This window comes from Streptomyces afghaniensis (assembly GCF_044327915.1).
GTDB classification, from domain to species: Bacteria; Actinomycetota; Actinomycetes; order Streptomycetales; family Streptomycetaceae; genus Streptomyces; species Streptomyces afghaniensis.
In genome coordinates, this window is the sequence record NZ_JBIRGJ010000002.1 from 284,693 (window position 1) to 515,378 (window position 230,686).

Consider the following 230,686-nt stretch of genomic DNA (forward strand, 5'->3'; position numbering starts at 1 on the left):
GGGCGGCGGCGACGACCAGCGAACCGATCGGTCCGGCCCCGTTCACCACAACCGTGCGGCCTCGGAGTCCGCCCGCCCGGCCCACGGCGTGCAGGGCGACCGCCAGCGGCTCCGCCAGGGCGCCCGACTGGGTGTCCACACCGTCGGGCAGCGGCCGGACCTGGGCCGCGGGGACCGTACGGAACTCGCTGAACCCGCCGTCGGTGTGCGGGGTGAGGGCCGCCGAGCCTAGGTAGCGGACGTGCGCGTGGAGGTTGCTGCGCCCGGCGAGCCGCTCGGGGAGCTCGCCGACGAGCTGGGCCGGGTGGACGGTGACGGGCTGCCCCTCGGCGAGGCCGGTCACCCCGGGGCCCAGCGCGGCGACCCGGCCGGCGACCTCGTGGCCGAGGACCAGGGGGTGGGCGAGGGCCGCCGTGCCGGAGGCGCCCTTCCTCCAGTACGCGACGTCGGAGCCGCAGATGCCGCCCCACTCCATGGCGAGCAGCACCTCGTCCCGCGCGGGCTCGGGCCGGGGCCGCTCGTCGATCCGGACGTCACCGGCGCCGTGCACGACGACGGCTTTCATGGGGGTCATACGGCGTCCTCCAGCCGGACGAGGTCGCGCCCGCGCGTCTCGGGCGAGAGCAGCGCGCTGACGAGGGTGATGAGGGAGTAGACGACGAGCATCGCCGCGATGGGCCACCAGCTACCGGTGGCGGCGGTCAGGCTCGCCGCGAGCACCGGCCCGATCGCGGTGGCGAGGACGCCGCCGATCTCCTTGGCCAGCGCCAGCTGGGTGAACCGGGTACGGGAGCCGAAGAGTTCGGCCATCGTCACGCTCTCCAGCGCGAACAGCCCGAGGACGCCGATGTTCAGCCCCAGGATCATGCCGGCCATGAGCGCGGGCGTGCTGCCCGAGGTGATCAGCATCATCAGCGGGAAGGCGGCCACGGCCGTGAGCGAGGTGAGCGCCAGATACATCCTGCGGCGTCCGAAGCGGTCGCCGAGCAGGCCGATGGCCGGCACCGTGAGGAAGCCCAGCAGCGACCCGTACACGATGGCGTCGGTGGGGACGGAGCGTTCGGCCGCGAGTTCGGTGGCGATGTAGCCGACGAGGAACGTCTGGATCAGCCCGGAGTTGCCCGCCTGCCCGAAGCGCAGTCCGAGTGCCAGGAAGAACGCCCGGCCCTTGCGCTGCTTCAGGCCCGCCTCCAGCAGTCCGGTGTCACCGCCCGTCCCTTCTGTGACGGCCGACTCCACCTCGCGGCGGCTCATGGCCACGCCGTCCACGACGTCGGGCCGCTCCTCGAAGACCGGGCTCTCCTTGAGGTTGCGCCGCAGCCACACCGCGAACAGCAGCAGGCCGAAGCTCATCAGGAAGGGCAGTCGCCAGCCCCAGGAGAGCAGTTGCTCCTCGCTGAGCACGGCGAGGAGCACCGCCCACAGCCCGGAAGCGGCCAGGGTGCCCGAGTTGGTGCCCAGCGACACCAGCGAGGACACCAGCCCGCGCCGCCGCACCGGGGCGTACTCGGCGAGCATCACCGTCGCGCCGGCGATCTCCGCGCCCGCGCCGAAGCCCTGCGCCAGCCGCAGGACGACGAGCAGGACGGGCGCCATGATGCCGATGGTCGCGTAGGTGGGCAGGACGCCGATGAGGGTGGTCGAGGCGCCCATCAGCAGGATGGTGATCGTCAGGACCTTCTTGCGGCCGAGCCGGTCGCCCATTCTGCCGAAGTAGACCGCGCCGGCGAGGCGGGCGACGTAGCCGACGCCGTAGGTGGCCATCGCGGCGATGAGGCCGATGGCGGGGCTGACGTCCGGGAAGAAGATCTTGTTGAAGACGATCGCGGCCGCCAGCGAGTACAGCTGGAAGTCCATGAACTCCATGGCCGTGCCCAGCCAGCCGGACACGGCGGCCTTGGTCAGGTCACGCGTACTGCGTCGCACGGCACCGGCCGGCTCGGCCGTGGTCGTGGTGTCCTTCATCGGTGAACTCCGTTGTTCGTGAGCGGGGACTTCCTCGGGGGTGGGGGGTGGCCGTCAGATGTCCACATGTCCGGCGCGCAGGGCCGGGAGATGCCGTACGACGGCGGTGACGAGCGCGGAGTCGCCGGCGAGGTCGGGCGCGCCGACAGTGGTGAGGAGTGCGCGGACGACGGCCGTGTCGTCCGCTGCGGTGCGCCGGCAGGCGGCGAGGGCGTCCTGCGCGGGATCCGGGATGTCCTGGTCGCGGGTGAGGTTCACCCAGCCCGCCAGGGCGAGTTCGAGGACGGGTGTGGCCGCACCGCGCTCGCGCAGCACGCGCAGGGCCGGCAGCCAGCGCTCGGTGATCTTGAGCGAGCCGTCGGAGGCGATCTGCCGCAGCAGGTGCCGCATGCCCGGGTTGCGGAAGCGGACCACCAGGTCGTCGGCGTACCGGCCGGGGTCCGGGCCGCCGTCCGGCAGCGTGGGGGCGACCTCGGCGCACAGGGCCTTGACGAGCCGCTCGCCCCAGCCGTCGGCCATCGCGTCGGCGACGGTGGTGCGGCCCGCCGCGATGCCGAGCGGGGCGAGTGCGGAGTGCGAGCCGTTGAGCAGCCGCAGCTTGGTGAGCTGGTAGGGGGCGACGTCGGGGACGAGGAGGGCTCCGTCCATCTCCCACGGGGGACGCGGGGCGGCGAAGCGGTCCTCCAGCACCCACTGCCGGTACGGCTCACCGCTGACGGGCAGCGCGTCGTGGACGCCCAGCCGGGTGGCGGTGTCCGCGAGGTCGGCCGTCGTGGTGGCGGGCACGATCCGGTCCACGACGGTGGCGGGAAAGGCCACGTACCGGTCTATCAGCTCCAGGATCCGCTCCCGGTCCCGCTCGCCCGAGGCGCGCACGGCGTCCCGGACGGCGGTCCGCAGCACGGCACCGTTGTCCGCCATGTTGTCGCAGGACACGACGCTGACCGGGGCGGCACCGGAGCGCATCCGCGCGGCCAGCCCGGCGGCCAGACGTCCGATCACCGTGTCCGGGCCGGCGGTTCGGTAGCCCTTCTCCGTGATGGTGAGCGTCACCACCGTCACCTCGGGGTCGGTGAGCAGCCCGTCGACGACCGCCTCGTCCCGCCCGAGCACGTACGCGCCGGTGAGCGCGCCGACGACGCGGGGGGCGTCGCCCCCGGGGCCGCGCTCGGTCACCGAGTACAGGCAGTCCTGCGCGCGCAGGGCGTCGACGGTCGCCGCCGACCGGGGAGCGACCGCGGCGATGCCCCAGGGCTCGCCGGAGCGCGCGGCGGAGTTCTCGGTGTAGACGGCCTGGTGCGCCCGGTGGAAGGCCCCGATGCCGAAGTGGACGGCCCGGGTGCGGAGTCCGGCGGGGTCGACGCGGGGGCGTGACCCGGGCGGGAGTGCGCCGAGCACGGCGCGGTTCAGCCGGTGCACGCCGCTCACCAGTCGTGCACGGAGCCGTCGAGCCTGCGCGCGACGGGGAGATAGCGCCGCTGGTACGGGAAGCGTTCGGCGGACTTCTCGTCGTACTCGACGCCGAGGCCCGGCTCGTCCGAGGGGTGCAGCATGCCGTCGGCGAAGGTGACGCCCGTGCGGAACACCTCGCAGGCCTCGTCCGGATGGCCCATGTGCTCCTGGATGCCGAAGTTGGGTACGGCGATGTCGAGGTGCACGGCGGCGGCCATGCTGACCGGGGAGAGGTCGGTGGCGCCGTGCGAGCCGGTGCGGACGTGGTACAGCGCGGCGAGGTCGAAGATCCGGCGCAGGTGGGTGATGCCGCCCGCGTGGACCACGGTGGTGCGCACGTAGTCGATGAGCTGCTCGGTGATCAGGTGCTGGACGTCCCAGACGGAGTTGAACACCTCGCCGACGGCGATCGGCGTCGTGGTGTGCTGCCGGATGAGCCGGAACGCCTCCTGGTTCTCGGCCGGGGTGGGGTCCTCCATCCAGAACAGCCGGCAGGCCTCGACGCTCTTGCCGAAGCGGGCCGCCTCGATCGGCGTCAGCCGGTGGTGCACGTCGTGCAGGAGGTGGAAGCCGAACCCGAAGCGCTCCCGTACGGCCTCCAGGTACGTCGGCGCGAAGCCGAGGTAGGCCTCGGTGTCCCAGGGCTGTTCGTCGGGCAGGTCGCCGGCCGCCGGTTCGTAGAGCTTGCCCTTGCGGACGCCGTACGTGCCGCCGACGTCCGGGACGGCCGCCTGGGCGCGCACGGCCTTGTAGCCGAGCTCCAGATAGCGCTCGACGTCGTCGAGGAGGGACGGCACGTCGGTGCCGCTGGCGTGCGAGTAGACCAGGACGCCGTCCCGGGACCGGCCGCCGAGCAGTTGGTAGACGGGGAGTCCGGCGGTCTTGCCCTTGATGTCCCACAGGGCCGTGTCGACGGCGGCGATGGCCGTCATGGTGACCGGCCCGCGCCGCCAGTAGGCGCCCTTGTAGAGGTACTGCCAGAGATCCTCGATCCGCGCGGGGTCCCGGCCGGTCAGCAGCGGGGCGACGTGATCGCGCAGGTAGCTCGCGACGGCCAGCTCGCGCCCGTTGAGGGTGGCGTCGCCGAGGCCGGTGACCCCGTCCGTGGTGGTGATGCGCAGGGTGACGAACGTGCGGCCCGGGGAGGCGACGAAGACCTCGACGCGCTCGATCTTGCTCACTGGGGGCTCTCCTTACGGCGGCTGAGAGCGGGCGGGGCCGACGGGAGCGGGGGACCGCTCCTGTCGTGCAGTGCTTGTATACAAGCATCTGTCGCACAGGTGAGCAATACCCCTGCTGCGATACGTAGGATGTGCACATGGCCCAGACGAACCGGCGGACCAGCCGGCGCTCCATCTACCTGAAGCTGCGTCAGATGGTGCTGACCCTCGAACTGCCCCCGGGCGCCGCTCTGTCGGAGAACGAGCTGGCCGCGTCCCTCGGCGTGAGCCGCACCCCGGTGCGGGAGAGCCTGATCCTGCTGGCCCAGGACGGGCTGGTGCAGATCTTCCCCAAGATCGGCTCGTTCGTGTCCCGGGTGGACCCGGCGCAGGTCGCGGACGCGCAGTTCCTGCGGGAGGCCGTCGAGCTGGCCTCCCTGGACGCCCTGCCGTCCGAGCTGGACCACTCGGTGATCACGGAACTGCGGGACAACCTCGCGCGACAGCAGCGCCCGGGCCTCGGCCTGGAGGAGTTCTTCGAGCTGGACGAGGCCTTCCACCAGGGCCTGATGCGGCTGAGCGGCCACGGCAACGTGTGGACCACGGTCGCCGCGGCCAAGGGTCACCTGGACCGGGCCCGGCGCCTGGGCCTGCACGAGAACGTCTCCCCCGCGGTCTTCGCCGACCAGCACCGGGAGATCTTCGACGCGGTCGTCGGGGGCGACCTGGCGTCGGCCCGGACCGCCATGCGCACCCACCTGCGCGCCGTCTTCAGCGACATCGAGCGCATCCGGGCCCACTCACCCGAACTCTTCGCGACCGGCTCGTCGTCCGTGCCGGTGCGGCGCAACGTGGTGGTCTGGGAGTAGCGCGGCGGGCGCACCCGTGGTGCGCCCGCCGGTGTCCGGGTGGTGCTCAGCCCACGTTGACGGCGCTCCAGGCCGCCGCCACGGCCTTCTGCTCCGTGCTGCCGCTGCCGTAGAGGTCCTTCGCCGCGTTCAGGGTCGCCGCACGGGCGCCCGCGTAGTCCGTCGAGGACGTCATGTAGACCGTCAGGGCGCGGTACCAGATCTTGCCCAGCTTGGCCCGGCCGATGCCCTGCACCGTGGAGTCGTCGCAGGTCGGGGAGGTGTGGGCGACGCCGTTGATCGTCTTGGCGCCACTGCCCTCCGCGAGCAGGTACGCGAAGTGGTTGCCGACGCCCGAGGAGTAGTGCACGTCGAGGTCGGCAAGACCCTCGCTCCAGCAGTCGGCGGACTTCCCGTCCTTCGACGGCTTGTCCATGCGGCGCAGGGACTCCCGGCCGAGCCCGGAGCGGACGACCTTCTCGCCGATCAGCCAGTCACCGGGGTCCTCGGCGTTGTCCGCGTAGAACTCGACCAGCGTGCCGAAGATGTCCGAGGTGGCCTCGTTCAGGCCGCCGGACTCGCCCGAGTACGTCAGCGCCGCCGTCTTCGACGTCACGCCGTGGGACATCTCGTGCCCGGCCACGTCCAGCGACACCAGCGGTCCGAGCTGCTTGCCGTCGCCGTCGCCGTACGTCATGCAGAAGCAGTTGTCGTCCCAGAAGGCGTTGTTGTAGTCCTTGCCGTAGTGGACGCGGTTGAACGAGCCCTTGCCGTCGCCGGCGATGCCGTTGCGGCCGTGCAGGTTCTTGAAGTAGTCCCAGGTGACGTCCGTGCCGTACTGGGCGTCCACCGCGACGGTCGCGCGGTCGGAGGCCTCGCCCGTGGCCCAGTGGTTGTCGGCGTCCGAGAAGACCGTCGCGGGGGCGCGGGTCAGACAGATCGTGAGCAGGCACTTGTCCGTCTTGTTCGCCGCGTCGCCCGTGTAGGTGCCGCCCCGCGTCGCGTCCTTGAGCTGGTACGACGACCCGGACTTCGTGGTCTCCAGCGCAACGGTGCCGCCGTAGAGGGACTTGCCGTCGCCCGACGCCGACTCCAGGGTGTCCCAGGCGTCGATCCGGTCGCCGGTCGTCGCGTCGGTCAGCACCGTGCGCCCGACCGGGTTGCCGAGCCCGTCGTGCGCCACCGCGTCGGTCTGCCAGGCCAGCTTCGGAGCGCCGTGCAGGGCGTCGACGACCAGCCGCGGCTTGGCGGTCAGCTGCTTCAGGGTCTCGCCCAGGTGCGCGGCGCGCAGCAGGCTCGCGGCGAGGTCGGCGGCCTTCGGGGCGGTCACCTTCGGGGTGACGCTCTTGAGGGACAGCGCGGACTTCGTGGCCCGGCTCGTGCTCCGGTAGGTGCCGTCCGGGTTCAGGTGGAGTACGAAGTCACCGCCCAGGACGGGGAGTCGGTGGTACGTGCGGTCGTAACGGACGTGCCGGGTGCCGTCCTCGTCGACGACCACGTCCCGGACCTTCGTCTCCTGGGCCGACGTGAGGCCCAGTTCCGCGGCCCGGTCGGCGAGGACCGTCCCGGCACTGTCGATCGCCTCGGTCCGGGTCGGCCGTTCCTCCGCCAGGGCGGCCGGCGAGAGCGCGGCGGCCAGCAGGACGGCGGTGCCGGTGGCGGCACCACCCGCGAGGGCGAGACGGGAACCTCGGACGTGACGTATCCGACTCATCGGTCTCCTCATACGGGCGCACCCGGTCGCGTGGGGTCGACCGGGGGCGGCGTTGATGTTGACCGCGAGTTAAGGCGTCCCGGACATGTCATGTCCATAGGCCCGGTGTGGAGGAGTGTGAGGGTGGAGAATCGTTCCTGTGACCCTCCCTTTCTTCGTCTACGGCACCCTCCGCCCCGGCGAGGTCAACCACGATCTCTTCCTGCGCGGCCGCACCCGCTCCGAGGTGCCGGGGCGGCTCTCGGGAGCGGTGCTGTACGAGGGGCCGGGCTATCCCTACGCGGTCGAGGAGCCGGGCGACGGGGTCGTGTGCGGGGAGCTGGTGACCGCGCGCCCGGAGACGTACGCGGAGCTGCTCGCCGAGCTGGACCGGCTGGAGGACTACGTGCCGGGCGACCCGCGCAGCCTGTACGAACGCGTCGAGCGGAAGGTCGTACGCGACGCGGACGGAGCGACGGTCCGGGCCTGGGTGTACGTGGCCGCGCCCGCCGTCGCCGCCCGGCTCAGGACGCGCGGGAGGCCGATCGCGGGCGGTGACTGGCGGGCGCGGGGGTGACAGGGGCCCGGAAGGAGTGAGGCCGGGGCTCAGCCCGCGTACGGCCGCTTCGCCCTGGCCTCGCGCAACGCCAGGCCCCACCACACCAGTTGGTCCAGCATGGCCTTGGCCGCCGCGTCCGGGCCGGACGGGTCGTGCAGGGTGCCCTCGTCGTCGAAGGACGCGCCGGCGTTGTGGAAGGAGACGGTGTCGCGGACCGTCACGGCGTGCAGCTCGGCGAAGACCTGCCGGAGGTGCTCGACGGCGCGCAGGCCGCCGGCCAGTCCACCGTAGGAGACGAGGGCGACGGGCTTGGCCCGCCACTCGCCGAAGTGCCAGTCGACGAGGTTCTTCAGGCCCGCCGGGAAGGAGTGGTTGTACTCGGGGGTGAGGACCACGAAGGCGTCCGCGCGGGCCAGTTTCGGGGTGACGCCGGACAGCGCGGCGGTCGCCTCGGGGGTCGGTTCGAAGGACGTCGGCAGGTCGATGCCGGCGACGTCCACGACCTCGGCGACCAGGTCGTCCCGGCCGTGGAGGTGGTCGAGGAGCCAGCCGGCGACGACCGGGCCGAAGCGGCCGTGGCGGTTGCTGCCGACGACGAGGGTCACCCGGAGGGGCTCGGTCGCGGGCTGGGCGGGGACGGGTGCGTTCGTAACGGCTGTGTTCATGCGGCACACCCTCATACCTCAACCTTCCTTGAGGTCAAGGCCGGAGGCGCGCGGCACCCGGATCACCCGTTCACACGCGCGCCCCGCGCTTTTCCGCACCCCGTCCGCCGAACACCGGTGACCTGCCCAAACGCCCATGAAGGCCGGTCGGCCCACCTCCCCCTGACACCCATTCACCCCAATTCTGACGCACCCTCAGAAAGCGCGGTCGCCCCGCTGCCCGTTACCTCGGAAGGGCAGGTGCACGACCGAACAGCTCGAAGGAGCACCGATGCGACGTACCGCCCGGCCGCTGACCGGCACCGCGCTCGCCGTCGCCGCCGCGGCTCTCGCCGCCGCCCCCGCGTACGGCGCGCCCGCCGGTGACGTGGAGGTGCACCCGTCCTCGGTCGTCCCGGGCGGACTCGTCACGGTGCGCACGGCGGCCTGCGGCGACGGCGGTACGGCGACGGGTGACGCGAGCGCGGTCGGGGCCGGTTCCCTCAGCCTCGCGCCGGGCCCGCACGAGCAGGACGCGACCGGGCGGTTCAGGGTGCCGCCGAGCGCGCAGCCGGGGACGTACGAGATCACGGCGATGTGCACCGGGAGCGGTCGGCGGATCACCGGTGACCTGGTGGTCACGCTGACCTCCGGGCACTCGCAGGCCCATCCCAGAGGGAGTGTGAAGACGGGGGTCGGCGGCGCCCTGGGCCCCGACCCCGTGCAGACCGCGGCCGGTGTGGCGGCCCTCGCCGTCGCCGCCGCGGGCGGTACCTGGCTCCTGCATCGCCGGGCGAGAGGCGACGGGATCTGACGGACACCCTCCGCTGTCCGTCGCCGGTACCGCATGTCCCCTCCCCCTCCGGGTCCGACGCCCCTCGCGGCCCGGAGGGGGGTGCGGGGCACACCCGGACGGGAGCCGGGGGCCGGGGGCGCAGGCCGGAAACCGGAAGGCTGTCGGGGATCAGGAAGGGTCGGCCATGCGCAGGTTCCCCAGGTACGGCACCAGGTTCGGCAACCCCGCCGACGCCGCCATGGCGGCCCTCACGGTGTTCGCCCTGTGCTCCGGAGTCTGGCTGCTGCGCGACGGCGCCGAGACGCACGCCCCGCCGCAGCCCTCCGCCGCGCAGGCCCGCGCGTGGCAGGACGGGCAGGACAGCCGTGCGGGACGGGACGGCCGGGCCGGTGTGGGGCCCGCCGCGCCCGCGCTGCCGCCCTCGCCGCCCGACCGCATCCGCATCCCGGCGATCCGGGTGAACGCGCCCCTGACCGCGCTGGGCCTGACGAGGACCGGAAGTCTCGACGTACCGCCCGCCGAGCGGAAGAACCTCGCCGGCTGGTACGAGGCCGGCACCACGCCCGGCGAGCGGGGCACCGCGATCGTCGCCGGCCACGTCGACAACGCCGACGGCCCCGCGGTCTTCTACGACCTCGGCGCCCTGGCCAAGGGCGCCACGATCGACGTGGACCGGCGGGACGGCAGCGTCGCGGTGTTCACCGTGGACGCCGTCGAGGCGTACGCCGCGAAGGACTTCCCCGACGAGAAGGTCTACGGCGCCGCCCGCCGCCCCGAGCTGCGGGTCATCACCTGCGGCGGCACCTACTCACGCGGCTCCGGGTACCAGGGGAACGTCGTCGTCTTCGCGCATCTGACCGGCAGCCGGTGACTCGCCGAGGACATTGGCCCTCCCCCAGGCCCCCAGCGGCGCCAGCGCCTCGTTCAGGCTCACGCCCCGGGGTGTCAGCGAGTACTCCACGCGGGGCGGCACCTCGTCGTACGCCTCGCGGTGCACCAGGCCGTCGGCCTCCATCTCCCGCAGGTGCGAGGCCAGCACCTTCTCGGTGACCCCCGGCAGCTCGCGGCGCAGCTCGCCGAAGCGGCAGGGCCGCTCGTTCAGCGCCCAGAGGATCAGCACCTTCCACTTGCCGCCGATCACGTCCATCGCCGCGTCGATCCCGCAGACGTACGCCCCCGGCCGCCGCCCCGTCGTCCCCATGCCCGAGCCCTCCCCTTCCACTGCCTGGAACCTTCCCCCGGGGTAACCACCCACTTCCAAGTACGTACTTGAGCAGGCGCTTCCCTGGAACGAGCCTAAACGCCATGACCGACAACCCAGTTGAACCCCGCACCCCTCTCACCCTCCTCGGCACCGGCGCCATGGGCACCGCCCTGGCCCGTGCCTGGCTCGCCGCAGGACACCCGGTGACCGTCTGGAACCGCACCGCGTCCCGCGCCGAACCCCTCGCCGCCGAGGGCGCCACCGTCGCCCGGACGGCCGCGGAGGCGGTGGCCGCGAACCGGCTCGTGGTCGCCTGTCTGCTCGACGACGCCTCCGTGGGCGAGTCCCTCGACGGAGCCCCTCTCGCGGGACGGGACCTGGTGAACCTCACCACGGGCACGCCCGGCGAGGGCCGGAGCCGCGCCGCCTGGGCCGAAGCGCGCGGAGCCCGCTTCCTGGACGGCGGGATCATGGCCGTCCCGCCGATGATCGGGGCCCCGGAGTCCGGCGGGTACGTCTTCTACAGCGGCTCACCCGAGCTGTTCGAGGAGCACCGGGACACCCTCGCCGTCCCGGCCGGCACCCGGTACGTCGGGGCAGACCCGGGCTTCGCCGCGCTGCACGACGTGGCCTTGCTCAGCGCGATGAACGGCATGTTCGCGGGCGTCACGCACGCCTTCGCGCTGATCCGCCCGGAGGACATCGCCCCGAAGGACTTCGCGCCGCTCCTCGCGGGCTGGCTGACCGCGATGGCCCCGGCCGTGCACCAGACCGCCGACCAACTGCAGAGCGGCGACTACACCAGGAACGTCGTCTCCAACCTCGCCATGCAGGTCGCGGGCAACGCCACGCTGCTGCGCACGGCCGAGGAGCAGCGGGTCAGCCCGGAGCTGCTGACGCCGTACCTGACGCTGATGGAGCGGCGCCTCGCCCAGGGGCACGGGGACGAGGACGGGACGGGGATCGTCGAGCTGCTGGACCTCCGGGCCGGGGCGTGACGCCTAGGCCAGCCACTGCTCGTACGCCAGGTTCCCCACCAGCGCGAACACCACCGTCAGCAGCACGGCGCGGACGAAGCCGCTGCCCTGCTTCAGGGCCGTGTGGGCACCCAGGGTGCCGCCGGCCAGGTTGAACACGGCCATCAGGGCCGCCAGTTGCCACAGGACCGCGCCCTGCCAGGCGAACGTGGCGAGGGCGCCCGCGTTGGTGCAGCAGTTGACGATCTTGGCGGTGGCGGAGGCCGTGACGAGGTCGAGGTGGAGCACGGCGGTGAGGGCGAGGACCAGGAAGGTGCCGGTGCCCGGGCCGACGAGACCGTCGTAGAAGCCGATACCGAGGCCCGCGAGGCCGATCGCCGCGAGGATCTGGCGCCGGGTGGCCGGGCCGGTCGCGGGGGCCGTGCCGAAGGCGGGCCGCAGGATCACGAAGGCGGCGACCCCGAGCAGCACCACCATGATCACCGGCTTGAGGACGTCGGTGCTCATCCCGGCCGCGAAGAAGGCCCCGGCTGACGATCCGGCGAGCGCGGCCAGACCGATGCGCACCGCCGTACGGACGTCCACCGGGGCCTTGCGGGCGTACGTCACGGCCGCGCCCGTCGTGCCGACGATGGCGACCGCCTTGTTGGTGCCCAGCGCGTGCGCGGCGGGGGTGTGCGACGGTAGCCCCAGCAGCAGCACCGGCAGCAGCAGGAGCCCGCCGCCGCCGACCACGGCGTCGATCCAGCCGGCGGCGAGAGCCGCCAGGCAGAGCAGAGCGATCATGGTCAGCGATATGTCGGGCATGATCGGGAGCCTATGCGACGCTGCCCTCACAGCCCGCCGTCGCCGCACTCCAGGAACCCTCACATCCACCCCCGGCCCCCGCTGAGGGCAGCGTTCCCCGTGGGAAACAGTCGTGATGCTGCCGGGAAACACCGGCACCGCACGCTCAAGGACATGACCTCGAATGAACGTGTGGTGGTGATCGGCACCGGCCTCGCGGGCGTACGGCTCGCCCGGCGGCTCGGTGAGCTCGGCACGCCCGCGTTGCTGATCGGCGAGGAGGAGCACCAGCCGTACAACCGGGTGCTGCTCGCCGAGGTGCTGGCCGGACGTTACAGCCCCGAGGTGATCGCCCTGCCGGCGCCCGCGCAGGCCGTGCGCGGCCGGGTCGTCGGCATCGACCGCGACGGGCGGACCGTCGAGTGCGCCGACGGCAAGGTGATCGCATACGACCGGCTCGTCCTCGCCACCGGATCCAACCCCGTCCTGCCGCCCCTGCGGGGCCTGTTCACCCCCGACCACGTGCTGCCAGAGGGCGTCCACGCCTTCCGGACCATGGACGACTGCCTGGGCCTGTCCAAGGCGGTCCGGCCGGGGGCGAAGGCGGTCGTCATCGGCGGCGGGCTCCTCGGGGTCTCCGCGGCCCGCGCGCTCGCCCTGCGCGGCGCCCAGGTCGTCCTCGCCCAGCAGTCCGAGCGGCTGATGGAGCGCCAGCTCGACCCGGCCGCCTCCAAGCTCGTCAAGCGGCACCTGACCGACCTGGGCGTCGAGGTGCACACCGAGTGCCGCGTACGGGACGTGCGCTGCGTCGGTGGCGCGGTCCGCTCCGTGGAGATGGCCGACGGGTACGCGCTCGACGCCGACCTCGTCGTCGTGGCCTGCGGCGTCCGCCCCCGGGTGGGTCTCGCCCAGGCCGCCGGCCTCGACGTCCGCAAGGGCATCGTCGTCGACGACGAGCTGCGCACCTCCGACCCGTACATCCACGCCATCGGCGACTGTGCCCAGCACGACGGCGTCCTGTACGGCCTCGCCGCTCCGGCGCTCGAACAGGCCGACGCGCTCGCGGAGCTGCTCGCCGGCCACGCGGACGCCCGCTACACCGGCACCCGCTCCCTGACCCGACTCACGCTGAACGGGAACGACAGTCCCTTCGACCTCGCCGCGTTCGGCGAGACCGAGGCGCTGCCGGGCGACGACGTCGTCCAGCTCACCGACGCCACCCGCGGCACCTACCGGAAGGTCGTCGTCCGCGACGACCGCCTGGTCGGCGGGGTCCTCGTCGGCGAACTCGGCACCGTCGGCGCGCTGGCGCGCGCCTGGGAGGGAGCAGAGCCGCTCCCCTCCGACGGCGGCCCGCTGCTCCACCTGCTTACCAATGACGGAGGCTCCTGATGTCCAAGGACACCCCCACGATCGTGCTCGTCGGCCATGGCATGGTCGGCCAGCGCTTCCTCGAAGCGCTCGCCGAGCGCGGCCTGACCGCCACGCACCGCGTGGTCGTGCTCTGCGAGGAGCCGCGCCCCGCGTACGACCGTGTCCAGCTCACCTCGTACTTCTCGGGCAAGACGCCCGAGGACCTGTCCATGACGGACCTGAAGTTCATCGAGGACCACGGCATCGAGCTGCGCGTCGGCGACCCGGCGGAGACGATCGACCGCGAGGCGCGCAGGGTGACCGCCCGCTCCGGTCTCGTCGTCGACTACGACGTGCTCGTCCTGGCCACCGGCTCGTACCCGTTCGTACCGCCGGTACCGGGCAAGGACGCCGAGGGCTGTTTCGTCTACCGCACGATCGAGGACCTTCTCGCCATCGAGGAGTACGCCAAGAAGGCGACGACGGGTGCCGTGGTCGGCGGCGGTCTGCTCGGTCTGGAGGCCGCGGGCGCGCTGAAGGGTCTCGGACTCACCTCCCACATCGTGGAGTTCGCGCCCCGCCTGATGCCCGTCCAGGTCGACGAGGGCGGCGGCGCCGCCCTGCTGCGCACCATCGAGGAGATGGGCCTGAGCGTCCACACGGGCGTCGGCACGCAGGAGATCGTCGTCGGCGAGGACGGCGCCGTGACCGGCATGAAGCTGTCCGACGGCTCCGAACTGTCCACCGACCTGGTGGTGTTCTCCGCCGGTGTCCGCCCCCGCGACCAGCTGGCCCGCGACTGCGGCCTGACGGTCGGCGAGCGCGGCGGCATCGCGGTCGACGAGCAGTGCCGCACGGTGAACGACCCGCACGTGTTCGCGATCGGCGAGTGCGCGCTGGCCGCCGACGGCCGGGTGTACGGCTTGGTCGCCCCCGGTTACGAGCAGGCCGAGACGGCCGCCGCGACGATCGCCGCGGACGAGGCCGCCTTCACCGGCGCCGACCTGTCCACCAAGCTGAAGCTGCTCGGCGTGGACGTGGCGTCCTTCGGTGACGCGCACGGCACCGCCGAGGACTGCCTGGACGTCGTCTACTCCGACTCCCGCGCGGGCCTGTACAAGAAGCTGGTCATCGGCCGCGACGGGACGCTGCTCGGCGGCATCCTGGTGGGCGACGCGGAGGCGTACGGCACGCTGAAGGCGTTCACCGGCTCGGTCCCGCCGGTCGCGCCCGAGGCCCTCGTCCTGCCGGCCGGCGCCGGCGCCCCGGCCCAGCTCGGCCCGTCCGCGCTGCCGGACGACGCGATCATCTGCTCCTGCCACAACGTCTCCAAGGGCGCGATCCGCGGCGCGGTCACCGACCACCAGTGCACGACCGTGCCCGAGGTGAAGAAGTGCACCAAGGCCGGCACCGGCTGCGGCTCCTGCGTCAAGGTCCTCGGCCAGCTCGTCAACGCCGAGCTGGAGGCCGGCGGCATCGAGGTCGACAAGGGCCTGTGCGGCTGCTTCGCGCAGACCCGCGAGGAGCTGTACGAGATCGTCCTCGCCCTGCGCATCAACAGCTACCAGGAGCTGCTGGACCGCCACGGCCGCGAGGAGGCCAGGGGCGGTGACGGCTGCGAGATCTGCAAGCCGGCCGTCGCCTCGATCATCGCCTCCCTCGCCCCGGCGATCGGCGCGAGCGGCTACGTCCTGGACGGTGAGCAGGCCGCCCTGCAGGACACCAACGACCACTTCCTGGCCAACCTGCAGAAGAACGGCTCGTACTCGGTCGTCCCGCGCATCCCCGGCGGTGAGATCGCCCCGGAGAAGCTGATCGTGATCGGCGAGATCGCCCGCGACTTCGGCCTCTACACGAAGATCACCGGCGGCCAGCGGATCGACATGTTCGGCGCCCGCGTCGAACAGCTGCCCCTGATCTGGGCCCGCCTGGTCGACGCCGGCTTCGAGTCCGGCCACGCCTACGGCAAGTCGCTGCGCACGGTGAAGTCCTGCGTCGGCCAGACCTGGTGCCGCTACGGCGTCCAGGACTCCGTCCGCATGGCGATCGACCTGGAGCTGCGCTACCGGGGGCTCCGCTCCCCGCACAAGCTGAAGTCGGCCGTCTCCGGCTGCCAGCGCGAGTGCGCCGAGGCCCAGTCGAAGGACTTCGGCGTCATCGCCACCGCCAACGGCTGGAACCTGTACGTCGGCGGCAACGGCGGTGCCACGCCGCGCCACGCGGACCTGCTCGCGCAGGACCTGTCGGACGCCGAACTGGTCCGCCTGATCGACCGGTTCCTGATGTTCTACATCCGTACGGCCGACCGCCTGGAGCGCACCTCTACCTGGCTGGAGCGGATCCCCGGCGGCCTGGAGCACGTACGGGACGTCGTCGTCCACGACTCGCTCGGCATCTGCGACGAGCTGGAGAAGCTGATGCAGGCGCACGTCGCGCACTACCGCGACGAATGGGCCGAGACCATCAACGACCCCGAGAAGCTCGCCCGGTTCGTGTCCTTCGTGAACGCGCCGGACACCCCGGACCCGGTCGTCGCCTTCGTGCCCGAGCGCGACCAGATGAAGCCCGACCTGCCGCTGCTGTCCATCGGTATGCGACCCGCCGAAGACGTACTGGAAGGAAGCGCCCAGCGATGACCCTGGCACCTGAGACCACCGATCTGAAGGTCGAACTCGCCCTGGAAGGCGACTGGTTCACCGTCTGCGACCTCAGCATGCTGCTCCCGGGCCGCGGGGTGGCGGCACTGCTGCCGGACGGCCGCCAGGCGGCGGTCTTCCGGGACCGCACCGGTGAGCTGTTCGCCATCGACAACCGCGACCCCTTCACCGGCGCGGCCGTCCTCTCCCGCGGCCTGACCGGCACCCACCAGGGCCGCCCGTTCGTCGCCTCCCCGCTGCTCAAGCAGCGTTTCGACCTCGAGTCCGGGCAGTGCCTGGACGACGAGGAAGTACAGGTGACGACGTACAAGGTGCGCACCGCCTGACGGTCCGCCCGAAGAAAGCACCGCGCGCGGGATCCCCGTCGGCCTCCGTGGCCGGGCGGGGATCTCGCGCGCGCGGGTTTCCGGCCGGGTAACGCGCGCAGGTTTCCGGCCGGGTAAATCGAAGCTTTACGGTTGCTTGGGGCATTGAATTGCTAAGGGCAAGTAATCCCCTTCTAGGGTTGCGGAATGACCGAAACCGCAGCCGTACCCGAGGAGGCGGCCCCGACGTCCCCGCCCGGCGGGCTGACCCACCGGCAGATCCTGACCATTCTCAGTGGTCTGCTGCTGGGGATGTTCCTGGCCGCCCTGGACCAGACGATCGTCAGTACCGCGATCCGCACGATCTCCGACGATCTGCACGGCCTGAGCCAGCAGGCGTGGGCGACCACGGCGTACCTCATCACCTCGACGATCACCACACCGCTGTACGGCAAGCTGTCCGACCTGCACGGCCGCAAGCCGTACTTCCTGACCGCCATCAGCATCTTCGTGGTGGGTTCGGCAGCGTGCTCGTTCGCCACCTCGATGACCGAACTGGCCTGGTTCCGGGCGTTCCAGGGGCTCGGCGCGGGCGGCCTGATGTCGCTGGTGCTGGCGATCATCGGCGACATCGTGCCGCCGCGGGAACGCGCCCGCTACCAGGGCTATCTGCTGGCCACCTTCGCCACCTCCAGCGTGCTCGGCCCGCTCATCGGCGGATTCCTGTCCGGCCGGGACAGCATCCTGGGGATCACCGGCTGGCGCTGGGTGTTCCTGGTGAACGTGCCGGTCGGCCTGCTGGCGCTGGTCGTGGTCGCCAAGGTGCTCAATGTGCCGCACACCCGGCTCGACCGGCGGATCGACGTCTGGGGCGCGGTGACCATCGCCCTCGGCGTCGTGCCGCTGCTGCTGGTGGCCGAACAGGGCCGCGACTGGGGCTGGACGTCGACGAGGTCCGTGGCGTGCTACGCGGTCGCGGCGGTCGGCCTGCTGCTGTGGGTCCTCGTGGAGCGGCGGGTCGGCGATGACGCGCTGATCCCGGTCCGGCTGTTCCGCAGCGGGATGTTCAGCCTGGTCAGCGTGGTGCTGCTGATCGTCGGCATGGGGATGTTCGGCGCGATGATGATGATCCCGCAGTACCTGCAGATCGTGAAGGGAGCCACCCCGACCACCTCGGGCCTGCAGATGCTGCCGCTGGTCGTCGGCATGATGAGCGCCTCGATCGTCTCCGGCCAGGTCACGTCCAGGACCGGGAGGTACAAGTTCCTCCCGATCGTCGGCACCGCGCTGATGGTCGTGGCCCTGCTGCTGTTCGCCGTACGGGTGGACTGGGACACTCCGCTGCGGGAGACGATGATCTACATGCTCGTCCTGGGCCTCGGGCTCGGCTGCTGCATGCAGACGCTGGTCCTGGCGATGCAGAACGCGGTGCCGCCGCAGGACATGGGGGTGGCGAGCGCGTCGTCCACGTTCTTCCGGCAGATGGGCGGCACGGCCGGCACGGCCGTGTTCACCACCCTGCTGTTCACCCACGTCCCCGGGAAGATCGCGGACGCCTTCACGTCGGCCGGCCGCACCGCTTCCTTCCAGGCGGCCCTGCGGGACCCGGCGGTGCGTGCCGACCCGGCGAACCGGCCCGTGCTGGACATGGTGCGGGGGCACGGCTCGTCCGGCGCCGCACAGGTGCTCAGCGACTCGTCGTTCATCCAGAAGCTCGACCCGCGGCTCGCCGTGCCGTTCAAGATGGGCTTCGCCGACTCGATGCACGTGGTGTTCCTGACCGCCGCGGCGGTGCTGGTGCTGGGCTTCCTGCTGGCCCTGTTCATCAAGGAGGTACCGCTGCGTCAGGTGTCCGGCCTGCAGGCCCGCGCCACCGAGGAGGGCGCGGTGGCCCCGGCCCCGGCCCCGGCCCTGGTCGAGAAGAACCCGGTCGATGTCACCTCCGAGGCGGAAGCCTCCGCCGGCCAGATCCCGGTGCGCGGCTTCGTCCGCCGGACCGGGAGCGCGCCGGTCCCGCGGGCCGCGATCACGCTGATCTCCCTCGGCGGACGGCAGCTGGGCCGCGCGGTCGCCCGGGCCGACGGTGCCTACGCCGTGACCGCGCCGGGCACGGGTTCGTACGTCCTGATCGCCTCCGCCGACGGCTTCCAGCCGCAGGCCTCGACGGTCGTCGTGCACGAGGACCCGGTGGCGTACGACATCCTGCTGAGCGGCACCAGTGGTCTGAGCGGTGTCGTACGGGCCGCCGAGACGTCGCTGCCGGTGAAGGACGCGATGGTGATCGTGACGGACGTGCGCGGTGATCTGCTGGCCACTCAGGCCACCGGTGAACAGGGCGAGTTCTCCTTCGGCGAGGTGGCTTCCGGGACGGTGACCGTCGCGGTGAACGCCGCCGGGTTCCGCCCGCGCGCCCTGCCCGTCGAGATCGGCGGCAGCGGGGCCACCCGCATCGAGGTCGACCTCGACTTCGGCGCCCACCTCCAGGGCGTCGTACGGTCCCCGCACGGCCCTCTCGCGGACGCCCGGGTGACGCTGGTGGACGCGGCGGGCAACGTGGTCGGCACGGCCGTGACCGAGTCGGACGGCGCCTACGCCTTCACCGACCTGGAGAGCGGCGAGTACACGGTCATCGCGACCGGCTACCCCCCGGTGGCCACGGCGCTGACGGTGAGCGGCCGCGGCGTCGACGGCCACGACATGGATCTGTCCCACCCGGCCGAGTAGGCGGAACCCCGGCCCACTTGACGGCGGCTCCACGGCCTGAGCCCGGAAACGGCACTCCGGGCTGCCTGTGCTCCTGGCAGGCTGGGCGCATGGTCACGCAGCCGAACGACTGGTCCGCGCTCACCTGGCTGGGCCCTCCGATCGACGCCCGCGCGCTGTTCGGTCCCGAACTGGAGGCCCTGCTCGGGCTGCTGAGGGGGCTCGGGCCGGCGGAGTGGGCGCGGATCGCCGTGCCGGGGTGGACCGTCCACGACGTCACCGCGCACGTCCTCGGTGACTGCGCCGCCCGCCTCGGCAGCCGCGATCCGGGCGCTCCCGCGCCGGGAGAGACTCTGGAGGCGTTCATCCACCGCGCCAACCAGGAGTGGGTCGAGCGCCACCGGGACGTCGGCTCCGCCTCACTCGTCGATGCCCTGGAGCGAGCCGGTGCCGAACTGGCGGACCGCTTCGCCGCCGCGGACCCGGCCACGCCGTCGCTCGGCGTGTCCTGGGCCGGGGCCGACCCGGCGCCCATGTGGCTCGACTGCGCCCGGGAGTTCACCGAGTACTGGACGCACCGGCAGCAGATCCGGCACGCGGTCGGGCTGGACACCGACGCCGGTCCGCGGGCCCTGTCCGTCGTCCTGGACACCTTCATGCGGGCCCTGCCGCACACCCTGCGGGACACCGAGGCGCCGGGCGGTACCCAGGTGGAGGTGACGGTCACCGGGCCGGGAGGGGGAGTGTGGACCGTGACGGCCGAGGCGGGCGGCTGGTCCCTGGGGCCCGGACCGCAGGGGCGGCCCGCCTCCGCCGTACGACTGGACGCGGAGACGGCGTGGCGGCTGTGCACGCGCGGCATCGAGCCGGGCCCCGCCCTCGCCCGGGCCCGCGTCCAGGGCGATCGGCGGCTCGCCGAGGCCGTGTGCCGGATCGTGTCCGTCGTGTACTGACCCGCACGGGCCGCCGCGCGCTGTCGAGTTCCTGTCGACTTCGCCGACTCGCCGCGCCTCAAGGGCCACTTGGCGTTTCATCGGGTGCGTCGAGTCACGCCCCCACCTTCACGAAAGGCCCGACCATGACCCGGAACCACCCCCGGCCGTCCCGGCGCACCGTGCTCGGCGGGGCAGTCGCCGCGCTCGCGGCGACCGCCGGCACCGGCACGGCACAGGCGGCCGCCGGCACCGCCTGGCCCACCGAGTTCCCGCTGCCCGACGGCTGGCTCCCCGAGGGCATCACCATAGGCAGCAGGCCGTACGCCTACATGGGCTCCCGCGCCGACGGGGCCGTCTACCGCACCGACCTGCGCACCGGCAAGGGCGAGGTCCTGCACGAGGGCGCCACCGGTCTCGCCTCCATCGGGCTGAAGCTGGACGGCGACGGCCTGCTCTACGTGGCCGGTGGCGCCGGGGGAACCGCGAGGATCGTCGACTCGCGCAGCGGCGAACTGCTCACCACGTACCGGCTCACCCAGGACGCCGCCCCCTTCATCAACGACGTCGTCCTGCACCGGGACCGCGCCTGGTTCACCGACTCCCGCGACGCGGTACTCCACGGCGTCCCGCGCGGCCGCGAGGGCAAGGTCCGCGCCCTCGAACTCACCGGCGAGTGGGTGCAGGCGCCGGCCGGGACCAACAGCGCCAACGGCCTGGTCGCCACCCCCGACGGCCGCGGGCTGATCGTCGTCAACGCCGGGCAGCTGTACAACGTCGGTCTCAGGACCGGCCACGCCACGAGGATCGCGCTGGAGGGCGGCACCGACGTGTCAGGCGGCGACGGCCTGGTCCGTCTCGGCCGCACCCTGTACGTCGTCCAGAACCGCCTGAACAAGATCACCGTCTGGCACCTCGACGAGCAGGCCACCACGGCGACCCTGAGCAGGACGATCACCGACCCGCGGTTCGACGTCCCCACCACCGCCGCGCGCTTCGGCAACCGCCTCTACCTGGTCAACGCCCGCTTCACCAGCCCGCAGACGCCGGAGACGACGTTCAACGCGGTGGCCGTGTCCCTGTGAGCGTCATGCCTTCAGGGCGTCGTACGTCACCCCGGTGAGCTCCTCGGACGCGGCCCACAGCCGCTGCCCCGCCGTGTCGTTGAGGGTCCAGGGCGCCCGCCAGGACGGTGCGGGCGCCCCGCGCCACATGGCGATGTGCGGGCCGGTGAAGGAGTCGGGCCGTACGCCTGGTGCTGTCGCGGCGTAGAGGATCGGCAGCGCGCCCGCCTCGGCCGGCTGGGCGATGACCCGGTTGGCGATCCGCACGAGCCGCTCGGCGGCCGGGCGCCCCTCGGCGAGCGGTCCGGTGGTCTGGAGGTTGGTGGCCGCGTACCCGGGGTGGGCCGCGGCCGCCACCAGGTCCGTGCCGTGCGCCGCGGCCCGGCGCGCCAGTTCGTGCGTGAACAGCAGGTTGGCCGTCTTGGAACGGGCGTAGGCGATCCAGCGCCGGTAGCGCCGCTCGCTGTTGAGGTCGTTCATGTCGATGTTGGCGAGGGCGTGCATCCCGCTGGAGACGACCACGACCCGGGCCCCCGGCGCCGCCAGCAGCGCGGGCATCAGCAGGCCGGTGAGGGCGAAGTGCCCCAGGTGGTTGACCCCGAACTGCCTCTCGAAGCCGTCCACCGTCGTCCCGTACGGCAGCGCCATCACCCCGGCGTTGTCGACGAGCACGTCCAGCCGCTCGTACGGGAATCCGGCCGCGAACTCCCTTACGGAGGCCAGGTCCCCGAGGTCGAGCCGGCCCAGCTCGACCCGGGCCTCGGGCAGTTCCGCCCGGAGCCGGTCCACGGCCTCGTCGCCCCGGGCCTCGCTGCGGCACGCGAGCACCACCCGCGCGCCCTTGCGGGCCAGTTCCCGTGCCGTGACGAACCCGATCCCGCTGTTGGCGCCGGTGACGACGGCGACGCGGCCGCTCTGGTCCGGGATGTCGTGTGTGTCCCAGCCTGGCATGGCAGGCTCCCTCCGTCGGTGGCCGCGATCCAGCCTACGAGGCGGCCTGGAGGCGAGGCGGGCCCGGGGCCACCGGCTCCGGGCCGCTCCGTCAGCCCACCGGGCTCGACCGCTGGTCGTCCGGGAGGGGACGGGTGTCGAGGTAGAACCACTCGGCGTCGGCGGTGGGCCAGGGAGAGGGCGGGGCCGAATCCCCCATGGACTCGCCCCACGGTTCCTCGGCCATGGCCGTGACAGGCCGTTTGGGCAGCGGCGCCTGGGCTTCTCCGGCGGGCGGCGCAGCGGCCCGGCCGCCGGCCGGTTTCGCCTCCCCCGGCATCAGCAGCTCCACCCGCAGCCCCAACCCCCGTTGCTGGGCGGTGAACTCCTCGACCTGGTTGCGGCAGGCGTGGTCCAGGTGGGTCACGCCGGTCAGGTCGAGCCGGATCCTCGGCTTCCCGGCCGCTGCGGCGGCCTCCAGCGCCTCGATCACCTTCGGCAGCCGCAGGAACGTCGCGTTGCCGGCCATGACGACCTTGGCCGTGTCGTCCTCGACGTGCTGGCGGATCGCGGTCTGGGACATGCGCAGCGCGGCCAGCACGATGCCCGCGGCGAGGCCGACCAGCACGCCCTCCAGCAGCGCGGTCACGACGATGACCAGGGTGGTCAGCGTCATCACCGCGAACTCGCCCTTGTCCTGCCGCCACATCTTCGGGAACTCGGCGGGCCCGAACAGCTTCCAGCCGCTGTGTACGAGGACACCGGCGAGCACCGAGATCGGGATCAGCGCGAGCACCTGCGGCAGCAGCAGCGCGAACGCGAGCAGCCACAGGCCGTGCAGGGTGCGGGAGAGCCGGGTCTTGGCCCCGGCCTGGACGTTGGCCGAACTGCGCGCGACGACCGCCGTGATGGGGAGCGCGCCGAGGATGCCGGCGACGGTGTTGCCGGCGCCCTGGGCGATCAGCTCGGTGTTGTAGCGGGTGCGCGGGCCGCTGTGCATACGGTCCACCGCGGCGGCCGTGAACAGGCTCTCGGCGGACGCGATGACCGTGAAGGTGAGGATGGCGGTGATGACCGCGCCGTCCGCGAGCCCGGCGAACTGCTCCGGCCCGGGCAGCGACACGGACGCGAGCAGATTGCCCACCTGGAGCGTCTTCACGTCCACGCCGGGCAGCGCGGCGACCACGATGCCGATGCCCACGGCGACCAGCGCTGCCGGGATCTTCCCGGCCGGGCCGGGCACCTTCTTCCACACGAAGCTGAGCACGATCGTGACGACACCGAGCAGGGTGGCGATCATCGCCTGCGGGTCGGTCAGGATCCCGGCCAGCAGTCCGGGGAGGCCGGCCATGTTCTCGAGCGCCGTGCCGGGTGCCTTGGCGTCGGCCATCGGATAGGCCTGGCTGAACATCAGCGGCACGCCGATGCCGGCCAGCATGCCCTGGACGACGGCGACCGAGATGGCCTGGAACATCCGGCCGAGCCGCACCAGCCCGAGGATGATCTGGAGGAGGCCGGCGAACAGCACGATCACGCCGAGCATGGCCACGCCGACCTCGGCGACGGTCTCGGCGACCAGCGCGGCGAGGCCGGCGGCCGGCCCGCTGACCTGGAGCGTGCTGCCGCGCGCCGCGCCGACGACCAGACCGCCGATCACCCCGGAGATGATCCCGAGTTCGGCGGGCACGCCGGAGGCGACGGCGACACCGATGCACAGCGGCAGGGCGACGAGGAAGACGACGAGCGAGGCGGTGATGTCGGTGACGAGGTCACCCTTGGCCCCTGCCTTGGCACCCCCGCCCTTCACACGGCCGATCAGCCCGCCCAGAACACCGGCCGCGCCACCCCCCGGGCCACCGGGTGGACCGCCGGGCCCCCGTCCCGCACCACCACCGGCCGAGTCCCACACCGGACCGCGACCGGAACCGCCGTACGAACCCCCCTCCGGCCCACCCGACCGACCGCCCGCCGCCGAGTCCCACGCGGGACCGCCACCGGGGCCACCCGCCGAGTCCCACGCCGAGTCACCGCCGGAGCCACCCGACCGACCGCCCCCAGCGCCCCCCGCCGACTCCCACACCGGGCCGCCACCCGGGCCACCCAACCGGCCACCCGCCGAACCTCCCGACCGGCCACGCGCAGCACCACCCGCCGAGTCCCACGCCGAGTCACCACCGGGGCCACCCGACCGGCCGCCCCCAGCGCCCCCTGTCGAGTCCCACGCCGAGTCACCGCCGGGGCCACCCGACCGACCGCCCGCAGCGCCCGCCGCCGAGTCCCACGCCGGGCCGCCATCCGGGCCGCCCGACCGGCTACCCGCCGAACCTCCCGACCGGCCACGCGCAGCACCACCCGCCGAGCCCCACGCCGAGTCACCGCCGGGGCCACCCGACCGACCGCCCCCAGCACCCCCCGCCGAATCCCCGACCAGGCCACCTCCGGGGCCACCCGACCGACCCCCCGTCAAACCGCCCGCCGGGCCGCCTGGTCCCCAGCCGGCGGAACCCCCCGCCGAACCACCTACCGGCCTGCCCGGCCCCCAGTCCGAAGCGCCCCCGTCGGAGCCGACCGCCCCCCAGTCCGCCGCGCCCTCCCCGCGGCCACCCGATCCCCAGTCCCCCGGGCCCTCCGTGAAGCCGCCCGCCTCCCAGTGCCCCGAGCCGTCCGCGGAGCCGCCCGTCCCCCAATCGGCGGCACCTGCCCCGGAACCAGCCGGCCCCCACCCCGCCGCGCCCTCACCGCGAGCGCCCGGACCCGCCGGGAAGCCGTCCGGCGCCCAGTCCCCCGAGCCCTCCGCAGCTCCCCCCTCGGAACGAGCCGACCCCCAGCCCCCCGCGTCTCCCGCAGGGCCGGTCTGCCGGCCACCCGGCGTGGCGCCGCCGCCCCGTACCCGCCCCCGCGCATGTGCCCCGCTCACGCGGCATGCACCCGGAAGGCGCCGTCGTCGCCGAGTTCGTAGACGAACCCCGTGTCGACCTCGTAGTACCAGCCGTGCAGCCGCAGCCGGCCCGAGTCGAGCCGCTGGCGCACCACCGGGTAACTCCGCAGCGCGGCCAGCTGGTTGACGACGTTCCCCTGGGACACCTCCGGCAGCGACGGGTCGTCCGGCGCGGACTCCAGTACGGGGGCCAGTTCGGGGCGGGCGATGTGGAGCCAGGCGTCCACGCCGGGCAGCGCGGACAGGTCGTCGCCGGACTTCAGCGCGCCCATCGCGCCGCAGTGTGAGTGACCGCACACCACGATGTCCTGAACCCCGAGGACTTCCAGTGCGTATTCGATGGTGGCCGCCTCTCCCGAGGCCCCGGGCCGTCCGTAGGGCGGCACGATATTGCCCGCGTTGCGCAGCTCGAATATCTCCCCGGGCCGTGCGCCCGTGATGAGTGCGGGTATGACCCGGGAGTCCGAGCAGGTGATGAACAACGCCTCCGGATATTGCCCTTCGGCCAGTTTCCGGTATTCGCCACTGTCGAAATCGACGCGCGTCCTGAACGTGCGGGCACGATCCAGCAATGCCTTCAACTCAGCCTCCTGAACTGCGGTTTCGCTCTGTTCACCCCACCGTAGACGGACGACCTACAACGGAAGGTTAAGCGAACTCCAGAGCCCGGCCAGGAATTGAACATTCTTTGTCCGGATACCCAGACGAACGGTCATCTTGTAGCGTGTGAACTCCAGGGCGGCAAATGCGAATTCACGCTGCCCGGATTCATGTCGGCTTCACGGAGAGACAGGACGTATGGGCCTACGAGTGCTGCTCATCGAGGACGACGAGACGATCGCCGAACCGCTCACCGAAGGGCTGGGCCACTTCGGGCTGACGGTCGACCACGTCGCCACGGGCACGGACGGGCTGAGAGGCCCGTACAACGACGTCGTCCTGCTCGACCTGGGACTGCCCGACATGGACGGCATCGACGTCTGCCGCGGCATCCGGCAGGTCTCGGACGTGCCCATCGTCATCCTCAGCGCCCGCGGCGAGGAGGCCGACCGCGTGCTGGGCCTGGAACTGGGCGCCGACGACTACCTGGCGAAACCATTCAGCGTGCGGGAACTGGTGGCCCGGGTCCGGGCGGTGACCCGCCGCACGCAACGCACACAGCAGGCGTTCCCGGAGCCGCCGGACACACCGGCCACACCGGCCACTCCGGCCACTCCGGCCACTCCGGCGACATCGCCGGTCACAGCAGCCGACCCCTCTGCCACACCGTCGTACGACCCGGCCCCCGACCCTCCGCACGACCCGGGCCCGCTCGTCGTGGACCGCCGCACCCGTCAGGTCTGGGTCGGCGACTCCCCGATACCGCTCACCCCCAAGGAGTTCGACCTGCTGGCGCTGCTCAGTGAGGACCCGGGCGCGGTCTACTCGCGCCAGCAGATCCTCGACCGCGTCTGGGATCCGCACTACGACGGCCCGACGAAGACGCTGGACGTCCATGTGGCCGCGCTGCGCCGCAAGTTGGGCCACCCGGCGTGGATCAGGACCCTGCGCGGCGTCGGCTTCCGGCTGGCCGTGCACACGGGGCCGAACGCCCCGCGGGTGGCCTCTCCATGACCCGTCGGCTGCTGATCAGCTACCTCAGCCTCGCCGCGCTGGTGCTGCTCTGCCTGGAGATCCCGCTGGGCTTCGTCTACTCGCGCGGCGAGCGGGAGCAGGTGGTCAACGCGGCGAAGGACGAGGCCGAGTCGGTCTCCGCCTACGCCGCGCTGTCCCTCGCGGCGGGGCGGGCCGAGCGGGACCTGCCCGCGCGGGTGGCGCACTGCGCGCAGCGCATCGGCGGGAAGGTGGTGATCGTCGGCGTCTCGGGCGTGCCGCTGGCCACCTCGCACCCGATGGACACCTCGGTGTCCGGCGCTCTGGCCGACCGGCCGGGCATCGCGGCCGCGCTGCGGGGCACCTCGACGGTGGACGTGCGCACCTCGACGATCGGCGGGGTCGAGTACCTGTCGGTGGCCGCGCCGGTCGGTCAGGAGGCCCGCCCGGTGGGCGCCGTGTGGCTTACGGTGCCCACGCGGACGGTGCACGAGCGGGTCCACCACGTGTGGCTGCTGCTCGCCCTGGGCGGACTGGCCGTGCTGACGGCGGTGGCCGTGGTCGGCTTCGCCTTCGCCCGCTGGGCCGGCCGGCCCATCCGCGAACTGGAGCAGGCGACGCACGAGTTGGGAGAGGGCAGCGGCCGGTTCACCCCGGTGACGATCACGAAGGGCCCACCGGAAGTACGGAGTCTGGCGGCGGCGTTCAACCGCACCGCGGCCCGCTTCGCCCATCTGCTCGCCTCCCAGCGGGCGTTCGCCGGCGAGGCCTCGCACCAGCTGAAGACCCCGCTCGCGGCGCTGCGGCTGCGCCTGGAGAATCTGGAGCCGGACGTCGCCGCCCGGGCCCGGGGCAGTCTCACCGCCGCCGTCACGGAGACGGACCGGCTCGCCCGGATGGTCGAGCACCTGCTGGCGATGGCCCGGCTGGAGGAGCACGCGGCGATCCCCGCCACCGTCGACCTGGGCGCGGTCTGCGCGGAACGGCACCGCACCTGGCAGCCCCTGTTCGCACGGGAGGACGTCTCCCTCGTGCTCTTCGGGGGCAGTGTCGGCCCGGTGCTCGCGGTGCCGGGGGCCGTCGAGCAGATCATGGACAACCTGCTGTCCAACGCCCTGCGGGCGTCCCCGCCCGGCAGCACCGTCACGATCGAGCTGCGGATGCCGGCCCCGCCCCGGCGCGCCCTGCGCGACAGCCGCCCCCGCTGGGTCGACCTGCACGTCACCGACGAGGGCCCCGGCATGACGCAGGAGCAGCGGGCCCGCGCCTTCGACCGTTTCTGGCGCGCCCCGGGCGCGCCCAAGGGCGGCTCGGGACTCGGCCTCGCCCTGGTGCAGCGCCTCGCCCACGCCAGCGGCGGCGAGGCGACCCTGCACGCGGCGGCGACGGGCGGCCTGGACGTGGTGATCCGGCTGCCGTCCGTACGACCACCGGCCGAGGGACACCCACCGGGCGCCGACCGGCCGAGGGGCGGCCGGAGACGGGAGGCCCCGGCGCTGCCCGCGTGAGCCTGCCGCCCCACGGTCACGAGTTGTCCACGCTCCGTCAACCCTGCCCGCTTAGCGTCCCTCCCGCCTCCCCCCGCGCACAACCCTGCCGTCGACCGGCGGCAGGGCGGTACGGCACCTCTTGGAGTGAGAGTGGAACGTCGTAGCCTCCTGCGTGCGGCCGTCCTCGGCGGCACTTCGGCCGCCCTGGGCGGAACCCTGTGGCGCGGCGCCGCGTACGCGGCTCCCGCCCAGCCCGGCGCCGGCCCCTACGGGCCGCTGGGCTCCCCGGACGCCAACGGCATCAGACTCCCCAGCGGCTTCACCAGCCGGGTGATCGCCCGGTCGGGCCAGCGGGTCGGGACCACCTCCTACACCTGGCACAACGCCCCGGACGGCGGCGCCTGTTACGCCGACGGCACGGGCTGGATCTATGTCTCCAACTCCGAGATCAACCCCTCGGGCGGCGCGAGCGCGGTGAGGTTCTCCTCGACCGGGGCGATCACCGGCGCGTACCGCATCCTGTCCAACACCCGCCAGAACTGCGCCGGCGGCAAGACGCCGTGGAACACCTGGCTGTCCTGCGAGGAGGTCGACCGCGGCTACGTCTTCGAGACCGACCCCTGGGGCGCCAAGGCCTCCGTCCGCCGTGACGCGATGGGCCGCTTCAAGCACGAGGCGGCCGCGGCCGATCCGGTCCGCCAGGTCGTCTACATGACGGAGGACGTGACGGACGGCTGCTTCTACCGCTTCCGCCCGACGACATGGGGCGACCTCTCCTCCGGCACGCTGGAGGTCATGGTGGCCGGCAGCGGCACGAGCGGCCCGGTCACCTGGGCCCGGGTCCCCGACCCCTCCGGCGCGACCGCCACCCGCAGCCAGGTCTCCGGCGCCAAGCGCTTCAACGGCGGTGAGGGCTGCTACTACGCGAACGACACCTGCTGGTTCACCACGAAGGGCGACAACCGCGTCTGGCAGTACAACGCCGCCGCCCAGACCATCGAACTCGCCTACGACGACTCCCTGGTGAGCGGCACGGCCCCCCTCACCGGCGTCGACAACGTCACCGGCGCCGCCTCCGGCGACCTCTTCGTCGCCGAGGACGGCGGCAACATGGAGATCTGCGTCATCACCCCCGCCGACGTGGTCGCCCCGTTCCTCCGCATCGACGGCCAGTCCGGCTCCGAGATCACGGGCCCGGCCTTCTCCCCCGACGGCACCCGCCTGTACTTCTCCAGCCAGCGCGGCACCAGCGGCAGCTCCTCGGGCGGCATCACCTACGAGGTGAAGGGCCCGTTCCGCGCATAGCCGCACCACCCCGCTTCACGTGACCATCACAAAATGGTCACCTCTCCCCCACCCGGGGGTGCGCGGACCTACGGTCATCCCCTCACGTGCCACCACTGGGGGGATGACCATGACCAATCCGTACACCGGCCCGCACAACAACCCGTATCCCGTGCCGCCCGCGCCGCAGCCCGCCCGCCCGGCGCCCCGCTGGGCACGGAAGCGCTATGTGCTGCCCGCCCTCGGCCTGGCCTGGTTCATCGGTGTCGGTATCGGCGCCTCCGGCGACACGACGGCCGACGTGAAGCCCGCGGCCGCCAAGCCGCAGCCGACGGTCACGGTCACCGCGACCGCCACCGCCACCGCGACACCGCTCGCGAAGAAGCCGGAACCCGCTCCCACGGTCACCGCCACCAAGACCGTCAGAGCCACCACCACGGTCACCGCACGACCGGCCGCGGGCGGCGGCTCCGACGACAGTGGTTCGGGCGGTTCGGGCGGTTCGGACGGCTCGGCGGACGTCTACTACGCCAACTGCGACGCCGTCCGTGCCGCCGGCGCCGCCCCCATCCGCCGCGGTGAACCCGGCTACGCCTCCCACCTGGACCGTGACGACGACGGGATCGCCTGCGACACGTGACACGAGTACGCGGTGACCATCCGCGCGTCCGGCCGTTCCACCGTTCGGGCAGCTCGTCCCGGGCTGCCCGGACGACGGAAGGAACACCACCGTGGACACGACCGTGCCCGCCACCGACGTACCGCGCGTGCTGCCGCGCGACGAGTGGGTCAGGACGCTGCCGCAGACCATCGTCGCCTCGTGCGTCCTGCTCCTCGACGCCGAGGACCGGATGCTGATGCTGCGCTACGCCGGGGACGAGCCCGGTGCCGGGCTCTGGGGGCTGCCGGGCGGCATGCTCGACCACGGGGAGGACCCCCTCGGTGCCGCGTGCCGGGAGCTGCACGAGGAGACCGGCATCGTCCTGGACCGGGAGCCCCGGTTCATCGGCTACGACCACCGGGCCGACGTGAAGGGCACGGGCCCGGTGATCGACTTCTACTTCCACGGCGGCCGCCTCGCCCCCGGACAGACCGTCAGGCGCAGTCGCGAACACGACCAGGACGGCCTGTTCGCCCTCGCGGACCTGGAATCCACCCCACTGGCTACGCCGCTGCCGGCCCTCACCGCCCTGCACACGGCCGCCCTGACCGGAACCGTCGTATGCCTGCGGGAAGGTCTGCAGCAGTGAGAGCCCCCCAAGGCCCTTGCCTCCCGCACCCGGTCCTGATGGATCAGCACGTCGAAGCAGCGGCCCAGCGCGATGTCGAACCAGTTCCGCTCCTCCGGGTAGGCGGTGCCGACACTGCGGGTGGGCCGGCCGTCAGCCGGCGTCCTCGATCTCGATGTCCAGGATCTCCGCAAGCCGGGACAGCCCCTCGATGGCACGCTCCTTGTGGGCGGACACGACGCGGGTGCGCTCGGCCGGTGGCAGATGCCGGTCGGCCTCGGCGAGGAGGTCCGCGTACTCGCCGAGCACCTGGACGGCCAGGTTCGCGAGCTGTCCCGCGCTCCGGTGCACGGGGTCGTCCGGGTTCAGATCGGCTTCGAAGATCTCCAGTGCCTCGTCCAGGTGCGAACGACGGCCTGTGCTCAGGGTGCCCGGGGCCGGCTTGGTGTCCATGCCCCAGTGTCCCGCACAACCCGGCAGGAGCCGGAAGAGCGGGGCGGCACCTCCGCACAAGGTGCCGCCCCGCTCTCCTCCGTGCTCCGGAGCCGCCGCGATCGGTGAGGGTGGTCGGGGACCGCCGACGGCTCCGGGTTCTCGAGTGGCCCTGCACGGGCCACGGGTCTACCGGTGGTCGCTGCCCTGCGACTGGACCGCCGCCCGGCCCGCCTCCAGCCGGGCCACCGGGATGCGGAAGGGGGAGCAGGAGACGTAGTCGAGTCCCACCTCGTGGAAGAAGTGGACCGACTCCGGGTCGCCGCCGTGCTCGCCGCAGACGCCGAGCTTGAGGTCGGGGCGGGTCTCGCGGCCGGCCTTGGCGGCGAGCTTCACCAGGGAGCCGACGCCGTCCTTGTCGATCGTCTCGAACGGGGAGACGCCGAAGATGCCCTTCTCCAGGTACGCGGTGAAGAAGCTGGCCTCCACGTCGTCCCGGGAGAAGCCCCACACCGTCTGGGTCAGGTCGTTCGTGCCGAAGGAGAAGAACTGGGCGGCCTCGGCGATCTGGCCGGCGGTCAGGGCGGCGCGCGGCAGCTCGATCATCGTGCCGATGGACAGCTTGAGCTGCGTGCCCGAGGCCGCCTCGACCTCGGCGATGACCTTGTCGGCCTCCTCGCGCACGATCTCCAGCTCCTGCACCGTGCCGACGAGCGGGATCATGATCTCGGCGCGCGGGTCGCCCTTGGCGGCCTTGCGTTCGGCGGCGGCCTCGGCGATCGCCCGGACCTGCATGGTGAACAGGCCGGGGATGACCAGGCCGAGGCGCACGCCGCGCAGGCCGAGCATCGGGTTCTGCTCGTGCAGGCGGTGGACCGCCTGGAGGAGGCGGAGTTCGTTCTCGTGCGGCTCCTGGCGGGACTCCGCCAGGGCCACGCGGACCGACAGCTCGGTGATGTCGGGCAGGAACTCGTGCAGCGGCGGGTCCAGGAGGCGGACGGTGACCGGGAGGCCGTCCATCGACTCGAAGAGCTGGACGAAGTCCTGCTTCTGGAGCGGCAGCAGCTCCTTGAGGGACTCCTCGCGCTCGGCCTGGGTGTCGGCCAGGATCAGCCGCTCCACCAGCTCGCGCCGGTCGCCGAGGAACATGTGCTCGGTGCGGCACAGGCCGATGCCCTGGGCGCCGAAGCGGCGGGCCCGCAGCGCGTCCTCGGCGTTGTCCGCGTTGGCCCGGACGCGCAGGCGGCGCTTGCGGTCGGCGAACGCCATGATGCGGTGGACCGCCTCGACGAGCTCGTCGGCGTCCTCGGCACCGGCGTGCATCCGGCCCTCGAAGTACTCCACGACCGGGGACGGCACGACCGGTACCTCGCCGAGGTACACCTTGCCCGTCGAGCCGTCGATGGAGACGACGTCGCCCTCCTCTACGACGTGCCCGCCCGGCACGGTCATCCGGCGGCGCTTGGTGTCGACCTCCAGCTCCTCGGCGCCGCAGACACAGGTCTTGCCCATGCCGCGCGCGACCACGGCCGCGTGGGAGGTCTTGCCGCCGCGCGAGGTCAGGATGCCCTCGGCTGCGATCATGCCGTCCAGGTCGTCGGGGTTGGTCTCACGGCGGATCAGGATGACCTTCTCGCCGGAGCGGGACCACTTGACCGCCGTGTAGGAGTCGAACACGGCCTTGCCGACCGCCGCGCCCGGCGAGGCCGCGATGCCCCGGCCGACCGTCTCGACCTTCGCGCTCTCGTCGAAGCGCGGGAACATCAGCTGCGCGAGCTGGGCGCCGTTGACGCGGGTGAGCGCCTCGGCCTCGTCGATCAGGCCCTGGTCCACCAGCTGGGTCGCGATGCGGAAGGCCGCGCCCGCGGTGCGCTTGCCGACCCGGGTCTGGAGCATCCACAGCACACCGCGCTCGATGGTGAACTCGATGTCGCAGAGGTCCTTGTAGTGGTTCTCCAGCGTCTCCATGATCTGCATCAGCTGGTCGTACGACTTCTTGTCGATCTGCTCCAGCTCCGCGAGCGGCACGGTGTTGCGGATGCCCGCGACCACGTCCTCGCCCTGCGCGTTCTGCAGGTAGTCGCCGTAGACGCCCTGGTGGCCGGAGGCGGGGTCACGGGTGAAGGCGACGCCGGTGCCGGAGTCGGGGCCGAGGTTGCCGAAGACCATCGAGCAGACGTTGACGGCCGTGCCGAGGTCGTGCGGGATGCGCTCCTGGCGGCGGTAGAGCTTGGCGCGGTCGGTGTTCCAGGAGTCGAAGACCGCGTGGATGGCGAGGTCCATCTGCTCGCGCGGGTCCTGCGGGAAGTCCCGGCCGGCCTCGGTCTTGACGATCTTCTTGAACTTGGTGACGAGCTTCTTGAGGTCGGCCGCCTCCAGTTCCGTGTCGACGGTGACCTTCTTGGCCGCCTTGGCCGCTTCCAGCGCGTCCTCGAAGAGCTCGCCGTCGACGCCGAGGACGGTCTTGCCGAACATCTGGATGAGGCGGCGGTAGGAGTCCCACGCGAAGCGGTCGTCGCCGGCCTGCTTGGCCAGGCCCTGCACCGACTTGTCGGAGAGGCCGATGTTGAGGACGGTGTCCATCATGCCCGGCATGGAGAACTTGGCGCCCGAGCGCACCGAGACCAGCAGGGGGTCGTCGGCCTGGCCGAGCTTCTTGCCCATGCGCTGCTCCAGCGCGTCGAGGTGCGCACTCACCTCGTCACGCAGTGCCGCCGGCTCCTCGCCGCTTTCCAGGTAGACCTTGCACGCCTCGGTGGTGATCGTGAAGCCGGGCGGGACCGGAAGGCCCAGGTTCGTCATCTCGGCGAGGTTCGCGCCCTTGCCACCGAGGAGGTCCTTGAGGTCCTTGTTGCCCTCGGTGAAGTCGTAAACGAACTTCACGCCCTCAACACTCTTACCGTGCTCAGCTACGTGGGGATCTTTGTTTTCCGACACGGGTCTCGACTCCTCGAGGACGCGGTGGCTGCCCTGACGGCGAGGAACATACCCAGATCAAAGGCTTCTGGGTACGTCCACTCGCGCGTCATACGCCTGTAACCACTCGTCCGCCAGTGGATCGAAAGTCAAGGCTCGGCAAGCGATCACAGCCGTATGTTTTCACTTCTTGAACGCACGAACCTCCGTTGAGCCCGCCTCACGCTCATATGAGCGGCGTTCAGCACGCTTGATTTCGCTCGATGAACGATCAAAGGGTGGCACTCAGTGCCAGTCTTTGGAGAAGTGCAGCCGCTCAAGATCCGCTCATCTGAGCGCAACCCTTATCAAGGGTGGCGAGAATCACGCTGCCACAGCCGACGAGATTTCACCATGCGGACGCGTCCCGGGGGCGAAATGTCCCGGTCACACCCCGAGCGCGCGCAGCCGCTCCTCGACCCGCTCGGGGGCGTAGAGATGCTCCACGACCATCGCCCCGGCCCCGACCAGCCCGGACCGCTCGCCGAGCCGTGCCGTCACGATGTCCAGGTGGGCGGTGGAGCGGGGCAGCGCCCGCTGGTAGAGCAGTTCGCGCACGCCCGTGAGGAACGGGGTTCCGGCCAGATCCCCGGCGATCATCAGCACCCCGGGGTTGAGCAGCGTCACCACGGTCGCCAGCACGTCCCCGACCCGGCGCCCGGCCTCCCGGGCGAGGCCGACCGCGTCGGGATGGCCGGACGCCAGCAGGTCCCGCACGTCCGAGCCGGAGGCCGCCGGCACCCCGGCCTCCGCGAGCCGCCGCGCCACCGCCCCGCCGCTCGCGATGGCGGCCAGACAGCCGTAGGAACCGCACCGGCACAGCGTCTGGGTGCCCTCCGGCACCCGGATGTGCCCGATGTCCCCGGCGCCCCCGTCGATGCCCCGGAACACCGCCCCGTCCACCACGACCCCGGCGCCGATGCCGGTGGAGACCTTGACCAGTACGAAGGCGGAGCAGTCGGGATAGCCGGTGCGCTGTTCGCCGTACGCCATGAGGTTGGCGTCGTTGTCCACCAGCACCGGCACGGCGGCGGCGCCCGTGTGCTCGGTGAGCGCCCGGGCCAGCCGGCTCCTTATGTCGTAGCCGTCCCAGCCGGGCATCATCGGCGGCTGGACGACGCGGCCGGTCTCGGTGTCGACCGGGCCGGGCACGGCGAGCCCGACCCCGCACACCGAATCGGCCCCGCGGCCGGTCTTCTCCAGCAGCTCGCCGAACCAGCGGCCGAGTTCCCCCAGCACGGCGTCCGGCCCGTCCTCGACGACGAGGGTGCCGGAGTGCTCGGCGAGGATCTCGCCGCTCAGCGACAGCACGGCCGCCCGCGCGTGCCGGGTGTCGAGGTCGGCGGCCAGGACCACCGCGTGCTCGTCGTCGAACTCCAGGGTGATGGAGGGGCGCCCGCCCAGCGGGGAGTCCACCGGCCCCACGGCGCCCTCGCGCAGCCAGCCCGCGCGGAACAGCCGGTCCAGCCGCTGCCCGACGGTGGCCCGCGACAGCCCGGTCGCCTGCTGGAGCGCACCCCGGGTCACGGCGCGGCGACTGCGCACCAGTTCGAGCAGTTCCCCGGCACTCGCCTGGCCGGCACCTCGTCCCGTTCTGACGGGCCGTCCGGTCATGCACACCCCCTTGTGTTTCTCAACCTTGCCTTACATAGTGGGTTTTGCGTGTTAAATAGACGTAACCCCACGGTAGCCGCAGCCGAACCGGTCGGCCGGACGTCTTTCCGGAGAGCCCCGAGTGGACAGCATTGCCCAACGCGCCCCCCGTCCCACAGGACGAACCGTTGCATACGATCCGTCCCGTCCCGCGCCACCCCTGCACGTCCGGGCAGCCGCCGTGCTGGAGGCCGGCTGGACGGGCACGTCCACCGTGCCCTCGCGCGGTCTGTATCCGCACCAGTGGTCCTGGGACTCGGCGTTCATCGCGATCGGCCTGCGGCACGTGTCGCCGTTACGGGCGCAGACGGAGCTGGAGACGCTGCTGGGGGCCCAGTGGGCGGACGGGCGGATCCCGCACATCGTCTTCAACCCCTCCGTCCCCCTCGACGCGTACTTCCCGAGCCCCGACTTCTGGCGCTCCTCGACCGCCGGGCGGGCGGCGGGCGCCCCGCGCACCGTACAGACCTCCGGGATCGTGCAGCCACCGGTCCACGCGCTGGCCGCGTGGCTGGTGCACCTCGCCGACCCCGGTCTGTCCCGGGCGCGCGGCTTCCTCGCCCGGGCGTATCCCCGCCTCGCGGCCTGGCACCGGTATCTGCTGCACCGGCGTGACCTGGGCGGGGGCGGACTGGTGTCCGTCGTGCACCCCTGGGAACAGGGTATGGACAACAGCCCCTGCTGGGACCGCCCGCTCTCCCGGGTCACTCCGGCCCCGGCCAGCTCCTTCCGCCGCGCCGACCTCGCGCACGGCTCCCCCGAGGACCGGCCGACGGATCTGGACTACGGACGGTACGTACGGCTGGCGGCCGACTACCGGGACCGTGGGTATCAGGACGGACCGGGCGACTTCGCCGTGGAGGACCCGGCGTTCAACGCCCTGCTCATCGCCTCCGAGTACGCCCTGGCCCGGATCGCCAACGAACTGGGCGCGGCGGCCTCGGCCCGGCAGGACCGCGCCGAGCGCCTCACCGCCGCCCTGGTGGAGCGGCTGTGGGAGCCGACGGCGGGGATGTTCCTGTGCCGGGACGTGCCCGCCGCGGAGCTGATCCCCGAGCGTGGTGTCTCCGGGCTCGTCCCGCTGCTGCTGCCGAGCCTGCCGCAAGACCTCGCGGCGACCCTGGTGCGCACCCTGAGCGGCCCGCACTTCGGGCTCGGCGGCACGACCCGGCTCGTGCCCAGCTACGACCTGCTCGGCGAGGCCTTCGACCCGCACCGCTACTGGCGCGGCCCGGCCTGGTTCAACACCAGCTGGCTGCTGGAGCGCGGGCTGCGGCTGCACGGCGAGCGCGGCCGGGCCGACGCCCTGCGCAAGGGGATCCTGCACACCGCGGGCGCCTCCGACTTCGCGGAGTACGTGGACCCGTACACCGCACAGGCCTGCGGCGCCACCGGCTTCGGCTGGACCGCCGCGCTCACGCTCGACCTGCTGCACGACCGGCCCGCATGGGACAGGAACGGCGTCACGGCGATCAAGGGAGGGGACCGGGGATGACGGACCGGCATCATCTGCTCGTGCACGGCGGGACGTTCGCCGCCGTCGGCGACCGCGGCGACATCAGCGGCTACCGGGGCGGCAGCGCCCCGGACGGAATGTTCGTACGGGACGCGCGGCACCTGAGCCGGTGGCAGCTCACCGTCGACGGGGCCGTGCCCGAGACGCTGACGCCGGTGGCCGACGGGGACACCGCGCGCTGCGTCCTGGTGCCGCGCGGCGGCCGCAACGAGCCGCCCGCGTACACGCTCTTTCGCGAACAGGCCGTCGGGGACGCCTCGTTCGTGGAGTCGCTGCGGGTCACCAGCAACCGCCCGGTGCCCACGACGGTCCGCCTCGCGGTCACCGCCGACGCCGACTTCACCGACCAGTTCGAGCTGCGCTCCGACCACCGCACCTACACGAAGGCGGGCGCCGTCCGCTCCCGCAAGGTCCTCGGGCACGGTGTGGAGTTCAGCTACCGGCGCGGCGAGTGGCTGTCCGTCACGACCGTGACGGCCGAGCCCCAGCCGGACACCGTGGAGGAGACCGGCACCGGCGCCCGCCGCCTGGTGTGGACCCTGGACCTCGAACCGCACGGCACGGCCGAGCTGGTCCTGCGGGTCATGGCCCGCCCGCACGGCGACAAGCGCGCCCTGCGCGTGCCCCGCTCCCCCGCCGCCCTGAAGGAGCAACTCCTCGACCGGGAGGGCCGGTTCATGGAGGGCGTGGCCCTGCCGGCCGGCTGGCCGGAGCTGTCCGCGGCCTGCACCCGGGGCCTCGCCGACCTGGCCTCGCTCCAGGTCCCGGCGAAGGGCCCGGACGGCGAGGAGCTGCGCGTGCCGGCCGCCGGCGCCCCCTGGTTCCTGACCCTGCTGGGCCGGGACGCCCTGCTGACCTCGCTGTTCGCCCTGCCCTACCGGCCCCGGCTGGCCGCCGCCACACTGCCCGCGCTCGCCGCGACCCAGGCCACGGACACCGGTGTCAGCGAGGTCGCCCAGCCCGGCAAGATCGTGCACGAGGTGCGGCACGGCGAACTGGCGCACTTCGGCCAGGTCCCCTACGGCCGCTACTACGGCTCGGTCGACGCCACGCCCCTGTTCCTCGTCCTGCTCGGGGCGTACACCGAGCAGACCGGCGACACCGGCCCGGCCCGCCGCCTGGAGCCGCATGCCCGGGCGGCGGTCGGCTGGATGCTCGACCACGGTGGCCTGACCTCGCGCGGCTATCTCGTCTACCGCGCCGACCAGGGCGGCCTCGCCAACCAGAACTGGAAGGACTCCCCCGGCGCCATCTGCTCCGCCGAGGGCACCCGGCCGGGCGGCCCGGTGATGGCCGCGGGCGCCCAGGGCTACGCGTACGACGCGCTGCGCCGCACGGCGTGGCTCGCGCGCACGGTCTGGCAGGACGGGACGTACGCGGATCTGCTGGAGCAGGCGGCCGGTGATCTGCGCGACCGTTTCCAGCGGGACTTCTGGATGCCGGAGCACTCCTTCCCGGCGCTCGCGCTCGACGGCCGGGGCGACCAGGTCGACGCGCTCGCCTCCGACGCCGGGCACCTGCTGTGGTCGGGCCTGCTGGACAAGGAGTACGGCGAACTGGTCGGCCGGCGCCTGCTCGAACCGGACTTCTTCTCCGGCTGGGGCGTGCGCACCCTGGCCGCCGGCCAGCCCGCCTACCACCCGCTCTCCTACCACCGCGGCTCGGTCTGGCCGCACGACAACGCGCTGATCGCGCTGGGCCTGGCCCGCTACGGGCTGCACGACGAGGCCCGCGCGATCGCCCGCGGCCTGGTCGACGCGGCCAGCACGACCGGCCACCGGCTGCCGGAGGTCCTCGCGGGCTACGGCCGCGACACCCATCCCGAGCCGGTGCCGTACCCGCACGCGTGCGTCCGCGAGTCCCGGTCGGCGTCGGCCCCGTTGGCACTGCTCACGGCGGTCGGCGGCGCCTGAGGGCGGGCCGGCCGGCCCGTTGGCCGGCCGTTTGCCCGGTGTTTGCCGAGCGCTGGCCCGGTGGGCTGAACGCACCTGGTGGGCGCCCCGTACGGAACTGCGGCGGACCCGTACCCCCACGCGGGTCCGCCACCTCACCGGGTTTCGTACGGGAAGGACCTCCGGGTGCCTGTCTTCACACGCTTCCGCCAGTCATCGCAGCCGGGCATACCAGGGGACGGGTCCGAGGCGGAGCGTGCGGAGAGGGGGGATGCCGTCACCGAGGAAGTGGAGACTCCCGGGCCCAGATCCCGGTTCACCCACCTGCGCACCTGGCGCACCCGTCACCCCCGGGCCGCCCGCGCCCTCCGCCTGACCACCACCGCCCTCGCCGCCGTCCTGGTCCTCGGGGCCCTGCTCATGCCCAACACCCTCCCCGCCGTCGAACCGGACCGCTTCGCGCGGATCCCCGCGGAGGCGGTCGTCGGGGCCGTCGTGATGCTGGCGCTGCCGCGCCGGCCCCGGCTCGTGGCGGCGGTGCTGTACGGGCTCGGTCTCACCGCGCTGACCACGGTGAATCTGCTCGACATGGGGTTCAACGAGTACCTGGGCCGGGGCTTCAACGCCGCGCTGGACTGGGACCTGCTCCCGGACGCGCAGGCGTACGTCGAGGACACGCTGGGCGGGGGCGTCGCGACCGCCGCCGCCGTCGGCGCGGTCGTGCTCGTCCTGCTCGTGGCGGCCGTCATGGTCGCGGCGACGATCCGGCTCAGCGACGTACTGGCCCGCCACCGGCTCCGGGCGACCAAGGGCACCCTGCTCGCCGGCACGGTCTGGGTCACCTGCTCGGCGCTGGGCCTGACGCTGTTCGGCGGTCCGGTCGCCTCCGAGCGCGGGGCCGGGGCCCTGCGGGTGCACGCGCAGCGGACGGTGGAGTCGCTGCGGGACGAGGCGGCGTTCGTGCGGCAGTCGAAGGCGGACACCTTCGGCAACACCCCGCCCGGTCAGCTCCTGCCCGACCTGCGCGGCAAGGACGTGATCTTCACGTTCATCGAGAGCTACGGCCGCAGCGCCGTCGAGGACCCGGTCATGGCACCCGGCGTCGACCGCACCCTCGACACGAGCACCGAGGCCCTGGCGAAGGCCGGCTTCCACGCCCGCAGCGGCTGGCTGACGTCGGCGACCTTCGGCGGCAGCAGCTGGCTCGGCCACTCCACGACCATGTCCGGCCTGTGGATCGACAACCAGCGCCGCTACCGCACGGTCACGGCGGGCGACCACCTCACCCTCACCAAGGCGTTCCAGAAGACCGGCGCCTGGGACACGGTCGGTGTGATGCCGGGCGTGCAGAAGGGCTGGCCGGAGGAGAAGTGGTACGGCCTCGACAAGCTCTACGACGCCTTCGACCTGGGCTACAAGGGGCCGAAGTTCAGCTGGTCGACGATGCCCGACCAGTACGCGCTGGAGGCGTTCCAGCGCCGGGTGCACGGAAAGAAGCGCGACAAGCCGCTGATGTCGTTCGTCATCCTGACCTCCAGTCACCAGCCCTGGGCACCCCTCCCGAAGATGGTCGGCTGGGACGAACTGGGCGACGGCTCGGTCTTCGACCCGATCCAGAAGGCCGGCAACAACGCCTCGGACGTCATCACCGACACCACCAGGTCCCGCGAGGAGTACGGCAAGTCCATCCAGTACTCGGTCACCAGCCTCACCCAGTGGCTGGAGCGCTACGGCACCGACGACACGGTCCTGGTCTTCCTCGGCGACCACCAGCCCATGGCCCGGGTCAGCGGCAACCGCGCGAGCCGGGACGTGCCGGTGTCGATCGTCGCGAAGGACCAGAAGGTCCTCGACAAGGTCGCCGACTGGAACTGGACGGAAGGCCTCAAGCCGGACCGGGACGCCCCCGTCTGGAAGATGAGCGCGTTCCGCGACCGTTTCCTCAGGGCGTTCGGCTCCACACCGCACGCCTCGGGCGGCTGATCAGCCGCCGGAGGTGTCCAGCTCCGCGTCCTCGCTGATGCCCGCGCAGTCGTACGGGTCCTTGAGCCAGCCGTCCGGCAGCACCACCCGGTTGTTGCCGGACGTACGGCCCCGGGGCCCGTCGGCGCCGGCGGGCCAGGGCTGGTCGAGATCGAGCTCGTCGAGACCGGCCCGCAGCTCTTCGAGCGACGAGGTGATCGCGAGCCGCTTGCGCATCTCGGAGCCGACCGCGAAGCCCTTCAGATACCAGGCGACGTGCTTGCGGAAGTCGATCACGCCCCGCGACTCGTCCCCGATCCACTCGCCGAGCAGCGTGGCGTGCCGGACCATGACGTCGGCGACTTCCCTGAGGGTGGGCCGTGCGATGTCCTGAGCACGCCCCTCGAAAGCCGCGACGAGGTCCGCGAACAGCCAGGGCCGCCCGAGGCACCCGCGCCCCACGACCACTCCGTCGCAGCCGGTCTCCCGCACCATCCGCAGGGCGTCCTCGGCCGACCAGATGTCGCCGTTGCCGAGCACGGGGATCTCCGGCACGTGCTCCTTCAGCCGGGCGATGGCGTCCCAGTCGGCGGTGCCGCCGTAGTGCTGGGCGGCGGTGCGGCCGTGCAGCGCGATGGACGTGACACCCTCCTCGACGGCGATCCGGCCGGCGTCGAGGAAGGTGATGTGGTCGTCGTCGATGCCCTTGCGCATCTTCATCGTCACGGGCAGGTCGCCGGCGCCGCTTACGGCCTCGCGCAGGATGGCCCGCAGCAGGTTCCGCTTGTACGGGAGCGCGGATCCGCCGCCCTTGCGGGTCACCTTCGGCACCGGGCAGCCGAAGTTCAGGTCGATGTGGTCGGCGAGGTCCTCCTCCGCGATCATGCGGACGGCTTTGCCGACGGTCGCCGGGTCCACGCCGTACAGCTGGATGGACCGGGGGCGCTCACTCGCGTCGAAGTGAATGAGCTGCATCGTCTTCTCGTTGCGCTCGACCAGCGCCCTGGTGGTGATCATCTCGCTGACGAACAGGCCCTTGCCGCCGCTGAACTCCCGGCACAGGGTGCGGAAGGGCGCGTTGGTGATCCCGGCCATGGGGGCCAGGACGACGGGCGGCTGGACGGTGTGCGGACCGATCTGGAGGGGCGTGGACATGCCTCCATTGTGCCGTGCAATGAGATGGCAAAATTCATTAGTTAGCCACACTATCGAAATCGGCGTACGATGGCGGCCATGCCCGAGCTCAGCCCTCGCCGCCGCATGCTGGTGCTCGCGATCTGCTGTATGAGCCTGCTGATCGTGAGCCTGGACAACACGGTCCTGAACGTGGCCCTGCCCTCGATGCAACAGGACCTGCACGCGAGCACGTCCGGCCTCCAGTGGACGATCGACGCCTACACCCTGGTCCTGGCCTCGCTGCTGATGCTCGCCGGCTCCACCGCCGACCGGATCGGCCGCAAGCGCGTCTTCATGGCGGGCCTGGTCGTCTTCACCCTCGGCTCGGTCCTGTGCTCCCTCGCGCCCAGCCTGGAAGCGCTGGTCGCCTTCCGGATGGTGCAGGCCGTGGGCGGTTCGATGCTGAACCCGGTCGCCATGTCGATCATCACCAACACCTTCACCGACCCGCGCGAGCGGGCCCGGGCGATCGGCGCGTGGGGCGCGGTCGTCGGCATATCGATGGCCGCCGGCCCGCTGGTCGGAGGGCTCCTCGTCGAGTCGGTCGGCTGGCGCTCGATCTTCTGGATCAACCTGCCGGTGGGCCTGGCGGCACTGCTCCTCACCCTGCGCTTCGTCCCCGAGTCCCGGGCCGCCGAGGCCCGCCGCCCGGACCCGGTCGGGCAGCTCCTGGTGATCGCGCTGTTCGGCACGCTCACGTACGCGATCATCGCGGCGCCGAGCACGCCGTTCGCCTCGATCGTCCCGCCGGCCGTCGTCGCCCTGGCCGCGCTGATCGGCCTGCTGTGGTACGAACCACGCCGCGCGCAGCCGCTGATCGACCTGCGCTTCTTCCGCTCGGCGCCGTTCAGCGGGGCGACGGTGATCGCGATCAGCGCGTTCGCCGCGCTCGGCGGCTTCCTGTTCCTGTCCACGCTGTACCTGCAGAACGTGCGCGGCCTGAACGCCCTGGAGGCGGGCCTGTGGATGCTGCCGATGGCGGCCCCGACGTTCCTGTGCGCCCCGCTCTCCGGCCGCCTGGTCGGCAGCCGGGGCCCGCGTGTGCCGCTGCTGATCGCGGGCTGCGCGATGACGGTCAGCGGCATCCTCTTCGCCGCGTTCGAGGCCGACACCTCCGACACCACCCTCTTCGCGGCGTACGCCCTGTTCGGCATCGGCTTCGGCTTCGTCAACGCGCCGATCACCAACACGGCGGTCTCCGGCATGCCGCGCGCCCAGGCGGGCGTCGCCTCGGCCGTCGCCTCCACGAGCCGCCAGCTCGGCCAGACGCTCGGCGTCGCGGTGGTGGGCGCGGTGCTCGCCTCCGGCGTGGGCGCGTCCTCGTACCGCGAGTTGTTCGTGCCGGCCGCGCGGCCGGGCTGGTGGATCATCGCGGCGTGCGGGTTCGCGGTGCTGGTGCTGGGGGCGGTGAGCAGTGGGCGCTGGGCCCGGGGGACTGCCGAGCGGACGGCCGCGAGGCTGGAGTCCGCTGAGGTGCGGGATGTCGTGGCGGCTGCGGACCGTGGCTAGCCGCGGGTGAGTTTTGGCTGGTCGCGCAGTTCCCCGCGCCCCTGACGGTCGGGTTCTCTGCTCAGCGCTATGGCTTGCAGCCTCTCCAAGCGCTCCCGGGACTCCTGGTCCGCCGGGACGTACGTGACGATCCGCGGGCCCGTCCCCGGCGTCAGCCAGAAGTCCGTGTGGTCGACGGTGATGCGGCCGACGTGGCGGTTGAGGAACTCCTTGCGCTTGGTGCGGTGGGCGACGACCTCGTGGCGGTCCCAGGCCGTGCGGAAGGCGGGGGACTCCGTGCGCAGTCGCTTCAGGAGCATCGTCCAGGCGGGCTCGGCGAGATGGCCGGCCATCGCGGCCCGGAAGCGCGCGGCCATCAGCCGCTGCGTCTCCTCCAGGTGCACGATCGACGACTGCCACTCGGCGTGCGTGTAGGACAGGACCATGCAGTTGCGGTCCTCGGGCGGCACCGCGTCCAGGTCGCACAACAGCAACCCGTAGGTGCGGTTGTGGGCGAGGATGTCGTACCGGCTGTTCTGCAGGCACGCCGGGAACGGCTCGACCTGCTCCAGCACCGCCCGCATCGCCGGCGTGACCGACGGGCACGTGGTCGCCGGCGTCGGGTCGGCGGCCCCGGCCAGCCGGAAGAGGTGGGCGCGCTCGCTGGGGTCGAGCAGCAGCGCGCGGGCCAGCGCGTCGAGGACCTGGACGGAGACCTGGATGTCCCGGGCCTGCTCCAGCCACGTGTACCAGGTGACGCCCACGGCGGAGAGCTGGGCGACCTCCTCACGGCGCAGCCCCGGCGTGCGGCGCCGGCGGCCGCGGGGCAGACCGACCTGCTCGGGCGCGATCCGCTCCCGGCGGCTGCGAAGGAACGCCGCCAGCTCGTGCCGCCGGACGTCCCCGTCGCCGGACGCCTCGCGCGGGTGGGCCGGTGTCTGCTGCGCCATGGTCGTCATACCCTTCAGCCTGCCGCCGTCCCGACCCTGTTTCCAGGTGGTGTCACTACCAGGATAAGGACACTCTGGTACCAGCCTGAGCGCCGCCGCAGGCTGATGACGTGACCACGGAATCCCTCACTTCACGTCCCGTCCGCTCCCCCGCCGCCCCGGGTCCCGCGCTCGGCGGGCTCGGACTGTTCACGGTGCTGCTGGCCGCGGCACTCCCGCTCATCGACTTCTTCATCGTGAACGTCGCCCTGCCCACCATCGGCACCGACCTCGCCGCGAGCGAGTCGGTCCTCGAACTCGTCGTCGCCGGGTACGGGGTGTCGTACGCCGTCCTGCTGGTCCTCGGCGGACGGCTCGGTGACCTGTTCGGCCGGCGGCGGCTGTTCCTCGTCGGCATGGCGGCCTTCGGGCTGACCTCGCTGGCGTGCGGACTGGCGCCCGGCGCCTGGTCGCTGGTCGCGGCCCGGGTCGCACAGGGCGCCTCGGCCGCCGCGATGCTGCCGCAGGTGCTCGCGACCATCCAGGCGACGACGACCGGCCCCCGGCGGGCGAAGGCCATGGGCCTGTACGGCGCGACCGCCGGGCTGTCCATGGTGGCCGGGCAGATCCTCGGCGGAGTCCTGGTGGCCGCCGACATCGCGGGGACCGGCTGGCGGTCGGTGTTCCTCGTCAACGTGCCGGTCGTCCTCGCCGGGCTGTTCCTGGCCGCCCGCACGGTCCCCGAGACCCGCTCCGCACGCCCGGAGCCGGTCGACGTCCCGGGCACGGTCCTCCTGGCGGCCTCGCTCCTCACGCTGCTCGTCCCGCTCACCGAAGGCCGGGCGGCGGGCTGGCCGCTGTGGACCTGGCTGTCGCTGGTGGCGTTCCCGTTCGTGGCGGCGGCGTTCTACGTGGTCGAGCGGCGAGCCGACCGCGCGGGCCGCACGCCGCTGGTCCCGCCGAGTCTGTTCGCACTCACCTCCCTGCGCCGCGGGCTGCTGCTGGTGCTGCCCTTCTCCATCGGCTTCAGCGGGTTCATGTTCGTGATCGCCGTGGCGTTGCAGCAGGGCGCCGGGCTCGACCCGGTCGCCGCGGGCCTGGCGCTCGCGCCGCTGGCGGTGGTGTTCTTCGTCTTCTCGCTGCTGGGCCCGCGGCTGGTCGCCCGGTACGGCACGCGGGTCGTGACGGCGGGCGCCGCGCTCCAGGGCCTGGGTCTGGCGCTGATGGCCCTGGCCGCCTGGCGCTTCTGGCCGCACCTCGGCTTCGTCGAGCTGCTCCCCGGGGCGGCGGTCGCCGGCGCGGGCCAGGCCCTGCAACTCCCCGTCGTCTACCGGGTCATCCTCTCCGAGGTGCCGCCCGCCCGCGCCGGTGTCGGCAGCGGCGTGATGATCACCACTCAGCAGTCGGCGCTGGCGCTCGGGGTGGCGACCCTGGGCACGCTGTTCCTGTCCCTGGTCCCGGGGATCGGCATGCGGGACGCCCTGGTCACGACGCTGCTGGTGCAGCTCGCCGGTGTGGTGCTGACCGGCCTGCTGAGTCTCCGGCTGCCGCGCACGGTCGCCTGAGGTATCTCACGGCCTGATAACTCGCGTCCGGGAAAACCCTGTTGATGTTGGTCTTGCAGCACACTCCTTGCTGCGAGCAGACCGGATCCGCCGGATTCCTGGACGCGGGAGGCGTCATGGCGCAGAGCGACACCAGCAAGGTCAGCCGCTGGGACCAGCACGGCCGGGAGCACGTGGTGCGGGTGCGGCGCACGGGCGTGCAGCGCACGATCAGATGCGACACCTGCGGCTGGCGCAGAGGCGCCCAGTTCCTGCCCTGGCTGAAGGCCGAGGAGCACCTCGCGGAGGCCCACCAGGCGACGGTGGACCCGACGGCTGCGTGAACGACCGGGCGGGGCCGGCCTCAGTAGAGGATCGAGGGCAGGTACGCCCCGTCGGGCTGGTTGTACAGACCGATGGTCATCAGGCTCATCAGCTGCACGACCTTGAGGCCGTTGGACAGGCACCACCTCAGCAGCACACCGTCGCTCACGGGGACGAGGATGCCCGGGCCGGCGAACTGCGGGGCCGCCGCGATCAGGGCCTGTACGTCCGGGGTGGTCTCGCCGACGGCGTGCGCGAAGAAGGCGAGGCCGGTGGCGTAGCCGGTGACGCGTCCGGCGCGCTCCACGACCCGGGCGGTGCCCTGTTTGAGCGCATCCGCGACCTCGCCGCCGCGGTCGACGCCGTGGACCTGCCGGCACACGTCGTTGCAGGCGCCGAGGTCCGCGTCCGTGGCCTCCCGCACCGTGTAGCCGGGCATCGCACGCCCGATCGGCGGGCCCTGCACACAGGCCACCGTGGCCCGGTGGACGAAGCCGAGACTCACGTACAGCGAGAACGACCTGTTGTGGTAGCCGGTCTGCAACAGCCGGATGCCCGGCGCCCCGCGCTCGTCGGCCCGCTCCATCACGTCCCGCATCAGGCGGCGGCCCACGCCCGCGTTCTGCACGCCGGGGTCGACGGTGATGGGCCCGACCCCGACGACGGCCGAGCGTTCGTCGAGGAAGTTGCTGCCCACGATCCGCCCGTCGAGCTCGGCGACGACACTGTAGAAACCCGGGTGCGTGAGGGCTCCCTCGATCACCGCGACACCCGCGTCGGGGCTCGGGAAGTCAGGTGGGAACGCGTGCTCCTCGGCGATACCCGCGAAGGCCTCGTAACAGATCCGTCCGCACTCCGCGGCATCGTCCGCGGTGCCCGGGCGCAGTATGAGATCCACGATCGCCATCTCCTTCTCAGCGCCCCCGCGCGGCGACCCACCCCTCACTACCCATCCTGTGCCCCTCCCTGCGGGGGCGCACCCGGGACGGCGGTCCTCTCAGGCCCGCAGCGCCCGGACCAGCAGGTCCATGACCGCCGTGAAGTCCGCCTCGGTCCCGGGCTCTTCCCACTCCCGGGCGTAGCGCGGATCGTGGAAGCGGCCCGTGGCGTGGAAGAGGGCGCGGGCGGTCGTGCCGGGGTCGGTGCCGGCGGCGAAGGTGCCGGACTCGACGCCCGCCTCGACGATCCGGGCCAGCTGTGCGGTCAGGTCGGCGATGTGCTCGCCCACCACCGTGCCGTTCTCGCCGGTGAGAACCGTGTACGTGGCGAACAGCTCCGGATCGTCGCCCGCCTTGCGGCGCTTCGCGGCGAACAGCGTGGCGAGCCAGTCCCGCAGCCGGGCCTCCGGGTCGCGGTCCTCGGCGACGATCCCGGACAGCTCCCCGGACGTGCGGTCGAGCCAGCGTTTGGTGACGGCCTCGCGCAGCGCCGCCTTGGTGCGGAAGTGACGGTAGACGCTGCCGTGGCTGACGCCGAGCGCGCGGGCCACGTCCACCACGGTGGCCTTGGCCGGGCCGTGGCGGCGCAGCACCTCCTCGGTCGCCTCGAGGATGCGCTCGGCGGTCAGGATCTCGCTGGTCGGTGCCATGCCCCTGACCGTACCCGGAGCCCGGTTCAGCTCTCGAGGTGTGCCATCTGGGCCGCCGGGTAACGGTCGCCGGCGGCGGCTCCGGGCGGTACGGCCTCCTCGATCGCGGTCAGGTCGGCCGCCTCCAGCGTGACGTCCAGCGCGCCCAGCGCCTCCGAGAGCCGGTCGCGGCGGCGGGCGCCGACCAGGGGCACGATGTCCTCACCGCGGGCGAGCACCCAGGCGATGGCGATCTGCGCGACGCTGACGCCCTTCTGCTCGGCGATCTTCCGCAGCGCCTCGACGAGGTTCAGGTTGTGCCGGAGGTTGTCTCCCTGGAAGCGCGGCGACATCGCCCGGAAGTCGCCGGCGCCGAGCTGCCGGTCGGCGGTGAAGTGCCCGGAGATCAGGCCCCGGGAGAGCACGCCGTACGCCGTGATGCCGATGCCCAGCTCGCGCGTGGTGGGGAGGATCTCGTCCTCGATGCCGCGCGAGATGAGGGAGTACTCGATCTGCAGGTCGGAGATCGGCGCGGTGGCGGCGGCCCGCCGGATCGTGTCGGCGCCGACCTCGCTGAGGCCGATGTGCCGCACGTAGCCCTTCTCGACCAGTTCCGCGATCGCGCCGACCGTCTCCTCGACCGGCACGTCGGGGTCGAGGCGGGCGATGCGGTAGACGTCGATGTGGTCGACGCCGAGCCGCTGGAGGGAGTACGCGGCGAAGTTCTTCACGGCGGCGGGCCGGCCGTCGTAGCCGGACCAGCCGCCGTCCGGGTCGCGCAGGGCACCGAACTTCACGCTGACCAGTGCCTGTTCACGCCGGGCGGCGGGGGCCGCGCGCAGGGCCTCGCCGATCAGTATCTCGTTGTGGCCCATGCCGTAGAAGTCGCCGGTGTCCAGCAGGGTGACGCCCGCTTCGAGCGCCGCGTGGATGGTCGCGACGGACTCGGCCCGGTCCGCCTCGCCGTACAGCGCGGACATGCCCATGCAGCCGAGACCGAGGGCGGAGACCCGGGGGCCGGTGGTTCCGAGGGTTCGGGTTCGCATCGTCACGCCGTCCACTGTGCCATGACAGCTGACAGATTTCAATATCTGTCATTCGATACTTGTCAGCCCGCCCCGGATCCGCCGCCCCGGGCCTTCGGCTACCGCGCCGTGAACGCCAGCTTCGCCCCCAGGGCCACGAACGACCCCGCGAAGCCCCGCCGCAGCCACGCCATCACCCGGGGCCGCCCGATCACATGGCTGCGCACCGACGCGGCGAGCACCCCGTACGCGGCGAACACGGCGAAGGTCGCCAGCATGAACACCCCGCCGAGCCCCACCATCCGCACCACCGCGTGCGGCTCCCCGGGACTCACGAACTGCGGCAGGAACGCGAAGAAGAAGATCGTCAGTTTCGGGTTGAGGATGTTGATCAGCACACCCCGCACGATCACCCGCCGCGCGGACACCGGCTCCGCCGGCTCCTCCACCACGAGCGCCTCCCTGTCCCGCAGCGTGGCCCACGCCATGTACAGGAGGTAGGCGACCCCGGCGTACTTCAGCACCTGGAACGCGGTCGCGCCGGCGTGCAGCAGGGCGGCGACCCCCGTGACCGTGGCCAGCAGATGCGGCACGATCCCGAGCGTGCACCCGACGGCCGCGACGACACTCGCGCGCCGGCCCCGGGAGAGCGCGGCGGCGAGGGTGTAGACGACTCCGGTGCCCGGCGTGGCGACGACGACGAGAGTGGTCAGCAGAAACGCGATGCTCATGCCCCTCACCCTGGCGGCGCGCCGCCCCCGGAAACAGGGCCAATCGGCGGTGGCGCTGCGGGACCACTCGGCCGTCCATGCGTGAAACGCGCCGGTGCCGGGCCCCTCCGCGGAGGAACCCGGCACCGGCGTGCGCAGAGAGTCGATCAGCAGCCGACCAGGCGGGCCGCCAGGTAGCCCTCGATCTGGTCGAGGGAGACGCGCTCCTGCTTCATCGAGTCACGCTCGCGGACGGTGACCGCGTTGTCCTCCAGGGTGTCGAAGTCGACGGTCACGCAGAACGGCGTGCCGATCTCGTCCTGGCGGCGGTAGCGGCGGCCGATCGCGCCGGCGTCGTCGAACTCGATGTTCCAGTTCTGCCGCAGCGCCTGGGCGAGGCCCTTGGCCTTCGGGGACAGCTCCGGGTTCCGGGACAGCGGCAGCACCGCCACCTTCACCGGGGACAGGCGCGGGTCGAGGCGCAGCACCGTGCGCTTCTCCATCTTGCCCTTGGCGTTGGGCGCCTCGTCCTCGATGTAGGCGTCCAGGAGGAACGCCAGCATCGCGCGGCCGACACCGGCCGCGGGCTCGATGACGTACGGGGTCCAGCGCTCGCCGGCCTCCTGGTCGAAGTAGGTGAGGTCCTGGCCGGAGGCCTTGGAGTGGGCGCCGAGGTCGTAGTCGGTGCGGTTGGCGACGCCCTCCAGCTCGCCCCACTCACTGCCGCCGAACTGGAAGCGGTACTCGATGTCGGCGGTGCGCTTGGAGTAGTGGGAGAGCTTCTCCTTCGGGTGCTCGTACCACCGCATGTTCTCCTCGCGCATGCCGAGACCGGTGTACCAGTTCCAGCGCTGCTCCATCCAGTACTCCTGCCACTTCTCGTCCTCGCCCGGCTTGACGAAGAACTCCATCTCCATCTGCTCGAACTCGCGGGTGCGGAAGATGAAGTTGCCCGGCGTGATCTCGTTGCGGAAGGACTTGCCCATCTGGGCGATGCCGAACGGCGGCTTGCGGCGCGAGGTGGTCTGCACCTGGGAGAAGTTGGTGAAGATGCCCTGGGCCGTCTCGGGACGCAGGTAGGCGATGGAGCCGGAGTCCTGCGTCGGGCCGAGGTGGGTGGACAGCAGGCCCGAGAACTGCTTGGGCTCGGTGAACTGGCCCTTGTTGCCGCAGTTGGGGCAGTTGACGTCGAGGAGGCCGTTCTCCGGGGCGCGGCCCTTCTTCTCCTCGTAGGCCTCCTCCAGGTGGTCCGCGCGGAACCGCTTGTGGCAGGAGGTGCACTCGGTCAGCGGGTCCGTGAAGGTGGCGACGTGGCCGGAGGCGACCCAGACCTCGGGGGCCAGGATCACGGACGAGTCGATACCGACGACGTCCTCGCGCGACGTCACCATGTAGCGCCACCACTGGCGCTTGAGGTTCTCCTTGAGCTCGACACCCAGGGGGCCGTAGTCCCAAGCGGCGCGCTGGCCGCCGTAGATCTCACTACAGGGGAATACGAAGCCACGGCGCTTGCTCAGGCTGACGATGGTGTCGATCTTGTCGGCGGCCACGGTGCTCTCTTCATTACGACGACGGGCGACGAAGCGAGTTGCTTCCAGCGAATGCTTCAGGTTACCGGCGGGGGCGCCCCCTCAATCAAATCGCTCCCCCCTCCGCGACCGCCAGGCCCCCTCGCGGATCCCGCTCAGCCGGTTTGTTGACAACGGTTTCCATATTTGTTGAAAATGAGTGTCATGAACGTACGACGACGCCTCATATCCGCCACCGCGGTCACCGCGGCCACCGCTCTCGGCCTCGGTGCTCTCTCCGCCTGCTCCAGCGACAGCGCGGCGACGGGCAACACGGACAAGTTCGACGTCGTCGCGTCGTTCTACCCGATGGCGTTCCTCGCCGAGCAGATAGGCGGCGACCACGCGAACGTCACCAGCCTGACCGAGCCCGGCCAGGAGCCGCACGACCTGGAGATCAGCACCAAGCAGCGGGCGCAGCTCGAAGAGGCCGACGCGGCGCTCTACCTCAAGGGCCTCCAGCCCGCCGTCGACGAGGCGGTCTCGCAGACCGGCATCAAGACGAAGATCGACGCGGCCGGCCTGACCACCCTCGAGGACCACGGCAGCACCGAGCACGACCACGCGGGCGAGGAGGGCCACGCCGAGGAGGAGGGGCACTCCGAGGAGGAAGAGCACGCGCGCGACCCCCACATCTGGCTGGACCCGGTGAAGTACGCCGAGGTCGCCCAGGGCGTCGGCAAGGCCTTCGAGAAGGCCGACCCGGACCACGCGGCCGACTACAAGAAGAACACCGCGGCCCTGGTCAAGAAGCTGAACGGCCTCAACGGCGAGTTCGAGAACGGCTTGAAGAACACCAGGACCAAGGTCTTCTTCACCAACCACGCCGCCTTCGGCTACCTCGCCGAGCGCTACGGCCTCACCCAGGAGGCCATCTCCGGCCTCGACCCCGAGAGCGAGCCCAGCGCCGCCCGGGTCAGGGAGCTCCAGCAGGAGGCCAAGGCCGACGGCGTCACCACCGTCTTCTACGAGACACTGGTCTCCGACAAGACCGCGAAGACCCTGGCCCGGGACGCGAAGCTGAAGACGGACGTCCTCGACCCGCTCGAGGGCATCACCGACAAGTCCCGCGGCGACGACTACTTCCAGGTCATGGAAGCCAACCTCAAGGCCCTGCAGACGGCCCTGGGAGCCAAGTGATCGACTCATCGGAGGACGGCATGACCGAGCCCGTCGTATCCCTGCGCGGCGTCCGCGCCGACCTGGGCTCGCGCCCCGTCCTGCGGGGCATCGACCTCACCGTGCGCCACGGTGAGGTCGTCGCACTGCTCGGCGCGAACGGCTCCGGCAAGTCCACGGCCGTGCGCAGCATCATCGGCCAGGTGCAGACCGGGGCCGGTGAGATCCGGCTGTTCGGCACGGACCGCAGGCGGTTCCGCGACTGGCACCGCGTGGGCTATGTCCCGCAGCGCACCACGGCCGCCGGTGGCGTGCCCGCCACGGTGACCGAGGTGGTCTCCTCGGGCCGCCTGTCCCGGGCCCGCTTCGGCATGCTGCGCAAGGCGGACCACGCGGCAGTGCGCGCGGCCCTGGAGCTCGTCGGCATGGCCGACCGGGCCAAGGACTCGGTCAACGCCCTGTCCGGCGGCCAGCACCAGCGGGTCCTGATAGCCCGCGCGCTCGCCTCCGAGCCGGAACTGCTGATCATGGACGAGCCGATGGCCGGTGTCGACCTGGCCAGCCAGGAGGTCCTCGCGCACACGCTGCGCGAGCAGGTCTCGCAGGGCACCACCGTGCTGCTGGTGCTGCACGAACTGGGCCCCCTGGAACCCCTCATAGACCGGGCGGTCGTCCTGCGCGACGGCTGCGTCGTGCACGACGGACCGCCGCCCAAGGCGGTCGGGCAGCACGCCCTGCCCGGCCACGACCACGTACACCCGCACGCACCCGCGGGCCACGAACCGATCCGCACGGGACTGCTGAGCTGATGGAGATCCTCGACTACGCCTTCATGCAGCGGGCACTGCTCGCCGCCGTCCTCGTCGGCATCACGGCCCCCGCGGTGGGGATCTATCTGGTCCAGCGCCGCCAGGCCCTGATGGGCGACGGCATCGGCCACGTGGCGATGACCGGCGTCGGCCTCGGCTTCCTGCTGACCTGGTCCCCGGTGTGGATGGCGACCCTCGTCTCGGTCATCGGCGCGGTACTCATGGAGCTGATCCGCTGGTACGGCAGGACCCGCGGCGACATCGCCCTCGCGATGCTGTTCTACGGCGGCATGGCCGGCGGTGTGATGTTCATCAACCTCGCGCCGACGGGCTCCAACGCCAATCTGACGTCGTACCTCTTCGGCTCCCTGTCGACGGTGTCCGAGTCGGACGTCACGGCCATCTGCGTTCTGGCCGCCTTCGTCGTCCTGGTCACCCTCGGCCTGCGCCGGCAGCTGTTCGCCGTCAGCCAGGACGAGGAGTTCGCCCGGGTGACGGGCCTGCCGGTGCGCGCCCTGAACCTGCTGACGGCGATCACCGCGGCCGTCACGGTGACGGTGGCGATGCGCGTGGTCGGCCTGCTCCTGGTCAGCGCGCTGATGGTGGTGCCCGTCGCGGCCGCCCAGCAGATCGGCCGCAGCTTCGCCGCGACCTTCGTGATCGCCGTCGCCATCGGCGTGAGCGTGACGATCGGCGGGACCGTCACGTCGTACTACCAGGACGTGCCTCCCGGTGCGACGATCGTGCTGCTGACCATCGGCGCCTTCGTCGTGCTGACGGCGCTCGCGACTCCGCTGGCCCGCCGCCGCGCCCGCGCCCGGAACGCCGCGGATCCCGCCCACGATCCCGCCGAGTGCGCGATTCCGGACACCCGGAAGACAACCGACGAAGTCGGCGTCTGACCGCCCCCGCCCCGGGCTGGCACAATGGCCCGGGCAAGGCAGACGTGAGGAGGCAACGGTGACGACCGCTGGACCGTCCGTGAAGGGCCGCGCCACCAGGCAGCGTGCCGCCGTGGCGGCGGCCCTGGACGAGGTCGACGAGTTCCGCAGCGCGCAGGAACTGCACGACATGCTCAAGCACAAGGGCGACTCGGTCGGGCTCACCACGGTCTACCGCACCCTGCAGTCCCTCGCCGACGCCGGCGAGGTCGACGTCCTGCGCACGGCCGAGGGCGAGTCCGTCTACCGCCGCTGCTCCACCGACGACCATCACCACCACCTGGTGTGCCGCGGCTGCGGCAAGGCCGTCGAGGTGGAGGGCCCGGCCGTGGAGAAGTGGGCGGAGGCCATCGCCGCCGAGCACGGCTTCGTGAACGTGGCCCACACGGTGGAGATCTTCGGCACGTGCGCGGAGTGCGCCGCTGGTTGAGCCGGGAGTCGCGCAGTTCCCCGCGCCCTGGGGGAACTGCGCCGCCCCTGCCTACGGCTGCTTGCCCTCCATGGCCAGCAGCTCCTCGTTCGGGATGGCGCCGCCGAAGCGGCGGTCCCGCGAGGCGAACTCCAGGCAGGCCCGCCACAGGTCGCGGCGGTCGAAGTCCGGCCACAGCACGTCCTGGAAGACCATCTCGGCGTACGCGCTCTGCCAGATCAGGTAGTTGGAGGTGCGCTGCTCACCGCTCGGACGCAGGAACAGGTCCACGTCCGGCATGTCCGGGTAGTACATGTACTTCGCGAAGGTCTTCTCGTTGACCTTCGAGGGGTCGAGCTTGCCGCTCTTCACGTCTTCCGCGAGCGCCTTGGCCGCGTCCGCGATCTCGGCCCTGCCCCCGTAGTTCATGCAGAAGTACAGGGTCAGCCGGTCATTGCCCTTGGTCTGCTCCTGGGCGATCTGGAGTTCCTTGGCGACCGAGCGCCACAGCTTGGGCATACGGCCCACCCAGCGCACCCGGATGCCCAGCTCGTCGAGCTGGTCGCGGGTCTTGCGGATGAAGTCCCGGTTGAAGTTCATCAGGAAGCGCACCTCTTCCGGCGACCGCTTCCAGTTCTCGGTGGAGAAGGCGTACAGGGAGATGGCGCCCACGCCCATCTCGACGGCGCCCTGGAGGACGTCGAGCACCCGCTCGGCGCCGACCTTGTGCCCCTCGGTGCGCGGCAGGCCCCGCTCCTTCGCCCACCGCCCGTTGCCGTCCATGACGATCGCCACATGCTGCGGTACGAGCTCCCCGGGGAGCTTCGGCGGCCGCGCGCCGGACGGGTGCGGCTCCGGCGTCCTGTACTCCCGGCGCTGCCGCCCCAGGATCCCGCGTACGGCCATGTGTTTCTCGTCTCCTCGTGCTTGCTTGCCTTGCTTACTTCTCGACGTAGCGCAAGGAGCGCAGCCCGCGCTCCATGTGCCAGTGCAGATACGCGGACACCAGCCCGCTGCCCTCCCGGACGTACCGCGCCTCGCAGGCGTCCGCGGTCTCCCAGTCTCCCGTAAGGAGCGCACCGAGGAGTTCCAGGGCCTGGGGCGAGGGTACGACGCTGCCGGGCACCCGGCAGTCCACGCAGACGGAACCGCCCGAGGCGACCGAGAAGAACCGGTTGGGCCCGGGCATGCCGCACTTCGCGCAGTCGGTGAAGCTCGGGGCGTAGCCGTTGACGGCGAGGGACCGGAGCAGGAACGCGTCCAGCACGAGATGCGGCGCGTGCTCCCCGCGGGCGAGGGTCCGCAGCCCGCCGACGAGCAGCAGGTACTGCTGCACGGCCGGCTCGCCCTCGTGGTCGGTGAACCGCTCGGCGGTCTCCAGCATTGCCGTGCCCGCGGTGTACCGCGCATAGTCGCTGACGATCCCGCCCCCGTACGGGGCGATGGTCTCGCTCTGCGTGCACAGCGGCAGCCCGCGTCCGACCAGTTCGCTGCCCTTGGCGAAGAACTGCACGTCGACGTGGGAGAAGGGTTCGAGGCGCGCACCGAACTTCGACTTCGTCCGGCGCACGCCCCTGGCCACCGCCCGTACCCGTCCGTGACCGCGGGTGAGCAGCGTGATGATCCGGTCCGCCTCACCCAGCTTCTGGGTGCGCAGCACGATGCCGTCGTCGCGGAACAGACTCATGGCGCCATTCTCGCAGGGTCACGGCGTCAAGGGACCTCGCCCCTGCTGCGGGCGTTGGCGTACGCCGTCGCCGCGCGCAGCCGCTCGGCGGGGGTGGCGTGCCGGACGGCAGCGGGATCGGCGTCCCACTCCTTGCCGCCCCCGTACGGCCTCAGCTGCACGTAGGGCCCCTCATGCCCCATGACGATGCCGATGCGGCCGCTGCGGGTGTCCACGACGTACGCGCCGACCGGGGGCTTCACCGCGGCACCGCCGCGAGCCGCCGGGCGGTCCGAACGGAACACCGGCCCGATTCCACGAGCGGACAGGGTGCTTCCCGCACAAGATTCACCGGGTGAAGTCCCAGTGACGGCTGGATAATTCCGCCCTTGGCGAGTTCTGCCCGCAATTCTTTCACCGCATCCTCCGCTTCTCCGACGCAGAGCGCCGAGTGTCGTGCCTCCACCGTGCTCCCCTTCCTTTCGGAGTTTCACTCTTCGCATCTCTGCGGTGACGCTCCGCGCCTACACTCGGGAAGGGTCTGTGCCGTACAACTGCGGGGCGGCACAAAGGGGTTCGGGCATGATCGAACCGTGGACACGAATACGGGGACGAAAAAGACCGGGCCGGGCCGGCGTACAGACCTGGAATGGACGCTGCGGGCCGCGGAACCGGCCGACGTCGAGGCAATTGCGGAACTACGGGCGGTGGTGATGCGCCCGGATCTGGAAAGACTGGGCCGCTACGACGCACACCGGGTCCGGCAGCGCCTGCGGGACGGCTTCCGCCCCGAGCACACGTCGGTCGTCCTCGTGGCCGGCGCCTTCGCGGGCAGTGTCGCCCTGCGCCCGTCGGGGGACGGCCACTGGCTGGAGCACTTCTATCTCACCCCGGCCGTCCAGGGCCGAGGCCTCGGCTCCGCGGTCCTGCGAACCCTGCTGAGCGGGACGGACGCCACCGGCACGGCCGTCCGCCTCGACGTCCTCCGGGGCAGCCCGGCCCGGCGCCTCTACGAACGCCATGGATTCACGGTGGAGACCCAGGACCCGACGGACGTCTTCATGCTCCGCACCCCGCCCAGGACGGGTCCCCGGGACGAATCCGCGCCACCGGGAAGCGGCCCGGGTCCGACCTCTACCGCGCGTGACGTCAGCGGTGGCCCGCCGCCCCGTATCGGCGGGCCACCGCGTGGAACGCCTCCTTCGGCTCCCAGTGCCAGCCGGAGGCGGGGTCGTCCGGGCGGTCCTTGACCGCCTTCGTGATGGCGTACGTCGCCATGTCGAGGTCGAGGCGGGGCTCGTCCGGGCGGTGCGGGGCGTCGGCGCTGATGAACTCGAAGGTCATCGCCGCGTACAGGCCCATCGACTCGAAGACGTCCAGCAGTTCGCCCACGTAGTCGGCCTGGACGCGTTCGCTGCGGACCAGGCCGTCCTTGATCTCCGGCGGCTCCTTGTCGTAGTCGACGACGTCCCAGCCCATGCCGGCGGTCTCGGGGGCACCGACGTAGGCGCACGTGCCGAACTCGGTGACGGCGAGCGGCTTTCCCCACCGCAGGTACCGCTTCAGCTCCCGGACGTACCCGGACCGCTTCGGGAAGTACGAGTAGTAGTCGATGCCGACGATGTCGAAGAGGTTCCAGTCCGGGTCGTCGATGGACTGCGCGGCGGCGTAGCTGAGGCTGCCCTTGAAGACGGAGCGGCCGGTCTTCGCGGCCTTCGCCGTGAAGTCGGCCAGGCGGCGCAGCGCCCGGGGCCAGTCGACCGTGCCGTTCTGCAGGTTCCTGATGCGCTCCAGGACCGTCTCGCCCGGCAGGATGCCGGGGACGAACAGCCAGAACTCGCAGCCGACACTGAAGTCGACACTCGCGCCCTGCCGCCGCAGCCGCTCCGCGAACCGGCCGGTCTCGGCCAGGTGTTCCAGGATGTCCCGCTGCGGGGCGTCCCCGAGCGTCGGCTGCAACCAGACGTGGAGCCCGCGTTCGGCGGCCTCGGCGGCGGTGGCGGTGAGCCGCTCGACGCCGTCCCCGGTGACGTCGATGGTGTCGGCGTGCAGGTCGTCACGGATGGCCCGGACATCGGCCCGCATCCGGCGAGCGTTCCACGCGGTCCCCGGCGTCTCGCCCTCCCCGACCGTGTAGACGACGCCCCGCCTGCGCAGCCCCCTGCTGCCGTGCCGGGCTTCCGACGCCCGGGCCCGTCCCGCCGGTCCCAGCGCCCCGGCGGTCCCCACCGCCGCCGCTCCGGCCAGGAACTGCGCCCGGCTGATCCCCTGCGCCTGCTCGATCCCCTTGGTCTCTGCCATGCCGTTCACTGTGCCGAGCAGGCGCCCGGCCCCGCTGTCGGCCGTCGGTCTACGGCAGCGCTACCAAGGTATGAGGCGCCGCGCCGAAGGAGAGGCTCATCCCTCGCCGAACCGGCGTACGTACCGCCGCTGCCAGGGCGTTTCCACCGCATGCCGGTCGTAGTGCCGGCGCACGTACGCCACCGCCTCCTCGCCGGGCACGCCGTCCAGCACCGCGAGGCAGGCCAGGGCCGTGCCCGTGCGGCCACGTCCTCCGCCGCAGGCGATCTCCACGCGCTCCCCGGCGGCCCGCTCCCAGGCGTCGGCCAGCACCTCGCGGGCGGCTGCCCGGTCCGACGGGAGGCGGAAGTCGGGCCAGCGGATCCAACGCGCCTCCCAGGAAACCCCGGGTGGCTGCCGGCCGAGCAGGTAGACACCGTAGGAGGGAAGGGGCGCGCCGGGGTCCATGGGGCGGCGGAGGCCTCGCCCCCGCACCAACCGGCCGGAAGGCAGTCTCAGGACGCCCGCGTCACTCTCACTCCACAGTTCGGTCACGCCCCTCATCATGCCTGCCCTGACAGAACGTCAACTTACGTTTTCGAACGGTGCCATTGGTCCGACCTGTGGCAGATAGGCCATTCGTGTGCGATCTCTTGACCGCCCCCACGGCCCCTCCTATGGTCGCGCTGACCGCCGGACGTAGGACGTCGTATCTCCGCAGCTCACCCTCCCCCTGTCTCCTTTCCAGACCCCTCGCTGGAGGACCCCGTGCGCGACGTGACCCACGACGTGCCGGCGCCGCACCGCCGGACGTTCCTGAAGTACACCGGCGCGCTGGGCGCGGCCGCCGCCGTCTCCGCGTCGCTGTCGGCCTGTTCGTCCGGGCCGGAGTCCACGAACGACACCGGTGGCGGCGGCAGCGGGGCGAACCGGACGCTGACGGCCGTGATCGGCTACGGCAACGACGGCAGCTGGGACCCCACCCAGACGGCGTCCGCGTTCTGCATGGCCGCCAACAACCACATCTACGAGGGCCTGCTCGACACCGACCCGATCTCCCGCGAGCCGTACGCGGCCCTGGCGACCGAGGTGCCGAAGGACCCGGGCGGCACGTCCTGGAGGTTCACGCTGCGGGCCGGGGCGACGTTCCACGACGGCAAGCCGGTGACCGCCGACGACGTGGTCTTCGTCTTCGAGCGGATCCTCGACCCGGACACCCAGACCCTCGCCAAGGGCTTCTTCGCGAGCTGGCTGAAGGAGGTCCGGAAGATCGACGCGCGGACCGTGGAGCTGGTGCTCAAGTTCCCGTTCCCGGACGGGCTCGCGCGGCTGACCCTCGCCAAGATCATGCCGAAGCACGTGTTCTCGCAGCCGGGCGCCTGGGACGACGCCATCAAGGGCAAGGCGATCGGCTCGGGGCCGTACCGGCAGACCGCGCACCACCCGAAATCGAACACGACCTTCGAGGCGTTCGACGGCTACAACGGCCCGCGGGGGCCGGCCTTCCGGAAGATGAACTGGCTGACGATCGTGGACGCGGCCCCCCGCGTCGCGAAGATCTCGGGGTCGAGCGCGGGCGCCCAGATCGCGGACAACATCCCGTACGCCAACATCGCGCAGCTGGAGAGCGGCGGGCTGACGGTCGCCGGCGGGGCCGGGATGAACAACCTGTTCCTGATGTTCAACACCAGGCACAAGCCCTTCGACGACGTGCGCGTGCGCCAGGCCCTGCACTACGCCATCGACACCGAGAAGATGGTGGAGGTCGCGCTCAAGGGCCACGGAAAGCCGTCGAGTTCCTTCCTCGACGAGAGCAACCCGTCCTACCGCCGGGCGAAGACCGTGTACGACTACGACCCGGACAAGGCGAAGGCCCTGCTGAAGGAGGCCGGGGTCAGGGGGCTGAGCATCGACATCCTCGCGGTGAACGTGAGCTGGATCGTCGACTGCCTGCCCACCATCAAGGCGTCCTGGGACGCGATCGGTGTGCAGACGACCCTGTCCCCGCAGGAGACCACGGCCGTGTTCACGAAGATGGACCAGAAGCAGAACTACCAGGTCGTCGCCGCCGCCTCCAACCCCAACCAGTTCGGCCTCGACGCCGACCTGATCATGCACTACAACTACGGGCCCGAGAACCTGTGGATGCAGTACACGCGGTGGGCCGGCAACCCCGTCGCCAAGGCGCTCTTCAGGGACATGGACCGGGCCACCCGGGAGCCGGACCCGGAGAAGAAGAAGGCGATGGTCCAGGACTACATCGACGTCGTCGCCGAACAGGCCGTGCTCTACCCGGTCGTCCACAACGAGCTGATGACGGCCTGGGACCCGAAGCGGCTCAGCGGCATAAGGGCACAGCCCTACCCGGGCATCAACCTCCTCCAGGCCAAGTGGGCCTAGCGGCATGACCGCGGTCCTGCGCATCCTGCTCCGCCGTGTCGCCCTGCTCGTGCCGCTGATGCTCGGCATCGTGCTGTTCGTGTTCCTGGTGATGCGGTTCTCGGACGTCGACCCGGCGTCCGCGTTCTTCCAGGGCGCCAACCCGACACCACAGCAACTGCACGACTTCCGCGAGGAACACGGTCTGCTCGACCCGCTCCCCGTGCGCTACGCCGACTTCGTCGCCGACCTGCTCCACGGCGACCTGGGCACCAGCGCGCTGACCCGGGCGCCGGTGATCGACCAGGTCACCACCGCGCTGCCGCTCACCCTCCAGCTGACGTTCCTGGGCCTGGGCGTCGCGGTCGTACTGTCCCTCGTGGGCGGCGTGACCGCGGCGATCTACCGGGACCGGCTGCCCGACCAGATCATCCGGGTCGTGTCGCTGACCGGTGTCGCGGCGCCCGGCTTCTGGCTGGCGCTGCTGATGATCCAGTACCTGGCGGTCGACCTGGGCTGGTTCCCGACCGGCGGCTACATCAACCCGGCCGACTCCTTCACCGGCTGGCTGAAGACCATGACGCTCCCCGCCCTCGCCCTCTCCCTTCCGGTGGCGGCGCAGCTGACCCGGATCGTGCGGACGGCCGTGGTGGAGGAGCTGGACAAGGACTACGTACGGACGGCGATCGGCAGCGGCCTGCCGCCCCGGGTGGTCGTGGGGCGCAATGTGCTGCGGAACGCGCTCATCAACCCGCTCACCGTGCTCGGGCTGCGCGTCGGCTATCTGCTGGGCGGCGCGGTCGTCATCGAGACGATCTTCTCGCTGCCCGGCATGGGCAAGCTGATGATCGACGCCGTGAAGAACGGCGATCCGGCCGTCGTCCAGGGCGTCGTCCTGACCACGGCGGCCGGGTTCGTCGTCGTGAACCTCGTCATCGACGTCCTCTACCTGCTGGTCAACCCGCGACTGAGGGATGCGACCGCATGATGACCCCTCCGATGACCCGCAAGGGCCTCACCGAGGCACTGTCCCGGCCCGGCCTGCGGCTGCGCGGCTGGCGGCGGCTGCCGCTGCTGTCGAAGGCCGCCGTCTGCTTCCTGGCGGTCGTCGTCCTGCTGGCGCTGCTCGCGCCGCTGCTCGCCCCGCACGACCCGCTCGACCAGCAGCCGCCCGTCGACGGCACCGGGCATCCCTCCGCCGGGCACTGGATGGGCCAGGACAGCCTCGGCCGGGACATCCTCAGCCGGCTGATGTACGGGGCGCGCTGGTCGCTCGCGATCGGACTCGGCGCCACCGGCCTGGCCCTGGTGGCCGGGGCGCTGCTCGGTGCGATCGCCGCGACCTCCCGCAAGGCGGTGGACGAGACGCTGATGCGCTGCCTGGACGTCGTCATGGCGTTCCCCGGCATCGCGCTCGCCGCCGTGCTGGTCGCGGTGTTCGGCGGTGGCATCACGGTGCTGATCTGCGCGATCGCGTTCCTGTTCACGCCGCCGGTGGCCAGGGTCGTCCGGGCGAACGTCCTCGACCAGTACGGCGAGGACTATGTGACGGCGGAACGGGTGATCGGCGCCCGGACCCCGCACATCGTGCTGAAGCACGTGGCGATCAACTGTGCCGCGCCCGTGCTGGTGTTCTGCACCGTGCAGGTCGCCGAGGCGATCGTCTTCGAGGCGTCGCTGTCCTTCATCGGAGCGGGCGTACGGCCGCCCGACCCGTCCTGGGGCAGTGTCATCGCGGACGGCAAGAACATGGTGCTGACCGGCGGCTGGTGGGCGACCGTGTTCCCGGGCCTGCTCATGCTGGTCACGGTGCTGTCGCTGAACATCCTGTCCGAGGGGGTGTCCGACGCGTGGGCGGCCCCGTCGGCGCGGGAGGTGGAGGTTCCCGAGGACGACCGGCTCCAGGCGCCGGAGCCCGGCAGCGGGGAGGTCGTCCAGCTGCCCGGCCTGCCGGAAGCGGCCCGGCGGCTGCGGGCCCGGGCCCGTCAGCTGCCCCGGGACGGGCAGCCGGTGCTCGCGGTGGAGAACCTCGCCATCGGCTTCGACCAGCGGCACGGCGGTGTGGACATCGTGGACGGCATCAGCTTCGAGGTGCATCCCGGTGAGGTGCTGGGCCTGGTCGGCGAGTCGGGCTGCGGCAAGTCGCTGACCGCGCTGACGGTCATGGGTCTCCAGCCGAAGGGGGCGCGCGTCGGCGGCCAGGTCCGGTTCGGCGGCCGCGACCTGCTCGCCGAGCCGATGCGCGTGCGCCGCAGGCTCCTGGGCCACGAGATGGCGATGATCTACCAGGACGCGCTGTCGTCACTGAACCCGGCGATGACGATCCGCGCGCAGCTGAAGCAGGTCGTCCGTCGGGGCGGGCGGCGCGCTCCCGCCGAGTTGCTGACGATGGTCGGCCTGGATCCCGAGCGCACCCTGCGCAGCTACCCGCACGAACTGTCCGGCGGGCAGCGGCAGCGCGTCCTGATCGCCATGGCCCTGTCCCGCGACCCGAAGCTGATCGTCGCCGACGAGCCGACGACCGCCCTCGACGTGACCGTGCAGGCCCAGGTCATAGAGCTGCTGCTGCGGCTGCGCGAGGAGCTGGGCTTCGCGCTGATCCTCGTCTCGCACGACCTGGCGCTGGTCGCGGACGTCACCGACCGGGTGGTGGTGATGTACGGCGGGCAGATCGTGGAGACCGGCGTGACCGCCGACCTGGTGGAGGCCCCGGCCCACCACTACACGCGCGGCCTGCTCGGCAGCGTGCTGTCGCTGGAGTCGGCGCAGGAGCGGATGACACAGATCAAGGGAGTCGTGCCGTCCCCGGCCGACTTCCCGGCGGGGTGCCGGTTCGCCGACCGGTGCCCGCGCGCGAGCGGGGTCTGCCGCACGACGGCCCCGGCGCTGACCGGTACGCCGGCGCACACGGCTGCCTGCCATCACCCGGCCATAGAGCTGGCGACCACGGAGACCGAGGCGGTGTCATGAACGCACAGCCCGCGCTCGTGGAGCTCTCCGACGCGCATGTGGTGCACAGGGCCCGCAGCGGCGGCCTGTTCACCCGCGACCGGGTGTACGCCCTGACCGGCGCCGACCTGGCGATCGCGCCCGGCGAGACCGTCGGCGTGGTGGGCGAGTCGGGCTGCGGGAAGTCGACCCTGGCGAAGGTGCTGGTGGGGGTGGAGCGGCCGACGCGGGGCACGGTGTCGTTCCGGGGCCGCGACCTGTGGGCGATGCCGCCCGCCGAACGCCGCCGGGCCGTCGGCGGCAGCACCGGCATGATCTTCCAGGACCCGTCGACGGCCCTGAACCGCCGCCTGACCGTACGGCAGATCCTGCGGGACCCGCTGGACGTGCACGACCGGGGCACGAAAGCCCGACGCGAGGATCGGGTGCGCGAGTTGATGTCCCTGGTCGGCCTCCCCAGGGCGCTCGCCGACGCCCTGCCGGGCCAGTTGTCGGGCGGGCAGCGGCAGCGCGTCGCCATCGCCCGGGCGCTGGCGCTCGACCCGGACCTGGTCGTGGCGGACGAGCCGACGAGCGCCCTGGACGTGTCGGTCCGCGCGCAGATCCTCAATCTGCTGCTGGACCTGAAGGAACGCCTGGGCCTGGCCCTGGTGTTCGTCTCGCACGACATCCAGACGGTCCGGCGGATGAGCGACCGCGTGATCACCATGTACCTGGGCCGGATCGTCGAGGAGTCCCCGGCCGCGCTGGTCACCGACCGGGCCCGGCACCCGTACACCCGAGCCCTGTTCTCCGCCACGCCCGGCCTGCTCGACCCGATCGACCCGATCCCGCTGGCCGGTCCCGTCCCGTCGGCGACGCGCCCGCCGAGCGGCTGCCCGTTCCGCACGCGCTGCTGGAAGGCGGACGGGACGTGCGCGGAGGCCATGCCGGACTTCTCGGTCGCGTCGGCCCCGGCGCACCGCTTCCGCTGCCACCATCCTGTCCAGGAGGACGAGTCGACCCGCGATCTCGCCCTCCGGAGCGACCCGATGGAGGCCCCATGACGTTCACCTCGCTGACCGGTGTCATCCCGCCCGTCTGCACGCCCCTGACACCGGACCGCGAGGTGGACGTCCCCTCGCTGCTCAGGCTGGTCGGCCATCTGGTGGACGGCGGGGTGCACGGCCTGTTCGTGCTCGGCTCGACCTCGGAGGCGGCGTATCTGACGGACGCCCAGCGCCGGCTGGTGGTCCAGTCGGTCGCGGCCCACGTGGGCGGGCAGCTCCCGGTGCTGGCCGGGGCGATCGACATGACGACGGCCCGGGTCCTGGACCACGTCACGGCGGTGACGGCGGCGGGCGCGGACGCGGTCGTCGTCACGGCCCCGTTCTACGCCCGCACCCACCCGGCGGAGATCGCCCGGCACTACCGCGCGGTCGCCGCCGCGAGCCCGGTCCCGGTGGTCGCCTACGACATCCCCGTCGCCGTCCACACGAAGCTGCCCGCGGACCTCGTCCTGGAGCTGGCCGCCGACGGTGTCCTGGCGGCGCTCAAGGACTCCAGCGGCGACCTGGCCGCGTTCCGCCAGGTCGTGACGGGCGCCCGGGCCCACCAGGGCATCACCGGCTTCAGCGTGCTGACCGGCTCCGAGCTGATCGTCGACGCGGCGCTCGCCGTCGGGGCGGACGGCACCGTGCCCGGCCTCGGCAACGTCGACCCGCACGGCTATGTCCGCCTGGACCGCCTGTGCCGCGCCGGGGAGTGGGAGCAGGCCCGTGCCGAACAGGAGCGGCTGTGCGCCCTGTTCGGTCTGGTCGGTGTCGGAGACCCGGCCCGCATGGGCCCCGGCTCCTCGGCGATCGGCGCCTTCAAGGCCGCGCTGCACCTGCGGGGGATCATCGACTGCCCGGCCACGGCGGAGCCGCAGGTGCCGTTGTCGCGGGACGAGGTGGAGCGGGTCGCAAAGTACCTGACGGCGGCAGGGCTGCTCTAGCGCCCGTCGGCCGGACCCTGCCTGTCTGTTCAGACGCTCCCTGGCGTCACCAGCCCCGACTCGTAGGCGACGATGACCAACTGCGCCCGGTCCCGGGCCGCCAGCTTGCCCATGATGCGGCTGACGTGGGTCTTAGCGGTCAGCGGGCTCAGGCCCAACGCCTCGGCTATCTCGGTGTTGTTGAGGCCGCGCGCGACCAGCGCGAGCACCTCCCGCTCACGGCCGGACAGACACTCCGGCCCGCCGGTCTCGGGCGCCGAGGGGCTGCGCAGGAACCGCTCGATCAGCCGTGCCGTGGGCCCGGGCGACAGCAGGGACTCCCCGGCCGCGACCGTACGGATGGCGTCGAGGAGTTCGGCCGGCCTGGTGTCCTTCACCAGGAACCCGGAGGCGCCGGCGCGCAGGGCGTCCACGATGTTCTCGTCGGTGTCGTACGTGGTGAGGACCAGGACGCGGACGCCCGCGAGGTCCTCGTCGGCCGCGATGAGCCGGGTCGCCTCGATGCCGTCCAGGTCGGGCATGCGGATGTCCATCACCACGAGGTCGGCGCGCTCGCTGCGGGCCAGTCGCACGGCCTGCCGGCCGGTGGCGGCCTGGCCGACGACCTCCATGTCCCGGGCCGACTCCACGAGCATCGCGAACGCCTCCCGTACCAGGGTCTGGTCGTCCGCGAGCAGCACTCTGATGGTCATCCGGTCCCCTCCCCCGTCCCTGTCCCCGTCCCCGTCTTCGTCAGCGGCAGGACGGCGGTCACCTCGAAGCCGCCGTCCGCGCGCGGACCGGCGTCGAGTGTGCCACCCACGGTGCGGGCCCGCTCGCGCATTCCGACGAGTCCGAAGCCCGGGGTGCCGCCCGGGGCCGGTCCCGTGCCGTCGTCGCTGACCGACAGGTGCAGGGCACCCTCCCGTTCCACCAGGTCGACACGGACGGCCGGTTCGGGCCCCGCGTGCCGTACGGCGTTGGTCAGCGCCTCCTGCACGATGCGGTAGGCGGCGGCGCCGACGGCGGGCGGTGCCTGCCGTATCCGTACGGTCTGCTCGACCCGGGCGCCGGCGAGCCGCGCGGCCTCCGCCAGGTCGGGCAGACCGTCGAGGCCGGGCAGCGGACCGCGGGCGTCCGGGTCGTCGTGTTCGCGCAGCACCTCCAGCGTCGTACGGAGTTCGCCGCGGGCGCTGCGGCAGGTCTCGGCGATGTCGTCCAGCGCCTTGGCCACCGTCTCCCGGTCGAGCCGCTCGGGGGCGGCGGACAGCACGTGGGCGGCGACCGAGGTCTGCACGCCGATGAGGGTGATGCTGTGCGCGAGCAGGTCGTGCAGGTCCCGGGCGATCCGCAGCCGCTCCTCGGCGACCCGCCGCCGGGCCTCCTCCTCCCGGGTGCGTTCGGCACGTTCGGCGCGTTCCACGATGGAGGCGACGTACTGGCGGTAGAAGCGCACGTCGGCCCCGCAGAACAGCACGGCGACGACCCACCCGGAGATCTGGAGCACCCTCAGCGCCTCGTGCATGCTGACGGTGAGCATCACGCTCGTCGAGAGAGCGATGACGCCGACGCCGACCAGGACGGTACGCAGCGGGCGGCCGGTGACCGCGACGGTGTAGAGGGCGATGTAGGTGGCCGGGGTCGGTGCCGTGTGGGTGTTGTCGAGCGCGTGATACGGGGCGACGCAGGCCACGATCACGAGCAGGACGAGCAGCGGACGGCGGCGCCGCCACGCCAGCGGCACGTGGCAGGCGAGCAACAGCGTCCAGCCGAGCGCGTCGGGCCGGCGCCCGTCCTCGACGAACAGCGCGAGCCCGACCGCGACCACGCCGGCGACGACGGCGAGCAGCGCGTCATTCCGCACGGCGTGCGGAGCGGTCAGCGGATCACGGTTGATCACTGCCATGATCCGATTACCTGTCGTGGGTACCTGCACGGACCTCATCCTCTGCCAGGAATACGCCCCTCCGGGAGGGAGGGGCGCTTGGTCGGTCGGCAGCGCCCCGCTACGCCGGGCTGCGCACCCGTCCCGGCTCGGCGACAGCGGGCGGTTCCGGAGCCCGGGAGAGCCGCCCCGGCCACCAGACACGCCGCCGCAACAGCACACTTGCCGTCGTCACCAGGTACGTACGCACGAGGAAGGTGTCGAGAAGCACCCCGACCGCGATGACGAACCCCAGCTCGACGAGCCCGACCATCGGCAACGTCGTCAGCACGGCGAACGTCGCCGCCAGCACGACACCCGCGGAAGCGATGACCCCACCGGTCGTGCGCAACGCGGTAAGTGCCGCAGCCTCCGGCTCGGCACCCTTCACGGACTCCTCCCGCATCCGGTGCATGAGGAAGATGCCGTAGTCGACCCCCAGGGCGACCAGGAACACGAACGACAGCAGCCCCAGCCCGGGATCCGTCCCGCCGAATCCGAACACCGGCTCGAACACCAGCCCGCCGATCCCGAGCGCCGCGCCCCACACCGCGACCACCGCCGCCAGCAGCAGCAACGGCGCGACGAGACTGCGCAACAGCCCGACCAGGATGACGAACACGGCAGCCAGCACCAGCGGCACGATCACCTTCCGGTCCCGGGACTCGCTGTCGGCCAGGTCGATCTGCTGCGCACTGGGACCGCCGACATAGGCGCCCTCGGGGTCGAGCCCGGCCCGCAGGGCCTCGATGGTGCGGGTCTCGGCCGGAGTCTCCGGCGGCGCGGTGGCGAAGACGGCGATCTCGGTCCAGCCCGACCCGCTGCGTCCCGCGACCGCCTCGGCGACCCCGTCGGTCGCCCGGGCCCGGTCCAGGACCGCCGCGGCCTTGCCGTCGGGGGCGATCACGGTCACGGGCCGGCTGCTGCGCTCCGGATACTCCCGCGCCAGCGTCTGCATCGCGGTGATCGACTCGGGCCGTTCCGTGAAGGAGTCCTCCTGCTTGATGCTGCCGGACAGGTTCAGCGTGCCGAGCGCGAGCGCACCGAGCAGGAGGCCCCCACCGACGAGCACGGCGGCGGGCCGTCGCGTCGCCGAGGTCCCCATCGCGGCGAACAGCGACCGGCGGACCTTGGGCTCACTGCCGAACGCCGGGATCAGCGGCCAGAAGACCCGCCGCCCGAGCAGCACCAGCACCGCGGGCAGCAGCGTCGTCATGGCGACCAGCGCCGCGAGCACCCCGACCATGCCGACCGGCCCCATGCCGCTGCTGCTGTTGAGGTCGGCGGCGAGCAGGCACAGCAGCCCGGCCGCGACGGTCCCCGAGGAGGCGAGGACGGCAGGTCCGCATCCGCGCAGGGCAGCGCTCATGGCGTCGTACGGCCGCTCGTGGCGCCGCAGTTCCTCGCGGTAGCGGGAGATGAGCAGCAGCGCGTAGTCGGTGCCGGCGCCGAGGACGAGCACGGTCATCACGCCGCCGCTCTGGCCGGTGACGGTGACGTCGAACAGTTCGTGGAGTCCGTACCCGGCGGCCATCGACACGGCGGCGGCGACGCCCGCGACGGCGAGCGGCACCAGCCACAGGAAGGGGCTGCGGTAAATCAGGATCAGCAGGACGGTCACGACGGCGAGGGTGGCCAGCAGCAGGGTGCCGTCGATCGTCTCGAACACCTTGCTCATGTCGGTGTTCAGCGCCCCGGGCCCGCCGACCTCGACGCTCAGCCCGCCGCTGCCCTCGGCTACCTCGCGAACGCCGTCCACGAAGGCGTTCCGGGCCTCCTCGTCCTGGCCCGGCTGGGTGCTGGAGACCGGGTACATCAGGGTGGATCCGTCCTTCGACGGGACGCCCCGCGGCTCGCCGGTCAGGTCGTAGGCGCCGCGCACCTCGGCGATCTGCCCGGCGGCCGTGCGCCGGTCGGCGTCGGTCAGCCCGCCGCCGCGGTGGTACACGAGCACCAGGTCGGTCGACTCGCCGCCCGGCAACTCGTCCTGGATGCGCGCCACCTGGGTCGAGTCGGCGCTGTCGGGCAAGTAGTCGACCGCGCGGTTCTGCTGGATGCCGGCGAACTTCCCGGCGAGCGGTCCGAGCACCACGAGCGCGGCGAGCCACAGCCCGACCACCGCCCAGGGCACGGCCCGCCGGCGTGCGGTGTTCCTTGTGTCCCCCACTGTTCGGGCTCCCTCCGGTCCGGGTGTCTGGAACGGTCTCCAGACTCCCGGCGCGCGGGGGCCGATTCGTCGGGCCCGAGGCCGAGTCGGGGGTTACTGCGCAGGGCGTCACGGGCGGCGGATTACTCCCCGGGGAGTAACGCCGGGGGTGCCCGGCAGGGGCGCTTCTACGAGGGCGTACGCGCAGCCGCCGCCATCACCCGTGTCACGTCGTCCGAGCAGATGGTGAGCGCCGCCCCCACCGTCGCGAGCACGTCCCGTTCGGCCGGTGTGTAGGGCCCGTCCGCCAGGGCGATGCGCGCGCCCTGGAGCAGGACCGATTCGCGGCCGACCGTGGCGAGGTGCGGGGCGAGCGGGTCCAGCGCCTCGTGCAGCTCTATGGCCAGCCCCGCACCGCAGGGCTCCCCGGTGATCCGGCCGGTGTCCGCCTCCAGCGCCTCCACGAGGGCGGCCAGCTGTTCCTCCGTGCAGTCGTCGAAGCCGGCCGCGCGCACGGCGAGCACCGCGGCCTCCAGCGCCGTACGGGAACCGGTGCCGCCCGCGGCCAGCACCGCGAGGGCGACGGTGTGCACGGCGTCGCGGAGCATCGCGGAGAAGCGGGTGGTGGTCGGATGGTCGAGGACGTCCGTGCCGAAGTGGCGGCGGCAGGCGGCGCACTCCACGACCGGGCCGGTCTCGCCGCGCGGCAGCACGGGCAGGCCCAGCAGGGTGAAGCGGCGTTGTCCGGTCAGCCGCTGGTAGTTGCGGTCGCCGCCGCAGCCGGGGCAGAAGAACTCCCCGTCACCGGTGGGCGTCCACGCGGTACGGGTGCCCAGGATGCTCGAAAGCCTGGCGGCATGGCCGTTTCGTCCCCGTCCTGGCAGCACGTCGCACCTCCGTCACGCCGCACGGCAGCGTCGCCGCGCTTGCGTGATGTTAGCCACATCCGTGAGGAGGAGTCAGTACCCCGGAGGAGACCTTTCCGTGACCCTCACAGGGATTGGCCGGTATGCGACGGGGCTCCGTCCGCCGGACATCAGCGGACGGAGCCCTCAAACCGCCTACAGGGCTGGTCAGCGAGTTGCGCGGTTGACGGCCGAGACGACCGCCTTCAGCGAGGCCCGCGTGGTGTTCGCGTCGATTCCGATCCCCCACAGGACCTTGTCGTCGATCGCGCATTCGATGTAGGAGGCGGCCAGCGCGGAGGCGCCCTCGCTCATCGTGTGCTCCTGGTAGTCCAGCAGGCGTACGTCGATGCCGACGGACTGGAGCGCGTCGAAGAAGGCGGAGATCGGACCGTTGCCGGAGCCGGTCAGGACGGTGTCCTGGCCGTCGACCGTGGCCTCCACCGTCAGCGTGTCCACGCCGTCGGTGTCGGTCGTCGACTGGTTGTTCTTGACCTGGATCCGGCCCCACGGGTTCTCGGGGTTGGGCAGGTACTCGTCCCGGAAGGTCGCCCAGATGTCCTTCGGCGTGACCTCGCCGCCCTCGGCGTCCGTCTTCGCCTGGATGATCTTCGAGAACTCGATCTGCATCCGGCGGGGCAGTTCCAGCTTGTGGTCGTTCTTCAGGACGTACGCGATACCGCCCTTGCCGGACTGCGAGTTGACCCGGATGACCGCCTCGTAGGAGCGGCCGACGTCCTTCGGGTCGATCGGCAGGTACGGCACCGCCCACTCGATGTCGTCGACGGTGACGCCCTTGGCCTTCGCGTCGGCCTCCATGGCGTCGAAGCCCTTCTTGATGGCGTCCTGGTGGGAGCCGGAGAAGGACGTGTAGACCAGGTCGCCCACGTACGGGTGGCGCGGGTGGACCTCCATCTGGTTGCAGTACTCCCACGTACGACGGATCTCGTCGATGTCGGAGAAGTCGATCTGCGGGTCGACACCCTGGGAGAACAGGTTCATGCCCAGGGTGACCAGGTCGACGTTGCCGGTGCGCTCGCCCTGCCCGAACAGGCAGCCCTCGACGCGGTCGGCGCCGGCCATCAGGGCCAGCTCGGCGGCGGCGACGGCCGTGCCGCGGTCGTTGTGCGGGTGGACGGAGATGCAGACGTGCTCGCGGCGGGAGAGGTTGCGGCCCATCCACTCGAAGCGGTCCGCGTGGGTCGAGGGGGTCGAACGCTCCACCGTGGCGGGCAGGTTGAGGATGATCTCGCGGCCCGGGCCGGGCTGCCAGACGTCCATGACCGCCTCGCAGACCTCCAGCGCGAAGTCCAGCTCGGTGTCGGTGAAGATCTCGGGGCTGTACTGGTAGCCGAACTCGGTCTCCGGGCCCAGCAGCTTCTCCGCGTACTCCATGACCAGCCGCGTGCCGTCGACGGCGATCTGCTTGATGTCGTCCTTGGAGCCCCGGAAGACGACCCGGCGGAAGACGGGGGCGGTGGCGTTGTAGAGGTGGACGGTCGCGCGCTTGGCGCCCTTCAGCGACTCCACCGTGCGCTCGATCAGGTCCTCGCGGGCCTGGGTCAGCACCGAGATGGTGACGTCGTCCGGGATGGCCCCCGGCTCCTCGATGATCGACCGTACGAAGTCGAAGTCCGTCTGGCCCGACGCCGGGAAGCCGACCTCGATCTCCTTGTAGCCCATCTTGACCAGCAGATCGAACATCGCGCGCTTGCGGGCGGGCGACATGGGGTCGATCAGGGCCTGGTTGCCGTCACGCAGGTCCGTGGAGAGCCAGCGGGGGGCGGTGGTGATGCGCTTGTCCGGCCAGGTGCGGTCCGGGATGTCGACCTGCTCGTAGCGGCCGTACTTGTGGATCGGCATGGAACTGGGCTGCTGGCGGTTCGCCATGATGCGGGGGCTCCTCAGAGTGTCCGGAAGGACGGCCGACGACGCAGCACCAAGCTCCGCGGGGAGGGAGTCGGCCTCGACTACAGGCCCTCGCCGCGGCAGCTAAGGAGAAGCAGCCCGAAACGCATGATGCGCAGCATGCTAGCCGAGGCCCTCCGGGTGCGCGGGTCCGTATCAGTATGCGGGACCGGGCGCGCATACGGGACAAAAAGTGCGCTATACCACTTCGCCACGGAGCGTGAGTGTCCTTGTCCCCGTATTTCACCAATCATGGTGGCGACTAGTGACAGCCCCGTCACGCAGTGCAAGGGTGCCGGGCATGACGACTCACGGGGGCTTCGAGCCCGTCTTCTGCACCATCGTTCCGCCCCATGTCCTCGACAAGCTCGCCCAGGCCGAGGACCCCGCGCTCGCCGGACCCGCCCGCCGCACCCTGCAGCGCGACGCCTTCGAGCGCACCCAGCGCCGCCTCACCACGGTCATCGGCGCCACCGCCGTCGCCGCGGTCGCCGACGGCAAGCCGCAGCGCACCGTCCACGACGCCCGGCACGGCACCGACCTGCCCGGCCACAAGGTCCGCGGCGAGGGCGACAAGCCCGGCAAGGACGCCACGGTCAACCGCGCCTACGCCGGTCTCGGCGCCACCTTCGAGCTGCTCCTGAAGGCGTACCAGCGCGACTCGATCGACGGCAGCGGCCTCCCGCTGAACGCGACGGTGCACTACGACCGCGACTACAACAACGCCTTCTGGAACGGCGAGCAGATGGTGTTCGGCGACGGGGACGGGGAGATCTTCCTCGACTTCACCATCCCGATCGACGTCATCGGCCACGAACTCGTCCACGGCGTCACGCAGTACACGGCCAACCTCACCTACTTCGGCCAGCCCGGCGCGCTGAACGAGTCCGTGTCGGACGTCTTCGGCTCGCTCATCAAGCAGTACACGCTCGGCCAGACCGCCGCCGAGGCCGACTGGCTGATCGGCGCGGGCCTGCTCGCCCCGCGGGTGACGGGCAAGGCACTGCGCTCCATGAAGGAGCCCGGCACCGCGTACGACGACGACGTCCTGGGCAAGGACCCGCAGCCGGCCACGATGGACGACTTCGTGCGCACCGGCCGCGACAACGGCGGTGTCCACATCAACTCGGGCATCCCGAACCACGCCTTCTACCTGGCGGCCACGGCCCTCGGCGGCCACGCCTGGGAGCGCGCGGGGCTGATCTGGTACGACGTGCTGACCGGCGGCGAGCTGAAGCAGCAGGCGATGTTCGCCGACTTCGCCACGCTCACCGTCAAGGCCGCGCGGGAGCGGTTCGGCGACGGGGAGGAGCTGGACGCCGTGTCGAAGGCCTGGGAGCAGGTCGGGGTGCGGACCCTGTAGTTCCGTACTAGACAGGTGCCATGCGTATTCAGGTGAGGCGCACGGGCGGGTTCGCGGGCATCGAGCGGCATGCCGAGGTGGACACCTCCGGCCGCCCCGATGCCCCCGAATGGCACGCCCTGGCCGAGAAGGCGGTCGCCGCCGGCCGGCACACGCCGCCGATCGGGGTTCCGGACGGGTTCAGCTACCAGATCACCGTGGACGGGAAGACGGTGTACGCGGCCGACCCGCGGCTGACGGACGAACAGCGGAAGCTGATCTCGCGGGTGCTCAAGGAAGGGGCGTAACAGCTCCTCCGCGGCGGCCTGTTGACTTCCGTTACCACCGGTACGGATGATCCAGCGCATGGCGACTGACGCAGGCAATCCGATCCCCCGCTTCCCGGCCGGCTTCCTCTGGGGCGTGTCGACCTCGGCGCACCAGATCGAGGGCGCGGCGGACGAGCGCGAGCCGTCCGTGTGGGACGCCTTCACGGCCGAGCGGGGCCGGGTGAAGGACGGCTCGACGGCGGCGGTGGCCTGCGACCACTACCACCGCCACCGCGAGGACGTGGCCCTGCTGGCCGGCCTCGGCGTGAACGCCTACCGCTTCTCGGTCTCCTGGCCGCGGGTGCGCTCCGAGAAGGGCCTGGACTTCTACGACCGGCTGGTGGACGACCTGTGCGCGGCGGGCGTCCGCCCGGTGCCGACCCTGTTCCACTGGGACCTGCCGGCGGACCTCGACTGGCTGGAGCGGGACACGGCCGCGCGTTTCGCCGAGTACGTCTCGCTGGTCGCCGGACGCCTCGGGGACCGGGTGACCAAGTGGATCACTCTCAACGAGCCCGCCGAACACACCCTGCTGGGCCATGCCCTGGGTGTGCACGCGCCGGGCAGGCAGCTGCTGTTCGACGCGCTCCCGGCCGCCCACCACCAGCTGCTGGCCCACGGCCTGGCCGTCCGGGCCCTGCGCGCCTCGGGCGCCACGGACATCGGCATCGCCAACTCGCACGGCCCGACCTGGGCGGCGTCGACCGAGGCGGCGGACGTGGAGGCGGCCGAGTTCTACGACGTGCTGCTGAACCGCCTGTTCGCGGACCCGCTGCTGCTGGGCCGCTACCCGGACGGCATCGGCGAGCTGATGCCGGGGGACGTCGAGGCCGACCTGGAGGTGATCGCCGAGCCGCTCGACTGGTACGGCGTCAACTACTACGCGCCGACGCGGGTGGGCGCTCCGCAGGGCACCGACATCACCTTCGGCGGCGTCGCCATGCCCGCCGAGCTCCCCTTCTCGGTCCGGGAGATCACGGGGCACCCGGTCACCGACTTCGGCTGGCCGGTGGTGCCCGAGGGCCTGACCGAGCTCCTCACCGCCTTCCGCGACCGCTACGGCGACCGGCTCCCGCCCGTCGTCATCACCGAGAACGGCTGCTCGTACCCGGACGTCGACGACCAGGACCGCATCGCCTACCTGGACGGCCACATCCGGGCCCTGCACCGGGCGCTGGAGGCGGGCGTCGACGTGCGCGGCTACTTCGTGTGGTCCCTGCTCGACAACTTCGAGTGGGCGGAGGGCTACGCACGCCGCTTCGGCCTGGTCCACGTCGACTTCGAGACCCTCCGGCGGACCCCGAAGTCGTCGTACGGCTGGTACCGGGAGGTGCTGCGGGCCCAGGGGGCTACGGCTTGATGCCCACCCCGGTCCACAGGCTGACCTCGGCGTCCGTCGGGGCGTCGCCGTCGGTGGCGTCGGGCCGCCAGCGGTGGCCGACGGTGACACCGGGGTCGAGCAGCTCCAGCCCGTCGAAGAAGCGGGTGACGTCCTCCCGGGAGCGGAACTGCACCGGCGTCCCGGCCGAGGTGTAGATGTCGGTGACCTTCTGCCAGGTGGCCGGGTCGAAGTCGGGCGTGCAGTGGCTCAGCGCCAGGGCGCTGCCCGAGGGCAGGACGTCCAGCAGCCGGCGCACGATGCCGTACGGGTCCTGGGCGTCGGTGACGAAGTGCATCAGGGCGTTGAGGGAGAGCGCGACCGGGCGGCTCAGGTCCAGGACCTCGGCCAGCTCGGGTGCGGTCAGCAGCGCCTGGGGGTCGTTGACGTCCGCCTCCATGTAGGTCGTACGGCCCTCGGACGTGCTGCGCATCAGGCGCTCGGCGTACTTGAGGACGAGGGGGTCGTTGTCGGCGTAGACCACGCGGGCGTCGGGGACCACGGACTGGGCCACCTGGTGCAGGTTGGGCTCGGTGGGGATGCCGGTGCCGATGTCCAGCCACTGGCGGATGCCGTGCTCGCGGGCGAGGACCCGGGTGGCGCGGTGCATGAAGGCCCGGTTCTCGCGGGCGCAGACGAAGATGGCGGGGTAGGCCTCGGCGACCCGCTCGGCCGCCTGCTTGTCGACCTCGAAGTGATCCTTGCCGCCGAGGTAGTAGTCGTACATGCGGGCGGAGTGCGGCCTGCTGGTGTCGATGTCCCGCGCTGCCTGCGAGTGGGTCATGGGGGGTGCCTCTCGTGGGGGGTGGTGGTGCGATCCGGCTCGGTGGGGCTCGGTGGGGCTCAGTGGGCCGAGTGGGCCGTGAGGTGGTCGGCGAGGCCCTGCTTGACCCCCGCGACGAACGCGGTGATCTCCTCGGGCGTGTAGATCAGCGCGGGGCCGGCGGGATCGGCCGACTGCCGAACCGCCACGCGGCCGTCGGCCAGTTGCTTGGTCTCCACGCACTGGCCCCCGTTGGGGCCGCTCCACGGACGTTCCCAGCCCTGTTCCCCGAGGTCCGATGCGGGCATCCCGTTGTAGACGGTGCCCTCGGCGATGGTCATGAGTACTCCTTCCGCATGCGGTTCAACAGCGCCTTGCTGTCCGCGGACGAGGTCTTCAGCGACAGCCGGTTGTGGGCCTCCAGGTGGGCCACCACGTCGGCGCGCTGGTCGAGGTAGACCGACGCGGAGAGGATCTCGCTGTAGACGATGTCGGGCAGCTCCCGCTCCTCGAACCGGAAGTAGGTGAAGGGCGCGCACGCCCCCACGTGGGCGCCCGCCTCGAACGGCACGATGTCGACGCTGACGTGGTCCAGCTCGGAGGCCTCCAGGAGCCGGTCGATCTGCTCGCGCATCACCTCGGGGCCGCCCACCACCCGGTGCAGCACGGCCTCCTCCATCACCACCCACAGCGTGGGCGCGTCCGGCTTGGTGAGCAGGTTCTGGCGGCGCAGCCGCAGCTCCACGCGCCGCTGCAGGTCCTCGTCGTTTTCGTTCGGGAAGCCTCCGCGCAGCACGGCACGCGCGTACCCGGGTGTCTGGAGCAGGCCGGTGACGTACTGCGGCTCATAGGTGCGCAGTGTTCTCGCGCCGGTCTCCAGACTGACGTAGGCGGTGAACCAGGACGGCATCACATCGCGGTACGGGTGCCACCAGCCGGGCTCGTTGGCCCGCTCGGCCAGGGTGACGAACTCGTCGATCTCCTGCTGCTCCGCCCCATAGGTCTGGAGCAGCTTCTCGACGTAGAGGATCTTCAGGCCGACCTCGGCCTTCTCCAGGCGGCGGATGGTCAGCGGCGTGACGCGCAGGGCTCTGGCGGCTTCGTCGAGGGAGAGGCCCGCGGTCTGCCGGGCCTCCTGGAGACGGCGCCCCAGGATCATGCGGAGAACGGTGGGCGCGCCGGCGCCGGTGCCTGATCGCGCGTCGCTCACGCCGTGCCTCCCGAGGGGTCGTCACCGGCGCAAGCCTGACAGGGACTTGATCGTTCCGCCAAGCGACCCGGAGCAGCGATACCTTCCGTCTGAAATTATCAGGCAGATGGTTGCAGCGTGAACTGCTCTGCGAGCATAGTTACTTGTGGGAACAGGGCACCGGAACCCCCAACTCCCCTTTCCGGACGGTCTGATTCGCGCCTCGCCCCTTCCTCGACTGCGCCCACCCCCCACGGAAGGCGAACGCCGTGTCCCCCCACACGACTTCCACCCCCCGGTTCCTGGACGCGGTGCGCCCGGGCCGCACGCACTGGCTGGAGCTGCCGTCCCACCGGACCAGCGTCAGAGTGGCCCGACATGCCACGCAGGCGCGGCTGGCCTCGTGGCAGGTGCCCGAGGAAGTGTGCGCGAACGCCGTCCTGCTGGTGTCCGAGCTGGTGACCAACGCCGTTCTGCACACGTCCGGCGAGTGGGTCCTGTGCGGCGTCGGCCGGATGACGGCGGAGCGTTTCCGGCTGGAGGTGCACGACGGCGACCTCACGGGCCGCGGCATCCCCGACCGCTGCCCCGGCCTCGACGACGAGGGCGGCCGCGGCCTGCTGCTCGTCCGCGAGATAGCCGACAGCTGGGGAGTCACGCGCTCGCCCCTCACCGGCGGAAACGCGGTCTGGGCGAGCCTGGCGACGGCGTTATAGCGCGCCCTGGAACCTCAGAACCCCAGCTTGCGCAACTGCCGCGGATCCCGCTGCCAGTCCTTCGCGACCTTCACGTGGAGGTCCAAGAACACCGGCGTGCCCAGCAGGGCCTCGATCTGCTTGCGGGACTTGATGCCGACCTCCTTCAGGCGCTTGCCCTTGGGGCCGATGATGATGCCCTTCTGGCTGGGGCGCTCGATGTAGACGAAGGCGTGGATGTCGAGCAGGGGCTTGTCGGCGGGGCGGTCCTCGCGGGGGAGCATCTCCTCGACGACGACGGCGATGGAGTGCGGGAGTTCGTCCCGGACGCCCTCCAGCGCGGCCTCGCGGATCAGCTCGGCGATCATGACCTGTTCGGGCTCGTCGGTGAGGTCACCTTCGGGGTAGAGCGCCGGGCCCTCCGGGAGGAGCGGGACGAGCAGGTCGGCCAGCAGGTCCACCTGCTTGTCGCCGACCGCCGACACCGGGACGATCTCCGCCCACTCGAAGCCCAGCTCCTTGCCGAGCTGGTCGATCGCGATGAGCTGCTCGGCGAGCGTCTTGCTGTCCACCAGGTCGGTCTTGGTGACGATCGCGATCTTCGGCGTCTTCTTGATGGACGCCAGTTCCTTCGCGATGAAGCGGTCGCCGGGGCCCAGCTTCTCGTTCGCCGGGAGGCAGAAGCCGATCACGTCCACCTCGGCCCACGTCGTGCGCACGACGTCGTTCAGCCGCTCGCCCAGCAGCGTGCGCGGCTTGTGCAGCCCCGGGGTGTCGACCAGGATCAGCTGGGCGTCCGGGCGGTGCACGATGCCCCGCACGGTGTGCCGCGTCGTCTGCGGCTGGTTCGCCGTGATCGCCACCTTCTGGCCGACCAGAGCATTCGTGAGGGTGGACTTGCCCGCGTTGGGGCGGCCCACGAAGCAGGCGAAGCCGGCCCTGTGGACAGCCTCGGCCGGCTCTTCGGATGACTGGGTACGAACGCTCATGGCGCCCATTCTCCCTGATCCACGGAGCCCTGCCGCACAGGCGCCCGAAGGCCGCCCGCGCCGTGAGGTTCACGAAACCCGCAAGCAACGAAACGTCACGGAAACACACCCGTACGCAACCGGAAACGCAGGCCGGTGAACCTCTGACGAGCCCCCGGAGCCCCACCTCGTTGGAGACACCGTGCCTCTGGCCGCCGCAAGCGCCGACACCGGCGACACCGCCTGGCTGCTCGCCGCCACCGCTCTCGTCCTGCTGATGACCCCGGGTCTGGCCCTGTTCTACGGCGGCATGGTCCGCACGAAGAGCGTGCTCAACATGCTGATGATGAGCTTCGTGTCGATCGCCCTGGTGACCGTGGTGTGGCTGGCCGCCGGGTACTCCCTCGCCTTCGGCGAGGACACCGCGGGCGGGCTCATCGGCGGCCTCGACCACGCGGGCATGAGCGGCCTCGGGCCGGACAGTCTCCAGGGGACGGTCCCCACCCTCCTCTTCGCCACCTTCCAGCTCACCTTCGCGATCATCACGGCCGCCCTGGTCAGCGGCGCGGTCGCCGACCGGGCGAAGTTCGGGGCGTGGCTGGTCTTCGTGCCGGTGTGGGCGCTGCTCGTATACGTTCCGGTCGCGCACTGGGTCTGGGGCCCGGGCGGCTGGATCCTGGAGAAGCTCGGCGCCCTGGACTTCGCCGGCGGACTGCCCGTGGAGATCGTCTCCGGTGCCTCGGGCCTGGCGTTGTGCCTGGTCCTGGGCCCGCGACTGGGCTTCAAGAAGGACGCCATGCGCCCGCACAACCTGCCCATGGTGATGCTGGGCGCCGGTCTGCTCTGGTTCGGCTGGTTCGGCTTCAACGCCGGGTCCGCCCTCGGCGCCAACGGCCTCGCGGCCGCCGCGTTCCTCAACACCCTCGCCGCGGGCTGCACCGGCCTGCTCGGCTGGCTCTTCGTGGAGCAGAAGCGCGACGGCCACCCCACGACCCTGGGCGCCGCGTCCGGCGCGGTCGCCGGTCTGGTCGCCATCACCCCGTCCTGCGGGTCCGTCTCGCTGCTCGGCGCGCTGGTCGTCGGCCTCACCGCCGGTGTCGTCTGCTCGTACGCGGTGAGCTGGAAGTTCAAGCTGAACTACGACGACTCCCTGGACGTCGTCGGCGTCCACCTGGTCGGCGGCGTCATCGGCACGCTCCTCATCGGCGTCTTCGCCGTCGAGTCGATGACGGGCGGCGCCGAGGGCCTCCTCTACGGCGGCGGCCTCGGCCAGCTCGGCAAGCAGCTGGTGGCCGTGGTCGTGGTGGCCGTGTACGCGTTCGGTGTGACGTACGGGATCGGCAAGCTGATCGACGCCACGATGGGCTTGCGCGCGAGCGAGGAGCAGGAGCAGACGGGCCTGGACCTTACGGTGCACGCCGAGACGGCCTACGATCACGGGGTCCTGGGCCACGGCGCCCCGGTCTCCTCCTCCGTCGTCTCCCCCGCCCAGAAGGTCACCCCCCAGGCATGAAGCTCATCACCGCGATCGTCAAGCCGTACCGCCTCGACGAGATCAAGAACGCCCTGCAGGAACTCGGCGTGCAGGGTCTGACCGTGAGCGAGGCCAGCGGCTACGGCCGGCAGCGCGGCCACACCGAGGTGTACCGCGGCGCCGAGTACCAGGTCGACCTGGTGCCGAAGGTCCGGATCGAGGTCGTCGTCGAGGACGCGGACGCCGAGGCCGTCATCGACGCGATCGTGAAGGCCGCGCACACCGGCAAGATCGGCGACGGCAAGGTGTGGGCGCTGCCCGTGGACACGATCGTGCGGGTGCGCACGGGCGAACGCGGGCCGGACGCGCTGTAGGTCGCGCCCGGCCCGGCCGGGATCAGTCGAACACGAACGGGCCCGGCGACTGCGGCCCGGTCGCCGTGCAGGTGATGGTGATCCCGAAGACGGTCATCTTCAGCGAGCCGCCGAAGGCCTCCAGGCTGTCGCCGGAGGCCACGGTGCCGCTGAGGGGGCCGACCTCGACGGGTGCGCCGGCGGACATCGCCGGGTTCTCCGTGCCGGTGAAGTCGACGGTGCCGCCGCCGGACTTCACCAGGGTGAGGGTGGACGCGATCGAGTCCTCGCCGAGGGCGATCGGCGCGGTGATCGCGGAGGACTTGACGGTGACGGTGGCGGCGGTGCCGTCCTGCGTGGCCGTGAGCGTGGCCTCGCCACTGCCGAAGGTGCCGCAGTCGGCGCTGATCGTCGCCGTCTGTGGGGTGACGGCTAGTGCGGCGGGGGCGAAGGCGAGCCCGGTGACCGCGAAGGCCCCGGCCGCCAGGGCCGCGCCTGCTGCGATTCGCTTGCATCTCATGGAATTACGGTTCCCTTTCCGTGTGGGGGGACCGCTCGGCACGTGGATGCGGACACACTGCCGAGAGCCGAACCTGACGGTCCGTCGGAACTGATGGTTCCATTGATGCGTCCGGGGCAGACGGCGGCAAGGTTGAAATCACGCCTAATTACCGCCGGTTACAGCGAAGTTCGGCCAACGCCTCAGCCGGCGGTCAGCGTGGCTCGAACCGTCCCGTCCGGCCCGGCGATCAGCACCGGCGTCCCGGCCCCACCGAGGTCCCGTACCGCCGCCCGGTCATCGGCGGACGCCGTCTCCGCCTCCGTCACGACCGCGGCCGCCTCCAGCGACGTGGCGCCCGAGGCCACCGCCATCGCCACGGCCGTCCGGAGGGCACTGAGCTTCAGGGAGTCGAGGGCCACGGTCCCCGCGACATACGTACGTCCGGTCTCGTCCCGTACGGCCGCCCCCTCGGGCACGCCGTTGCGGGCCCGTGCGGAACGGGCCAGGGTGACGATCTTGCGGTCCTCGGGGTCGAGCGCGCTGCTGTCGGTCATGATCCGAGCATACGTAAGCGTCAGGGCCGGTCGAGGCGCAGGCGGTCCGCTCGCGGCAGGCCCGCCACGACGAGGTCGTAGGAGTCCTCGACGAGCTCGCGGACCAGCCGGTCCGGGAGTCCCCCGTCGCAGGTGACCGTGTTCCAGTGCCGCTTGTTCATGTGCCAGCCGGGGACGATGAGCCCCTCGTGCTCGCGGCGCAGCCGGATCGCGTCGTCCGGGTCGCACTTGAGGTTGACCTTCAGGGGACGCGCGTCGAGGTGCGACAGGGCGAAGAGCTTGCCCTGGACCTTGAAGACCGAGACCTCCGGGCTGAACGGGAAGTCCTCGACCGCCGCGTTGAACGACAGGCAGAACGCGCGCAGTTCCTGCGGGGTCATTCCGGCTTCTCCTCCTCAGGGGGATCCGCCGGGTCCACCGGCTCCACCAGCACCGTCACGATCTTGTTCCGGCGGCCGGCCGCGGCCTCCGCGGTCAGGCGCAGTTCCCGGCCGTCCGGGAGGCCGACGACGGACGACGCACCGGCGATGGGTACCCGGCCGAGCGCCTTCGCCAGCAGACCGCCGACCGTCTCGACGTCCTCGTCGTCGAACGCCTCCAGGCCGTACAACTCGCCCAGGTCGCCGATGTCCAGGCGGGCGGTGACCCGGTGGCGGTCCTTGCCGAGGTCCTCCACCGGCGGCAGTTCGCGGTCGTACTCGTCGGTGATCTCGCCGACGATCTCCTCGAGGATGTCCTCGATGGTGACGATGCCGGCGGTGCCGCCGTACTCGTCGACGGCGACGGCGACGTGGTTGCGTTCCTTCTGCATCTCGCGCAGCAGGTCGCCCGCGTTCTTGGTGTCGGGCACGAAGAACGCGGGGCGCATCGCCGTGGACACCTGCTCGGACTCGGCGTCGCGGCTGATGTGCGTCTTGCGGACCAGGTCCTTCAGGTACACGATCCCGACGATGTCGTCCTCGCTCTCGCCGGTCACCGGGATCCGCGAGAAGCCGGAGCGCAGGGCGAGGGTGAGGGCCTGGCGGATGGTCTTGTAGCGCTCGATGACCACCAGGTCCGTGCGCGGGACCATCACCTCGCGGACGAGGGTGTCGCCCAGCTCGAAGACCGAGTGCACCATGCGGCGCTCCTCGTCCTCGATGAGCGACTCCTTCTCGGCGAGGTCGACCAGCGCGCGCAGCTCCGCCTCGGAGGCGAAGGGGCCCCGGCGGAAGCCCTTGCCGGGGGTGAGCGCGTTGCCGATGAGGATCAGCAGCGACGGGATCGGGCCCATGATCCGGGCCAGCGGCACCAGGACGTACGCCGAGAGCGTCGCCGTGTTCAGCGGGTGCTGGCGGCCGATGGTGCGCGGGGAGACGCCGACGGCGACGTACGACACGAGGACCATGACCGCGATGGCGATCAGGAGGGCCTCGGTCGTGTTGTCGAACTCCATCAGGCAGCCGTACGTGATCAGCGCGGCGGCGGCCATCTCGCAGGCGACGCGGACCAGCAGCGCCACGTTCAGATAGCGGGTCGGGTCGGCGGCGACCTGGGAGAGCTTGGCGCTGCCCCGGCGCCCGGAGCGCACGGCCTCCTCCGCGCGGAAGCTGGAGACGCGCGCGAGGCCCGCCTCCGCGCAGGCGAAGAACCAGGCCACGACGACCAAGGCGACCGCACCCAGGGCGAGTTGCGGAGTCATCGGCGGCGTTACGAGACCGTCGGCGCCGGGGACGGGCCGGTCAGGCCCCGCTCCGCGCGCCAGCCGTCCACGATGGCCGCCTGGAGGCCGAACATCTCGGCCTTCTCGTCCGGTTCCTCGTGGTCGTAGCCGAGCAGGTGCAGCACGCCGTGGACGGTGAGGAGCTGGAGCTCCTCGTCCATGGAGTGCTGCGTGTCCGCTTCCCTGCCCTGCTTCTCCGCCACCTCGGGGCACAGCACGATGTCGCCGAGCAGCCCCTGCGGCGGCTCGTCGTCGTCCTTGGACGGCGGGCGCAGCTCGTCCATCGGGAAGGACATGACATCCGTGGGGCCCGGCAGGTCCATCCACTGGATGTGGAGCTGCTCCATGGCGTCGGCGTCCACGACGATCACCGAGAGCTCGGAGAGCGGGTGGATGCGCATCCGCGCGAGCGCGTAGCGGGCGATGTCGAGGATCGCCTGCTCGTCGACCTCGGTGCCGGACTCGTTGTTGACGTCGATCGACATGGTGTGGTGCTTGTCTACTTCCCCTTGTGCCCGGACTTGCCCCGGCTCTTGTGCGCGCCGTTCTGGGTGCCGTGCTTGGTGTCGTACTGCTCGTACGCGTCGACGATACGGCCCACGAGCTTGTGCCGGACGACATCGTGGGACGACAGCCGGGAGAAGTGGACGTCCTCGACGCCGTCCAGGATGTCCTGCACCTGCCGCAGACCGCTCTTCGTCCCGTCCGGGAGGTCGACCTGCGTCACGTCACCCGTGATCACGATCTTCGAGTCGAAGCCGAGGCGGGTGAGGAACATCTTCATCTGCTCGGGGCTCGTGTTCTGGGCCTCGTCCAGGATGATGAAGGCGTCGTTGAGCGTGCGGCCGCGCATGTAGGCGAGCGGCGCGACCTCGATCGTGCCCGCCGCCATCAGCCGCGGGATGGAGTCCGGGTCGAGCATGTCGTGCAGCGCGTCGTAGAGCGGGCGCAGGTACGGGTCGATCTTCTCGTAGAGCGTGCCCGGGAGGAAGCCGAGCCGCTCTCCGGCCTCGACCGCCGGGCGGGTCAGGATGATGCGGTTGACCTGCTTGGACTGGAGGGCCTGGACGGCCTTGGCCATCGCCAGGTACGTCTTGCCGGTACCCGCCGGGCCGATGCCGAAGACGATCGTGTGCTTGTCGATCGCGTCCACGTAGCGCTTCTGGTTGAGCGTCTTGGGGCGGATCGTGCGGCCTCGCGAGGACAGGATGTTCTGCGTGAGCACCTGGGCCGGGGTCTCCTGGCCGTCGCTCTCCCCGTTCTCGCTCGCCTTGAGCATGGCGATCGAGCGTTCCACTGCGTCCTCCGTCATCGGCTGTCCGGTGCGGAGCACCAGCATCATCTCGTCGAACACGCGGGCGATGAGGGCGACGTCCACGGGGTCGCCGACCGCGCTGATCTCATTGCCCCGGACGTGGATGTCGGCCGCCGGGAAGGCCTTCTCGATCACGCGCAGGAGGGCGTCGCCGGATCCCAGCACGGTCACCATGGGGTGCTGAGCGGGGACGGTGAACTGTGCTCTCGCCTGCTCCTGCGCGGGGGTGTGAGCTGTCGGTGTCTGAGTCATGGGCCGGCGCTGAAGGCCTGCGGTTCCTCCTCTTCACGGCCGCGTAGCTGAGGGCGGCCTCGCGATTCCCAGGGTACGACGGGGGACTGACAACGCCGTAGGGGTTTTGGGGGCGGGGTTTTCACCAGGGCTTCGGGCGGCCACGGCGTCACGCCGAGCGCCGGAACCCGATCGTCGGCACGGCCCGCCGCAACGGCCAGGGCCTCACCAACTCCTCCGACACCAGCCCTGCGAGGAACCCGTACCGCTGCAGGGCCTCCGGATCCTGTCCCTCGACCGACTGCACCCGCCGCCACCACGCCGCGATCTCCGACCACCCCGGGGCCGACAACGACCCGCCGAACTCCTGCACCGACAGCGCCGCCGTCAGGCCGGCGAAGGCCAGCCGGTCCGCCAGCGGCCAGTCGGCCAGCGTCCCGGTCACGAACCCGGCGACGAACACGTCCCCCGCCCCGGTCGGATCGAGCGCCTCGACCTCGATCGCCGGCACCTCCGCCGTCTCCCCCGTACGCCGGTCCACGGCATACGCCCCGTCCGCCCCGAGCGTGACCACCGCGAGCGGCACGTGGTCGGTCAGCGCGTGCGCCGCCGCCCTGGGACAGTCCGCGCCCGTGTACCGCATGGCCTCCTCCGCGTTCGGCAGGAACGCCTCGCAGTACCGCAGGTCGGACAGCGCCGTCAGGTCCCACGCGCCGGTGTCGTCCCAGCCGACGTCGCCGAACACCCGGGTGCCCTTGCTCGCGGCCTGGGCGATCCAGGGCGCGCTCACGCCGGGGGCGAGGGAGGCGACGGCGGCACGCGCGCGGGGCGGGCACTCGGGGGCGGGCTCCTCCGGGGGCGGCTCATGGCCGTGCGAGACCATCGTGCGCTCCCCCTCGTAGGCCATGGAGACCGTCACCGGGGAGTGCCAGCCGGGTACCGTGCGTGACGTGGAGAGGTCGATGCCCTCGCCGTGCTCCAGGGCGTCCCAGCAGTAGTCGCCGTAGTGGTCGTCGCCGAAGGCCGCCGCGAGGGACGTCCGCAGGCCGAGGCGGGCCAGGGCGGTGGCCATGTTGGCGACGCCGCCGGGACTCGACCCCATCCCGCGTGCCCAGGACTCGGTCCCGCGCACCGGGGCGGAGTCGAGCCCGGTGAAGATGATGTCGAGGAAGACGGTGCCGGTGAGATAGACGTCCCAGGGCGGGTCGTCCGGCGCGCGCAGCGGGGCGAGGGGATCGACCTGGCTCTGGCGGTGCGATCCCTTTCCGGCCGGGCCCTTTCCGGCCGGGGCGGTGGACGCGATCACGATGCGCTCCCTGACGTGGTGCGGATCAGGCCAGTCTGCACCACATCACCGACAACGTGACGCCGATCACCCCGCTCCCACCCGTTCCGTCAGCTCGCACCGGCCCCCGCGCGCCCCTCCGGCCGACCGGATAACCGGGCCTACCAGCGGGGCATCGAGGGCGTCACCCACTCCGGGTCGGCGACCCGCATGGCCGCCGCGTCGTCGCGGTCCCGCAGCGCACCGTCGTCTTCGAGCCACCGCCGGTGCAGTGCGGCCAGCCGCTCACGGTCGAGTTCCACGCCGAGCCCGGGGGCGTCGGACACGGTCACCTTGCCGCCCTCGAAGGTGAGCCGCTCGGTCAGGACGTCCTCGGACTGCCAGGGGTAGTGGGAGTCGCAGGCGTGGTGGAGGTTCGGGACGGTGGCCGCCACGTGGGTCATCGCGGCGAGCGAGATGCCGAGGTGGGTGTTGGAGTGCATCGACACGCCGACGCCGAAGGTGCGGCAGACGGCCGCGAGCTGCTGGGTGTTGCGCAGTCCGCCCCAGTAGTGGTGGTCGGAGAGGACCACCTGGACGGCGCCGACGGCGCCCGTGGTGAACGCCTCCTTGATCTCGGCGAAGGTCGTCACGCACATGTTGGTGGCGAGCGGCACCCCGGTCCGCTCGGCGACCTCGGCCATGGCGGGGGTGCCGAGGGTCGGGTCCTCCAGGTACTCCAGGACGTCCCCGAGCTCCCGCGCCACCTTCAGCGAGGTCTCCAGGGACCAGGCGCCGTTGGGGTCGAGCCGCAGCGGGTGCCCGGGGAACGCCTCGGCGAGCGCCCGGACGGCCGCGATCTCCTCGTCGGGCGGGAAGACGCCGCCCTTGAGCTTGAAGGAGGTGAAGCCGTACCGCTCGGTGAACCGGCGGGCCTGTTCCACCACCCCGGCCGGGTCGACGGCGGCCCCCCAGTCGTCCTTCTCGCAGGCGACGCCCTCCGGGTGACCGGCCCACTTGTAGAACAGGTATGCGCTGTACTCGACGGTGTCGCGCACCTTGCCGCCGAGCAGCGCGTGCACGGGCAGTCCGAGGGCCTTGCCGAGGGCGTCGAGGCAGGCGACCTCGAAGGCGGAGACGACGGACAGACGCAGCTTGTCGGCGGTCTGGACGCCGCGCAGCCCGCCGACGTCGACGGCGTTCTCGACCCGGGAGGCGTCCACCGCGACCTGGTCCGCGAGCGTGAACAGCCCGTTCAGATCGCTGACCGGCCGCCCCTTCAGCCGCTCGGCGAAGGGCCGGGCCAGCTCCAGGTACTTGGTGTCGCCGTAGGTCTCCCCCACGCCCGTGACGCCGTCCGCCGTGACGACCTCGACGATCAGCCGGGGCGTGTACGGCTGGTGCACGCCCTGCGTGTTCAGCAGCGGCGGGTCCGCGACCAGGATCGGCGTGAGCCGTACGTCGGTGATGGCGAGGTTCACAGGGCTGCTCCCACGAGGTCGAGTCCCGCTTCGAGGAGGGCGGTGAGGGCGGCCTGGTCGGCGGGCGAGGGGTCGGTGAGCGGGGCGCGTACGGGGCCCACGGCGTGGCCGCGCAGCCGGGCCGCCGCCTTCACCAGCGACACGGCGTACCCGGGGACGCGGTCGCGCAGTTCGACGAGCGGGACGTAGAAACCGCGCAGCAGCTTGTCGACGGTGCCGTGGTCACCGTCGCGCAGCGCGGCGAAGAAGGCGTCGGCGATCTCGGGGGCGAAGGCGTGGACGGCGGAGGAGTAGGCGGGGACACCGACGGTGGCGTAGGCGCGGGCCTGGATCTCGGCGGTGGCGGCGCCGTTGAAGAACAGGAAGTCCTCGGGCGCGGCGAGGGTGAGGCGCTGGAGCCGGTCGAGGTCGCTGTGGCCGTCCTTGAGGCCGATGACGCCTGGCAGGGCCGCGATGCGCTTGAGCGACTCGGCGGTGAACGCGACCTGGCCGCGCTGGTAGGCGATCAGAGGCAGCCGGGTGCGGGCGGCGATCTGTTCCAGCTGGGCGACCAGGCCGTCCTGCGGGGCGGCCACGAGGTAGTGCGGCAGCACGAGGAGGGCGTCGGCCCCGGCCTCCTCGGCGATGCGCGCGAACCGGACGGCCTGCGCCCAGCCGTAGCCGATGCCCGCGACGACGGGGACGCGGCCCGCCGCCTCCTCGACCGTGATGGCGACGACCTGGCGGTACTCGTCCTCGTCGAGGGAGAAGAACTCGCCGGTGCCGCAGGCGGGGAAGACGGCGCCGGGCGAGGCGGCGAGCCGGTCCGCGACGTAGGCGCGGAAGCCGTCCGGGTCGAGGGTGCCGTCGTCGCGGAAGCTGGTCAGCGGGAACGACAGCACGCCACCGGCCATGCCGTCCCGCAGCCGGTGCGCGACCGCACCCGGGCCGGCGCTCACGGTCTTCTCCTCGGTCATCCCCTCGCCATCTCCTTATGTAGACGTCATTTATGTATGAGAATGATGGTTGAGTAGGCGAACGTCAACCGCGCCGGGCGGCCCGATTACGATCGGCACATGTCAGACACAGGGGGCGTCCGCGAGGTGAAGTCCGCGGCCCGCACGGTCGAACTGCTGGAACTCCTCGCGGCGCGCGGCGACCGCCCGGCCCGGCTCCAGGAGCTGGCCGACGAACTCGGCGTGCCCCGCAGCTCGATGTACGCGCTGCTCCAGACCCTGATCTCGCACGGCTGGGTCCGCACCGACGTCACCGGCTCCCTGTACGGCATCGGCATCCACGCCCTGCTCACCGGCACCAGCTACCTCGACTCCGACCCCCGGGTCCGGGTCGTACGGCCGTATCTCGACGAGGCGTCCGAGGCGCTCGGCGAGACGATCCACATGGGGCGGCTGGACGGCCGGGACGTGGCGTATCTGGCGACGCGGGAGTCGCACGAGTACCTGCGCACGATCAGCCGGGTGGGACGGCGACTGCCCGCGCACGCCGGAGCCCTGGGCAAGGCCCTGCTGGCACAACGCCCGGACGCGGAACTGCCCGAGGGGCCGTACGAGGCGCTGACCCCGAACACGCACACCACCCGGGAGTCCCTGATGGCCGACCTGGCCCGGGTCCGGGCCCGCGGCTGGTCCGTGGACCGGGAGGAGGGCGTGACCGGCATCGTCGGCTTCGGGTTCGCGCTGCGCTACGACACCCCCGCGCTGGACGCGATCAGCTGCTCGGTACCCGTGGCCCGGCTCACCCCGGAGCACGAGGAGCGGATCGTCGCTGTGATGCGGGAGATCCGGGCGAAGGTGGAGGCGACGGTTCCGGGGTCCGGGTCGGTGCGCTGGCGTTAGCGGAAACCCGCACGCCACCTCGGGAAAGGCGCTCGTCTACCCGGACTTCACCGCACCAAACGCAACGTGTGCCACATCACACCCCGCGGGTTAACTCGTACGACTACTTGCTTGATACAAATTGCCCGCGCGTTCCTGTCCGTCGACGGTCGTCGCCCAATCCCCCTCCTCCGCCGCTCCTTTCGCATGCCCTGGGAACGCCCGTGTTCGCCCCCCGCACCACCCCCTGGCCCCTCGTCGCCCTTTTCACGGCCGGGTACCTCGCCCCGTATCTGCTGCCGACCACCGTCGGCCGACTCGACTCGGGCCTTCCGCTCTCCGCCACCCAGGCCGGCGCCGTCGGCAGTGCCCTGCTGCTGAGTTCGGCGACCGCCGGATTCGCCCTGGCCGCACGGGTCGAACGGATCGGGGCCCGCACCCTCGCCCGGCTCGGGCTCGCCCTCGCCCTGCTCGGCTACGGCACTGCCGCGCTGACCACCGCCGTCCCGGCCGTCGTCGCCGGCGCGATGGTCGGCGGGTTCGGATCCGGCACGGCCACCACCGTGGCCGCCACCCTGATAGCCGCCCAGCGGGATCCGCACCGGGCCTCCACGGCCGGACTGCTCACCGTCTCCGCCCTCGCGGGCGCCGTGTATCTGACGGTCCCGCACCTCGGCCCGGGGCACGGACTGCCCCTGGCCGCGATCGCCCTCACGGCCCTGGCCGTGTGGCCGCTGACCGGCCGCCTGCCCGCCGGTACGCCCGCCGCGCCCGCGCGCCACGACAAGGCCCGGCTGCCACACGCCCGTTCGGGCCTGGTGCTGGCCGCCGCCATGCTGTGCTGGTCGCTCGCCCAGAACTCCCTGTGGGGCGTGAGCGGACAGATCGGGCTGACCCAGGCCCACCTCGGCGAGGCCACCGTCGGCGCGGTCTTCGCCGTGGCGCTGGGCGCCGGACTGACCGGCGTCCTCGCGGCGGGCGCGCTCGGGGCGCGGCTGGGACGCGCGGTGCCGATCGGGGCGGGCACGGTCCTCATCGCCGGCTGCATCGTGCTCAGCGCCTCCGCGACCGACCTGGCGAGCTTCGCGACCGGCGAGATCGCCTGGAACACCCTGTACCCGGTGGTGCTGTCGTACGTGATCGGGCTCGCCGCCTCGCTCGACCCGCGCGGCCGCTGGGCGGTGCTCGTCGGCTCGGCCTCCTCGCTGGGCACGGCCGCCGGGCCGCTCACCGGCAGCATGCTGTCGGCGCAGGCCGGGTTCCCGGTCATGGGCGCGATCCTCGCCGCCGGTCTGCTGGTGATCGCCCTGCCGATGACCGCCGTCGCCCTGCACACGAGCGGGCGGCCGCTGCTCGCCGGGGCGATCCGCCGCCGCGGGGGCCACCCGGCCGCCCTGGTCGCCGCCACCACGGGCACCCCCACCGGCGCGGTCCCCGAGATCGGCGCCCGCGAACAGCAGGTGGTGGAGATCCCCGTGGACGCCCCGGCCGTCCCCGCCCAGCGCGCCTACGGCAAGGCGGGGTCGGAGGTCCTCTGAGGCCGGGGGTCTTGCGAGGCCGGGGTCTTGCGAGGCCGCGGGTTCCTCAGCGGAACTCGTAGGCCTCCACCTCGGCGAGATACCGCGCCCGCAGCTCCTCGTCGTCCTCCAGGAACGAGGCGAGGAAGGAGTTGCGGGCGAGCTCGCGCAGCCGCTCCTCGCTCAGGCCGAGGGTGTCGCGGACGGCGTCGAAGTTGTCACCGGCGTACCCGCCGAAGTAGGCCGGGTCGTCGGAGTTCACCGTGCACATCAGGCCGGCGTCCAGCATGGCGGGCAGCGGATGGTCGGCGAGGGTGTCGACGGTCCGCAGCCGGACGTTCGACAGGGGACACAGCGTCAGCGGCATCCGCTCCCGCACCAGCCGCTCCACCAGCGCCGGGTCCTCCATGCAGCGCAGCCCGTGGTCGACCCGCTCGACGCCGAGGACGTCCAGCGCCTCGGTGATGTACTCCGGCGGCCCCTCCTCACCGGCGTGCGCGACCCGCCGCAGCCCGAGCGTCGCGGCGGCCTCGTACACCGCGCGGAACTTCGCCGGCGGATGCCCGACCTCGGCCGAGTCGAGTCCGACGCCGGTGATCCGGTCCAGGTACGGCTTGGCCGCCTCCAGGGTCGCCAGGGCCGACTCGGCGGACTCGTCGCGCAGGAAGCACATGATCAGCCGGGTCGAGACACCGTGCTTGGACTCGCTGTCGCCGAGCGCCCGCCACAGCCCCTCGACGACCGTGCCGAGCTCCAGGCCGCGGCTGGTGTGGGCCTGCGGGTCGAAGAAGATCTCCGCGTGCCGCACGCCCTGGGCGGCGGCGCGTTCGAGGTACTCGTTCGCCAGGTCCTCGAAGTCCCGCTCGGTGCGCAGGACGGCCATGAGCTCGTAGTACAGGTTCAGGAACGACTGGAGGTCCTCGAACCGGTACGCCTCGCGCAGCTCGTCCGTGTCCGCGTAGGGCAGCGTGAGGCCGTTGCGCGTGGCGAGCTCGAAGGCGAGTTCCGGTTCCAGGGTGCCTTCGATGTGAAGGTGCAGTTCGGCTTTGGGGAGGGACATCAATTCATCGTACGGGCGTTTCACCGACGCTTCGGAACCGGCACCCTCAGCAGATCGTGCGCCACGGTCAGCTCGCCCTCGTACCCCGCCGCCCGCGCCTGCCGCTCGAACTCGTCAGGGTCGTTGTAGCGCTGGCTGAAGTGGGTCAGCACGAGGTGCCGCACACCGCCGTCCCGGGCCACCCGGGCGGCCTGACTCGCCGTCAGGTGACCGTGTTCCACCGCGAGTTGCTCGTCCTCGTCGAGGAAGGTCGACTCGATGACGAGCATGTCGCAGCCCTCGGCGAGCGCGTACACCCCGTCGCACAGGCGGGTGTCCATGACGAACGCGAACCGCTGCCCGCGCCGCACCTCGCTGACCTCGTCGAGCGAGACCCCGCCGAGCGACCCCTCGCGCTGGATCCGGCCGACGTCCGGCCCCTTGATGCCGTGCGCGGCGAGCCGCTCGGGCAGCATGCGGCGGCCGTCGTGCTCGGTGATCCGGTAGCCGTACGACTCGATCGAGTGCGACAGCCTGCGGGTGTCCAGCGTGTACGACGGCGTGACGGCGAGGACGCCGTCCCCGTCGGCCGGGGCCTCGGTGAGGAACACGGTCGCGCGGTAGGGCGTGGCGTACTGGAGCCGCTCGTAGAAGCGCTGCCCGGACTTCGGGTAGTGGGCGGTGATCTCGTGCGGCACCTGGTCGAGGTTGATGCGCTGGATGACCCCGGGCAGGCCCAGTGCGTGGTCGCCGTGGAAGTGCGTGACGCAGATCCGGTTCAGGTCGTGCGCGGCGACCCCGGCACGCACCATCTGGCGCTGGGTGCCCTCGCCGGGGTCGAACAGGATGCCCTCGCCGTCCCAGCGGAGCAGGTAGCCGTTGTGGTTGCGGTGGCGGGTCGGGACCTGGCTTGCGGTGCCGAGCACGACGAGTTCACGTACGGACAAGGCGTTGTCCCGTTATCCGGGGGGCCATTCGAGACCGCGGCCGCCGAGCACGTGGCCATGCACGTGCCAGACCGTCTGGCCGGCGCCGCTGCCGGTGTTGAACACCAGGCGGTAGCTGTCGAGCTTCTCCTCGTCGGCGACGGCCTGGGCCTCGCGCACCACGTCCGCGGTGAGGGCCGGGTCGGCGGCGGCGAGGGCGGCGGCGTTCTCGTAGTGCGCCTTGGGGATGATCAGGACGTGGGTGGGGGCCTGGGGGTTTATGTCGCGGAACGCGATGGTCGTCTCCGTCTGGCGGACGATCGTCGCCGGGATGGTGCCTGCGACGATCTTGCAGAAGAGGCAGTCGTCCTGGGGTTCCCCTGCCATTTTCCCTCCGGGGGTTGGCCGAATTTCGGTCTTGCCGGGCATCGTATCGTCGTCGGGTGCGGGTGCGTTGTGGCTGGTCGCGCCCACGCGGCGGAGCCGCACATCGACACAGCCCCGCGCCCCTTAAGTCGGCAAGCCTGGGGGCGTTTTTGCCGGTACTGTCTCCAGGCTCTCCAATGCCATACGGATGGCCTCGTCCAGCTGGCTGTCCCTGCCCGCCACGTAATCCTGCGGGCGCTGAACCACTTCCACATCCGGGTCCACCCCGTGGTTCTCCACCCCCCACTCGTAGCCCTCCAGCCAGAAGGCGTACTTGGGTTGGGTGACCAGGGTGCCGTCGACCAGGCGGTAGCGGCTGTCGATGCCGATGACGCCGCCCCAGGTGCGGGTGCCGACCACCGGGCCGAGGCCCAGGGCCTTGATCGCGGCGTTGACGATGTCGCCGTCGGAGCCGGAGAACTCGTTGGCGACGGCCACGACCGGGCCGCGCGGGGCGTCCTCGGGGTAGCTGTAGGGGCGCATGCCGCGGGGGACGGCCCAGCCGACGATGCGGCGGGCGAGTTTCTCGACGACCAGCTGGGAAGTGTGGCCGCCGCGGTTCTCGCGGACGTCGACGACCAGGCCCTCGCGGGCGACCTCGACGCGCAGGTCGCGGTGGATCTGGGCCCAGCCGGGGGCCTGCATGTCCGGGACGTGGAGGTAGCCGAGGCGGCCGCCGGACTTCTCGTGGACGTAGGCGCGCCGGTCGGCGACCCAGGCGTGGTAGCGCAGCGGCTCCTCGTCCGCGACCGGGACGACGACGGCGTGCCGCGGGTCGCCGCCGCCGGACGGGGAGATGGTCAGCTCCACCGGCTTGCCCGCCGTGCCGATCAGCAGCGGGCCGGGGCCGGTCACCGGGTCGACCGGCTGTCCGGCGACCGCGAGGATCGCGTCCCCGGGGCGTACGGCGACGCCGGGTGCGGCCAGCGGGCTGCGGGCGTCCGGGTCGGAGGTCTCGGAGGGCAGGATGCGGTCGACGCGCCAGCTGCCGTCCTCGTGGCGGGAGATGTCGGCGCCGAGCAGGCCCTGGCGGGGACCGCCGCCGAAACCGCCGCGCGGGGTGACGTAGGCGTGCGAGGTGCCGAGTTCGCCCTGCACCTCCCACAGCAGGTCGACCAGGTCGTCGTGGGTGGCGAGCCGGTCCAGGACCGGCCGGTAGCGGTCGAGGACGCCGGCCCAGTCGACGCCGCTCATGTCCGGCCGCCAGAAGTGGTCGCGCATGATGCGGCCGTTCTCGTCGAACATCTGGCGCCACTCGGCGGCCGGGTCGACGAACTGGCGTACGCGGCCCAGGTCGACGGTGATGTTGGTGTCGCTGTCGTCGTCGCCGGAGGCGCGCCGGTCGCTGGGGACGACCTTCAACCGCCCGTCGGTCCACAGCAGCACCCGCTTGCCGTCGCCGCTGACCTCGAAGTGGTCGGCGTCGACGGCGAGATGCTCGACGCGCTGCTGGGCGAGGTCGTACCGCTCCAGCTCCGACTTGGGCTCGGGGTCGTCCGGGGTGGCCCGGGACGCGCCGAGCACACCGGCGACCGGGTGGCGCAGCCACAGGACGCCGTCCTTGGCGGCCCGCAGGTTGGAGTAGCGGGCGGCCTCGACCGGGAAGGGCACGATGCGGTCGGCGAGGCCTTCGAGGTCGATGCGGGTGGTGGGGGTGCCCTCGCTGTCGGGGGTCTCCTCCCGGTCGGGCGTCTCGAAGGACCGGCCGTGCCGCTGGGGCCCGAACGGGGAGGGCGTGGTGGCCGCGAGGGTGATCAGATGCGGCCGGGCGCCCTCCACGAAGGCCAGGTCGAAGACGTGCTCGTCGTAGACCGGGTCGAAGGAGCGGGTCGACAGGAACGCGAGGTGCTTGCCGTCCGTCGTGAACGCCGGCGCGTAGTCCTGGAAGCGCAGCGGGGTCGCCTCGGTGACCGACAGGTCGGTGGTGTTGGCGAGCTTCAGCTGCGACAGGGGGCGCGGGCCGGGGTGGGACCAGGCGAGCCAGGAGGAGTCGGGTGAGAAGACCAGCCCGGACACGTCACCGTCCTCGCTGCGGTCCACCTCCCGCACCTCGCCCGTCTCCCGCTCCACGAGCAGCAGGCGCCCGTCGTGGGAGGCCACGGCCACGCGGCTGCCGTCCGGCGCCATGGCGAGCTCCAGCACCCTGCCGAGCTGCCCGGCGGCGAGCCGGCGCGGTGTCGCCCCCGGGGTGAGACCGGTGGCGGGCGCGAACTCCAGGGCGTCGTCGCCCTCGGCGTCCGTCACCCACACCACCCACTCCTCGCCGTCCGCGCGGAACGTCCGCGGCAGCCGGGCCCGGACGCCGGGCGTCGCGGCCAGGGCGCGGGCCGGGCCGGAGCGGTGGGTGACCCAGTGGACGCAGCCGCGTACGGACACGGCGCTGCCGCGCGCGGTGTGGTCCGGGGACGCCGACCCGAACCAGCGGGAGGCGTTCACCGGGAACGGCTGGAGGTCGACGCGCTGTCCGCCCAGCCGCACGTCCAGCCGCCGCGGCTCCGCCCCGTCCAGGTCGTCCAGCACCCACAGCTCGCCGGCGCTGGAGTAGACGACACGGGTGCCGTCGGTCGCGGCGTGCCGGGCGTAGAAGCCGTCGAGCGCAGTGTGCCGCCGCAGATCGGACCCGTCGGCGAGGGACGAGTACAGCGCGCCGGTGCCCTCGTGGTCGGAGAGGAACGCGATCCGGTCCCCCACCCACAGCGGGTACTCGATGTTCCCGTCCAGCCCCTCGTGGAGCCGTACGAACTCGCCGTCCGCGTCGGGGTCGATCCACAACTTCCCGGCGGTACCGCCCCGGTAGCGCTTCCACCAGGCGGCCTCGCGCCCCATCGGCGCGGACAGCAGGACGACACTCGGCCCGAAGGCGATGTCACCGACCGGCCCGTACGGCAGCGTGGTGGCCGGACCGCCGTCGAGCGGCACGGCACGCGCCCACGTGCGCCGCAGGCTCGCCTGGCCGTGGGAGCTGATCGCGAGCACTTCGCCGTCCGGGGTCCAGCCGCGCACCTGGGTCTTCAGACTGCCCCAGTACGTCAGGCGCTTGGCGGGGCCGCCGTCGACCGGGGCGATGTGCACCTCGGGGGCGCCGTCGCGGGTGGAGGTCCAGGCGACCGTTGTGCCGTCGGGCGAGATGCGGGGCAGGGTCACCGGCACGTTCTCGGCACTGACCCGCCAGGCCCGTCCGCCGTCGAGAGGAGCGAGCCACACGTCGTCCTCGGCGGTGAAGGCGACCAGGTCACCGTGCACGTGCGGGAAGCGGAGGTAAGCAGGCGATGCGGACTGTGTCACCCGATCACCCTATGCAGGGAGGCCGCCGTGCGGACAGGGTTCGGATCACTTGCCCTCGACAGGACGGCAGTCCGGGTACCGGTCGCACCAGATGGTCTGTGTGACGGTCACGGTGACGGTGGGGCCGGGCTGCCCGTTCGAGGGCCCGCCTCCCACGGGCGGCGGGCTGGTGGAGTTGCAGTCGCCGAGCCCGTCGACCTCGAACCACACCTTGCCGTCCACCTTGGCGGTGATGTTCCCGCGCACACAGGCGCCGTCCAGCGCGTGGGTGACCTTGCCGTCGACGGTGATGTCCTTCCCGTCCTCCGTCTCCCCCTCGCAGTCGACGGTGGCGACGGTCCGCTCACTCGCCGACGGCGTCGGCTTCCCGCCCTGGCCGGAATCCCCGTAGGAGGCGGTGCACGTCAGCCAACGCACGCCCGCCTTCTGCCGGTTGAGTTCTTTGGTGACGGCCTCGTCGGTGGTGTACGCGACGGACGCGGAACTGATCCCGCCACCGGGTTCACACGCCACCGCGCCGCCGACGGCAGCCACCGCGCAGGTCACCGCGACCGCCACCGTGCGGTTGCGCGGCCCTCGCCGAATCCTCCTCAATACCCCCATGGAGGGGAGCCTGCCACCGTCGGGGGCCGCGCGGTAGGGCGCAAAGGCGTCAGCCGCGCAGCAGCAACCACTCCTGCAGCTCGACCAAGTTGCCCTCGGGGTCCTTGAGGTGGGCGACGCGCAGGCGGTCGGTCAGGTTGGCCGGACCGTGCAGGATCGTGGCGCCGCGCATCGTGACCTCCTCGCAGTACGCGTCCAGGGCGTCGACGCGCAGGACGACCAGGGAGCGGTGGCCGTTCGCCGTGTCGCCCAGCTCGTCCAGGACCTCGGCCATCATCGTGCGGTCCTGGAGGGCGATCCCCGCCGAGCCGACGGCGGGGCTGAACTTCTCGTACGGCCCGTCCGCCGCCCCCGACTGCGGCTTGAGGCCGAGGACCTCGCCGTAGAAGTGGTAGCAGGCGGCGAAGTCGGTCACGAGCAGTCGTACCTGTGCGAGTTCCACGGTGCCTCCGAGAGGGGTCAGGTCCAGCGGCCGGTGCGAGCCAGGAGCACGGCCGTGGCCGCGGTCCCGGCAGTCGATGTGCGCAGCACACTGCGCCCGAGGCGATACGCCTTGCCCCCCGCTTGTGCGAACAGCGCCAGCTCCTCCGGCGCCACGCCCCCTTCGGGCCCCACGACGAGCACGATCTCGCCGGACGACGGCAGTTCGGCCGTCGCCAGCGCCTCGTCCCCGCTCTCGTGCAGCACCGCGGCGAAGTCGGCACCGGCCAGGAGCGCGGCGACCTGCTTGGTCGTCGCCGCCTCCGCGACCTGCGGGAAGCGCACCCGGCGGGACTGCTTGCCCGCCTCCCGGGCCGTCGCCCGCCACTTGCCCAGCGCCTTCAGCCCGCGCTCGCCCTTCCACTGCGTGATGCAGCGCGCCGCCGCCCACGGCACGATCGCGTCGACGCCGACCTCGGTCATCGTCTCGACGGCCAGCTCCCCGCGGTCGCCCTTGGGCAGCGCCTGGACGACGGTCACCCGCGGCTGCTCCGGCGGCTCCTCCGTCACCGGGTCCAGCCGGACGACCAGCCGGTCCTTGCCCTCGGTGTCGAGCACGACACCGTCCGCCCAGCGCCCGGCCCCGTCCGTGAGGACCACGTCCTCTCCGGGGCGCAGCCGCTTCACGGAGACGGCGTGCCGTCCCTCCGGGCCGTCGAGGACGTAGCGGCCGCCTCCGCCCGCGTCGAAGTGCTCGACCACGAACACCGGAGCTGTCATCGCACTCCGCCTCCGCCCGACAACGCCGTCCGCGCCGCGGCGAGTTCAGCGGCCAGCACCTCCACGAGCTGCCCGGCGGGCAGCTCCCGCGCCATCCGGTGCCCCTGCCCGGCCCACAGCGCCATGCCCTGCGCGTCCCCCGCCTTGGCGGCGGCCTTGCGCAGCGGCGCGGTGAGGTGGTGGATCTCGGGATAGGCGGCGGGCGCGTACGGGCCATGCTCGCGCAGGAAGCGGTTGACCAGGCCGCGCGCCGGGCGCCCGGAGAAGGCCCGGGTCAACTCCGTACGGACGAACAGGGGGTGGGTCAGCGCCTGCTTGTGCAGGGCGTTCGCGCCCGACTCGGCGGTGGCGAGGAACGCGGTGCCGAGCTGGGCCGCGCTCGCGCCCGCGGCGAGGACGGCGGCGATCTGGCCGCCGCGCATGATGCCGCCGGCGGCGATGATCGGGATGCTGACGGTCTCCCGGATCTGGGCGACCAGCGACAGCAGCCCGATGCCGCAGCCGTCGGTCTCGGGCAGGTCCCGGTGCGTGCCCTGGTGGCCGCCGGCCTCGACGCCCTGCGCGATGACCGCGTCCGCGCCGGCCCGCTCGACGGCCCGGGCCTCGTCGGGGGTGGTGGCGGTGACCAGGACGAAGGTGCCGACCCGGTGCAGGGCGTCGACGACCTCCCGGCTCGGTGCGCCGAAGTGGAACGACACCACCGGCACGGGGTTGTCGCGCAGGACCGTGAGCTTGGTCTCGTAGCCGTCGTCGCGGCCGCTGTCCGGGTCGCCGAGCTCGGCCTCGTACCAGGAGGCCTCGCCGGCCAGCTGGTGGGCGTAGACGTCGATGGCGGCGGGGTCGGCGTACTCCGGCTGCGGCATGAAGAGGTTCACTCCGAACGGCCTGCCGGTGAGGCTCCTCAGCTGCTTGATCTCCTCGTACATCCCGTCGGCGGTCTTGTACCCGGCGGCGAGGAAGCCGAGTCCGCCCGCCTCGCACACGGCGGCGGCGAGCTTCGGCACGGAGACGCCGCCCGCCATGGGGGCCTGCACGATCGGGTGGGGGAAGAGATCGGTCAGCGCGGAGGACATGACCGCATGTTGTCACGTCCTCCGGACTACTCCGAAACCGGCCTGCCGTGTGGCATAGACCAGAGGAAAAGCCACCCGCAGGCCCCACGGGGAGCCGGCGTCAGCGCCCGTTGAACGCGTCCTTCAACCGCGAGAACAGCCCCTGCTGCCCCGGCTGGAACTGACCCGTGGGCCGTTCCTCGCCGCGCAGCTTGGCCAGCTCGCGGAGCAGGCGCTCCTGCTCGACGTCCAGCTTGTTCGGCGTCTGGACCTCGACGTGGACGATGAGGTCGCCGCGTCCGCCGCCCCGCAGGTGCGTGACACCGCGGCCGTGCAACGGGATCGACTGGCCGGACTGGGTGCCCGGGCGGATGTCGACCTCCTCCAGGCCGTCGAGCGTCTCCAGCGGCACCTTCGTGCCGAGGGCGGCCGCCGTCATCGGGAGCGTGACCGTGCAGTGCAGGTCGTCGCCGCGCCGCTGGAACTGCGAGTGCGGCAGTTCGTGGATCTCGACGTACAGGTCGCCCGCGGGGCCGCCGCCGGGACCGACCTCGCCCTCGCCCGCGAGCTGGATCCGCGTGCCGTTGTCGACACCGGCAGGGATCTTGACGGTGAGCGTACGGCGGGACCGCACGCGTCCGTCACCCGCGCACTCCGGGCACGGCGTGGGCACCACGGTGCCGAAGCCCTGGCACTGCGGGCAGGGCCGCGAGGTCATGACCTGACCGAGGAAGGACCGCGTGACCTGGGACACCTCACCGCGACCGCGGCACATGTCACACGTCTGGGCGGAGGTCCCCGGCGCCGCGCCCTCACCGTTACAGGTGTTGCAGACGACCGCCGTGTCGACCTGGATGTCCTTCGTCGTGCCGAAGGCCGCCTCGTCGAGCTCCACCTCGATGCGGATCATCGCGTCCTGGCCGCGGCGGGTGCGCGAGCGCGGGCCGCGCTGCGACGCCGTGCCGAAGAACGCGTCCATGATGTCGGAGAAGTTCCCGAACCCGCCGGCTCCGAAGCCGCCCGCGCCGCCGCCACCGGCCTGCGAGAGCGGGTCACCGCCGAGGTCGTAGACCTGCTTCTTCTGCGGGTCCGACAACACCTCGTAGGCGGCGTTGATCTCCTTGAACCGCTCCTGGGTCTTCGGATCGGGGTTGACGTCCGGGTGCAGCTCGCGGGCGAGCCGCCGGAAGGCCTTCTTGATCTCTTCCTGCGACGCGTCGCGGCGCACGCCGAGTACGGCGTAGTAGTCCGTGGCCACTACGACTCCGCCAGGATCTGTCCGACGTACCGTGCCACTGCGCGTACCGCTCCCATCGTTCCCGGGTAGTCCATGCGGGTCGGTCCGACCACGCCGAGCTTGGCGACAGCCTCGCCGCCCGAACCGTAGCCGACCGACACGACGGACGTGGAGTTGAGTCCTTCGTGGGCGTTCTCATGACCGATACGTACGGTCACGCCCGGATCCTTCGCCTCGCCGAGCAGCTTGAGGAGCACGACCTGCTCCTCCAGCGCCTCCAGCACCGGCCGGATCGTGAGGGGAAAGTCGTGCCCGAAGCGGGTCAGGTTGGCGGTGCCGCCGATCATCAGCCGCTCCTCGTTCTCCTCGACGAGCGTCTCCAGAAGTGTGGAGAGCACCGTGGAGACCGTACCCCGGTCCTCGTGCTCGAACGCCTCCGGCAGATCCTCCACCAGACTCGGCACATCCGCGAAACGGCGGTTCGCCACGCGGCTGTTGAGCCGCGCGCGCAGATCCGCGAGCGAGGCCTCGCCGAAGGGCGCCGGGCAGTCGACCACGCGCTGCTCGACCCGCCCGGTGTCCGTGATCAGCACGAGCATCAGCCGCGCGGGCGCGAGAGCGAGCAGCTCCACGTGCCGCACGGTCGAGCGGGTCAGCGACGGGTACTGCACGACGGCGACCTGGCGCGTGAGCTGGGCCAGCAGCCGCACCGTACGCGCCACGACGTCGTCGAGGTCGACGGCTCCCTCGAGGAAGTTCTGGATCGCGCGCCGCTCGGGCGCGGTCATCGGCTTGACCCCGGCCAGCTTGTCCACGAACAGCCGGTAGCCCTTGTCGGTGGGGATGCGCCCCGCGCTGGTGTGCGGCTGGGCGATGTACCCCTCGTCCTCCAGGGCCGCCATGTCGTTGCGGACGGTGGCCGGCGAGACGCCGAGGTTGTGCCGCTCGGTGAGGGCCTTGGAGCCCACCGGCTCCTCGGTGCCGACATAGTCCTGGACGATGGCGCGCAGCACCTGAAGCCTGCGTTCACTGAGCATTCGCGCACACCTCCAGAAGTCGTCCGCCCGGTGTCCTGCCTGTGAGGCCTGGCACTCTGCGCGTGCGAGTGCCAGCATTCCCCGCCCAGTGTACGGCTGTGAGGTACACCCCCGGCAAGGCTGGTCGCGTGCTGTCGTGCCCGGGGCGGCGGTCACCGCTAGCGTCGCCGTATGACGGTGACTTGGGAAGAGCTCGGATGGGAGCGCGTGGCCGCCGGGGTGGGGCGGTGCCGGCTCCCGGTGTGGGACTGCACGGCGGGGCTGGTCGCGGGTGAGGGCGCGGTCCTCATGATCGACGCGGGATCGAGCCCCGCCGAGGGAGCGCGGTTGCGCGAGCAGGCGCGGTCGCTCACCGGTCACCGTGTGACGCATCTCGCGCTGACCCATCCCCACTTCGACCATGTCTTCGGGGTGGCGGAGTTCACGGACGCGGAGGTGTTCGGCGCTGTGGGCGTGGACGCGGTGCTGACGCGCGTCCGGGACCGCGAGGAGCTGCGCGCCGACGCGGTGCGAGGCGGCCTGGCGCAGACCACCGCGCAGGAGGCGGCGGACCGGCTGGTCGCGCCCCGCCACCTGGTCTCCGGCGAGTGGACCCTCGACCTGGGCGGCGGGCGCCAGGTGCTGCTGGCCAACGTGGGGCCCGGGCACACCGCGCACGACCTGGCGGTGCTGGTGCCGGGTGATCCGGAAGTGGTGTTCTGCGGCGACCTGGTCGAGGAGTCCGGCGAGCCGCAGGCGGGCCCCGACGCCGTGCCCTCGCACTGGCCGGCCGCCCTGGACCGGCTGCTCGACCTGGGCGGCGAGGACGCGCTGTACGTGCCCGGTCACGGAGCGGTGGTGGACGCGGCGTTCGTACGCGCCCAGCGCGACGCTCTGGCGGCGCATTTCGGCGTGTCGCGGTGATCGCCGTACGCCTTCTCCTATCGTCATCCGAATGCGCCAGTACTCGCCCGATCTGACTCCGCCGTGGAAGAAGCCGAAGCCGGTGCCCGAGGTTCCGGCGGAGCCGGGCCTGGTGGTCGAGGAGTCCGGGACCGGTTTCTGCGGTGCGGTGATCCGCTGCGAGGCGGGCACGGTGACCTTGGAGGACCGCTTCGGCAAGCACCGGGTGTTTCCCATGGAGCCGCGCGGCTTCCTTCTGGAGGGCAGGGTCGTGACGCTGGTCCGCCCCTCGCCCGCCGGTCCCGCACGTCCCACCCGTACGGCCTCCGGTTCGGTGGCCGTCCCCGGCGCCCGCGCCCGCGTGGCCCGTGCCGGGCGCATCTACGTCGAGGGCCGGCACGACGCCGAGCTGGTCGAGAAGGTCTGGGGCGACGACCTGCGCATCGAGGGCGTGGTCGTGGAGTACCTGGAGGGCGTCGACGACCTGCCGTCGATCGTCGCCGACTTCGCCCCCGGCCCGGACGCGCGGCTGGGCGTCCTGGTGGACCACCTGGTGCCGGGCAGCAAGGAGTGGCGCATCGCCGAGTCGGTGACGAGCGACCACGCCCTGGTCGTCGGCCACCCCTACATCGACATCTGGGAAGCGGTGAAACCGTCGTCCCTGGGCATCGAGGCATGGCCTCGGATCCCGCGCGGCCAGGACTGGAAGACGGGGGTGTGCAGGGCGCTGGGCTGGCCGGAGAACACGGGCGCGGCCTGGCAGCGGATCCTGTCGGGCGTACGGTCGTACAAGGACCTGGAGCCGGAACTGCTGGGCAGGGTGGAGGAACTGATCGACTTCGTGACGGCTCCCTAGCTGCGGGCAATCGTGCCGCCAAGGGCGGCACGGGTGGGCGCAGCGGCACCCCGCTACGCCGGGCTGCGGACCCACCCGGCCTCAGCAACAACTCGGCAGCACCTCAGTCCACCAGGTCGCGCACCACGCCGTCCGCCAGCAACCGCCCCCGCAGCGTCAGCACAGCCCGCCCCTCCTCGTACGGCCGCTCCTGAAGCAGCCCGTCGGCCAAGGCCCGCCGAGAAGCCGCAAGCCCCTCCTCCCGCAGGAGGGACAACGGCACACCCTCTCGCAGCCGCAACTCCAGCAGGATCCGCTCGACCCGCCGGTCCTCCTCCGACAGCACCTCACGCCCGGCCCCGGGCGACCGCCCCGCCGCCAGCGCCCCCGCATACGCCCCGGGATGCTTCACGTTCCACCACCGCACCCCGCCCACGTGACTGTGCGCGCCCGGCCCGGCCCCCCACCAGTCGGCCCCCCGCCAGTACAGCTCGTTGTGCAGGCACCGCCCCGCCTCCGAGGTCGCCCAGTTCGACACCTCGTACCACTCGAAGCCCGCGCCCGAGAGGACCTCGTCCGCGATCAGGTACCGGTCGGCATGCACATCGTCGTCGGTCATCGGCACCTCGCCCCGGCGGATCCGCCGGGCCAGCTGCGTGCCCTCCTCGACGATCAGGGCGTACGCGCTGACGTGATCCGGCCCGGCCCCCAGCACCGCGTCCAGCGAGGCCCGCCAGTCGTCGTCGGACTCCCCCGGCGTGCCGTAGATCAGGTCGAGATTCACATGCTCGAACCCGGCCGCCCGGGCCTCCGCGACACACGCCTCCGGCCGCCCCGGCGTGTGCGTGCGGTCCAGCACCTTCAGGACATGCTGCCGCGCACTCTGCATCCCGAAGGAGATCCGGTTGAAGCCCCCTTCGCGCAGGGCCGCCAGATACGCCGGATCCACCGACTCCGGGTTCGCCTCGGTCGTGACCTCGGCGTCCTGTGCCAGCCCGAACTCGTCACGGACGGCCGCGAGCATCCGCACCAGGTCACCGGCGTCGAGCAGGGTGGGCGTCCCCCCGCCCACGAACACCGTACGAACGGGCCGGGGGTCGTCCCCCAGCACCTTCCGCGCCAGCCGGACCTCGTCCACCAGCGTCCCGGCGTAGTTGTCGCGCGAGGCCAGCACGCCACCGGTGCCGCGCAGCTCGGTCGCCGTGTAGGTGTTGAAGTCGCAGTAGCCGCAGCGGGTCGCGCAGTACGGAACGTGCAGATAGAACCCGAGCGGACGGTCGGCGGCCCCGGCGAGCGCGGACGCGGGCAGCGCGCCGTCGTCGGGGACGGGCTCACCGTCGGGGAGTGCGGAAGGCATGTCCTCCATTGTCCAGCACCCGGGCGGTCACTCGGCCTGGAGCACCAGCAGCGCCAGATCGTCCGCCGGGGGCCGCGCCCCGAACTCGTGCACCATCCGCTTGATCCGCTCAGCTATCAGCTCCGCGTCCAGCCCCGCGCACCCGGCCAGCGCCGTCGCCAGGCCGTCCCCGTCGTCGAACTGGCGCGAGCCGGAGCGGCGCTCGGTGACACCGTCGGTCACGCACAGCAGCGTGTCGCCGGACCGCAGCTCGAAGGTCTCACTGGCGTACGTGGCGTCCTCGACGACGCCCAGGAGCGTCTGGGGCTGCGCGGCCGTGTGGACCTCGCCGCCCGCCCCGAGCAGCAGGGGCAGCGGGTGCCCGGCGGAGGCGACGGTGCAGCGGACACCGCCGTCAAAGGGGGCGAGTTCGCCGTACAGCAAGGACAGGAAGCGGGTCTGGGGGCCGTCGCCGGGCGGGGTCGGCCGCGCACCGGCGGCCACCAGCGCCCGGGCCGCCGCGTCCGCGGCCTCCGTGGCGTCGTCGAGCAGCAGCTGGTTGAGGCGGTCGAGGACGTCGGCGACCCGATAGCCCTCACGGGCCAGCAGCCGCAGCCAGGGACGGGCCAGGCCGATCACGACGGCCGCCTCGGGCCCCTTGCCCTGGACGTCGCCGACGGCGAAGCACCAGCGGCCGTCACCCGCCGGGAACAGGTCGTAGAAGTCGCCGCTGGGCCCGCCCTTGTCGCACGGTTCGTAGACGAGGGCGCTGCGCACCCCGGGGATCTCGGCCACGGCGCCGGGCAGCAGTCCGCGCTGGAGGACGGCGCTGATGGTGGCCTGGCGGGCGTACTGGCGGGCGGCCCCGATGGCGAGCGCGACGCGGCGGCTGAGGTCCTCGACGAGGCCGGTGATCTCGTCGGGGAAGCCGGCGGACCCGGACCGTCCGATGACGAGGGTGCCCAGCGGGCGTCCGCCGGCGACGAGTCGGTACGCGAGGGCCGAGCCCGCCTCGCCGGGTGCGTCACCGAGCGCCTCACCGGGCCAGGGATAGTCGGCCGGCCCGGCCCCTGACGGGTCGGACGGGTGCGGTGCGTCCTTTTCCAGGGCCCGGCGCAGCTCCTCGATGCGGTTCTCGCTGCCGTGCCAGACCCGGGCCAGCCGGGGCCAGCCCGCTCCGGCCCCGCCGCTCCAGCCGCCGGCGGTGGCCTCGTCCTCCAGCCACACCGCGCACCAGTCGGCCAGCCGGGGCACGATCAACTGCCCGGCGAGGGCGGCGACCAGGTCCTCGTCGAGCTGTCCGGCGAGCAGGTCGGAGGCCTCGGCGAGGAAGGAGAGGGCCCCGCGGCCCAGCCAGGACCCGTCGCGTCCGTCACGGCCGTCGCAGTCCTCGTACCGCTCCCGCCACTCCCGCAGGTCGTGCCAGTCGCGCAGGTCGCCCGAGCCGCCGCCAGGGTCGTGCGGGTCCCGTGCGTCCCTTGGTCCCCTCTCCCGGGCCTCCCGCCCGGGGGGCGGCTCCGGCGCCAGGATCTCCGCCACGCGCAGCCCGCGCGCCAGCGCGTGCTCCCCGGCGTACGCCTCGATCTGATCGCCGGCCTCACATCCCCCGGCGGGCAACCGCGCCCAGACGGTCTTCCGGCCCGTGCGGTACGTGATGCCCCAGGCCTCGGAGAGCGCGCCGACGAGCCGCAGACCGCGCCCGTACTCCGGGGTGTCGTGCGGCGTTTCGGGCTCGCCGCCGCGCGGGGCGCGTGAGGGGTGGTGGTCGGAGACCTCGACGAGGAGCGCGGCCGTGTCCTTGTCGTCGCCTTCCAGCCGGCACTCCAGCTGGACGTCGGTGCCGGCGTGCACGACGGCGTTGGTGACGAGTTCGCTGACGACGAGCAGGGCGTCGTCGGCGAGACGGTCGGTGAGGTGCTCGGCGCCGGGCAGGCCGAGTCCGGTCCACTCGGTGATCGCCGCGCGCACCAGGGCGCGAGCGGAGCCCGGCGCGAGTGAGCTGCCGGGCAGGGTCGCGTACGCCCGCGCGCGCTCCTTCACGGGCGCCGCGGAAGCGACTGCGGACACCTCGGGTGCGATCACGGGCACCTCGGGTGCGATCGCGGACACCTCGGGTGCGATCACAGGCACCTCGGGTGCGATCGCGGACACCTCGGGTGCCATCACGGGCACCTCGGATCCGAGCCCGGGCACCTCAGCGGTGAGCACGGGCGCCTCCGATCCGACCACGGGCGTCTCCGACCCGACCACGGGCACCTCGGACCCGGGCACCGGCGCCTCGTTAGACGGCGCACACTCCTCGGAGACAACCCCCTCGTGCAGGGGCACAGACATCTCCGAAGCGTGCGCAGGCGCCTCTGAGGCACGGGAAGCGGTCTCCCGTTGCGTCGGAATGGCCCCCATGGACAGCTCCCCGGGCAGTTCGTACGAATACGCCACAGTCGATGCCGACAGGGTGACAGACTGGCCACGCCCATAAGCGCCGAGTTACCGAAGTGGGCCGTCATGAGTGAGAACAGTGCTACTCCTGTGGTCGAAGACCGGTACGAAGACGGTCAGATTCGTGCATCCGATCTGCGTCCCCTGCTCGCAGCCATGACAGCCGCCCGCGACGGCGACTTCACCAAGGTGCCGGAAACCGGCCACGGGATGGTGGCCGAACTCACCGCGGTCTACAACCAGATCATGGACCGCAGCGTCCACTTCACCACCGAGGTGCGGCGGGTGCGACGGGAGCTGGTGCGGCACGGCCGGCTCGACGAGCGGCTCTCGGCCAGCCCGGGACAGGGCCTGTGGACATCCCGCGTCAACGACGTGAACCAGCTGCTCGACGCCCTCGTCGCCCCGGCGGCGAACGCCACGCGCGTGCTGGACGCGGTGGCCGGCGGCGATCTGACCCAGCGGGTCGATCTGCACGACGGCACGCGGGAATTACGCGGCGACCTGCGGCGCCTCGGCCGGGCCGTGAACAAGATGGTGGACCAGCTCTCCCTGTTCACCGGCGAGGTGACACGGGTCGCGCGCGAGGTCGGCACCGAGGGGCGGCTCGGCGGCCGGGCCAAGGTGCAGGGACTGTCGGGGAGTTGGCGGGACGTGACCGAGGCCGTCAACACGATGGCGGCCCGGCTGACGGCACAGGTGCGGGACATCGCGGCGGTCACGACGGCCGTGGCACGCGGCGATCTGACCCGCACAGTCACGGTGGAGGCGACCGGCGAACTGCTGGAACTGAAGCTGACCGTGAACACGATGGTGGACCAGCTCTCCGCCTTCGCCGACGAGGTCACCCGCGTCGCCCGCGAGGTCGGCACCGAGGGCCAGCTGGGCGGCCGGGCACAGGTCCGGGGCGTCTCGGGCGTCTGGAAGGACCTCACCGACAACGTCAACTTCATGGCGTCGAACCTGACCTCCCAGGTCCGCAACATCGCCCAGGTGACGACGGCCGTGGCCAACGGCGACCTGTCCCAGAAGATCACGGTCGACGCGCAGGGCGAGATCCTGGAGCTCAAGTCCACGATCAACACGATGGTCGACCAGCTCTCCGCCTTCGCCGACGAGGTCACCCGCGTCGCCCGGGAAGTCGGCACCGAGGGCAACCTCGGCGGCCGGGCCCAGGTGCGAGGCGTGTCCGGCGTCTGGAAGGACCTCACCGACAACGTCAACTTCATGGCCGACAACCTCACCTCCCAGGTGCGGAACATCGCCCTCGTCTCCACCGCCGTCGCCCAGGGGGACCTCGGCAAGAAGATCACGGTGGAGGCCAAGGGCGAGATCCTGGAGCTGAAGTCCACGATCAACACCATGGTCGACCAGCTCTCCGCCTTCGCCGACGAGGTCACCCGCGTCGCCCGCGAGGTCGGCACCGAGGGCAACCTCGGCGGGCAGGCCCAGGTCCGGGGCGTCTCCGGCGTCTGGAAGGACCTCACCGACAACGTCAACTTCATGGCGCTGAACCTGACCTCGCAGGTCCGCAACATCGCCCAGGTGACGACGGCCGTGGCCAACGGCGACCTGTCGAAGAAGATCACGGTCGACGCCCGCGGCGAGATCCTCGAGCTCAAGGACACCGTCAACACGATGGTGGAGCAGCTGCGCGCCTTCGCCGACGAGGTCACGCGGGTCGCCCGCGAGGTCGGCACCGACGGCCGGCTCGGCGGGCGGGCCCAGGTGCTGGGCGTCTCCGGCGTCTGGCGGGACCTGACGGACAACGTCAACTCCATGGCCGACAACCTCACCTCCCAGGTGCGCAACATCGCCCAGGTCGCGACGGCCGTGGCGCAGGGCGACCTGTCCCGGAAGATCGACGTGGACGCGCGCGGCGAGATCCTGGAGCTGAAGACCACGATCAACACGATGGTCGACACGCTGTCCTCCTTCGCCTCGGAGGTCACGCGCGTGGCCCGCGAGGTCGGCTCCGAGGGACAGCTCGGCGGCCAGGCCAGGGTCGAGGGCGTCTACGGCACCTGGAAGCGCCTGACGACGAACGTCAACGAACTGGCCTCGAACCTCACCACCCAGGTCCGCGCGATCGCCGAGGTCGCCTCCGCCGTGGCCCAGGGCGACATGTCCCGCTCGATCACGGTCGAGACCCGCGGCGAGGTCGCCGAGCTGAAGGACAACATCAACCTGATGGTGGCCAACCTGCGCGAGACGACCCGCGCGAAGGACTGGCTGGAGTCCAACCTGGCCCGCCTCGCCTCTCTGATGCAGGGCCACCGCGACCTGATGGAGGTCGCCGACCTGATACTGCGTGAGCTGACCCCGCTGGTGAACGCCCAGTACGGCGCGTTCTACCTGGCCGATCCGGAGGAGGCCGGAGCGACGGTTCCCACCAAGGGGCTCGCCTTCATCGCCGGCTACGGCGCCGCCCAGGACGCGACCGTCGAGACCGGCGGCCTGCCGGTGCACGGCCTGGTCGCGCAGGCGGCCCGGGAGAAGAAGCGGATCCTGGTCGAGGGCGCCCCGCCCGACTACATCAAGATCAACAGCGGCCTCGGCGAGGCGGCCCCGACCACGATCGTCATCATCCCGATCCTCTTCGAGGACAAGCTCCTCGGCGTCATCGAGCTCGCCTCCTTCTCCCGCTTCTCCGATGTGCACCTGGCCTTCTTCGACCAGTTCGTCAACACGATCGGCGTCGCCATCAACACGATCATCGCCAACTCCCGCACAGAGTCCCTGCTCGGCGAGTCCCAGCGCCTGGCGATGCAACTCCAGGAACGCTCGGACGAACTCCAGAAGCAGCAGGGCGAGCTGCAGCGCTCCAACGCCGAACTGGAGGAGAAGGCCGCCCTGCTGGCCACGTCCTCGCAGTACAAGTCGGAGTTCCTGGCGAACATGTCGCACGAGCTGCGCACCCCGCTCAACTCCCTGCTGATCCTGGCCCGGCTGCTCTCCGACAACCCGGACGGTCATCTCTCCGACCAGGAGGTGCAGTTCGCGACGACGATCCACCGCTCGGGCTCGGACCTCCTCCAGCTGATCAACGACATCCTGGACCTGTCGAAGATCGAGGCCGGCCGGATGGACGTACGCCCCAAGCGGCTCCCCCTCATCAAGCTGCTCGACTACGTCCACGCCACGTTCCGCCCCCTCACCATCGACCGGGGGCTCGCCTTCGAGCTGGCGGTCGGCGAGGACGTACCGCGCGAGATGTACTCGGACGAACAGCGCCTCCAGCAGATCCTGCGCAACCTCCTCTCCAACGCGATCAAGTTCACCGCGTCGGGCAAGGTCGAGCTGCGGGTCGACCGGGTGCAGGACGCCGGGCACCGATGGGGGTCCCCCGTCGAGGGTGGGGGAGTCCGGGACACCGACGACATCATCGCCTTCGCCGTGTCCGACACCGGCATCGGCATCGCGCCGGAGAAACTCCCGGTGATCTTCGAGGCGTTCCAGCAGGCCGACGGCACCACCAACCGCAAGTACGGCGGCACCGGCCTCGGCCTGTCCATCAGCCGGGAGATCGCGGGCCTGCTCGGGGGCAGGATCGTCGCCGAGAGCGAACCCGGCAAGGGCTCCACATTCACCCTGTACGTGCCTGTCGTGAGCCCCGGTCACACGGCACCGGGGCCGGGGCCGGCCCCCGGGGATCCCCAGGATGTGCCCCTGCCCCTCCAGCCGGCCACCGCCGGACCGTTCCCGGCCGCCTACGACACGGACGACGCCTGGCCCTCGCCGACCAGGCTGGAGGCGTGGACGTCCGGCAGGCCGGGCCGGATCCTGGCCGGGCGGCGGGTGCTGATCGTCGACGACGACATCCGCAACGTCTTCGCCCTCACCCATGTGCTGGGCCGCGTCGGCATGACCGTGCTGTACGCGGAGAACGGCCGCGAGGGCATCGAGACGCTGGAGCGCACCCCGGACATCGGACTGGTCCTGATGGACATCATGATGCCGGAGATGGACGGCTACGAGACCATCGGCGCCATCCGCCGCACCCCGCGCTGGGCGGACCTGCCCATCGTCGCCCTGACCGCGAAGGCGATGCCCGGCGACCGCGAGAAGTCCATCGCCTCAGGCGCCAACGACTACGTGCCCAAGCCGGTGGACATCGACCGGCTGCTGACGGTCGTGTGCGAACTGCTGAGCCCGGACGACACGCGGGAGACGGGGGGCACGGAGGAGGCCCGACCGTCATGAGCACCGCACGCGCCGGAATCCTCCTGGTCGACGACATGGAGGACAACCTGACCGCCCTGGAGGCCGTCCTCGCCTCCCTCAACGAGCCTCTGATACGCGCCCGTTCCGGCGAGGAGGCGATGAAGGCGGTGCTGCGGCAGCCCATCGCCCTGGTCCTGCTCGACGTCCGCATGCCCGGCATGGACGGCTTCGAGACGGCCGCCCACATCAAACGCCTGGACCAGACCCGCGACGTCCCGATCATCTTCCTGACGGGCGCGGACGACGACTCGGGCTACGCCTTCCGCGGCTACGCGACAGGCGCCGCCGACTACGTGACCAAGCCCTTCGACCCCTGGGTGCTGAGGGCGAAGGTCAGCGTCTTCCTGGACCTCTACCGCAAGGGCAGAGAGGTGGAACGCCTGCGTACGGAGATCCAGGAGCTAAAACGCCGAGTGGATGAAGGTACCTGAGGGGCGCGGGGAACTGCGCGAGCAACCACAACGAACCCGCAGCCGCCGACGAATCCCCGCGCCACCCCTACGCCTCGCGAGACCCCTCGTACATCTCCTCGATCAGATGCTTGTACTCCCGCTCCACAACCGGCCGCTTCAGCTTCAGGCTCGGCGTGATCTCACCATGCTCGACGTCGAGGTCACGCGGCAGCAACCGGAACTTCTTGATGGTCTGCCACCGCTGAAGCCCCTGGTTGAGCTGCTTCACGTACCCGTCGACCATCTCCACGGTGACCGGAGAGGAGACGATCTCCTCGTACGACTTCCCCTCCAGCCCGTTCTCCTTCGCCCACTCCGTGATCGCGACCTCGTCGAGCGCGATGAGCGCCGTGCAGAAGTTCCGGTCGGCCCCGTGCACGAGGATGTTGGAGACGTACGGGCACACCGCCTTGAACTGCCCCTCGACCTCGGCCGGCGCGATGTACTTGCCGCCCGACGTCTTGATGAGGTCCTTCTTGCGGTCGGTGATCCGCAGATACCCGTCGGGCGACAGCTCCCCGATGTCCCCCGTGTGGAACCAGCCGTCCTCCTCCAGCACCTCGGCGGTCTTCTCGGGCAGCTTGTGGTAGCCCTCCATGATGCCCGGGCCGCGCAGCAGGATCTCCCCGTCGTCGGCGATCCGCACCTCCGTGCCGGGCAGCGGCTTGCCGACCGTACCGGTGCGGTAGGCCTCGCCCGGGTTGACGAACGACGCCGCCGAGGACTCGGTCAGGCCGTAGCCCTCCAGGATGTGGATGCCGGCGCCGGAGAAGAAGTACCCGATCTCGGGTGCCAGCGCCGCCGAGCCCGAGACGCACGCCCGCAGGTTCCCGCCGAAGGCCTCCCGGATCTTGGCGTACACCAGCGCGTCCGCGACCTTGTGCTTCGCGCCCAGCCCGAACGGCACGGACATGGTCCCGGTACGCCGGAAGTTGTCCTGGGCGGCCTTGGCGTACTCGCGGGCGACCTCGGCGGCCCACTGGAAGATCTTGTACTTGGCGCCGCCGCCTGCCCGGGCCTTCGCGGCGACACCGTTGTAGACCTTCTCGAAGATGCGCGGCACGGCCGCCATGTACGTCGGCTGCACCACCGGCAGATTCTCGATGATCTTGTCGACGCGGCCGTCCACGGCGGTGACGTGCCCGACCTCGATCTGGCCGGAGGTGAGCACCTTGCCGAAGACGTGCGCGAGGGGCAGCCACAGGTACTGCACGTCCTCGCCGCTGATCAGCCCGGTCGCGGCGATCGCCTTCGCCATGTACGACCAGTTGTCGTGCGGGAGGCGCACGCCCTTGGGACGGCCGGTGGTGCCGGAGGTGTAGATGAGGGTGGCCAGCTGGTCCTTGGTGATCGCGCCGACCCGCTCCTTGATCAGGTCGGGGTCCTTCTCCAGCCGGGCCGCGCCGCGCTTCTCCAGCTCGTCCAGGGTGAGGATCCAGTCGGCGGTCTCGACCCCGGCCGGGTCGACGACCACGACATGGGTGAGGTCGGGCAGCTCGGCGCGCTTCTCCTGCGCCTTGGCCAGCTGCTCGACGTTCTCCGCGATGAGCACCCGGCTCTCGGAGTCCGACAGGATGTACGCCGACTCCTCGGCGTTGGTCTGCGGGTAGACCGTGGTCGTGGCGGCGCCGGCGCACATGATGCCGAGATCGGCGAGGATCCACTCGATGCGGGTGCTGGACGCGAGGGCGACGCGCTGCTCGGGCTGGACGCCGAGCTCGATGAGCCCGGCCGCGATGGCGTAGACCCGCTCGGCGGTCTGCGCCCAGCTCAGCGACTTCCAGTCGTCCGGCCCCTGCCCCGAGGACGCGGGCACCGGATAGCGGTAGGCCTCGGCGTCCGGCGTGGCCGCCACGCGGTCCAGGAAGAGGCCCGCCACGGACGGCGGACGGTTCTCGATCAGTGTCTGTGTGTCGCTCACGACATCCTCCGGGGCCCGCGACAGTGCGGCTGGCTCAGGTGCGGCTGGGTTTGACTCACGAGCTGCTGTTCGCGAGCCGTTGTTTAACTCGCGAGTAACTATCGAGCAGGGATCAGAGTAAAGGTCGACCGGCCGCTGCGTAAGGGTCCGCGGCCTGTCACTTCCTACAGAGAGCTACCCCGTATACGCACAGCGGCCCGCCGCACTTTCGCACGACAGGCCCCTGTACTACCCGGTTTGCGGCGTAACCCGCGGTAACACGTGATTACTTCTTGCCCTTGCCCGACCCCGCGCTGTCATCACTCGACAGGACGGCGATGAACGCCTCCTGTGGAACTTCCACAGAACCCACCATCTTCATCCGCTTCTTGCCCTCCTTCTGCTTCTCCAGCAGCTTCCGCTTACGGGAGATGTCACCGCCGTAGCACTTGGCGAGGACGTCCTTGCGGATGGCGCGGATGGTCTCGCGGGCGATGACCCGGGAGCCGATGGCGGCCTGGACCGGCACCTCGAAGGCCTGCCGCGGGATGAGCTCCTTGAGCTTCGCGACGAGCCGCACGCCATAGGCGTACGCCTGGTCCTTGTGGGTGATCGCCGAGAACGCGTCGACCTTGTCGCCGTGCAGCAGGATGTCGACCTTGACCAGGCTGGAGGTCTGCTCGCCGGTGGGCTCGTAGTCGAGCGAGGCGTAGCCGCGGGTCTTGGACTTCAGCTGGTCGAAGAAGTCGAAGACGATCTCGGCGAGGGGCAGGGTGTAGCGGACCTCGACCCGCTCCTCGGAGAGGTAGTCCATGCCGAGCAGGGTGCCGCGCCGGGTCTGGCACAACTCCATGATCGACCCGATGAACTCGCTGGGCGCCAGGATGGTGGCCCGCACGACCGGCTCGTAGACCTCCGAGATCTTGCCCTCGGGGAACTCGCTCGGGTTGGTGACCGTGTGCTCGGTGCCGTCCTCCATGACGACGCGGTAGACCACGTTCGGCGCGGTGGCGATCAGGTCGAGCCCGAACTCGCGCTCCAGCCGCTCCCGGATCACGTCCAGGTGCAGCAGGCCGAGGAAACCGACGCGGAAGCCGAAGCCGAGGGCGGCGGAGGTCTCCGGCTCGTAGACCAGCGCGGCGTCGTTGAGCTGGAGCTTGTCGAGGGCCTCGCGCAGCTCCGGGTAGTCCGAGCCGTCCAGGGGATAGAGGCCGGAGAAGACCATGGGCTTGGGGTCCTTGTAGCCGCCCAGCGGCTTCTCGGCGCCCTTGGACTGGCTGGTGACGGTGTCACCGACCTTGGATTGGCGGACGTCCTTCACGCCGGTGATGAGATAGCCCACCTCACCGACGCCGAGACCGTCGGACGCCAGCATCTCCGGCGAGTTGGTGCCGATCTCCAGCAGCTCGTGCGTCGCGCCGGTGGACATCATCTTGATGCGCTCACGCTTGTTGAGCTGCCCGTCGATGACACGGACGTACGTCACCACGCCCCGGTAGGAGTCGTAGACGGAGTCGAAGATCATGGCACGCGCGGGGGCGTCCTTCACGCCGACCGGGGCCGGGACCTGTTCGACGACCTTGTCCAGCAGCGCCTCGACACCGAGCCCGGTCTTGGCGGAGACCTTGAGCACGTCGTCGGGCTCGCACCCGATGAGGTGGGCGAGCTCCTCGGCGAACTTCTCGGGCTGCGCGGCCGGCAGGTCGATCTTGTTCAGCACGGGGATGATCGTGAGGTCGTTCTCCATCGCCAGGTAGAGGTTGGCGAGGGTCTGCGCCTCGATGCCCTGGGCCGCGTCGACCAGGAGGATGGTGCCCTCACAGGCGGCGAGCGATCGCGAGACCTCGTAGGTGAAGTCGACGTGCCCCGGGGTGTCGATCATGTTCAGGATGTGCGTCTTGCTCTTGTCGTGGGACGGGGCCCACGGGAGTCGCACCGCCTGGGACTTGATCGTGATACCGCGCTCACGCTCGATGTCCATGCGGTCGAGGTACTGAGCACGCATCTGCCGCTGCTCGACCACTCCGGTCAGCTGGAGCATCCGGTCGGCGAGCGTGGACTTGCCGTGGTCGATGTGCGCGATGATGCAGAAATTGCGGATCAGAGCCGGGTCGGTTCGGCTCGGCTCGGGCACATGGCTAGGGATCGCGGGCACGCAGGGTCCTGATTCTTGAGGCGTCCGCAGTGTCTGCGGTCTCGGGTCGGATCGGATCGATACGTAGCCTCCATGGTCCCACGGGTGGGGACCATGGACGGGTTTGGGCCATGAATGCGCCCGCTGGTACCGTGGGGGGCTGTGCCTCATGCCCTCTCGCAGGAGGCACTCCTTCAAGAAATCACCCGGTACAGGACCGTGCGGCACCCGTGCGGCCACGTGCCAGAACCTGAGAAGGCTCATTCGTGGCGAACATCAAGTCCCAGATCAAGCGGATCAAGACCAACGAGAAGGCGCGGCTGCGCAACAAGGCCGTCAAGTCCTCCCTCAAGACCGCGATCCGCAAGGCCCGTGAGGCTGCTGCCGCGGGTGACGTCGAGAAGGCCACCGAGTACCAGCGCGCTGCCGCGCGTCAGCTCGACAAGGCCGTCTCGAAGGGCGTCATCCACAAGAACCAGGCTGCCAACAAGAAGTCGGCGCTGGCTCAGAAGGTCGCCGCGCTCAAGGGCTGACGTCTGATGTGACGCCGGAGGGAATCGAGCGGGCCCTCTCTCATCCGCTCCCGTCCGGCACCCCTCGGGTCCGCGCGCGGCCTGCGTTCGCCACGCGGGCGCGGATCCAACAGCTTGAACCGAAGGCCGGTTGCCCTCCTGTTCCCCATGGGAAGGCACCCGGCCTTCGGCCTGTTCAGGACCAGAACTCGTTGTTCTTGTCGATGTCCTCGACGCACTCGTCGAGGTCGGTGACCTTGTCCCCGACGATCCTGAAGATGATGCAGCCGGTGTCGTCCAGGTGCTTGCCGTTGCGTTCGGCCGTGAAGCGGGTCATGCCGACCGCGTGGCCGCGGCCGTCGACACCGATGCCGATCAGTTCGGCGCGCATCGTCCCGTTGGTCTCCGCGCCGAGCCGTTCGTACATCTCGATGATCGAGTCCACGCCCTTGAAGTCACCCGACAACGGGTGGTCTCCGGGCACGTGGTGCGTGGCGTCCCCGGCGATCAGCCCGCGCAAGGTGTCCATGTCACCGCGCGAGAAGGCCTCGAATCCCTTGCGGACCAGCGCTGCGTGCGGGTGTTCAGCCATGGCCTTCGCCACCTCTCCGTCGCTTGGCGAATACGGCTGACACTCCCGATTCTCCCTCCGGGCAGCTCTCGCGGCACAGTGGAGACATGGACGCGGACGACAGAGCAGACAGCAGGGCGGACGACGGGGACGTGCTGACGGGGGCCCGGGTGGCGACCAGGCTGCCCGCCCAGGATCTGGACCGGGCGCGGCGCTTCTACTCCGAGAAACTCGGTCTTGAGCCGGTCGACGAACGGCCCGGCGGACTGCTGTACCGCTGCGGCGGCGCGGATTTCGTGCTGTTCCGGTCGACGGGGGCCTCGCCCGGCACCTTCACCCAGATGGCGCTGGAGGTGAGCGACATCAAGGCCGCCGTGGCGGAGCTCAAGCGGCGCGGCGTGGTCTTCGAGGAGGTCGACGTGCCCGGCTTCCGCACGGAGGGCGGGATCGCCGAGATCGAGGGGAACTACCCGAGCAAGGGCGCCCGGGGCGAACGCGGCGCCTGGTTCCACGACAGCGAGGGGAACCTGCTGGGGATCGGGGAGCCGGTCTACTGAGCCACCGCCCGGTCCGCCGGGAGGCAGCTCGGCCGGCGGATGCCGATGCCCTGGGAACGAGGGAAACCCGCTGCCCATCAGCGCGCCAGTCCACTCAGACACCCCCAGGGACAGCCCGGCCGGCCGACGCCGATCCCCGGGAGCGAGGGAAACCCGCTGCCAATCGGCGAGCCGGTCCACTCAGACACCCCCAGGGGCAGCTCGGCCAGCCGACGCCGAACCCCGGGAGCGAGAGAAACCCGCTGCCCATCAGCGAGCCGGTCCACTCAGACACCTACAGGGACAGCCCGGCCGACCGACGCCGAACCTCGGGAACGAGGGAAACCCGCTGCCCATCAGCGAGCCGGGCCACTCAGACACCGCCCGGTCCGCCGGGAGGCAGCTCGGCCGGCCGATGCCTATCCCCGTCCCCTGGAGCGAGCCGCCCGCGCGATCGTGACCACCGCCTTCTCCAGGGCGTACTCGGGATCGTCCCCGCCGCCCTTCACGCCCGCGTCAGCCTCGGCCACCGCCCGTAGCGCCACTGCCACCCCGTCCGGAGTCCAGCCCCGCATCTGCTGCCGCACCCGGTCGATCTTCCACGGCGGCATGCCCAGCTCGCGCGCGAGATCGGCCGGGCGTCCGCCACGCGCCGACGACAGCTTCCCGATCGCCCGGACGCCCTGCGCCAGCGCGCTCGTGATCAGCACCGGTGCCACCCCGGTCGCCAGCGACCAGCGCAACGCCTCCAGCGCCTCCGCCGCCCGCCCCTCGACCGCCCGGTCGGCGACCGTGAAGCTCGACGCCTCGGCCCGGCCCGTGTAGTACCGCCCGACGATCGCCTCGTCGATCGTCCCCTCGACGTCCGCGACCAGCTGCGAAACCGCCGACGCCAGCTCCCGCAGATCGCTCCCGATCGAGTCGACGAGCGCCTGGCACGCCTCCGGCGTGGCCGACCTGCCCACCGCCCGGAACTCGCCCCGCACGAACGCCAGCCGGTCCGCCGGCTTCGTCATCTTCGGACAGGCCACCTCGCGCGCCCCCGCGCGCGCCGCGTCGAGCAGCCCCTTCCCCTTGGCCCCGCCGGCGTGCAGCAGCACCAGGGTGATCTCCTCGGCGGGCGCCCCGAGATAGGCCTTCACGTCCTTGACCGTGTCGGCCGACAGGTCCTGCGCGTTGCGTACGACGACGACCTTGCGCTCCGCGAAGAGCGACGGGCTCGTCAGCTCGGCGAGCGTGCCGGGCTGCACCTGGTCCGGGGTCAGGTCCCGTACGTCCGTGTCGGCGTCGGCGGCCTTCGCGGCGGCCACCACCTCCTGCACCGCACGGTCGAGCAGCAGCTCCTCCTGGCCCACGGCGAGCGTCACGGGGGCGAGAGGATCGTCATTCGCAGTCTTCCTGGCCATCGCGACAAGCATCCCACGCGGCACTGACAACCAGGCCTACGGTTCTTCCCGCCAGCCCTCCCACTCACCGGCGAACCGGTCCAGCTCCCCGGGATCCAGCCGCTCCTCCTCGTCCCTCAGGACGACCAGCCACTGCGCGTCCTCGGCATCGTCCTCGCCGGCCAGCGCGTCCCGCACCAGCTGCGGCTCCTCGACGACCGCGAACCGCTCCCGCAGGGACTCCACCACCTCTTCCGCGGCATCACGGTCGGGCAGCACCAGCACATGTCGCACATCACTCACGCCGGCCATTGTCCGACACCGGCTCCCGGCCCGGCCGCTCAGGCCTTGCGGACGACCTGCACGTCGAGGCCCACCTTGATGCTCGGTCCCACCACCGCGATGCCGCGGGCCAGCATCGTCTGCCAGCTCACCGTGAAGTCGTCCCGGTGCAGTTCGGTCGTGGCCCGGCAGGCAGCCCGCACCTCGCCCTCCATGCCGTTGCCCAGCCCCAGGTACTCCGTGTCCAGGGTGACCGTGCGCGTCACGCCGTGCAGCGACAGCGCCCCCGTCACGGCCCACCGGTTCCCGCCCTTGTGCACGAACCGCTCGCTGTAGAACTCGAGCGTCGGGAACTTCGCGACGTCCAGGAAGTCCGCCGACCGCAGATGGTCGTCCCGCATCTTCATGTTGGTGTCGATGGACGCCGCGTCGATCACCACGTGCATCGCCGACCGCTCCAGGGGGTCGGTGATCCGTATGACGCCCGCGAAGGACTTGAACTGTCCGTGGATGCGGGCCATGCCGATGTGCCGCGCGGTGAACCCGATCGAGGAGTGCGCCGACTCGATCTCCCAGTCGCCGGGCGCGGGCAGCTCCGGCGGCCGGGCCACCTGGAGCGTCACGTCACCCAGCGAGGCGAGCGAGTTCTCGGCGACCTGCGTGGTCGCCCGGTACGGCGTGTACCCCTCCGCCGACACCGCGAGCCGGTACTCCCCCGCCGGCACCGTCGCCATGAACGACCCGAACGGATCCGCTCCCCCGCTGACCACCGGACGCCCCATGGCGTCGGTGACCGCGAACTCCGCATGTCTGACCGGCTCGTTGACCGGGTCGAGCACCCGGCAGGCCAGCACCCCGGCGCTCGGCGGCGTCAGCACCGCCCCCAGGGGGCCCGTCCGTTGCACCCGATTGGTTCGGCTTCCCAGCCAGCGGCCGATCATCTGGACACCTCATGCGACTCGAAGTCAGCGGTTTGATCACGGTTCACCGAGGAGGCATTCGACCACCGATGAGGCTTTCGAGGCAACACGGGACCACATCACGGGAATCCAGCACTTGTGCTGGGACTACGCACGAGTAGCCCCATGTGGGCCAAGTGGGGTGTCTGCCCCCTCTGACTCGTCTGCTCCCGCTCCCCCTCACCCCTCCTCCGGCCCGGATCAGCCGTCCTGGCCGGCGCCCCGAACGGTCGGAACCGAGCCGAGCTCGATACCGAACCGCTCCCGGTACACCCCGAGCACCTCCTCGTCCGTCCCCAGCTCCCGCTCCTCCCTGGTGCCGTCGGCCCCGGTCACCTTGAGCCGGCGGCCGCTGAGCGTGATCCTCCCGCCGTCCTCCGTGACCCGCGAACAGACCAGCGACCGCGTGAAGTGCGATACCGGCGACGTGCTGTGCCACCACACCCCGGCCACGAAGTCCCCCAGCACCCGTGGCCGCACCTCCAGGCGGTACTGCCGTCTGCCGTCGCGGATCACGTCCAGGTCCGCCGCCTCCACCGTGTCGTGCCCACCGCGCACTCCGGCCGCGTCCGGCTGCGCCTCGACGATCCGGAACGTGCCCCCGGGATCCTCCTGCTCTCCCCGCTCCCCGAACGCCAGCGGCAGGTGGCTGTGCGCCCCGAACCCGACGTCGGCCAGCCAGTCGCCCGCGTCCACCGTCCGCACCCGCAGCGCGAGATGGTCGTACGGGATCCCGAGCCGCTCCTCGTCCCCGTACACCCGCGCCGCGAGCAGCGCCACGTCGTAACCCAGCGCGGCGAGCAACGCCCCGAAGGCGCCGTTCAGTTCGTAACAGAACCCGCCCCGCCGGGCGCCCACCAGCTTGTCCAGCAGCCGCTTCTCCTCCAGCACGATCTCCTCGCCGAGATGGATCGACAGGTTCTCGAACGGCACGGCCCTCAGGTGGCGCAGGTGCAGTTCGCGGAGCACGTCGACGGTGGGCCACGCCGGGTGCTCGACTCCCAGGCGGCGGAGGTAGGCATCTACCTGTGCTGAGTTCATGCCTTCAGTCTCGCGCCACACTCAGCTCCCCGCCCTCTCCTACGACTGCCAGTGCGCCGTCCCGGTCCGTCCGCAGCACCACCGCACCCCCGGCGCGCAGCGCCGCGACCGTGCCGGGCGCCGGATGGCCGTAGCTGTTGCCGGCACCGCAACTGATCAGGGCCAGCCGCGGGGCGGCCCGGCCTGTCAGGCCGGGGTCCTGATACGCCGATCCGTGATGGGCGACCTTCAGCACGTCCACGCGCTCCAGGGCCTCGGCCGCCGGTGATCTCGCCAGCGCCCGCTGGGCCGGAGGTTCGAGGTCGCCGAGGAGCAGCAGGCGCAGTCCGGCCGAGCGGACCAGCATGGCGACACTGGCGTCGTTCGGCCCCTCCGGCGCCGTGTGGGCCGGATCGGCCGGGTGGGCCTGGTTGGCCGGGTTGGCCGGGTTGGCCGGGAGCACCTGCGGATGCGGGCCCGGTGGAAGGGCCGGGGATGGGCCCGACGGAGGGCTCGGGGACGCGCTCGGGGGCGGCCACACCACCTGCCAGGACAACTCCCCCGTGCGGCGCTGCTCCCCGACGGCGGCCCGCGTCACGGGAACCCGCCGGGCCGCCGCCAGTCTCCGGACGAACGCGGCCTGGTCCGCCGGCTCTTCGAAGCCGGTCGTCTCGATCGCGCCGACCGCCCGTCCGCGCAGCACACCGGGCAGGCCCGCCACATGATCGGCGTGGAAGTGAGTGAGCACGATCAGCGGAATCCTGGTGATGCCGAGTGAGCGCAGGCAGTGGTCGACGAGCTGCGGATCGGGTCCCGCGTCCACCACGACACCGGCGCCCTCGCCCGCCGCGAGCACCAGGGCGTCCCCCTGCCCCACGTCGCACATCACCAGCCGCCAGCCGGGCGGCGGCCAGCCCGTGACCACCCGGGTCAGCGGCGGCGGCTGCACCATCACCAGCACCAGCACGAGGCCGCAGACCCCGCACCACCAGGGATGCCCGAGCAGCCGCCGCCCCAGGATCAGCACGACCAGCGTCACGGCCGCGAGCAGCGCCGCCCCCGTCCAACTGCCCGGCCAGTCGACTCCCGCTCCCGGCAGCGCGGCCCCGGTACGGGCGACCTCCGCGATCCACTCGGCGGGCCAATGCGCGCCCCATGCCGCTGCCTTGGCCACGGGCATCGCCATCGGTGCCGTGGCCAGTGCGGCGAAGCCGAGCACGGTGGCCGGCGCGATCGCGAACTCCGCGATCAGGTTGCACGGCACCGCCACGAGGCTCACCCGCGCCGACAGCACCGCGACGACGGGCGCGCACAGGGCCTGCGCGGCGGCAGCGGCGGCCACCGCCTCGGCCGGCCCCTGCGGCACCCCGCGCCGCCGCAGCCCGGCGCTCCAGCGCGGCGCGAGCGTGAGCAGGGCACCGGTGGCCACGACGGAAAGCAGGAACCCGTAACTCCGCGCCAGCCACGGGTCGTACAGCACCAGCAGCAGGACCGCCGTCGCCAGCGCCGGGATGAGGGACCTGCGGCGGCCGGTCGCGAGGGCGAGCAGCGCGACGGCTCCGCAGGCCGCGGCCCTCAGCACGCTCGGATCGGGTCTGCACACGACGACGAACCCGAGTGAGAGCACGCCCCCGAGCACGGCGGTCGCCCGCAGGGAGACACCGAGGCGAGGCGCGAGCCCGCGCCGCTCGGCGCGCTGTGCCAGGCCCGGCGGCCCGAGCAGCAGGGCGAGCAGGATCGTGAAGTTGGCCCCGGACACGGCCAGAGTGTGGGTGAGGTCGGTCTCCTTGAAGGCCTCCTCCAGCTCCGGGGTGATCCGCGAGGTGTCCCCCACGACCAGTCCCGGCAACAGCGCCCGGGCATCCGCCGGCAGCCCGTCGGTCGCCTTGCGCAGCCCGGCCCGCAACCGCCCGGCGAGGCGCTGAGCAGCCGAGGGTTCACCGACCACCTCCGGTTCGGCCCGGCCTCGTACCCGCAGCACCGCCGCGACCCGGTCACCGCCCGTTATCGCGGGCGCCAGCCGCGCGCTGACCCGCAGCCGCGTCGAGGGCAGCAGCCCCAGCCACGGCGACCGCACCGGCCCATCGGCGACCGGCCGCCCACCTGCCGTCTGGCCGGCCGACCCCAAGTCGACGATCATCAGCACCGGCGTCCGCGTCCCCACCGTCGCGCCGCCCGCTTCCTGGACGCGCCGCACATCGGCCTCGATCAGCACGGCGGTCGGAGCGACGTGATCTCCCCGGACCTTCGGCCGGGTGAGCCGGGGATCGGAGGTCAGCTCCACCTCGGCCGTCACCGTCGCGTACTCCTGCGCCAGGCCGGGCACAGGTCCCCGGCGCAGATCCGCCCCGTGCAGCCCGGCCGAGACGGCAGCCGCGGCCACGCACAGCAGCAGGGCCGCGGCCGACGCTCGCGGCCAGGAGGCCCACCCGGTCCGCCGGGCGAGCGGCAGCAGTCCGACGGCGGCCAGACAGCCGGCCACGATGCCGAGGACCCACCCCGGTGACGCGTCCAGCAGCAGCGCCGCCGTGCCCCAGGCCGCGAGGGCGGGTAGGACGAGCCGCAGGTCCGTGGGGCCTTCCTGCCGCGGACGGGCGCTGCCCAGCCGCTTCCCGGAGGAGGCGTGCACGGACGAACGGGCGGGGTCGGAGCCGCTGGGAGGGGCCGCCCCGGCGGTGAAGGCCTCAGGCATCGCCTCGTCCCGTCCCGTCGGCACGTCACGGCCGCTCCTCATGGCCGTACGAGATTCCGCAGGTCGGCGAAGCGGCGGTCGCCGATACCGTTCACCTCGCGCAACTCGTCCACGGAACGGAAGCCGCCCTGCCGCGTGCGGTAGTCGATGATGTGCTGCGCCAGCACCGGGCCGACACCCGGCAAGGTGTCGAGCTGGTCCGCGGTGGCCGTGTTGAGCGAGACGGGAGCCCCCGGCATCACGCCGCCCGCCGCACCACCCGTGGCCCCGGCGGCCGTACCACCGGCACCGGTCCCCGCACCCGCACCCGCATCGGGAGCCGGTCCCCCGACGATCACCTGCTCGCCGTCCACGAGGAACCGGGCGCGGTTGAGACCGTCGGTCTTCGTGCCGGGCTTCACCCCGCCCGCCGCGCGCAGCGCGTCCGCGACACGCGAACCGGCCGGCAGCCGGTGGATCCCGGGATCACGGACCTTGCCGCCGACGTCCACGACGATCTCTGCCGCCCCTGCCGCACCCGCCGCACCTGTCGACTTCGCGGCCCCCGCGAGCGCACCCGCTGCTCGTTCCGGCTCGTCCCGCCCACCGTGTCCCTGCTCCCCGTAGGGTGCCGCCGCTCGCACCACCTCCGGCGGCCGCACGGACTGGGTCCGGCCGGCCCAGAAGTGCTGCACGGCGAAGGCCGCGGCGACGACGAGCACCACCGTCAGCGCGAGCACACTCCGCCGCTCCAGGCCACACCTCACCTGCAACCACACAGGCAGGCGCTCCCGCACCGCGAGCCCGGCCCGCTCCCGCCAGGCCCCTTCCCCTGGACGGCCGTCCCCGCTGCCCGCCCCGGCGTCCGTCCCACCTTCGGCACCGACAGGGACCCGAACGGGGCCACGGACGGGGACACGGACGGATCCCACCTCGGGATCGACGTCGGCCTCCGCGGCAGCCTCCGGCTGATCGAGCCCTCGCCGAGGGCGTCCTGGAGCAACCGTCTCCTCGGGCTCGGGCGGGCCGTGCCCCGACTCCCGCCGCTTCCCGCCCCGTTCGACATGCTCGCCGAACAGCACCTCCGCGCGCCGGCGGAGTTCCTCCGCCGAGGCATGGCGATGCCGTGCCCGGCCGTGTGCGACAGGTCGCCGACGGCGGTGACGGACGCGTCCGTCGGACGCCGGTCCACGGCCCGGCCCGCTGGTCGCAGTCGCTGTGCGTGAACGTGATCGAAGTGCCATGCGACGAGGATCGGCCACATCGGCACACTCGCGATGATCTTGGTCAATTCCCGGGGACACCGGCCGACTTGTGGATAACCCGGCCACCCACACGGGTGATCAGAGCCCGCCGTGACCGTTCACTGCGGCGAAACCACGACCCCCAGCAAGCCGGGCCCCGTGTGCGCCCCGATCACCGCTCCGACCTCGCTGACATGCAGATCGGCCAGCCCGGGCACCCGTGCCCGCAACCGGTCGGCGAGGGCCGACGCCCGGTCCGGGGCGGCGAGATGGTGGACGGCGATGTCCGCCCGGGCGCTGCCCGCGCGCTCGGCCGCGATCTCCTCCAGGCGAGCGATCGCCTTCGAGGCGGTCCGCACCTTCTCCAGCGGTTCGATGCGGCCGTCGGCCAGCTGCAGCAGCGGCTTCACCGCGAGCGCCGAGCCCAGCAAGGCCTGCGCGGCACCGATACGACCGCCGCGGCGCAGGTAGTCGAGGGTGTCGACGTAGAAGTAGGCGGACGTGCCCGCGGCCCGCTTCTCCGCGGCCGTGACGGCCTCGTCCATCGTGCCGCCCGACTCCGCGGCCTCCGCCGCGGAGAGCGCGCAGAAGCCGAGCGCCATCGCGATCATGCCGGTGTCCACCACCCGCACGGGCACCTCCGCCTGCCGCGCGGCGACGACGGCCGCGTCGTACGTACCGGAGAGCTCGGCGGAGAGATGGAGGGAGACGATGCCGGTGGCGCCGGATTCGGCGACCTTGCGGTACGTCTCCTCGAAGAGGGCGGGGCTGGGCCGCGAGGTCGTCACCGGACGCCGCTTCTGCAAAGCCTGGGCGAGGGCACGGGTCGAGATCTCGGTGCCCTCCTCCAGCGCCCGGTCGCCGAGGACGACGGTCAGAGGTACCGCTGTGATGCCGTGGCGCTCCATCGTCCGGGCCGGCAGGTAGGCCGTTGAATCGGTGACGATCGCGACATGGCGGGACATGAGCTGGAGGTTACCTGCCGTAGTGCCCGTACGGCAGCCCGGCCCCCGTGCCGTGTGACGCGAGTGGCCGGATCAAGTGGTGCTCTCGGGGCGGGGCTTCTTCTGCCAGGGGTAGGTCGGGCGCGGTCCCGACGGGCTGATGGCGGGCCGTGCCGGCTCGTGCGCCGGGCTCGACTGCGGGGTCTCCGGCCAGGTCTGCCCGGCCGCGGCGGCATCGGCGGCGGGTGCCTCGGGCCATGGCGTCGAGGCGGGCCGGGGCTCCGGCTTCGGCGAGGCGGCGGGCCTGGGCTCCTGTTCCGGCTCCGTCGTCCAGTGCCGCAGCGCCCCGGCCTCCATGTCGATCTGGGCGCTGAGCGTGTCCAGGTCGTCCTCCGCGAAGCGGCGGGCGCGGTCGCGGGCCGCCCAGCGCAGGGCGTCGGCCGACTGTGTGATGCGTTCGGTGCGCTCGCGCAGCCCGGGCAGCCGCTCGGTGAGCGCGGTGCGGTCGGGCTCGGCCTCCAGTCGTTTCAGCTCGTCGTCCAGCTCGTGTCCGTGCGCACTGAGCCGTTCGAAGAGGCCGATGGACTCCTTCAGCGACTCGTCCTCGGCGACGGCCGCGTGCAGCGCGTCCTGGGTGGCGCGCATCGACGTGCGCAGTTTCAGCCGGAGTTGGGCGAGTTCTCCCGCGGCGCCCGGCTGGGCGAAGGACTTGGCCCGCAGGGTGTGGTCCTCGACCGTGCGGCGCGCCTGTGTGATGCCACGGTCCACGCCGCGCTTGGCGGCGCCGACCACCTTGACCGTGGCGTACACGCCGAGCCCCAGAAAGAGGACGAAAAGCAGGGCGAACACTGCGATCACTGCTTCCACCGGCTCCTCCTGGGGACCTCGCCGCACACCTCATGTCGCTCTTCAACGGTAAACGCAACGGGCAGGTCCGGAGTTCCAGAAAAACCCCGAACCTGCCCGTAGGGGACCACCCCGAGAGCGGTCCGCAGCGCCCGGCGGCTACGCCGGGACGATGTTCACCAGCTTCGGCGCCCGCACGATCACCTTCCGGATGCCGGCCCCGCCCAGCGCCGCGGTGACCTTCTCGTCCGCCAGCGCGACCTTCTCCAGCTCGTCCTCGGAGATCGACGGCGAGACCTCCAGCCGCGCCTTGACCTTGCCCTTGACCTGCACGACGCAGGTCACGGTCTCGTCGACCACGTACGCCGGGTCGGCCACCGGGAAGTCCTGGTGCACCACCGAGTCCTCGTGCCCCAGCCTGCGCCACAGCTCCTCGGCGATGTGCGGGGCCAGCGGCGCCACCATCAGCACCAGCGGCTCCGCGACGGACCGCGGCACGGCACCGCCCGCCTTGGTCAGGTGGTTGTTCAGCTCGGTGACCTTGGCGATGGCGGTGTTGAACCGCAGGCCCTCCAGGTCCCCGCGCACCCCGTCGATCGCCTTGTGCAGGGCGCGCAGCGTCTCCACGTCGATGTCGGCGTCCTCGACGTCGACCACGGTCACCTCGCCGGTCGCCTCGTCGACGATGTTCCGCCACAGCCGCTGCAGCAGCCGGAACTGGCCCACCACCGCGCGCGTGTCCCAGGGCCGGGAGACGTCCAGCGGGCCCATCGCCATCTCGTACAGCCGCAGCGTGTCGGCGCCGTACTCGTCGCAGATCTCGTCGGGAGTGACCGCGTTCTTCAGGGACTTGCCCATCTTGCCCAGCAGCCGGGAGACCTTCTCGCCCTGGTAGTAGTAGGCGCCGTCGCGCTCCTCCACCTCGGCGGCCGGCACCGCGATGCCCCGGCTGTCGCGGTAGACGTAGGCCTGGATCATGCCCTGGTTGAACAGCTTGTGGAACGGCTCGGCCGAGGAGACGTGTCCCAGGTCGTACAGCACCTTGGACCAGAAGCGCGCGTACAGCAGATGCAGCACGGCGTGCTCGGCGCCGCCGACGTACAGGTCGACACCGCCGTGCGGCTGCCCCTCGCGCGGGCCCATCCAGTACCGCTCGATCTCCGGGTCGACCAGCTGCTCGCTGTTGTGCGGGTCCAGGTAGCGCAGCTCGTACCAGCAGGAACCGGCCCAGTTGGGCATGGTGTTGGTCTCACGCCGGTACTTCTTCGGACCGTCGCCCAGGTCCAGCGTGACGTTGACCCAGTCCTCGTTGCGCGACAGCGGCGTCTCGGGCTGGGTGTCGGCGTCGTCCGGGTCGAAGGTGCGCGGCGAGTAGTCCTCGACCTCGGGCAGCTCCAGCGGCAGCATCGACTCGGGCAGCGCGTGGGCGATGCCGTCCTCGTCGTAGACGATCGGGAAGGGCTCGCCCCAGTAGCGCTGGCGGCTGAACAGCCAGTCGCGCAGGCGGAAGTTGACGGTGCCCTCGCCGACACCGGACGACTCCAGCCATTCGGTGATGCGCGCCTTGGCGTCGACGACACCCAGGCCGTCCAGGGAGACACCCTCCCCCGTGGAGTTGACGATCTTCGCGTCGTACGACACGAAGGCGGCGTCCCACGTCGAGGTATCGGTGCCACGGCCGTCGGTCGGCTCGACGACGCAGCTGATCGGCAGCTCGAAGGCGCGTGCGAACTCGAAGTCACGCGTGTCGTGCGCCGGGACCGCCATGATCGCGCCGGTGCCGTAGCCCATCAGCACGTAGTCGGCGATGAAGACCGGGACCTGCTCGCCGTTGACCGGGTTGGTCGCGTACGCGCCGATGAAGACACCGGTCTTGTCCTTGGCCTCGGCCTGCCGCTCCACGTCGGACTTGGACGCGGCCTGCGCACGGTAGGCGGCGACGGCTTCGGCCGGGGTCGCGTGCCCGCCCGTCCACACCTCGTGGGTGCCCTCCGGCCAGGCGGCCGGGGTGAACTTCTCGACCAGCGGGTGCTCGGGCGCCAGCACCATGTAGGTCGCGCCGAACAGGGTGTCCGGGCGGGTGGTGAAGACCGTGATGCGCTCGCCGTCGATGGGGAAGTCGACGCGGGCGCCCTCGGAGCGGCCGATCCAGTTGCGCTGCTGCAGCTTGATGGCCTCGGGCCAGTCCAGCTCCTCCAGGTCCTCCAGCAGCCGGTCGGCGTAGGCCGTGATGCGCATGTTCCACTGGCGCAGCTTGGCCTTGAAGACCGGGAAGTTGCCGCGCTCGGAGCGGCCCTCGGCGGTGACCTCCTCGTTGGCCAGCACCGTGCCCAGCCCGGGGCACCAGTTGACCGGCGCGTCGGAGGCGTAGGCCAGCCGGAACTCGCCCAGGACGTCGGCCTTCTCGGCGGCGCTCAGCTCGCTCCACGCGCGCGTGTGGCCCGGTACGGGCCGCTCACCCGACTCGAACCGGTCGATCAGCTCGGAGATCGGACGGGCCTTGTCCGCCTCGTCGTCGTACCAGGAGTTGAAGATCTGCAGGAAGATCCACTGGGTCCACTTGTAGTACTCCGGGTCGATCGTGGCGAACGACCGGCGGTTGTCGTGGCCCAGGCCCAGCCGGCGCAGCTGGGACTTCATGTTCTCCATGTTGGCTTCGGTGGACGCGCGCGGGTGCGTGCCGGTCTGTACCGCGTACTGCTCGGCGGGCAGGCCGAAGGCGTCGAAGCCCAGGGTGTGCAGGACGTTGTGGCCGGTCATGCGCTGGAAGCGGGCGAAGACGTCCGTGGCGATGTAGCCCAGCGGGTGGCCGACGTGCAGGCCCGCGCCCGAGGGGTACGGGAACATGTCCATGATGAACTTCTTGGGCTTGGCGACGGTCCCCTGGTCGCCCGCCAGGTCGCCCTTCGGGTTGGGCGCGCCGTAGGTGCCGTCGGCGTCCCAGAAGTCCTGCCAGCGTGCTTCGATCTCGGCAGCCATCGCGGCCGTGTAGCGGTGCGGCGCTGCCACCTCGGAGGGGGCAGCGGGGTTCGTCTCGCTCATGATCCTCAAAGCTCCATCGATCGTCTCTGCCTGCGGCTGTGTGGTTCGAGAAACGAAAAATCCCCTCGCACAGGAGGGGACGCCGCGCCGATTCCGGCCACTCGACTCGTCCGGTGGCCGGGACTGATCAGCGCGGCCCGCTAAGCAGAAGGCGTACGGCACGCATGGCGTTAGGGTACCGCAGGCCCCCAGCGCGACGCGACGCGCTTCCGGCGGGCCGTCTCGTTGCCCAAAAAGCTGAACCAAGGTCAAAGGTTACTTCGCGTAACAGTTACTAAGGGACATCGCAACAACCACATTGTCCTTTGATAACAACGCAATAACTCAAACCTGATACCCATCGGTATGGCTCCGTTTAGAGTGCGGCAGCGGGACCGCTTTCCCGAACCGCTCGGAGTTGCCCCCATGAACCCTCATCGCAGTACCCCCTCGCTCCACCCGGTCGCCGGGACGCGGGGAGGCCGGCCGTGAACCCCAACGACTCCACAGCAGACGACTCCTTCGCCGAGTTCCTCAACTTCGGCGCGGGCGTGCTGTCCCTGGTGTGCCTGACCTGCTCGGTGATCTGGGGCCTGGTCGCCCAGGACCGGATCATGCTCGATGCGCGCAGGCGCATTCTGGCGCAGGCCGTGCACCGGACCACGGCCGTCGCCTCGATCCTTTTCCTGCTGGTGCACATCGGGGTGAAGCTGGCGCTGTCCCACACCTCGTGGATCGCCGCCGTGATCCCGTTCGGGCTGCTGTTCACCGACGAGGAGCTGGTCGCGGGCAGGTCGTTCCTGATCGGCCTGGGCACCCTGGCGGGCATGCTCATGATCTTCGTGGGCATCACCGGCGTGCTGCGCAACCGCTTCGCGTCCCCCGCGCCGGTCGCGGCCCGCTGGCGGGCCATGCACATGCTGGCCTACCCGGCCTGGTGCGCCGCCCTGGTCCACGGCCTCTACGCGGGCCGCCAGGCCAAGCCGATCTTCGTCATCCTGTACTGCCTGTCCCTGGCCGGCGTGGCCGGAGCCCTCGCCCTGCGCGCCGCTCCGCGCCCGGTCAAGCGCAAGGTCGCCGACAAGTTCGCCCAGCTCATCGGCCCCGGGGACGGTCTGGGCCGCAGGGACCTGGAGGAGAGCCGGGCACGGGCGGGCACCGGCTCCGCGCTGCCCGGCTACGAGGGCCGGGACACGCCCATGGGGGCCATGGCCTCCTCGTCGGGGCCGCGGTACGAGAAGGCGGAGCGCGCCGCGCCGCAGGAGTCCACGAACGGTTTCGCCGCGGCCTACCGGGCCGTCTCGAGCCCGCCCCTGGGCCAGCAGGCGTTCGCGCCGGGGCCGACCGACCGCACGGAACTGCCGCTGGACATGCAGCCCACCCAGACCATCCCGACCGTGGACGGCCCCTCCAGCACCTCGGGCAACTGGCCGATCCCGTCCCCGCCGCCGGTCGGCGAGGCCCCGCCGTCGGCCTACGACCCGCTCCAGGACACGGGTTTCAACATCCCGCCCTACGACCCGCTCCAGGACACCGGACAAAGCATCCCGGCCTATGGCAATCCAGGCGCCGCCGGCTACGGATCGAGTGACGTGTACGACACGGGTGAGACGAACGCCGTCTACGACACGTACTACCCGAACGACACGTACAACAGCGGTCCCGCCACTGAAACACTGCCCGGTGCGTCCTACGACTTCGACGCACCGGGATCGGGCGAACCTTGGAACACGCCTTCCGGAGGCTTTAAGTGAACGAGGCTTTGCCTGACGTACCCGAAGTCCGCGTGGTCGGTCTTCCCCAGCTCACGTCTGGCTTCGACCTTGTCGATCGGCTCGATCTGCCCATGCACCTGAAGGTGCACGGGCCACTCGAGCCGATGGGCGGCGAGCAGCTCGCGCAACTCGCCGAACGCATCAACCTGAAGGGCCGCGGCGGCGCGGGCTTCCCCTTCCACAAGAAGCTGCGCTCGGTCGCCGAGGCGGCGATCAAGCGCGGCGTGCGGCCGGTCGTCGTCGTGAACGGCAGCGAGGACGAGCCGGCCTGCCGCAAGGACACGGTCCTGATCAACCGTGCTCCCCATCTGATCCTGGACGGCGCACTGCTGTGCGCCGAGGCGCTGGGTGCCCGCACGCTCGTGGTGGGGGTCACCCGTGAGTCCACACAGCGCTCCATGGAGGCCGCGCTCGCCGAACGCGGCCTCAACAACGGCCGCCGATCGGCTCTCCGGGCGCGCGTGCAGCGCAATCCGGTCCGTATGGTCACCGGTGCCGCCGCGTCACTGATCCGCTCCATCGACGGCGGCCCGGCCATCCCGCCGGGCCGCAAGGTCAGCGCCTCGCAGAACGGCGTCGGCGGCGCCCCCACGCTGCTGTCCAACGCCGAGACCTTCGCCCAACTGGCCATCGCCGCCCGCATCGGCCCGGAGCGCTACGGCAACACCGGTCTGTACGACGAGCCGGGCACCGTCATGCTCACGGTCTCCGGTGCGGTCGCCCGCCCCATGGTGATCGAGGTCCCGACGGGCGTGCCGCTGCGGTACGTCCTCCAGCTCGCCGGCGCCCCGCCGGTGCCCCAGGGCGTGCTCACCGGCGGCTACCACGGCAAGTGGATCGACGCGGCGACGGTCAACGAGGCGATCGTCTCCCGCAACTCCCTGGACGCGGTGGGCGGTGCGCTCGGCGCCGGCGCGATCCTGCCGATCACTCAGGAGACGTGCCCGCTGGGCGAGTCACTGCGCGTCGCCCAGTGGCTGGCGGAGGAGAGCGCGGGCCAGTGCGGCCCCTGTTACCTCGGCCTGCCGGCCGCCGCGCGCGGCCTGGAGGACATCCTCAACGGCGGCGGACCGGCCGCTCTGGAAGCCCTCAAGCAGGTGGCCAAGAACGTGAAGCGGCGCGGCGCGTGCTCGCACCCGGACGGCTCCGCGATGTTCATCGAGTCGACCATCAAGGCTTTCACGGACGACCTGGCCGCCCATGTCCTCGGAAACGGCTGCGGACGGCCCGTGGAGGGCGTTCTGCCGCTCTTCGAGGGCGGCAGGGCCCCTACGGGCATCCCGGGCGGCGGCGAGTCCGAGGAGAACGGCCCCAGCCGTCAGAAGATCTACGTCGACTGGACACTGTGCCGGGGCCACGGCCTGTGCGCGGACATCCTTCCGGAGGTGTTCCAGCTCGGCGCCGACGGCTTCCCCACCGTGGCGCAGGCACAGGTGCCGCGGTACGCCGAGGCCAAGGCTCTACGCGCGGTGCGCCGCTGCCCGGCGCTGGCCCTGCGCATCGAGGAGGACACGCGCGCTCAGGGCGGCGCGCCGTCCCGCAACCTCCCGGTGCTGTCCCAGGGCCGCGGCCGCCGCGCGCTCGGCCGCTGAGCAGACGTCAAACGGCGGGCTTCCCCAGGGGAGCCCGCCGTAGGCGTACACGGACACCGCACACGAAGAAGGCGGGCCATCCGATCGGATGGCCCGCCTTCTCATCTGCTGTGGAGCTAAGGAGAATTGAACTCCTGACCTCCTGCATGCCATGCAGGCGCTCTACCAACTGAGCTATAGCCCCTTGCTGCGTTGCCCCCTGGTTTCCCTGGCGGCGACGCCAACATTACTGGTCCTCCGGGCCCAACGCCAAATCGATTTCACCTCGCACGGAGATGCCCGTTATGCCGGATTTACACCGGCCCTGCGGGCGCTAAGCCGTGACGAACGAATAGAACCGCTTGAGCGTGCAGTGCTCCTCCAGAAGCCGGCCATAGATCGGCTCGCCCTCCAGCTCGCGGTACGTCTCGATCGGGTCGCCCTTTATGATCAGCGCCCGTGCGCACTCCTCGCACCAGTACTGGTAGTCGGGATTGATCGGCTCCATGTCGCGGACGATCGGAGTCCCGCTGCCACACCAGTCGCATTTCCGCCTGTGTGCACCCATCGATCAGCTCCAGCTGTGGCCGCAGGCCGTGCACACGTAGGAGATCCCGCCGTTGTCGCCGAGCATCTGGGCCACGTGCGCGGATCCGCAGGAAGGGCAGCTGAGGCGGGTCGACATATCCCCTGTCAATGCTGCTCCGAGGAGGTGGTCGACCTCCTGGATGCTCGCAGGCATCGCTACTCCTCCCGTCGGGCCGCGCCCCCTTCCGGCCGTTTGATTCTGCCACGACCGGACCAATACGGTCAGCGACGCCTCAGTACCAGTCCGGACACGGCAACCCGGCGGGGCCGTAGAGGTATACGCCTCAGGGGCCCGAGTGACTCAAGAGGGAGCATGAAAAATCCCGCCCCCTGACGGGAACGGGATCTTGAAGCGTGGAGCTAAGGAGAATTGAACTCCTGACCTCCTGCATGCCATGCAGGCGCTCTACCAACTGAGCTATAGCCCCTCGCCACGCAGCGGAGCTGCATGGTGATTCTGTTTCCCGGCGGGCCGGGCGAACAAGAAGAACTTTAGCCTGCGACCTGCCGGAAAGTGAAATCCGGGGTCAGTCGTCGTCGCCGAGCACCGGTTCCGGCAGGGTGCCCGCGTTGTGCTCCAGCAGGCGCCAGCCGCGGGCGCCTTCACCGAGGACGGACCAGCAGCAGTTGGAGAGTCCACCGAGGCTCTCCCAGTTGTGGGAGTCCAGGGCGAGGAGGCGGCCGATGGTGGTGCGGATGGTGCCGCCGTGGCTGACCACGACGAGCGTGCCGTCCTGGGGGAGCTTCTCGGCGTGCCGCAGCACCACGGGGGCGGCGCGGTCCGCGACCTCGGTCTCCAGCTCGCCGCCGCCACGGCGCACCGGCTCGCCGCGCTTCCACGCGGCGTACTCGTCGCCGTACCGGGCGATGATCTCCTCGTGCGTCAGGCCCTGCCAGGCGCCCGCGTACGTCTCGCGCAGCGCCTCGTCGTGGGTCACGTCGAGGTCCGTGAGCGCGGCGAGTTCGGCGGCCGTGTTCGCGGCCCGCTTCAGGTCGGACGCGACGATCGCGTCCGGCTTCAGGGCGACCAGCAGGCGGGCCGCGCGCCGGGCCTGGGCGACGCCGGTCTCGGTGAGCTCGACGTCCGTGGTGCCCTGGAAGCGGCGCTCCACGTTCCACGCGGTCTGGCCGTGCCGCCAGAGGATGATGCGGCGGCCCCGGCCCTTGCCGGCGGACGCCTCACTGAAGGAGGTCACCGCCAGTCACCTTCCAGCTCCGCCGCCTCCTCGGCCGCCCGCAGCTTGGCGTGCTCCTCGGCCTTGCCGCGGGTGGCCTTGGCGTCCTCGGGCAGCTCCAGCTCGGGGCAGTCCTTCCACAGCCGCTCCAGTGCGTAGAAGACGCGCTCCTCGCTGTGCTGGACGTGGACGACGATGTCGACGTAGTCGAGCAGCACCCAGCGGGCCTCGCGGTCGCCCTCGCGGCGCACCGGCTTGGCGCCGAGCTCCTTGTTGAGGCGCTCCTCGATCTCGTCGACGATCGACTTGACCTGGCGGTCGTTGGGCGCGGAGGCCAGCAGGAAGGCGTCCGTGATGGACAGCACGTCACTGACGTCGTAGGCGACGATGTCGTGTGCCAGCTTGTCGGCGGCCGCCTGGGCGGCGGTGTTGATCAGCTCGTGAGAGCGGTCGGTCACGGTCACTACAAGGCTTTCCGTCGGCGGTCACTTGCCACCAAGGGTCTCACGGACCGCCGCGCGCCCCCCACGCGATTACGGCGACCGCGTGGGGAGCACACTCCTGCCGGCTAGTCGGACGACGGCTTGTAGTCCTGGCCGAGGACGACGGCCACGTCGGCGCTCGCGGAGATCCTGCCCTTGGTGACGGAGCCCGCGGGCAGGCCCAGGGTCTTGGCGACCTCGGCCGCGTCGGCCTTGTCGGCGGCGTCGGCGTAGGTGACCTTGGACGTGGCCTGGGCGGAGCCGGCCGTGCCGCCCTCCAGGAAGGTGAAGCCGCCGTTGAGGAGCACGACGCGGGCCTTCTCCGTGTTGTCCTTCACACCACTGGCGTTCTGTACGGAGACGCTGACGGCGGCGTCCTTGTCGGGGCTCTTGGCGGTGCCGCCGAGGACGTTCTTGACCACGCCCGCGCCGGTCTGGGCGCTGAGCGTGCCGTCGGCCTGGACGGGCAGCAGGTCCGTCCGGTAGTCGCCGCCCTTGGCCAGGTCGGAGAGCCGGGCGAGGAAGGTGCCGAGGTCCTTGTCGGTCAGGGACGGGTCGAGGATCTGCTGCAGCGTCTGGATCGTGGTCGTCGCGCCCTGCGGGTCGGAGGACAGCTTGCGCAGGACGCCCTGCAGGACCTGCCCGAAGCGCTCCAGCTGGGCGTTCTGGGCCTCGCCGGGTGCGCGGTAGGTGGCGTAGGCGACGGCCATCTTGCCGCTGAGGGTCTGGGCCTTGCCCTTGCTGACCAGGGGGGCCTCGCCCTTCTTCTTCGCGGCGGGGTCGGGAACCTCGGCGTTGGTGTCCACGTCGATGTTTCCGACCAGGTCGACGAGGTTCTGCAGGTAGGGCGTGTCCAGGCGCCAGGTGCCCTGGATGTCGGTGCCGAGGACCGTGTCGAGCGCCCCGCGAGTGCCGTCGGAGCCGTCGTCCTCGACCGACTTGGCGAGCGTCGTCGTGGTGCCGTCGTCACTGGTCAGGGCGAGGGAATTGGGCAGCAGGACGGTGGTGCCCCGCTTGGTGGTCGTGTTGTCGACGAGCAGGGCCGTGGCGGTGCCGCCGCCCTTGATGTCGTGCAGGTGGACGACGATCACGTCGCGCTTCTGGGCGCCCGCGGCCGTCGCCGTACCGGTCGCGGAGTCCTCGGAGGACAGGCCGGGCAGCTTCCCCGCGTACCAGAGGTAACCGACGCCGCCGGCCGCGGCGAGCGCGAGGACGACGACCAGGGCAACGATCCGGCTGCGGGCGCGGCGCCGGGCCTCCTCGCGGCGCTCGGTGCGGTTCTCGGTGAACTTCAGCCAGTCGATGACGTCTTCGGAGTTGTCGTCGGGCTCCTCGACGAAGGCGAACTGCTCGGTGTGGTACTCCCGCCGGGGGCCGTGCCCGGCTTCCTCGTCGTCGGCCGGGCCCGCCTGCTGCGGGATGTGGGCGGTCTGTTCGGCGACGCGGGGCTGCTGGGCCGTACCGGCGCCGGCGGTGGCCTGGCCATAGGGGTCGTGAGACGCGGTGCCGCCCTGGTGCTGCCCGGAGGCGTAGGGATCGTAGGAACCGTAGCCGGACTGCTGCCGGCCTGTGCCGTAGTCGTACGCGGGCGCGGGCGGTGGCTGCTGCCCCGTCGCGCCGTACGGGTCGTAGCCGTAGCCCTGCTGTTGCTGCTGGGCGTACGGGTCGTACGCCTGCTGCTGGGTCTGCTGGGCCTGGACCTGCCGGTAGACAGGCCGGCCGTACTCGTCGTAGCCGACGAGCTCGTACTGGTCGCCCCCGTACCCCGGGTCGTATCGGTCGTTCACCGGTGCCCCTCTCGGCTCACTCGCCGCGGTACAGCTCGCGCTTGTCGATATAGCGCACGACTCCGTCCGGCACCAGGTACCAGATCGGGTCGCCCTTGGCGACTCTCGCACGGCAGTCCGTGGAGGAGATGGCGAGGGCGGGCACCTCGACGAGCGAGACACCGCCCTCCGGGAGTCCTGGGTCGTTCAGGTGGTGGCCCGGCCGGGTGACCCCGATGAAGTGCGCGAGGGAGATCAGTTCCTCGCTGTCCCGCCAGGTGAGGATCTGGGAGAGCGCGTCGGCGCCGGTGATGAAGAACAGGTCCGTGTCGGGGTTGAGCGCGCGCAGGTCGCGCAGCGTGTCCACGGTGTAGGTGGGGCCGCCGCGGTCGATGTCGATGCGGCTCACGGAGAACTGCGGGTTCTCCGCGGTCGCGATGACCGTCATCAGGTAGCGGTCCTCGGCCGGGGAGACCTTGCGGTGGCTCTTCTGCCAGGGCTGGCCGGTCGGGACGAAGACCACCTCGTCGAGGTGGAACGCCGCGGCGACCTCGCTGGCCGCCACCAGGTGCCCGTGGTGGATCGGGTCGAAGGTGCCGCCCATGACGCCGAGGCGGCGCTTGCCCGGCTGGGGCCGGTCGTTTCCGGGGCCGTCGATCTGGCGGTGCGCCGTGGCGGCACGCCGGGGCTCCGAGTGTCGCCCGGTGCCGCTCGCCGTGTCCTGTGCCGGGTCGTGCGGCGTCTCGTTCGCCGGACCGGTAGGCATGTCCTGCTCTCCCATGCGTGCAGACCCTACCGGCCCTGCCTGAGGGCTCCGGCGGCCCCGTGGTCCCCGGGGCGCCCCGGCACGGGGCGCCCGGCCGGGCTCAGCGGTCGCGGTTGAAGCGGGTGGTGATCCACAGCAGGAGCAGCAGGGCGAAGAGGGCGCCGCCACCGGTGAGGTAGGGGCTGAGGCTCTCGTGGTTACCGCCGTGCTCCTCGCCCTCGGCGGCGAGGGTGACCAACTGGGCAGCGGTGCTGTGGAAGCTCATCTTCGGCAGGACCTATCGCGTGTGGGCGGGTTAAAGACGTCGGCTCATCGTAAGCGGGCGCCCCGACCGCGATCACCCCGACTCCGCCTGTTCGTGACACGGAGGCCGTGCGCGGTCCCGCCCGGCCCGGTCCCGGGGGCCGTGCGGGGAACCTTCCCCGTGCCTCAGTCGTCCTTCCGTCTGTAGCCACGCAGCAGGAACCACGCCGTCAGCACACAGCCCACGATCATCACGAGCAGTACGTACCGCAGCATCCCCGGCCCCCCTTGCCGATCGGCGGCGGACGCGGCCTCGGCGAGCCAGGCGGCTGCGGGGTGGTGCTCCATGGCGATGGTCTCCTTCGCTGTACTGCCCGACCACCGTAACTCCGCCTAGGCTGGGCTCCGCCTCGGGGAAGCAAAAGGCCGCACAAGGGGCCGCAAAGGTCACACAGACGCACATGGGGGAAGACATGTCCGACGGCCACGAGCACCACGGGCACGAGCACGTGCCGAGCAGGCAGCGCAGGCGCTTCCCCGGAATCTCCTCGCGTACGTACGAGCACCCGGCCGACCGCTCCGCCCTGGTGGCCCTGCGCAAGCTGAGCGGTTTCGACACGGTGTTCAAGGCGCTCAGCGGCCTGCTGCCCGAGCGCAGTCTGCGGCTGCTGTTCCTGTCCGACTCGGTGCGGGTGTCCGACCAGCAGTTCTCGCATCTGAACGTGATGCTGCGGGACGCCTGCTACATCCTGGACCTGGAGAAGGTCCCGCCGATGTACGTCAACCAGGACCCGCAGCCGAACGCGATGTGCATCGGCCTGGACGAGCCGATCATCGTCGTCACGACGGGGCTCGTCGAGCTGCTCGACGAGGAGGAGATGCGGGCGGTCGTCGGGCACGAGGTGGGGCACGCGCTGTCCGGGCACTCGGTCTACCGGACCATCCTGCTGTTCCTGACCAGCCTCGCCGTCCGGGTCGCCTGGATCCCGCTGGGCAACCTCGCGATCATGGCGATCGTGACCGGGCTGCGGGAGTGGTTCCGCAAGTCGGAGCTGTCCGCGGACCGGGCGGGGCTGCTGGTCGGACAGGATCTCCAGGCGTCCATGCGGGGCCTGATGAAGATCGCGGGCGGCAACCACCTGCACGAGATGAACGTGGACGCGTTCCTGGAGCAGGCCGAGGAGTACGAGGCGGGCGGCGACCTGCGCGACTCCGTGCTGAAGATCCTGAACGTGCTGCCCCGCTCCCACCCCTTCACCACCGTGCGGGCGGCCGAGCTGAAGAAGTGGGCCGAGTCGCGGGACTACCAGCGGATCATGGACGGCCACTACCCGCAGCGCGACGAGGACCAGGACACCTCGGTCCGGGACTCCTGGCGCGAGTCGGCGAACCACTACACGACCCATGTGAAGAGCTCCAAGGACCCGCTGATGAAGCTGGTCACGGATCTCGCCGGCGGCGCGGGCGACCTGGGCGACCGCGTCCGCCGGGGCTTCGGCGGCTTCACGAACCCGGCCCAGAAGCCGCCCGGTCCCGGGACGCCGGGCCCGTCGGGCTCCTCCTCGGACTCCCCGGACGACGACCAGCCGCCCCGCGACGGCAGCTGAGGCGCCCGCCCAGGCCCTGGAAAGCCCAGGTCCTGGAAAGCCCGTCTTCTCACACCCTCGGCTGCGCGCTCGTCGCCAGGGTGCCGCACAGGGCCGTGGCGCTGCCCGTCGCGTAGGGGTCCGTGCCGGCGGGGCCGCCTTCCTTGGCCGTCTGGCCGGCCAGGAGGGGGCGCAGGTGGTTCGTGGAGTCCTCGGCGCAGGAGAGCGGGCCGGCCTGGACGTAGGAGACGACGAGCTGGCCCTGGTGCAGGCGCAGGTCGTCGCGGTCGAAGCGGAAGTGCAGCTCGCGCCGGACGGTGAACAGGGACACCTCGGCCTTGGCACCGGCCCCGGCGGGCCGCAGTGCGTAGACGAGCGTGTGGTCGGCGGTGACCTCGAGGGTGGACGAGTCGACCTCGGCGGCCTGGAGCGTGCCCTGGACCCGCACCTTGCGGTCGGCCAGCTCGGCGCGGGAGGGGTCGAAGCGGACGAGCCAGCCGGTGGGCGCGTGGCGTCCGTCCGCGGTGGGGCGGGCGAAGCTCTGGTCGAACTGGTCCAGCTGATCGGCGTCCAGCAGGAGCCGGACGGCGCGGGCCTCACCGCCCATGAGCACACCCGGGTCGAGGGCGGAGCGGACGATGTAGTCCTTGGCGGTGGTCAGGGCGCCGACGACCTGGCTGTCCGAGAAGTGCGCGGTGCGCCGCGAGGCGGGCAGCGGCACGCCCTCCGCACCGCTCTTGAACTGTGCGGCGGGGCTGCGCTCGTACAGGTACGCCGTGTCGGCCGTGCCCGGCACCTTGCCCTCGGGGGCGAGCGGGATGACGGTCATCCGCAGGGGTTCGGCGGCTTCCCGGGCGGCGGGGGTCTGGTAGGGGTGCCGTACCCCCATGTAGATCGCGGTGCCGAAGGCGACGGCGATCAGCAGGACCAGGACCAGTGCCTGCCGGGACAGGCCCCGGCGCAGGGGCGGTGCGCGGCGCACGGCGGGCGCGTGATCGCCGATGCGCTCCTGGGCGGAGTACTCCTTGAGGCGGGCAGCGCGGACGAACGACTCGTCGAAGACGACGGATCGATACTCGTCCTCTCCACCTCCGGGAGCGCCCTCTGGTGTCCCCTCAGGTGGGTCTCCAGGCCCGCCCATATCTTCAGGGTAGGTCTCCGGAAGCTCGGGTAAACGCCCGGCCGCACCACAAGTTCTGACAGGTACTCACCAGGACGGGCGGGTTCCGGTCAGGGGTTGCGCGGGATCACCGAGACGGCCGGCTGGGAGTAGTCGGCGGAAGCGGAGGGAGCCGCCCCGCTGCCCTGTTCCAGCCCTGTCGAGGTGGGCGCCGGCACGGGATCCTCGCGGTTGGAGGACGCGCCCCGGTAGACCGCCGTGAAGGCCAGCGCGACCATGCCGATGCCCATCACGAGGGCGAGCAGCCAGGCGACGGGGCGGTGCCAGCGGACCTGTTTGGAGTACGGCCCCGTGCCGCCGTAGTGGTCCTCGAGGATGTCGGGGTCGTCCAGCTCGTCCAGCTCGGGATCATGGCCGAAATCGCCGGGCCCGTCCGGGCCGTACCCGTCGTCGTACCGCTCGCCTCTGGAGTGGGCGCGGCGCGCCTCCGCCTCGGAGGCCTCGGCTCTCGCCTTGGCGGCGGCCAGGAGGCGCTCCACGGCGGTCGGCTCGTGCACTACGGCCGCGCGTACGAAGGCCTCGTCGAAGACCACGGAGGCGAACTCTTCGTCCGACACCCCGCGGTCGTGGTCGTCGTCGGGCTCCCGGCCGTCAGGAAACGGCGTGCCCCCCACGTCCTCCGGCACGGTTCCAGAGTAGACCTGGGGGGTCATTTTGGGCAGACGGTATGCACATTCATCCGCCGGTTGAGACGGCGTTCACGGGGTGCCGCACGGCGCACGCGCGGCCCGTTCACGCCTGCCGCACGCACATGCGCCGCTTCACATACCGCGTGGCAGACGGCTCAGCGCCGTACGTGCCCGTCACCGGTGACGATGTACTTGGTGCTGGTCAGCTCGGGCAGTCCCATCGGGCCGCGGGCGTGCAGCTTCTGGGTGGAGATGCCGATCTCCGCGCCGAAGCCGAACTGGCCGCCGTCGGTGAAGCGGGTGGAGGCGTTGACGGCGACCGTGGTCGAGTCGACCAGTTGGGTGAAGCGGCGGGCGGCCTGCTGGGAGGTCGTGACGATGGCCTCGGTGTGGCCGGAGGTCCACAGCCGGATGTGCTCGACGGCCTTGTCCAGCGAGTCCACCACGGCCGCGGCGATATCGTACGACAGGTACTCCGTCTCCCAGTCCTCGGCCGTCGCCTCGACGACCGTGGCCTTGGAGTCCTTGGCGTGGGCCAGGACGCGCTCGTCGGCGTGCACCGTGACCCCGGCCTCCGCGAGGGCGTCCAGAGCCCGCGGCAGGAACTCGGCGGCGATGTCCTGGTGGACCAGCAGGGTCTCGGCGGCGTTGCAGACGCCGACGCGCTGGGCCTTGGAGTTGATCAGGATCTCGACGGCCATGTCGAGGTCGGCCTGGGCGTCGACGTAGACGTGGCAGTTGCCGGTGCCGGTCTCGATGACCGGGACGACGGACTCCTGGACGACCGTGTTGATCAGGGAGGCGCCGCCGCGCGGGATGAGCACGTCGACCAGGCCGCGGGCACGCATCAGCTCGCGGACGCTCTCGCGGCTCTCGCCGGGGACGAGCTGGACGGCGTCGGCGGGCAGTCCGGCCCCGCCCACAGCGTCGCGCAGGACGCGCACGAGGGCCGTGTTCGACTGGTACGCCGAGGAGGAGCCGCGCAGCAGGACGGCGTTGCCGGACTTCAGGCAGAGGGCGGCGGCGTCGACGGTGACGTTCGGCCGGCCCTCGTAGATGATCCCGACGACGCCGAGCGGCACGCGGACCTGGCGCAGGTCGATGCCGTTGGGCAGCGTGGAGCCGCGCACGACCTCGCCGACCGGGTCGGGCAGCGCGGCGACGTCACGCACGTCGGAGGCGATGGCACGGACCCGCTCGGGGGTGAGCGTGAGCCGGTCGATCATGCCCTCGCTGATGCCGGCCTCACGGGCCTTGGCGACGTCCTTGGCGTTGGCCTCGACGATCTCACTCGTACGGACCTCCAGCGCGTCGGCGATGGCGAGCAGCGCGTCGTCCTTGTCGGCCCGCGGCACCGGCGCGAGGCTCGCGGCGGCGGCCTTGGCGCGGTAGGCGGCCTCGGTGACCGGGGACATGGAGTCGTACGGCGAAAGCGTGGTCATGAGGGAAGCGTAGTGCGCCGGGCGGCTGCGTTCATCGCGCGTTCCACACCCCGAGACACGCCCTGGACCTGATCAGAACGGGTGAACTCCGACGGGCGAGGCCGGGGGCGGGCCGTACCCCTCGGCGATGCGCTGGTGGTAGGTCGCGCGGTCGATGACCTCCAGGCCGACGATCTCCCAGGGCGGCAGTCCGGCGGTCTGCCGGTGCTCGCCCCACAGGCGCAGGGCGACGGCAGCCGCGTCGTGCAGGTCGCGGGCCTCCTCCCAGTAGCGGATCTCCGCGTGGTCGACCGCGTATCGGCTGGTCAGGAGGAAGGGGTGGTCGTGAGCGAGCTGTTCGAGGGCGCGCCGGACCTCCTTGAGCGGGGCCTCCTTGCCGGAGACGCTGAGGGTGACGTGCCACAGGCGCGGGATGTCACCGGGCTCCTCGCCCTCGAAGCGGTCCCCCGCTGCCACGCTCGTCAGGGCCCGCTCCTCACCGGCCGCGCGGGAGCCGGCACCACCACGGGACGCCGCGGCCCCAGGGCGCACTCGTCTCACGACGGCCTCCTTTGCACTGTGGCGCTGCTGCGGAATATCTCCCCGAGACAAAGTTGAGCAGGCCGCAAGAGATCGCGTGGCGGTTTTGCGGAACGTCCACCACCGGGGGCGGACGTTTCGACCCATTACGGGTGCAGGAGCACCAGGTCGTCCCTGTGTACGACCTCGCGTTCGTACGCGGATCCGAGTTCACGGGCCAGTTCGCGGGTGGAGCGGCCGATCAGCCGGGGAATCTCCTTGGCGTCGAAGTTGACGAGCCCGCGGGCCACGGCGTGCCCCGTGGCGTCCCGCAGCTCGACCGGGTCGCCGGCGCTGAACTCGCCCTCCACGGCGGCGATGCCGGCCGGCAGCAGCGACTTGCGGCGCTCCACGACGGCCTGGACGGCGCCGTCGTCCAGGGTGAGGGCGCCCTGCGGCGTGGAGGCGTGCTGGAGCCACAGCAGCCGGTCCGCGGAGCGCTTGCCGGTGGGGTGGAAGTAGGTGCCGGTGTCCTGGCCGGTCAGAGCGTCGGCCGCGTGGACGGTGCTGGTGAGCACGACGGGGATGCCCGCGGCGGCCGCGATCCGGGCGGCCTCGACCTTGGTGACCATGCCGCCGGTGCCGACGCCGGCCTTGCCCGCGCTGCCGATCTCGACGCCCGCGAGGTCGGACGGCTCGCGCACCTCGGCGATGCGGGAGGTGCCGGGCTTGCCGGGGTCGCCGTCGTAGACGCCGTCCACGTCGGACAGCAGGACCAGCAGGTCGGCGCGGACGAGGTGGGCGACGAGGGCGGCGAGGCGGTCGTTGTCGCCGAAGCGGATCTCGTCCGTGGCCACGGTGTCGTTCTCGTTGACGATCGGGAACGCGCCCATCGCGAGCAGCTTGTCCAGGGTGCGGGAGGCGTTGCGGTGGTGGGCGCGGCGGCTCATGTCGTCGGAGGTGAGGAGCACCTGGCCGACACCGACGCCGTAGCGGGCGAAGGAGGCGGTGTAGCGGGCGACCAGCAGGCCCTGCCCGACGCTGGCGGCGGCCTGCTGCCGGGCGAGGTCCCGGGGGCGGCGGCGCAGGCCCAGCGGGGCGAGACCGGCGGCGATGGCGCCCGAGGAGACCAGGACGATCTCCCGCTCGCCGCCACTGCGGACCTTGGCCAGGACGTCGACCAGCGCGTCCACGCGGTCCGCGTCCAGGCCGCCGGAGGCGGTGGTCAGCGAGGAGGACCCGACCTTGACGACGATCCTGCGGGCCTCGCCCACGGCCTGCCTTGCCCCTGCCACGTCCCCGTCCGTCCCCTCGCGTCGATTCGGTCGCTCACCAGGAAATCTACGGGACGGCCGGAGGGGGCGCGGCGCCGGTCCACGCTACGGACGGTACGGCGGACGTCACGGCCGGCGGCGCACCCCTCCCGCCACCCCCGGACACGCGCGTGTCGTCGGGAGGTCGCCGCGCGTTAACCCGGTCGGCCGACCTGCGCCGCGCCGACCCGACGCTCCTGGAGTGACCGCAGTGCCCCTACCTCTCCCCCGCCCACCGGCCCTGCTGAAGGGGCTGGTCACCATCGTCCTGGCCGCCGCGTTCGCCGCTCAGGCGGTCGCGGCACTGCTGCCCCACGTACCCCTGCTGATCGCCGCGACCACCGTCTCCCTGGCCACCGAGGGCGCCCTGTACCGGTGGCAGCGCGGCGTGCTGTCGCTGTTCGCCAAGTCGCACGCGGACATCTCCGTGCGGCACGTCCTGCGGGACCTGCTCCTGGTCGTGGGCCTGCTGCGGCTCGGCGAGCAGGACCGGGAGACCGTGTACGCCCCGCTCGTGGCCGGTCTGCTCGCCTTCTACGTGCTGCACTGCGCGATCCAGGCGCTCTCCGTGCTGGTGCGCCGTACCCGCACCCTGCCGGTGGTGACCCGCAACATCGACGCCTCGGCCCTGCGGCTGTCCCCGGCCCCGTCCGTGCTGCTGCGCCGCCCCGGCCCCCGGCTGCTGGCGTTCGGCCTGCCGGCGACGGCCGGGCTGCTGGCCGCCGCGCCGGGCGACGACCCGGTGTTCGCCGCCGGGGGCATCGCGCTCTCCCTCGCGCTCGCGCTGACCGGCCTCGGCGCGCTGCTCTTCCGGCTGCTGCCGGGACGCCGCCCGGCCGGCGAGCAGGAGGTGCTCGCCTGGTTCGACGCGTGGCTGGCCGAGTACCGGCCGACCGTGGGCCTGTACTTCTCCGGCGGCGCCTCCTCGGCCTACCAGGCGAACATGTGGCTGGAGCCGCTCGCGGGGCTCGACGGCAAGCCGGTCATCGTGCTGCGCGAGCGGTTCATGGTGCAGAAGATCGCGCCGACGGACATCCCGATCGTGTGCCTGCCGAAGGTGTCGACGCTGATGCGGCTGGAGCACTCCACGCTGCAGGTCCTCATCCACCCGTCGAACTCCGGCAAGACCTCCCAGGTGCTGCGCATCCCCACGATCAGGCACACCTTCGTCAACCACGGCGAGAGCGACAAGCTGTCCTCGTGCAACCCGTACGCGAAGGCGTACGACGAGGTGTGGGTGGCCGGGCCCGCCGCGCGCGAGCGGTACGCGCTGGCCGAGGTGGGCGTCGAGGACAAGGACGTCGTGGAGACGGGCCGGCCGCAGCTGGACGCCGTACGGCCGCACGCGGGCGCGCCAACAGGGACGTACACGACGGTCCTGTACGCGCCGACGTGGGAGGGCTGGGACGGCAACCCCGGCAACACGTCGGTGGTCGCGGCCGGTGAGAACCTGGTGCGGGCGCTGCTCGCCGACCCGGGCGTGCGGCTGCTGTACAAGCCGCACCCGCTGACGGGGTCGGTGGACCCGCGCGCGGGCGCGGCCGATCTGCGCATCCGGGAGCTGATCCGGTCGGCCAACCGGGAGCGCACGGGGGCGCGTCGCCCCACGGCCAGTGCCGAGCTGGCCCGTCTCACCGAGGAGCTGGACCGGCTCACCACGGCCGACTTCCGGACCGGGGCCGACACGCTGGAGCGGATGCTCGTGCAGTCGGCGCCGGAGCCGGGCCGGGCGGAGGCGGTGGCACGGGCGACGGCGGCCTGGGAGGAGGCGTACTGGGCCTCGCTGCCGGAGGGCGAGCACCAGATCATCACGGACGCCCGGCCCGCGCTGTACGCCTGCTTCAACGTGGCCGACCTGCTCATCAGTGACGTGTCGAGCGTGATCAGCGACTTCCTGGCGAGCGAGAAGCCGTACGCGGTCGCGAACACCAGCGGGCTGCCCGAGGAGGCCTTCCGTACGGCGTTCCCGACGGTGGCGGCGGCGACCGTGCTGACACCGGACGCCACCGGGGTTCCGAGCCTGCTGGAGACGGTCCGGCACCCGGAGAAGGACGTCCTGGCCGAGGCACGCGCCGAGTTGAAGCTGCGTCTGCTGGGTCCGGCCGATCCGCCGTCGCAGGAGCGCTTCAACGCAGCCGTACGGGCCCTGTGCGCTCAGGCCCGGGACCACCGGGCACGGGTGGCGGAACGCCTGGCGGCGGAGCGGCCGGCCGCGGAGCTGCCCGGCCAGCGCACGCAGCCGGCGAGCGACGGGGCGGGCCTGCCGACGACGACACCGCGCTAGCGGCACGGCACGACGAATCAACAGCCGAACCAGCAGACGAACCGACCGACGAACAAACCGACTGAACGCGGGGCCGTGGGCGATCATCCCACCGGCCCCGCGCCCGCGTTCACGCCGCCGGGCGCACCTCACGCGACGTCAGTACCCGTCGCGCCTTGCGCACCGCCCGGCGTACGAACGTGTCGACGCCGCCCTCGCGATAGCCCGGGAAGGCGCGGGCCTCGCGCGGCTCGGCGAGGTAGACCGAGTCGGGGATGCCCGCGGCGCGGTCGCGGAAGTGCGGATAGGCCAGGTAGACGCGGCGGCCCTTCTTCTCCAGCAGGGCCGCCGCCTGCTTCTTGGCCTTGACGAACTTCACGACGTCCAGCAGCAGTTCGGGACGCTGCTCGGCGACCAGATGCAGCCGCAGCCGCTCGTGGACCTTGAGGCGCTGGGCGACGCCCTCGGTCCAGTAAGCGTCCATCAGCGGCTTGGCCAGCTCGAACTTGTGCCGGCGTATCTCCTCGCTGTCCGTCAGGTACTTGGGCCCGAACTGCGGCAGCAGCGTGACGAGGAACGGCCGGACCATCAGCTGGTCGCGCCGGCCGCCCGCGGGGACGAGCTCGGCGATGAGGTTCATCAGGGCCCGCGCGGAGTCGAAGCGCAGCGTGTAACTGCCGCTCTTGGTGACGTGCTTGCCGTCGTCACGGCCCACCAGGTAGTAGCAGGTGTGGTCGGCGACCACGGAGACGCCGTCCGCCCGCAGGTACGCCTCCATCGTGAACAGGGCGTCCTCACCGGTGAACAGCGACTCGTCGAACCGCATGCCGTGCCGGTCGAGCAGCTCCCTGCGGAACAGCTTCTGCGCGCTGAGCGTGAACTTGATGTTGGACGAGTAGACGTCCGTGCGCTCCACCGTCTTGCCCCACATGGACTTCGGGGCCGAGCGGTTGACGCCCTCGACCTTGCCGAGGACCACGTCCGTGCCGGCCCGGTCGGCCATGTCGACCATCCGCTCCAGGGCCTCGGGGCCAAGCCGGTCGTCGGCGTCGAGGAAGAAGACGTAACGCCCGGTCGCCTTGCCCAGACCGACGTTGCGCGGGCCGCTGGGGCCGCCGGAGTTCGCCTGCCGGATCACCAGGACGTGCATGGGAGCGCGCTCGGCGAACTCCTCCAGGTACTCCCCGGTGCCGTCCGTCGAACCGTCGTCCACCGCGATGACCTCGATGCGCTCCGGATCGAGGGTCTGTGCCTCCACGGACGAGAGGCACTCGATCAGGTACGGCATCGCTTCGTACGCACCGATGATCACACTCACATCAGGCTGCGCAACGGTCACGTTTCCCCCTAGTCAATGGGATATTCCCCCCGTATCGCCTCATTCGCTACTTGGTAGACGAGTGATCGAGACAAGCGGTTGCCTCAAACACACGTATTAGTGAGTCACCTCACATGGCGAACCGACTGGAAGCGGGAAGGCGAAAGAGTTCGGCCCCCGAGGACGCTCCTCGGGGGCCGAACTCTGAAGCAGGCGGCGGCGGTTCAGCCCGTGCCGACACCGTCCGTGTCACCGGCGGAGGACACCCGCTGCCCGGGCACGGCGTTCGCCAGTTCCGACTCGGCGGTGGCGGCCGCGATCCGTGACTCCTGGCCGACGTTGCGCGTCTCCGCCTTGAGCGCGAGGTTCGCGACGGCGGTGTTGAACTGGTCGATGGAGGCCGGCTCGTCCGGGCCCAGCAGGTACTGCTTGAGCTCCTTGCGGTCCTCGGCCAGCGGGTCGGCGGCCGGGTCGCGGACGGCACTCAGCAGCTCGCCCAGCTCGTCCGCGCTGTTGGAGAGGATCACCGCGGCACGCACGGCCGTGTTGTTCCGCTTGAACTCCTCGGCGCCCACCTCCGCGGAGTCGGTGACCGCGTACGGCTTGCCGCTCGCGATGAAGTCGGAGACCACGCTGGAGATGTCGGAGACCATCGCGTCGGAGACGTTGAAGCAGTCGTACAGCCGCGGTTCGGAGCCGGTGATGACGCGGTGCTCCCAGGCGGGGAAGGAACGCCAGTAGACGTCGTTCCACTCGGCACGCAGCCGGGCGACCTCCTCGTGCCGGGCGACGTCGATCTGCCCGTCGCGGGTGGCCTCGGCCTCGTCGCGGCCCTTGTCGCCGTTGCCGGCCAGCTGGGCGATCCGGGCCTCGATCCGGGCCAGCTCGGTCTTGGCCTTCGCCTGGGCGGCGCTGTCGGTGACGAAGCGGGAGTCGGCGGCACGCTCGGCGGCGGCCGTCCGGACCAGGGCGGTGATGCGCTGGTGGGCGGCCTTGGCCTCCTTGCTGCGCGTGCCGGTGAAGGGGTGCGGCTTGTACAGGACGCGCACCGGCGGGTCGGCCGTGACGAGCTTCCGCACGATGTTCTCGCCGGCCAGCAGGATCGAGGTGTTGCCGGGGTTGTCGTCCCAGCCCTCCCAGGTGGGGGCGTACAGGACCGTGGGGATGCGTCCCTCGGGCACGCCCTGCCAGGTCTGGATCGGGGCGAGCTGCGGGCGGCCGACCTCGACGATGTCGTCGTCGCGGACACCGACGTCGGCGATGGCGTAGCGGTCGCGGCCCGCGCGGCCGGCGGTCCACACCTCGTCGTAGACCTTGCTGAACGGGTTGACGCTGGCGAGCTTGTCGCTGTCGCCGTGGCCGATGAAGACGTGCTTGATGGTGGGCACGCGCAGCATGTGGATGTTCTTGCCGACGTTCGCCGCGTAGAGCGCGACCCGCACCGTGGACAGGTCCATGTTCATCAGGTGCACCCCTCCGGGCACGCAGATGACGGGGACCGTGGTCGGCGCGAGGTTGTTCAGGATGGCCCGCTCACGCAGGATGATCAGCGGCTTGGAGTCCAGGTTCTCCATGGTGTCCAGCCACATGTTCACCTGGTACGCGGAGTCCTTGGAACCGGAGAAGTACAGGACCGTCTCCGGCTTGTACTCGCCCAGCCAGTCGTCGACGGCGGCCAGCACCCTCTCGGCGTTCGGCGGGATCTTGCGGCCCCGGACGTACGGCATGAGCGCCAGGACGTACAGGGTGGCGACGGCCACCGTGATGCCGATGCCGACGAAACCGACGAGGGCCGACTTCACCTGCGCGGCGAGCAGGATGCCGGCGACCGCGAAGAGGTCGAGGTGCAGCATCTTCTCGGCGGAGCGGTGCAGCAGTCGGCGCGGCGGGGCGTCCGGGATGCGGATGCGGGACTTCAGGTCGACGTTGCGGGTGGCGACCGGCATGCGGCGGCGGTTGCGGATCAGCTGGACCAGCGCGCCGTGCGGGGCCTGCAGGCCGTAGAAGGCGATGAAGCAGGCGATCGCCCCGTAGTAGATCAGGTTGTCCGCGAGGGACAGCCGGGCCAGCAGCAGGACGAGGAGCAGCTGGCGGATCAGGAAGCGGATCGACAGGCCGGCCCGCACCTTGCTGAGGCGGTTGATCAGGTAGCTGCCCTTGCGGTGCAGATAGTGGTCCGCCAGGTACGTCACGGCGGCCGCTGCCGCGAAGGCGGGGACGCTCGGGACGAGCGCGGCCAGCATGAGGCAGGGGAAGCCCAGCATCATGAGGACCGCCGCGGCCAGCTCGGCCGCGCTGCCCACCCGGGCGACGCGAATAGCGGTGGATATCACGGAGAAACCTGCTCTTGGGAGGGGTGTGCCGGTCTTGGTTCTGAAATGCGGCTGGTCTGTGAATATTCGCGAGACGGTATGGATTCAGGCCCCTGCGAACTACCCCTGTTGACGAAGCCGTTAACAGAAGAGCGCAGAGGCCTGAATTACCGAAGTCTATTTGGCGCCAATTATTACACGCCGTCCTGCCGGTCCAGCACCGAGGCGAGCGCCTGCTCGAAGCCGGAGGCGCGGGCCGCACCGGCGGTCGGGTCCTGCTGGCGGACGTCGATGACGTGGCCGGTCAGCTCGGACAGCAGTACGTCGAGCGAGGTGCGGGCCACGGCCTCGGAGGACAGCAGCGAGCCGGCCGGCTCCTGGCCGAACGCCTTGGTGCGCATCGGGGTGGCGGTGCGCTCCGGGTTGATGCAGTTGACGCGGACGCCGTCGCCGGCCCACTCGTCGGACAGGGCCTGGGTGAGGTTCACCATGGCGGCCTTGGTCGAGGAGTACAGGCTGTACTCGGCGCGACCGCGGGTGTAGCTGCTGGAGGTGTACAGCAGCAGCTGGCCCTTGGTCTCGGACAGGTACTTGTACGACGAACGGGCGATCTGCACCGGGGCCAGGTAGTTGACCTTCAGCGCCTCCTCGATGGTGGCGTTGTCGGTCTCGGCGAGCTTGCCGATGCGCAGCACTCCGGCGGTGTTCACCACGTAGTCGATGCGGCCGGTCTCGGCATAGGCCTTGGACAGCGCGTCGTCGACCTCCTCCGGGTTCTCCACGTGGGTGCCGGTGGTGGAGCGGCCCAGCGCGTAGACCTTGGCGCCGTAGGACTCGGCGAGCTCGCCGATGTCCTTGCCGATGCCGTAGCTGCCGCCGAAGACGACCACCGTCTTGCCGGTCAGCAGCTCCCGGTAGGCCTCCTCGGAGACCTGCTCGGGTGCGGCCGTGGAGGCGAGCTGGAAGAGCTTGTCGGCGATGAAGACGTCGACGGGCTGGGTGACCTTCATGTTGTACTCGTCACCCGCGACGACGTGGATCGGCACGTCCGGCAGGTACTTGAGCACGACGGAGCAGTCGTCGGTCGCCTGGAAGTTGGGGTCGCCGGCGGCGACCTCGTAGGCCCGCTTGATCGTGGACAGCTTGAAAGCCTGCGGGGTCTGGCCGCGGCGCAGCCGGGAGCGGTCCGGGATCTCGGTGATGAACTCGCCGTCCTCGCCGTGCGTGCGCGTGACGATGATGGTGTCGGCGGAGGGGATGGCCACGTCGACGGCCTGGTAGCGCTCCAGCGCGGTGACGCAGTCGTCGATGACGCGCTGCGACAGCAGGGGGCGCACGGCGTCGTGGAAGAGGACGTTGGCGTCCTCGCCCTCGGCCAGGCCCTCGCCCAGGGCCGAGATGGCGCGCTCGGTGGTCTCGTTCCGCGTGGCGCCGCCCTCGATGACCTTCGAGACCTTCTTGAATCCGGCCTTCGCGACGATCTTCTCGACGTCAGGCACGTAGCCGGGTGCCATCAGCACGATGATGTCGTCGATCGAGTCGGCGTTCTCGAAGGTGGTCAGCGTGTGCTCGATGACTGCCTTGCCGGCGATCTTCAGCAGCTGCTTGGGGATCGACAGACCCACCCGCTGACCGGTACCACCGGCCAGGATCACTGCGGTGGTACGGGGCTTGGCTATGTGCTGGGACACAGGTGACCTACCTTGGGGCGACAGGGAACTTGGAAATGGTCCCACTTGTGGTTACCGCAGTGCAAGGTGAGCGCCCTCCGCCGCATATGTGCGCGCAACCTGTCATTCACCTCCCACTGCTGGTGATTGGCGAGACGGTTCCGCGACCCTCCGGAAAATGCGCTGTGAGTAACTCCACAGGTGCTCAGCGACGTCGGAGCCGCTTGGGACAGCGGTGACCCAGGACCTTCACGAGTTCCTTGGACGATGTCCCGTGCACGGTACGCGCTTTGACGGCGTCGGCCCGCACCGTCGCCCCGGCGCCGGTCGCGGCAGCTCATTGCGGTGGAATTGGTGGTTAAGATTCCGCAGCATTTCGGTCTCGGCGAGAGCAATACGCCGGCGGCCCGGGTCGGACTTCTCACACGCTCACGTGTCTCGTACGCCGAAGAGCCCGGCACTCCGAGGAGTACCGGGCTCACGCTTGTGTCAGAAATCGGGTCAGACCACCGCGACTCCCGGTCAGACCACCTCGACGCCCGGCCGGCCCGCCTCGACCCGCAGCCTGGCCAGGGTGCTCGGCGTCGCCGACGGCTGCCGTACGGTGTCGACCACCCTCACCTGCGCGTCGATGCCGGCCCGGCCGATGTCGAAGAGGTGGTAGCCGCGGTGGGCGTCGAGCAGCTTCCAGTGCGGGTTGTCCGGGCGCCGCGGGTCCCACTCCTTGCGGAAGGCCGCCTGGTCCTGGTCGCCGTTGCTGGAGATGGAGGTGCCGACGAACTCGGCGCCGACGACCGTGGAGCCCGGGTCGGCGTAGTCCTCCTTGAGGTCACTGATCATCGTCAGGTGCCGGTCGCCGGAGAGCACGACGGGGTTGCGGACCTGCCTGAACTCCTTCAGGAAGCGGTTGCGTTCGGCCTGGTAGCCGTCCCAGGCGTCGTAGAACCAGAGCTTGCCCTCGCCGACCTGGAGGTCCGTCTCGGCCATCATGATCTGCGAGGCGATCAGGTTCCAGCGGGCCGGCGAGTTCTGGAGCCCGTTCAGCAGCCACTGCTTCTGCCGTGCGCCCAGCATGGTCAGCGACGGGTCCTGGGCACCGGCCTGGCTCTTGGCCTGGTCGCTGCGGTACTGCCGGGTGTCCAGGACGTTGAGCCGGGCCAGCCGGCCGAACTCCAGACGGCGGTACATCCGGATGTGCGGGCCGTCGGGGACGGCGGTGGCACGGACCGGCATGTGCTCGTAGAACGCCTGGTAGGCCGCGGTCAGCCGGGCCACGAACGCGTCGTGCGGCTGCTTGTCCGGGTCCTGCGGGATCTCGCCGGCGAAGTCGTTGTCCACCTCGTGGTCGTCGAAGGTCACCACGAAGGGCGCGTTCGCGTGCATCGCCGCGAGGTCGGCGTCGGTGCGGTACTGGGCGTACCGGTTGCGGTACTGGGCGAGGCTGAACGGCTCGCCGGTCCCCTCGTGGCGTCGTACGCCCGTCGCCGACGGCGTGGACTCGTAGATGTAGTCGCCGACGAACACCACCACGTCCGGGTCCTGGTCGAGCATGTCGGCGTACGGCGTGAAATAGCCGTGCTGCCAGTTCTGGCAGGAGGCCAGCGCCATGCGCAGGGAGCCACCGGAGCTGTAGGGGTGGGGCGCGGTACGGGTGCGGCCGACGGGTGAGAGCTGCCCACTGGTGCGGAAGCGGTACCAGTACGTGCGGTCCGGGCGCAGCCCGCGTACGTCCACGTGAACGCTGTGCCCGTACTCGGGCCGGGCCTGGGCGGTGCCCCGGCGGACGAGCTTTCTGAACCGCTGGTCCTCCGCGAGCTGCCACTCCACGGGCACCACCCGGTCGGGCATTCCGCCGCCGTTCAGCGGGTCCGGGGCGAGCCGGGTCCACAGCACGATGCCGTCCGGCAGCGGGTCTCCGGAGGCGACGCCGAGGCTGAACACGCCGTCGGGAAGCGGCGTTTCGGCCCCGTGGGCGGTGGCCGGAAGCCACAGCTGGGCGGAGGCCGCCGCACCGAGGACCGCGGCACCGGCGGTCAGAAAACGGCGTCGGTCGGGGGATACTGCTCCGGTCATCGTCTGACTCCCTTACCTCGCTGGCCACTTGGACACTGGGAAGCTTCACGCTCGCGGGCGGTCCGCCCGCTGAACGCCGGAGTTCACGTACATGACAACTAAGCAGACAAAAGAAGACCCACCGCCAGCGTCGGAACAAGCCGTTGCCGGGGTGGGTCTGACAGATGATCAGGCAGAGATCCGAGGGTGTCCTGTGTGCTGATCGTCGTAGGGAGGTGTCGGAGCCGTCGAGCCTGCGGCCGAGGACTCAGGCCCTCCGGGGTGCCGCGCGGGCAGACCGCGCGGCGGTGCTCGGCGACCGGATGTGCTTTCCGTTACCGGTCGCCGAAACGGATCAGAACGGCTCGAAGTCGTCGAACTCCCGCTGCGCCTCGTCCCGCTCGGCCTGCCGGTCCCTGCGGCGCTGCGCGGCCGGTCGCGCCTCCTCCAACCGGTGGTCCTCACCGCGTCGGCCGAGCATTTCGGCTCCGGCCATCACGGACGGCTCCCAGTCGAAGACGACGGCGTTCTCCTCGGGGCCGATGGCGACACCGTCGCCGCCCCGGGCCCCCGCCTTCATGAGTTCCTCTTCGACCCCGAGCCGGTTGAGCCGGTCCGCCAGGTAGCCGACCGCCTCGTCGTTGTTGAAGTCGGTCTGCCGCACCCAGCGCTCGGGCTTCTCGCCCCGGACCCGGAACAGGCCGTCGGCCTCGCGCGTCACGGTGAAGCCGGTGTCGTCCACGGCCTTGGGCCGGATCACGATCCGCGTGGCCTCTTCCTTCGGCTTCGCGGCCCGGGCCTTCGCCACGAGCTCGCCGAGCGCGTACGACAGTTCCTTCAAGCCCATGTGTGCCACGGCCGACACCTCGAACACGCGGTACCCGCGCGCCTCCAGGTCGGGCCGCACCATCTCGGCCAGGCCCTTGCCGTCCGGTACGTCGATCTTGTTCAGCACGACGATCCGCGGACGGTTGTCCAGCCCGCCGTACTGCCGCAGTTCCTCCTCGATGGCGTCGAGGTCGGAGGCCGGGTCGCGGTCCGACTCCAGCGTGGCGGTGTCCAGGACGTGCACGAGCACACTGCACCGCTCCACGTGCCGCAGGAACTCCAGGCCCAGGCCCTTGCCCTGGCTGGCTCCGGGGATCAGACCCGGCACGTCGGCGATCGTGTACACCGTCGAGCCGGCCGTGACGACACCGAGGTTCGGTACGAGCGTGGTGAACGGGTAGTCGGCGATCTTCGGCTTGGCGGCGCTCAGCACCGAGATCAGCGACGACTTGCCGGCGCTCGGGTACCCCACGAGCGCCACGTCGGCGACGGTCTTCAGCTCCAGGACGACTTCGCGCACGTCTCCCGGCTCGCCGAGCAGCGCGAACCCGGGCGCCTTGCGCCGTGCGGACGCCAGCGCCGCGTTGCCGAGCCCGCCCCGGCCGCCCTGCGCGGCGACGTACGACGTGCCCTGCCCGACCAGGTCGGCGAGGACGTTGCCCGCCTTGTCGAGCACCACCGTGCCGTCCGGCACCGGCAGGACGAGGTCCTGGCCGTCCTTGCCGAACCGGTTGCCGCCCTCGCCGGGCTTGCCGCTCGTGGCCTTGCGGTGCGGGGAGTGGTGGTAGTCGAGGAGCGTGGTGACGGACTGGTCGACGGTGAGGATCACGTCCCCGCCGCGACCGCCGTTGCCGCCGTCGGGCCCGCCCAGCGGCTTGAATTTCTCACGGTGAACGGAGGCACAGCCGTGACCTCCGTTACCCGCGGCGACATGCAGCTCGACGCGGTCCACGAAGGTGGTCATGGTGGGTGCCTCCAGTGATGTACGGCCGTTGTGTACGGGTTGTACGGGGTTGTTCTCTGCGTAACACGCGAAAGGCGGACCCGCTTCCCGTGAGGGAAGTGAGGTCCGCCTCGCGAAAGTTTCCGGTCAGGCGACCGGAACGATGTTCACGACCTTGCGGCCACGGTGGGTGCCGAACTGCACCGAACCGGCCTGGAGCGCGAACAGCGTGTCGTCGCCGCCACGGCCGACACCGGCGCCCGGGTGGAAGTGGGTGCCGCGCTGACGGACCAGGATCTCACCCGCGTTGACGACCTGACCGCCGAAGCGCTTCACGCCGAGCCGCTGGGCGTTGGAGTCGCGACCGTTCCGGGTGGACGATGCGCCCTTCTTGTGTGCCATTTCTCCTCAGTCCCTTACTTCGCAGCCGTGGGGATCTCAGTGACCTTGATCGCCGTGTACTGCTGGCGGTGGCCCTGGCGACGGCGGTAACCGGTCTTGTTCTTGTAGCGCAGAATGTCGATCTTCTGGCCCTTGTGGTGGTCCACGACCTCGGCCTGGACCTTGATGCCGGCCAGCACCCACGGGTCGCTGGTCACGGCGTCGCCGTCGACAACGAGCAGGGTCGAGAGCTCGACCGTGTCGCCAACCTGGGCAGTGGAAATCTTGTCAACCTCAACGATGTCGCCGACAGCAACCTTGTGCTGGCGACCACCGCTGCGCACGATGGCGTACACGCGGACTCACTCTCTCGCTCGGGAAACGGCACCCCCGCAGGCCAGCCACCCGACACAGCGAGCGGCCTCTCCTGGGCGCCCGGCGCCCGGAGGATGAGGTTTACGGGGATGTGACGCGTCATTCGACACGCCGACGGTCAAGGTTACGGGGCCGCGGCCAAGAGGGTCAAACCGAGCCGGGCCCGCCGCCTGTGCGACCGGTCACGCCGGTCGCGTCCAACGGGGCGTGCGCGCGGTCGCGCACGCCCCGTTGGACGTTGAGACGGCTCAGTCCTCGTCGGTGGAGGCCGAGACGGAGGAGCGGGACTGCTCCGCCGCGACGGTCTTCTTCGACGTGGTCTTCTTCGCGGCGGTCTTGGTGGTCTTGGCCGCGGTCTTCTTCGCCGTCGTCTTCTTGGCCGCGGTCTTCTTCGCCGCGGTCTTCTTGGTGGCGGCCTTCTTCGCCGTGGCCTTCTTGGCCGTCTTGCGGGCCGTCTTCTTGGCCGGGGCGGCCTCCTCGGCGGCCTCCTCCGTGGCGGCGCCGTCAGCCGCGACGGCCTCCGGGGCCTCCTCGGACGCGGCCGACGGGACGACCACGACGGCCGCCTCCTCGGACGCGGTGGACACGGTGGGCTTGCGCACGGCGCGGCGCCGCGGACGGGCCGGGGCGGCACTCTCGGCGGGCGCCGGTGCAGCCGCCTCGGCAGCCGCCGCGGGCCGTTCGGCCTGCTCGGGCTCCTGCGTGGCCTCGGACGCCGCGGGCGCGGTCTCGGAAACCGTCACCACGGTGGCCTCCGCCCCCGCCGGAGATCCGGCCGGTGCGGACACCTTGCGCGTCGCCCGCCGACGGCCACGGCCCTTGGGCGCGGCCTCCTCGGCGGCCGGGGCCTCGACGACCGGGTCCTCGACGGCCACCGGCTCGGCGTGTGCCTCGGCGGCCGGTTCCGGCTGCACCGGACGGGCGACCTCCTCGGCGGCGGTCACGTCCTGCGCCGTCGGCACCTCGGCCTGCTCGGCCTTCCCGTCCTGCTCGGCCTTCGGCTCCGCCGTCTCACCGCGCGGCGCACCCGCCGGAGCCGACGCCCGCCGGCTCGCCCGGCGCCGCGACCGCCCGCGCGTGGCCGCGGCCTCCGCCTCGGCGGCGCTGCTGTACAGCTCCTCGTCGGGTTCGAAGGCCGGCTCGGGCAGCGCGATCGGCTCGGCGATCTCGGCACCGACCTCGGCCTCGGTCTCCGCCTCCTGCTCGGCGGTCTCGACGGCCGCCTCGTGCACGTGCGGCTGATCGGCGGCACCGGCACGGGCACGCTTCTTGCGCTTGCCGCCGCCTCCGCCGGCGCTGGTCGGCTGCTCCATGTGCACGATGACACCGCGTCCGTTGCAGTGGACGCAGGTCTCGGAGAAGGACTCCAGCAGGCCCTGCCCGACCCGCTTGCGGGTCATCTGCACGAGCCCCAGCGAGGTCACCTCGGCCACCTGGTGCTTCGTACGGTCCCGGCCCAGGCACTCGAGCAGGCGCCGCAGCACCAGGTCCCGGTTGGACTCCAGCACCATGTCGATGAAGTCGATGACGATGATGCCGCCGAGGTCGCGCAGCCGCAGCTGGCGCACGATCTCCTCGGCCGCCTCCAGGTTGTTCCTGGTGACGGTCTCCTCGAGGTTGCCGCCCTGACCGGTGAACTTGCCGGTGTTGACGTCGACGACGACCATCGCCTCGGTCCGGTCGATCACCAGCGAACCGCCGCTGGGCAGCCAGACCTTGCGGTCCAGCGCCTTGGCGAGCTGCTCGTCGATCCGGTACGTGGCGAAGACGTCGACCTCGGAGGTCCACTTCTGGAGCCGCTCGGCGAGGTCCGGCGCGACGTGCGAGACATAGCCGTGGATGGTCTGCCACGCCTCGTCGCCGCTGACGACGACCTTGGAGAAGTCCTCGTTGAAGATGTCGCGCACGACCCGGACGGTCATGTCCGGCTCGCCGTACAGCAGCGTCGGCGCGTTGCCGCCGTTCTTGGCCTTCTTCTGGATCTCCTCCCACTGCCCCTGGAGCCTCTCGACGTCCCGGCGCAGCTCGTCCTCGCTCGCGCCCTCGGCGGCGGTGCGCACGATGACGCCCGCGTCCTCGGGGACGATCTTCTTGAGGATCGTCTTCAGCCGCGCCCGCTCGGTGTCGGGCAGCTTGCGGCTGATGCCGGTCATGGAGCCCTCGGGCACGTACACGAGGTAGCGCCCGGGGAGGGAGACCTGGCTGGTCAGGCGGGCGCCCTTGTGCCCGATGGGGTCCTTCGTCACCTGGACGAGCACGGACTGCCCGGACTTCAGGGCGGACTCGATGCGCCGCGGCCCGTTGGCCATGCCGAGCGCCTCGAAGTTGACCTCACCGGCGTACAGCACCGCGTTGCGGCCCTTGCCGATGTCGATGAAGGCGGCCTCCATCGACGGCAGCACGTTCTGCACCTTGCCGAGGTAGACGTTGCCGACGTACGAGACCGCCTGCTCCTTGTTGACGTAGTGCTCGACGAGCACGTTGTCCTCGAGGACGCCGATCTGCGTACGGTCGCCGTGCTGGCGGACGACCATCACGCGCTCGACGGCCTCGCGCCGGGCCAGGAACTCGGCCTCGGTGATGATCGGGACGCGCCGGCGGCCCTGCTCGCGGCCCTCCCGGCGACGCTGCTTCTTGGCCTCCAGACGGGTCGAGCCCTTGATGGACTGCACCTCGTCGGACGGTTCGGCCTTGGGGCGGGGCTCGCGGACCTTGACGACCGTGCGCTCCGGGTCGTCCTCGGACGGCTCGGCCTCGGGCGCGCTGTCACCGGCACGGCGACGGCGGCGACGGCGACGGCGGCTGCTGCTGGAGCCCCCGCCGGACGACTCGTCGCGGTCGGCGGCCTCGTCGGACTCGTCCTGGTCCTCCTCGGCCTGCTCCGCGATGTCCTCATCGGCCTGCGCGGCGGCGACCTGCTCGGACTCGGCGTCCGTGCCCTCGCCGGCCTCGGCGTCGGTCTCGGCGGAGTCACCACGCCGACGGCGGCGGCCGCCCCGGCGACGGCGACGGCGCGAGCCGGTGCCCTCGGAGTCGTCCTGGTCGTCGCCCTCGGCGGACTCCTCGGGCTCCTCCGCCTCGTCGACGGCACTCTCGGCGGCGCCACTCTCGGCGGCGCCACTCTCGGGGGCGGGGGCCTCGGTGGCCTGGGCCTCGGGCTCGTCAGCGGCACCCCGGCGACGACGCCGGCGGCGCGACCCGCCGGGCTCCTCCCGCACCTCCGCCGGCGCGGACTCCTCCGCCTCCTCGGGCTCCTCGGCCCCGGCCGCCTCGGCGGCGGCTGCGGCGGCGGCCCGCTCCGGCGTCTGGAACTGGGGCTCGGTGAACACGGGCGCCTGGAACAGGGCGACGGCGGGCCGCGCGGGCCGCGCCGACGTCTCGTCCTCACCGGCGGCCGCGGCACCGGCGGCGCCCCGCGCGGACTTCGAGCCGCGGGAGGCCCGCGAGGACTGCGCGGGCTCGGCGAAACCACTGGCGGCCCGGCGGACGACCCGGCGACGGCGCCGCGGACCGGCATCCTCGGCGGCCTCGGGCGCCTGGGCGGCGGGAGCGGCGGCCTCGGGGGCTCCGTCGGACTCAGCGGCGGGGGAATCGGTCACAGGTGCCTTCGCCTCCTCGGCGGGCGTGCCGGCGGGGGCCTCGGCGGGCCCACCGGACACGGCAGCGGCGGCCTCGGCGGGCGCGTCGGTCGTGGTGACGGAGCCGGAGCGGCCCGCGTCGGCGGTTCCTTCCGCCGCCGGTGCGGCGGCAGGCGCTTCGGTGGGCGCGGTCACCCGGCGCGTGGCACGCCGCCGGGTCCTGCGCGGAGCCGCCTCCTCGGCGGCCTCCGCGGTCTCGGCGCCCTCGGCGGCCGTGACGGGCTCAGGAGCGCTCGGCTCGGCCTGCGCGGCGGCGGCAGCAGGCGCCGCCGTCTCCACGGCCTCCGCCGGAGCCGCGGCAGGCGAGGTCACCGTGCGGGTCGCACGACGCCGGGTGCGCCGCGGAGCGGCGTCCTCGGACGCCTCGGCGGACGCGGCGGCCTCGGCATGCTCGGAAGCCTCGGATGCGGCGGGGGCACCGGCGGTCACCGGCACCACGGTCTCGGCGGCCTCAGCGCCCGCCGGAGCCCCGGCGGGGGCGGCAGCACGGCGCACCACGCGGCGCCTCTTGGGAGCGGCCGGCGCGGCCTCCTCGGCGCTCTCGGCGGCCTCGGTGGTCTCCTGCGCCGCCGCGACGGTCTCCTCAGCGGCGGTCTCCTCGACCTCGTCGGCCTCCACGGCTTCGGCCGCGAGCTCGTCGGGGTCCGCGGCCGGTATGGCCGGCGTGACGGTCTCCACCGGAGCGTCGGAGGAGGTACCGACGGGCGGACCCGCCGGCCGGGACGCGGCACGGCGCCGCCGGCGGGGCGGCAGGGTGTCGCTGGGGGTGTTCTGTTCGGAGTCCGTGACGGACTCTGTGGGTTCGGTCGGTTCGAGCATGCGGGCTTTTCTCCCGTCAGGCTCCCGGGCGCCGCGCCTGGTCCGGCTGTGCCGGTGACGTCCGCGGCTCGCGCTGTGCGCGTCGCCGCCGTCCGGGGCGCGGGCGCCGCACGGGAGCTCTCTGTGTCCTGTCTCGCCGGTTCCGTACGCCGAATGCGTACGGCCTGGCGAAAGTCTTCTGGTCGGTGCGCTGCCCGACCCAGGTGGCTCCCGAGTCCGAGGGCGGCGCTACGACGTCCGTCCCTTCGCGGAACCTACGCCGGCGCCGTCGCGGCGGCAGGCGGTTCGGCCGTTGAGTGGGCCTCCGCTGCCTCGCGGTCAGGCGCGAGCGGGTCGGTCACCGTGCCGGTCTCTTCATCGAACAGCCCCTGCGCCAGCCTGGTCACCGCTGCGGGGACCGGCGGCGCCAGGTCGGCCACGGCGCGGAGACCGGACAGGACGTCGTCGGGTCGTACGGCAGGCGTCACGTGCCGAACAACCAGCCGCAGTATCGCACAGGGCTGGTCGGTCGGCCTATCAGCCTGCGAACTGTGCGTTTCCGTGAGGTCGGGGATCTCCAGGCTCACGACGGCGGAGCGGGCGTCGAAGGTACGTACCCCGTTCTTGGCGAGGCGCTGGACCTCGACGGTCTCGGCCGCGTTGAAGGCGTCCGCCGCCCGGCGGGCTTCCTCCTGCGACACGCCGTCCAGCCGCAGCTCCCACACGGAAGCCGTCAGCCGGTCGGCGAGGCCCGGGGTGCGGGCCTCGACCGCCTCGACGATGTCGAGCCCGCTGGGCATCGAGTCGTCGAGAAGAATCCTGAGCTGCTCCGGGTCGCGCTGCGCGGTGAGCGCGATCTCCAGGTACTCCGCCTCACTGCCCGTGCCGGTGGGTGCGGCATTGGCGTACGACACCTTCGGGTGCGGTGTGAAGCCCGCCGAGTAGGCCATCGGCACCTCGGCACGGCGCAACGCACGCTCGAAGGCGCGCTGGAAGTCACGGTGGCTGGTGAACCGGAGGCGGCCGCGCTTGGTGTAGCGCAGTCGGATGCGCTGCACCGCGGGTGCGGGCGGCGGGCCTTCGGGCTGTCGCTTGCCCAGTGTCGTTCAGTCCTTCGTGAGAGCGGTCGTACTGCTACCAAGAGTACGTGCCTCGCGGCCCGAAGGTTCCCCGAGGTCGACCGGCTGCGGCTGCCGGGGCTCGCCGAAGAGCATCCGCCGGAAGTCGGCGCGCGCCTGCCGTACGGACTCCCGGGCGGCGGCCAGCGCCTGCCGCGTGGCCCGTCCCACACTGCGGGCGGCCTCGGCGGCGGGCCGCAGGACGGCGTCCCGCACGACGTGCCCGACGGGCGTCAGCACGCTCCGGTACACCCACCGCACCGGCTCGACGAAGATCCACCTCAAGAGCGTCGCGAGGAACCGCCCGACGGCGAGCGAGATGTGCCCGGCGATCCGCCACGCGTGCCCGAGGGCGTCCCCGACCTCCCGCCCGATGACGGCGAGGACCCGCCCGACCGGCGTGAGGATCCAGCGCCACACGGCGAGCGCGGGAAGGACGAGCAGGATCCGGGCGATCCAGTACAGAGCCGTCCCGATGCCGGTGACGGCCGTGCTCACCAGCCACACGAGTCCGTTGGCGCACCAGGCGATCGCCCGCCCGACGGGCGCGAGCACCCACGTGTAGAGCCACACGGCGGGTACGACGACGAGATACCGGGCGAGCCACGCCACGACCGCGTACACGCCGGCCCCGAGCGCGGCGAGCACGGCGCCGAGCCCCTTCAGCACCCACAGCACGGCCCGCCCGACCGGCGTGAGCAGATACGAGTACACCCAGCCGAGGGCGGCCCCGACGCCCTCGGCGACCCGGGTGACGACCCACGCGACCGCGTGTCCCACCGGCGTCAGCACGTGCCGGTACAGCCACACCAGCGGCACGACGAGCAGGACGTTCCCGAGCCACCCGAGCGCCTTGGCCACCGGCACGACGACATACCGCCACAGCCCCACGAACGGCCAGACGAACACCGCCCGCCCGAGCCACAGCAGCGCCCGGCCCAGCGGCCGGAACAGCACGTCGTTCAGGAACCGCCCGACCACGACGAGCGCGTCCCACACCATCCGCACGGGGACGACCAGCACGAGCACGACGATCCGCACGGGAATCCGGATCGCGACGGCGAGACACCCCTCGGGCGCCGCCTCACGCACCGGCGGCGCGGCCGGTTCGGGCACCCGTTTCCCCAGATCGACTCGCGTCCCGGAGCCCTCGCGGGCCGGTTTCTCCAGATCCATACCGTCGTAGACGCCTCAGCGGCCCGTCCGGATCCAGCACCGCACAGCCCCGCCCCGTTCTTCCGCAGATCCTCCACCTGGCGTCATGATCATACGGCTCACGCGCCCGCGACCCGCGCGTGCAGCAGCCGGGGCGACTCCTCAAAGCCGCACCTGACGTACGCGGGAATCGCCCGCGGGCTCGAGTGCACGGTCACCCGCTCCAGCCCGAGCTCCCGGGCCCCGTCCAGCACGGCCCGGATGAGCGCGCCGCCCACTCCGCCGTCGCGCGCCCCGGGTACGACGTACACGCACTGCAGATCGCCGGAGGCCCGCCGGGGCGCCCGGGGCGTGGGCACCCGCTGCACCACCGCCAGCCACGCCATACCGATGACGACGCCGTCGTCACGCACGACCACCATGCACCGGTGCGAACCTGCGTTGTCCCGGGCCCAGTCGACGAAGTGCCGTACGAATTCCTCACGTTCGCCGAGCGCCTCGCCGCCGTTCTCGACGAGCCACTCCCAGCGAAGTGCCGCCACGGCCGCCAGTTCGCCGGACCGAGCCGGGCGGATGCTGATGTTCTCCATCAGTGCATTGTCCGGTCGGTGGACACGCAAAGAGCCGCCTCCGAGTCGGAGGGGCGGACACACTCACACGGACCAAATCCATGCGGTCGCGAGCCGTGATCACTGCCTGTCGGTCATTCGACGCATGAACCGCCGCAACCGATGTCGCAGGCGGGGGGCGGTGGACTGCCCATCAGCCAACTCGATAGCACCACGTCGGGGACGCGGTACAGCCTCCACGTACAGAGGTGTCGCCACAATCAGCCTGTGCTGCCACACCCCGGGAGAGAAGTTGGAGAGTACTCGGGCGTGACCGTGTAGATACGCAGGCCCCTCGTACTCGGTCACGAGCATGTCGTGGGCGGACCGGGCAGCGAACTCCTTGTCGCGTCGGCTGGTCGAGCGGAGGTCTTCCGGCAAGGACGTATCCCCGCGCGCTTCTCTCTCGACCAGTACAGCAGCCAGATCATGCAGCCAGTCAGACCCGGAGCCCATCCGCGTCGGTGGGGCATCGAACTCGGTCAGGACATGCTTCCGTGAACCGCAAAGGATGACCTGAACACCGGAGCACGCATCTCCGCCACGCCCCAGCGAGCACGGTGGATTCTCAAGTGACAGGAAGGTGTACACACCTCTGTCATCGAGGCCCCAGTCACGCAGCCTGGGCCCATGCCGGAAGAAACCTGTGAACTCCATCCAGTCGTAGGCTGCCAACGACTCACATGAGTCCGGGATGTTGGTGTGCGCGTCGCACTTCGCACGGACGTGGGCAAGCACCCGCTCTAATCGCTGTCCGAGGGACTCCTCTGGCGCCGGTGCTTCACCCACCGCAAGGCGTACCCCTGCTCCCAGGGCCGATACCTCTGCCTCCAATGCTCGGTCGATGAAACCGCCGCCCTCGGGCAGAAACTCTCCGAGCTTCGCACTGGACACGTAAACCAATTCCCTCATCGCACCTCCATGAACGCCAGCTGGGCCCCTCAGACAGAAGGGCTATGTGAGCTTTCCCGAAGGCACGTTGGGCGATACCGGCTACTTGTCCACGACGGTCAGAGGGTCCAAATCGGCCTTGGAGCGTTACTCCACATCTATGCCGTAGTCCCGGACGAGCTGCTCCAGGCCGCCCGTGTAACCCTTGCCGCCCAGCACGAAGTCCCAGTCACCACTGGACCTGCGCCGGAAGGATCCGAGCACCAATGCGGTCTCCCCGGCGCGCCCATCGGAGACCTCAAGCCGCCCGAGTTCGGTCATCGCCGGATCCAGGAGCCGGATGCAGGCATCGGTGAACCCAGACAGGTCAGCCTCCGGGTTCACCTCAGGATCCACGGCAGCCACCATCACGAATCGATCAGCGGCCTCTGGCAGCCCATCGAAGGCGACACGAATGGCGACCTTGTCCGGTCCCGCAGCCTGTATTGCGCGTACCGAGCCGTCCGGTGTCTGCGGGTTGTTGAAGAAGACGAAGTGATCCTCGCTGAGGACTCGGCTGCCGCGGCAGACCATCGCGCACACGTCGAGTGCAACGTCGCCGGACCACGTCATGCCCAGCACGTTGTGATCGTCGAGTGGAGCCGCAGCGCTGGACCGTGTCGGCTGCGCCGGGGCCGCCGCTCCACCCTCTCCCAAGCGTCCACGCAACCCATGCCTGTGCAGCAGGTCGACGAGTTCGCTGCCTGAGATGAGCTCCAGAGGCTTGCCCCTGGCGAAGGTATGAGAGCCCGGACCGAATCCGGACGTCGTTACGAGAACGCCCTTGTTCGCGCCGATGTCCTGGACAGTGCCGTAGAGGTCGCGCACGGCTGTGGGCGGCACCGTGTTGCGGTAGCGCTTCACCTGGACGACGATCTTGCCGCCGCGGATGGGAGTCGGGTCCATCGCATCGACATCCACGCCACCATCGTTCGAGCGCTGAGTCGTCACGGCCTGCATACCCATGGCGCGGAACAGATCGGCGACGAGGGACTCGAAGGCGATCGGATCCATGTCGTACAGGTTCGGCTCGTGACCGCGACCGTGGGCGGCCACAGGGCTGCCGACGTCCTGGGGCTGCCGGCTCGGCCGCACGGCAGTGAGCTGGTCAGGCCGGGTCGAGATCTGTCCCCTCAGCGCGTCGGTCAGGCAGCTGACCGGGTCCACCTGCCCCAGATGCAGGTCCGTGAAAGCCGCCCGAGAAGCCATGACGGTCGCCAGGAAGATCTGCGTCTGTCGTCCTGTGGCCGGATCGGGAGCGTCCACGAAGCCGTTCAGGGCTACCGAGTCGAGGATGGCGTACTCGTCCGCAATGAACAGCTGATGCAGCACCAGCAGCATGCTCTGCCCCAGCACCTCTCGGTACAACGCCCGACGCTGACTCACCGGCCGTGCCGCTTCCTTGTACTGATCCTCCCGGGACAGATACCTAACGGACTTCGCTTCCGGAACCACGTCGTATGTGGGCAGTTCCCAGTCCAGCACCAACTGCCGTCCCGCTACGTCGTAGGCCGCCACCACTTGCCGAGAAAAGCCCTCCGGCCAGGCCGTCGACGCGTACAGCGCAGCGGAGAAGTACTCGACTACGGAGTCCGGGGCGCCCCGCCTGACCCCTTCGGTCACTTCCACGACCCCGGCGTTGTGCCGACGCACCTCGGCCCGCTGAGACTCCGTCCTCTGCTCATGGTCCCGCTGCAACGCGGCTAACTGTTGCTGCCGCTGCGCCTCGGCGGCCTGGGCGGCATGCCAGTCCTGCTCGAACCGAGCCCGAGCCTCAGCCTGTGCCCGCTCTCGCTGGCTGGCGGTCCAGCCGCCCTGAGCCTGGTACTGGTTTGGGTGGGGCATCCGCACCGGCCAAGCAAGCTGCCCCGGGTCGAACGGTGGGATGTCTTCCGCACGCATGAGAGACGATGCCCTGAAGGCTGGCGCCTGGCAGCCCGTGGTCAGCAGACTCTGGAGGGCTGCGACCTGGGCTTCCAGCTCCTCTGTACGTCGCCTGGCCTCCGCCTGGCGGTAGTCTCGTTGGCTTTGCGTGGCCAGCCGCTGGTACGCCCGGGCCTGCCGCGCCTCCTCCCGACGCCGCCTCGCCTCGGCTTCCACCTGACGTTGTTGCTGCCGCTGAATCTCAGCCCACGCACCGACAAAACCAGCAGAGCGACGACTCATGCGCTACAGGCCCTCCCCAGGACGTCGGCACAGCCGACCAAGCTCTAGTTGCCCCCGCAACCAGTAGTTACAAAACGACTGTATCCAGCAATCGCCGTCCTGAATATCAAGTTGCCAAAGCGATCAGAACGGATCGTTCGGGCAGGTCACCGCCCCCCCGTTCTTCACGACGCAGCCTCACCGTGCCAGGACGCATCGAGCGCCGGCACGACTGAGCCCCCTCCGGATCGAAGGGGGCTCAGTCGTCACCAGAATGCTTCGGCGAGGCTCCGAGAGCCGTCAGACCCAGACCCACTCCACCTCAGAATGGATGGCCGAGGCCCCTCCCGGGCCCGGCAGAGGCGTGCAAGGCCCACCCTGCTGCTCCGACTGCCGACGGCTCGAAGCCCCGACAGCAGCCAACGCAGCAGTCACCTCGTCCTCACTCGCCCCCGCCAGGGCATCCATCACCCGAACGAGTGCGTCACTCACCTCAGTGCGCGTGCCCGCTCGGAGCCGGCGCCGCGTTCTTGACCGTCAGGGGCAGGAGCTTCTTGCCCGTGGGGCCGATCTGGATCTGGGTGTCCATCTGCGGGCACACCCCGCAGTCGAAGCACGGCGTCCAGCGGCAGTCCTCGACCTCCGTCTCGTCGAGGGCGTCCTGCCAGTCCTCCCAGAGCCAGTCCTTGTCGAGGCCGGAGTCCAGGTGGTCCCAGGGGAGGACCTCCTCGTACGTGCGCTCACGCGTCGTGTACCAGTCGACGTCGACGCCGAAGGGGGCCAGCGCCTTCTCCGCGCACCGCATCCAGCGGTCGTACGAGAAGTGCTCGCGCCAGCCGTCGAAGCGGCCGCCGTCGTCGTAGACCGCGCGGATGACGGCGCCGATCCGGCGGTCGCCGCGGGACAGCAGGCCCTCGACGATGCCGGGCTTGCCGTCGTGGTAGCGGAAGCCGATGGAGCGGCCGTACTTCTTGTCGCCGCGGATCTTGTTGCGCAGCTTCTCCAGGCGGGCGTCCGTCTCCTCCGCCGACAGCTGCGGCGCCCACTGGAACGGCGTGTGGGGCTTGGGGACGAAGCCGCCGATCGAGACCGTGCAGCGGATGTCGTTGGACTTCGACACCTCGCGGCCCTTGGCGATGACCTTCGTCGCCATGTCGGCGATCTGGAGGACGTCGTCGTCGGTCTCCGTCGGCAGACCGCACATGAAGTACAGCTTCACCTGGCGCCAGCCGTTGCCGTAGGCGGTGGCGACCGTGCGGATCAGGTCATCCTCCGAGACCATCTTGTTGATGACCTTGCGGATGCGCTCCGAGCCGCCCTCGGGGGCGAAGGTGAGGCCGGAGCGGCGGCCGTTGCGCGTGAGCTCGTTCGCCAGGTCGATGTTGAAGGCGTCCACGCGGGTGGACGGGAGGGAGAGGCCGACCTTGTCGTCCTCGTAGCGGTCCGCGAGGCCCTTTGCGATGTCGCCGATCTCCGAGTGGTCCGCCGAGGAGAGGGAGAGCAGACCGACCTCCTCGAAGCCCGTCGCCTTCAGGCCCTGCTCGACCATGTCGCCGATGCCCGTGATGGAGCGTTCGCGGACCGGGCGGGTGATCATGCCGGCCTGGCAGAACCGGCAGCCGCGGGTGCAGCCGCGGAAGATCTCCACCGACATGCGCTCGTGGACCGTCTCGGCCAGCGGGACCAGGGGCTGCTTGGGGTACGGCCACTCGTCGAGGTCCATCACCGTGTGCTTGGAGACCCGCCACGGGACACCGCTGCGCTTCGGTACGACGCGGGCGATACGGCCGTCCGGCAGGTACTCGACGTCGTAGAAGCCGGGCACGTACACCCCGCCCGTCTTCGCCAGGCGGAAGAGGATCTCCTCGCGGCCGCCGGGGCGGCCCTCCGCCTTCCAGGCGCGGATGATCGCGGTGACCTCCAGGACGGCCTGCTCGCCGTCGCCGATCACCGCGCAGTCGATGAAGTCCGCGATCGGCTCGGGGTTGAACGCGGCGTGGCCGCCGGCCATGACGATCGGGTCGTCCAGGCCGCGGTCCTTGGCCTCCAGGGGGATCCCGGAGAGGTCCAGGGCCGCCAGCATGTTGGTGTAGCCCAGCTCCGTGGAGAAGGACAGGCCCAGCACGTCGAAGGCCCTCACGGGCCGGTGGCTGTCCACCGTGAACTGCGGGACGCCGTGCTCCCGCATCAGCTCCTCCAGGTCCGGCCACACGCTGTAGGTGCGCTCGGCGAGGACGCCCTGCTGCTCGTTCAGCACCTCGTAGAGGATCTGGACGCCCTGGTTGGGCAGGCCGACCTCGTAGGCGTCCGGGTACATGAGCGCCCAGCGGACGTCGCAGGAGTCCCAGTCCTTGACTGTGGAGTTGAGTTCTCCGCCTACGTACTGGATCGGCTTCTGCACGTGCGGGAGCAGAGCTTCGAGCTGCGGGAACACCGACGCAGCGACTTCGGCAGGCATGTCGCGCACCTTCGTGGGCTGGACTGAACGGACAGGGTGACCATCCAGACTAACGCGACCCGGCCGTACCTTCGTACGCGCGGAAGATCAGCGGAAGATCACAGGCCCGCCGCCCCGTCCTTGATGCCGTCCCAGAATCCGGGCAGTTCCATCTCCACGCGCACCGCCCGCTGCTCCTCGCGCTCGTGGAGCAGGCCGTAGGTGAAGGCGCTCTCCCCGGCCGCGTGGGCGACCGCGGACAGCTCGCGCAGCGCCTGCCGGGCCATCACACTGTCCTGGTGCTCGCCGAGCAGGCTCTGGAGCGCCTTCATGGACTTGACCAGGTCCTTGGCCGGCTTGCCGAGGGCCGGCCGGGCCGCCTCCGCCGCGTAGCGGGCGCGCTTGGTCTTCTTGCGGGCCTCGTGGATCGCGACATCGCGGTCGGTCCCGGGCTCCAGCTCCACGGCTCGCTCGATCAGCCCGGCGACCCTGCGGAAGTCCTTCTGCACTGCCTTGGTGATCGTTTTGCGGGGCTTCTTGCCGGCCGCCTTCCGCAGGGGCGGGTCGGCGATCAGCGCGTCCAGGGTGTCGAGCAGGGCGAGGTAGCGGCGGGAGTCCAGGACGCCGATGAGCCGGCCGCGGGTCCCGCCGTGCTCGGCGCTTGCCCAGGCGTGCAGCCGCTCTGCGACCGGGCCGCGGACCAGGGTGGCCGGCACCTCGCCGAGGGCCTCCGTCAGCCGTTCGGTCAGCACCTCACGGTCCCGGTCCAGGCCCAGCTCACCGGCCAGCCACTTCAGCTCGTCGCCGACCGGGTCGGTGACGGTCCGGTCGAGCAGCTCGCCGTACGACTTGAGGGTGCTGCGCAGCCTGCGGGTGGCCACGCGCATGCTGTGCACGGAGTCCTCGGCGTCCCGCCGCACGGCCGGGTCGAGCTCGACGATGGCGTCCCGCTGGGCGCGCACGTACGCCAGGACGTGGTCTCCGGCCGTCGCCGGTTCCCCGGCCGGTGCGGATGCGCGCTGCTGGTGCGGCGCCGTCTCCGCCAGGGCCCGCGCCAGCTTCGACGCCGAGGCCGACGGCCGTACGCCCGCCTTGCGCAGCCGCTTCTCGACCTTGTCGAGGAAGGCCGGGTCTCCCCCGTCGGCGAGTTCCACCTCGATCTCCGTCCACTGCGCCTCACCGCCGCCGGCCGTGAGCCGGTCGGCCCGTACGGCGTCGACGCTGACCTCGGCGAGCAGCCGCCCGTCGGCGTCGACGAGGTGGCGTACGTCGCGGTCGGAGCGCAGCCGGACGACCGGCAGCAGTTCGCCGCCGCGGACGCGGGAGCGGACGAGCCCGGCGAGGTCGCCGGGGAGGGTGTCGGAGAGCGGGGCCTGGATCTCGTCGCGGACGCCGGGGGCGACGGGGAACTTCAGGTGCCAGCCCGCGTCCGAGCCGCCGGTGCGGCGGCGCAGGGTGACGGACGACGTGGCGAGGCGTTCGTCGGCGGTGTCGTAGTAGGTGGCGTCGAGGTGGGCGACGCCCTTGTCGAGCACGGCCGCGACCCCGGCGACACCGGTCAGCTCGGGCAGCCCGCTGTCCTCGGACTCGTACTTCCGCTCGATCTCGCGCTTGGTGTCCGCCATGAACCGAATCTAGTGGGCGCGGGGGCGGGGCGGCAGAGGGCCGCCCCGCCGGTGTTCACGCCGACATCGGGCGCTGTATCCGGATGGACTGCAACAGACCGACCGCTATCCACACGGCGAACATCGACGAGCCGCCGTACGACACGAACGGCAACGGCAGACCGGTGACCGGCATGATGCCGAGCGTCATGCCGATGTTCTCGAACGTCTGGAAGGCGAACCAGGCGACGATGCCGGCGGCCACGATCGTGCCGTACAGGTCGGTGGTCTCCCGGGCGATACGGCAGGCCCGCCACAGGACGATGCCGAGCAGCACGATGATCAGGCCGCCGCCGAGGAAGCCGAGCTCCTCGCCCGCCACGGTGAAGACGAAGTCCGTCTGCTGCTCGGGCACGAACTGGCCGGTGGTCTGCGAGCCGTGGAAGAGGCCGGAGCCGGTCAGGCCGCCGGAGCCGATGGCGATGCGGGCCTGGTTGGTGTTGTAGCCGACGCCGGCCGGGTCGAGCTCGGGGTTGGCGAAGGCGGCGAAGCGGGCGATCTGGTAGTCGTCGAGCACCCCGATCTGCCAGACGGTGATCGCGCCGATGCCGCCCGCTCCGAGCAGGCCGAACACCCACCGGTTGGAAGCACCGGAGGCGAGCAGCACTCCGAGCACGATGATGACCATCACCATGACCGACCCGAGGTCGGGCATGAGCATCACGATCACCATGGGCACGGCGGCCAGGCCCAGTGCCTGCATGACCGTGCGGTGGTCGGGGTACTGCCTGTCGCCGGCGTCGACTCTGGCCGCCAGCAGCATCGCCATGCCGAGGATGATCGTGACCTTCACGAACTCCGAGGGCTGGAGGGAGAAGCCGCCGGGGAGCTTGATCCACGAGTGGGCGCCGTTGATCGTTGAGCCGAGCGGGGTGAGCACCAGCAGGATCAGCAGGACCGAGAGGCCGTACAGGACCGGCACGGCCGTGCGCAGGCCGCGGTGGCCGAGCCAGATCGTGCCGGCCATCAGGGCGAGGCCGATGCCGGTGTTGAGCAGGTGCCGGATGAGGAAGTAGTACGGGTCGCCCTGGTTGAGCTCCGTGCGGTTGCGGGTCGCGGAGTAGACGAGGAGCGTGCCGAGCAGCGACAGGGCCGTCGCGGACAGCAGGATCGGCCAGTCGAGCCGCCGCACCACCGAATCGCGGGCGAGGAGACGGGTCCAGCCGGAGCGCTCGGGCCCGTAGCCGGAGACCTGGAAGCTGTTCACACCGCCGGTCATGTCGGCAACCTCCGGCTTCCCCGCCGGCGCCGGCGCCTTCGGGTGTCACGGTTCTCCGGCGACGGCGGGGCCGACGTGGCCGGCTGGAGCGGGTCGGCCGGGGCGTTGGGGTCCTTCTTCTTCGCCTGCTGGTCCTTGGCCGGGTCCTTGGGGACCTTCGGGGAGGCGATGGTGCCGTCCGTCTTGACCTTCGGCAGGGCCTTCTCCGGGGTGGGCAGCAGGGCCTTCTTCGCGTCGATGTCGCCGTCCTCGGAGACGCCGTACAGCGCGTTGTAGATGTTGCGGACGGCGGGGCCCGAGGCGCCGGAGCCCGTACCACCCTGGGAGATCGTCATGACGATCGAGTAGTCCTTGGTGTACGTGGCGAACCAGGAGGTGGTCTGCTTGCCGTAGACCTCCGCCGTACCCGTCTTGGCGTGCATCGGGATCTTGTCCTGCGGCCAGCCGCCGAACCGCCAGGCGGCCGTACCGCGGGTGGCGACTCCCGCGAGGGCATCGTCTATCCGGTCGCGCGTCGCCTGCGTCATCGGCAGCTTGCCGTGCGACCGGGGTTTGATCGGCGTGACAGTCTGGCCGTCGGCGCTGATGACGGCCTTGCCGACGGAGGGGTTGTAGAGGGTGCCGCCGTTGGAGATGGCCGAGTAGATGGTGGCCATCTGGATGGGCGTGACGAGGGTGTCGCCCTGGCCGATGGAGTAGTTGACGGAGTCACCGGCGCGCATGCGGTTGCCTTCGAGGCAGTTCTCGTAGGCGATCTTCTCGGCGTAGCTGCCGTTCCGCTTGCCGGTGCGGCACCAGGCGTCCTTGTTGGCCTTCCAGTAGTCCAGCTTCCACTTGCGGTCGGGGACGCGGCCGGTGACCTCGTTGGGCAGGTCGATGCCGGTCTCCTTGCCGAGGCCGAACTGGTGGGCGGTCTTGTAGAACCAGTCGTTGGGGTGCTTCTTCGGCTTGGCTCCGCCGTCCTTCTTCCACTCCTCGTGGGAGAGCCGGTAGAAGACCGTGTCGCAGGAGACCTCCAGGGCGCGGCCGAGGCTGATCGGGCCGTACCCCTTGGACTCGAAGTTCTTGAAGACCTGGCCGCCGAGGTTGTACGAGCTGGAGCACTGGTAGGGGCCGTCGAAGGAGTAGCCCGCGTTGATCGCGGCGGCCGTCGGGATGACCTTGAAGATGGAGCCGGGCGCGGACTGGCCCTGGATCGCGCGGTTGAGAAGCGGGTAGTTGGACTTCTTGCCGGTGAGCCGGGCGTAGTCCTTGGCGGAGATGCCGCCCACCCAGGCGTTCGGGTCGTACGTCGGGTTGGAGGCCATGGCGACGACGCGGCCGGTCTTGGCCTCCATGACGACGACGGCGCCGGAGTCCGCCTTGTAGTTGGTGCCGGTGTTCCGGTCGTGCTGCTTGCGGGCCTCCTTCATGGCCTCGTTCAGCTGGTACTCGGCGATCCGCTGGACGCGGGCGTCGATGCTGGTGACGAGGTTGTCGCCGGGGTGGGCCGGGTCGGCCTCGGCCTGGCCGATGACCCGGCCGAGGTTGTCGACCTCGTAGCGGGTCACGCCGGCCTTGCCGCGCAGTGCCTTGTCGTACTGGCGCTCCAGGCCGGAGCGGCCGACCTGGTCGGAGCGCAGGTACGGCGAGTTGGTGTTCTGCGCCTGCTTGATCTCCTCGTCGGTGACCGGCGAGAGGTAGCCGAGGACCTGGGCGGTGTTGGCCTTGCCCGGGCTCGGGTAGCGGCGCACGGCCTCGGGTTCGGCGGTGATGCCGGGGAAATCCTCGGCGCGCTCGCGGATCTGCAGGGCCTGCTTGGGGGTTGCCTCGTCGGTGATGGGGATGGGCTGGTACGGCGAGCCGTTCCAGCAGGGCTGGGGCGTCTTGGCGTCGCAGAGCCGGACCTTCTCCTGGACCTCCTTGGGCGTCATGCCCAGGACTCCGGCGAGCTTGGTGAGGACGTCCTTGCCGTCGTCCGGCATCTTCAGCAGGTCGGTGCGGGAGGCGGAGACGACCAGTCGCGTCTCGTTGTCGGCGAGGGCCACGCCGCGGGCGTCCAGGATGGAGCCGCGGACGGCCGGCTGGACGACCTGCTGGACGTGGTTCCCCGACGCCTCCTTGGCGTACGCCGCGCCCTCCCGGATCTGGAGGTACCACAGGCGTCCGCCGAGGGTGAGCAGGAGGGACAGGACGAGGACCTGGATGACGACGAGCCGGATCTGGACCCGCGGGTTCCGCCCGGTCTCGGGGATGTTGGTCACTGCGGCTGCCTCCCCCTCTCAGTGTGCGTACGGATGTGCGAGTACAAAACCGGGCCCGGATACGAAGGTCTGTCCGGGCACGTGTCTGCGGATACGAGTGAGGAACGACGGGCCCACGAGCCGGCGTTCCTAGCGGACCGGCCCGTTCGGGTGAACTTCTCTGCGTTCACAGCCGCTTGACCCCCTTGATGCGCCCGGCCCGCGCCATCCGCGCCCGGGCCGCCTTCACTCGCAGCCCGTTCCGCTGGCTGCCGATCTTCAGGCCGGTGCCGCCGGAGAGCCAGCCGGAGGAGATGTCGGTGGCCTTGGCGGCGGAGCCGGTCTCGGCGAGCGGATCGTTCTCGGCGCGCCTGGCCAGCGCCATCACCCCCGGCACCACGAACGGGGCGAGCAGCAGGTCGTACAGGGCGGCCGTGAACAGCAGGCTGCCCAGGCCCACATGGCGGGCGGCCGTGTCACCGACGAGGGCACCGACCCCGGCGTACAGCAGGGTGGAGCCGAGGGCGGCGGCCACCACCACGACCATCGGGCCGGTCGCGGACTTGAGCCGGCCCGTCTCCGGTTTCACCAGGCCCGCGAGGTAGCCGATGACGCACAGCACGAGGGCGTAGCGCCCGGCGGCGTGGTCGGCGGGCGGGGCCAGATCGGCGAGCAGGCCCGCGCCGAAACCGACGAGGGCACCACCCACATGGCCGTACACCAGGGCGAGGCCGAGGACGGTGAGGAGCATCAGGTCGGGCACGGCGCCCGGCAGATGGAGGCGGGCGAGGACGCTCACCTGGATCACCAGGGCGACGACGACCAGGGCGGAGGAGAGCAGGATCCGGTTGACGCGCATGAGGTGACAGCTCCTACTGCTCTTGCTGGTTCTGGCCGTCCGCGGGGGCCTCGGCGGACGGCGTCACGGTCACCGTCACCGTCGGCCGGGGAGTCGGCTTCGGCTTGGGCGGGAGCACCGTGTCGCGCGGGTCCTTCTTCGGGGCCTCGACGACGACACCGACGATGTCGAGCTTGCTGAAGGCGGCGTACGGCGTGACGTAGAGCGTGCGGGTCAGCCCGCCGCCGGACGGGTCGACGCGGGAGACCACGCCGACGGGCACGCCGGGCACGAACGGCCGGTCGGCCTGCGAGCCGAAGGTGACCAGGCGGTCGCCCTTCTTCACCTCCGCCTTGCCGTTGAGGAGTTCCACGCGCAGCGGGCGGTCGCCCTGCCCGGAGGCGAAGCCGAGCTCGTCGCTGTCCTCCATCCGGGTGCCGACCGTGAAGTCGGGGTCGCTGGCGAGCAGCACCGTGGCGGTGTCGGGTCCGACGGTGGTGACCCGGCCGACGAGCCCGTCCCCGTTCAGGACGGTCATGTCGCGTTTGATGCCGTCGCTCGCGCCGACGTCGATGGTGATGGTCCAGGAGAACCCCTGCGCGGCCCCGATGGCGATGACTTCGGCGCCCTTGATGCCGTACTGGCCCTGGCCGGACATCTTCAGCATCTTGTCGAGCTGCTTGAGGCGGCTGCGGCTGCGGTCGTCGCTGCCGAGCCGCGCCTTGAGGGCCGCGTTCTCCTCTTCCAGCACGGCGAGCCGGTCGTGTCGCTCACCGGACTCCCGGATGGCGGAGACCGCGTCGCCGACCGGGTCGACCGCGGACGACACGCCGCTCTCGATCGGGCCGAAGACCGTCGCCGCGCCCTGCCGGGCACCGTCGACCGGGGAATCCTCCCCGCCGCGAATGTCCACCGTGATCAACGCGAACGCGATGGCGATCAGCAGCACCAGGAGCAGCCGGCTCTCTCGTGTGTCCCTCACGTGCGGCGGCCGTGCCCTTCCTCATCGGAATTCGGGAAGCCCCAGGGAAACCCGAGGGGCTGCATTGTGGGAGCTTATGCATCTATATCAACGATCCGCCGTACGAGAGGAGATCGTCCCGTACGGCGGAATCGAAGAGTTACGTCATCTGCGCGGCTGAGCGTCCAGCACCTGCTGGAGCGCCTCGAACTCCTCGACGCACTTTCCGGAACCGAGCGCCACGCTGTCCAGCGGATCCTCGGCAATGTGGATCGGCATACCGGTCTCCCGGCGCAGCCGCTCGTCGAGGCCCCGCAGCAGCGCTCCGCCGCCGGTCAGAACGATTCCTCGGTCCATGATGTCGCCGGACAGCTCCGGCGGACACTTGTCGAGGGTCGTCTTGACGGCGTCGACGATCGCGTTGACCGGCTCCTCGATCGCCTTGCGGACTTCGGCCGCGGAGATGACGACGGTCTTCGGCAGCCCGGAGACCAGGTCCCGGCCGCGGATTTCGGTGTGCTCGTCGGAGTCGAGGTCGTACGCCGAACCGATCGTGATCTTGATCTGTTCGGCCGTCCGCTCACCCAGCAGGAGGGAGTACTCCTTCTTGATGTGCTGGATGATCGCGTTGTCCAGTTCGTCGCCCGCGACACGGATGGACTGGGCGGTGACGATGCCGCCGAGGGAGATGACCGCGACCTCCGTGGTGCCGCCGCCGATGTCGACCACCATGTTGCCCGTGGCCTCGTGGACCGGCAGGCCGGAGCCGATGGCCGCGGCCATGGGCTCCTCGATGATGTGCACCTGGCGGGCGCCGGCCTGGGACGACGCCTCGATGACGGCCCGGCGCTCGACGCCCGTGATGCCCGAGGGCACGCAGACGACGACCCGCGGACGAGCCAGATACCGCCGCTTGTGGATCTTCAGGATGAAGTAGCGGAGCATCCGCTCGGTGATCTCGAAGTCGGCGATCACACCGTCCTTCAGCGGACGAACGGCAACGATGTTGCCGGGCGTGCGCCCGATCATCTTCTTTGCTTCGGCACCGACCGCGAGGATGCCACCGGTGTTGGTGTTGATCGCGACGACGGACGGCTCGTTGAGTACGATCCCGCGACCCCTGACGTACACCAGCGTGTTGGCGGTCCCGAGGTCGACAGCCATGTCACGGCCGATGAACGACATTGAGTTCCCCATCAGGATTCGTCTGGCCTTCCCACTAGCTTTTGAGGGCTTTTCAGGTAGGCAAAGGTGGGTGCTGTGACGTGAAGGCTTCCATCGTAGACGCGCCTTCGCGAACACTGCGGGAGGGTCTCCGCCATTGTCAGCAGATGCTGTGCGGGTTCGCTTGTGGAGACGGGCGTTCGGGGACCATCGTTCCCTCGATCGCCACGCATATGCCAGAAAAGTCCGGGAGCCGTGGCCCCCAGACTTCTCTCGCCGTTTCGCTTCAGGCGCGACCCGGGAAGAAGATCTTCACTTCCCGCTCGGCGGACTCCTCCGAGTCGGAGGCGTGGATCAGGTTCTCCCGGACGATGACGCCGTAGTCACCGCGGATGGAGCCCGGGGCCGCGGCGATCGGGTCGGTCGGGCCGGCGAGCGCGCGCAGCCCCTCGATGACCCGCTCGCCCTCGACGATCATCGCCACGACCGGGCCGGAGGCCATGAACTCCACCAGCGGCTCGTAGAAGGGCTTGCCCTTGTGCTCGCCGTAGTGCTGCTCCAGCGTGTCCTGGTCCAGGGTGCGCAGCTCCAGCGCGGTGATCGTCCAGCCCGCCTTGCGCTCGATGCGGCTGATGATCTCGCCGGTCAGGCCACGACGGACGGCGTCGGGCTTGAGGAGGACGAGGGTGCGCTGGCTCACGACGGGCTCCTTATGTATCAAGGTTGTGCGGGTGGGACGAGATTACCCGGCGTGTCGGGGCGCCTGTTACGCAGCGTCAGGTGTGGAGGAGCCGGACTGGGCCGCGAATCTCGCCTTCGCCTCGTCCACCTTCCGCCCGTAGTGCACGGACGCCCACCACAGGGCCGCGAAAACCACACCCAGGAAGAACATCATCGGCACGGCGAAGCCCGACGCGATGAGCGCGATCTGCAACGCCCAGCCGAGCGCGACCCCGCCCGGGCGCGTCACCAGGCCGCACAGCAGCAGGCACAGGAACATCGCGACACCGCTGACCGTCCACACGGTGGTCATGGACAGGTCGGGATCCTTCATGGCGACCAGACCGGCGAAGCCGATGATGAAGAACTCGCCGATCAGCGTCGAAGAACAGAGCGTGCGCACGGGACTCAGCCCCTCCCCAGGAGCAGTCGGGCCTCGCCGACGGTGATGACGGAACCGGTGACGAGCACACCGCCGCCCGCGAACTCGCCCTCCTCCTCGGCCAGCGTGATCGCGGCCTCCAGCGCGTCGGGCAGCCGCGGCTCGACCTGGACCCGCTCCTCGCCGAACACCTCGACGGCGATGCCGGCCAGCTCGTCGGCGTCCATCGCACGGTGGCTGGAGTTCTGCGTGACCACGACCTCGGCGAACACCGGCTCGAAGGCCTCCAGCAGCCCCCGCACGTTCTTGTCGCCGCTCGCGCCGACGACACCGATGAGCCGGCTGAACTGGAAGGCTTCACCGATCGCCTCCGCCGCCGCCCTGGCACCCGCCGGGTTGTGGGCGGCGTCGAGCACGACCGTCGGGGAACGCCGCACGACCTCCAGCCGGCCCGGCGAGGCAACCGCCGCGAACGCCTTGCGGACCGTGTCCAGGTCCAGCGCGTCGGCCCGCTGCGCGCCGACGCCGAAGAACGCCTCCACGGCGGCGAGCGCGACGGCCGCGTTGTGCGCCTGGTGCGCGCCGTGCAGCGGCAGGTACACCTCGGTGTACTCACCGCCGAGCCCGCGCAGCGTCACCAGCTGCCCGCCGACGGCCACCTGCCGGTCCACGACACCGAACTCCAGCCCTTCCCGGGCCACGGTCGCGTCCACCTCGACGGCCTTCTTCAGCAGCACCTGAGCGGCGTCGACCGGCTGCTGCGCCATGATGACCGTCGCACCCTGCTTGATGATGCCGGCCTTCTCCGTGGCGATCTCGGCGTGCGTGGAGCCGAGCCGGTCGGTGTGGTCGAGGTCTATGGGCGTGACGACGGCGACGTCACCGTCGATCACGTTCGTGGCGTCCCAGGAGCCGCCCATGCCGACCTCGACGACGGCGACGTCGGCGGGCGCGTCGGCGAACGCCGCGTATGCCATGCCGGTGAGCACCTCGAAGAAGGACAGCCGGTAGTCCTGCTGCGCGTCGACCATCTCGATGTACGGCTTGATGTCCTGGTACGTCTCGATGAACCGCTCGGCCGAGATCGGGGCCCCGTCCAGGCTGATGCGCTCGGTGATCGACTGCACGTGCGGCGAGGTGTAGCGGCCGGTCCGCAGCTCGAAGGCGCCGAGCAGGGCCTCGATCATGCGGGCCGTGGAGGTCTTGCCGTTGGTCCCCGTGATGTGGATCGACGGGTACGACCGCTGCGGCTCCCCCAGCACGTCCATCAGCGCGGCGATCCGGCTGACGGAGGGCTCCAGCTTGGTCTCGCCCCAGCGCGTGGCGAGCTCCGCCTCGACCTCGCGCAGGGCCTTGTCGACCTCGGGGTCGGCGGGCCGGGTCGGGATGTCGGCGTCGGGCGGGCCGCCCTGGGTGCGCAGGGTCCGGCTGCCGGCTTCGATGACCGCGAGGTCGGGGTCGCGGGTGGTTTCCTCGGCGATGATCTCGTCGAAGGTGTTGAGGGGGTCGGGCTGGTCGTCGGCGTTGTGGTCTGGAGGGAGCTCGCTCACGGGGCCCAGTCTACGGAGACCGACTGACATTGCTTGCGGTGGCTTATGTCCCTGGGCGGCTGCGGGTCCGTGGGGGTTGCTCGCGCAGTTCCCCGCGCCCCTGAAAAGCAGGTACGTGCCCTGAACCATGTGTGAGGCCCCCGGGCCTGACAGCACCGGGGGCCTCACACACCGTACGAACCCTTAACCCTGCGGCAGCCTCTCCAGCTGTGCCTGGATGCGGGTGATGTCCTCCTCCGCCTTGGCGAGGCGGGTGCGGATCTTGTCCACGACGTGGTCGGGGGCCTTCGCCAGGAACGCCTCGTTGCCGAGCTTGGCGTTCGCCTGCGCCTTCTCCTTCTCCGCCGCCGCGAGGTCCTTCGCGAGGCGCTTGCGCTCCGCCGCCACGTCGATCGTGCCGGAGAGGTCGAGGGCGACCTCCGCGCCGGCGACCGGCAGGGTCGCCGTGGCCGTGAAGGCGTCGCCCTCCGGCTGGAGCCGGAGCAGCTGGCGGATGGCGGCCTCGTGCGTCGCGAACGGCGTGCCGTCCAGGGTCAGCCGGGCCGGGACCCGCTGGCCGGGCTGGAGGCCCTGGTCGGCGCGGAAGCGGCGGACCTCGGTGATGACCGACTGGAGGCTCTCGATCTCACGCTCCGCGTCGGCGTCCCGGAAGCCACTGTCCTTCGGCCAGTCGGCGATGACGACCGACTCGCCGCCCGTCAGCGTCGTCCACAGGGTCTCGGTGACGAACGGGACCACCGGGTGCAGCAGCTTCAGCGTGACGTCGAGGACCTCACCGAGGACGCGCTTGCTGACCTCGGCCGCCTCGCCGCCCGCCTGGAACGTCGTCTTGGACAACTCGACGTACCAGTCGAAGACCTCGTCCCACGCGAAGTGGAACAGGGAGTCGGACAGCTTCGCGAACTGGTAGTCGTCGTAGAACGCGTCGACTTCCGCGACGACCGTGTTCAGCCGGGAGAGGATCCAGCGGTCCGTCGCGGACATCTTCGACGGGTCCGGCAGCGGGCCGTCCACCGTCGCGCCGTTCATCATCGCGAAGCGCGTCGCGTTCCAGATCTTGTTGGCGAAGTTGCGGGAGCCCTGGACCCAGTCCTCGCCGATGGGGACGTCGACGCCGGGGTTGGCGCCACGGGCGAGGGTGAAGCGCAGGGCGTCGCTGCCGTACTTGTCCATCCAGTCCAGCGGGTTGACCGCGTTGCCGAAGGACTTCGACATCTTCTTGCCGAACTGGTCGCGGACCATGCCGTGCAGGGCGATGGTGTGGAACGGCGGGGTGCCGTCCATCGCGTACAGGCCGAACATCATCATCCGGGCGACCCAGAAGAAGAGGATGTCGTAGCCGGTGACCAGGACCGAGTTCGGGTAGAACTTCGCGAGCGACTCGGTCTGTTCGGGCCAGCCCAGCGTGGAGAAGGGCCAGAGGCCGGAGGAGAACCAGGTGTCGAGGACGTCGGTGTCCTGACGCCAGCCCTCGCCGCTCGGCGGCTCCTCGTCGGGGCCGACGCAGACCACCTCGCCGTTCGGGCCGTACCAGACCGGGATGCGGTGGCCCCACCACAACTGCCGCGAGATGCACCAGTCGTGGAGGTTGTCGACCCAGTCGAAGTAGCGCTTCTCCATCTCCTGGGGGTGGATCTTGACGCGCCCGTCACGGACGGCGTCACCGGCGGCCTTGGCGAGAGGGCCGACCTTGACCCACCACTGCATGGACAGGCGCGGCTCGATCGTCGTCTTGCAGCGCGAGCAGTGGCCGACCGAGTGGACGTACGGCCGCTTCTCGGCGACGATCCGCCCTTCGGCGCGCAGGGCCGCGACGATCGCCGAGCGGGCCTCCAGCCGGTCCTGGCCCTGGAAGGGGCCGTGAGCGGTGATGACCGCGTGCTCGTCCATGATCGTCAGGGCCGGGAGGTCGTGGCGCTGCCCGATCTCGAAGTCGTTCGGATCGTGGGCCGGGGTGACCTTGACGGCACCTGTGCCGAACTCGGGGTCGACGTGCTCGTCGGCGACGACCGGGATGGAGCGGTCGGTCAGCGGCAGCTTGACCAGCTTGCCGATCAGGTGCTTGTAGCGCTCGTCCTCGGGGTGAACGGCGACGGCCGTGTCACCGAGCATGGTCTCGGCGCGGGTGGTGGCGACGACGATGGTGTCGTCCCCGTCGCCGTACTTCATGGAGACGAGCTCGCCGTCGTCGTCCTGGTACTCGACCTCGATGTCCGAGATGGCGGTCAGGCACCGGGGACACCAGTTGATGATGCGCTCGGCGCGGTAGATCAGCTCGTCGTCGTAGAGCCGCTTGAAGATGGTCTGGACGGCCTGGGAGAGGCCCTCGTCCATGGTGAAGCGCTCGCGCGACCAGGCGACGCCGTCACCGAGGCGCCGCATCTGTCCGCTGATCTGCCCGCCGGACTCGCCCTTCCACTGCCAGACCCGCTCGACGAAGGCCTCACGGCCCAGGTCATGCCGGGACTTGTTCTCCTTCGCGAGCTCGCGCTCGACGACGTTCTGCGTGGCGATACCGGCGTGGTCCATGCCGGGCTGCCACAGCGTCTCGTACCCCTGCATCCGCTTACGGCGGGTCAGGGCGTCGATGAGCGTGTGCTCGAAGGCGTGCCCGAGGTGCAGGCTGCCCGTGACGTTCGGCGGCGGGATGACGATCGTGTACGGCGGCTTGTCGCTCTTCTCGTCCGCCTCGAAGTAACCCCGCTCTACCCAGCGCTCGTACAGCGGCCCCTCCACGTCGGCCGGCGCGTACTGGGTCGGCAGGTCGGTGCTGGGCGCTGGTGGCTGCTGCTGAGCGTTCTCGGTCACGGGGGTCAGTTTAGAGGTGTCACCACCCCGTCCCGAAACGCGTTTGCTTCGTAACGGTTGAGGGCCCCGATGCCATGCACACGACGGGTCTGCGCCAGGATGTCTCGAACGCACAAGCATCTGGAGGGGAACCCAGAACATGAGTTACAACCAGCCGGGCCCGTACGGCGGGCAGCCCCAGCAGCCCGGACCGTACGGCCAGCCCGGTCCGTACGGCCAGCAGCCGCAGGCGCCCCAGCCCGGCTACGGCTATCCCCAGCAGGCCCCTCCGCCCCAGCCCGGCTACGGCTACCCGCAGCAGGCCCCGCAGGGCGCCCCGCCCCAGCCGGGCCCCTACGGCCAGCAGCCCCCGTACGGTCAGCAGCCCCAGTACGGCCAGCAGCCGCCCTACGGCCAGCAGCCCCAGTACGGCGTCCCCCAGCCCCCGCCCCCGGGCGGCGGCAAGAAGAAGACGGGCATCGTCATCGGGGCGATCGCGGTGGTCGCGGCGATCGCCGTGGGCGCGTACTTCGTGATCGGCGGAGGTGGTGGCGGCCTGGAGGACGACGGGCCGCACAAGCTCACGACGCCGGCGACGGTGCTCAGCGACTACAAGCGCACCACGAAGGACGGGTCCACCGTCGGCGCCGACTCGACGGCGGAGCTGGAGAAGAGCGGCGTCAAGAACGCCAAGTCCGCGGCGGGGCTCTACAACACGGTCGACCTGAGCGACTACGACCCCGACGACCCGGCGTCCGCGGCGAAGATGGCGACGGCCAAGACCCTTTCGGTGGCCGGTGCCTACGGTGAGATCTCCGACCCGGAGGCGACCCTGGACCTGTTCTTCGCCAACTTCAAGAAGTCGGCCGAGAAGGAGTCCGCCACCGGGTCCGGCAAGCCCGAGCTGATCGGCGAGCCCGAGGCGGCCGACCTCGACGGCGCGGTCATGAAGTGCCAGTCGGTCAAGGGGCAGAACAGGGCGACCAACAAGGAGCAGACCAACTGGTTCTGCGCGTGGGCCGACTACAGCACGATCGCCATCGTGTCGCCGGGTGACGCGGCGCAGGACGTCACCAAGGACGTCGCGATCGACCTCACCACCAAGGTCCGCGGGGAAGTCCGCGTCAAGGCCTGACGCCGGAAACGACGAAGGCGCCCGGCAGAAGTGCTGGGCGCCTTCCCGTGCGGTGGGTGACTAGGCCGTCTTCTGCTCCCCCGGCCCCCGGCCCCGCGCATCCCGCGGAATCAGCGTCGGGTTCACGTTCGACTGGACGACGTCCGCCGTGATGACGACCCGGGCCACGTCCTTGCGGGACGGGACCTCGTACATCACGCCCTGGAGGACCTCCTCCATGATGGCGCGCAGGCCGCGCGCGCCGGTCTGGCGGAGGATCGCCTGGTCCGCGATCGCTTCGAGGGCCTCGCGCTCGAAGTCCAGCTCCACGCCGTCGAGTTCGAAGAGGCGCTGGTACTGCTTGACCAGCGCGTTGCGCGGCTCGACGAGGATCTGGAGCAGGGCCTCGCGGTCGAGGTTGTGGACCGAGGTGATGACGGGGAGGCGGCCGATGAACTCGGGGATCATGCCGAACTTGACCAGGTCCTCCGGCATGACCTCCTGGAACTGGTCCTTGGACTCCATCTCGCGCTTGGAGCGGATCTGCGCCCCGAAGCCGATGCCCTTGGCGCCGGCGCGGGACTCGATGATCTTCTCCAGGCCGGCGAAGGCACCGCCCACGATGAACAGCACGTTCGTCGTGTCGATCTGGATGAACTCCTGGTGGGGGTGTTTACGGCCGCCCTGCGGCGGGACGGAGGCCGTGGTGCCTTCGAGGATCTTGAGGAGGGCCTGCTGTACGCCCTCCCCGCTCACGTCGCGGGTGATCGAGGGGTTTTCGCTCTTCCTCGCGACCTTGTCGATCTCGTCGATGTAGATGATCCCGGTCTCGGCCTTCTTGACGTCGTAATCGGCGGCCTGGATCAGCTTGAGCAGGATGTTCTCGACGTCCTCGCCGACGTAGCCGGCCTCCGTCAGGGCCGTGGCGTCGGCGATCGCGAAGGGCACGTTGAGCATTCGCGCGAGGGTCTGCGCGAGGAGGGTCTTGCCGGAGCCCGTGGGGCCGAGAAGGAGGATGTTGGACTTCGCCAACTCGATGGCGTCGTCGCGGCCGTTCCCCCCGCCGTTCTCACCGGCCTGGACCCGCTTGTAGTGGTTGTAGACCGCCACGGAGAGGGCCTTCTTGGCGGCCTCCTGGCCGACCACGTACCCCTCGAGGAACTCGTAGATCTCGCGGGGCTTCGGGAGCTCCTCCCAGCGGACCTCGCTGGTCTCGGCCAGCTCCTCCTCGATGATCTCGTTGCAGAGGTCGATGCACTCGTCGCAGATGTACACACCGGGCCCTGCGATGAGCTTCTTGACCTGCTTCTGGCTCTTGCCGCAGAACGAGCACTTGAGCAGATCGCCGCCGTCACCGATGCGTGCCACGGTGTGCTTCCCCTTCGCCTGGGAGACTCCTGGACGCCGACGTCCAAGCGGACTCCTGGTGCTGCCTTATGTCCGACGGTACCTTGCCGGGCCCCTCGTTCGGGCCCCCCTTGGCGCGGTTCGCTTTGACGTGGACCGTCCCAAACCGTGCCAAGGGGCGGCAGACGATACAGCCTCTCGCCTCAGCGCAGGCTCGAGTTGTCCATCTTCCGGGTGGTGATGACCTGGTCGATCAGGCCGTAGCTCAGCGCGTCCTCGGCCGTGAGGATCTTGTCGCGCTCGATGTCCTCGCGGATCTTCTCGATCGTCTGAGTGGAGTGCTTGGCCAGCATCTCCTCCAGCTGCGAGCGCATCCGGAGGATCTCGTTGGCGGCGATCTCCAGGTCGGACACCTGGCCGCGGCCGGTCTCGCTGTACGGCTGGTGGATCAGGACGCGCGCGTTCGGCAGGGCCATGCGCTTGCCCGGCGTACCGGCGGCGAGCAGGACGGCGGCGGCGGAGGCCGCCTGGCCCATGCAGACCGTCTGGATGTCCGGCTTCACGTACTGCATCGTGTCGTAGATCGCCGTGAGCGCCGTGAAGGAGCCGCCGGGGCTGTTGATGTAGACCGAGATGTCACGGTCGGGGTCCATCGACTCCAGGCACAGCAGCTGTGCCATGACGTCGTTGGCGGAGGCGTCGTCGATCTGGACGCCGAGGAAGATCACGCGCTCCTCGAAGAGCTTCGCGTACGGGTCGTACTCGCGAATGCCCTGGGAGGTGCGCTCGACGAAGCGCGGGATGACGTAGCGGGACTCGGCCTGCGGGCCGGTGTACTCGCCCTGAGCGGCGCGCATGTCCTGAACGGCGTGCATACGGTCGTAGATCCCACTGCCGGGGAACTGGTTCACGGTGTCTCCTGAAAAGGGCTGAGGCGGTCGGCTGGGGCTGTCTGGGGTCGCGGGGGCCCGGGAGGGCTCCGTGGGCCTCACGGGGCGCCACAGGCCCCGTGGGGACCTCTCAGGCCCCGGTGCCGCCGCCGCCCGGCATGCCGGCGGCCGTGGGCATGACGTCGTCGATGAGGCCGTACTCCTTGGCCTCGAACGCGTCGAACCAGCGGTCGCGGTCCGAGTCGCGGGTGATCTGCTCGACCGTCTGGCCCGTGTGCTGGGCCGTGAGCTCGGCCATGCGCTTCTTGGTGTGCAGCAGCCGCTCGGCGTGGATCTTGATGTCCGAGGCCGAGCCGGCCAGGCCGGCGGAGGGCTGGTGGATGAGGATCTCGGCGTTCGGCAGCGCGAAGCGCTTGCCGGGGGTGCCCGCGCTGAGCAGGAACTGTCCCATCGAGGCCGCGAGGCCCATGGCGATCGTCACCACGTCGTTCTTGATGTACTGCATGGTGTCGTAGATCGCCATGCCGGCCGTGATCGAACCGCCGGGGCTGTTGATGTACAGGTAGATGTCCTTGTCCGGTTCGGCGGCAAGGAGCAGCAGCTGTGCGGTGATCTTGTTCGCGATGTCGTCGTCGACCGGCTGGCCGAGGAAGATGATCCGCTCGTTGAGCAGCCGGTTGTAGACCTGGTCGCCGAGGCCACCACCGATGGAAGGCTCGCCGGCGGCTGAAGGCATCAGATTCGTCACGTATCCACCTGCTCGTCTTACGACGGCGCCGGGCCGTCTCACGTGTTCCCTGCGGGGCGGGAGCCGTATCGGAGACTCCACTGCCCTGGTATTCATGGACCCTAACGCGCGGGTCCCTTCGGGGAATCCCGGAGATGGGAGTGTTCGCCGGGGGCGTAGCGACTCGGGGGCCGGTAACGCGACGGGCCCCGAGAAACACTGTGTGTCTCGGGGCCCGTCCTCACGGCGTCACGAAGTGCCCGGGGGCTCAGCCCTCGGTCTTCTCCTCGGCCTTCTCCTCGGCGGTCTCGGCCGGGGTCTCCTCGGCGGAGGCCTCCGTGGCCTCGGCCTCGGACTCCTCGTCCTCGTCGTCGAGGTCGATGATCTCGCCGTTGGTGTCCTTGACCGTGGCCTTCTCGACCACGACGGCCAGGGCCTTGCCGCGGGCGACCTCGCCGACCAGGAGCGGGACCTGGCCGCCCTCGACGACGGCCTGGGCGAACTGGTCGGGGGACATGCCGGAGGAGGCCGCACGCCGCATGAGGTGCTCGGTGAGCTCCTCCTGGTTGACGTTGAGCTTCTCCTGCTTGACGAGCTCGTCGAGGACGAACTGGGTCTTGATGCCCTTGACCGCGGCCTCGCGGGTCTCGGTCTCGAACTCCTCCTCGCTCTTGCCCTGGATCTCCAGGTACTTCGGGAGGTCCAGACCCATCTGGCCGAGCTGGTGGTGCTCCAGGTTGTGCTTGCGCGTGTTGACCTCGTCCTCGAGCAGCTTCTCGGGGACGGGGACCTCGACCAGCTCGAGCAGCTTCTCCAGGACGCGCTCCTGGGCCTGCGTGGCCTGGTCGTACTGCTTCATGTTCTCCAGGCGCTTGCGGCTGTCGGCGCGCAGCTCCTCGATGGTGTCGAACTCGGAGGCGAGCTGCGCGAACTCGTCGTCCAGCTCAGGCAGTTCACGCTTGGCGACCTGGGTGACCTTGACGGTGACCTCGGCCTCCTTGCCGGCGGCGGAGCCGCCCTTGAGCTCGGAGGTGAAGGTGGCCTCGCCACCGGCCTCCAGGCCCTTCACGGCGTCGTCGATGCCGTCCAGCAGCTCGCCGGAGCCGATGGTGTAGGAGACGCCGTTCGCGACGCCGTCCTCGAGGACCTCGCCCTCGACCTTGGCCTCCAGGTCGATCGTCACGACGTCGCCGTCCTCGGCGGCACGCTCGACCGGGGCGGTGGAGGCGAAGCGCTCGCGCAGCTCCTCGACCGCCTTGTCGACGTCCTCCTCGGTGACCTCGACGGCGTCGACCTCGACCTCGATGCCGGAGTAGTCCGGGATCTCGATCGCGGGGCGGATGTCGACCTCGGCCGTGAAGTTCAGCGTCTCGCCGTCCTTCAGCTCCGTGATGTCGACCTCGGGCTGGCCCAGGGGGCTCAGCTCGGCCTCGTTGACCGCGTCGGTGTAGAACTTCGGCAGCGCGTCGTTGACGGCCTCCTCCAGCACCGCACCGCGGCCGAACCGCTGGTCGATGACCCGGGCCGGGACCTTGCCCTTGCGGAAGCCCTTCACCGTGACCTGCTGGTTGATCTTCTTGTACGCCGCGTCGAGGCTGTCCTTGAGCTCCTCGAAGGGCACCTCGACAGTGAGCCGAACCCGAGTCGGGTTCAGGGTCTCCACGGCGCTCTTCACGGTTCGGTCTCCTTGTGGCTGACTTCTTGGGTTCTGCCGGTGCCAGAGCGGCCCGGCGGATTTCGCCGCCCGGAGGACTTCAGACGATGAGACACACGGGCGTGCAGCTTGCATAGTAACGGCAGCGACTACACCGCCCAAAAGGCGATCACGCGAGTGATCAGGAGACGATCACGCGAGGTGACCGGATGGCTGGTCGGGGTGGCGGGATTTGAACCCACGGCCTTCCGCTCCCAAAGCGGACGCGCTACCAAGCTGCGCCACACCCCGTCTGGTGCGACACGTAGGGTACATGCCGCCAGGCGGTGCGGCCTCCGCATTTCCACAGGGCCCGTGCCGCGTCGGCCACGGCGGGAATGCGGTGTGCGACGGACGGGCCCGACCCGCTACGATGCCTTCAGTGCCGCGGTCGCCCGACCTGCGGCGCGTGCTGTGCGGGCGTAGCTCAATGGTAGAGCCCTAGTCTTCCAAACTAGCTACGCGGGTTCGATTCCCGTCGCCCGCTCTTAATGGCTCAGGGCCAGGTCGGAGGATCATTCCTCCGACCTGGCCCTGAATCGTTTGGTCGTCGACTCGGACGAGCGCTTCCGCGTGGTCGATGGCCTTCGCCCCTCCGACGATCAGGTCAGGTAGAAGCCGGCGTCCTCTTCGGACGGCGTCAGGGGTGCGTACTGCCTCAGTTCGCCGCCCCGGATCATCCACAGGCGGAAGAACGATTCCTCCTGGTCCATGACGAGGAGCTGCACCACGTTCGGCTCCCGCCAGGGCGTCTCGGCGACCCGCTTCCTGAGCGCGTCGAGGTCACAGTGGTTGAGAGCACCCGCCCATACCTGGCACTCCGGCCACTTCCAGCCACCCCATCCGGGGTCCTGGTCGGTGAGGAGGTTGAGGTCGCCGACGCCGGAGGCGTCCGGCCGGCCGCGGTGCGGGGCCTCTGCGCTCAGCCAGGCGCTCAGCGCCTCGACGTTGGCCCGGTCGGCGTCAGCGGCCGAGATCATCACGTTGGCAACCCAGCTCATGGCGCTCGTTCTATCTCGTCGGCGGTCGAGCGGTCGAGCGGATTCGGCCTGATCCGGCGGTCCGGGGTTCACAGGTCGCGTACGTCGACCGTGTAGACCGACCGCTCTCCGTACGGGATGTACAGGGCGTCGCCGACCAGAGTGAGGGGGGCGCCCGAGGTGTTGTCGGCGGGGCCGCTGTCGTCGCGGCCGGAGCGGGTGCCTTCGACCGCCGTCCCACAGGGTCCGGCCCGTGCGCGGCGAGACCGCGCTGACGCCGCCGCTGTCGCGGGTGAAGTAGACGGTTCCGCGGACGAGGTACACGCCGGACGCGTCGGCATGCTTGCGGAAGACCCGTACGGCGGTGAGCGCGCGGGAGGAGACGTCGACCAGGGTGAGGCCGCCGCCCGGCGAGACCTCGTCCGCGAGCACCAGGTGGTCGCCGTCCTGGCCGAGCACGTCCAGGGCGCCCTTCGCCTCGACCGTCCAGCTCGGTTTGCCGGTCGCCGCGCTGAGCTGGGAGACGCTGGTCCGGGCGGTGCCCTTGTGCCACCTGCCGGTCGTGCAGATCAGGTAGGCACGCTCGGTCGCGGTGCGCAGTCGGCAGTCGTCCGCGACCTGCGGCCGCGGGCGCTTCCAGCGGACCTCGCCGGTGTCGGCGTCGAGCAGGGCGTACTGCTCGCCCTGGTCGCCGTACAGCGTGATGACGCCTTCGGGGACGGCTGTGGTGCCGCCCTGCTCGCCGTCGGGAACGCTCGCCGTCTGGCCGAGGGCCGTCCGGGTCCGCCAGAGCACCTTGCCGGTGTCGGCGGCCAGGGCGGCGACGGTGTAGGTGAACAGCGGGCCGGCGCCGCCCGCCATCTGACGCTCGTCCGCCTGGTAGGCGCAGACGCGGCCTCGGTCCGTGCCGATGATCGCGCCCTCGTCGAAGGAGGAGCCGTCCGGCGCGGTGGGGTCCACGAACCGGGACCAGGTGTTGTGGCCCCCGGCGAGGTCGAAGCGGGTCGCCATGATCTGGGCACCGGCGCACACCAGGGACGGGCCCACGGAGGTGCAGCGCTGGAAGGAGGAGTCGCGGCCCGGTGTGCGCCTGGCCCCCTCCGGGGCCTTGGCCTGGGCCGTCCAGGGCTTCCAGCCGTCGGTGAGGTCGGCCGGCGTCGCGGCGGACGAGGGGGCGGGGCCGCCGCCGCGTGTGAGGACGACGGTGGTGGTGACGACCGCGGCGAGCACGGCGGTCAGGGCGGCCGTGAGCAGCAGCGGGCGACGGCTGCGGCGGCTGCCGGGGCGCGGGGCCTCGGGGGCCGGCGTCGGGGTCGGGGTCCCGGCTGTATCGCGTGGGTCTCCTCGGTGCGGCTGTTCTCCGTCCTGCTCGGCAGGTGCCGGGTCCGGCCATACCGTCCCGGCGGGCTCGGTCGGCCGGGCGCCCGGGGACGAACCGGTGGTGGGCAGGGGGTGGGCGGCGGGGGCGTTGCCCTCGCGGAGCAGGGTGAGCAGCTGGTCCACGGTGGGGCGGGCCTTGTGATGCTTCTCCAGGCAGAGGCGGATGACGGGGAGCAGTTCGTCCGGTACGCCGGAGAGTTCCGGTTCGCCCTCGACGACCCGCAGAGCCGTCTCGTAGGGGCTCGGGCTGTCGAAGGGGCCGCGACGGGTGGCGGCGCAGGTCAGGACCGAGCCGAGGGAGAAGATGTCGGCGGCCGGACGTCGGAGGCGGCGAACTCGGCGGCGCGGGAGATGCCGAAGTCGATGACGCGGGGGCCGTCGTCGGCGAGCCCTGCGGCGAGTTCGCGCAGGCGGGGCAGGGGGAGCGGGCCGTGCCGGCGGACGTGGGTGCCGAGGTCGGCGCCCGGTATGCAGAGCGTGGCCATCCAGGGGCGCGGCGCGTCGGCGTCCGCGTCGACGACGGGGGCCGTGAAGGCCCCGCTGACCTGACGGGCGGCGGCCACCTCGCGGCGGAAACGGGCGCGGAACTCGTCGTCGGCGTACTGGCCGTGCACGACCTTGATCGCGAGGGGTCGGCCGGAGGCCGAACGGGCCAGGTAGACCACACCCATGCCGCCGGAGCCGAGGCGGTCCTCGATGCAGTAACCGCCCACCTCGGCCGGGTCCAAGTCGCGCAGCCCCCGTACGGTCCCCCGTCACGCACTGTCCCCTGGTCGGGGAGGAGCGTATCCGCACGCTTTCCGGGCCGGCGGGCAGCGGCCCGGTCAGAAGCTGATGGAGTTGATGGTCTCCGCTATCGAGTTGAGGAACCGGTTGATGGACGGGGCCATGCCGGTCGAGGCGAGGAAGAAGCCGAAGAGGATCGCCACGATCGCCGGCCCTGCCTTGATGGATCCCCCTCTCAGCAACACCACAAGGATGATCGCCAACAGCAGCACCACAGACAGTGAAATGGCCACAACTGATCACACCCTCGGTCGGTCCGCTCTCCCGGCCCGGGGACGCAACCCCGCGCACCCCGCCAGAACCATCGTGCCACCAACCTGGCCGGGCTATGCGGCCCGTGACGGATCGGCCACGTCACTCGTGTCGGGACCGGTGTGCGCCGCCCGGCGTGAGGGGCCGAACGACGGGGACTCGTACGGGAATTCGACGGGCCACCCGCACAGGGAATTCGACCGAATCGTTTCCGTGTCCACACAACGCGTTCGCAGCTAATTCGAATTGCCCCCGCAAGTTCCCAACAGCCCTGCGGGCATACGTCGGAGCGGCACGGAAGTGGACATTCCGCCGGAGTCGCCTGCTGGTCTTATGCGCCGCTTAGTCCGGAAGTATCACGACAAGCGGGGCGGGTGTGATGAACACAGTCCGCCGCCCGGTGATGTGTTGGCCATCACTCCCGCAAGGACGTCAACTACCCGAAATCCGGGGTACCCACAGCGAATAGCCAGGATTCACATCCGGCGTTTTACGAATAGCTGCAGGGAACGCTAGGGTGCCTCAGATGTTCCACGCTGCCTCGTCCCCCGCAAGCGCAGCGAGGTCCCGGATCGTCTCCCCGAGCTCCTGGTGGGAGGGTCTGTGACAAACTCGCTGCGACCGAACGGCGACCGCAGGGCGCCACTTCCCCCGGCACAGTCCTCTGCCGACGGAGTGCCGAGCCCGCGCTCGCCGCAGAGCCCCCAGAAGAAGCAGAACGGCAAGCAGCGCGACGCCTTCTTCGACAACGCCAAGTACCTTGCGATCGTGCTCGTGGCCATGGGCCACGCCTGGGAACCGCTCAAGGGCGACAGCCGGATACTCGAGGCCGCGTACCAGGTCGTCTACGCGTTCCACATGCCGGCGTTCATCATCATCTCCGGCTACTTCTCGCGCAGCTTCGACATGCGGCCCGACCGGCTCAAGCGCCTCATCACCGGCGTGGCCGTGCCGTACATCGTCTTCGAGACGGCCTACCCGCTCTTCAAGCGGTTCATCGACAACGATCCGCACCAGGAGATCAGCCTCCTCGACCCGTGGTACCTGACCTGGTTCCTGTGCGCGCTGTTCGTCTGGCGGCTGACCACCCCCATCTGGAAGATGGCGCGCTGGCCGCTGCCGCTCGCGCTCGGCCTCGCCATGCTGGCGACCGTCAGCCCGGAGATCGGTGACGACCTCGACCTCCAGCGGGTGCTCCAGTTCCTGCCGTTCTTCGTGCTGGGCCTGGTGATGAAGCCCGAGCACTTCCACATGGTGCGCCGGCGTTCCGTGCGGATCGCCTCGGTGCCCGTGTTCGCCGTCGCGCTGGCCTTCAGCTGGTGGGCCGTGCCGCGCATGAACACCGCCTGGTTCTACCACCGGGACGCCGCACAGGAGCTGGGCGCGCCGTGGTGGACCGGCCCGGTCATGGTGCTCGCGATGTTCGGCTGCTCCCTGGTGCTGACCGCCTGTTTCTTCGCCTGGGTGCCGCGCCGCCACATGTGGTTCACCGCGCTCGGCGCCGGCACGCTCTACGGCTACCTGCTGCACGGCTTCCTGGTGAAGGCCGGTGACTACCAGGGCTGGTTCGAGCCGACGTGGATGCACCAGCCGCTCGGTGAGATCGCCGTGACCATTGCCGCGGCCGCCGTCGTGACGGTGCTGTGCACCAAGCCGGTGCAGCGGGTCTTCCGGTTCGCGATGGAGCCGAAGATGGAGTGGGCCTTCAAGCGGGACGCGGCCGAGGTGGCCCGTGAGCGCCAGAGCGCCGAGCGGCGCGAGCGTGAGAAGGCAACCGTGGGCTGACCGCCTGGGACCAGGACAGTCCAAGGGCCCGCACTCGCGACGAGTGCGGGCCCTTGAGCTGTTGCGGCCCAGGCGTCTCAGGGTCTCAGGCACCTCACATGCCGCAAGCGGGGATTACGAGCCCTTCAGGTGTCTCATCAGGCGCTCGAAGTCCTGCCAGCCCGACAGGTCCGACGGGTCGCCCCGGAACGCGTAGTACAGCGCCGGACGGGTCTTCGGGCCCAGTTCCCGCGGCGCCTCGGGCAGCGGTGTGCGGCGGGCCCGGTCGCCCGGCATCGTGCGGACCTCCTCGGCTCCCAGCACGAACGCGTAGGGCACGCCGGGGCCTTCGAAGCGGGCCGGGACGGACAGGTCGCGGCGGGCCCGGCGGATCTGGACCAGCATCGACTGGAGGTCGTGCCGGGTGGCGAGGCTCTCCGCCGCGACGGCCACGGCGTCCGTCGGGATCTGCTCGTCCGGTCCGTAGCCGAAGACCAGCGTCACGTCCTCCTCCACGCCGGCCTTCGTCCGGGTGATGCGCACCGTCGCCAGGCCCGGCCGCTCCGGCGTGCCGACGACCACCAGCCAGGTCGGCTCGGGCGCCCGCTCGTGGGCCACGTCGGTCAACTGCCGCAGCGACCAGGGGAGGTTGGCCGGCTCCTCGGTGCCCCAGCCCGCCGGTGGCTCACCGGTGACGTCCCGCCAGACGGCTTCCACGGCACCGCCGAGAACGAGCCGGTCGTCGGCCGGGTGAACGGTGCGGAAGGAGATCGCCAGCTGGCGTTCGCCCGTGTCCTGAATGCCCTCCTGGAAGGAGGCGGCGACGGGTGTGCGCGGGTCCTCCGGGGTCGCCTCCGGTGACTCGACCGTCGCGAACAGGCCGTTGCTCCACTGGAGGACCGCTCCGGTCAGACCGTCGTAGTAGCCGTCCCGGTCGTCCTGCACCACCCAGCGGCAGGGCCAGCCCGGCAGGCTGTTGCGTACCGCCGGGGAGAGGCGGGTGCCCGCGGGGGTGACGATCTGGAGTCCCAGGCCGGCGTTCCCGGCGGCGCGGAAGGCGTCCGACAGCCAGGCCGTCATCGCGACCACGGGGCGGTCCTGGATGACGACGGCGACCTTGTCGGTGAGCACGTCCACGGCCGGCTGGGCGGCGGCCGGCGCCGGCGCCACCCTCATCCCGTCCGTCTTGACCACGGCCATCGACCACGCGGCCTGCGGCGGCCAGGCCGTCCCGCCGACCAGCGTGGCGATACGGGCGGCGAACGTCCCGGCGAGTTCCTCGGCCTCCTGGACGCCGGTGGTGGCCCGGGCCTCGGTCCACCAGTACGGCACCTCCGGCTCCTGGGCGCCGAGCAGCCGCTCGGCCTCTCCCCTGACCTGCACGAGCAGCGGCGCTTCGACGGAGACGAGCGGGCGGCCCTGCTGGTCGCAGAGCTGCACCACGGCTCCCTCGCCCTCGGTGCCCGCCAGCAGGTCCGGCCCTCCGGAGAGCAGGCCGGCGAGCACGCTCAGCGGGTCGGGCATCTTCTTCGTGAGGGCGATGACATCCTTCGTCACGCGTTTACCTCGTCCCCTCGTAGACGGTCTGGATGAGCCGGCTCGGTTCGCCCCTGCGGACCAGCACGCCCCGGCCGGGCGGCTGCTGACCGGCGTACACGCCGGGGAAGAGCTGCCCCTCGCTGCGGTCGCCCGACATCACCAGCGCCGAGGCGCCCGACTCGCGCAGGCTCTGCAGCAGCGGCTCGTACAGGCCCCGGGAGGCGCCCGCGACGCGACGGGTGAGGACGAAGTGCAGTCCGATGTCGACGGCCGAGGGGATGTACGGCACGAAGGGCGCGAGCGGCTGCTGACCCGCCGTGGTGAGGACGTCGTAGTCGTCGACGAGGATCACGATCCGCGGGCCGGAGAAGCTGCCCGGCTCCAGGTCGGCGCCGTCGGCGCTCTCGTCGGGCAGCCGCTTCTCCAGTTCGGAGGCGATGCCGGCGGCGAGACCGGCGCACAGCTTGGTGTTGTAGGCGTAGCCGCCCCGGTACTCCTCCGGGATGACGCCGCGCAGGCCCCGGCGCGGGTCGAAGACGCCGAAGACGAGCTCCTTGTCGCTGTAGCGCTCGATCAGGCCGCGGGCGATCACCTTGAGCAGGTTGGTCTTGCCGCACTCGCTGTCGCCCATGATCAGCAGGTGCTGGTCGTGGTGGAACAGGTCGAGCGGGACGGGGGCCAGCTGCGTCTGGTCCAGGCCGACCGGGACGCGGCGCGGCTCGGTGGCCGGGCCGGGCAGCTGGTGCGCCTCCAGCACGTGCGGCAGCACACGCACTGGCTGGGCGACCTCGCCGGTCCAGGTGGCGCGGATCTGCCGGGCGGTGGTCTCCAGGACCGCGCCGAGGTCGGCGGTGTCGGCGAGGCCGTCGGTGCGGGGCAGGGCGACCTGGGCGAAGAGCTTGCGGTCGGTGAGGACGCGGCCCTTCTCCTCGGGCGAGAGGGTCTCGCCGAGCTTGCGGTCGATGCTGGACTCGCTCGGGTCGTTCAGCCGCAGTTCGACGCGGGTGCCGAACTGGGACTGGGTGGCGATGCGCACGTCGTTCCAGCGCAGCATGCCGGCGACGACGTGGATGCCGTAGCCGCTGCCCCGCTTGAGGATGTCGACGACCGGTTCGTCGAGGTCCTCGAAGTCGTCGCGCAGCGCGCCGAAGCCGTCGATGAGCAGCACGATCTCGGTGCTGGCCAGCTCGGGCACCCGGCCCGCGGCACGCAGGGTGCGCAGCTGCTCCAGCGAGTCGATGCCGTGCACCCGGAACAGTTCCTCGCGCTGGTCGAGCATGGCGCGCACCGAGTCGATGGTGCGGGCCGCGCGCTCCCGGTCGGCCCGGCCGGCGATGCCGCCGACGTGCGGCAGCCCCGACAGGGCCTGCAGGCCGCCGCCGACCAGGTCGAGGCCGTAGATGCCTACTTCCTGCGGGGTGTGGGTCAGCGCCAGCGAGAGGGCGAGGGTGCGCAGCAGGGTGGTCTTGCCGGACTGGGGGCCGCCGATGATCGCGGCGTGGCCGCCGGCGAGCGTCAGGTCCAGGTACCACTGGCCCTGCCACTGCCTGGTCGGGTCGTCGATCGTGCCCAGTGGCACCTGGAGCGGGCCGCGGCGCCCCGCGAGCTGCATGCCGCGCGCACCGACCTGCACCGGGCCGGCGACCTTGTCGAGTGGGACCGCGGCGGGCAGCGGGGGCAGCCAGATCTGGCGCACCGCGCGGGCACCGGACCGCTCCAGCTGGTCGATCATCACGCCCATCTCGGTGGGGCCGGTCTCCCGGCGCCGCATCTGCGGCTCATCGGGCGCCTCGGAGTCCCCCTGGCCGAGGGTGTTGTAGGCCTGGTACTCCAGGGCGAGGGGCCCGGTGTCCTCGTCCTCGTGCTGGACGGGGCCGCGGTAGGCGCCGGAGACGTAACTGGCCTTGAACCGCTCGTAGTGGCTGGTGTCGACCTTGAGGTAGCCGAAGCCGGGCAGCGGGGGCAGGTGGAAGGCGTCCGTGGTGTCCAGGACCGTACGGGACTCGTCCGGGGAGAAGGTGCGCAGACCGAGCCGGTACGACAGGTAGGTCTCCAGGCCCTTGAGCTTGCCGGCTTCGATGCGCTGGCTGGACAGCAGCAGGTGCACGCCGATGGACCGGCCGATCCGGCCGATGGACAGGAACAGGTCGATGAAGTCCGGCTTGGCGGTGAGGAGTTCGCCGAACTCGTCGATCACGACGAACAGGTGCGGCAGCGGCTCCAGGTCGGGGCGCTTCTCGGCGCGCAGCGCGGCGTAGTGGCCGATGTCGGCGACGTTGCCCGCGTCCTTGAGCACCTGCTGGCGACGCTTGACCTCGCCGGCGAGGGAGGCGTGGACGCGCTCGACCAGGCCGGCCTGGTTCTCCAGGTTGGTGATGACACCGGCGACGTGCGGCAGGTGAGCGAACGGGGCGAAGGTGGCGCCGCCCTTGTAGTCGACGAGGACCATGGCCAGGTCCTCCGGCGGGTGCGTGGCGACCAGGGCGAGGACGAGGGTGCGCAGCAGCTCCGACTTGCCGGAGCCGGTGGCGCCGACGCACAGGCCGTGCGGGCCCATGCCCAGCTCGGAGGATTCCTTCAGGTCGAGGAGCACGGGCTCCTTGGCGTCGCTGACGCCGATCGGCACGCGCAGGAAGGCGCGTTCGCCGCGCGGCGCCCACAGCCGGTGGAGGTCGAGTTCGGCCACGTCGTCGATGCCGAGCAGCTGGGCGAAGTCGACCGGGCCGGTGAGCGGGGCGTCGACCATCGACTCCGCGGACAGCCGCAGCGGGGCGAGCATCCGGGCGAGGCCCTCGGCGAAGGGGACGCCGATCTCGTCGACGGTGCCGCGGGCGCTGATCGGCTCCTTCTCGCGCAGGTCCTCGATGACGACGCGCTCGCCGTCGACGGTGATGCGCACGCCCACGCTGCCGGGCTCCTGCACGCGCTGGTCGAGCAGGTGCAGCACGGTGACGCTCATGTCCCGCAGGCCCACCGCGTCGTCGGGGCGCGGCAGGTCCACCGCGTCGCCGCCGTGCGCGTCGGCGAGGACGAGCAGCCGGGACGTCATGGCGAGGGCGTCCTTGCCGGACAGGCCGCGGCGGACCTCGGCCGCGTAGGAGGCGCGGCGGCGCAGTTCGGCGCCGATCTGCCGGGCCAGCTGGGGCAGGGAGGGCGCGATGCGGCGGGCGGCGACGGGGCCGTCGAACTGCTCGGCGTCGAGCAGGTGCGGCAGCCACTTGGCCCACTCCCAGTCGGCGATCCGGTCGCCGGGCACGGCCAGGGCCATGGCCACGTCGTCGGGGGCGTGCGTGGCGGCGGCCTGCGCGATCAGTGCGCGGGCGACGCGCAGGGTGTCCTCGCGCCGGCCGATGACGGTGATGTTGCCGACGCGGTCGAGCGGGACGGTGAGCGGGAGTTCGGTGCCGTTGGCGAAGCGCGCGACCAGGGCGGAGGCCTCGTTCAGCATGAACTCGTCGGGCGGGGTGAGCACGGAGGATCCAGGCGGGGCCACCTTCAGGTCGCGCACCGGCATCTCGCCGGTGCCGACGCGGACCCGCAGGAAGTCGGCGTCGAGCCGGCGCCGCTCCCACAGCCGGGCCGGGTCGCGCACGATGTCGTACAGCGCGTCCGGCGGCGGGTTGAGCACCTGGGTGCTCTCGCGCCGCTCCCGCTCCTCCTTCGACAGCTCCTCCCGCAGGTCCTCCAGGTAGGAGAGGTAGGCCTCGCGCTGGGTGCGGCGGGTGCGCTGAGCCTTGCCTCGCTGGGTGAAGAGCATCACGAGCGAGCCGATGACGGTGACGAGGAGGATGATCGCGCCCAGCCCCGCGAACTGGCTGTTGCGCACGACCGTCATCATCACGACGGAGGACATCACGCCGGCGACGGGCAGCAGCGAGGTCGCGATCGAGCCCGTCTTGCCGTCGGGCAGGTTCGGCGGGGCCTCGATGGTGCGCGGTTCGGGGGCGGCCGGGGGCCTGGTGGTCCGGGCCGGCCGGTGGATCAGTCGGGTGCTCATCGTGGTTGACCTGTCCTGTCGGTCCTGGGTTCCCTTCGTGTGCGGGAGGGGTCAGCGGCGCTTGTGGGAGAGCTGGAAGGCCTCCGCCGCCAGGCGGGTGGCGGCCTCCCTGGTGTCCCGTGCGAGCAGCTCGGTGCGGATCGTGCCGCCGGCCGCCAGATGCCGGTCGTAGGGCAGGACCCGCACGCTCGCCCCCGTCGCCTTCAGCTGCTCGGCCGCCTTCTCCAGGTCGATGCCGGTGTGCGGCACGGTCTCGGTGAGCACGACGACGGTGGAGGTGGTGATGTCCCGGGGCAGCCCGCGCATCCACTCCAGGACCGCGTGCGTGCTGGCGATGCCCTCCAGCGTCGCGGGGACCGTGAGGATCCGGGCCTGGGCGGCGGACAGGGCGGTGCGGGCGACCTCGGCGGGCAGCGTCTCGCAGTCGGCGACGGTCACGCCGAAGTAGCGGCGCATCGCCACCATGATCCGCTCGTAGCCCTTGGTGTCGAGCATGGCCCCGACCTGTCCCTGGCTGCCGGGCAGCAGCCAGGCGTTCTCGGGCAGTTGGACGAGGTAGCCGGTGATGTCGAGGAGCGTCATCTGCGGTTCGACGACGTCGGCGAGGTCGCCGGTGGTCCAGCGCAGGCTCTCCGCGCCGAGCCGCAGCGGCAGCGAGCCGAGCGCCGGGTCGGCCTCGACGGCCAGGACGGGGTCCTGGCGGTAGTGGGCGTAGGTGGCGGTCAGCAGCGCGGCGACCGTCGTCTTGCCGGAGCCGCCGCGGATCGACGTCACCGCTATCTGGCGGCCGGTGGTGACCGGCTGCTGGAGGATCTCGGCGGTCGCGGTGGTCTCCGCCACCTCACGGGCCGCGGAGGAGGAAACGGTACGGCGTACGGCCCTCAGGGCGCGCGCGGCGAACGGCTCCCCGCGCCGGGGTCCCCTGCCCGCCCCGGCGAGCTTCTGGTCCAGGACCGGACGGCTGTCGGGGGTGGAACGGGAGGCGCGGGCGCGGGGCGCGGGGGCCTGCTGCACGTACTGCTGCGGCTGGGGCTGCTCCTGCTGGGCCGGCTGCTGCTCGGCCGCGTGCCGTTCGGCGTGGGCCTGCTGTTCGGCGTGGGCCTGCTGCTCGGCGTAGGCCTGTTGCCCGGCGTACGCCTGCTGTTCGGCGTAGGCCTGCTGCTGGGCGTGCTGGTGCTGCTGCTGTTCCGTGTACGCCTGCTGCTGCGCGTGCTGGTGCTGCACCTGCTGGTGCTGCTCGGCGTAGGCCTGCTGTTCGGCGTACGCCTGCTGCCGGGCATAGGCCTGCTGTTCGGCGTAGGCCTGCTGGGCGTAGGCCGGGTCGTGGTAGGGCTGCTGTCCCTGCGCGGGATAGGCCTGCCGTTGCGCGGCCGCGTACTGCTCGGCGTACGCCTGCTGTTGCGCGTGCTGCTGCTCGGCGGACGTGGGCTGCTGGTACTGCTGCGGGTAGCCGTAGGCCGGTGCCGGCCCCTGTTCTCCCTGCCCGTGTCCGTGCCCCTGTCCCTGCTGCGGGGCCGCCTGCTGTGCCGCCGCCTGCTGCCGGTCCCGCTGCTGGGACGTCTGCTGCGGCTGCTGGGGCGTGCCGCCCCTCAGATCGCGCAGCACGTCGTTCTGCCAGTTGTCCCCGCTCGGCATGTCGCCCTTCTCTCCTGCCACGTCCCGCCGTGTCGTTCCGCGGGAGCGACAGGGTGGGCGTCTGGTCTTCGAAGCCTCAGAACTTGTTGAGCAGCTGCCCGTAGATGCCGAACGCCCCGATGGCGAGCGGGAAGAGCCCGATCACGCCGAGGGACTCGATCAGGTCGGCGAACCTGCGCAGCCGCACCCGGACGTGGTCGGGCGGCTCGATGCCCAGGACCAGCAGCGGCAGCAGTGCCGCGGCCCCCAGCAGCACCAGCGCACCCGCTCCCCCGGCGTGGTCCAGCCACAGCACCGCGAGGCGCACGACGAGCAGCGCGGCCGCCGCGAACAGTGCCACGACCTCGGCGACCAGGGGGAAGGCCCGGGCCCGGGACAGCAGGACGACGGCCACGAGCGAGGCGAGGCCCACCGTCCAGACGGTCGGCTCCTTCGCGGTGGTCAGCATCCAGCCGCCGAGGGCGGCGGACGCCGCGGTGACGATGGTGGCGAGGGCGAGCCCGCGGTGGGTGGCGGCGAGGGCGTTGGCGACCTGGTGGCGGCTCACGGACGTTCCCGTGGAGCGCTTGTCGTCCAGGGCGGTGAGTCCCGAGGCCATCAGCGCGAACCGGGGCAGCAGCCCGAGCAGGATGATGGAGAACACGGCCATCACGGCGCCGATCCGGTCCGCCCGGTCCTGGAGGAGGGCGACGGCCTCCCACACCAGGGCGACCACGACGATCGCCCCGGCCCCGATCAGGCCGCCCTTGCCGAGCGGCGAGCAGTAGGCCAGCAGCACGAGGGTGACCACCAGTGCTGCGGCGATACCGGCCAGCCGGGCCGTCCCGCCCCAGTCGTAGGCGTCGGCGGCGGTCCAGGCGGTCAGCAGGCCGAGCCCGCCGGAGGCGAGCAGCAGCGCGGTGGCCAGGCCCTGGTTGCCCTGGCCGATCCGGGCGATGGCCGCGCCGACGATCAGGAACAGGACGGTGACGACCGCGAGCCCCGTGGTGACGGACTCCAGGGAGAACTCCTGCCGGGCCAGGACGGCCGCGGCCACGGCGAACACCACGGTGGCCACGCCGGCGCTGATGCGGCGGGCGGCCGGGCGCCAGCGCCAGGTCCTCAGGTCGAGGTCGTCCGCGACCTGGTCGGTGACGTCGTGCACGACCGGCGCCGGCGGTGCGGCGTGCGCCCGGACGAGGCGGAGCACGGCGCCGTCGGGCACCTCGGCCGACGCCAGCGTCGCGTCATGGGGCAGCGCCGATCCGTCGGAGGTGATCAGCTGCCGGGTGGTCGGCCGGGTGGCGGCCCGGTCGTCCAGCAACTGGAGTATGTCCGGAAGCAATTGGCCGATCGGTGTGTCCGACGGCAGGACCAGGTCGGCTCGTCGTCGCTCGCCGATCAGGGTGACCCGGCTCAGCTGGGTCCGAGACATCGTTGCTGCGCTCACCACTCACCGGAACCTATCATCGCGTTTTTTCGGCCACGGCCGCGCTGCGATCCGCTCGCGCCGGCCGCGCACGCCCCGTTCACTGTTTCTCCGCACCCTTGCCGCCGGCACCGCTCGCGGAGGCGGCGGGCGTCGGGGCGTACTGCTGCTCCTGCTGCTGTTGCTGCTTCTTCTCCTCGGCCTTCTGCTTCGCCAGCGTGGCCTGGAGGAAGGACCAGCCGATGCAGCCGGCGCACAGTACGGCGGCGATCGCGATGCCCGCGAAGACCTTGCCGAACCGCTCGTCCGCCGTCCGTCGCGCGCGCTGCGTGCCGAACAGCAGCGCGTCGCGCATCCGGCGCCGGCGCACCGCCACCGACTCCAGCAGCTGGCTGTCGTAGTCCCGTGCCATTCAGTCGTCCTGTGCCTTGTTGATCCGTGGTCAGTCGTCCGGGGCCAGGCCCAGGCGCTTCCGCATGGCGGCGTACTTCCGGGTGAGCCGCCGGGCGGTGTGCTCGTCGAGTGCGGCGAGGCGGTGGGGATCGGCGTTGTGCGCGAGGTCGGCGGCCTTGACCAGCCGGGCGCCCGGGGTGTCCAGGATCCGGCGGGCGTACGCCTCCGGCTCCTCGTCCGGCCGCTTGGTCATGGCCCGTACGACGTCCTTGGTGCGCTGCGTGAGGGCGGCCGCGTCGAGCCACTCCTCGCTGAGGACGCCGTCCTCCAGCGCGTCGTGCAGCCAGGCGGCGGCCACCAGTTCGTCGTTCCCGCCCCGGGCGCGCACGCCGTCGGCGACGGCCGACAGATGCTCGGCGTACGGCCGCCCGGCCTTGTCCGTCTGCCCGGCGTGCGCGGTGCAAGCGACGGCCTCGACCTCGGCGAGACTCATCTCCTGCGGCATGCGATCCCCCCTAGCTTCGCTTCCGCAACATAAGACACGAACGCGCCACGCGCACAACCGGGGTGCGGCACTCCCCACACGTCTTCACACACCGCCCGACAGCCCTGTCACGATCACGAAGAGCACCCACAGGGCGGGGACGATCGCGATGTACGCCCGGGGCCGCCGCCGCACGGGTACGCCGGGGTCGTAGCGCGGGCCGAGCGTGCCCGGCCCCGGCGCGGGGAGCGCCTTCACCCTGCGCACGGCCAGGACGTTGCGGACCAGCGTCAACGGCCCGAAGACGAAGAGGGACAGGGGGCTCCACCAGCCCCAGGCGAGTGTGTGGGTGGTCAGCGCGCGGTACACGGCCAGCCCGCAGGTCATGCACATCGGACCGTCCGTCTTCCGGAATCCCATGAGGAGGACGAGGCCCCGGTGCGCGCGGAACGCGACGTCCGCGGCGGGAGAACCTCCGCAGAACCTGCACAGGGGGAGGGACGGATCCGGGCGCTCCGGAAGGTCCTGTTCCGGAAGACGGCGGGGCTCGGGGCCCTCGGGACGGGCTACGGCCGGGGATGCGGGCTGCGCGGCGGCGGGATCGGCGTACCAGGCGCGGAGCGATGCGACGACGGCGTCCAGGAGGCCGCTCTTGAGGGCCTCGTCGATGGTCCCGTCGCAGAACTTCTCCCCGCGCACGACGGCGGTGGCGGCCCGCACGGCGTCGGCGGGCCGCAGCCCGCCCTCCGGGGGGAGCGTGGGCATGGGGTTGTCCATCCACCGGTGCTCGGGCGTGACCGCACCGACGCGGTGGAGGGCGTGGACGGCCCGGAACACGCCCTCGCTGTACTTGGGGAACGGCACGTGGATGGCGCCGCTCGGCGACTTCTGCCCACCGCCCCACTGCACGTCCCGGTCCTCGTCCGTGAGCGCGTCGAAGGCCTCGCCGAGCTCCCGCCACGCCTCGGCGTCGTCGCGGTGGAGCTGGGCGAGGAGGCGCTGGTCGTCGGCCGGGGTGACGACGCGGGCGAGTTCCTCGACGGCTTCGGCGCCGGCGGCTTCGGTGACGGGCCCGACGCCGGGTTCGTGACTGAGCAGGTTGAGCACACCGAGGGGCGTGAGCCCACGCTCGCGAGCCGCACGGACCCGGCCGTACCACTGCGTCCCCGCGTCGTAGGCGCTGCTGCTGCTCGCCCGCCGGTTGATCCACTCGACGTCGTCGGCGTCCGGGGCCGCCCAGGCGTATCCGATCACCTCGCCGTCGGGGGCGGTGACGGTGATGTAGTGCACGGGGTTGGTCATGCGTTGTGGTTACTCACTCTGCGCCAGGGTTTCGACGGCTGCGGCATTCGGGGCCTCGGTGAGGGAGCCGGGCAGGGGGCGGCCACGGCCGCCGGGCTGCGGGTCGCCGTACGGCTCGGCGAGGGTCTGCGAGGGACGGAGCTCGCGCGCCTTCCCCTCGCGCAGCCGGCTGATCCAGGACATACCCGCGTTCACCGCCCGAGGGCCACCCGCCTTCCGCGGTTCATAGGCGGCGGCGTCGTCCGCGTCACCGGCCCAGAGGTACCCGAGGACCGAGCCGTTCTCCTTGTCCACCACGGTGAAGTACTGCACCGGGTTCTCGGTCCAGTCCTGGTACCGCGCCGGTCCGCCCGGCTTCTCCCTGAACTGAAGATCCTCTTCGAAGCGCGGGTTGACCGGTCGTTCCATGCTCATGGTTCGCTTTCTCTGCCACTACTGCGGCAGCGTCAGGGCATCGAGGAGGTGCGGGGGCTCAGCTCTTCGTGGCCAGGCCTTTGACCGCCTGGAGGCTGGGCGCTTCGGCCAGGGAACCGGGGTCGATGCGGCTGGGGTCCTCCGGGCCGTACTCACGGGTCATCTTGGCCAGCGCGGCTGAAGGAGTGAGGCCCTGGGCCTTCGCCTCGTGAAGCTCGGCGGCCCACAGAGCGCCCATGTTGAACGCGTCGCCGCCTGCTCGGCGATACTGCCATCCGGCCGCATCGTCCTCGTCATTCACCCACACGTACCCGAGGACCGTACCGGCTCGGTCCACGACGTCCGCGTACCGCACCGGCTTGTCGGTGGTCCTGTCATAGCGCGGCGGGCTGTCGGCTTCCTCCCACGGCAGGGACTCGGTTAGGCGGGGAGGCACGAGCCGTCCGCGGCTCAAGGTCACGCCCCTTCTGCTGGTACTCGCGCAGAATCACGAACGGTTGCGCGCTGTGAGTCAGGCGCTGGTTGACGGTTCTCGGCGAATGCCCGGGGTCCGGCGGCCTGCCTCGGTTCCCAGGGAGCGGCATCGTCCTCGTCGCAGCCGTGGGTCAGGTTCAGCCACCAGAGACCTGCTCCTTGAGATCGGCAAGCGTTGGCGCCTCGGAGAGGGAGCCCGGAACTGCGTGGCTCTGCCGGCCGTCGTTCGTGCCGCGCGCCAGCTCGGCGAGGAGGGCAGTGGGAGCGAGCTGCCGGGCCTTGCCCGCCCGCAGAGCCCGCACCCACCTGCCACCGGCGTTGACGGCGTTGGCCGACAGACCCGGCGGCACGACCCAGCCGGCCGCGTCGTCCCCGTCGTTCGCCCACACGTAACCGATGACAGTGCCTGTACGGTCGGCGACGCTCAGGTACACGACAGGCCCTTCGGTGGTGACGCTGTACGTCTCCGGGCCTGCCACCTGCTTGAACTGCAGGTCCTCTTCGAAGCGCGACGTGATTGGTTTCTCGCTGCTCATGAAGTCCATTCTCCGTGTATCGGCATGGCCCGCGACGACGTCTCCCCTGTTGGTGCTCCCTGGCGGGGGCGTCCGCTAGGGCCGCCTCGGCAGGACCTCTCCATAGACGTGCCACTTGCCGGCCATGTCCTGGAAGACGCGCGTCACCTTGTACTGCGAACCGCGAGCGAGCAACAACTCCCGCTCGCCCTTGTTCAGGGAGATGTGGTCGATCCAGAGGGCCGGCGTGCCCTGCGGTACCCGAAGGTGCATGATCATCGGCTGGTGGTCGAAGGCCGCGGTCTTGCCGAGCGACGTGGAGGTGAACCCGTCGTCCGTGAAGGTTCTGCCCTCCATGTCCAGCACCGAGTTCACCTCCTTGAGGACGTGGTCATATTCCGTCCCTCGGACGACCATGATGTCCTCGGGGACAGGGCGGCCGCCCATGACCCGGTCCATGTCGTCGACGAGATCCTTCACCTGGGGCTTCAGAGGCACATCGACGTCCCGCAGCTGGCCGTTGATGCTCTTGTAGTAGAAGCTGCTGTACCTCTCCAGCGCCCCCTTGGCCTTGGGGTCCAGGTTGTCCAGGAAGTCGTTCCAGTACGCGTCGCCGTATTCCTTGCCCGCCTTGTTGCTGGTGCTGGGGTAGGGGTTGGTACCCCGCTCCAGCTCCGCCGTGGCCACCGCGTGCCGCTCCGCATCGGTGGCCAGGTCATCGAACTCGTCCGCCGACATGATCGGCTTGTACTCGAACGGTTCCCCGGCCCCGCCGTGCCCGGGTACGTCCGTGCCCTGGTGTCCCGGAGCCACCGGCGTGTCTGTGCCGTGGTGCACGGCGGCGTCGGCCGCTCCGTGGCCGATGTCCGTGTGATCGCCGGCGTGCACCGCGTCGCCCGCGTGGCCGGCGCCGTGCGAGGCGTCGTCGGCGTGACCGGCGCCAGGGGCGTCGTAGCCGTGGCCGCCGGTGCCGGGGACGTCATGACCGCCCGTGTGCGGCGCGGCCGGGGCGTCGTGCACCGGGTTGGTACCCGTGGTCTGGCTGTACCAGGGAGTCCCCGCACCGGGGTGACCGCCCATATGCGGTGTGGTGGTCGGTGTCGTGTCGTAGGACGAGGGCGGAGGCGCCTGGTCGTACGCCGACGGAGCCGGTGCGTGATCGTAGGTGCCCGGCGACGGCGCGTGGCCGTACGGCGAACCGGTCGGCGTCTGGCCGTACGGTGCGCCGGACGGCGCCTGGCCGTACGGTGCGCCGGTCGGCGTCTGGTCGTACGCGGACGGAGCGGGCGTCGGGTCGAAGGTGCCGCCCGGGGTGTGGATCGGGGCCGTGGGGGGTGTGGTGTAGTGCCCCGGACCGGCCGCGTTGTCCACCGTGTGCGCGGCTCCGTCGACGCCGTGGGGAGCCCCCGCGTACGACGGTGTCGGGGCGCCCTGCGTCGTCCAGTGGGCCGGAAGCGTCGGGGTGGTGCCGTGCGGGACGGTCGGGGTGGTGCCCTGGGGGACCGTCGGGGTGGTGCCGTGGGGGGCCGGTGTCGTGTCGATCGTGCCGTTGGGCGAGACGAGGTTGCCGTCCGGGGCCAGCTGGTGGCCGTCGGGGAGGTGGACCGAGCCGTCGGGGAGCGTGGGGATGTCGATGTTGCCGACGCCCTTCAGGCCCTTGGCGATGTCGCCGATCTTGGACAGGCCGGCGCCCGCGCCCTTGGCTATGTAGGTCATCGGGTCGATGACCCGGCCCGCCTTGCCCGCCACCGACAGGGCCTTGGCGACCGCTCCCGCCTTGCCCGCGCCCGAGGCCGCGGCACCCGCACCACCGGTGAAGACCGTCGTGACCACGTTGAACGTGACCGCTCCGGCGGCACGGGCGGGATTCTTGCCCCACTGATCCCACGCCACCAGCGCCTTGCCGGTCTCCTTCATCGCCGTGCGCGAATCACGCAGCCAGCCCGGCATCTCCTTGTCCGACGCCGTCCAGAACCACGCCTGCGCCCCGGGGATCGAGGTGATGACCAGGCCGGTCGCCAGCTGCGCCAGGCCCTTCCAGGCCTGCCCCATCGCCTCCCAGCCACCGAAGCCGACCAGGGTGCCCAGGCCCTTGATCGTGCCCCAGATACCGTCGACGATCAGCCCGTCCCAGACGAAGGACTTCACCCAGTGGCCGACCTCGTACCAGTGGTGCTTCTCCTCCACCGGGTCACCCCAGGGGAGTTTGGCGTTCTTCATGTCCTCGGCGTTGAAGCCGTACTGGTTCTTCTTCTCCGAACCGTCCCCGGCCACCATCTGCGTCCCGCCCCACAAGGCGGTGATCTTGTTGTGGCAGGTCCGCTCCGCCGCCCAGAACGCCGCGACCGTCGCGGTGATCTCATCGCGCAGCTTGTTGTGCTCGTCGACCTTGTCCTCGTCGTACTCCCACTCGTCGTCGTCCTTGACCGAGTCGACGAAAGCCACCGCCTCGGCCTTCAGCCGCTTCAGCTTCGCCACCAGCGGCCGGATCTCCGTCGCATACGACGACAACGCCCCCGACACCGTCTGAAGGTCATCGGCGAACGCGTCCGCCTTCTCCTTGACCGGCTTCGTCGTGGCGAACAACTGCTCCGCCTCCGGAGCCTGATAGAACGCCGACAAGCCCTGGAAGCGGGAGTGGATGTCCCCGCCGGCGTCCCGGACATGACCCGCGTCCTTCTTCAGATCCGCGTAGTCGGTCTCCAGCTGCTCCAGATTCCCCGTGAACTGCGGGATCTTCTCCGGCTGGATCACCGCTTACCGACTCCCGGCAGATCCACGGCGGGCGCCTGCAGCGTCTTGCGCTGGGCCTCCGCCGCCATCTCCTCGTCACCGTTCAGATACGCCGTGGTGGCATCCACCGCGCCCTGCAACGACTTGCCCGCCCGCGCCGCGACGAACTTCAGATCCTTCGTCGCGTGCTCCGCGAACTGCGACAACGCCAAAGCGACCAGACCGCCCTGCGCCTTCTCGCCGCCCTCACCGCCGCCCTCGGCGGAGACGGTGCCCGCGCTGGACGCCGCCGACGTCAGATGCTCACCGAACGCCTTGGCGTACTTCTCCAGCTTCGACGCCGCATCACCCGTCGTCTTCAGCACATGCGAAATACCCTGCGGCTTCAAATCCCAGCCGGGCACCGAAAACCCCCGTCACACACAACCAACGAACTTCACCGACACACCTACAGCGGCAACAGCGGCTGCTCAGCCGATGTTGTCCACCGCCGCCTTCGCACGCTGAATCGTCGACTGCGCCGTGCCGTCGTTCTTCTCCAGCGTCGTCTTCAGCAGATGAATGATGTTCTTGACCTCTTGCGAGGCCTTGTTCCACCGCTGTTCCTTGCCGTGGTACTCATCCGCCACGCCATCCGCCGTGAAGTCGGCCATCGCCGCCTTCACCTGCTTGTCACGCTCGGTGATCAGCGACTCCAGACGGCCGATCACCCCCTGGATGTTGGACTGCGCGTCCGCCGACGCACCCGTGTCATACGACCTGCGGTCCGAACCCGCGCCTGCCATCACACACCACTCCCCGAGAAACCGAACACAACCAGAAACCCAACCGGCGAAACACCGGCAGCAACCGAACGCCGCCAGCCCTCAGCGGAAACGCGCGGCGTCGAAGTTCGCCGCCGACATCTGCTGACGCGCGTTGTCACCCTGCTCCTGGTCGCCCGAGGAGAACGCCGAGTCCATGCCCGACTGACCGCCCAGGATCGCCGACAGCGACGAGTTCAGATCCGACGCGATCCGATCCGCCCGCGCCTTGAACTGGTTGAACATCACACGGCCCGAACCGTTGAACTTACCCTCCAGCGGCTGCGCCGCCGCCACCAACTGACGGACCAGACCACCCAGGTCATCCGTCGAACCACGCGTGTCACGCTGCAACGTCGACAGCGTCTGCGACCCCATGTCGAACTTCATCGCGCTAACTCGCCTCCCCCGTATGGGCCATCGCGGCGACCGCTTCCGGCCGTCCTCAAGTCTTGTCAATAATCTCTATCAACACGACAGTTGCCTGTGCAATCGGGGTCCGGTTCGGTCGCAGAAGCACCACACAATCATGACCGAACCATGGATCGGGCGGTCCGTGCGTCAGCGGGCGGACGCGGCCGTCGGGCCCTCCCGGCAGATCAGCAGCAGGGCCCGGTCGTCGTTGACGTCCTTGGCCACCGCCTCGATGAGGTGCCAGGCGGCACCGTGGAAGCCGCCTGCGACGTAGCGGTCGGCCTCGCCGGTGAGGCGGTCGATGCCCTCGACGATGTCGCGGTCGGAGGTCTCCACCAGGCCGTCCGTGAACAGCATCAGCACGTCACCCGGGCGGAGCGAGCCCTTCACCGGGTCGAACTGGGCGCCGTCGTACACACCGAGGAGCGGGCCCTCGGCCGCCTTCTCCTCCCAGCGGCCACTGCCCGCGCTGAGCTGGAGACCCGGCGGGTGGCCGGCGGAGTAGAGCTCGTAGTCGCCGGAGTCCAGGTCGAGGACCAGGTGGATGGAGGTCGCGAAGCCCTCGTCCCAGTCCTGGCGGAGCAGATAGCCGTTCGCGGCCGGGAGGAAGGCGTGCGGCGGGAGGGAACCCAGGAGGCCGCCGAACGCACCGGACAGGAGCAGCGCGCGGGATCCCGCGTCCATGCCCTTGCCGGATACGTCGGTGAGGACGACCTCGAGCGTACGACCGCCGTTGGTGCGCGCCGCCACCACGAAGTCGCCCGAGAAGGACTGGCCGCCCGCCGGGCGCAGCGCCATCTCCCGGTGCCAGCCGTCCGGCAGGCCGGGCAGCTTGCTCTGCACCCGGATGCGTTCGCGCAGGTCGAAGAGCATGGTGCCGCCGCGCCGCCAGGGCACACCGACCCGGCTGCGGAACTGCGCCAGCAGCAGCCCGAAGAAACCACAGGCCGCGACCACGAGCACCACGCCCGGGGTGACTCTGGACGGGCCTTCTGTGTAGGGGCCCAGCCGCACCGACTCCACGATCAGTGCCGTGGCCGCCGCCGCGTACAGGCCGAGCAGGCTCGCCGGGCGCAGCAGCAGGCCGCCCACGACGACCGGCAGGACCAGCGCGGCCGGCGAGAACCACACGGAGTTCGCCAGCGTCGCCGCCGCGATCACCGGAACCATCAGGAGCAGACCGGCCAGGGCGATCCAGTCCGAGCCGTCGCCGCGGAAGTAGTCCACGGCGGCTCGGCGCACGCCGACGCGGGCCCGGTGCCACTGCTTCTTCAACCGGGCCGTGAACGTCTCGGCTTCCGCGCGCCGCTCTCGTCCTGCTGCCATTAGTTCGGGACCCTATCCATCGGACGGGCCGCTTGGCACGGGAGGTCCTACTTGTCCCCCGTCCGAGGGCCGACTTCACAGTGAACTTCACGGTGCGCCGCCCGTCGCCGGCCGGGAGAAAATCCCTCGCTCGCCCCGCACTGCCCTGGTAGGCATGGCTCATGGTGACTGACACGGCCGGCTCCGCGGCGACCCTGCGAGTGCTTCGGCAGGACGACTGGGACACGTGGTACGACACCCTCCTCCGCGCCTTCGGCGGAGTGCCCGAGTCCGCCGAGGAGCGGGAGTTGTGGGACGCGCTGACCGAGTACGACCGTTCGCTCGGCGTCTGGGACGGGGACGCCTGCGTGGGGACGGCGGGGGCGTTCTCCTTCCGGCTCACCGTGCCCGGCGGGGCCTCGGTGCCGGCCGCGGGCGTCACGATGGTGAGCGTGGCCGCCACGCACCGCCGGCGCGGTGTCCTGACCTCGATGATGCGGCGGCAGCTGGACGACGTCCGCGCCTGGGGTGAGCCGCTGGCCGTGCTCACCGCCTCCGAGCCGGCGATCTACGGCCGGTTCGGATACGGCGCCGCCACCTTCCAGTTGCACGCCGAGATCGACACGAGTCGCGTGCGGCTGACCTCGCTGCCGGCCGGTACGGACGACGTACGCCTGCGCTACGCCGTTCCCGCCGATGTCGTCGACGTGTGCGAGGCGGTGTACGCACGGCTGGTGCCGTCCCGGCCGGGGATGGTGGCGCGGCTGCCCGGCTGGGAGCGGCTCGGGGTGCTCGATCCGGAGAGCGGGCGGGAGGGGGCGTCGCCGCTTCAGTGCGTCCTCGCCGAGCGGGACGGGGAGACGGTCGGGTACGCGCGGTACCGCGTCAAGCCGGGCTGGGAGCACGCCGGGGCCAACGGCACGGTGACGCTGGAGAACTCCGCCGCGCTGGATCCCGCGGCGGACGCGGCGCTGTTGCGGTTCCTGTTCGGCATCGACCTGACGTCGACGCTGGCGCTGCGGGGGCGGCCGGTCGACGACGCGTGGCAGTACATGGTGTCCGACATACGGCGGTGTCAGCCGCGGTTGCGGGATTCGCTGTACGTACGGCTGGTGGATGTCGGGGCCGCGCTGGAGGCGCGGACGTATCAGGCGCCGGTGGACGTGGTGTTCGAGGTGGAGGACGCGTTCTGTCCCTGGAACGCCGGGCGTTGGCGGCTCAGCGGGGATGCGAAGGGGGCGTCCTGTGTGCGTACGGCGGATGCGGCGGATGTCGCGTTGTCCGTACGGGAGTTGGGGGCGGCGTATCTCGGAGGCGTGTCGCTGGCCTCGCTGGGGGCGGCGGGACGGGTGCGGGAGCTGCGGCCGGGGGCGCTGGCGGAGGCGTCGCTCGGGTTCGGGGCGGCTGTGCCGCCGTGGTTGCCGCACGGGTTCTGACGCCCGGGCCGTTTCAGGGGCGTTGGCAGGCCGGGCACCAGAAGAGGTTGCGGGCGGCGAGATCGGCGGTGCGGATCTCGCCGCCGCAGATGTGGCAGGGCAGGTTGGCCCTGCGGTAGACGTACACCTCGCCGCCGTGGTCGTCCACGCGGGGCGGGCGGCCCATCGCCTCCGGGGTGTGTTCCGGGCGGACGGTGTCGATGCGGTTGTTGCGGACGCCCTCGCGCATGAGCTCGACCAGGTCGGTCCAGATCGCGTGCCACTCGGGTGGGGTGATGTCCTTGCCGGGGCGGTACGGGTCGATGCGGTGCCGGAAGAGGACCTCCGCGCGGTAGACGTTTCCCACGCCGGCGATGACCTTCTGGTCCATGAGGAGGGCGGCGATGGTTGTACGGCTGCGGGTGATGCGGCGGTACGCGGTGTCCGGGTCGGCGTCGTCGCGGAGGGGGTCGGGGCCGAGGCGGTCGTGTATCGCCTGCTTCTCCGGGGGTGTGATGAGGGCGCAGGTGGTGGGGCCGCGCAGGTCGACGTAGGCGGTGTCGTTCGCGAGGCGGAGGCGGACGGTGTCGGTGGGCGGGGGCGCGGGGGCCGGGCCGAAGGTGACCTTGCCGAAGAGGCCGAGGTGGATGTGGATCCAGTCGGTGGCGTGGAAGCCGAGGAAGAGGTGTTTGCCGTGGGCTTCCGTGTGGGTGAGTTCCGTGCCGGTGAGGAGGGCGGCGGCGTCGGTGAACTTGCCCTGGGGGCTCGTCACCCGGGGGGTTGTGCCGAGGAAGGCGGTGGCGTAGTCGTGGGCCAGTCGGTGGATGGTGTGGCCTTCCGGCACAGGGGCTCCCCTCTGGTGATCACGACGGCCGGACGCGCCTGAGCACCGGCGCGGTATGCGCGCCGGGCTCAGGACAGGACAGGGCGGATGCCGGAGCCGGACGCAGCGCGCAGGGCTCGGACCGGTCCGGGCGCCGTTACTGCTGCGGGTGGTGGGGCGGGATCGGGGGGAGGTCGCCTGTCGTTTCGTACGTGGCGAGCATGTCGATCCGGCGAATGTGACGTTCGTCACCGGAGAACGGGGTGCTGAGGAACGTCTCGACGAACTTCGTCGCCTCGTCCTGCGAGTGCATGCGCGCGCCCACGGCGACGACGTTGGCGTTGTTGTGCTGGCGGCCGAGGGCCGCGGTCTCCTCGCTCCACGCGAGGGCCGCGCGGACGCCCTTGACCTTGTTCGCGGCGATCTGCTCACCGTTGCCGGAGCCGCCGATGACGATGCCGAGGGCGTCGGTGTCCGCGGCCGTCCGCTCCGCGGCGCGGAGGCAGAAGGGCGGGTAGTCGTCCTGGGCGTCGTAGATGTGCGGGCCGCAGTCGACGGGGTCGTGACCCGCCGCCTTCAGCCACTCGACGAGGTGGTTCTTCAGTTCGTAGCCCGCATGGTCCGAGCCGAGGTACACGCGCATGGGACGAGTGTGACACGGATGTTTCGGGGCAGGCGCGCGGGGTGGCGCTCACGAAAACTTGACGTGATTGTGAGCCGGATTACGGAAGCTCAGGAAAACCTCAAGTAACAATCTGGATTCAAAGGTTCTCCTATCCGTTCACCTCCGATTCACTGGACCGGCTCGTATAACCGCTCGTACACCGCTCGTACGGGCAAACAGCTCCCCGGCGCAAAGGAAATCCGCTCCATGACCTCGCAGCCGACTCTCAAAACGACAGGAAACGAACCCGGTGACGGCTCCGGGCTCCAAGCCGGGCTCAAGAGCCGGCACCTCTCCATGATCGCCATCGGTGGTGTCATCGGGGCCGGCCTGTTCGTCGGGTCCAGCTCCGGTATCGCCACCGCCGGGCCCGGCATCCTCCTGTCGTACGCCCTCGTCGGCACGCTCGTCGTGCTCGTGATGCGGATGCTCGGTGAGATGTCGGCCGCCAACCCGACCTCGGGTTCCTTCTCCGCGCACGCCGACCGGGCGCTCGGGTCCTGGGCCGGTTTCTCCATCGGCTGGCTGTACTGGTTCTTCTGGGTGGTCGTGCTGGCGGTCGAGGCGACCGCCGGTGCGGTGATCCTGGAGGGGTGGATACCGGCCGTGCCGCAGTGGGCCTGGGCCCTGATCGTGATGCTGGTGCTCACCGCCACCAACCTCGTCTCCGTCGGGTCGTACGGAGAGTTCGAGTTCTGGTTCGCCGGGATCAAGGTGGTCGCGATCGCCGCGTTCATCGTCATCGGCGGGCTGGCCGTCTTCGGGCTCCTGCCGGGTGTGGACAGTGAACAGGCCGGGCTGAGCAACCTCACCGAGCACGGAGGCTTCCTGCCCCACGGTCCCGGGGCGATCCTCACCGGTGTGCTGCTCGTCGTCTTCTCCTTCATGGGCAGCGAGATCGCCACCCTGGCCGCCGGTGAGTCCGAGAACCCGCAGCAGGCCGTCACCAAGGCCACCAACAGCATCATCTGGCGTGTCGCCGTGTTCTACCTCGGCTCGATCTTCGTCGTGGTGTCCCTGCTGCCCTGGGACAGCAAGTCCATCACCAAGGACGGCTCGTACGTCGCCGCGCTCGACTCCCTCGGCATTCCGCACGCCGGCCAGATCATGAACTTCATCGTGCTGACCTCGGTGCTGTCCTGTCTCAACTCCGGCCTCTACACCGCCTCCCGCATGGCCTTCTCGCTCGGCCAGCGCGGTGACGCGCCGAAGGGCTTCGCCCGGACGACGGCCAACGGCGTGCCGCGCACGGCGATCCTCGCGTCCGTCGCGTTCGGCTTCGTCGCCGTGTTCTTCAACTACAAGTTCCCGGACTCCGTCTTCCTCTTCCTCGTGAACTCCAGTGGCGCTGTCGCCTTGTTCGTGTGGCTGGTGATCTGCTTCTCCCAGCTGCGGATGCGGAGGATCATCCAGGCCGAGGCGCCCGAGAAGCTCGTCGTGAAGATGTGGCTGTACCCGTACCTGACCTGGGCGACGGCCGCGCTGATCGTGTTCATCCTCGGGTACATGCTCACCGACACCGAGCACGACGGCCGCGAGACCATGCTGCTGTCGCTGCTCGTCGCGGCGCTCGTCCTCGCCGTCGCCTTCGTGAAGGAGAAGGTCCTCGGGGGGCGGCGGGCCGCCGCTGCCGCCGCGCAGGCGCAGGAGCAGGCGCAGGCGCAGGACGACAGGCGGGACGAGGTTTCGGCCGGCTGACCGGCCCTTTTCCCGGTGCCCCCCGTTCGTGGTGAACGGGGGGCTTTCCCGTTGCCGCCTACAGCACCGTGAAGCTGTCCTTGACCTTCTCGTACGTGCGGAGGGCTTCCGTTTCGACGCCGGAGTCGTACCAGGTGTTGATCTGGTACGACTTGCCGTCCACGTTGAAGCCGAAGAGGCGGGCGTGCCAGTGGACGCCCTTCAGCGTGAACGTGTACTCCCAGACCACCGCCGGGTGGCCGCGGAACGTCGTCTCCTCCAGACGGACCTTGCGGTAGTCCTCGCCCTGGTGGGCGTTGCGCTCCGAGGTCTGCCAGGTCTCCAGCAGGTCACCGCGGGCCAGGGACGACTTGCCGACCAGTTCCTGCGTGCCGTCCGGGGAGGTGTAGTGCACTTCCGCGCCCGTCTTCACGTCCCGCCGCCAGCCGTCGGGTGTCGCCCAGGCGAATCCTCCGGCCTCCCGGTGCGCGCCCGGCGGCAGGCTCTGCGGCCTGGATGTGCCTTCGACGGTGGGTGAGGGCTCGCCGCCGGTCGTGGGTGGTGCGGAGGCCGAGGAGCCTGCTCGGGGGGTGTCGTCGCCCGGTGAACCGGATGACGTCGCCAGCACGATTCCTACGACGGCGCCGACCGTCGCGACCGTGGCCGCCGCGGCGGCGAGCACCGTACGGCGGTGGCCGGCGCGGGGGCGGGCCGCGGCCGGAGTGGCGGGGCCGGGCAGTTCGCCCGGCGGCATCGTGGTGGGTGTGGGGATGGGTGCCGGCGTGGGGCGGGGGCCGCACTCCGTCGCCGCTTGTGCTCGGGTGAGGGAGACGGGGCTCGGGCGGGCTCTGGTCGTGGTGGTGTGGGGCGTAGTGGTGGCGGTGGGGGGTGGCGAACTGGCCTTGTTCGGTTCGGTCTTCGCCGTGGGTTTGGGTGCGGATGTGGGGGCGGGTGCGGGTGTGGGGGCGGGCTGGCGGGGGTCCTTCGGGGTGGGCCGCCCGGGGGGCGGGAGAGGTGGCGGGGCCGGTGTCCGCAGGTCCGGTTCCGGGACGGGGTGTTCGTCCGGCTCGGGGCGCTCGGGTTCGGGCCGGGGTCGTCGCTCCGGCCTCGCGGCGGGGTCCTGAGCCGGGGCCGAATCCGACACCGGCTCCACGTCCGACGGCTCCGAGTCCGGCTGTTCCGGTTCCGGCCAGGGCTCCGGCTCCGGCTCCGGCTCCGGCTCCGGCAACCCCGTTGTCCGCTCCAGTCGTTCCCGTACCGGACCCACCGCCACCGTAGGCGTCGGCGCCGGGAACGCGACCGGGTCCAAGGCCGCTTCCAGTTCCTCCAGGCCGGGGCGGACCGACGGCTCCTTTTCCAGCAGGGACGTCAGGACGTCGCGCAACGGGCCGGACGTGGCGGGGAGTTCGGGCTCCTCGTACAGGACCGCGTGCAGGGTCGCCAGCGTGGTGTCGCGGGCGAAGGGGGAACGGCCGCCGAGGGCCGCGCAGAGGGTCGCGCCGAGGGACCAGACGTCGGACGGTGGGCCCTGCGGGCGGCCGGAGATGCGCTCGGGAGCCATGTAGTCGGGCGAGCCGACCAGCATGCCGACCATGGTGAGCGCCTTGGCGTCCTGGATCGCGGCGATGCCGAAGTCCGTGAGGACGACACGCCGGGCGGCGGTGCCGCGTGCCGGTCCGGCCGGCCCGCTCCCGGTCTCCACCAGCACGTTGCCCGGTTTGATGTCCCGGTGCAGCACTCCCCGCGCATGGACCTGCCGCAGCGCCGCGACCAGGCCGAGCCCGATCCGGGCCGTGTCGCGGGGGTCCAGCGGTCCCTCCTCCGCGAGGATCCGTTCGAGGGAGCGGCCCGCGACCAACTCCATGACGATCCAGAGGCGTTCGCCCTCGTCGACCACGTCGTAGACCCGTACGACGTTGGGGTGGTCGATCCGGGCCGTGGCCCTGGCCTCGCGCAGGGTGCGTTCGCGGCGCGTCCTGCTGTCCTCCGCGTCGAGGCCGTCGATACGCATTTCCTTGACGGCGACCTGCCGGTCGAGTATTTCGTCGGCGGCTCGCCACACCCGCCCCATTCCCCCCTGCCCGATACTTTCGACCAGCCGATAGCGCCCCGTCACCAATATCCCTGGAACACCGCCGATGTTCGCATTCCCCGGCAATCCGCTGCACCCCCTCCGCGACGCCGCGACCGACTCCAGTGAAACACAACGGTCACACTTCGTGCCGTACCAGGATAGTGCCGGGAAATCTTGTGGTAGCTCTTTCAGTACTGGCGAATTCTGGCGCAGGCCAGGGCAGTCCAGGGGGACGCAAAGGGGGGACGAACATGAGTTCTCGTCGCACGGCGGCAGTCGCGGGATCGCTGGTAGCAGCATCCTTCTCGGCCGTGGTGATCCTTTCCGGAACAGCCGGAGCGGAAGACGAAGGGCCCGCGAGCAGCAAGGGAGGAAAGGTCGTTGACGAGGCACCGGCGCGGGTGAAGCTGACCACGCTGCTGCCCGAGAAGATCTCGGTCGACAACGACTCCGAAAAGACAGCGCTCACCGCCACGGTGAAGAACGAGGGGAACAAGGACAGCGGGAAGATCCAGCTTTTGGTCGTCGGTTTCGACGGACTCACCGTCAAGAACGTCCAGGGGTGTTCCGCGATAGCAGAGAACAATCTTCCGGAGGGTTCGAACAGCGGTTTCAGCTGCCCCGTCGGCAATCTCCCGGCCGGTGAGTCGAAGTCGTACGCGGTCGACGCGACGTACGACCTGGGCAAGACCGGGAAGATCTGTCTGCCCGTGCAGACGGGCGACGGGAAGAAGACGTTCTGGCAGCAGGGCCCGGTGCCGTTCGGCACGACCAATCCGTCGCCGGACGCACCGGCGACGCCCCTGCTGCTCGGCACCGACAACGAGCCGGTCTCCCCCGGCAAGCCGGACTCCCCGGGCGGCAAGGAGCTGCCGAAGACCGGTCCGGCGCGGGATCTGCTGCCGCTGGGCGCGGCCGGTGCGTCGTTGCTCGCGGCGGGTGTGGCCGGAATGTGGTGGGCGCAGCGGCGGCGGCCAGGGGTTCAGGAGGGCTGATCCAGTCCCTGCCGACCGTGCTGACGCCAAGAGGCCCGCCGGGGGCGTGACGCCCCCGGCGGGCCTCTTGGCAACGCCTACGGGTTCAGCGCTTGTTCGCGAACTTCCATGCCGTCGGCAGCGCCCCCATCGCCAGCGCCGCCTTCAGCGCGTCGCCGATCAGGAACGGCGTGAGGCCGGCCGCGATCGCGGCGGTGGCGGACATGCCGGTGGCGAGGGCCAGGTAGGGCACGCCGACGGCGTAGATGATCGCCTCGCCCACCAGCATCGTGCCCGCCATGCGCAGCATCGAGCGGTCGGCGCCGCGGCGGGCCAGGGCGCCCACCACCGTGGAGGCGAGGATCATGCCGAGGATGTAGCCGAAGGAGGGGGCGACGCCGGACGTGCCGCTCGCGAACCACGGCACACCGGCGAGGCCCGCCACGGCGTACAGCGCCAGCGCGACGAAGCCGCGCCCGGCACCAAGGGCGGTGCCGACGAGCAGCGCGGCGAAGGTCTGTCCGGTCACCGGCACCGGGGAGCCGGGCACGGGCACCGAGATCTGCGCGGCGAGGCCGGTGAGCGCGGCTCCGCCGAGCACGAGGGCCGCGTCCCGGACACGGGATGCGGGCAGCAGGTCGGCGAGGACCTGCCCGGTGCGGGCGGGTGTGGCGGCAGCGGTGCTCATGGGGACTCCGCGAGGGTGAGGGCGATGGGACACCGTGACGCTATCCCAGCGCGCTCACCCCGATCACCGTCAGCGCTCGACAAAGGCGTGGACCGGCAGTTGGTCGGCTTCGGACAAAGGATGCGGGTTACAGCCACCACGGCGTGATGCCAGTCACGGTGATGGGGTGCCCTGCGACACGAGAGGCGGGAAACCGGACCTCTGTAGGTTTCCCCCAACGTCGCCGAGCCCGCCGTCTCGCCCGTCGGTCACCGTCTGGGCAGCCCCGGGCCGTTTTGCTAGCGTCGCGGACATGGTTGCCCAGGCCCGGTACTTCTCGTCGCGTCGCTACGTCGACCTGCGACGCCAGGGCACGGCCACCTGTCGCCGCCCTCTGTGAGGCGGGGCGGAGGGGATCCGGCTCGCCGATCGAGACGGCGCAGTGTCGGACCGGCCCCAGGAAGATTCCCATGCCCCGTACCGCGGCTCCCCTTCTGACGTCCACCGTTCCCCGTGTCGCCGACAACGACCGGCGCCGCACCAGCGCCAGTGCCGTCCTGCGGGCCGTGCTGGAGCACGGCCCGGTCGCGCGCAGCACCATCGCCCGGCTGACCGGCCTGTCGCCGGCGTCGGTGACCGGCTACTGTGCCCGGTTCGCGGAGTCGGGGCTCATCCGCGAGTCCGCCGAGCTCCGGCGCTCCGGGGGCGTGGGGCGACCGCACCAGCCGGTCGACCTGGACGACTCCCGGTTCGTGGTCGGCTCGGTGCACGTGGCTGTGCCGCACACCACGGTCGCGCTGCTGGACTTGCGCGGGCGCGTGTTGGCCCGGCGGGAAGTGAAGCACGAACGCACCGATCCCGCGGTGGTGTTGGCGCGGGCCGCCGACGTGCTGGCGGCGCTGCTCGCCGGGACTCCCGGCAGCAGGGCGCTGGGTGTCGGTTTCGCCGCGGGCGGCTGGGTGGACCGGGACTCGGGCACCGTCGTCGAGCATCCGCTGCTGGGCTGGCGCGAGGTGCCGGTGCGGGAGGTGCTCGGCGCGCACACCGGGCTGCCGGTCCATGTGGACGGGCACGCGCGGGCGCTGGTCAACGCGGAGCGCCTGTTCGGTGGGGCAAGGGGCAGCCGCAGCGTGCTGCACCTGTTCGCGGGCAACGTGGTCGACGCGGCGTTCGCCACCAACGACGAGGTGCACCACGGGCCGCGCTCCCAGGCCGGGGCCATCGCCCATCTGCCGGTGCCGGGCGGCACGGAGAACTGTGACTGCGGCCGGATGGGCTGCCTCCAGGCCGAGTTGAGCGAGCGGACCCTCTGCCGGCGGGCCCAGGAGGCGGGGATCGTCGACGGAGTGAACCCGATGCACGTGGTCGGCGCCGCCGCGGCCGGTGACCCGGTGGCCGTACGGCTGCTGACGGAGCGGTCGCGGAGGGTCGGGCGTGCGGTCAGGCTGCTGCTCGATGTGCTCAACCCGGAGCGGGTGGTCGTGACGGAGATCGGGATCATGTACCGGGAGGACTGCCTGACCGCGTTGCGGGATGAGGTCGAAGCCGGCCGCGCCGCGACCGTGTCACCGAGCAGTTTCCTGGATTCCGTTCTGGCCGTGGCGGGTGGTTCGGTGGCGCTCGACGTCCTTTACCGGGATCCGCTGGGCGTGTCACCTGAGGTCATTTAATTCAGAAACTCGGAATGTTGACAGGAGTGACGCATGGCCGGGAACATCCTGTTCATGAGCCCGCTCACGAGCTGTCGCACTCTCTGTTGCTGACCCGTTGACGCGCCCCCGGCGCCCGTTCACGGAGCGCCTTCTCCTTCCCGTGTGAAATTCACGTGAATTCCCCTGCCCGGCTTTTCCTGCCCGGAATTCCGCGTGCTGTGCCGTCTGCCATCCCCAGGGAGTCCTCCCATGCCTTCGCCCCCCGTTCCCGGCCTCGACCGGCGACAGTTCCTGACCTCACTGCTCGGTGTGACAGCCGCTGCGGCCGGACTGAGCGGCTGCGCGGACAACAGCGCCGCGGCCGAGGCGGCGTCCGACGCCCCGCTGGCCTCCAGGGTGCCCGCGGGTACGAGCCTGCAGATCGCCTCGTACCAGAACGCGCAGCAACTCCAGTTCAAGCTGGCCGGGTTCCGCGACCTGCCGTTCAAGGTGGCCGACTGGCTGAACATCGGCGCGGGCCCCGATGTCATCAACGCTTTCCGCGCGAAGTCGCTGGAGGTCGCCAACAACGCGGGGATTCCTCCGATCCAGGCGCACTACCAGGGCTTCGACGCGAAGATCGTCGCGATCAACATCACCCGCAAGCCCAATTACCTGTTCGCCACCAAGCCCGGCGGCGACATTCGCGAGGTCGCCGACTTCAGGGGCAAGCGGCTGGCCTTCTCCCAGGGGCAGGCACAGGGCGTCGTGCTGCTGCGGGCGCTGAAGAAGGCCGGGCTGGCCTACGACGACGTGGAGCTGGTGCCGCTGACCAGCAACCAGTTCCTCACCGCCCTGCAGTCCGGGCAGGTGGACATCGCCCCGCTCGCCAACACGCAGGCGCCCGCGTACCTGGCGCAGTACAAGTCCGCCCGGACCATCACCACGGACGTGGTGGACCTGCTCAACCTGCTGTGGGCGCCGGTCCCGGTGCTGAACGACTCCGCGAAGGCCGCCGCGATCGCCGCGTACATCCCGTACTGGGCGAAGGGTCAGGTGTGGACGTACGAGCACCCCGACGAGTGGAACGAGCAGTTCTACGTCGGGACGCAGAACCTGACCCCGGCCCAGGCGAAGGCGGTCACCGCGCTGGCCAACAAGCCGCTGTTCCCGCCGCGCTGGGACGAGGCGATCGCGTGGGAGCAGGAGACCGCCGATCTGCTCGCGGAGGGCGGCTTCGTGAAGAAGTTCGACGTCTCCGAGCTCTTCGACCACCGATTCGAGTCCATCGCGGCGAAGGCCGTACCCGCGGAGTACCGGAGGTGACCGCCGTGACCACGACAACGCACACGACAACGCACACGACCGCGACCGCGGCCGAGACCGCCACCGAGACCGCCGCCGCACCGCTCGCCACCGCCGCCGAGGAGACGCGCCAGGTGCGCCGGCGCCGGCGGCTGGCCCCCGGCAGGCGGCTGCCCGCCACCCGGATCGTCGGGCCCGCCGTCGTCCTCGCCCTGTGGGTCGTCGCCTCCGCCGCCGGACTGCTCGACCCGGGCGCGATCCCGGCGCCCTGGACCGTGCTGGAGACGGGCAGCCGCCTGTGGAGCGCGGGCACGCTGCCGGACGACATCCTGACCTCGCTGCAGCGCGCGGCCACCGGCTTCGCGATCGGCCTGACCGTGGGCATCCTGCTGGCGCTGGTGTCCGGGCTCACCCGGACCGGCGAGGCACTGATCGACGGGACGGTCAACCTCAACCGGGCGATCCCCACCCTGGGTCTGATACCGCTGTTCATCCTCTGGCTGGGCATCGGCGAGACCTTCAAGATCGCCATCATCGCGATCGTCGTCTACGTCCCGATCTACCTCAACACACATGCCGCGCTGTCCGGTATCGACAGCCGGTTCGTCGAACTGGCCGAGGTCCAGGACCTGTCGAAGTACCGGTTCATCCGGCAGGTCGTCATCCCCGGCGCGCTGCCCGGGTTCTTCGTCGGGTTGCGACTCGGCGTGACCGGCTCCTGGCTGGGCCTGGTGGTGCTGGAGCAGATCAACGCCACCAGCGGCCTCGGCTACATGATGTTCCAGGCGCAGAACTACGGCCAGACGGACGTCATCCTCGTCGGCCTGGTCGTCTACGGCATCTTCGGCCTCGTCTCCGACAGCGCGGTCCGCATCGTCGAACGGAGGGTGCTGTCATGGCGCCGCACACTGAGCAGCTGACCCGGCCCGCCGTCCAGCTGCGGGGCCTGACCCGGTCGTTCGACGGCCGCACGGTCCTCGACGGCATCGACCTGGATCTGCCGGCCGGACAGTTCACGGCCCTGCTCGGGCACAGCGGCTCAGGCAAGAGCACGCTGCTGCGGGCGATCGCCGGACTCGACCACGGCGTGACCGGCAGCGGCCGGCTCACCGCCCCCGAGCGGGTGTCGGTGGTCTTCCAGGACTCCCGGCTGCTGCCCTGGCGGCGGGTGCTCGCCAACGTCCTGCTCGGACTCGACGGCAAGGACGCCGAGCAGCGCGGCCGTGAGGCCCTGCAAGAGGTGGGGCTGAAGGGCCGCGAGCGGGCCTGGCCGGGCCAGCTGTCCGGCGGGGAGGCCCAGCGCGCCGCCCTGGCCCGGTCCCTCGTCCGCGAGCCGGAACTGCTGCTGGCCGACGAGCCCTTCGGGGCGCTGGACGCGCTCACCCGGATCCGCATGCACGGCCTGCTCAGGCAGCTGTGGGAGCGCCACCGGCCCTCGGTGCTGCTGGTCACCCACGACGTGGACGAGGCGATCGTGCTCGCCGACCGGGTGCTCGTCCTCGACCAGGGCCGGATCGGCCTCGACCTCACCATCGACCGCGCGCATCCGCGGTCGTACCGCGACCCCCTGCTCGGCGAGTACCGGGAGCGGCTGCTGGCCGCGCTCGGTGTGACGGAGGACCATCGATGACCCGCGGACAGCTGCACCTCAACGCGTTCCTGATGAACACCGGCCATCACGAGGCGTCGTGGCGGCTGCCGGAGAGCGACCCGCACGCGCATGTGGACCTGGCGCACTACGTGCGGCTCGCCCGGATCGCCGAGCGCGGCACCTTCGACTCGCTGTTCCTCGCCGACGGCCCGCAGCTGTGGGGCAGTGTGGCCCAGCGGCCCGCCGGGGCACTGGAGCCGATCACCCTGCTGACCGCCCTGGCCACGGCCACCGAGCACATCGGCCTGATCGCCACGGCCTCCACCTCGTACAACTCGCCGTACAACCTGGCCCGCAGGTTCGCGACCCTGGACCACATCAGCGGCGGCCGGGCGGGCTGGAACATCGTCACCACCGCCGGTGCCGAGGCCGCCCGGAACTTCGGTCTGGACGCCGAGCCGGCGCACGCCGAACGGTACGCGCGGGCCGCCGAGTTCCTCGACGTGGCGCTGAAGCTGTGGGACAGCTGGGAGGACGACGCGATCGTCGCCGACAAGGCGGCGGGCGTGTGGGGCGACGACGCGAAGATCCACCCGCCCCGGCACAAGGGCCGTCACTTCAGCGTCGAGGGCGCACTCAACGTGCCCCGCACTCCTCAGGGTTACCCCCTGCTCGTGCAGGCCGGCTCCTCCGAGGACGGCAAGCGGTTCGCCGCGCGGTACGCGGAAGCGGTGTTCACCGCCAAGCAGACCATCGAGGACGCTCGGGCCTTCTACGCCGACCTCAAGTCCCGGACGGTCGCGACCGGCCGCGATGCCGACCACATCAAGGTGCTGCCGGGCATCGTCCCGGTGATCGGCTCGACGGAGGCCGAGGCGCGGGCCGTCGAGCGGGTCCTGGAGGACCACATCGTGCACACGCACGGAGTGGACCGCCTGGAGCGGCTGCTGCAGCTGGACCCGGGCACCCTGGACCTGGACGGCCCGCTGCCCGCCGACCTGCCGCCGGAGAGCGCCGTCGAGGGTGCCAAGAGCCGCTACACGCTCGTCGTGGAGCTGGCCCGGCGCGAGCGGCTCACCGTGCGGCAGCTGATCGGGCGGCTCGGCGGCGGGCGCGGGCACCTCACCTTCGCGGGGACGCCCGAGCAGGTCGCCGACACGATCGGGCTGTGGTTCGCCTCGGGCGCCGCCGACGGCTTCAACATCATGCCCGCGGTGCTGCCGTCCGGCCTGGAGGCCTTCGTCGAGCACGTCGTCCCGATCCTGCGTGCCCGGGGCCTGCTGCGCACCGAGTACGGCAGCTCCCGCCGGACCCTGCGGGAGCGGTACGGCCTCCCGCGCCCCGCCAACCAGCACGCCCTCGCCCCCGCTCTCGTCTGATCCGCTCTCGTCCGATCCGGAAGGAACCCGTCATGGCCATCGAGATCCGCAAGGTCACCGCGAACATCGGCGCCCGTGTCGAGGGTGTCGACATCACCCGGCCCCTCGACGAGGAGACGTACACCGCCCTGCGTGAGGCGCTCAACGCCCACAAAGCACTCGTCTTCGACGCGGAGGGGCTGGACGACGCGGGCCAGCAGGCCTTCGCCCGTCACTTCGGCGACATCACCGCCGCCCATCCGACGGTGTCCTCCGTCGACGGCGCCCCGAACGTCCTGCCCGTGGACAGCGAGGGCGGCCGGGCCGCCAACCACTGGCACACCGACGTCACCTTCGTCCTCAACCCGCCGCAGGCCACCAGCCTGCGCAGCATCACGGTCCCCCCGTACGGCGGCGAGACGCTGATCGCCAGCTCGGCCGCCGCCTACCGGAACCTGCCCGAGTCGCTGCGGAACCTCGCCGACACGCTGTGGGCCGAGCACACCAACGACTACGACTACGCCGTCCCGGACGAGGACGTCGACGAGGTGCAGGCCGCCCGGCGCGCCCAGTTCACCTCGATCAAGTACCGCACGGCCCACCCGGTGGTCCGCGTCCACCCGCTGACCGGCGAGCGCGGGCTGTTCATCGGCGGCTTCGCGCAGCGGATCGTGGGCCTGTCGCCGGGCGAGTCCCGCAAGATCCTCGACCTGCTCCAGGCGTACGTCGTGCGGCCGGAGAACATCCTGCGCCACCGCTGGTCGCCGAACCAGCTCGTCGTGTTCGACAACCGCATCACCCAGCACTACGCCGTCGACAACTACGACGGTCTGCCGCGCCGTCTGCACCGGGTCACGGTCGCGGGGGACATCCCCGTCGGGATCGAGGGTAAGGAGAGCTACGTCATCGAGGGCGACGCCTCGCACTACACCTCGGTCGCCGCGTAACCACGGAGAGCGACGCGGCTGTCCATATGCTGGGATGCCCCTTCGCTCGGGCGGAGAGGCATCCCAGACTGTCGGCGTTTTTGCCCTCGCACTCCTCTCACGCATTGGACGAGCCGCGCCCATGCCCAGCAGCACCACCACGGAGACGCAGCCCAGCACGGCCGACGTCTCCCTCTCCCACGGCCTGAAACAGCGCCATCTGTCGATGATCGCCCTCGGCGGGGTGATCGGCGCCGGACTGTTCGTCGGTTCCGGCGCGGGCATCGCCGCCGCCGGTCCGTCGATCGTGGTCGCCTACGCCCTCTCCGGCCTCCTCGTCATGCTGGTGATGCGGATGCTCGGCGAGATGTCGGCCGCGTATCCGTCGTCGGGTTCGTTCTCGGCGCACGCGGAGCGCGCGATCGGCCCCTGGGCCGGTTTCACCGCCGGATGGGCCTTCTGGGTGCTCCTGTGCACGGCCGTCGGTCTGGAGGGCATCGGTGCCGCGAAGATCGTGAGCGGCTGGCTGCCGGGGACGCCGGAGTGGGCGTGGGTGGCGCTGTTCATGGTCGTGTTCTGCGGCACGAACCTCGCGGCCGTGAAGAACTTCGGCGAGTTCGAGTTCTGGTTCGCGGCCCTGAAGGTCGGCGCGATCACCCTGTTCCTGGCGCTCGGCGTCCTGGCGATCCTCGGGATCCTGCCGGGCACGGACTCGCCCGGCGCCTCCCACCTCACCGACTTCCTCCCCAACGGCGGCGAGGGCCTGGTCATCGGCCTGCTCGCCTCGGTCTTCGCCTACGGCGGCCTGGAGACGGTCACCATCGCGGCGGCCGAGTCCGAGAACCCCGTCAAGGGCGTGGCGAGCGCGGTCCGTACGGCGATGTGGCGGATCGCGCTGTTCTACGTCGGCTCGATGGCCGTCATCGTCACGCTGGTGCCGTGGGACTCCAAGGAGGTCGTCGAGAAGGGCCCGTACGTCGCCGCCCTCGACGAACTCGGCATCCCGGGTGCCGGCCAGCTGATGAACGTGGTCGTCCTGGTGGCCCTGCTGTCCGCGATGAACGCCAACATCTACGGCGCCTCGCGCATCGCCTACTCGCTGGTGGAGCGCGGCCAGGGCCCGAAGGTGCTGGGCCGGGTCTCGGGCGGGGTCCCGCGGATCGCCGTGCTGGCGTCCTCCGTCTTCGGGTTCCTGTGCGTGCTGCTGAGCTACTGGCGGCCGAACGACGTCTTCTCCTGGCTGCTGAACATGATCGGCGCGGTGATCCTGGTCGTCTGGATCTTCATCGCCGTCTCGCAGCTGCGGCTGCGACGGCGCCTGGAGCGGGAGACGCCGGAGAAGCTGGTCGTGCGGATGTGGGCGTTCCCGTGGCTGACGTGGGTCGCACTGGCCGGCATGGCCGCCGTCTTCGTCCTGATGGCCCGCCAGCCCGACACGCGGGTGCAGTTGTACTCGACGGGCGGGATGACGCTGGTCCTGGCGGCCGTCGGCTACGCCTGGCAGAAGGCGCGCGCCCGGCAGTAGCCCCTCGTCCGGAAGTCTCCCGGCACCTGGCCCCCGCGACACGCGCGGGGGCCTTTTGTGTGCCCTGAACACCCATCGCCGCTCTCTTGCTGCTAGCGTGCAGTTGCAAGCTTATTGCAATAAGAGGTTCGGAGGGTTCCCTGCCATGCCCGTCTACACGCTGCCTGAACTGCCCTACGACTACTCCGCGCTCGCCCCCGTGATCAGCCCCGAGATCATCGAGCTGCACCACGACAAGCACCACGCGGCCTATGTGAAAGGTGCCAACGACACGCTGGAGCAGCTTGCGGAGGCGCGGGACAAGGAGACGTGGGGGGCGGTCAACGGGCTGGAGAAGAACCTGGCCTTCCATCTGTCCGGGCACATCCTGCACAGCATCTACTGGCAGAACATGACCGGCCCGAAGGACGGCGGCGGTGAGCCGCTGGCGCAGGACGGTGTGGGTGAGCTCGCGGACGCGATCGCCGAGTCGTTCGGGTCGTTCGCGAAGTTCAAGGCGCAGTTGTCCAAGGCGTCGGCGACCACTCAGGGTTCGGGCTGGGGCGTGCTGGCATACGAGCCGCTGAGCGGGCGGCTGATCGTGGAGCAGGTCTACGACCACCAGGGCAACGTCGGCCAGGGCTCGACCCCGATCCTCGTCTTCGACGCCTGGGAGCACGCCTTCTACCTGCAGTACCGGAACCAGAAGGTCGACTTCATCGAGGCGATGTGGCAGGTCGTCAACTGGCAGGACGTGGCGCGGCGGTACGAGGCCGCCAAGTCCCGCGCGGACGTGCTGCTGCTGGCGCCCTGACGGCGGCCCCGTGAAGCGTCCTGCCTCGTGATCGTCTTCTCACCCTTCACGGCGGCAGGCGGAAAGAAGAAGGCCCCCGCGAGGACATGACTCGCGGGGGCCTTCCGCATGTGCGCTACGGCTTGCGGCCGAGGCCGCCGTGCTGGCCGATCGGTTCCGTGGGAGCGCCCGGCTCGGGGTGCCACAGCGGTACCGAGACCACGCCCGGCTCCACCAGCTCCAAGCCCTCGAAGAACGCCTCGATCTGCTCGACCGGCCGCAGGAAGTACGGGACGGCGCCCGTCTCGTTGTAGGCGTCCTGGGCCTGCTCGTAGGCCGGGTCGGTGCCGCGGGAGCCCTCGTTGAGGGAGAGGTAGCTGCCGGAGGGCAGACCGGCCAGCAGGCGGCGGACGAGGTCGCGGGCCTCGTCGTAGTCGGCCACGTGCCCCAGGATGCCGCTGAGGATCAGGGCGGTGGGACGGGTGAGGTCGAGCGTCTCGCCGGCGGCCTCGATGATGCGCTCCGGCTCGTGGAGGTTGATCGGCTCGTACGCCGTCGCGCCCTCGGGTGTGGAGGTGAGCAGGGCCCGGGCATGGGTGAGGACCAGCGGGTCGTTGTCGACGTAGACGACGCGCGACTCGGGAGCCAGGCGCTGAGCCACCTCGTGGGTGTTGTCGACGGTCGGCAGGCCGGTGCCTACGTCGAGGAACTGTCGTACGCCCGCCTCCTGGACGAGGTGGCGGATGCTGCGGCCGAGGAAGGCGCGGCTGCTGCGGGCGATGGTGACGATGCCCGGGAAAACGGCCGTGTAGGCGTCGCCGGCCGCCTCGTCCACCGGGTAGTTGTCCTTGCCGCCCAGCCAGTAGTTCCAGATCCGGGCCG

General features: G+C 71.2%; 192 protein-coding genes, 4 tRNA genes and 2 pseudogenes (2 of these 198 cut by a window edge). 64 read left to right on the plus strand and 134 right to left on the minus strand.

The window, feature by feature from the left end:
- The 4 genes in view from ACH4G3_RS07545 to manD are tightly spaced (at most 54 nt apart) and all read right to left on the minus strand, a layout consistent with a single transcriptional unit that may run on beyond the window.
- A protein-coding gene (locus tag ACH4G3_RS07545) for an L-idonate 5-dehydrogenase (RefSeq protein ID WP_397623610.1) crosses the window boundary here: on the minus strand, positions 1 to 574 show its 5' portion. Its footprint begins 476 nt before the window's first position; only the first 574 of its 1,050 coding nucleotides appear in the window; it begins with the start codon at positions 572 to 574; the stop codon falls past the left edge of the window.
- Complete coding sequence (locus ACH4G3_RS07550) at positions 571 to 1,965, minus strand: MFS transporter (RefSeq protein WP_397623611.1); 1,395 nt, start codon at positions 1,963 to 1,965, stop codon at positions 571 to 573. Before ACH4G3_RS07550 ends, ACH4G3_RS07545 begins: the two co-directional genes overlap by 4 nt.
- Before the next feature lie 54 nt (positions 1,966 to 2,019).
- A complete protein-coding gene (locus ACH4G3_RS07555) occupies positions 2,020 to 3,384 on the minus strand; it encodes a mannitol dehydrogenase family protein (protein WP_397623612.1) in 1,365 nt (454 codons plus the stop codon).
- Between the two features lie 5 nt (positions 3,385 to 3,389).
- Positions 3,390 to 4,598, minus strand: a complete 1,209-nt coding sequence (gene manD, locus ACH4G3_RS07560; protein ID WP_397623613.1) for a D-mannonate dehydratase ManD — start codon at positions 4,596 to 4,598, stop codon at positions 3,390 to 3,392.
- 137 nt (positions 4,599 to 4,735) lie between these two features.
- On the opposite strand from manD, the gene ACH4G3_RS07565 reads away from it, so the two are divergent.
- Positions 4,736 to 5,446, plus strand: a complete 711-nt coding sequence (locus tag ACH4G3_RS07565) for a GntR family transcriptional regulator (RefSeq protein WP_397623614.1) — start codon at positions 4,736 to 4,738, stop codon at positions 5,444 to 5,446.
- A 46-nt stretch (positions 5,447 to 5,492) separates the two neighbouring features.
- Here the strand turns inward: ACH4G3_RS07565 and ACH4G3_RS07570 are convergent, their stop codons facing one another.
- Positions 5,493 to 7,139: a M4 family metallopeptidase gene (locus tag ACH4G3_RS07570; protein ID WP_397623615.1), complete on the minus strand. Its 1,647-nt coding sequence runs from the start codon at positions 7,137 to 7,139 to the stop codon at positions 5,493 to 5,495.
- 139 nt (positions 7,140 to 7,278) lie between these two features.
- Between ACH4G3_RS07570 and ACH4G3_RS07575 the strand changes: the two genes are divergently transcribed.
- Positions 7,279 to 7,695, plus strand: coding sequence for a gamma-glutamylcyclotransferase family protein (locus ACH4G3_RS07575; protein WP_397623616.1), 417 nt, complete (start codon positions 7,279 to 7,281; stop codon positions 7,693 to 7,695).
- A gap of 29 nt (positions 7,696 to 7,724) precedes the next feature.
- On the opposite strand, the gene ACH4G3_RS07580 is transcribed toward ACH4G3_RS07575, so the two are convergent.
- Positions 7,725 to 8,342 (minus strand): NADPH-dependent FMN reductase, encoded by a 618-nt coding sequence (locus ACH4G3_RS07580; RefSeq protein ID WP_397623617.1) that lies wholly within the window; start codon positions 8,340 to 8,342, stop codon positions 7,725 to 7,727.
- A 271-nt stretch (positions 8,343 to 8,613) separates the two neighbouring features.
- On the opposite strand from ACH4G3_RS07580, the gene ACH4G3_RS07585 reads away from it, so the two are divergent.
- Both ACH4G3_RS07585 and ACH4G3_RS07590 read left to right on the plus strand, forming a co-directional pair.
- Positions 8,614 to 9,135 carry a hypothetical protein gene (locus tag ACH4G3_RS07585; RefSeq protein ID WP_397623618.1) on the plus strand — a complete coding sequence of 174 codons (522 nt, stop codon included), beginning with the start codon at positions 8,614 to 8,616 and terminating at the stop codon, positions 9,133 to 9,135.
- A gap of 166 nt (positions 9,136 to 9,301) precedes the next feature.
- The gene (locus tag ACH4G3_RS07590; protein ID WP_397623619.1) at positions 9,302 to 9,988 is read left to right on the plus strand and encodes a class F sortase; all 687 of its coding nucleotides are present in this window, start codon (positions 9,302 to 9,304) and stop codon (positions 9,986 to 9,988) included.
- Here the strand turns inward: ACH4G3_RS07590 and ACH4G3_RS07595 are convergent.
- Positions 9,926 to 10,318: a winged helix-turn-helix transcriptional regulator gene (locus ACH4G3_RS07595; protein ID WP_397623620.1), complete on the minus strand. Its 393-nt coding sequence runs from the start codon at positions 10,316 to 10,318 to the stop codon at positions 9,926 to 9,928. The two genes, ACH4G3_RS07590 and ACH4G3_RS07595, sit on opposite strands and share 63 nt — an antisense overlap.
- Positions 10,319 to 10,422: 104 nt before the next feature.
- Between ACH4G3_RS07595 and ACH4G3_RS07600 the strand changes: the two genes are divergently transcribed.
- A complete protein-coding gene (locus ACH4G3_RS07600; protein ID WP_397623621.1) occupies positions 10,423 to 11,319 on the plus strand; it encodes an NAD(P)-dependent oxidoreductase in 897 nt (298 codons plus the stop codon).
- Between the two features lie 3 nt (positions 11,320 to 11,322).
- Here ACH4G3_RS07600 and ACH4G3_RS07605 read toward each other — a convergent pair whose 3' ends face one another.
- Positions 11,323 to 12,105 (minus strand): sulfite exporter TauE/SafE family protein, encoded by a 783-nt coding sequence (locus ACH4G3_RS07605; RefSeq protein ID WP_397623622.1) that lies wholly within the window; start codon positions 12,103 to 12,105, stop codon positions 11,323 to 11,325.
- 153 nt (positions 12,106 to 12,258) lie between these two features.
- Here ACH4G3_RS07605 and ACH4G3_RS07610 point away from each other — a divergent pair, with 153 nt between their 5' ends.
- The 6 genes from ACH4G3_RS07610 to ACH4G3_RS07635 all read left to right on the plus strand — a co-directional run bounded on the left by ACH4G3_RS07610 (position 12,259) and on the right by ACH4G3_RS07635 (position 21,119).
- Positions 12,259 to 13,476, plus strand: coding sequence for an NAD(P)/FAD-dependent oxidoreductase (locus tag ACH4G3_RS07610; protein ID WP_397623623.1), 1,218 nt, complete (start codon positions 12,259 to 12,261; stop codon positions 13,474 to 13,476).
- The gene (gene nirB, locus ACH4G3_RS07615; RefSeq protein ID WP_397623624.1) at positions 13,476 to 16,073 is read left to right on the plus strand and encodes a nitrite reductase large subunit NirB; all 2,598 of its coding nucleotides are present in this window, start codon (positions 13,476 to 13,478) and stop codon (positions 16,071 to 16,073) included. The genes ACH4G3_RS07610 and nirB overlap by 1 nt, the downstream gene beginning before the upstream one ends.
- Complete coding sequence (gene nirD, locus ACH4G3_RS07620) at positions 16,070 to 16,420, plus strand: nitrite reductase small subunit NirD (protein WP_397623625.1); 351 nt, start codon at positions 16,070 to 16,072, stop codon at positions 16,418 to 16,420. Before nirB ends, nirD begins: the two co-directional genes overlap by 4 nt.
- Positions 16,421 to 16,606: 186 nt before the next feature.
- Positions 16,607 to 19,123: an MFS transporter gene (locus tag ACH4G3_RS07625; RefSeq protein WP_397623626.1), complete on the plus strand. Its 2,517-nt coding sequence runs from the start codon at positions 16,607 to 16,609 to the stop codon at positions 19,121 to 19,123.
- A gap of 89 nt (positions 19,124 to 19,212) precedes the next feature.
- Positions 19,213 to 20,055, plus strand: coding sequence for a maleylpyruvate isomerase family mycothiol-dependent enzyme (locus ACH4G3_RS07630; protein WP_397623627.1), 843 nt, complete (start codon positions 19,213 to 19,215; stop codon positions 20,053 to 20,055).
- Positions 20,056 to 20,180: 125 nt separating this feature from the next.
- Positions 20,181 to 21,119 (plus strand): SMP-30/gluconolactonase/LRE family protein, encoded by a 939-nt coding sequence (locus ACH4G3_RS07635; protein ID WP_397623628.1) that lies wholly within the window; start codon positions 20,181 to 20,183, stop codon positions 21,117 to 21,119.
- 3 nt (positions 21,120 to 21,122) lie between these two features.
- Here ACH4G3_RS07635 and ACH4G3_RS07640 read toward each other — a convergent pair whose 3' ends face one another.
- The 3 genes from ACH4G3_RS07640 to ACH4G3_RS07650 form a co-directional block, all read right to left on the minus strand.
- Positions 21,123 to 22,049 carry an oxidoreductase gene (locus tag ACH4G3_RS07640; protein ID WP_397623629.1) on the minus strand — a complete coding sequence of 309 codons (927 nt, stop codon included), beginning with the start codon at positions 22,047 to 22,049 and terminating at the stop codon, positions 21,123 to 21,125.
- 91 nt (positions 22,050 to 22,140) lie between these two features.
- On the minus strand, positions 22,141 to 23,835 hold the full coding sequence (locus ACH4G3_RS07645) for a SulP family inorganic anion transporter (protein WP_397623630.1): 1,695 nt from the start codon (positions 23,833 to 23,835) through the stop codon (positions 22,141 to 22,143).
- A 1,106-nt stretch (positions 23,836 to 24,941) separates the two neighbouring features.
- On the minus strand, positions 24,942 to 25,547 hold the full coding sequence (locus ACH4G3_RS07650; protein ID WP_397623631.1) for a carbonic anhydrase: 606 nt from the start codon (positions 25,545 to 25,547) through the stop codon (positions 24,942 to 24,944).
- A gap of 217 nt (positions 25,548 to 25,764) precedes the next feature.
- On the opposite strand from ACH4G3_RS07650, the gene ACH4G3_RS07655 reads away from it, so the two are divergent.
- From ACH4G3_RS07655 to ACH4G3_RS07675, 5 genes are all read left to right on the plus strand, one after another.
- A complete protein-coding gene (locus ACH4G3_RS07655) occupies positions 25,765 to 26,580 on the plus strand; it encodes a response regulator transcription factor (RefSeq protein WP_397623632.1) in 816 nt (271 codons plus the stop codon).
- On the plus strand, positions 26,577 to 28,067 hold the full coding sequence (locus tag ACH4G3_RS07660; RefSeq protein ID WP_397623633.1) for a sensor histidine kinase: 1,491 nt from the start codon (positions 26,577 to 26,579) through the stop codon (positions 28,065 to 28,067). Before ACH4G3_RS07655 ends, ACH4G3_RS07660 begins: the two co-directional genes overlap by 4 nt.
- A gap of 132 nt (positions 28,068 to 28,199) precedes the next feature.
- A complete protein-coding gene (locus ACH4G3_RS07665; RefSeq protein ID WP_397623634.1) occupies positions 28,200 to 29,354 on the plus strand; it encodes an alkaline phosphatase PhoX in 1,155 nt (384 codons plus the stop codon).
- A 109-nt stretch (positions 29,355 to 29,463) separates the two neighbouring features.
- A complete protein-coding gene (locus ACH4G3_RS07670) occupies positions 29,464 to 29,973 on the plus strand; it encodes an excalibur calcium-binding domain-containing protein (RefSeq protein WP_397623635.1) in 510 nt (169 codons plus the stop codon).
- A 91-nt stretch (positions 29,974 to 30,064) separates the two neighbouring features.
- Complete coding sequence (locus ACH4G3_RS07675; RefSeq protein WP_397623636.1) at positions 30,065 to 30,583, plus strand: NUDIX hydrolase; 519 nt, start codon at positions 30,065 to 30,067, stop codon at positions 30,581 to 30,583.
- A gap of 132 nt (positions 30,584 to 30,715) precedes the next feature.
- On the opposite strand, the gene ACH4G3_RS07680 is transcribed toward ACH4G3_RS07675, so the two are convergent.
- The 3 genes from ACH4G3_RS07680 to ACH4G3_RS07690 form a co-directional block, all read right to left on the minus strand.
- The gene (locus ACH4G3_RS07680) at positions 30,716 to 31,015 is read right to left on the minus strand and encodes a hypothetical protein (RefSeq protein ID WP_397623637.1); all 300 of its coding nucleotides are present in this window, start codon (positions 31,013 to 31,015) and stop codon (positions 30,716 to 30,718) included.
- A gap of 168 nt (positions 31,016 to 31,183) precedes the next feature.
- Positions 31,184 to 33,931: a pyruvate, phosphate dikinase gene (gene ppdK / locus ACH4G3_RS07685; RefSeq protein WP_029181336.1), complete on the minus strand. Its 2,748-nt coding sequence runs from the start codon at positions 33,929 to 33,931 to the stop codon at positions 31,184 to 31,186.
- Between the two features lie 405 nt (positions 33,932 to 34,336).
- The gene (locus ACH4G3_RS07690) at positions 34,337 to 35,563 is read right to left on the minus strand and encodes an ROK family protein (RefSeq protein WP_397623638.1); all 1,227 of its coding nucleotides are present in this window, start codon (positions 35,561 to 35,563) and stop codon (positions 34,337 to 34,339) included.
- A gap of 220 nt (positions 35,564 to 35,783) precedes the next feature.
- Here ACH4G3_RS07690 and ACH4G3_RS07695 point away from each other — a divergent pair, with 220 nt between their 5' ends.
- The 3 genes from ACH4G3_RS07695 (at position 35,784) to ACH4G3_RS07705 (ending at position 40,993) form a co-directional block, all read left to right on the plus strand.
- Positions 35,784 to 37,097, plus strand: a complete 1,314-nt coding sequence (locus tag ACH4G3_RS07695) for an MGH1-like glycoside hydrolase domain-containing protein (RefSeq protein WP_397623639.1) — start codon at positions 35,784 to 35,786, stop codon at positions 37,095 to 37,097.
- Positions 37,094 to 39,031, plus strand: coding sequence for an amylo-alpha-1,6-glucosidase (locus ACH4G3_RS07700; protein ID WP_397623640.1), 1,938 nt, complete (start codon positions 37,094 to 37,096; stop codon positions 39,029 to 39,031). The genes ACH4G3_RS07695 and ACH4G3_RS07700 overlap by 4 nt, the downstream gene beginning before the upstream one ends.
- A 165-nt stretch (positions 39,032 to 39,196) precedes the next feature.
- Entirely contained in the window at positions 39,197 to 40,993 is a 1,797-nt protein-coding gene (locus ACH4G3_RS07705) for a sulfatase-like hydrolase/transferase (protein WP_397623641.1), read from the plus strand.
- On the opposite strand, the gene dusB is transcribed toward ACH4G3_RS07705, so the two are convergent.
- A complete protein-coding gene (dusB, locus tag ACH4G3_RS07710; protein WP_397623642.1) occupies positions 40,994 to 42,127 on the minus strand; it encodes a tRNA dihydrouridine synthase DusB in 1,134 nt (377 codons plus the stop codon).
- Positions 42,128 to 42,205: 78 nt separating this feature from the next.
- Between dusB and ACH4G3_RS07715 the strand changes: the two genes are divergently transcribed.
- Positions 42,206 to 43,657, plus strand: a complete 1,452-nt coding sequence (locus ACH4G3_RS07715; protein ID WP_397623643.1) for an MFS transporter — start codon at positions 42,206 to 42,208, stop codon at positions 43,655 to 43,657.
- Here the strand turns inward: ACH4G3_RS07715 and ACH4G3_RS07720 are convergent.
- Complete coding sequence (locus ACH4G3_RS07720) at positions 43,654 to 44,595, minus strand: MmyB family transcriptional regulator (protein WP_397623644.1); 942 nt, start codon at positions 44,593 to 44,595, stop codon at positions 43,654 to 43,656. The two genes, ACH4G3_RS07715 and ACH4G3_RS07720, sit on opposite strands and share 4 nt — an antisense overlap.
- 101 nt (positions 44,596 to 44,696) lie before the next feature.
- Between ACH4G3_RS07720 and ACH4G3_RS07725 the strand changes: the two genes are divergently transcribed.
- A complete protein-coding gene (locus tag ACH4G3_RS07725; RefSeq protein ID WP_397623645.1) occupies positions 44,697 to 46,130 on the plus strand; it encodes an MFS transporter in 1,434 nt (477 codons plus the stop codon).
- A gap of 116 nt (positions 46,131 to 46,246) precedes the next feature.
- A complete protein-coding gene (locus tag ACH4G3_RS07730; protein ID WP_037669683.1) occupies positions 46,247 to 46,453 on the plus strand; it encodes a hypothetical protein in 207 nt (68 codons plus the stop codon).
- Between the two features lie 20 nt (positions 46,454 to 46,473).
- Here the strand turns inward: ACH4G3_RS07730 and ACH4G3_RS07735 are convergent, their stop codons facing one another.
- The 5 genes from ACH4G3_RS07735 to ACH4G3_RS07755 all read right to left on the minus strand — a co-directional run bounded on the left by ACH4G3_RS07735 (position 46,474) and on the right by ACH4G3_RS07755 (position 51,285).
- Entirely contained in the window at positions 46,474 to 47,340 is an 867-nt protein-coding gene (locus ACH4G3_RS07735; protein ID WP_397623646.1) for a GNAT family N-acetyltransferase, read from the minus strand.
- Between the two features lie 90 nt (positions 47,341 to 47,430).
- Positions 47,431 to 48,021: a TetR/AcrR family transcriptional regulator gene (locus tag ACH4G3_RS07740; protein ID WP_397623647.1), complete on the minus strand. Its 591-nt coding sequence runs from the start codon at positions 48,019 to 48,021 to the stop codon at positions 47,431 to 47,433.
- A 26-nt stretch (positions 48,022 to 48,047) separates the two neighbouring features.
- Positions 48,048 to 49,046: an aldo/keto reductase gene (locus ACH4G3_RS07745; RefSeq protein WP_397624087.1), complete on the minus strand. Its 999-nt coding sequence runs from the start codon at positions 49,044 to 49,046 to the stop codon at positions 48,048 to 48,050.
- Between the two features lie 98 nt (positions 49,047 to 49,144).
- Complete coding sequence (locus ACH4G3_RS07750) at positions 49,145 to 49,756, minus strand: LysE family translocator (RefSeq protein ID WP_397623648.1); 612 nt, start codon at positions 49,754 to 49,756, stop codon at positions 49,145 to 49,147.
- 146 nt (positions 49,757 to 49,902) lie between these two features.
- The gene (locus ACH4G3_RS07755; protein ID WP_397623649.1) at positions 49,903 to 51,285 is read right to left on the minus strand and encodes a glycine--tRNA ligase; all 1,383 of its coding nucleotides are present in this window, start codon (positions 51,283 to 51,285) and stop codon (positions 49,903 to 49,905) included.
- A 183-nt stretch (positions 51,286 to 51,468) separates the two neighbouring features.
- Between ACH4G3_RS07755 and ACH4G3_RS07760 the strand changes: the two genes are divergently transcribed.
- Genes ACH4G3_RS07760 through ACH4G3_RS07775 form a run of 4 tightly spaced genes read left to right on the plus strand, consistent with a single transcriptional unit; the run spans position 51,469 to position 54,602 of the window.
- A complete protein-coding gene (locus ACH4G3_RS07760) occupies positions 51,469 to 52,443 on the plus strand; it encodes a metal ABC transporter substrate-binding protein (RefSeq protein WP_397623650.1) in 975 nt (324 codons plus the stop codon).
- Positions 52,444 to 52,463: 20 nt separating this feature from the next.
- The gene (locus ACH4G3_RS07765) at positions 52,464 to 53,231 is read left to right on the plus strand and encodes a metal ABC transporter ATP-binding protein (protein WP_397623651.1); all 768 of its coding nucleotides are present in this window, start codon (positions 52,464 to 52,466) and stop codon (positions 53,229 to 53,231) included.
- A complete protein-coding gene (locus ACH4G3_RS07770; protein WP_397623652.1) occupies positions 53,231 to 54,133 on the plus strand; it encodes a metal ABC transporter permease in 903 nt (300 codons plus the stop codon). The genes ACH4G3_RS07765 and ACH4G3_RS07770 overlap by 1 nt, the downstream gene beginning before the upstream one ends.
- A 58-nt stretch (positions 54,134 to 54,191) precedes the next feature.
- A complete protein-coding gene (locus ACH4G3_RS07775) occupies positions 54,192 to 54,602 on the plus strand; it encodes a Fur family transcriptional regulator (protein WP_397623653.1) in 411 nt (136 codons plus the stop codon).
- A 51-nt stretch (positions 54,603 to 54,653) separates the two neighbouring features.
- On the opposite strand, the gene ACH4G3_RS07780 is transcribed toward ACH4G3_RS07775, so the two are convergent.
- Genes ACH4G3_RS07780 through ACH4G3_RS07790 form a run of 3 tightly spaced genes read right to left on the minus strand, consistent with a single transcriptional unit; the run spans position 54,654 to position 56,510 of the window.
- On the minus strand, positions 54,654 to 55,487 hold the full coding sequence (locus ACH4G3_RS07780) for an isoprenyl transferase (protein ID WP_397623654.1): 834 nt from the start codon (positions 55,485 to 55,487) through the stop codon (positions 54,654 to 54,656).
- Positions 55,488 to 55,521: 34 nt separating this feature from the next.
- Positions 55,522 to 56,268, minus strand: a complete 747-nt coding sequence (gene recO / locus ACH4G3_RS07785) for a DNA repair protein RecO (RefSeq protein ID WP_020273157.1) — start codon at positions 56,266 to 56,268, stop codon at positions 55,522 to 55,524.
- Positions 56,269 to 56,294: 26 nt separating this feature from the next.
- The gene (locus ACH4G3_RS07790) at positions 56,295 to 56,510 is read right to left on the minus strand and encodes a hypothetical protein (RefSeq protein WP_020273158.1); all 216 of its coding nucleotides are present in this window, start codon (positions 56,508 to 56,510) and stop codon (positions 56,295 to 56,297) included.
- Between the two features lie 393 nt (positions 56,511 to 56,903).
- Between ACH4G3_RS07790 and ACH4G3_RS07795 the strand changes: the two are divergent.
- Positions 56,904 to 57,323, plus strand: a pseudogene (locus tag ACH4G3_RS07795) (N-acetyltransferase family protein); the annotation flags it as partial.
- A 73-nt stretch (positions 57,324 to 57,396) separates the two neighbouring features.
- Here the strand turns inward: ACH4G3_RS07795 and ACH4G3_RS07800 are convergent.
- Together ACH4G3_RS07800 and ACH4G3_RS07805 are read right to left on the minus strand one after the other, a co-directional pair.
- Positions 57,397 to 58,548 carry an abortive phage infection protein gene (locus tag ACH4G3_RS07800; protein WP_397623655.1) on the minus strand — a complete coding sequence of 384 codons (1,152 nt, stop codon included), beginning with the start codon at positions 58,546 to 58,548 and terminating at the stop codon, positions 57,397 to 57,399.
- A 96-nt stretch (positions 58,549 to 58,644) separates the two neighbouring features.
- Positions 58,645 to 59,091, minus strand: coding sequence for a protein-tyrosine phosphatase family protein (locus ACH4G3_RS07805; RefSeq protein ID WP_397623656.1), 447 nt, complete (start codon positions 59,089 to 59,091; stop codon positions 58,645 to 58,647).
- 204 nt (positions 59,092 to 59,295) lie between these two features.
- Between ACH4G3_RS07805 and ACH4G3_RS07810 the strand changes: the two genes are divergently transcribed.
- The 5 genes from ACH4G3_RS07810 to ACH4G3_RS07830 are packed head-to-tail and all read left to right on the plus strand — an operon-like array spanning position 59,296 to position 65,830.
- Complete coding sequence (locus tag ACH4G3_RS07810) at positions 59,296 to 60,927, plus strand: ABC transporter substrate-binding protein (RefSeq protein WP_397623657.1); 1,632 nt, start codon at positions 59,296 to 59,298, stop codon at positions 60,925 to 60,927.
- A 4-nt stretch (positions 60,928 to 60,931) separates the two neighbouring features.
- Positions 60,932 to 61,894, plus strand: a complete 963-nt coding sequence (locus ACH4G3_RS07815) for an ABC transporter permease (RefSeq protein ID WP_397623658.1) — start codon at positions 60,932 to 60,934, stop codon at positions 61,892 to 61,894.
- Positions 61,891 to 63,876, plus strand: coding sequence for a dipeptide/oligopeptide/nickel ABC transporter permease/ATP-binding protein (locus ACH4G3_RS07820; RefSeq protein ID WP_397623659.1), 1,986 nt, complete (start codon positions 61,891 to 61,893; stop codon positions 63,874 to 63,876). Before ACH4G3_RS07815 ends, ACH4G3_RS07820 begins: the two co-directional genes overlap by 4 nt.
- Entirely contained in the window at positions 63,873 to 64,901 is a 1,029-nt protein-coding gene (locus ACH4G3_RS07825) for an oligopeptide/dipeptide ABC transporter ATP-binding protein (protein WP_397623660.1), read from the plus strand. The genes ACH4G3_RS07820 and ACH4G3_RS07825 overlap by 4 nt, the downstream gene beginning before the upstream one ends.
- Positions 64,898 to 65,830, plus strand: coding sequence for a dihydrodipicolinate synthase family protein (locus tag ACH4G3_RS07830; protein ID WP_397623661.1), 933 nt, complete (start codon positions 64,898 to 64,900; stop codon positions 65,828 to 65,830). The genes ACH4G3_RS07825 and ACH4G3_RS07830 overlap by 4 nt, the downstream gene beginning before the upstream one ends.
- Positions 65,831 to 65,859: 29 nt before the next feature.
- On the opposite strand, the gene ACH4G3_RS07835 is transcribed toward ACH4G3_RS07830, so the two are convergent.
- The 5 genes from ACH4G3_RS07835 to leuA all read right to left on the minus strand — a co-directional run bounded on the left by ACH4G3_RS07835 (position 65,860) and on the right by leuA (position 72,674).
- On the minus strand, positions 65,860 to 66,522 hold the full coding sequence (locus ACH4G3_RS07835) for a response regulator transcription factor (RefSeq protein ID WP_020273170.1): 663 nt from the start codon (positions 66,520 to 66,522) through the stop codon (positions 65,860 to 65,862).
- Positions 66,519 to 67,754, minus strand: a complete 1,236-nt coding sequence (locus ACH4G3_RS07840) for a sensor histidine kinase (RefSeq protein ID WP_397623662.1) — start codon at positions 67,752 to 67,754, stop codon at positions 66,519 to 66,521. Before ACH4G3_RS07840 ends, ACH4G3_RS07835 begins: the two co-directional genes overlap by 4 nt.
- 61 nt (positions 67,755 to 67,815) lie before the next feature.
- On the minus strand, positions 67,816 to 69,900 hold the full coding sequence (locus ACH4G3_RS07845) for an MMPL family transporter (protein WP_397623663.1): 2,085 nt from the start codon (positions 69,898 to 69,900) through the stop codon (positions 67,816 to 67,818).
- Between the two features lie 167 nt (positions 69,901 to 70,067).
- The gene (locus ACH4G3_RS07850; RefSeq protein WP_397617990.1) at positions 70,068 to 70,766 is read right to left on the minus strand and encodes a tellurite resistance TerB family protein; all 699 of its coding nucleotides are present in this window, start codon (positions 70,764 to 70,766) and stop codon (positions 70,068 to 70,070) included.
- Between the two features lie 186 nt (positions 70,767 to 70,952).
- The gene (gene leuA / locus ACH4G3_RS07855; RefSeq protein WP_397623664.1) at positions 70,953 to 72,674 is read right to left on the minus strand and encodes a 2-isopropylmalate synthase; all 1,722 of its coding nucleotides are present in this window, start codon (positions 72,672 to 72,674) and stop codon (positions 70,953 to 70,955) included.
- Between the two features lie 319 nt (positions 72,675 to 72,993).
- On the opposite strand from leuA, the gene ACH4G3_RS07860 reads away from it, so the two are divergent.
- Genes ACH4G3_RS07860 through ACH4G3_RS07870 form a run of 3 tightly spaced genes read left to right on the plus strand, consistent with a single transcriptional unit; the run spans position 72,994 to position 75,723 of the window.
- The gene (locus ACH4G3_RS07860; RefSeq protein WP_397623665.1) at positions 72,994 to 74,055 is read left to right on the plus strand and encodes a M4 family metallopeptidase; all 1,062 of its coding nucleotides are present in this window, start codon (positions 72,994 to 72,996) and stop codon (positions 74,053 to 74,055) included.
- 20 nt (positions 74,056 to 74,075) lie between these two features.
- Positions 74,076 to 74,342, plus strand: coding sequence for a protealysin inhibitor emfourin (locus ACH4G3_RS07865; protein ID WP_354735715.1), 267 nt, complete (start codon positions 74,076 to 74,078; stop codon positions 74,340 to 74,342).
- A 58-nt stretch (positions 74,343 to 74,400) separates the two neighbouring features.
- Positions 74,401 to 75,723, plus strand: coding sequence for a GH1 family beta-glucosidase (locus tag ACH4G3_RS07870; protein ID WP_397623666.1), 1,323 nt, complete (start codon positions 74,401 to 74,403; stop codon positions 75,721 to 75,723).
- On the opposite strand, the gene ACH4G3_RS07875 is transcribed toward ACH4G3_RS07870, so the two are convergent.
- From ACH4G3_RS07875 to ACH4G3_RS07885, 3 genes are read right to left on the minus strand one after another with little or no spacing between them, the layout of a single operon-like run.
- Positions 75,713 to 76,525, minus strand: a complete 813-nt coding sequence (locus tag ACH4G3_RS07875; RefSeq protein ID WP_397623667.1) for an SAM-dependent methyltransferase — start codon at positions 76,523 to 76,525, stop codon at positions 75,713 to 75,715. The two genes, ACH4G3_RS07870 and ACH4G3_RS07875, sit on opposite strands and share 11 nt — an antisense overlap.
- A gap of 59 nt (positions 76,526 to 76,584) precedes the next feature.
- Complete coding sequence (locus tag ACH4G3_RS07880; RefSeq protein ID WP_354735721.1) at positions 76,585 to 76,845, minus strand: DUF397 domain-containing protein; 261 nt, start codon at positions 76,843 to 76,845, stop codon at positions 76,585 to 76,587.
- Positions 76,842 to 77,714, minus strand: a complete 873-nt coding sequence (locus tag ACH4G3_RS07885) for a helix-turn-helix domain-containing protein (protein WP_397623668.1) — start codon at positions 77,712 to 77,714, stop codon at positions 76,842 to 76,844. The genes ACH4G3_RS07880 and ACH4G3_RS07885 overlap by 4 nt, the downstream gene beginning before the upstream one ends.
- Positions 77,715 to 77,962: 248 nt before the next feature.
- Between ACH4G3_RS07885 and ACH4G3_RS07890 the strand changes: the two genes are divergently transcribed.
- On the plus strand, positions 77,963 to 78,409 hold the full coding sequence (locus ACH4G3_RS07890) for an ATP-binding protein (protein WP_397623669.1): 447 nt from the start codon (positions 77,963 to 77,965) through the stop codon (positions 78,407 to 78,409).
- Positions 78,410 to 78,423: 14 nt separating this feature from the next.
- On the opposite strand, the gene era is transcribed toward ACH4G3_RS07890, so the two are convergent.
- Positions 78,424 to 79,386 carry a GTPase Era gene (gene era, locus ACH4G3_RS07895; RefSeq protein ID WP_354735727.1) on the minus strand — a complete coding sequence of 321 codons (963 nt, stop codon included), beginning with the start codon at positions 79,384 to 79,386 and terminating at the stop codon, positions 78,424 to 78,426.
- Between the two features lie 172 nt (positions 79,387 to 79,558).
- Here era and ACH4G3_RS07900 point away from each other — a divergent pair, with 172 nt between their 5' ends.
- Together ACH4G3_RS07900 and ACH4G3_RS07905 are read left to right on the plus strand one after the other, a co-directional pair.
- Positions 79,559 to 80,869 carry an ammonium transporter gene (locus ACH4G3_RS07900; protein ID WP_397623670.1) on the plus strand — a complete coding sequence of 437 codons (1,311 nt, stop codon included), beginning with the start codon at positions 79,559 to 79,561 and terminating at the stop codon, positions 80,867 to 80,869.
- On the plus strand, positions 80,866 to 81,204 hold the full coding sequence (locus tag ACH4G3_RS07905; protein ID WP_397617982.1) for a P-II family nitrogen regulator: 339 nt from the start codon (positions 80,866 to 80,868) through the stop codon (positions 81,202 to 81,204). Before ACH4G3_RS07900 ends, ACH4G3_RS07905 begins: the two co-directional genes overlap by 4 nt.
- Before the next feature lie 22 nt (positions 81,205 to 81,226).
- Here the strand turns inward: ACH4G3_RS07905 and ACH4G3_RS07910 are convergent, their stop codons facing one another.
- The 9 genes from ACH4G3_RS07910 to ACH4G3_RS07950 form a co-directional block, all read right to left on the minus strand.
- A complete protein-coding gene (locus ACH4G3_RS07910) occupies positions 81,227 to 81,703 on the minus strand; it encodes a hypothetical protein (RefSeq protein WP_397623671.1) in 477 nt (158 codons plus the stop codon).
- A gap of 182 nt (positions 81,704 to 81,885) precedes the next feature.
- On the minus strand, positions 81,886 to 82,239 hold the full coding sequence (locus ACH4G3_RS07915; RefSeq protein WP_397623672.1) for a cytidine deaminase: 354 nt from the start codon (positions 82,237 to 82,239) through the stop codon (positions 81,886 to 81,888).
- A gap of 20 nt (positions 82,240 to 82,259) precedes the next feature.
- A complete protein-coding gene (locus ACH4G3_RS07920; RefSeq protein ID WP_397623673.1) occupies positions 82,260 to 82,619 on the minus strand; it encodes an MmcQ/YjbR family DNA-binding protein in 360 nt (119 codons plus the stop codon).
- Positions 82,616 to 83,920: a hemolysin family protein gene (locus ACH4G3_RS07925; protein WP_397623674.1), complete on the minus strand. Its 1,305-nt coding sequence runs from the start codon at positions 83,918 to 83,920 to the stop codon at positions 82,616 to 82,618. The genes ACH4G3_RS07920 and ACH4G3_RS07925 overlap by 4 nt, the downstream gene beginning before the upstream one ends.
- A gap of 8 nt (positions 83,921 to 83,928) precedes the next feature.
- Entirely contained in the window at positions 83,929 to 84,426 is a 498-nt protein-coding gene (ybeY, locus tag ACH4G3_RS07930; RefSeq protein WP_020270521.1) for an rRNA maturation RNase YbeY, read from the minus strand.
- 14 nt (positions 84,427 to 84,440) lie between these two features.
- Positions 84,441 to 85,508, minus strand: a complete 1,068-nt coding sequence (locus ACH4G3_RS07935; protein ID WP_082319753.1) for a PhoH family protein — start codon at positions 85,506 to 85,508, stop codon at positions 84,441 to 84,443.
- 148 nt (positions 85,509 to 85,656) lie between these two features.
- Positions 85,657 to 86,793 carry a carbohydrate kinase family protein gene (locus tag ACH4G3_RS07940; RefSeq protein ID WP_397623675.1) on the minus strand — a complete coding sequence of 379 codons (1,137 nt, stop codon included), beginning with the start codon at positions 86,791 to 86,793 and terminating at the stop codon, positions 85,657 to 85,659.
- A gap of 140 nt (positions 86,794 to 86,933) precedes the next feature.
- Entirely contained in the window at positions 86,934 to 88,232 is a 1,299-nt protein-coding gene (locus ACH4G3_RS07945; protein WP_397623676.1) for a glucarate dehydratase family protein, read from the minus strand.
- Positions 88,229 to 89,188: a 5-dehydro-4-deoxyglucarate dehydratase gene (locus ACH4G3_RS07950; protein WP_397623677.1), complete on the minus strand. Its 960-nt coding sequence runs from the start codon at positions 89,186 to 89,188 to the stop codon at positions 88,229 to 88,231. Before ACH4G3_RS07950 ends, ACH4G3_RS07945 begins: the two co-directional genes overlap by 4 nt.
- 99 nt (positions 89,189 to 89,287) lie before the next feature.
- On the opposite strand from ACH4G3_RS07950, the gene ACH4G3_RS07955 reads away from it, so the two are divergent.
- Both ACH4G3_RS07955 and ACH4G3_RS07960 read left to right on the plus strand, forming a co-directional pair.
- Positions 89,288 to 90,067: an IclR family transcriptional regulator gene (locus tag ACH4G3_RS07955; RefSeq protein WP_397623678.1), complete on the plus strand. Its 780-nt coding sequence runs from the start codon at positions 89,288 to 89,290 to the stop codon at positions 90,065 to 90,067.
- 203 nt (positions 90,068 to 90,270) lie between these two features.
- Positions 90,271 to 91,584, plus strand: a complete 1,314-nt coding sequence (locus tag ACH4G3_RS07960; RefSeq protein ID WP_397623679.1) for an MFS transporter — start codon at positions 90,271 to 90,273, stop codon at positions 91,582 to 91,584.
- Between the two features lie 46 nt (positions 91,585 to 91,630).
- On the opposite strand, the gene ACH4G3_RS07965 is transcribed toward ACH4G3_RS07960, so the two are convergent.
- From ACH4G3_RS07965 to hrcA, 10 genes are all read right to left on the minus strand, one after another.
- Positions 91,631 to 92,623 (minus strand): adenosine deaminase, encoded by a 993-nt coding sequence (locus tag ACH4G3_RS07965; RefSeq protein WP_397623680.1) that lies wholly within the window; start codon positions 92,621 to 92,623, stop codon positions 91,631 to 91,633.
- 20 nt (positions 92,624 to 92,643) lie between these two features.
- Complete coding sequence (locus tag ACH4G3_RS07970) at positions 92,644 to 93,549, minus strand: ribonuclease Z (protein ID WP_397623681.1); 906 nt, start codon at positions 93,547 to 93,549, stop codon at positions 92,644 to 92,646.
- A gap of 12 nt (positions 93,550 to 93,561) precedes the next feature.
- The gene (locus tag ACH4G3_RS07975) at positions 93,562 to 93,915 is read right to left on the minus strand and encodes a histidine triad nucleotide-binding protein (protein WP_397623682.1); all 354 of its coding nucleotides are present in this window, start codon (positions 93,913 to 93,915) and stop codon (positions 93,562 to 93,564) included.
- Between the two features lie 123 nt (positions 93,916 to 94,038).
- A complete protein-coding gene (locus ACH4G3_RS07980; RefSeq protein WP_397623683.1) occupies positions 94,039 to 97,239 on the minus strand; it encodes a S41 family peptidase in 3,201 nt (1,066 codons plus the stop codon).
- Positions 97,240 to 97,284: 45 nt separating this feature from the next.
- A complete protein-coding gene (locus tag ACH4G3_RS07985; RefSeq protein ID WP_397623684.1) occupies positions 97,285 to 97,842 on the minus strand; it encodes a hypothetical protein in 558 nt (185 codons plus the stop codon).
- A gap of 49 nt (positions 97,843 to 97,891) precedes the next feature.
- Positions 97,892 to 98,284, minus strand: coding sequence for a VOC family protein (locus ACH4G3_RS07990; RefSeq protein WP_397623685.1), 393 nt, complete (start codon positions 98,282 to 98,284; stop codon positions 97,892 to 97,894).
- A gap of 17 nt (positions 98,285 to 98,301) precedes the next feature.
- Positions 98,302 to 99,042 carry a 16S rRNA (uracil(1498)-N(3))-methyltransferase gene (locus ACH4G3_RS07995; RefSeq protein ID WP_397623686.1) on the minus strand — a complete coding sequence of 247 codons (741 nt, stop codon included), beginning with the start codon at positions 99,040 to 99,042 and terminating at the stop codon, positions 98,302 to 98,304.
- On the minus strand, positions 99,039 to 100,115 hold the full coding sequence (locus ACH4G3_RS08000) for a nitronate monooxygenase (RefSeq protein ID WP_397623687.1): 1,077 nt from the start codon (positions 100,113 to 100,115) through the stop codon (positions 99,039 to 99,041). Before ACH4G3_RS08000 ends, ACH4G3_RS07995 begins: the two co-directional genes overlap by 4 nt.
- 100 nt (positions 100,116 to 100,215) lie before the next feature.
- Positions 100,216 to 101,352, minus strand: coding sequence for a molecular chaperone DnaJ (gene dnaJ, locus ACH4G3_RS08005; RefSeq protein ID WP_020270536.1), 1,137 nt, complete (start codon positions 101,350 to 101,352; stop codon positions 100,216 to 100,218).
- Complete coding sequence (hrcA, locus tag ACH4G3_RS08010; RefSeq protein WP_020270537.1) at positions 101,352 to 102,368, minus strand: heat-inducible transcriptional repressor HrcA; 1,017 nt, start codon at positions 102,366 to 102,368, stop codon at positions 101,352 to 101,354. The genes dnaJ and hrcA overlap by 1 nt, the downstream gene beginning before the upstream one ends.
- Before the next feature lie 171 nt (positions 102,369 to 102,539).
- Between hrcA and ACH4G3_RS08015 the strand changes: the two genes are divergently transcribed.
- A complete protein-coding gene (locus ACH4G3_RS08015) occupies positions 102,540 to 103,271 on the plus strand; it encodes an MBL fold metallo-hydrolase (RefSeq protein ID WP_397623688.1) in 732 nt (243 codons plus the stop codon).
- Between the two features lie 31 nt (positions 103,272 to 103,302).
- Positions 103,303 to 104,106 carry a DUF3097 domain-containing protein gene (locus ACH4G3_RS08020; RefSeq protein WP_397623689.1) on the plus strand — a complete coding sequence of 268 codons (804 nt, stop codon included), beginning with the start codon at positions 103,303 to 103,305 and terminating at the stop codon, positions 104,104 to 104,106.
- 103 nt (positions 104,107 to 104,209) lie between these two features.
- Here ACH4G3_RS08020 and hemW read toward each other — a convergent pair whose 3' ends face one another.
- The gene (gene hemW / locus ACH4G3_RS08025) at positions 104,210 to 105,442 is read right to left on the minus strand and encodes a radical SAM family heme chaperone HemW (RefSeq protein ID WP_397623690.1); all 1,233 of its coding nucleotides are present in this window, start codon (positions 105,440 to 105,442) and stop codon (positions 104,210 to 104,212) included.
- A 27-nt stretch (positions 105,443 to 105,469) separates the two neighbouring features.
- On the minus strand, positions 105,470 to 107,584 hold the full coding sequence (locus ACH4G3_RS08030) for a SpoIIE family protein phosphatase (RefSeq protein WP_397624088.1): 2,115 nt from the start codon (positions 107,582 to 107,584) through the stop codon (positions 105,470 to 105,472).
- A gap of 342 nt (positions 107,585 to 107,926) precedes the next feature.
- Between ACH4G3_RS08030 and ACH4G3_RS08035 the strand changes: the two genes are divergently transcribed.
- Positions 107,927 to 112,063: a HAMP domain-containing protein gene (locus ACH4G3_RS08035; RefSeq protein WP_397623691.1), complete on the plus strand. Its 4,137-nt coding sequence runs from the start codon at positions 107,927 to 107,929 to the stop codon at positions 112,061 to 112,063.
- Positions 112,060 to 112,515 (plus strand): response regulator, encoded by a 456-nt coding sequence (locus ACH4G3_RS08040; protein ID WP_397623692.1) that lies wholly within the window; start codon positions 112,060 to 112,062, stop codon positions 112,513 to 112,515. Before ACH4G3_RS08035 ends, ACH4G3_RS08040 begins: the two co-directional genes overlap by 4 nt.
- A 67-nt stretch (positions 112,516 to 112,582) precedes the next feature.
- Here ACH4G3_RS08040 and ACH4G3_RS08045 read toward each other — a convergent pair whose 3' ends face one another.
- Positions 112,583 to 114,457, minus strand: coding sequence for an AMP-dependent synthetase/ligase (locus ACH4G3_RS08045; RefSeq protein ID WP_397623693.1), 1,875 nt, complete (start codon positions 114,455 to 114,457; stop codon positions 112,583 to 112,585).
- Positions 114,458 to 114,722: 265 nt separating this feature from the next.
- Positions 114,723 to 116,591 carry a translation elongation factor 4 gene (lepA, locus tag ACH4G3_RS08050; protein ID WP_037667194.1) on the minus strand — a complete coding sequence of 623 codons (1,869 nt, stop codon included), beginning with the start codon at positions 116,589 to 116,591 and terminating at the stop codon, positions 114,723 to 114,725.
- Positions 116,592 to 116,836: 245 nt separating this feature from the next.
- Here lepA and rpsT point away from each other — a divergent pair, with 245 nt between their 5' ends.
- Positions 116,837 to 117,103 (plus strand): 30S ribosomal protein S20, encoded by a 267-nt coding sequence (gene rpsT, locus ACH4G3_RS08055; RefSeq protein WP_010042013.1) that lies wholly within the window; start codon positions 116,837 to 116,839, stop codon positions 117,101 to 117,103.
- Between the two features lie 175 nt (positions 117,104 to 117,278).
- Here rpsT and ACH4G3_RS08060 read toward each other — a convergent pair whose 3' ends face one another.
- On the minus strand, positions 117,279 to 117,674 hold the full coding sequence (locus tag ACH4G3_RS08060; protein WP_354735782.1) for a nuclear transport factor 2 family protein: 396 nt from the start codon (positions 117,672 to 117,674) through the stop codon (positions 117,279 to 117,281).
- An 86-nt stretch (positions 117,675 to 117,760) separates the two neighbouring features.
- Here ACH4G3_RS08060 and ACH4G3_RS08065 point away from each other — a divergent pair, with 86 nt between their 5' ends.
- The gene (locus tag ACH4G3_RS08065; RefSeq protein WP_397623694.1) at positions 117,761 to 118,210 is read left to right on the plus strand and encodes a VOC family protein; all 450 of its coding nucleotides are present in this window, start codon (positions 117,761 to 117,763) and stop codon (positions 118,208 to 118,210) included.
- A gap of 398 nt (positions 118,211 to 118,608) precedes the next feature.
- On the opposite strand, the gene holA is transcribed toward ACH4G3_RS08065, so the two are convergent.
- The 9 genes from holA to leuS form a co-directional block, all read right to left on the minus strand.
- On the minus strand, positions 118,609 to 119,595 hold the full coding sequence (gene holA / locus ACH4G3_RS08070) for a DNA polymerase III subunit delta (protein ID WP_397623695.1): 987 nt from the start codon (positions 119,593 to 119,595) through the stop codon (positions 118,609 to 118,611).
- Positions 119,596 to 119,631: 36 nt separating this feature from the next.
- Positions 119,632 to 119,877 carry a hypothetical protein gene (locus ACH4G3_RS08075; RefSeq protein ID WP_397623696.1) on the minus strand — a complete coding sequence of 82 codons (246 nt, stop codon included), beginning with the start codon at positions 119,875 to 119,877 and terminating at the stop codon, positions 119,632 to 119,634.
- Between the two features lie 38 nt (positions 119,878 to 119,915).
- On the minus strand, positions 119,916 to 120,797 hold the full coding sequence (locus tag ACH4G3_RS08080) for a YceI family protein (RefSeq protein WP_397623697.1): 882 nt from the start codon (positions 120,795 to 120,797) through the stop codon (positions 119,916 to 119,918).
- A gap of 219 nt (positions 120,798 to 121,016) precedes the next feature.
- Entirely contained in the window at positions 121,017 to 121,856 is an 840-nt protein-coding gene (locus ACH4G3_RS08085; RefSeq protein WP_397623698.1) for an arylamine N-acetyltransferase family protein, read from the minus strand.
- A gap of 4 nt (positions 121,857 to 121,860) precedes the next feature.
- Positions 121,861 to 124,527 carry a ComEC/Rec2 family competence protein gene (locus ACH4G3_RS08090; protein ID WP_397624089.1) on the minus strand — a complete coding sequence of 889 codons (2,667 nt, stop codon included), beginning with the start codon at positions 124,525 to 124,527 and terminating at the stop codon, positions 121,861 to 121,863.
- A 38-nt stretch (positions 124,528 to 124,565) separates the two neighbouring features.
- Positions 124,566 to 125,750, minus strand: a complete 1,185-nt coding sequence (locus ACH4G3_RS08095; protein WP_397623699.1) for a ComEA family DNA-binding protein — start codon at positions 125,748 to 125,750, stop codon at positions 124,566 to 124,568.
- A 119-nt stretch (positions 125,751 to 125,869) separates the two neighbouring features.
- A complete protein-coding gene (locus ACH4G3_RS08100) occupies positions 125,870 to 126,715 on the minus strand; it encodes a DegV family protein (protein WP_397623700.1) in 846 nt (281 codons plus the stop codon).
- Between the two features lie 72 nt (positions 126,716 to 126,787).
- Complete coding sequence (locus ACH4G3_RS08105) at positions 126,788 to 127,561, minus strand: hypothetical protein (RefSeq protein WP_397623701.1); 774 nt, start codon at positions 127,559 to 127,561, stop codon at positions 126,788 to 126,790.
- A gap of 138 nt (positions 127,562 to 127,699) precedes the next feature.
- Positions 127,700 to 130,582 (minus strand): leucine--tRNA ligase, encoded by a 2,883-nt coding sequence (gene leuS / locus ACH4G3_RS08110; protein ID WP_397623702.1) that lies wholly within the window; start codon positions 130,580 to 130,582, stop codon positions 127,700 to 127,702.
- Positions 130,583 to 131,049: 467 nt separating this feature from the next.
- On the opposite strand from leuS, the gene ACH4G3_RS08115 reads away from it, so the two are divergent.
- Together ACH4G3_RS08115 and ACH4G3_RS08120 are read left to right on the plus strand one after the other, a co-directional pair.
- Complete coding sequence (locus tag ACH4G3_RS08115; protein WP_397623703.1) at positions 131,050 to 132,315, plus strand: ferric reductase-like transmembrane domain-containing protein; 1,266 nt, start codon at positions 131,050 to 131,052, stop codon at positions 132,313 to 132,315.
- Positions 132,312 to 133,928, plus strand: coding sequence for an NADH-quinone oxidoreductase subunit NuoF family protein (locus tag ACH4G3_RS08120; RefSeq protein WP_029181314.1), 1,617 nt, complete (start codon positions 132,312 to 132,314; stop codon positions 133,926 to 133,928). The genes ACH4G3_RS08115 and ACH4G3_RS08120 overlap by 4 nt, the downstream gene beginning before the upstream one ends.
- Positions 133,929 to 134,039: 111 nt before the next feature.
- Here the strand turns inward: ACH4G3_RS08120 and ACH4G3_RS08125 are convergent.
- The 10 genes from ACH4G3_RS08125 to ACH4G3_RS08170 form a co-directional block, all read right to left on the minus strand.
- Positions 134,040 to 134,112 (minus strand) — tRNA-Ala (locus ACH4G3_RS08125).
- 129 nt (positions 134,113 to 134,241) lie between these two features.
- Positions 134,242 to 134,475, minus strand: a complete 234-nt coding sequence (locus ACH4G3_RS08130) for a hypothetical protein (protein WP_006136074.1) — start codon at positions 134,473 to 134,475, stop codon at positions 134,242 to 134,244.
- 3 nt (positions 134,476 to 134,478) lie between these two features.
- The gene (locus tag ACH4G3_RS08135; protein ID WP_150480816.1) at positions 134,479 to 134,649 is read right to left on the minus strand and encodes a hypothetical protein; all 171 of its coding nucleotides are present in this window, start codon (positions 134,647 to 134,649) and stop codon (positions 134,479 to 134,481) included.
- 201 nt (positions 134,650 to 134,850) lie between these two features.
- Positions 134,851 to 134,923: transfer RNA gene (locus tag ACH4G3_RS08140), tRNA-Ala, on the minus strand.
- Between the two features lie 99 nt (positions 134,924 to 135,022).
- Positions 135,023 to 135,697, minus strand: coding sequence for a histidine phosphatase family protein (locus tag ACH4G3_RS08145; RefSeq protein WP_397624090.1), 675 nt, complete (start codon positions 135,695 to 135,697; stop codon positions 135,023 to 135,025).
- Entirely contained in the window at positions 135,688 to 136,134 is a 447-nt protein-coding gene (gene rsfS / locus ACH4G3_RS08150; RefSeq protein WP_020269542.1) for a ribosome silencing factor, read from the minus strand. The genes ACH4G3_RS08145 and rsfS overlap by 10 nt, the downstream gene beginning before the upstream one ends.
- A 104-nt stretch (positions 136,135 to 136,238) precedes the next feature.
- A complete protein-coding gene (locus ACH4G3_RS08155; RefSeq protein ID WP_397623704.1) occupies positions 136,239 to 137,939 on the minus strand; it encodes an LCP family protein in 1,701 nt (566 codons plus the stop codon).
- A gap of 16 nt (positions 137,940 to 137,955) precedes the next feature.
- On the minus strand, positions 137,956 to 138,699 hold the full coding sequence (gene nadD, locus ACH4G3_RS08160; protein ID WP_397623705.1) for a nicotinate-nucleotide adenylyltransferase: 744 nt from the start codon (positions 138,697 to 138,699) through the stop codon (positions 137,956 to 137,958).
- 85 nt (positions 138,700 to 138,784) lie between these two features.
- Positions 138,785 to 138,949: a hypothetical protein gene (locus ACH4G3_RS08165; protein WP_010041970.1), complete on the minus strand. Its 165-nt coding sequence runs from the start codon at positions 138,947 to 138,949 to the stop codon at positions 138,785 to 138,787.
- Positions 138,950 to 139,113: 164 nt separating this feature from the next.
- Complete coding sequence (locus ACH4G3_RS08170) at positions 139,114 to 139,275, minus strand: hypothetical protein (RefSeq protein ID WP_020269545.1); 162 nt, start codon at positions 139,273 to 139,275, stop codon at positions 139,114 to 139,116.
- Between the two features lie 125 nt (positions 139,276 to 139,400).
- Between ACH4G3_RS08170 and ACH4G3_RS08175 the strand changes: the two genes are divergently transcribed.
- The gene (locus ACH4G3_RS08175) at positions 139,401 to 140,534 is read left to right on the plus strand and encodes a M48 family metallopeptidase (RefSeq protein WP_397624091.1); all 1,134 of its coding nucleotides are present in this window, start codon (positions 139,401 to 139,403) and stop codon (positions 140,532 to 140,534) included.
- Positions 140,535 to 140,583: 49 nt separating this feature from the next.
- Here ACH4G3_RS08175 and ACH4G3_RS08180 read toward each other — a convergent pair whose 3' ends face one another.
- The 5 genes from ACH4G3_RS08180 to proB all read right to left on the minus strand — a co-directional run bounded on the left by ACH4G3_RS08180 (position 140,584) and on the right by proB (position 145,536).
- Positions 140,584 to 141,654: an SCO2583 family membrane protein gene (locus tag ACH4G3_RS08180; RefSeq protein ID WP_397623706.1), complete on the minus strand. Its 1,071-nt coding sequence runs from the start codon at positions 141,652 to 141,654 to the stop codon at positions 140,584 to 140,586.
- Positions 141,655 to 141,743: 89 nt separating this feature from the next.
- A complete protein-coding gene (locus tag ACH4G3_RS08185) occupies positions 141,744 to 142,319 on the minus strand; it encodes an SCO2584 family spore wall biosynthesis protein (RefSeq protein WP_449657597.1) in 576 nt (191 codons plus the stop codon).
- A 158-nt stretch (positions 142,320 to 142,477) separates the two neighbouring features.
- Positions 142,478 to 143,764: a glutamate-5-semialdehyde dehydrogenase gene (locus ACH4G3_RS08190; RefSeq protein WP_397623708.1), complete on the minus strand. Its 1,287-nt coding sequence runs from the start codon at positions 143,762 to 143,764 to the stop codon at positions 142,478 to 142,480.
- A 72-nt stretch (positions 143,765 to 143,836) separates the two neighbouring features.
- Positions 143,837 to 144,295 (minus strand): hypothetical protein, encoded by a 459-nt coding sequence (locus tag ACH4G3_RS08195; RefSeq protein WP_397624092.1) that lies wholly within the window; start codon positions 144,293 to 144,295, stop codon positions 143,837 to 143,839.
- A 134-nt stretch (positions 144,296 to 144,429) separates the two neighbouring features.
- Complete coding sequence (gene proB / locus ACH4G3_RS08200; RefSeq protein WP_397624093.1) at positions 144,430 to 145,536, minus strand: glutamate 5-kinase; 1,107 nt, start codon at positions 145,534 to 145,536, stop codon at positions 144,430 to 144,432.
- A gap of 250 nt (positions 145,537 to 145,786) precedes the next feature.
- Here proB and ACH4G3_RS08205 point away from each other — a divergent pair, with 250 nt between their 5' ends.
- Positions 145,787 to 147,859, plus strand: a complete 2,073-nt coding sequence (locus ACH4G3_RS08205) for a hypothetical protein (RefSeq protein WP_397624094.1) — start codon at positions 145,787 to 145,789, stop codon at positions 147,857 to 147,859.
- A 109-nt stretch (positions 147,860 to 147,968) separates the two neighbouring features.
- On the opposite strand, the gene ACH4G3_RS08210 is transcribed toward ACH4G3_RS08205, so the two are convergent.
- From ACH4G3_RS08210 to ACH4G3_RS08325, 24 genes are all read right to left on the minus strand, one after another.
- Positions 147,969 to 149,177, minus strand: coding sequence for a glycosyltransferase family 2 protein (locus ACH4G3_RS08210; protein WP_397623709.1), 1,209 nt, complete (start codon positions 149,175 to 149,177; stop codon positions 147,969 to 147,971).
- A gap of 203 nt (positions 149,178 to 149,380) precedes the next feature.
- Positions 149,381 to 151,459, minus strand: a complete 2,079-nt coding sequence (locus ACH4G3_RS08215) for a hypothetical protein (protein WP_397624095.1) — start codon at positions 151,457 to 151,459, stop codon at positions 149,381 to 149,383.
- Positions 151,460 to 151,662: 203 nt separating this feature from the next.
- Positions 151,663 to 153,159 (minus strand): D-ribitol-5-phosphate cytidylyltransferase, encoded by a 1,497-nt coding sequence (locus ACH4G3_RS08220; RefSeq protein WP_397623710.1) that lies wholly within the window; start codon positions 153,157 to 153,159, stop codon positions 151,663 to 151,665.
- A gap of 501 nt (positions 153,160 to 153,660) precedes the next feature.
- Positions 153,661 to 155,211 (minus strand): alkaline phosphatase D family protein, encoded by a 1,551-nt coding sequence (locus ACH4G3_RS08225; protein ID WP_397623711.1) that lies wholly within the window; start codon positions 155,209 to 155,211, stop codon positions 153,661 to 153,663.
- Between the two features lie 334 nt (positions 155,212 to 155,545).
- A complete protein-coding gene (gene obgE / locus ACH4G3_RS08230) occupies positions 155,546 to 156,982 on the minus strand; it encodes a GTPase ObgE (RefSeq protein WP_397623712.1) in 1,437 nt (478 codons plus the stop codon).
- A 126-nt stretch (positions 156,983 to 157,108) separates the two neighbouring features.
- On the minus strand, positions 157,109 to 157,363 hold the full coding sequence (gene rpmA / locus ACH4G3_RS08235) for a 50S ribosomal protein L27 (protein WP_010041940.1): 255 nt from the start codon (positions 157,361 to 157,363) through the stop codon (positions 157,109 to 157,111).
- Positions 157,364 to 157,377: 14 nt separating this feature from the next.
- A complete protein-coding gene (gene rplU, locus ACH4G3_RS08240; protein WP_020269559.1) occupies positions 157,378 to 157,698 on the minus strand; it encodes a 50S ribosomal protein L21 in 321 nt (106 codons plus the stop codon).
- 267 nt (positions 157,699 to 157,965) lie between these two features.
- Positions 157,966 to 162,174, minus strand: a complete 4,209-nt coding sequence (locus tag ACH4G3_RS08245; RefSeq protein WP_397623713.1) for an Rne/Rng family ribonuclease — start codon at positions 162,172 to 162,174, stop codon at positions 157,966 to 157,968.
- 254 nt (positions 162,175 to 162,428) lie between these two features.
- Complete coding sequence (locus ACH4G3_RS08250) at positions 162,429 to 163,211, minus strand: TIGR03936 family radical SAM-associated protein (RefSeq protein ID WP_397623714.1); 783 nt, start codon at positions 163,209 to 163,211, stop codon at positions 162,429 to 162,431.
- A 48-nt stretch (positions 163,212 to 163,259) separates the two neighbouring features.
- Positions 163,260 to 164,447 (minus strand): hypothetical protein, encoded by a 1,188-nt coding sequence (locus ACH4G3_RS08255; protein ID WP_397623715.1) that lies wholly within the window; start codon positions 164,445 to 164,447, stop codon positions 163,260 to 163,262.
- Positions 164,448 to 164,545: 98 nt separating this feature from the next.
- Complete coding sequence (locus tag ACH4G3_RS08260; RefSeq protein WP_397623716.1) at positions 164,546 to 165,016, minus strand: GNAT family N-acetyltransferase; 471 nt, start codon at positions 165,014 to 165,016, stop codon at positions 164,546 to 164,548.
- Positions 165,017 to 165,115: 99 nt separating this feature from the next.
- Entirely contained in the window at positions 165,116 to 165,946 is an 831-nt protein-coding gene (locus ACH4G3_RS08265; RefSeq protein WP_397623717.1) for an SAVMC3_10250 family protein, read from the minus strand.
- Positions 165,947 to 166,072: 126 nt separating this feature from the next.
- Positions 166,073 to 168,130 carry a restriction endonuclease gene (locus tag ACH4G3_RS08270; protein WP_397623718.1) on the minus strand — a complete coding sequence of 686 codons (2,058 nt, stop codon included), beginning with the start codon at positions 168,128 to 168,130 and terminating at the stop codon, positions 166,073 to 166,075.
- Positions 168,131 to 168,602: 472 nt separating this feature from the next.
- The gene (locus ACH4G3_RS08275) at positions 168,603 to 170,567 is read right to left on the minus strand and encodes a TIGR03960 family B12-binding radical SAM protein (RefSeq protein WP_397623719.1); all 1,965 of its coding nucleotides are present in this window, start codon (positions 170,565 to 170,567) and stop codon (positions 168,603 to 168,605) included.
- Between the two features lie 98 nt (positions 170,568 to 170,665).
- Positions 170,666 to 172,171, minus strand: coding sequence for a CYTH and CHAD domain-containing protein (locus ACH4G3_RS08280; RefSeq protein WP_397623720.1), 1,506 nt, complete (start codon positions 172,169 to 172,171; stop codon positions 170,666 to 170,668).
- 55 nt (positions 172,172 to 172,226) lie between these two features.
- A complete protein-coding gene (gene rodA, locus ACH4G3_RS08285) occupies positions 172,227 to 173,429 on the minus strand; it encodes a rod shape-determining protein RodA (protein WP_397623721.1) in 1,203 nt (400 codons plus the stop codon).
- Positions 173,426 to 175,672 (minus strand): penicillin-binding protein 2, encoded by a 2,247-nt coding sequence (gene mrdA, locus ACH4G3_RS08290; RefSeq protein WP_397623722.1) that lies wholly within the window; start codon positions 175,670 to 175,672, stop codon positions 173,426 to 173,428. The genes rodA and mrdA overlap by 4 nt, the downstream gene beginning before the upstream one ends.
- A gap of 166 nt (positions 175,673 to 175,838) precedes the next feature.
- A complete protein-coding gene (mreD, locus tag ACH4G3_RS08295) occupies positions 175,839 to 176,510 on the minus strand; it encodes a rod shape-determining protein MreD (protein ID WP_020275778.1) in 672 nt (223 codons plus the stop codon).
- Between the two features lie 13 nt (positions 176,511 to 176,523).
- Positions 176,524 to 177,471 (minus strand): rod shape-determining protein MreC, encoded by a 948-nt coding sequence (mreC, locus tag ACH4G3_RS08300; RefSeq protein ID WP_397623723.1) that lies wholly within the window; start codon positions 177,469 to 177,471, stop codon positions 176,524 to 176,526.
- Between the two features lie 144 nt (positions 177,472 to 177,615).
- Positions 177,616 to 178,635, minus strand: a complete 1,020-nt coding sequence (locus ACH4G3_RS08305; protein WP_004001297.1) for a rod shape-determining protein — start codon at positions 178,633 to 178,635, stop codon at positions 177,616 to 177,618.
- 265 nt (positions 178,636 to 178,900) lie between these two features.
- Positions 178,901 to 179,314, minus strand: coding sequence for a nucleoside-diphosphate kinase (gene ndk, locus ACH4G3_RS08310; protein WP_020271915.1), 414 nt, complete (start codon positions 179,312 to 179,314; stop codon positions 178,901 to 178,903).
- Between the two features lie 66 nt (positions 179,315 to 179,380).
- Positions 179,381 to 179,737 carry a DUF4233 domain-containing protein gene (locus tag ACH4G3_RS08315; protein ID WP_397623724.1) on the minus strand — a complete coding sequence of 119 codons (357 nt, stop codon included), beginning with the start codon at positions 179,735 to 179,737 and terminating at the stop codon, positions 179,381 to 179,383.
- Between the two features lie 5 nt (positions 179,738 to 179,742).
- Complete coding sequence (gene folC, locus ACH4G3_RS08320) at positions 179,743 to 181,266, minus strand: bifunctional tetrahydrofolate synthase/dihydrofolate synthase (RefSeq protein ID WP_397617923.1); 1,524 nt, start codon at positions 181,264 to 181,266, stop codon at positions 179,743 to 179,745.
- A 183-nt stretch (positions 181,267 to 181,449) separates the two neighbouring features.
- On the minus strand, positions 181,450 to 184,074 hold the full coding sequence (locus ACH4G3_RS08325) for a valine--tRNA ligase (protein WP_397623725.1): 2,625 nt from the start codon (positions 184,072 to 184,074) through the stop codon (positions 181,450 to 181,452).
- A gap of 139 nt (positions 184,075 to 184,213) precedes the next feature.
- Here ACH4G3_RS08325 and ACH4G3_RS08330 point away from each other — a divergent pair, with 139 nt between their 5' ends.
- The gene (locus tag ACH4G3_RS08330) at positions 184,214 to 185,188 is read left to right on the plus strand and encodes a hypothetical protein (protein ID WP_397623726.1); all 975 of its coding nucleotides are present in this window, start codon (positions 184,214 to 184,216) and stop codon (positions 185,186 to 185,188) included.
- Positions 185,189 to 185,248: 60 nt separating this feature from the next.
- Here the strand turns inward: ACH4G3_RS08330 and clpX are convergent, their stop codons facing one another.
- From clpX to ACH4G3_RS08355, 5 genes are all read right to left on the minus strand, one after another.
- Positions 185,249 to 186,535, minus strand: a complete 1,287-nt coding sequence (gene clpX / locus ACH4G3_RS08335; protein WP_020271910.1) for an ATP-dependent Clp protease ATP-binding subunit ClpX — start codon at positions 186,533 to 186,535, stop codon at positions 185,249 to 185,251.
- Positions 186,536 to 186,717: 182 nt separating this feature from the next.
- Entirely contained in the window at positions 186,718 to 187,425 is a 708-nt protein-coding gene (locus ACH4G3_RS08340; RefSeq protein WP_020271909.1) for an ATP-dependent Clp protease proteolytic subunit, read from the minus strand.
- A gap of 109 nt (positions 187,426 to 187,534) precedes the next feature.
- Positions 187,535 to 188,140, minus strand: a complete 606-nt coding sequence (locus tag ACH4G3_RS08345; RefSeq protein WP_010041894.1) for an ATP-dependent Clp protease proteolytic subunit — start codon at positions 188,138 to 188,140, stop codon at positions 187,535 to 187,537.
- 259 nt (positions 188,141 to 188,399) lie between these two features.
- On the minus strand, positions 188,400 to 189,806 hold the full coding sequence (gene tig / locus ACH4G3_RS08350; RefSeq protein WP_397623727.1) for a trigger factor: 1,407 nt from the start codon (positions 189,804 to 189,806) through the stop codon (positions 188,400 to 188,402).
- A gap of 193 nt (positions 189,807 to 189,999) precedes the next feature.
- Positions 190,000 to 190,076, minus strand: a tRNA-Pro gene (locus ACH4G3_RS08355).
- A gap of 164 nt (positions 190,077 to 190,240) precedes the next feature.
- Here ACH4G3_RS08355 and ACH4G3_RS08360 point away from each other — a divergent pair.
- Positions 190,241 to 190,311: transfer RNA gene (locus tag ACH4G3_RS08360), tRNA-Gly, on the plus strand.
- A gap of 115 nt (positions 190,312 to 190,426) precedes the next feature.
- Here the strand turns inward: ACH4G3_RS08360 and ACH4G3_RS08365 are convergent.
- A pseudogene (locus ACH4G3_RS08365) lies at positions 190,427 to 192,921 on the minus strand (outer membrane protein assembly factor BamB family protein).
- A gap of 87 nt (positions 192,922 to 193,008) precedes the next feature.
- Positions 193,009 to 193,203, minus strand: coding sequence for a hypothetical protein (locus tag ACH4G3_RS08375; protein WP_010041885.1), 195 nt, complete (start codon positions 193,201 to 193,203; stop codon positions 193,009 to 193,011).
- 694 nt (positions 193,204 to 193,897) lie between these two features.
- On the opposite strand from ACH4G3_RS08375, the gene ACH4G3_RS08380 reads away from it, so the two are divergent.
- Positions 193,898 to 195,007, plus strand: coding sequence for an acyltransferase family protein (locus tag ACH4G3_RS08380; RefSeq protein WP_397623730.1), 1,110 nt, complete (start codon positions 193,898 to 193,900; stop codon positions 195,005 to 195,007).
- Positions 195,008 to 195,121: 114 nt separating this feature from the next.
- Here the strand turns inward: ACH4G3_RS08380 and ACH4G3_RS08385 are convergent, their stop codons facing one another.
- The 15 genes from ACH4G3_RS08385 to ACH4G3_RS08455 all read right to left on the minus strand — a co-directional run bounded on the left by ACH4G3_RS08385 (position 195,122) and on the right by ACH4G3_RS08455 (position 212,423).
- Positions 195,122 to 196,543 (minus strand): DUF6177 family protein, encoded by a 1,422-nt coding sequence (locus ACH4G3_RS08385; protein ID WP_397623731.1) that lies wholly within the window; start codon positions 196,541 to 196,543, stop codon positions 195,122 to 195,124.
- 4 nt (positions 196,544 to 196,547) lie between these two features.
- Positions 196,548 to 200,522, minus strand: a complete 3,975-nt coding sequence (gene eccCa, locus ACH4G3_RS08390) for a type VII secretion protein EccCa (protein ID WP_397623732.1) — start codon at positions 200,520 to 200,522, stop codon at positions 196,548 to 196,550.
- 51 nt (positions 200,523 to 200,573) lie between these two features.
- Positions 200,574 to 202,178, minus strand: coding sequence for a MinD/ParA family ATP-binding protein (locus tag ACH4G3_RS08395; RefSeq protein WP_397623733.1), 1,605 nt, complete (start codon positions 202,176 to 202,178; stop codon positions 200,574 to 200,576).
- 55 nt (positions 202,179 to 202,233) lie between these two features.
- Positions 202,234 to 203,571, minus strand: coding sequence for a type VII secretion integral membrane protein EccD (eccD, locus tag ACH4G3_RS08400; RefSeq protein WP_397623734.1), 1,338 nt, complete (start codon positions 203,569 to 203,571; stop codon positions 202,234 to 202,236).
- A 94-nt stretch (positions 203,572 to 203,665) separates the two neighbouring features.
- The gene (locus ACH4G3_RS08405; RefSeq protein WP_397623735.1) at positions 203,666 to 203,977 is read right to left on the minus strand and encodes a hypothetical protein; all 312 of its coding nucleotides are present in this window, start codon (positions 203,975 to 203,977) and stop codon (positions 203,666 to 203,668) included.
- A gap of 30 nt (positions 203,978 to 204,007) precedes the next feature.
- Positions 204,008 to 204,463 carry a phosphohydrolase gene (locus ACH4G3_RS08410; RefSeq protein ID WP_397623736.1) on the minus strand — a complete coding sequence of 152 codons (456 nt, stop codon included), beginning with the start codon at positions 204,461 to 204,463 and terminating at the stop codon, positions 204,008 to 204,010.
- A gap of 84 nt (positions 204,464 to 204,547) precedes the next feature.
- Positions 204,548 to 205,744: a DUF6508 domain-containing protein gene (locus ACH4G3_RS08415; protein ID WP_397623737.1), complete on the minus strand. Its 1,197-nt coding sequence runs from the start codon at positions 205,742 to 205,744 to the stop codon at positions 204,548 to 204,550.
- A 9-nt stretch (positions 205,745 to 205,753) separates the two neighbouring features.
- Positions 205,754 to 206,158: a hypothetical protein gene (locus ACH4G3_RS08420; RefSeq protein WP_397623738.1), complete on the minus strand. Its 405-nt coding sequence runs from the start codon at positions 206,156 to 206,158 to the stop codon at positions 205,754 to 205,756.
- Between the two features lie 58 nt (positions 206,159 to 206,216).
- Positions 206,217 to 206,594, minus strand: coding sequence for a hypothetical protein (locus tag ACH4G3_RS08425; RefSeq protein ID WP_397623739.1), 378 nt, complete (start codon positions 206,592 to 206,594; stop codon positions 206,217 to 206,219).
- A 175-nt stretch (positions 206,595 to 206,769) separates the two neighbouring features.
- Positions 206,770 to 207,168 (minus strand): hypothetical protein, encoded by a 399-nt coding sequence (locus tag ACH4G3_RS08430; RefSeq protein ID WP_397623740.1) that lies wholly within the window; start codon positions 207,166 to 207,168, stop codon positions 206,770 to 206,772.
- 75 nt (positions 207,169 to 207,243) lie between these two features.
- A complete protein-coding gene (locus ACH4G3_RS08435) occupies positions 207,244 to 209,901 on the minus strand; it encodes an ADP-ribosyltransferase (RefSeq protein WP_397623741.1) in 2,658 nt (885 codons plus the stop codon).
- Positions 209,898 to 210,284 (minus strand): DUF6507 family protein, encoded by a 387-nt coding sequence (locus ACH4G3_RS08440; RefSeq protein WP_037670701.1) that lies wholly within the window; start codon positions 210,282 to 210,284, stop codon positions 209,898 to 209,900. The genes ACH4G3_RS08435 and ACH4G3_RS08440 overlap by 4 nt, the downstream gene beginning before the upstream one ends.
- Positions 210,285 to 210,350: 66 nt before the next feature.
- On the minus strand, positions 210,351 to 210,665 hold the full coding sequence (locus ACH4G3_RS08445) for a pore-forming ESAT-6 family protein (RefSeq protein WP_397624096.1): 315 nt from the start codon (positions 210,663 to 210,665) through the stop codon (positions 210,351 to 210,353).
- Between the two features lie 81 nt (positions 210,666 to 210,746).
- Entirely contained in the window at positions 210,747 to 211,073 is a 327-nt protein-coding gene (locus ACH4G3_RS08450) for a hypothetical protein (protein ID WP_020274286.1), read from the minus strand.
- 171 nt (positions 211,074 to 211,244) lie between these two features.
- Positions 211,245 to 212,423: a SpoIIE family protein phosphatase gene (locus tag ACH4G3_RS08455; RefSeq protein ID WP_397623742.1), complete on the minus strand. Its 1,179-nt coding sequence runs from the start codon at positions 212,421 to 212,423 to the stop codon at positions 211,245 to 211,247.
- Positions 212,424 to 212,584: 161 nt separating this feature from the next.
- On the opposite strand from ACH4G3_RS08455, the gene ACH4G3_RS08460 reads away from it, so the two are divergent.
- Positions 212,585 to 213,838, plus strand: a complete 1,254-nt coding sequence (locus ACH4G3_RS08460; protein WP_397623743.1) for a GNAT family N-acetyltransferase — start codon at positions 212,585 to 212,587, stop codon at positions 213,836 to 213,838.
- Between the two features lie 13 nt (positions 213,839 to 213,851).
- On the opposite strand, the gene ACH4G3_RS08465 is transcribed toward ACH4G3_RS08460, so the two are convergent.
- Together ACH4G3_RS08465 and ACH4G3_RS08470 are read right to left on the minus strand one after the other, a co-directional pair.
- Positions 213,852 to 214,661: an Fpg/Nei family DNA glycosylase gene (locus tag ACH4G3_RS08465; RefSeq protein WP_397623744.1), complete on the minus strand. Its 810-nt coding sequence runs from the start codon at positions 214,659 to 214,661 to the stop codon at positions 213,852 to 213,854.
- 136 nt (positions 214,662 to 214,797) lie between these two features.
- Positions 214,798 to 215,283: a ribose-5-phosphate isomerase gene (locus tag ACH4G3_RS08470; RefSeq protein WP_397623745.1), complete on the minus strand. Its 486-nt coding sequence runs from the start codon at positions 215,281 to 215,283 to the stop codon at positions 214,798 to 214,800.
- Between the two features lie 228 nt (positions 215,284 to 215,511).
- Here ACH4G3_RS08470 and ACH4G3_RS08475 point away from each other — a divergent pair, with 228 nt between their 5' ends.
- Positions 215,512 to 217,002, plus strand: coding sequence for an amino acid permease (locus ACH4G3_RS08475; RefSeq protein WP_397623746.1), 1,491 nt, complete (start codon positions 215,512 to 215,514; stop codon positions 217,000 to 217,002).
- 58 nt (positions 217,003 to 217,060) lie between these two features.
- On the opposite strand, the gene ACH4G3_RS08480 is transcribed toward ACH4G3_RS08475, so the two are convergent.
- A complete protein-coding gene (locus tag ACH4G3_RS08480; RefSeq protein WP_449657598.1) occupies positions 217,061 to 219,052 on the minus strand; it encodes a serine/threonine-protein kinase in 1,992 nt (663 codons plus the stop codon).
- Between the two features lie 254 nt (positions 219,053 to 219,306).
- Between ACH4G3_RS08480 and ACH4G3_RS08485 the strand changes: the two genes are divergently transcribed.
- On the plus strand, positions 219,307 to 220,050 hold the full coding sequence (locus ACH4G3_RS08485; protein ID WP_397623748.1) for a hypothetical protein: 744 nt from the start codon (positions 219,307 to 219,309) through the stop codon (positions 220,048 to 220,050).
- Positions 220,051 to 220,135: 85 nt separating this feature from the next.
- Here the strand turns inward: ACH4G3_RS08485 and ACH4G3_RS08490 are convergent, their stop codons facing one another.
- Entirely contained in the window at positions 220,136 to 220,717 is a 582-nt protein-coding gene (locus ACH4G3_RS08490; protein ID WP_397617911.1) for a biotin transporter BioY, read from the minus strand.
- 449 nt (positions 220,718 to 221,166) lie between these two features.
- Here ACH4G3_RS08490 and ACH4G3_RS08495 point away from each other — a divergent pair, with 449 nt between their 5' ends.
- The 8 genes from ACH4G3_RS08495 (at position 221,167) to ACH4G3_RS08530 (ending at position 229,825) form a co-directional block, all read left to right on the plus strand.
- Entirely contained in the window at positions 221,167 to 222,366 is a 1,200-nt protein-coding gene (locus tag ACH4G3_RS08495; protein ID WP_397623749.1) for an ROK family transcriptional regulator, read from the plus strand.
- A 231-nt stretch (positions 222,367 to 222,597) separates the two neighbouring features.
- Positions 222,598 to 223,653 (plus strand): ABC transporter substrate-binding protein, encoded by a 1,056-nt coding sequence (locus tag ACH4G3_RS08500; RefSeq protein WP_397623750.1) that lies wholly within the window; start codon positions 222,598 to 222,600, stop codon positions 223,651 to 223,653.
- The gene (locus ACH4G3_RS08505) at positions 223,650 to 224,552 is read left to right on the plus strand and encodes an ABC transporter permease (RefSeq protein WP_397623751.1); all 903 of its coding nucleotides are present in this window, start codon (positions 223,650 to 223,652) and stop codon (positions 224,550 to 224,552) included. The genes ACH4G3_RS08500 and ACH4G3_RS08505 overlap by 4 nt, the downstream gene beginning before the upstream one ends.
- Positions 224,528 to 225,262, plus strand: a complete 735-nt coding sequence (locus ACH4G3_RS08510; protein ID WP_397623752.1) for an ABC transporter ATP-binding protein — start codon at positions 224,528 to 224,530, stop codon at positions 225,260 to 225,262. Before ACH4G3_RS08505 ends, ACH4G3_RS08510 begins: the two co-directional genes overlap by 25 nt.
- Positions 225,259 to 226,602, plus strand: a complete 1,344-nt coding sequence (locus ACH4G3_RS08515) for an LLM class flavin-dependent oxidoreductase (RefSeq protein WP_397623753.1) — start codon at positions 225,259 to 225,261, stop codon at positions 226,600 to 226,602. The genes ACH4G3_RS08510 and ACH4G3_RS08515 overlap by 4 nt, the downstream gene beginning before the upstream one ends.
- Positions 226,603 to 226,634: 32 nt before the next feature.
- Positions 226,635 to 227,528, plus strand: a complete 894-nt coding sequence (locus tag ACH4G3_RS08520; RefSeq protein WP_397623754.1) for a TauD/TfdA dioxygenase family protein — start codon at positions 226,635 to 226,637, stop codon at positions 227,526 to 227,528.
- Positions 227,529 to 227,649: 121 nt separating this feature from the next.
- Positions 227,650 to 229,032, plus strand: coding sequence for an amino acid permease (locus ACH4G3_RS08525; RefSeq protein WP_397623755.1), 1,383 nt, complete (start codon positions 227,650 to 227,652; stop codon positions 229,030 to 229,032).
- A 145-nt stretch (positions 229,033 to 229,177) separates the two neighbouring features.
- On the plus strand, positions 229,178 to 229,825 hold the full coding sequence (locus tag ACH4G3_RS08530; RefSeq protein WP_397623756.1) for a superoxide dismutase: 648 nt from the start codon (positions 229,178 to 229,180) through the stop codon (positions 229,823 to 229,825).
- A gap of 115 nt (positions 229,826 to 229,940) precedes the next feature.
- Here the strand turns inward: ACH4G3_RS08530 and ACH4G3_RS08535 are convergent, their stop codons facing one another.
- A protein-coding gene (locus tag ACH4G3_RS08535; protein ID WP_397623757.1) for an SAM-dependent methyltransferase crosses the window boundary here: on the minus strand, positions 229,941 to 230,686 show its 3' portion. The gene runs 31 nt beyond the window's last position; 746 of the gene's 777 nt are visible here — the last part of the coding sequence; the start codon falls outside the window, past its right edge — the gene reads right to left on this strand; the stop codon is at positions 229,941 to 229,943.

Bases quoted from the DNA above. Each gene is read 5' to 3' on its own strand.
- ACH4G3_RS07550 (WP_397623611.1), bottom strand. From the start codon at position 1,965: ATGAAGGACACCACGACCACGGCCGAGCCGGCCGGTGCCGTGCGACGC.
- ACH4G3_RS07565 (WP_397623614.1), top strand. From the start codon at position 4,736: ATGGCCCAGACGAACCGGCGGACCAGCCGGCGCTCCATCTACCTGAAG.
- ACH4G3_RS07570 (WP_397623615.1), bottom strand. From the start codon at position 7,139: ATGAGTCGGATACGTCACGTCCGAGGTTCCCGTCTCGCCCTCGCGGGT.
- ACH4G3_RS07580 (WP_397623617.1), bottom strand. From the start codon at position 8,342: ATGAACACAGCCGTTACGAACGCACCCGTCCCCGCCCAGCCCGCGACC.
- ACH4G3_RS07585 (WP_397623618.1), top strand. From the start codon at position 8,614: ATGCGACGTACCGCCCGGCCGCTGACCGGCACCGCGCTCGCCGTCGCC.
- ACH4G3_RS07590 (WP_397623619.1), top strand. From the start codon at position 9,302: ATGCGCAGGTTCCCCAGGTACGGCACCAGGTTCGGCAACCCCGCCGAC.
- ACH4G3_RS07595 (WP_397623620.1), bottom strand. From the start codon at position 10,318: ATGGGGACGACGGGGCGGCGGCCGGGGGCGTACGTCTGCGGGATCGAC.
- ACH4G3_RS07600 (WP_397623621.1), top strand. From the start codon at position 10,423: ATGACCGACAACCCAGTTGAACCCCGCACCCCTCTCACCCTCCTCGGC.
- ACH4G3_RS07605 (WP_397623622.1), bottom strand. From the start codon at position 12,105: ATGCCCGACATATCGCTGACCATGATCGCTCTGCTCTGCCTGGCGGCT.
- ACH4G3_RS07610 (WP_397623623.1), top strand. From the start codon at position 12,259: ATGACCTCGAATGAACGTGTGGTGGTGATCGGCACCGGCCTCGCGGGC.
- nirB (WP_397623624.1), top strand. From the start codon at position 13,476: ATGTCCAAGGACACCCCCACGATCGTGCTCGTCGGCCATGGCATGGTC.
- nirD (WP_397623625.1), top strand. From the start codon at position 16,070: ATGACCCTGGCACCTGAGACCACCGATCTGAAGGTCGAACTCGCCCTG.
- ACH4G3_RS07625 (WP_397623626.1), top strand. From the start codon at position 16,607: ATGACCGAAACCGCAGCCGTACCCGAGGAGGCGGCCCCGACGTCCCCG.
- ACH4G3_RS07630 (WP_397623627.1), top strand. From the start codon at position 19,213: ATGGTCACGCAGCCGAACGACTGGTCCGCGCTCACCTGGCTGGGCCCT.
- ACH4G3_RS07635 (WP_397623628.1), top strand. From the start codon at position 20,181: ATGACCCGGAACCACCCCCGGCCGTCCCGGCGCACCGTGCTCGGCGGG.
- ACH4G3_RS07640 (WP_397623629.1), bottom strand. From the start codon at position 22,049: ATGCCAGGCTGGGACACACACGACATCCCGGACCAGAGCGGCCGCGTC.
- ACH4G3_RS07655 (WP_397623632.1), top strand. From the start codon at position 25,765: ATGGGCCTACGAGTGCTGCTCATCGAGGACGACGAGACGATCGCCGAA.
- ACH4G3_RS07660 (WP_397623633.1), top strand. From the start codon at position 26,577: ATGACCCGTCGGCTGCTGATCAGCTACCTCAGCCTCGCCGCGCTGGTG.
- ACH4G3_RS07670 (WP_397623635.1), top strand. From the start codon at position 29,464: ATGACCAATCCGTACACCGGCCCGCACAACAACCCGTATCCCGTGCCG.
- ACH4G3_RS07680 (WP_397623637.1), bottom strand. From the start codon at position 31,015: ATGGACACCAAGCCGGCCCCGGGCACCCTGAGCACAGGCCGTCGTTCG.
- ACH4G3_RS07690 (WP_397623638.1), bottom strand. From the start codon at position 35,563: ATGACCGGACGGCCCGTCAGAACGGGACGAGGTGCCGGCCAGGCGAGT.
- ACH4G3_RS07700 (WP_397623640.1), top strand. From the start codon at position 37,094: ATGACGGACCGGCATCATCTGCTCGTGCACGGCGGGACGTTCGCCGCC.
- dusB (WP_397623642.1), bottom strand. From the start codon at position 42,127: ATGTCCACGCCCCTCCAGATCGGTCCGCACACCGTCCAGCCGCCCGTC.
- ACH4G3_RS07715 (WP_397623643.1), top strand. From the start codon at position 42,206: ATGCCCGAGCTCAGCCCTCGCCGCCGCATGCTGGTGCTCGCGATCTGC.
- ACH4G3_RS07720 (WP_397623644.1), bottom strand. From the start codon at position 44,595: ATGACGACCATGGCGCAGCAGACACCGGCCCACCCGCGCGAGGCGTCC.
- ACH4G3_RS07730 (WP_037669683.1), top strand. From the start codon at position 46,247: ATGGCGCAGAGCGACACCAGCAAGGTCAGCCGCTGGGACCAGCACGGC.
- ACH4G3_RS07735 (WP_397623646.1), bottom strand. From the start codon at position 47,340: ATGGCGATCGTGGATCTCATACTGCGCCCGGGCACCGCGGACGATGCC.
- ACH4G3_RS07740 (WP_397623647.1), bottom strand. From the start codon at position 48,021: ATGGCACCGACCAGCGAGATCCTGACCGCCGAGCGCATCCTCGAGGCG.
- ACH4G3_RS07745 (WP_397624087.1), bottom strand. From the start codon at position 49,046: ATGCGAACCCGAACCCTCGGAACCACCGGCCCCCGGGTCTCCGCCCTC.
- ACH4G3_RS07750 (WP_397623648.1), bottom strand. From the start codon at position 49,756: ATGAGCATCGCGTTTCTGCTGACCACTCTCGTCGTCGTCGCCACGCCG.
- ACH4G3_RS07760 (WP_397623650.1), top strand. From the start codon at position 51,469: ATGAACGTACGACGACGCCTCATATCCGCCACCGCGGTCACCGCGGCC.
- ACH4G3_RS07765 (WP_397623651.1), top strand. From the start codon at position 52,464: ATGACCGAGCCCGTCGTATCCCTGCGCGGCGTCCGCGCCGACCTGGGC.
- ACH4G3_RS07770 (WP_397623652.1), top strand. From the start codon at position 53,231: ATGGAGATCCTCGACTACGCCTTCATGCAGCGGGCACTGCTCGCCGCC.
- ACH4G3_RS07780 (WP_397623654.1), bottom strand. From the start codon at position 55,487: ATGGCCGTACGCGGGATCCTGGGGCGGCAGCGCCGGGAGTACAGGACG.
- recO (WP_020273157.1), bottom strand. From the start codon at position 56,268: ATGAGTCTGTTCCGCGACGACGGCATCGTGCTGCGCACCCAGAAGCTG.
- ACH4G3_RS07800 (WP_397623655.1), bottom strand. From the start codon at position 58,548: ATGGCAGAGACCAAGGGGATCGAGCAGGCGCAGGGGATCAGCCGGGCG.
- ACH4G3_RS07805 (WP_397623656.1), bottom strand. From the start codon at position 59,091: ATGAGGGGCGTGACCGAACTGTGGAGTGAGAGTGACGCGGGCGTCCTG.
- ACH4G3_RS07815 (WP_397623658.1), top strand. From the start codon at position 60,932: ATGACCGCGGTCCTGCGCATCCTGCTCCGCCGTGTCGCCCTGCTCGTG.
- ACH4G3_RS07820 (WP_397623659.1), top strand. From the start codon at position 61,891: ATGATGACCCCTCCGATGACCCGCAAGGGCCTCACCGAGGCACTGTCC.
- ACH4G3_RS07825 (WP_397623660.1), top strand. From the start codon at position 63,873: ATGAACGCACAGCCCGCGCTCGTGGAGCTCTCCGACGCGCATGTGGTG.
- ACH4G3_RS07830 (WP_397623661.1), top strand. From the start codon at position 64,898: ATGACGTTCACCTCGCTGACCGGTGTCATCCCGCCCGTCTGCACGCCC.
- ACH4G3_RS07835 (WP_020273170.1), bottom strand. From the start codon at position 66,522: ATGACCATCAGAGTGCTGCTCGCGGACGACCAGACCCTGGTACGGGAG.
- ACH4G3_RS07840 (WP_397623662.1), bottom strand. From the start codon at position 67,754: ATGAGGTCCGTGCAGGTACCCACGACAGGTAATCGGATCATGGCAGTG.
- leuA (WP_397623664.1), bottom strand. From the start codon at position 72,674: ATGGCGAACCGCCAGCAGCCCAGTTCCATGCCGATCCACAAGTACGGC.
- ACH4G3_RS07860 (WP_397623665.1), top strand. From the start codon at position 72,994: ATGACGACTCACGGGGGCTTCGAGCCCGTCTTCTGCACCATCGTTCCG.
- ACH4G3_RS07865 (WP_354735715.1), top strand. From the start codon at position 74,076: ATGCGTATTCAGGTGAGGCGCACGGGCGGGTTCGCGGGCATCGAGCGG.
- ACH4G3_RS07870 (WP_397623666.1), top strand. From the start codon at position 74,401: ATGGCGACTGACGCAGGCAATCCGATCCCCCGCTTCCCGGCCGGCTTC.
- ACH4G3_RS07875 (WP_397623667.1), bottom strand. From the start codon at position 76,525: ATGACCCACTCGCAGGCAGCGCGGGACATCGACACCAGCAGGCCGCAC.
- ACH4G3_RS07880 (WP_354735721.1), bottom strand. From the start codon at position 76,845: ATGACCATCGCCGAGGGCACCGTCTACAACGGGATGCCCGCATCGGAC.
- era (WP_354735727.1), bottom strand. From the start codon at position 79,386: ATGGGCGCCATGAGCGTTCGTACCCAGTCATCCGAAGAGCCGGCCGAG.
- ACH4G3_RS07905 (WP_397617982.1), top strand. From the start codon at position 80,866: ATGAAGCTCATCACCGCGATCGTCAAGCCGTACCGCCTCGACGAGATC.
- ACH4G3_RS07910 (WP_397623671.1), bottom strand. From the start codon at position 81,703: ATGAGATGCAAGCGAATCGCAGCAGGCGCGGCCCTGGCGGCCGGGGCC.
- ACH4G3_RS07915 (WP_397623672.1), bottom strand. From the start codon at position 82,239: ATGACCGACAGCAGCGCGCTCGACCCCGAGGACCGCAAGATCGTCACC.
- ACH4G3_RS07920 (WP_397623673.1), bottom strand. From the start codon at position 82,619: ATGACCCCGCAGGAACTGCGCGCGTTCTGCCTGTCGTTCAACGCGGCG.
- ACH4G3_RS07925 (WP_397623674.1), bottom strand. From the start codon at position 83,920: ATGACTCCGCAACTCGCCCTGGGTGCGGTCGCCTTGGTCGTCGTGGCC.
- ybeY (WP_020270521.1), bottom strand. From the start codon at position 84,426: ATGTCGATCGACGTCAACAACGAGTCCGGCACCGAGGTCGACGAGCAG.
- ACH4G3_RS07935 (WP_082319753.1), bottom strand. From the start codon at position 85,508: ATGACTCAGACACCGACAGCTCACACCCCCGCGCAGGAGCAGGCGAGA.
- ACH4G3_RS07950 (WP_397623677.1), bottom strand. From the start codon at position 89,188: ATGACCGAGGAGAAGACCGTGAGCGCCGGCCCGGGTGCGGTCGCGCAC.
- ACH4G3_RS07955 (WP_397623678.1), top strand. From the start codon at position 89,288: ATGTCAGACACAGGGGGCGTCCGCGAGGTGAAGTCCGCGGCCCGCACG.
- ACH4G3_RS07965 (WP_397623680.1), bottom strand. From the start codon at position 92,623: ATGTCCCTCCCCAAAGCCGAACTGCACCTTCACATCGAAGGCACCCTG.
- ACH4G3_RS07975 (WP_397623682.1), bottom strand. From the start codon at position 93,915: ATGGCAGGGGAACCCCAGGACGACTGCCTCTTCTGCAAGATCGTCGCA.
- ACH4G3_RS07985 (WP_397623684.1), bottom strand. From the start codon at position 97,842: ATGGGGGTATTGAGGAGGATTCGGCGAGGGCCGCGCAACCGCACGGTG.
- ACH4G3_RS07995 (WP_397623686.1), bottom strand. From the start codon at position 99,042: ATGACAGCTCCGGTGTTCGTGGTCGAGCACTTCGACGCGGGCGGAGGC.
- ACH4G3_RS08000 (WP_397623687.1), bottom strand. From the start codon at position 100,115: ATGTCCTCCGCGCTGACCGATCTCTTCCCCCACCCGATCGTGCAGGCC.
- hrcA (WP_020270537.1), bottom strand. From the start codon at position 102,368: ATGCTCAGTGAACGCAGGCTTCAGGTGCTGCGCGCCATCGTCCAGGAC.
- ACH4G3_RS08015 (WP_397623688.1), top strand. From the start codon at position 102,540: ATGACGGTGACTTGGGAAGAGCTCGGATGGGAGCGCGTGGCCGCCGGG.
- ACH4G3_RS08020 (WP_397623689.1), top strand. From the start codon at position 103,303: ATGCGCCAGTACTCGCCCGATCTGACTCCGCCGTGGAAGAAGCCGAAG.
- hemW (WP_397623690.1), bottom strand. From the start codon at position 105,442: ATGCCTTCCGCACTCCCCGACGGTGAGCCCGTCCCCGACGACGGCGCG.
- ACH4G3_RS08030 (WP_397624088.1), bottom strand. From the start codon at position 107,584: ATGGCACCCGAGGTGTCCGCGATCGCACCCGAGGTGCCTGTGATCGCA.
- ACH4G3_RS08035 (WP_397623691.1), top strand. From the start codon at position 107,927: ATGAGTGAGAACAGTGCTACTCCTGTGGTCGAAGACCGGTACGAAGAC.
- ACH4G3_RS08040 (WP_397623692.1), top strand. From the start codon at position 112,060: ATGAGCACCGCACGCGCCGGAATCCTCCTGGTCGACGACATGGAGGAC.
- ACH4G3_RS08060 (WP_354735782.1), bottom strand. From the start codon at position 117,674: ATGGCTGAACACCCGCACGCAGCGCTGGTCCGCAAGGGATTCGAGGCC.
- ACH4G3_RS08065 (WP_397623694.1), top strand. From the start codon at position 117,761: ATGGACGCGGACGACAGAGCAGACAGCAGGGCGGACGACGGGGACGTG.
- holA (WP_397623695.1), bottom strand. From the start codon at position 119,595: ATGGCCAGGAAGACTGCGAATGACGATCCTCTCGCCCCCGTGACGCTC.
- ACH4G3_RS08080 (WP_397623697.1), bottom strand. From the start codon at position 120,797: ATGATCGGCCGCTGGCTGGGAAGCCGAACCAATCGGGTGCAACGGACG.
- ACH4G3_RS08085 (WP_397623698.1), bottom strand. From the start codon at position 121,856: ATGAACTCAGCACAGGTAGATGCCTACCTCCGCCGCCTGGGAGTCGAG.
- ACH4G3_RS08090 (WP_397624089.1), bottom strand. From the start codon at position 124,527: ATGCCTGAGGCCTTCACCGCCGGGGCGGCCCCTCCCAGCGGCTCCGAC.
- ACH4G3_RS08095 (WP_397623699.1), bottom strand. From the start codon at position 125,750: ATGGCACTTCGATCACGTTCACGCACAGCGACTGCGACCAGCGGGCCG.
- ACH4G3_RS08100 (WP_397623700.1), bottom strand. From the start codon at position 126,715: ATGTCCCGCCATGTCGCGATCGTCACCGATTCAACGGCCTACCTGCCG.
- leuS (WP_397623702.1), bottom strand. From the start codon at position 130,582: ATGAGCGAGACGAACCCCGCTGCCCCCTCCGAGGTGGCAGCGCCGCAC.
- ACH4G3_RS08130 (WP_006136074.1), bottom strand. From the start codon at position 134,475: ATGGGTGCACACAGGCGGAAATGCGACTGGTGTGGCAGCGGGACTCCG.
- ACH4G3_RS08135 (WP_150480816.1), bottom strand. From the start codon at position 134,649: ATGCCTGCGAGCATCCAGGAGGTCGACCACCTCCTCGGAGCAGCATTG.
- nadD (WP_397623705.1), bottom strand. From the start codon at position 138,699: ATGGGAGAGCAGGACATGCCTACCGGTCCGGCGAACGAGACGCCGCAC.
- ACH4G3_RS08165 (WP_010041970.1), bottom strand. From the start codon at position 138,949: ATGAGCTTCCACAGCACCGCTGCCCAGTTGGTCACCCTCGCCGCCGAG.
- ACH4G3_RS08170 (WP_020269545.1), bottom strand. From the start codon at position 139,275: ATGGAGCACCACCCCGCAGCCGCCTGGCTCGCCGAGGCCGCGTCCGCC.
- ACH4G3_RS08175 (WP_397624091.1), top strand. From the start codon at position 139,401: ATGTCCGACGGCCACGAGCACCACGGGCACGAGCACGTGCCGAGCAGG.
- ACH4G3_RS08180 (WP_397623706.1), bottom strand. From the start codon at position 141,654: ATGGGCGGGCCTGGAGACCCACCTGAGGGGACACCAGAGGGCGCTCCC.
- ACH4G3_RS08190 (WP_397623708.1), bottom strand. From the start codon at position 143,764: ATGACCACGCTTTCGCCGTACGACTCCATGTCCCCGGTCACCGAGGCC.
- ACH4G3_RS08225 (WP_397623711.1), bottom strand. From the start codon at position 155,211: ATGACCGGAGCAGTATCCCCCGACCGACGCCGTTTTCTGACCGCCGGT.
- obgE (WP_397623712.1), bottom strand. From the start codon at position 156,982: ATGACCACCTTCGTGGACCGCGTCGAGCTGCATGTCGCCGCGGGTAAC.
- rpmA (WP_010041940.1), bottom strand. From the start codon at position 157,363: ATGGCACACAAGAAGGGCGCATCGTCCACCCGGAACGGTCGCGACTCC.
- ACH4G3_RS08245 (WP_397623713.1), bottom strand. From the start codon at position 162,174: ATGCTCGAACCGACCGAACCCACAGAGTCCGTCACGGACTCCGAACAG.
- ACH4G3_RS08255 (WP_397623715.1), bottom strand. From the start codon at position 164,447: ATGGATCTGGAGAAACCGGCCCGCGAGGGCTCCGGGACGCGAGTCGAT.
- ACH4G3_RS08260 (WP_397623716.1), bottom strand. From the start codon at position 165,016: ATGGAGAACATCAGCATCCGCCCGGCTCGGTCCGGCGAACTGGCGGCC.
- ACH4G3_RS08265 (WP_397623717.1), bottom strand. From the start codon at position 165,946: ATGAGGGAATTGGTTTACGTGTCCAGTGCGAAGCTCGGAGAGTTTCTG.
- ACH4G3_RS08270 (WP_397623718.1), bottom strand. From the start codon at position 168,130: ATGAGTCGTCGCTCTGCTGGTTTTGTCGGTGCGTGGGCTGAGATTCAG.
- ACH4G3_RS08275 (WP_397623719.1), bottom strand. From the start codon at position 170,567: ATGCCTGCCGAAGTCGCTGCGTCGGTGTTCCCGCAGCTCGAAGCTCTG.
- ACH4G3_RS08280 (WP_397623720.1), bottom strand. From the start codon at position 172,171: ATGGCGGACACCAAGCGCGAGATCGAGCGGAAGTACGAGTCCGAGGAC.
- rodA (WP_397623721.1), bottom strand. From the start codon at position 173,429: ATGACCGGCGGTGTGAACAGCTTCCAGGTCTCCGGCTACGGGCCCGAG.
- mreD (WP_020275778.1), bottom strand. From the start codon at position 176,510: ATGCGCGTCAACCGGATCCTGCTCTCCTCCGCCCTGGTCGTCGTCGCC.
- ACH4G3_RS08305 (WP_004001297.1), bottom strand. From the start codon at position 178,635: ATGTCGTTCATCGGCCGTGACATGGCTGTCGACCTCGGGACCGCCAAC.
- ACH4G3_RS08330 (WP_397623726.1), top strand. From the start codon at position 184,214: ATGAGTTACAACCAGCCGGGCCCGTACGGCGGGCAGCCCCAGCAGCCC.
- ACH4G3_RS08345 (WP_010041894.1), bottom strand. From the start codon at position 188,140: ATGCCTTCAGCCGCCGGCGAGCCTTCCATCGGTGGTGGCCTCGGCGAC.
- eccCa (WP_397623732.1), bottom strand. From the start codon at position 200,522: ATGAGCACCCGACTGATCCACCGGCCGGCCCGGACCACCAGGCCCCCG.
- eccD (WP_397623734.1), bottom strand. From the start codon at position 203,571: ATGTCTCGGACCCAGCTGAGCCGGGTCACCCTGATCGGCGAGCGACGA.
- ACH4G3_RS08405 (WP_397623735.1), bottom strand. From the start codon at position 203,977: ATGGCACGGGACTACGACAGCCAGCTGCTGGAGTCGGTGGCGGTGCGC.
- ACH4G3_RS08410 (WP_397623736.1), bottom strand. From the start codon at position 204,463: ATGCCGCAGGAGATGAGTCTCGCCGAGGTCGAGGCCGTCGCTTGCACC.
- ACH4G3_RS08415 (WP_397623737.1), bottom strand. From the start codon at position 205,744: ATGACCAACCCCGTGCACTACATCACCGTCACCGCCCCCGACGGCGAG.
- ACH4G3_RS08420 (WP_397623738.1), bottom strand. From the start codon at position 206,158: ATGAGCATGGAACGACCGGTCAACCCGCGCTTCGAAGAGGATCTTCAG.
- ACH4G3_RS08430 (WP_397623740.1), bottom strand. From the start codon at position 207,168: ATGAGCAGCGAGAAACCAATCACGTCGCGCTTCGAAGAGGACCTGCAG.
- ACH4G3_RS08445 (WP_397624096.1), bottom strand. From the start codon at position 210,665: ATGGCAGGCGCGGGTTCGGACCGCAGGTCGTATGACACGGGTGCGTCG.
- ACH4G3_RS08450 (WP_020274286.1), bottom strand. From the start codon at position 211,073: ATGAAGTTCGACATGGGGTCGCAGACGCTGTCGACGTTGCAGCGTGAC.
- ACH4G3_RS08455 (WP_397623742.1), bottom strand. From the start codon at position 212,423: ATGGCAGCAGGACGAGAGCGGCGCGCGGAAGCCGAGACGTTCACGGCC.
- ACH4G3_RS08460 (WP_397623743.1), top strand. From the start codon at position 212,585: ATGGTGACTGACACGGCCGGCTCCGCGGCGACCCTGCGAGTGCTTCGG.
- ACH4G3_RS08470 (WP_397623745.1), bottom strand. From the start codon at position 215,283: ATGCGCGTGTACCTCGGCTCGGACCATGCGGGCTACGAACTGAAGAAC.
- ACH4G3_RS08475 (WP_397623746.1), top strand. From the start codon at position 215,512: ATGACCTCGCAGCCGACTCTCAAAACGACAGGAAACGAACCCGGTGAC.
- ACH4G3_RS08480 (WP_449657598.1), bottom strand. From the start codon at position 219,052: ATGGGGCGGGTGTGGCGAGCCGCCGACGAAATACTCGACCGGCAGGTC.
- ACH4G3_RS08485 (WP_397623748.1), top strand. From the start codon at position 219,307: ATGAGTTCTCGTCGCACGGCGGCAGTCGCGGGATCGCTGGTAGCAGCA.
- ACH4G3_RS08490 (WP_397617911.1), bottom strand. From the start codon at position 220,717: ATGAGCACCGCTGCCGCCACACCCGCCCGCACCGGGCAGGTCCTCGCC.
- ACH4G3_RS08495 (WP_397623749.1), top strand. From the start codon at position 221,167: ATGCCCCGTACCGCGGCTCCCCTTCTGACGTCCACCGTTCCCCGTGTC.
- ACH4G3_RS08500 (WP_397623750.1), top strand. From the start codon at position 222,598: ATGCCTTCGCCCCCCGTTCCCGGCCTCGACCGGCGACAGTTCCTGACC.
- ACH4G3_RS08510 (WP_397623752.1), top strand. From the start codon at position 224,528: ATGGCGCCGCACACTGAGCAGCTGACCCGGCCCGCCGTCCAGCTGCGG.
- ACH4G3_RS08515 (WP_397623753.1), top strand. From the start codon at position 225,259: ATGACCCGCGGACAGCTGCACCTCAACGCGTTCCTGATGAACACCGGC.
- ACH4G3_RS08520 (WP_397623754.1), top strand. From the start codon at position 226,635: ATGGCCATCGAGATCCGCAAGGTCACCGCGAACATCGGCGCCCGTGTC.
- ACH4G3_RS08525 (WP_397623755.1), top strand. From the start codon at position 227,650: ATGCCCAGCAGCACCACCACGGAGACGCAGCCCAGCACGGCCGACGTC.
- ACH4G3_RS08530 (WP_397623756.1), top strand. From the start codon at position 229,178: ATGCCCGTCTACACGCTGCCTGAACTGCCCTACGACTACTCCGCGCTC.